The following is a 230,686-nucleotide window of genomic DNA, read 5'->3' on the forward strand; positions in this document are numbered from 1 at the left end:
ACTTGATACGCCAGGAATGCGGGAAATTCAAATCACTGATTGTGAACAAGGCATCGAAGAAGTATTTGCAGACGTCGCCAATTTGGCGGACAAGTGCCGCTTTAGCGATTGCAAACACATTAGCGAGCCGGGTTGTGCCGTTCTAAAAGCGATAGAAAGTGAAGAGCTGGATGAAAGAAGACTGCGTAACTATCGCAAACTTCTTGCCGAGCAAGCACGCAATAGTGAATCCATTGCAGAAAGGCGTTCCAAAGAGAAAGATTTTCATAAGCACGTTAAAAGCGTGATCAAGGAAAAACAATCTAGGGAAAAAGGATATTAATCCAGAATATTAGCAAAGGGTGATATTTCACCCTTTATTTTCATAAAAAACATTCGCTACAAATACGCAACATTTCATCAAAAATGTGTCGAAATTCAACATCTCTGTTAAATATTATTCTATCTATAAATAAATCCTAGACACATTGTCCTGCAACGTTAATATTACCCCCCTACAGCAAGTACTGCTGTAAACATTACAATTCAAACTATTTATTCATTGCAGGGATAATTATGCAAAGCAACAATATTTTTGCCCGTTTCGCTCGTGGCAATCTGGTGCTTCAGATCCTCGTTGGTATCATTTTAGGTGCTATCGTAGCGACTGTTTCTCCTGATTCTGCGCAAAGTGTGGGCTTACTTGGTAACCTTTTTGTCGGTGCTCTAAAAGCCGTAGCGCCAGTACTTGTTTTCATCTTGGTAGCCGCGTCGATTGCAAATCAAAAGAAAAACCAACACACATACATGCGTCCTATCGTAGTTTTATACCTACTAGGCACGTTTACCGCAGCTTTAACAGCCGTTGTACTTAGCTTCATGTTCCCAACAACTTTGACACTTGTTGCGGGCGCTGAAGGTGCAACTCCTCCACAAGGCATTACAGAAGTACTAAACACCCTTCTATTCAAACTGGTTGATAACCCTGTAAATGCTCTGATGACAGCAAACTACATCGGTATTTTGGCTTGGGGTGTTGGTTTAGGTTTAGCGTTACATCATGCTTCAGCAACAACTAAAGCTGTGTTTGAAGATCTGAGCCACGGTGTTTCTCAAATCGTACGCTTCATCATCCGCCTAGCACCTTTCGGTATCTTCGGCCTAGTTGCATCTACATTTGCAACAACAGGTTTCGGTGCTTTAGCAGGTTATGCGCAGCTTCTTGCGGTTCTATTAGGTGCAATGGCAATTATTGCTCTAATCGTTAACCCATTGATAGTTTACGTAAAAACTGGCGAAAACCCATACCCACTTGTTCTGCAATGTTTGCGCGAAAGTGGTATGACGGCGTTCTTCACTCGTTCAAGTGCAGCAAACATCCCTGTTAATATGGCACTTTGTGAGAAGTTGGAGCTGGACGAAGATACTTACTCTGTATCAATTCCTCTTGGCGCAACGATTAACATGGCGGGTGCAGCGATCACGATTACTGTTCTTACGCTTGCAGCAGTAAACACGCTAGGTATTGAAGTTGATCTGTTAACGGCGGTACTACTCAGTGTTGTTGCTGCAGTATCAGCTTGTGGTGCATCAGGTGTAGCTGGAGGTTCATTGCTTCTTATCCCACTTGCATGTGGTCTGTTCGGCATTTCAAACGATGTTGCGATGCAGGTTGTTGCCGTTGGCTTCATTATCGGTGTGATTCAAGATTCAGCTGAAACTGCGCTAAACAGTTCAACTGACGTTGTGTTCACAGCCGCTGTTTGTAAAGCAGAGCACAAGAAATCTCTAAAATAAGCAGTAACTCTCGTTACTCGCCGTTCAAAAAAATCCGCCTCATTGGGCGGATTTTTTATGACTTTTAATCATTACTTTTTCGCAGCGACTTTAGGTTCGTGATCTTTCATCTCTTGAACTTTAGTCTCTTGAGCTTTCACTTCTTTCACCTTGTCTGCAAGTTCAACCACAGATTTGTTATCAGTGTTGTTTTCTGCAGGATGAGTAACACCATTGAAGCGACCACCCTGTTCGATACTTAAATCGTCACTGTAGATGGTACCTGTAACCTTACCGCGTTTAAGGATTTCTATTTTATCTGCGTGGCAAGTTCCTTCAAACTCGCCGTTAATCACAAGGTGTTTCGCAAAAATTTCACCAACAGCACGACCTGATTCGCTAATGATTAAAGTTTTATCAACGTGAATTTCACCTTCAACCGTGCCATCCACTTGCATATTGCTTTCTACCCGGAATTTTCCGTCGATTGAACAGCCCTTTGCAATGAGAGTGGTAGCTGAGTGCTGACTCTTAGCTCGACTTGATTTACCAAAGATTCCCATCGAATACCTTTAACCTCACTAAATATCGTCTCAAAGTTATTTATCCCCCAATGAACAAAAGGCTTAGGGTCTAATGAACGGCCGACGAATCGAATTTCATAATGTAAATGTGGCCCAGAAGAAAGGCCACTGTTGCCCGAATATGCTATCAAGTCACCTTTTTGTACAAAGTCGCCACTTTTAACCGCGAACTTTTGTAGATGTGAAAATGAACTGCTAAATCCGTGCATGTGCAATAAACGCAGAAAATTACCCGACCCTTGATCACTCTTACGGGTGATTTCCACAACACCATCTGCTGGCGCATAAATTGGAGTACCAGTATTTACCGCGAAATCTTGGCCCCTATGGAACGCCGCTTTACCCGTAACTGGGTGTACCCTTTTACCATAACTAGACGAAATTCGTCCTTTTTGTACAGGAGAACCGCTTGGAATTTGAGTCAACATCACCATCCTAACTGATGATGTAATTGCAGCCGTATCTAAACGAGACTCCAATTCGGAAGATGTCTCTCCCATTCCGAGCACTTTCTCAAGGTCACCTAGCTTATCAGAAACAAGTTGTATTTTTTCTTCACGTTCCAGCAAGTCTCCTTCCAAACTCTCCTTTAAACTTTTAAGGGAAGAAACTTCCTCAGACAGTGTTAATGATTTATTTTCCAACTCAATCTGCTTTAAGCGCGCAAAATATGCATCGTTTACCAACTTATAAATAAATGCTCCCGTGGCAATTACACTGGCAAGAAGCAAATAACCAACACCTTTCAAGCAGTACCGATAGAGCTTCCCGAGATGGAAATGCCGTGTACCGTTAATAGACGAAACGGAAACTATTACGTTCTCTTTCATTCACAAATTCTATTGTCCATATTGAAAGTGGCGGAATTCTAGCAAGGAAATGCAACTGGCTAAACCACTTGGTTGCCGTAGTTGCTTCCAATTCACACTTCTTAGGGACTTTTCCTTTTTATTAATCATTCATGAAATGCAAATAGATATGAAACTAAGTGACTGATTTAATTTAGTGTTTACTCATATTAGTGCACATTTATGCCAATGAGAGAAACCCAAGATTAAGATTCTACCCACAAACGAATCAGAGCATGCGTTAAGTTACCCCAGCAAACCTACAACTGATTACTTTCTATTTAACCAAAAATATGAGGGCACAAATGTACAACAAAGCACATATATGCCGCATGAAACTTGTCCGTTTCATTGCCAACTTGAGAATACCCAAAAACCATATCTGGCTATTTTTTGCACATCAGAATTCCTGTATCTAAATTACAAATATCTCATTAATTATTTTTCCAATTTATTTCAAAGTGTGAAATAAATTAACTAGCGTGACAAAGATCACTCTAAAAATCTCAACAAGTTCTTAATTTAGCAAATATGTGACACGTGTCGACTTATTTAAAAATGATTTTTTATCCATAATGGGATGATGATCATTTAATATTTATTGACATTTTTCCAATGAGTAATTTGTAGCAAAATTACATAGTAGAAAAATGAAGAAGATCACAAAGAATTTATTTGAAAGGCACCAATTATGATTGGTTGATCACAAAAAACCCGTTCTCAGAGCCAACTAGAAATTGTGTGGTAAATTTATTGAGTGTTATTCAATCAGCGGTTTTGGCGAACCGTTACTACAACAAAACTAATCAGAACATCGAACGGGGTAAACTTATGTTATCACCAGAAGCAAAGGTCAAGGTACAGAATTTTGGCCGATTCCTTTCCAATATGGTAATGCCGAACATCGGCGCATTTATCGCTTGGGGTTTTATTACAGCACTATTCATCCCAACTGGCTGGATTCCAAATGAAACACTATCCAGCATGGTAGGTCCTATGATCACTTACTTGCTACCACTACTTATCGGTTATACCGGTGGTAAAATGGTTGCAGGCGATCGTGGTGCAGTTGTTGGTGCAGTAACCACTATGGGTGTCATCGTTGGTACTGACATTCCAATGTTCATGGGTGCAATGATTGCAGGTCCTCTGGGCGCTGTTGCTATCAAGAAATTCGACCAAGCTGTTCACGGTAAAGTGAAAAGCGGCTTCGAAATGCTAGTGAACAACTTCTCTGCTGGTATCATCGGTATGATCTGCGCAATCATTGCGTACTTGGTTATCGGTCCTGCAGTGAAAGTACTTTCTACTGGCCTTGCTGCTGGCGTAAACACTCTAGTTGAATCAGGTTTACTACCTCTTACTTCACTTTTTGTTGAGCCTGCTAAAATCCTATTCCTGAACAATGCGATTAACCACGGTATCTTCTCACCACTTGGTATTCAGCAATCAGAAGAACTAGGTAAGTCAATCTTCTTCCTAATCGAAGCTAACCCAGGCCCAGGTCTTGGTCTACTTATCGCTTACATGGTATTCGGTAAAGGTAGTGCTAAACAATCAGCGGCTGGTGCTTCAATCATCCACTTCCTAGGTGGTATTCACGAGATCTACTTCCCATACGTACTTATGAACCCACGCCTAATCATCGCTGTAATTGCAGGTGGTATGACTGGTGTATTCACTAACGTATTGTTCGATTCTGGTCTTGTATCTCCAGCATCTCCTGGTTCTATCTTCGCAGTACTACTGATGACACCAAAATCAGCATTCGTTGGTGTTATCCTATCAGTAATCTGTTCAGCAGCTGTTTCATTCTTTGTAGCATCTCTACTGATGAAAACTCAGAAGCAAACAACTGAAGATGACGATTCTCTAGAGCAAGCAACTAGCCAAATGCAAGACATGAAAGCGTCTTCTAAAGGTCAAAACCCAGTTGCTGCAAACATCGACATGGGTGCAGTTCGTAAAATCATCGTAGCTTGTGACGCAGGTATGGGTTCAAGTGCGATGGGTGCGAGCTTGTTACGCAAGAAAGTTGATGCTGCAAATCTAGATATCGAAGTAACAAACCTAGCAATTAACAACCTTCCAAACGATGTAGATATCGTTGTCACTCACCGTGATCTTACAGACCGTGCACGTAAACATGCGGCTAATGCTAAGCACATTTCGCTATCAAACTTCCTTGATAACGCTTTGTACGACAACTTAGTGGCAGAACTTACAGCGGCGAAAGAGGGCGCACTAAAAAAGCCTGAAGCACCAGCAAACACTAACTCTAGTGAAGACAAAACACTAAAGCTATCCAATGAAAACATCTTCTTAGGCTTAACTCCGAAGAGCAAAGAAGAAGTGATCAAGTTTGCTGGTGAACAACTTGTAAAACTGGGCAATGTAGAACCTGAGTATGTCGAAGGCATGCTAGCTCGAGAGCAACTGGTATCTACATATCTAGGTGAGTCCATCGCCGTTCCTCACGGAACTATCGAAGCTAAGCAGTACGTTAAGAAAACCGGCATCGTCTTTTGCCAATTCCCTGAAGGTATCCAGTGGGGTGAAGACGAAGATGATGTTGCGAAACTGGTTATCGGTATTGCTGCGCAAGGTGATGAACATATTCAAGTTATCACTGCTATCACCAACTCACTTGATGACGAAGAAGCCATCGAGTGTTTGAAGACCACAACTAACCCTGGTGATGTTCTTCGTATATTAAATGGCTAATTAGCGTTTTGAGCCATGCTCCTACACGATGAACTTAAGGCCGGTCCCCCCCGACTGGCCTTCTTTTAAATTTGAATTTTTGGAAGGTATGTTATGAAAGCGTTGCATTTTGGTGCCGGCAATATTGGCCGCGGTTTTATTGGTAAGTTACTCGCAGACGCAAACATTCACGTTACATTCACAGACGTCAATCAGGTGGTTGTAAATGCACTGATTGAAAGAAAGGAATATCCAGTAAAAGTAGTAGGCGCTGATTGCGTTACAGAGATTGTAACCGGTGTCACTGCTATTAATTCTAACGACCCAGCGGTCATCGACTGTATTGAAGAAGCAGATATTATTACTACTGCGGTTGGACCTACAGTTTTAAGAATCATTGCAAAAACATTAGCTCAGGGACTTGAAAAAAGAGTCAAGAGCGGTAAGACTTCGCCTCTAAATATTATTGCCTGCGAAAACATGGTACGTGGTACCACTCAGCTAAAAGAAGCCGTATTTGAGCTTCTTGCAGAAGATGTGAAAGCGCAAGTAGAACAGTTTGTGGGTTTTGTTGACTCAGCTGTCGACCGTATCGTTCCTCCAGCAGAAGACGGGGAAACCGATCCTCTGGCAGTAACAGTAGAAACCTTCAGCGAGTGGATTGTCGACGAGACTCAATTTAAAGGCGACATCCCTAACATTCCAGGCATGGAATGCACAGACAACCTAATGGCGTTTGTAGAGCGTAAACTGTTTACCCTAAATACAGGTCACTGTGTGACAGCCTATTTAGGTAACATTGCTGGCCATAAAACGATTCGTGAAGCCATCGAAGATCCTGCTATTCGTAGTGAAGTGAAACAAGCGATGGAAGAGAGCGGTGAAGTACTAATTAATCGCTACGGGTTTGAAAGAGAAAAGCACGCAGCCTACATCGAAAAGATTCTAGGTCGTTTTGCTAATCCATTCCTTGTAGACGAAGTGGATCGTGTTGGTCGCCAACCAATCAGAAAATTGGGACCAAATGATCGACTCATTAAACCTTTGCTCGGTACAATTGAGTACAACGTAGCAAATGGCACTCTACTAAAAGGCGTTGCTGCTGCTTTGAAATACACCAATGACAGCGACCCACAAGCAGTAGAACTGCAAGCTTCTCTTCAAGAGGTTGGCGTGAAAAAGACACTCGCGCATTACACTGGCTTGAATGAGAACAGCAAAGAAATACAACAAATTGAAGCTTTATACGCTCAGCTCTAAAAAGAGAATGAGCGCAATTAAAGCGACAACTTTAGAGGGCTGCCATTCAGCCCTCTAGCCCAAAATTCGATTAGAACATTATATGGTAAACACAATTAACGAAACTGAAATATTAGAACGATTAAATGACGCGTCATCCGTGCGTGGTTATTTCATTGCTGCCGTAGAAATATTCAGTGATGCCATTACCGCCCTGATGGAAAGGATTTTTCGTAAAGATAATTTCGCTGTTCAATCGGTTGTAGGCCCCCTACTACACGATACAGGCCCATTAGGAAATCGTTCTGTCAGGCTCAAACTGCTTTATGGTTTAGGCGTTGTTGCCGATGATGTCTACCATGACATTGAGTGCTTTATCAAAATTCGCAATCAACTGAATAAAGACGGTTCAGAGTATACCTTTACCGATCCAAACATCGTTGCTCAAATCAAAGAACTGAACCTAGTGAAAAAGTCGGGCATGGTTCCTTTTGACGCAATGGATCCAGACCTAGACATCGACTTAGACTTTTACCATCTGCAGCTTCAACGCCAACAACAGATGATTAAATCCGGCTTATCTCTAGCGATAATTGAAATATGCAATGATCTCAACAAAGAGAGCCCTTTTTAAACAACTGTCTACAGTTAATGCCCTCACATTCCCACTTTTAAATCATGACACTACCGTTTTTTCATCAGCATGTTAGCCTTCTGACCATTATTCGTTAAATGAGAACGTGCAATGAAAATCGGTATTATTGGTCTAGGTGATATCGCGCAAAAGGCCTATCTCCCTGTAATCACATCCATTCCTGACATCGAACTCGTATTCTGTACTCGTAACGAACAGGCGCTTAAGACACTCGCAAATCAATACCGCGTTTCTTCATACTGTCGTGATTACAAAGAGCTGCTTGGCTTTAATGTTGATGCTGTAATGATCCATGCAGCAACGAGCATTCATCCTGAAATCGCCAGCTTCTTTCTCAGCCACGGAATCCCGACATTTGTAGATAAACCATTGGCTGACAGTGCTCAGGCATGCGAAACACTTTACCAGTTAGCACAAAAGCACAATCAGCCTCTGTATGTCGGTTTTAACCGCCGCCATATTCCTCTTTTCAATCAACATTTGTCTGGCTTGCATCAGGGCACTCTCAACAACTTGCGCGCCCTTCGTTGGGAAAAACATCGCTATAACTTAACGGGCGATATTCGAACCTTTATTTTCGATGACTTTATCCATCCTCTGGACAGCGTAAACCTGTTCGCAAAAGCCGATCTGCAAGATGTGTATGTCACGCATCAAATGTCTGGTAATGAACTGGCGCGTATTGATGTGCAATGGCAGCATGGCGAAACACTATTGCATGCTTCAATGAATCGTCAGTATGGCATCACAGGAGAACGTATACAGGCTCATTTGGTCAATGAAGCGTATGAATTTGACTCCTTCGTTTCCGGAACTCGCTGGGTGAACAACCAACAAACCTCACTGTCACTTAAAGACTGGACGCCGATGTTAGAAAGCAAAGGCTTTGCGCACATGATTAAAGACTGGATAAGCGTTGTGGATCAAGGCTCGATTTCTACATCCGTCATTGAGCGTAACCTTGCCAGCCACCAGCTAGCAGAAGCTCTTTGTAATAAAATTCACAGTTCGCTCTAAAAAGATCTGTATCGCCTATACTTAACTCGTTGCCACTCTATTCCTAGACTGCACTATGGGAGGGTATATGGAATTAAGAAATAAAGCTGGGCAAGTCACTCAACTGGCTGACAACCTCACTTTAAAAGAAGTTCAGGATATGGGATTCACCATCGACTTATGTGATGAAGCCTACGACCCAAACGAACACTGGCAGGTTCAGCAAGATAAACGCAACCAACGCCGAGATTATCCTGAAGAGTAACGAAAAACCGAGCTGCTAGGCTCGGTTTTCATCTTTATTGCTCAGAATTGAAACCACACGCTAATCAATCTGATTGATAAACCACGATTTAAACTCATTCAACACTTCTGAGTATTGAGGCATTTGCAAAGCCAGTGTGGTAATGCACGGCTCAATGCTTGCTTTGTTATAACTCAAATTCGCTAGTTTCTGCGCTAATAGCTCCATCGGCAGAGGGTCTAACATATCGCTGAAGATTTTCGCTTCAAGAATGGTTCCTTTCTCTACATCGAGATACACATCAACCCCACCCCATGTAAAACGTTCATCCATACGATGAGTAAACGGTGGCGTTTGTCCGAAGTTCCAATCCCAGCTTTGTTGTACAGCGAACTTATCACTGAATGTTGGTAAATCGTGGAAGTTTTCTGGCGTGATCCATTCAGCGGTGACGGACTCGTCATAATGTTCTAAATATGCTTCGATAATCGCTTCACACACTTGCTCGTGATTGATATCTGGCTTAACCGTATTGAGGTTGATTACACGAGATTTCACGGAAGTAATGCCCTTCGCTTGCAGCTTTTTCTCATCAGGATTGAGGTAATCAGCAAGGCGATTTAAGTCTGCACTGAGCAATAAAGTACCGTGATGAAAACCTCTGTCTAAGGTTTCACGGTACGCCGACCCCGAGAACTTCTTAATTCCAGCTTCGTCTTCTATCACCAAATCGTTACGACCATTTGCCACACCGTTGATCCCCAGCTTCGCTAAAGCAGCCAGTACAATATTGGTCGAAATTTCTTTGTCATACTCAGGCTTTGCCGCCATAAAAGTAAAGTTGGTATTACCTAAGTCATGAAATACCGCACCTCCGCCTGTCTGACGACGAGCGAGCTTTACACCGTCTTGCTCCATACTGTCTGTCTTACACTCCCTCCACGGGTTTTGAGCGCGGCCAATTACCACAGTATCGGCATTGCGCCAAAGGAACAGCACCCTTTGGTCCGAAGGCATAGATCGAAAGATCGTATCTTCGACCGCTAAGTTAAACCAAGGGTTAGTGGAATCTGAGATTAGAATGCGAGTTTTGCTCATCGAGTTCTGTTCCTTACAAGGGATAAGACTTGGCTATCTTACTGATCAGATGGCATAAACACGAGTAGATATTTCCAATTGCATCAATTGATAAATCAATACAATTAAAAAGGTTAAACAATCACCACAGCCTGCGATGGTGGTTTAGGGGTGATAGAAAAACAGCCTCTTAATGAGGCTGCTGTAACTAGATGAAAATTAACTTGCGAGGCTTATTCGAAACATACTTTAGCCCATCGAGCCAGACCTGCCGTTACCGAACCAAAGTAGTTACCGCTGACCACAGGTATATTTGGCAAAACTTGTTCTACTGCACTGCGTAGGATTGGTGAACGTGCTGAGCCGCCAGTCATAAAGATCACATCCGGCTTAGTCCCGCCAAGTGTTACCGCTTCAGACACCAGTTCCACCATTTTGCTTTTTGGCACTTCAATCGCTTCAATCATTTCATCTAAGCGGATATCAACATCAATTAATTCTGATAAGACCTTTAGCTGCGCAGTGAATACCTGTGAATCGGAAAGCGCGATTTTCGCTTCTTCGGCTTTCTTTACCAAACTGTAGCCTAAAGTGTCATGGTAAACCGAAAGCAATCTCGCCAGCTTTTCAGGTTCAGCCGCTTCTTTGTGCAGATGTTTGAGGTCTTTTAGATTCTCTTTAGCAAAGAACTTCGCCTGTGCGCTAACGTCGTTGATTGCAATCGGATTCCAGAACTGGGTCAAAGGCATTTCCAGCCCAGAAAGGGTTTGACTGCCAAAACCGAAAGGATTCATCAATTGTTTGAAGGTCATGTGAATATCAAGGTCGTTACCGCCAATTCGCTGACCTGTATGCGCGATAAGACTGTCATTACGATCAGCTTTACCTGCCCAAGACGGTCCCATTTTGATCAGCGAGCAGTCGGTAGTACCACCGCCGATATCGACCACCAACACGGTTTTGTCTTCAGTTAGTGACGCTTCATATTCTAAGCCAGCCGCAACAGGCTCAAATTGAAATTCAATATTGCGGAAACCTGCTCGGGTAGCCGCGCGACGCAAAATGGTTTCAGCTTGTATGTTAGAAGCCTCGCCGCCTCTACCTTGGAAGTTTACTGGGCGACCAATCACTGCATCGGTAATGATTTGCTGAGAGCTTTTTTCGGCTTGTGATTTGATGTTCGCCATCATTGCGCAGACTAAGTCTTCGAAGAAACCCAATTGAGCTTCACGTAGCCCCATCGCGCCAAGGAAAGACTTGGGTGATTTTACATAATAGACTTCGTGTGGATCAGACAGATAAAGATCCAGAGCCGCCTGACCAAACATCACATCGTCAAATTGCAGGTCAATATCTTCTTCGCGATTTGCCGCAATGGCACGGCGAAGGCGCTGTTCGCCATCTGCGTCCAATGGTGCTAAGTCGCGGTGACGAAACAGATGCTCAGCGACAGAATCGCGAGTAGGAGCAGCCAATGTTGAAGGGATGTAGAAACTGTCTTTCTCTAAAAGATGCAACTTTGGATCATTGCCATCCATACTTGCCACAGAGCAGTTCGCGGTACCGTAGTCAAAACCGATATACATCTTAAGCCTCCAACTTGAAAAAGGTCGGAGATGCTACCGTAAACAGCGCGTCAAAAACAGCCCGAATATAAAAAAGACAATAAAAAAGGGCAGATTTAACTCTGCCCTTTCGCTGTCTATCGTCTTACTTTCTCAAGCTTCAAATTGTGGAAGCTCCAAACAAGTAGATGATTAGCCCGTTAAACCCTGTTTTGCCAAGTACTCATCGTAAGTACCATGGAAGTCATTCACGCCATCTTTAGTAATTTCGATGATGCGAGTAGCAATTGACGATACAAACTGACGGTCATGAGAAACGAACAGTAGCGTGCCTTTGTAGTTTTCTAGCGCTAAGTTCAAAGACTCAATCGATTCCATATCCATGTGGTTAGTCGGTTCGTCCATTAGAAGGATGTTTGGTTTTTGCATAATCAACTTACCAAACAACATACGACCTTGCTCACCACCCGAAATCACTTTTACTGATTTCTTGATGTCATTTTGAGAGAACAGCATACGACCTAAAATACCGCGAACTGTTTGCTCGTCGTCGCCGTCTTTTTTCCACTGACCCATCCAGTCAAGTAAGTTCATGTCTTGTTCGAAGTCATGAGCATGGTCCTGAGCGTAGTAACCAATGTTGCTGTTTTCAGACCACTTAATTACACCTTCCATTTGCGTCATTGCGCCTGCAAGCGTGTTAAGGAAAGTTGATTTACCGATACCGTTCTCACCGATGATTGCGATGCGCTCACCCACTTCAACCATTAGGTTAACACCGTTGATCAGGATGTTGTCACCGTAGCCCTGTTTCAGGTCAGTCACTTCTAGTGCGTTACGGAACAACTCTTTTTCCTGTTCAAAACGGATGAAAGGGTTTTGACGGCTTGAAGGTTTCACTTCTTCAAGTTGGATCTTGTCTAGTTGCTTCTGACGTGACGTTGCTTGTTTTGCTTTTGATGCGTTTGCAGAGAAGCGGCTTACGAACGTTTGAAGCTCGGCCATTTGTGCTTTCTTCTTCGCGTTGTCAGCGTGCAGACGGTCACGTGCCTGTTCAGCAGCGATCATGTATTCGTCGTAGTTACCGTGGAATAGGCGCAGTTCGCCGTAGTCTAGGTCAGCCATATGAGTACATACGGTGTTTAGGAAGTGACGGTCGTGCGAAATGATGATCATTGTGCAGTTACGTGCTAGTAGAATTTGCTCCAACCAAGCAATTGTATGCATGTCCAAGTTGTTGGTTGGTTCGTCTAGTAGCATGATTTCAGGTTCAGCAAATAGAACCTGAGCCAATAGTACACGAAGTTTTAGACCCGGCGCGATTTCGCTCATCAGACCGAAATGTTGCGCTTCTGGAATACCCAGACCTAACAGCAACTCACCTGCGCGAGCTTCTGCAGAGTAACCGTCCATCTCAGCAAATTCAGTTTCTAGGTCGCCTACACGCATACCGTCTTCGTCAGACATTTCTGGAAGTGCGTAAATGCGGTCACGCTCTTCTTTCACAGCCCAAAGCTCTTTGTGACCCATGATAACGGTATCAACAACGGTGTATTTTTCGAACGCGAACTGATCCTGACCCAGTTTCGCCATACGCTCGTTAGGGTCTACAGAAACGTTACCGCCAGATGGTTCAAGCTCACCACCTAAGATCTTCATGAATGTAGATTTACCACAACCATTCGCCCCAATAAGGCCGTAACGGTTGCCATTACCGAATTTGATCGAGATATTTTCAAATAATGGCTTATCGCCAAATTGCATGGTGATGTTTGCAGTTGTTAGCACGTAAAATTCCTAAGTAGTAAACAAGAAAAAAGTTGGCAATTAGCCAACTTTTCAAACTGGGGCAATAGTAGCAGCTTTTGTGATAGACATCACCCCCAATAAGGGGCATTTGTTTTTACTGACTCGCTTTATTACGTAAAACAGTATTGCTAAGAACAAAGCGACTACGCAAAGCACCTTTGGATGAACTGAGCTGCGAGTATTGCGCCTTCGGAAGAAATCGTATGCTCTGTCTCTGGCTCATAACTCTCTTCAACATTGAAGTTTGACTGGCTAAGCAGCTTTGCCGCGTTCTGACTTTCAGTCCAAGGAATGACAGGGTCACTCTGGCCGTGAATCAATAACACAGGAGTATCCGAATTCTTTGCATAAGGTTGTGGCGAAGAAAGCCGACCTGAAAAAGCCACCACTCCGGCTAACGGGTATCGCGCACTCACCAACGCATCTAACGACATAATTGAGCCTTGCGAAAAGCCGACAAACACCACTTTGTCTGTGGCGAAATCTACGTTGTTTTCAGCAAGCAGCGCTTTAATCGTTTTATCAAATGCTCTTCTCGCCTCGACAATGCGTTGCGGGCGGTTTTCCGCTGTCACGCCAATCAGACTAAACCATTGATAACCCACATTGGCTTGATCAAAAGCGAATGGCGCGTTAGGTGATAAGAACAAAGTATTTGGCAACAATGGATGCCAAAAATCCCCTAATGAACTTAAGTCTTCACCATTACTTCCTACCCCGTGGAGCAGAATTACTACTTGTTTAGACATTTTTAACCCTTAAAGCTGAACTGACTTCTTCATCTTAACTTAGAATATTTTGAAGATTATGTAGCGATTAAATGAATGATTAACAACATACGGAAGATAAAAGTTTGATGCCATTCGTTTTAGCTTATATCAAAGCATGTTCACGCAAACTCTTTTACCATGACTCAACATTCACCTCTCGACTATACCTATGAGCCAGCCAGACATCCTTAAAACCATCGCGAGTTTTACCTCTATCGAGCAGGCTCTCGACCATTTTGAGATTGAGTTTGACAGCCGTTTTATCGATGAATACCGCTTACAGGTTACCAAGATATTTAACGGTTATTTGATCATGCAAAAACCCGAAGACTGGTTTGCGGCAAGACGCGCTTTAAAGAACGCTTACTGTAAAGTTCAGAGAGGAAGATTAGATCCCCATACTCGCTCTGCATGCCGCGGCTGTACTTCTTGTCAGCGCCGTTAATCCTAGCCGCACTGTTCGCTCCCTTGCTAACTCGCTCATTTACATTGTAAATCACAGTTTCAAGCCAGCAGCGAATAACGGTGTTGAGCATTTGCTTTGAAGCTGATTGAATGGGCATAAATCACTGAAAGGAATTGCTATGTCCGACAAACTCTCCACTTCTGCGTTAGCGAAACTGCGTAATGTCGATGCGAAACAGCTATTTTCGGACCTATCCAAGGCAGGCTATCTCAGTCGCCATGAAGGTCAATGGCTGCTGACTGATCTCGGCGCAAAATTCGGTGGAGAATACGTTGAACATCCAAAATTCGGTAAATTTGTCGTTTGGCCGGAAAACTTACTTATCGACCTGATGGCCACAGGTGGCAACACCTTAACGGCAACCCAAGTGGGTGAGTATTTCAAACTCAACCCTAAGAAGGTCAATCAACTATTGAGCGAACTGGGTTGGATAAAGAAAGAAGATGAAGGATGGATAGCGACCCCATCAGGCATTCGTGTTGGCGCGAAACAGCGTGAAGATAAATCGTCTCAGCAAAAATTTGTGGTGTGGCACGACTCTATTCGTCACAACCCTCACCTGCGTCAGTCCGTCGTCGAGTTTCTAGGGCAAGATGCACAAACACATGCAACGGATAAATCCTATTCCAGTTTCCGCCAAAAATTCGAAGCTAAACACCGAACACTAGACGGTCATTACGTACGTTCTACCGGCGAACTGCTTATCGATAACTGGCTTTATCTGGCAGGCGTAATGCACGCATATCAACGACCTCTTCCTATTGAAGAGCTTGTAATGAGTGACTTTTATCTGCCCTTAGGTAAGGTCTACATACAATACTGGGGAACTGATAGCGGAGAGATTTCTTTAAAACAGCAGGAAAAAACACGTCAGCTTTACGCTGCGCATGAATTCAATTTAATTGAAATTTCGGCAGATGAAGTCCATCAGTTGGATGATGTGCTGCCTGAGAAATTGCGCCAGTTTGGTATCAAAGCGTATTAACTGACCGGATACCAAACTGACTATAACAAACTAGAACTGACTAACGGCGACCGCCGTATCTTGCCCCGTAAGCCACTTCTTTTGGCACAATTGTTTGGCCAATAGGAGCCAGTGAAATCACCGCCAGTTTCAGATGTTGCAACGCGAACGGAATCCCAATGATGGTGACAAAACACGCCACCGCTGACAGCACGTGCCCAATAGCCAACCAGATACCTGCAAGAAAGAACCAAATAACATTACCTATCTTGCCTAAGATGCCAGTTCCAACGTCTTTGCGGAACGTCAATTCATTACGATAAACCGCTTCTTTACCAAACGGGAAGAATGAGAAAGTGCCGATGACGAAACATGCACGCCCCCATGGAATACCAATCAGGCTGACAAACGCAATCAGGCCAACCAGCCACCACGCCAGTCCCATCACGACACCGCCACATAAAAACCAAATAATATTGCCGATCGTTCTCATTAAAACCTCTGACTTGAGACGCTATTCGCTAAGCTTCTGTGTCCAATAATGACTAAGGGCTATTTCACCACTCAGCTTAAAGAAGCAACGCATTAATAAGCGTCCCATACAAAAAAGAAACCTCAGACCTTAAAGGCTGAATCCACTAATGCTACTAAAGCCAGCAAGAAAAGACTTGCGGTTGGCGCATAAATCAGCGTTTTCCCATAAGGTTTACTGAAAAGAGTATTGTCGAACCTTTCTTAACAGGAGATGAATTCCCCTGAAAGATACAGAACTGCAAAAGTATTTACATGAAGCTGCGCCAAATTGCGGTAGTACCGCTGATCACACAAAGTGCTAATGCACCGATACGAATTTTCTCTTTAGGCAACGCATGGGTTGTCTTACGCGCCAGCGCATAACCTAGCCAAGCGGCAGGTAACAAAGGAATACTCAACATTACATGATGCATATTGAGGTATCCCGCCGGCACTTGAATAACCAATGAAATGATTGAACTAAACAAAAAGAAAGCCGAAAGATTCCCGCGTAACTGATTCGCTTCTTGGTGTTGTAACAGTAACGCCATTGGTGGACCGCCAATAGAACTGCTGGTACCAAAGAAGCCAGAGAAGAAACCAGCAACAACCATTCGCCCCGGAGTTGGTTCAATACGGTACGGCAGCAAACTCACTAATACCGCAAACCACACCAATAGACCCAACCACAAAGCCAGAACATCGCTTGATACCATCACTAGCAAAATACCACCAGCAATAGAACCCGGCACGCGGCCAATCAGAGCCATTTTCAATCCACCAATTGAAATGTCCGAACGTAACTTAATGGCATTCAGCAATGAGATAAACAGCGCACAAATAACGATAGGGGCAGGCACGTAGTCAGGAGAAACCGAAAATAAAAGTGGCGCAGCCACGATGGCTAAACCAAATCCTATTGCCGTTTGAACATACGAACCAACAAATATCAAAAACATAGCAATAAGAGTGGTACTACTTAAATATTCCATCATGCTGCCTTAAAAGACCCTAATTGTGAGACGTTTTGCCAAGATCGGACGATCCTATCGATGGAGCATTCTTACACAATCCGTCGAATTTGTAGAGCCACTCTTTGATTTGATTAGTAAACAGATCCAGCTAGCGAAAGTCAGCCCCCATCAGAAAGGTGTTAGTTTGGCGTATAAATGAATGGTCACCTGAGTATGGGTAGTGGTCTCAATGTCATTTAAGGGATTGGCATACGATGCCACGTCATTGGAATAAATTCGTGTGAATGCAACGCATTAAATGTTTAAGTATCAGGCGTGGACCTGGGTGCCAACATAGTTATGGCGTATGAAGTGAGTGAATCCCCATGAGCATGGATAAACTCTGTGATTGAGATGAGCAAACGCAGCCTCATACCAATACATAAAGCGCTGCATCTTCAACTAGGAAGAGCATAATTAAAACAGCTTTTCAATTGATAGAATTGCTCTACAATAGCGCCTCTTCCGAACTCATCCGAATTTAAAAAACAGGCATTTCTTTCATGTCGAATACGATTACGAGATCCATTTTATTATTGATTCTCGCAAACTTAGTAGCGTCGTTTTCCGATGTTTCACTAAAAATACTCAATGGCGAAGTGCCTACTTTCCAATACGTATTTATTCGCCAATTTATTGGTACATTGATACTGCTGCCTTTCTGGTTGAGATTACCTAAAGAGCAACGTCAACAAGGGCGTTGTAAAGTCGCATTCACTCGAGCTCAGCTCATTCTGCTCGGCAGTGCTTGTGCGATGATCACCATTACTTACATTCCACTAGCGACCGCGAACGCGATTTTCTATGTTGGTCCAATTCTGATGCTGCCACTTTCCGTGTTCCTCCTCGGCGAGAAGCCAGCAATGAAACAGATCATTGCTACCATTATCGGTTTTATCGGCGTGTTAGTGGTTTTACGTCCTGAGCAGTTCCACTGGGCAGGTATTGCAGGCTTAGGTTGTGCTCTGTCGATGGGTTTGGGAAACATCTTGATTCGCCGCTTGCCATCGAATCAACCACTGGTCAGCACTTTATTTTGGACCAACGTAATGACGCTACCGCTCGCGTTAATCCTCGCGATTCCAGGCTGGTCTGCCATTTCTTGGACACACCTTGGTTGGATTGTGATTATTAACCTCTTGGTTCTGGCTTGGCACGCACTAGTAGTAATGGCTTACAAGAAGGTTGAAGCTAACCGTATTGCACTTGCAGAATACTCAGGTTTGGTGTTCGTTACATGGTTCGGCATCATGTGGTTTGACGAAATACCAGACATGCTAACTGCGATTGGTATTTTGCTGATTGTGGTACCTATGATGCCTGTTAAATGGTCAAAACTGTTTAGAATAAAGCAAAAGGCAGAACCAGTAGCCGCAGAAAACAGCTAAAAGCAATAACAGTGATAAGCCAAGACGAAGCAATCACCACAGCGCTGATTTAGAACTGACAACTGAGAATAGACAACAAAAAGCGAGCTAATAAGCTCGCTTTTTTATTCATTTTACGTGAGCAAGATTACTTGTCTTGGTTCTCTTGCTCTTCCTTCTGGCGCTTGTGCTTCGGCACGTAGTTCAGAATAGAAATAGGCACAGGTTTACGAGGTTGGAAACCTTCCACTTCGCGACGCTCAATCAAGTGACCTAAACGGCTCTCAATCATGCACAAGTTCTTGAAGTTATCTTTCGATACGAAGGAAATAGCTTCACCACTTGCGTTTGCACGACCAGTACGACCAATGCGGTGCACATACTCATCTGCTGGGAATGGCAAATCATAGTTCACCACGCGAGAAAGCTCTTCAATATCGATACCGCGCGCAGCCACACCCGTCGCTACTAGGTATTTAATCTTGCCGTTTTTGAAATCTTCCAGTAAGCGCGTACGCACTTCCTGACTACGACCACTGTGGAATGCTTCAGCGGCGATTTCACGCTTTTCTAGCTGTGATACCAGCTTAGCCGCACCGTGTTTTGTCTCGATGAAGATCAAAGTCTGATCCCACTGATTTTCTTTAATCAGATGGCTAAGTAGTGCTGATTTCATGTCTTTATCGACGGTGATCAACCACTGCTCAATGTTGGACTTCGAAGCCTGATTCGCCGCAATTGAAATTTCATACGGATCGTTAACCGCCGTTTTCGCTAAATCACGAACCTTATGAGACAGCGTCGCAGAGAAAAGTAGGCACTGAGCGTCAGTTGGAACACGGTCAATGATCTTGTTGATAGATTCGATAAAGCCCATGTCTAACATGCGGTCAGCTTCATCCAACACCAGCATTTCGATCTCTTCGAAATACACAGCGCGCTGACCATACATATCAAGCAAACGTCCCGGTGTCGCCACCAGCACATCCACGCCATCAATCAACGCCTGCTTTTGTGCCTTTTCATCTACTCCGCCGTACATCGCAAGCGAAGTGAGCTCAGTAAATTGACCGTACTCTTTGACTTTTTCTGCTACCTGAATCGCCAACTCACGGGTCGGTACAAGAATCAGCGCACGAACACGTTTTTTCTTCTGTGTTTTTCCGCGCTGTAATTTTTCCAGAATCGGCAAAACAAAACTCGCGGTTTTACCCGTACCTGTTTGTGCCGCGGCAATTAAATCCTGCCCTTGCAAAATCACTGGAATGGCTTTGGTTTGAATAGATGTAGGTTTCTGATAACCAAGATCCGCCACTGCTTTCGACAGTGCTTCACTCAATCCTAGTTTTGCAAATGACATGAATCGACTCTGAAAAGATTAATTTACGAAAAAGATAGAACAGCTTTTGTTCACCTGCTCTATTTAGAGGCGCGAAGTGTAACATGAAGTGATTCAATATAAAAAATAGCGGCCTTTTCGGGCCGCTACATGTATTTTCCTAATATTATCTTGACTACGGGCTTAACCGCGCAGCAGTAAATGTTGTAGGCGTCGGTTGCTTGGGGTAACCGAAGCATCGACCTTATACATCTTGTTATTGAGATCAAAGATGATTGGCTGTTCTGACTTAACTTGCTGTTTAGCATTAAACGGAACAATGATAGATACCGGACCTTTACTTCCCTGATATTCATATACAAGGACGGAACTTAACATGTTGATGTCAACTGGTATGTCGGCCTGATACTCATCACTGGTTTCATGCTTAGCTGTCTGAATTGTTTTCATTGCTTCGGATGTCATGAATGATTCAAAACGCTCATCAATATTTCGCAACTTTGTACGACGCGCATCGTTAAGGAATCGTTCTTTTTTGTTGTCACTGAGTAACTGGGCAATTGTCCGCTCTTGTCTTTCAACGGCATTCTTCGCGTCACGGTAATCGCGTTCTACACGATAAGCTTTAACACCCAACTGGTTCTCACCAATGATTTTTGAATCATTGATTTGCTTCTGTAACTTGCGGATTTGATCTTTATTACTCTCTTCTGCAAGCTTATAACCAATATATTCTTCCAAAAGAACTCTGCCACTGATATGAGACGGAGCATTCAGCATATCTTTATGATTAGGTTGTAAATAATAACAAGTACCGTCTTTGTAGAAACCTGTAAGATCACGATAGTCTTGACATTGAGTGCCTTCTTTAAGCGTACGGGTACGGTAACTAAAGCTGTATGATTCATTCATACGAATAGGTAGTTTTAAATCAACAATATCTTTACGCACAAGATCGGTGTACTTATTCAGCATCTCCTGTTTCTTTGCAGAAAGTGTTTCAATTTGTTGTTCCAACTGAACCTTGGTTGCTGCATCTTTGGCATAGAAACTCGTTAGCTTATCCTGAACATCCTGAGCTTTGACCAGGTTTTGTTTTGCTTCCGTTAGCTTTGGCTCATTCTCACGAGTAACTTTATCTACGTTAGACTGCCACGCCAATTCATCTTCTTTTTGTGCATTTTTGATTTTGTTAAGTTCTGCATCAACAATTTTCTTCAGATCCGCGTTATTAATAAACGAAGTATCCGCTGCAAGTATCGCATCATAATCGCTTGAAGAGCTGAATATACGGCTCGCTTTGCCTGCTTCATCAGCCAAATTATTAATTTGTGCAACTTCTTTTTCAGAAAGCTGGTAGATATCGGCTTTCTTAAATTGCAAACCTTGGAGTTCAAACAGAGCTTCAGATACTGGTCCTACTTCTACAGACACTTTGTCACCACAGCCAGACAACGCAATCGCCGTTGCACTTAACAGCAGTGTTTGTACAATTCTTTTGTTCATTCCATCACCCTTTCAATATGGAATTATGAGAAAAAACTTTTGTGAGAGGCAACAAAAATAAAGCTCCCTAAAACAAAAGTGAATTCAAATGATGAGTAAAAAACTTAGCCCAAGCTATGCTTGGGCTAAGAAATTGACTTAATATGCTTTGTTTGACGTAACTCGAGCCAAACCTTTAACAACCTTGTAAAGCGTGTAGAAGAATGCGAACACTACAATGAACCAGCCCACAACAAACACAGATGTAACAATACCGATAATGCTCAGAATCAATGAAACCCAAAATGTTCTCTTGATGTTCGCATAATGACTTTCAAAAATTGTACCTTTTGCGTCAGATGCCTTAACCATGCCCCAAATACCGCCGATTAAAAATCCAAGCCCAGTCCAAAAACCCAGAAGCATCAGGGCATAGGCAACAATAGCGTGTGTTTTTGCAGACTTTTCAACTTGTGAAAGCTCTGTTTTCGCAGCGTCAAAACTTGTTTGATTCACTGTTGTTTCCAATTCGCTCATGAATAGATCCTTTATTTGTAAAATATTTTTTATTTGATTATTTATTTAAATAGTAAAATTTATCGTTAATACCTTTTGGCATATCCATCTCCAATATTTCTAGTGTTAACTGCGCTCCTTACTTATCTATATAAATTTCTACTACTGTTCTCTTTGTTCTACTCAAGTCCTATGAATACCGAGTTACACAGCAGCTAAATAAAAGACTGCGAGAATCAATATCCAATGGGTAAACCTAGCCCTATCAACCTGAAAATCATAGAAAACTAAACTCATATTTACCGATTAATAGCTAAGCGTCAATCCATTAATTACAAAAATATATTCTATTTTATAAGTAAGTTAACCGAGTGTATGAGTAATAACCAAGCAAAAACGAAAGAAAAACAGAATGTGAGTTTATAAGAATGAAAGGAATAGGATATATTCAGATACCAGCCATCTTCCATACTCACTGAATATAAAAGTGACCGATTGAATCATAGAGAACAAAAGAGCTTAACGGTGGTTATTTGACCGATATTGATAAACAAACCCTATTTGCCATGGATGGCAAATTGGAGCCCCAAGGATGGGTTTATGCGTGTTTGTGTTCAATATCGGTCACTTTCATTGCTACGCAAAAGTATCAGAGGTTCATCTCGGCACTAATTTGCTCTACCCAACCTGCGATGCGTTGCTCGGTCATACTTGCTTGATTGTCTTTGTCGAGAACTAAACCCACAAAGTCATCACCATCAACCGCATTTGAAGCGTTGAACTCGTAACCTTCCGTTGGCCAGAATCCAACCATCTCAGCGCCGCAGTTCGCCACGTAATCATAGAGTTCACCAAGAGCATCGACGAACTCATTGCTGTAGCTCACTTGATCACCTAAGCCATATAACGCAACTTTCTTGCCTGTCAGATCCATATCGGAAAAGTTAGGAAGAAACTCTTCCCAGCTCTCCTCTTGGCAATCCACTGACAAACCCGGAAGCTGACCTTGCCCTAATGTCGGCGTACCGAGAATCAAACATTCGTAGCTGGTGAACTCTTCCACATCGACTCGGTTGATGTTCTTTGGTTTGTCCGCAATTTCATCACCCAGTTGCTTTTGAATCAGCTTCGCCATTTTGCGAGTGCTACCTGTATCGGTACCAAAAAAAATGCCTACTTTAGCCATACATCACTCCTTTGAAAAATATGTTCTGACCATTCCTAAATCGTTTCAGTGACATTGATTGACCTCTATCTGTAGTGCAATAGCTGTACCTGATTGAGATCTATTAAATTCAATAAGTTATAAACTTTGTGAAACGTACAAACGACAAATTGTCACAAAGCCGACATCAATCGTCGTCGTCATCGTCATCGTCATCGTCATCCTCAGGTTTCCATATCAGAGGACGATAAATTTCCACTCGGTCACCGTTTTTTAACGGCGCATCGAGAGTGGTGATCTTGCCGAATATGCCAACCTTCTGGCTGTCGAGTTCTATGGTCGGATACATTTCTAAGATCTTCGAACCATGAATGGCACTTAAAACGGTCGCCTGTTCATCCACCGTCACGGGAAGCCACACTTGCTCGGTTGGCAAAGCATAGACAACGCTTACTTTCATCCTTGCTCTCCTTGCATATCCAGTTTCTCAAGGCGATTGCTTTCTAAAACCGCAAGCAGTTTCTGCTTCAAAGCCAGAACCAAGCCCAATGCGAGAAAACCGCCGGGCGGCAGGATTACTAGCAACAAACCGTGATAATCAGGAATGACGGTGGTTTCCAAAAACGAAAAACTCTTGCCGAGTAACAAGCTCGCATTACTAAACAAAGTGCCGCTACCAACCACTTCTCGGATACCTCCAAGTACGGTCAGCACCCAAGTAAAACCTAAGCCCATGAACACGCCGTCAATAATGGAAGGCACTAAGGGAGAACGGCTGGCATAGGACTCAACCCGTCCTAAAATTGCGCAGTTGGTTACGATGAGTGGAATAAAAAGCCCTAGCACTTTATGCAGTGGATGCAGATAGGCGTTAAGTAAAGCATCGATAACAGTCACAAGAGTCGCGATTATGATAACGTTCACGGGGATCCGAACCGCTTTACTTATCACGCCTTTTGCTAGGGAATTGAGAGCATTCGAGAGCACCATCACCACCATAGTCGCAAGCCCCAAACCTAAACCGTTGGTGGCACTGCTGGTAACCGCCAGCAGTGGACATAACGCTAACGACTGACTGAGGATAATGTTGTTGCTCCACAGCCCTTGCTGAATGATATTTTTGTACTCACGATTTGACTTATTGCTTGAAGAACAATCACTCATGGTTTGCCTCCTGCTCCTGTGCTAATGCGAGTAGCGCTTTATGGACACCCTTCACCACACTGCGTGGCGTGATAGTCGCGCCACTGAACTGATCAAAGTCACCGCCATCTTTTTTCACTGCCCAAAGCGGAGTGCTTTCTAACGAACGTTTGGCAAAACTCAAAATCCATGAGCTTTTCGCTAATTCGATTTTGTCACCCAGCCCCGGAGTTTCACTGTGGCTGATGATCCGAACTCCGAGAATTTCACCTTGTGGTGTAGTTCCTACCAAATAGCTAATAGGACCGCTGTAACCATCTTGCACGCCACGAATAACCCAACTAATCACTTCGTGTTGGCTGTTCTCAACCGCAAATAAATCAAACTGTGAACCTTGATACTCAATGACTTTTCCGCTGGCAAACACATCGTTGCTATACTCCTGCCCCGCCAGCACTTCGCTCAGCAGCGCGTTCTGATCTTCTGCGATACGCTGTTCAATCAAAGGCTGGGTAATCCACTGAGTCAGCACCAAAAATATGGCAGCCAGACCGCATGTCACCGCAAGCAAACCTGCTTGGTAGCCAACCTGTTCTTTCCATTTTTCAATCTGCTCCATCATGACGATTTCTCCACCGCAGGACGACGACCAAACACATTCGGACGCATGTAGTAATCAATGAGCGGACTGGCAGCATTCATCATCAATACCGCAAACGCCACACCCTCGGGATAGCTACCAAATGTTCGAATTAACCAGACTAAGAATCCGCAACCCAATCCATACAGCATCTGACCGCGAACACTGGTTGGTGATGTAACGAGATCGGTCGCGATATAGAACGCGCCGAGCATAGCGCCACCACTGGTCCATTGAATCCAAAACGGAAGGTAGCTCTCTGGAGAGATAAAATGCGCCACCAGTGCAGGTGCGCCCAGCCCTAACATAAAACTGGTTGGAATGGCCCAATGAATAATGCGGCGATAGAGCAGATACAAACCGCCAAGCAAGATAAACAGTGCGTTAGTTTCACCGAAACTGCCTGATTGCTTACCCAGCAACAGGTCAATAAATACGATAGGTTCGGTACGCTCGGTACTCAGAGCAGTCGCGGAAGTGACACCATCAAAGTGAAACCAAGCATCCGGTACTGAAACCAAGTTATGGCTTAAATCAATGGGAGTTGGGTCTGCCCAAAGCGTCATTTCCACAGGGAAACAGACCAACAACATCACACGCGCTAACATCGCTGGATTGAAAAGGTTTTGGCCTAACCCACCATAGATATGTTTACCCAAAGCGATAGCAAAAACAGCACCAAATACCCCAAGCATGACCGGAAAAGTGGGTGGCAAACTCATCGTCAGTAATATGCCAGTAAGTAACGCCGATCCATCCATACAAGCAATTGGGTTCTTTTTCATCGCCATCAAGCATAGCCACTCAGCAACTACAGCAGCTAAACAAGTTGCCAGCATTAGCACTACGCTGTTTAAACCAAACTGAAAGAAGCCAAAAATGCAGGCTGGAAGCAAGGTCAAAATCACGGTGTACATGATGCGAGTGCTGGAGTTCGCATTGTGGGCAAATGGCCCTATCGCAGCGTCATACTTAATCATGCTTGCTCCTCCTTCGCTTGTCGTTGAGGTCTAGGTGGTCTTGCTGGGCGAACGGGTTTGTCAGAAACCAATGAGATGCTTTCTTCAACCACTTCAGCACTCGGATTTCTCGCTGGACGAGCAGGTCTTGCTGGGCACTGAGGTTTTAATGTCACCTCATTTAATACAGCCTCAGCTGATACAGACTCGTTTTGCTTAGTGCCTGTGCGAGCAGCTCTTGCGGGACGTGCAGGTCTGCCCGTTTTATCCGCTGCCATATCTGCAATGACAGTTTCTGAAACGGCAGAAGCACGAGCGGTTCGAGAAGGACGTGGTGTCGATTTCGCTGCAGCAACAGCAAGCGCCTCTTGTTCTAAGCGTTGCTTGCGAGCTTCATTGAGCGCTTTCACTTGCGCTGATTTTCTCTCTTGCTGAGCGTTAGAATTAATCACTCCTTTGGCGTGCATAAAATACTGCACTAAAGGAATGGAAGATGGGCAAACATAGCTGCACGCACCACAAGACAAACAGTTTTGCACACCAAGTTCTTGAGTGCGTTTGAAATCAGAAACTCGTGTGTACGCGGCCATCTGAAACGGCATTAGATTCATCGGACATGCACGAACACATTGACCACAACGAATACACTCCTGATGTTTGTATTCATCGATCACTTCATCTTCTGTCAGAGCTAGAATGCCACCGACCGTTTTATCTATCGCCGCCTGAAGTGACGGGATCACTTGCCCCATCATCGGTCCACCAAAGATCAAGCGTTCGGTACTGTCACTTAACCCGCCACAATAGTTGATCACATCATTGACGGGTGTGCCGATGGGTATATCTATGTTGCATGGCTGATCAATACCTTTGCCCGAAACCGTCACGATGCGCGAAACCAAAGGTCGTTCAAAACGCACCGCATGATACACAGCGCGAGCGGTCGCAATGTTGTTAACCAGAATGCCGATTTGAGTCGATAATCCACCCGCTGGCACTTCATGACCCGTGAGGGTTTTGATCATATGCTTTTCTGAACCCATTGGGTAAACACTTGGCACCAGACGGATCTCGACATCCGGTTCGGCATTGGCCGCATGGAACATCTCATCAAAAGCATCGCGCTTGTTGTCTTCAATACCGACGATGGCTTTTTTCGCACCGCTTGCTGTCATCATTAGCTTTATGCCAGCAATGATTTCAGCTGGATACGACTGCATCGTGAGATCATCACAGGTGAGATAGGGCTCGCACTCACCACCATTAATGATGAGCGTCTCCACGTTCGCTTTGCGTGCAAACATCAATTTGGCTGCGGTTGGGAAACCTGCACCACCCAAACCAACAATCCCCGCTTCTTTTACTCGCTCGATAATTGTTTCAGGGTCGAGGTTAGTAATACTGCCACTGGATGCGGGTTTTCCCCATTGGCGATCTTCGTTTGCACGAATGATGATGGTATCGCACTTCACTTTGGCAGGATGGGTAGTCAAATGCTCAGTAATCGCTGTTACAATACCATTCACCGGCGAATGAACCGGAGCCACCATATCGGTATGCCCGACTGCAATTTTCTGACCGCGATAGACGTGTTCACCCACAGCCACCAGCGATTTTAAACGTGCGCCATTGCGTAATTGCAAAGGCAAGAAAACATTACGCGGCCAGAAGCCAGTATCAATTTTCTTATCACTGGTTAGCTCTTTGTAAGCTTTTGGATGGATCCCACCACGAAACGGATGGCCGCTTAAACTCAACATAATCTACTCCTACACCGCGACCGGTAATGTTGGTTTTGGCCAGTACCAACTCGCTGCATCTGGCTGAACTTCAACCATAGATAAACAGCCTTGAGAACAGGCTTTCTGACATAACTGACATCCGGTACACACATCCTTGATAACGGTATGCAGTTGTTTTGGAGCACCGACAATGGCATCAAATGGGCACGCTTTATAGCAGCGGTTACACCCCGTGCACTGGCTTTCTGCTATGTACGCCACTAGCGGCTTGTCTTGATCAGCGACATCGATAGACACACCCAGCATTTCAGCAACTGACACTGCCAAATTCGAACCACCCGGAGGACACGCATTCGGGTTGAGTTCACCTGCCACCATTTTTTCAGCCGCTTGTCGACAACCCGCCTCACCACATTGCCCGCATTGACCTCCGGGCAAAATAGCTTCAATTTGGTCAACCAGTGGATTGCTCTCTACGCGAAACAAAATGGCTGCATAACCGAGTGCGATACCCAGTAAAGCCCCCAGACAGACAAAAAACACTAAAGCTATGACTAACATCGACAGTCCTCCTTGACCGCTACCTTCTTCTGATCTCTACCTTGTTTGACCTCTAGCTTACTGAACAGCTAATCAGGGTTGTCGCTTACCTAAGCCATTCCTGAAAAGCCCATAAAAGCCATCGATAGAAACCCTGCGGTAATAAATGCGATGGGTGTACCTTTGAATGCAGCGGGAACACGGCTGAGTACTAGCTGGCTACGTAACCCTGCGAACAAAGTAATCACAATTAAGAAACCTGCTGCCGAACCGACACTGAACATCAAGGTATCGATAAAAGAGAGATCATCCTGAACAGCAAGCAGCGCAACACCGAATACCGCACAGTTAGTGGTGATCAGCGGAAGATAGACACCCAAAGCCTGATACAGAGCGGGGAAACTTTTCTTTACGTACAACTCGGTAAACTGAACCACAGCAGCGATGACAAGAATGAACGCGATAATACGCATGAATTCGAGCCCCAGAGGGCGCAAAATATAGAACTCCAGCAGCCAAGTTGAGACCGTCGCGATGGTAAGTACGAATGTGGTCGCCACCCCCATTCCCACAGCGCTACTGATCTTGCTCGATACCCCCATGAACGGACACAGACCGAGAAACTTAGCCAATACCACGTTGTTCACGAAAGCGGCACTGAGCAAAATAATCAATCCTTCAGACATAACTTGATTCCTTTTCTACGGGTTAATTGCTACTAGGGTCAGTTGACCTTTCCCTAGCTTGGTGCATACGTTATGCCAGCCGTCTTTTTTGCACTAAATTGAATCGCACAGCCCTGAAAATACAGATGTTAACGCGCGATTAAGCGCTGTTTTCAAGCCCACTTTTGCTTTGTCAGGAAGGTGACAAAGTTCAAAATTTCTCTTTCGTTTGTCTTAAATCAAACAAGGAGGTGTTAGCTGAGCCCAACCATTCCCATGCTTTTTATATGGAATAAGAAATGCATTGTTGCCTATGACGAAGGACCAAACAGAGCAAAGGATGGCACTTATGGGACAAGTAGACACACTCTTAGAAGGCGCAACTCCGCCTATTTTCGATTATCAAGCATTTGAACAAATCGTCTCGCATGCGCCAGTCGCGATTAGCATCACCGACCACAAAGGCACTATTCTGTTTGTTAACCAAACATTCTCGGATATCACTGGCTACAGTTTTAGTGAACTCATCGGCAGAAACTCTTCTCTTCTTTCTTACAAAGCCACACCAAGAAGCGTGTACGAAAACTTATGGAAAACCATATCGGAAGGGAATCACTGGCAAGGACAGTTGGTTAACCGCAAAAAATGTGGCGAAGCTTATATTGCTGAAATCTCTATCTCTCGACTATCACACCCTCATGGCGAAGTCTGTTACTACGCGATTCATAAAGACATTACCGAGCGTCACCAACTCATAACCGAACAGAAAAACCAATTTACGATGTTTCAGGCAGTGCTTAACGCCGCACCTATCGCCATCGCACTTGTTGATAGCTCACACCGTGTTCTGTTTAGTAATCAGAAGTTCAGTAATATTGAAAAGAGCATTGGACAGTCTCCGATTGATGCACTGCTCAACAGTTTACTCAACGATTACGGGCATGACTCAGTCGCAGATTTTCTTGGCAAAAAAGACAATCGCTATAAAGGGGTATATATCGAATCCAATGAACCCGTTCGTGAACGTTGGTTTGAGTACGCCTTGGTGAAAACACCTGTAGCAGCCAGCAGTGTGGATTCCTACTTCCTACCTGAAGATGACGACTATACCGTTATCGCAATTTCAGAAAGAACCCGTGAAAAACAACTGGTGGAAGAGCGCCGCATTAACGCCATGAAACTGATGGCGCGCGATAACAAATACGTGCATGCCATGCAGGAAGCCTTGATGGGTACGCTGCATCAATTGCAAGGTCCATTCAACATGATTGAATCGGCGGTACGTATTCTTAAACGTACCAACCCCGCTTGCCCTGGCTTAGTGGCGATGGATGAAGCGATGGATACTGCATTAGATGCAATGCAAGACATCAAACTAGCGATTCCTGAACGCACCAGCGAAGCGTTTCAGCCGGTTAATCTCAATCAGGTCATTCGAGATGTCAGTGACATCAGCACCGATGAACTACTCAAGTCATCGTCTAACTTGGAACTGATTCTGGCGCCTCGTCTTTCAACCATTAACGGTATGTCACACCGCTTGATTCTGGCACTGAAACAGTTGATTGATAATTCAATTGATGCGATTCAGGCGGCGAAAACCAGCGACCGAACCATCATCATCTGCTCTTACGAAAGTGACGGTGAAATTAAGGTGATTGTCGAAGACAGTGGCATTGGTATTGAAGAGTCGCAACGACTCAAAATTTTCCAACCGTTCTTCAGCACCAAACCAAAACACCAAACTGGCTGCCGAGGCATCGGGCTTTCGATTGTGCAGCAGGTTCTGAATGAACACTCAGCCACCATTAATGTCAGCAATAGTGAGCGCTTACGTGGCGCACACATCTGTCTTACTTTTCCCATCAGCCAATGGTGATCGACTATGACAGACGAAATGACTTTATTGAACTTGGAACGTCGGTTACTGGCGGCCATGTACAAGATTTCCAGTGTGCTGAATACCAGCCTCAACTATGTGGAGTCGTCCGATAAAATCCTGCAAGTGCTGCACGATGAGTGCGCTTTGCAATGCGGTATGTTAACGATACTCGACAGTACACGAGACATATTGTTAATCAAATCGGTTCACTCTCCACAACCTAACTCAGCAGCGCAACACAAGCAGGTGTCTTATAAAATCGGCGAAGGATTGGTGGGCGAAGTTCTGCGCCAAGGCAGCTCTATCGTGCTGCACAATCTTGGCAGCGACCAACGCTTTGCGGACAAGCTGGCACTGTATGACTACGAAAAACCGTTTATCTGCGTCCCTTTGAAAGACGCCAATGGTAAAGTGATTGGCGCTTTGTCAGCTCAGCCACCGAAGTTTGTGGAAGGCTTCATCACCCTGCAAACCAACTTCCTCAACATGATTGCCAACCTAATCGCCAAAAACGTTCAGTTGGCATACAAGGTGGAGACACATCAACAGCAATTGGTGGATGAGCGCGACAACTTACGACGTAAAGTTCGCAACAACTACAGTTTTCGTAATCTGGTTGGGCATACCAAATCTATGCGCCAGATCTTCGAGCAAATCCGTTTGGTCTCGCGTTGGGATTCTACCGTGCTTATTCGTGGTGAATCCGGCACAGGTAAAGAGCTGGTTGCCAACGCTATTCACTACAATTCACCAAGAGCAAACTTGCCCTTTGTAAAACTGAACTGTGCAGCTTTGCCAGACAACTTGCTTGAATCAGAACTATTTGGGCACGAAAAAGGCGCGTTTACGGGAGCAGTGAAGCAGCGCAAAGGTCGATTTGAAATGGCGGACAACGGCACCATTTTTCTTGATGAAATCGGTGAAACCAGCCCTGCGTTTCAAGCAAAGCTGCTGCGAGTTTTACAGGAGAAAGAGTTTGAACGTGTGGGTGGAACTACCACCATTTCGGTTAACGTGCGGATCATCGCAGCCACTAACCGTTACCTTGAGCAAGAAGTGGCGCAAGGCAATTTCCGTGAGGATCTTTACTATCGCCTCAACGTCATGCCTATGTATTTGCCACCACTGCGTGAACGTCTGCAAGATATACCTGAACTTGCTGAGCACATGATCCAGAACCTGAGTAAAGCGCAGCAGCGTAAACTGACACTGAGCGACGAAGCGATTCGTTTGATGATGTCGCATCCATGGCCAGGTAACGTACGAGAGCTGGAAAACACTCTCGAGAGAGCGTCGGTGCTGTGTGAATCAGGGGTTATTGGGCCAGAACTCATCACGCTGAATAAGTCGCAGCCGGTGTTCCAACCCCCTGTTCATCAAATAAGTAATTATCTTTCCCCAAATAATCCTGTTCATCATCAGGCTAGCCATCCTGCGCATCATGCCTCAACCAATGGAGCATCAATGCCGGACTACCCTCATTCGCCACAGGATATGCCAACAGGAGACGAAAGAGACATGGTGATTGATGCACTTGAGCGGTCAGGTTGGGTGAAAGCGAAAGCGGCACGATTGCTTAATATGACACCTCGTCAAATTGCCTATCGTATTCAGATTATGAACATTGAAATGAAGCAAATTTAGCGAGGAGATCAAACAACAACTGGGAACGTTTGTCTGCTTTCAGACATTGTGGCAGACAAACCGCCCCAACCACTCACCTAACCCTTTGAATATAAGTATCTTTATATCGGAACGAAGCTTGCAGAGCAACCGTATCGTTTGATTTCAGCAGTAAACAAGAGGTAGACATGGAAAGTCATTCTCGCTCTGTAGGGTCGCAACATTCAACCCAAGATAAGGTGCACCATTTCTTCACCAAACAGGTACAGGAAAAAATTCAGCAGCACCCTTGTTACTCCAAAGAAGCGCACCAGTATGCTCGGATGCATCTGCCTGTAGCGCCAGCCTGCAATATTCAATGCAACTACTGTAACCGCAAATACGATTGTAGCAACGAATCCCGTCCCGGAGTCGTTTCAAGAGTGATGGACAGTAGTGGCGCCCTAAGACAATTCAACGCAATTAAAAAGCGAGCACCGAACTTAACCGTGGCGGGAATTGCGGGGCCGGGTGATGCATTAGCCAACCCCAAAGCGACCTTCGCTACGCTTCGTTTATTGAAACAAGCTCAACCTGATGTTCAGTTGTGCATTTCAACCAATGGCTTGGCTTTGGCCGATCATGTGGAGCAACTAGCTGAAGTGGGCGTCCACCATCTCACAATCACCATAAACACCGTCGACCCTGAAGTGGGTGAGAAAATCTACCCTTGGATCTATTTCAATAATCAACGCTTACGCGGCAGAGAAGCGGCGCAAACCTTAATCGAAAGGCAGTTGCTTGGTCTTGAAATGGCTGCTCTAGCGGGCATGTTAGTGAAAGTGAATACGGTACTGATTCCCGGTATTAATCACCATCACGTGGCGGCGGTCTCTGAAGAAGTCAAAAAACGTGGCGCGCTGCTGCACAACATCATGCCTTTGATTTCAGACCCAAGCCACGGCACCTATTTTGGTCTAAGTGGTCAACGTGGGCCAACCGAAGAAGAAGTCGCACTTGCCCGTGAGCAATGCGGTGGACACATGCCACAAATGACTCACTGCCAACAGTGCCGAGCGGATGCCGTCGGAATGTTAGGCAACGGTGAATCACCATGTTCTAGCGCTTCTCAATCGAATGAGCACGATCAGGTGAATATGAATAAGCCGTCGAGCAAGAATACATTCCGTGTCGCAATTGCCAGTGATGGTAGCGACAGTGAGCATATTCAACTTCATTTTGGTCATGCGACACGTTTTGAAATTTACCTGTTCAGTGAGAAATCACAGCAGTTTCTCTATCAGGAAACGCGTCATGTTGAGTTGTACTGTAATGGCAAAGATGACTGTGATGATGTCGATAAGCAAGCTCTGATTCAGTCCATCGCCGACTGCCAAATGGTATTGAGTGCCAGAATCGGCATCACACCATGGCGAGAGTTAGAAAAACTCGGCGTTCAACCCAATGTCGATTTTGCTTTTCAGTCTGTCGCAGCAAGCCTAGACAGTATTGCGAAAGATCTTATCGCGAACCAAAGCAAGGAGGTGGACTATGAGCTTTGTCATCAGCAATAAATGTGTTGGTTGCCATGCTTGTATGGTGGTGTGTCCAAATCAAGCCGTCTACCCAGATGCGGATCTCGCCAACCAGTTCCATATCCACCCAAAACGGTGTGATGAATGCTCTGCGCATTACGACAGTCCCCAATGTGCAAGCATCTGCCCTGTGGAGGAAGCGATTCTTGATAGCACGAGAAATCCGCTCAATCCGATAGGCAGCTTGATGCCCACTATCGTTGCAAGCCAACTGTCACAGCAGCAAAGTATCGCTGATAGCTAACGTAGTCAGTCTATCTCAGAAACTAGCGAGGCAACGCATGATGGATAACGTCATTCAAGACTATTGGCAGCCAATATTAGAGAGCTATCAAAAGGGCCAAACAGCCCTGCCTCTCTACATGGGTTTAAACCAGAACGGATATAATGCTCTATTGTTAGCCATGGGCTTAGAATCCGTTACTCTTTCCTTAGAGGCGGAAGAGAAACTCCGGCTACGATTGGAGCTGATGAATATGCGGATCGGTGAGTTGGAAGAACTAGAGAAGCTGTTGGTTGAGTCACTTAATCCAGATGTTACGCTTGGCTGTGAAATGGTAACCGTGTTAGCCAGTGCTTGTTTGGGCAGCCAACATTTATGGCGAGATTTAGGCATGCCGGAACGTCCTCGCCTAACGGCTCTGTTTCGAGACTACTTCCCGTCACTTCATACCAAAAACGTCAACAACATGCGCTGGAAACGCTTCTTGTATCGCCAATTGTGTGAAAACGGAGGCGACTATGTGTGCCGCTCACCAAGTTGCGAAGAGTGTGCGAGTTACTCAGAGTGTTTTGATTTGTCAGCAAAGTAGATCAGATTTCCAACTCGGTGCCGTTTCGATTCTCTATCGGCTGAAGACAGAACCATCTTCAACCTATAGAAGTGTGTGATAGTTAGAACTGAAACTCGCTTTGCCTGCGTGAAGGCTCTACCTGATGCAAATAGCGAGTAAAAGTGTCTTTAGGGCGCTCAAGACCGTTCGCTGCCAATGTTCTGGAAGCCATACCTCTGTGATTACTGCCGTGTGTTAGCAAGTGCAAAAGGATTTCTTCCACCGTCAGTGTTCCTAAGTCACCATCGACAAATTTAAATACGATACTTCTCTCAAGCTCTTCAGTCGTCAGCGACTGTGCGTAATTCACTAGCCATAAATCAATCTGCTCCATTGTCTGACGAAGTTCTGCGATCGTAGGTGTTTCAACGGTATTATCAGCACTGTATTTCTCTGGCTCACCCAAAATTCGACTGATAAAAAGACTGTCTACAACAGTGGTATGGTTGAGAATTCGAATAAAGAAAATCGCGTCATCTTGCGGAAGTCGATCAAATTGCTGCTCACCTAACGCTAATAACTCAGTGTTTGCCCATTGCTTGTATTGAAATGCTTTTGCTAGTTGCATTTTTGCTCCCGTAATAGTCCATTAAAAACGCGATTAAATTAGCCTCTTTCCACTCGCACGATATTCAAATTCTCATCGCTGGTTGGGGGTTCGAAATACTGAGTCACATGATGAAATACCGCCTCTGTATCGAACTGTGCTCTCTCTGGTTGCTCTATTCGTCGCTTTGCTATTTGAGACAGACACTGACTGTCAGAGAGATCCAAGTAAACCAGTTCATGCTCACATCCCAATTCTGAGCACATAGAACTAAACCAATGTCGTTGTCGGGCTGTGTTGGCGGGAAAATCCATTACCACGTTCGTCCCTGCTTTCAAAATGCTTTGAATATGGCTCTTAATGAAGGGTTTAATTGCCGTAGAAAACTGAATGTAGTCATCAAAGGTTTGAATTTGATTGGGATAATGAGCAGATAACCATTCGTCCTCGGAGACAAGTACCGCCCTGTTTTCAGCAGCGACAACTTTGGAATAGGTTGATTTACCTGCACCCATTTTTCCGCAGAAAAAGAACAGTTTTCCTAATGACTTCATATTGTCTCCATGTCGTTCTGTTGATGACTAACTAGACTATTTCGCCTGATGCTTTTCAATGAAAGGCGTCAGCTTTTCCAACAATAAGTGCTGTTTATTTTGCGCTTCGTTCATACCCAACTGAGCGCCTTTCTGCGTCAACGATGGTGATTTCTCCACCAGTTTTTTCCCTGTTGGACTTTCAAAGAAACGAATAACATCTTCCATTTCATCGACAGTAAACGTTTGTGCATATACAACGGCAATCTGTCTTTTGAGACCTTCTCTGTCTAAATCATTGTTAAACCAATCGCGATAAATGTTCTTCAATTCAACCGTTTCTTCGTCATTGAGTCTTAGATTGTCAGCCAGTTGATTGACGATAGGAAGCATGCTCTCAAAACCACCCAACATTTGTTCATCTACTTTCATCGTGACTAACAATTTTTCTGCTGTTTCTATTTGTGAATCAGTATACGCATGCGCAAAACCTACAAACATAAAAGACAACACCAGTGCGATTACTTTGTTCATTTCTCATTTTCCCTTTTAATAGTAAAAATTTAATATGCAACTCATTCCTAATCAATGAAACCGACCATCGCACTTTCTCAGAAAGCAATCAATTTTATTTATAAGAAAACCATCAACCAGCAATAGTACTTCTCACCATTTAAAGCCATAATTCGACCAACTCGTGAGTTTTAAACTCTCACCTTAAGAAATCAGAAGTAGAAAGACAGTAATGACAACAGAGTCGACAGCCATTATTGGACTGCATAATCCTAAGAACCCAACCAATGTAGGCGCGGTATTGCGCGCAGCAGGTTGCTACAACGCAACGCAAGTTCGTTACAACGGAACACGCTATAACCGAGCTGCAAAGTTCCAAACTGATACCAAACATGCCCATGAGCGAATTGGATTGGTGGAAATGGAAGATCTCACTTCAGCGCTTGCTGATGATGTAGAGATCGTATGTGTTGAGCTGGCGCTTGGCGCCGTACCGCTCCCTCACTTCACTCACCCAGATAAAGCGATATACGTGTTCGGTCCAGAAGACGGTTCTCTACCGCAAGAGGTCGTCGATAAAGCCCATCATGTGGTCTATGTTCCGACTACGGGCTGCATGAACCTTGCTGCGACGGTCAATGTTGTGCTCTATGACCGTATGGCGAAAACCATGGGTAACATCGATCACCACCAGCAAGTGTTGGAAAACCGAGACAATAAGAACAGATTGATAGTGAAAGAAGGTATTTGAGTAAAGCAGTGATAAGCGCTCACTTCGCCTATTAAGCTAAGATTTCATAACCTTAAAGTAAAAGCCAACCTCGAGTGTTGGCTTTTTTTATTTGCGTTTGTTGGTAACGACAGCACACTCAAAAACTAACGAATGATATGTTGGATTTTTTCTACCTGCGACTCGAAAATGTCTTTCACTTCTTTGTTGTTGGTTTTGGCAATCGAAATCCACTGCAAACCCGTTTCATCAGAATGCTCAAACTCCACTTGCAGTTCGTATTTCCTCACCGATAACAGAGCCAAAAACATTCCCGCAAAAATCGAAAACGGCCCTGCGTAAATACCGAAATAATTGGGAGTGACAATCCAAACCACACTGGAAGCAATCAAGCCAAATATAATCAGCCTGACAGCATGATCTTTTAGCGTATTGGTTCTCACTCTGGAACGTTTTATTTGTGCCAGCGGATATTCGTCGTTATTAAATTTAAGCGTGGTGCTATTAATGTTGAAACTACGCGCAGTAATCATCTTGCTCTCCAACTCTTGCAACGTCAGCATCATCTACCGCTCATAGCAAAGTTTGAACTTAAATAAACACTGATTTCCAACAATGAGAAATGGTCAGAAATTCAATGACTTTTTACTGACAATTTAATTACTCAGGAAAATAAAATCAGAAAATTGCTTATTTAATAACAGTTGGATAACCGTTAGACTCTTTAGAACTAGATGCTCTTTTTCCTCCATAAATTCTAATAATCGACTCAACTCAACGCAGGTAGGCACCTTAGGGATTTTTAATGACAAACCCGCTACGTACTTTCACAGCACTATATGGCACAACACTTCTCACCGTTTTGGCGAGTGGATTACTCACAACCTATTTAGGTCTCAGACTTTCAGCAATGCAGGTCCCTGAATTATGGATTGGGGCCATGATGTCTGCGTATTACGCAGGGCTAGTTGCAGGTTCTAAAATCGGGCACCGATTGGTTGCTCAGGTCGGTCACATTCGTGCCTTTGTCGCCAGTGCAGGCATAGTCACAGCATCCGCACTTGGACACGCATTGGTGGACGACTTATCAATCTGGATTATCCTCAGACTGATCGTCGGTGTCGGGATGATGTGTCAGTACATGGTGTTGGAAAGCTGGCTCAATGAACAGGCAGATAATAATCAACGTGGCGCAGTATTTGCGAGCTATATGATTGTTTCTTATTTGGGGTTGATTCTCGGCCAAGGCGCGATCAGCTTCTACCCAGATCTAGGCTTAGAGCCTTTGCTGCTTATCGCCATCTGTTTTGCTTTGTGTATTGTGCCAATTGCGCTAACGAAACGAATTCACCCAGATCCATTGGTTCCTGCACCGCTGCAAATTACTTACTACTGGAAAAAAGCGCCTCAGGCACTGACCACAGTAGCTATAGGCGGCATGATTGTCGGTTCTTTCTATGGTCTTGCTCCTGCTTACGCAAGTAACCTTGGTATGCATCCAGACCAAGTCGCCACTTATATGACCACCACCATTATGGCGGGTTTGTTGGCTCAATGGCCTATGGGTAAGCTCTCAGACATGATTTCCCGTAGCAGCCTAATCCGAATTAACTGTGTATTGCTCGGCGGCTTAACCGCGGCTATCGCGCTTCTGCCACATCAGGATCATTTATCTCTGGTGATGACTTTCCTGTTCGGTATTTTGGGGTTCACCTTATATCCTCTGGCAACAGCTCTGGCAAACTCGCGTGTTGAACAGGGCGAGCGTGTGGGATTATCTGCCACTATTTTGCTGACATTCGGTCTTGGTGCCTCTATCGGGCCACTCATTGCTTCTACCATCATGCAATGGTTTGGCAATGAGATGCTTTATGGCTTTATGGCTGCGTGTACCTTAGTGATGTTTTTCCGTTTGCAATACATCAACTCTCGCCAGAAGAAGGCCGAAGTTTCGGTATCGGAAGACTACATTATGGCAACAGGTGACTTAGTGTCCTCACCTCTTGCTGTAGCACTTGACCCTCGTGTCGATGTGGAAAGCGTTCAGGAAGAAATGACACCTTCGTTTGAAGCAGAAGAAGAGAGCGAAGAGGACGACGAGGATTACCAAGACGATGAAATTGACGGCGACCACGATGACATCGTGATTGTCAACGCCGATATTGAAGATGAACGTAAGTAATCACTTCTCCTCTGCATACCGATAGTTAATGTCCCCCAAGCTTTGCGGCTTGGGGGATTTTCATATTAGGCTACGCCACCAGAACCAAACGCTTCTGCATATATTTGTGTCTCTGATACACCAAGTTGACGAAGCTGCGTCATGTAATGAGACATAAACGCCATTGGTCCGCACAGGTAGTAATCCGCTTGGGTAAAATCTTGCGGCAAAACATGAGTGAGATTGAACGGAGCTTGTTGTGCGCCGTTGTCCTGATTGGCTCCGTGATCATAGAAATAGTTCACCTTCATCCCTTTTTCAGCAAACTCATCAGTGACCGACTTAAATGCATGAACTTGAGGGTTGCGAGCACTGTGAATGAAATGCACTGAGCCTAAAGCATTTTTCTTATTCAGATAGCTGCTCATTGCCATCATAGGCGTAATACCCACACCGCCACTTAGCAGTACGATTGGACGCTCACTTTGTTCATTCAGCACAAATTCGCCATACGGCGCAGAGACTTCAATTACATCACCCTGTTGAATTTCACCGTGCATATGGTTAGACACAAGCCCAGCAGGTTTGTGGTCTGCTGCGGACTCTTTTTTGATTGAGATTCGCAATGTCTCCTCATTGGGAGCTTGAGACAAACTGTACTGACGAGGCTGATACAGCCCCGTTTCTTTGACGAACACGCGAACGCTGATGTATTGCCCCGGTTTGAATACCGGCAGTGTGCCGCCATCTGTCGGCTCAAGATAGAAAGAGGTAATTTCTTCACTTTCTGCCACTTTGCTGCGAACGCGGAACGGACGCCAACCTGTCCAGCCTTGCGCCTTTTCTACAGACGCCTGATAAAGCTTAGATTCCACATCAATAAACAGATCGGCCAACTGTTGGTAAGCCGCAGCCCAAGCATCAATCAGTTCATCGCTTGCAGCATCACCCAGCACTTCTTTGATTGAAGCTAAAAGATGTTTGCCCACAATGCCATACTGCTCAGCTCGGATGCCTAAGCTGGTGTGTTTGTGAGCAATACGCTCAACAACCGACAATAATACGGAAGGATCATGAATGTTTTCAGCATATGCGAGCACAGCCATAGCTAACGCTTGAGGCTGATTGCCAGTTTTTTGATGCGATTGATTGAAGACGTTTTTCAGCTCTGGATTATGTTTGAGCATCCGTTGATAAAAATAGGTAGTCAGTGCGACACCACTCTCTCGTAAAACAGGAACGGTGGCTAACACTAATGACTTTTGACTTTCTTTCATTTGAAATTTCCTATGCAATTTCTTTTTAATTATCTGTTTATTAATAATAAGCAAGTTATAGAACTTGAGGGCTCAACGTTGAATAACAAACGCATCAAGCCATTAGTCGTATTGAAGTAAGAATAGTTGAGCAAGACTAATGGCTATGAACGTTTGTCTGTTGATGGGGTTATCCTGGGTGGCCGTCAGCGCGTGGGCGTAACAGCATGGTGCCAAATTTCAGGATGAATAAAGTGAATGCGATGATCCAAAGCGCTGCCGCGATATCCACCATCAGCAACATGTGCTGCGGCCAGAAAGCGACACCAAAACCTCGCACAAAAGCAGCAAGCACGATGGCTGCAAACGCCAGCCACATGTTTGGTCCTTGATAAATCATTCTCCCTGTATGACCCATAGTCACACGCGAGATCATCGATAAGATAAGCCCGCCAATCGCTCCGATAGCGATCACGTGTAACATATTGTGGGATACAAACAGGCCGTTAGGAATCCAATTTAATTCCGCTAACGCTTTGATAAGCAGCCCTGAAGGGATGCAGGCATAAGTCAGATGCAACGACCACACTAACGGCTCTTTTAACGTTGTCCATGGCTTCCAACGTAGCCAACGAGCCAACTGCATCACCGCTGCGAATAGCATGATAGCTGGGCTAACTTGTTCACTGGTTAACGGGAAAAAGCTTAAAGCAAACAGCATAACCAACGGCGTATTGGCAGCGGCATCCAACCAAAGAAGGGTGTTCGCTTTCTCGAAGTTAAATCGACGTGCGGTGAAAAACGGAATCACTCGCCCGCCCATAATTGAAATAAGCAGTACAAACCACCACAGCATCGCCTGCCAAACCGCAATTGAAGGGAAAGGAGGCATACCCTTGATGGTTGCGTAACTGGCGTAGTTCGCCACAATGGCCAAGACAAAAAATGGCAAGAAGATCAGATTACGATAGCCTTTGGCTTTCACCACTCGAAACGAAATCTCATACGCAACTAAAGCGAGAAACAGCGCTTCAATGGAAGAGGTTAGCCAAAGCGGAACGTCTGTCCAAAGCAGCACTCTCGGCAGCATCCATAGTGTAACAAGCACGCCTAACCATTTGTCTTTGGTGCCATTCACACCTGTCCAGTTCTGAACGGCGGTTAGTAAGAAACCAGCCACAATCGCCATGGCAAAGCCAAAAAGCATTTCATGAACGTGCCACCACAAAGCGGGAACTCTTAACTGAGCGGGCTGACCGTGCTGAAAGGCATATACCCAAATGCCAATCGCGATAACTGAATATACACTGCCAAATAAAAAGAAAGGTCTGAAGCCTAAGCGCAGAACGGGGATGATTTTATCTTCTGCACTCTTATCGGTGATGTTGAGCATAAACGCGCGATTCCTAACAATACATCTAAATAACGAAGTAATAGCTATTGCACGAATCAAGCCAACTTTAACTTATTGATTTTTAATAACTTACATTTTAAGCCCTTGACAACTGCGTTGTAATAAACACATCATCAGTTCGTTTTTGTCTTAACGTAGAAGCCCAAATGGACACACATGTCATCAAACCATCCATAGAACAAGTACTGTTGAACATTGCGGTAGAGCTGAATATGGGAGAGCCTTCCACTCAGCACTACCAAAAATTGATTGATGCCCTGCAACAACTACTTCCCTGTGATGCCAGTGCTCTATTTACACTCGACAACGAAAAGCACTTAGTACCGATTGCCATCAGCGGTTTGTCATCTGAGGTATTCGGACGCCGCTTTCTGCCTGATGTCCATCCGCGTTTGGCTATGATCTTAGCCAACCGTAAGCCAGTACGTTTCCCTGAGAATTCAAGCCTGCCAGACCCTTTTGACGGCTTACTGAGTGAAGATATCCACCATAGTATTGATGTTCACTCTTGCATGGGGTGCAGCTTATACGTGGGCGATACTTTGGTTGGCGCGCTGACGCTGGACGCGGCAAAACCCGGTGCTTTCAACAGTATTCCAGACAAAACCATTGAGACCTTTGCAGCGCTTGCTGCGGGGATCATTCGCAATATCAGTCTGTTTGAAGCATTGAATAAAGCCAATCGTCAGCAACATTCAGTAAATCAATTGCTGATTGATGAAGCGAGAAACAAAGGTGGAAAACTGGTTGGTGTTAGCCCCCAGATTAAGCGACTCAGAGCCAACATTGAGATGGTCGCGCACTCGAATTACGCGGTTTTGATCAGCGGCGAAACGGGTACAGGCAAGGAAGTGGTTGCTCACCAAGTTCACGCGCATAGCCTACGCAGTGACAAGCCTATGGTTTATGTAAACTGCGCGGCGTTACCCGAATCCATTGCTGAAAGTGAACTATTCGGACATGTAAAAGGCGCGTTTACCGGTGCCAACAGTTCACGTGCGGGTAAATTTGAACTGGCCGATGGTGGCACCATTTTCCTTGATGAAATCGGTGAACTGCCTTTGCTACTGCAAGCTAAGCTGCTGCGTGTTATTCAGCAAGGTGAAGTACAACGAGTGGGCGCAGATAAAAACCACATCGTAGATGTTCGTGTTATCGCGGCAACCAATCGAGACCTCGCTCAAGAAGTGGCTGAAGGACGTTTCCGCTCCGACCTTTTCCATCGTTTGAATGTATTTCCTATTCAGGTGCCCCCTTTACGCTCTCGTGAAGGAGACATTCCGGTTTTAGTGGGATACATACTGGATAACATTCGTCGCCAGTTCCACCTGAAAACACTGCACATTCACCCTAAAGCACTGCAATTATTAGAAAAACAGTCTTGGTTAGGTAACGTCAGGGAGCTGGAACACACCTTAATGCGTGCGGGCTTACACGCTATGAGAACACAATCAGAGCTGATTGAACCTCTCCACTTTATGAACGATTTTGACTTATCTGAACAGTCAGTAAATGGAAAGGCGAATAACAATACTTCGCCTCAACTTCCCAACTCTTCAGTACCCATGCGTGAAGCGGTAGAAGCGTTTCAAAAGCAGCTTATTGAACATGCATTGCAACTGAACAACGGTGTTTGGTCTCAGGCGGCGGCTTTTTTACAGATGGACAGAGGTAACTTGTTCAAAATGGGTAAAAAACTGGGCGTACAAGCCTGTGAATCTTCCAAATAAATGTGACTTGTTGTATTAAAAACAACACGCGATGTGTTTATAACAACAATGACTTTGTTCGAAAAATAAAAATTCACGAAAAATCAATAAGATAAAAACTGGCATACTCTCTGCACTACCAGCGATGAAATTTAAAGACCGCTTAACGCACCCTTCGCGTTAAGCGGCCAATTTTAATACTTATCACTGGAGCCCCAACTATGTTCTGTATTCAATGTGAACAAACCATTCAAACCCCTATCGCAAAAGGTTGCGCGTATTCGCAAGGTATGTGTGGAAAAACAAGTGATGTTTCTGATCTACAAGATATTTTAGTTTATACGCTACAAGGCGTTTCATTCTGGGCTCAACTTGGCCGTGAATATCAAATTATCGACACTGAAATCGACGAATGGGCGCCGAAAGCCTTCTTTGCAACACTGACTAACGTAAACTTTGATGAAAAGCGCATCGTTGAGTTCGCAAACCAAGCTTATCAATACAAACAGAGTTTAGAACAGCGAGTCAGAGCCGCAGCAACGTTAGCTGACAAATCAATTCCTGAGCTTTCCCCAGCGGCTCAGTTTGAACTTCCAACGGATCGTGAAGCATTGTTAAAGTTTGCGCCTTTAGCCGCAGTAAACCGTGGTCATGAAACCGTCGATCCTGATGTCATGGGTTTGCGTTTACTCTGCTTGTATGGCTTAAAAGGCGCAGCAGCCTACTTAGAACACGCCCGTGTTTTAGGACAAAGCGATGTAGAGATCCACACTGAATATCATCAAATCATGTCTTGGTTAGGTACAGAACCACAAGATCTCAATGCACTGCTTAACTGCTCAATGCAAATTGGCCTAATGAACTACAAGATCATGGCCCTATTAGATAAAGGCGAAACGGAAAATTTCGGTCACCCTGCGCCAACGCAAGTCAACGTAAAAACAAAGAAAGGCAAGTGCATTCTTGTGTCTGGACATGATCTGCATGACTTAGAAAAAATCCTGCAACAAACCGAAGGCAAAGGCATTAACGTCTACACCAATGGTGAAATGTTACCTGCTCATGGTTACCCAGAACTGAACAAGTACCCTCATTTAGCGGGTAACTACGGTAGCGCTTGGCAGAACCAGCAAAAAGAGTTTGCTAACTTCCCGGGTGCAATTGTGATGACATCAAACTGCTTACTGAATCCAGAAGTCGGTCAATATGCCGATCGCCTGTTCACTCGCAGCATTGTCGGCTGGCCGGGCGTATCTCATTTAGAAGGTGATGATTTCTCAACAGTGATCGAATGTGCATTAGCTCAGGACGGATTCCAGCATGATGAAATTGAACAGATGATCACTGTCGGCTTCGGTCGTAATGCCTTAATGGAAGCGGCACCGGCTGTGATTGATCAAGTTAAGCAGGGCAATATCAGTCACTTTTTCTTGGTAGGCGGTTGTGATGGTGACAAAGCAGAGCGCAACTACTACAACGAATTTACCAAACAAACGCCAGAAGACAGCCTGATCCTGACTCTCGCTTGCGGTAAGTTCCGCTTTAACAAAGAGCAACACGGTGAAATTAACGGTATTCCTCGTCTTCTCGATGTCGGTCAATGTAACGACTCCTACTCAGCGATTCAGTTAGCATTAGCGTTGGCAGAAGAATTTGACTGTGGTGTCAATGACCTACCACTGACACTGGTATTATCTTGGTTCGAACAAAAGGCTATTGTGGTTTTACTTACCCTACTCGCTTTAGGTGTGAAAGGTATTTACACCGGCCCAACTCAACCAGCATTCCTTACTGACAACTTAATGGCCATTATTCAGGACAAATTCGACCTAAGAGCCATCTCGACTGTTGAACAAGATCTTGCGCAAATCCTTGGCGAAAAAGCCGCTGCGTAAATGTGTTTAATGACAGGTGGGTATCGCCCACCTGTGCTTATTGAAGAGACGACTATGGAACAATTTCAATGGCCGAACCAAGGCGCTGCACGCTTAATCTGTAAAAGCAGATGGCAGGAAACGCCGGATTGCATCAGTTTTACCTTAACCAGCGAAGAGCAAGACAAAACCTTTAGTTTTATTGCAGGGCAATTTGTGACTTTAGGGGTAGAGATTGATGGCAACACTGAGTACCGCGCGTATTCTCTCAGCTCACTGTCAAACCAGACCGAAATGCAATTTACCGTGAAAAGGGTTGCTGGCGGTAAAGTATCGAATTATCTCAATGACCATTTACAAGTGGGTCAATCATTGCAGGTACTTCCACCCGCTGGACAATTTCACATTGAGCAGCCTCATACCGATAAGATCTTGTTGCTCAGTGCGGGTTGCGGCATAACTCCGGTTATGTCGATGGCGAAAACACTGTTAGCAGACAGCCAAGATCGCACAGAGATACATTTCATTCATGCAGCAACCTGTGCAGAGCAGCTAATTTATCATGCTGAACTACAACAAATGGAGCAGCTGCACCCTCGTTTCAAGCTCGACATTATGCTGGAGGATGCAACCAATACTGATTACTTGGAAGGACGTCTAACCCAAGCGGCGCTTGCCAATTACTGCCCGGATATCGCTTCTCGCACGGCATTTTTGTGTGGCCCTGTGGGCTTTATGCAAGCGATGAAAGAGAACTTAGCGGCGTTGGGCATGGATATGACGTTGTTCTATCAAGAAAGCTTTACGCCTGCTGAATCAACGCAACCAGAGGTTGAAGACACAAAGAGTAAAGCTGCGGCATTGGCGCATGCCACCGTATTTGTGCCGTCGTTTGGTACCGAGACTAAAATCGTGACAGGAAGCCTGCTTATTGATGCGTTGGAAAGTGCCAAAGTGCCTGTCATTGCGGCTTGTCGCAGCGGTATTTGTGGCTCTTGCAAATGCAAAGTCACCAATGGTGATTTCACTCGCACCAGTAGCGAAACCTTAACGGAACAGGAAATAGCCGAAGGATTCGTACTCGCCTGCTCCTGCCAAATTCATTCCGATGTTGAAGTGTCTCTGAACTAGTTATCACTCAGAGCCCTAATTCCTCTGCACATGACTTTTCTCCTTGATCAGCAGGGAGAAAAGTCATTCTTTATTTAAGACAAAAAAACTGCCTCGTGAGGGGATAGATCTTTATGACAAAATTGTCATATTCCTGAAAGGGGATAGTCAGAGGCGATATAGAATAATGCAGTCATTGAAAACAAATCGTAAAGGTAAACAACATGAAAGCAATTAAAACCGCCCTTTTTGTTACAGCATTAACAATGACTAGCGCTTCAGCATTCGCACAACCACTTTTCCTCGGAGGGAACTATATCTCTCGTGAGGAGGTAAGAACGGTGTCTGTCGCACCAGCAACCTCTACTGAGCAGGCTTATCAGGAGGCTCTGTCAGAACTCAACGCTCTTAAACAAATGCCAGCAAATAAACTGAATAAAACGCTGAATCTCTCCCGTTTTGATACTAGTTCGAATAACACTCATCTAAAAGAAGGTGGATACATCACAGTGCAAGAACGAATGAACGAAACAGGTCAGCTCGAATACGTAGGCAGAGTGAACGTAAAAGTGCATTACGCAGAGCGTGATAGCAATAACTAAACAACGTCGCGCAATAGAAAAGAGTATGACGCTATTTGCTCATGCTCTTTTTTCGATCTTGTACCACCCAACAAAATAGGTGATTACGCTTGAAATTATTAATAGTTGAAGATGAACGCAAAGCTGGAGAGTACCTGCAAAAAGGGCTAATTGAATCGGGATACATTGTGGATTTAGTGCACAACGGTGTTGACGGACTTTACCAAGCAACAAGTGAAGAGTACGACCTAATTCTGCTCGATATCATGCTACCTAAACTGGACGGCTGGCAGGTTCTTAATACTCTACGTAACAGTGAAATTTATACGCCCGTTATCATGCTCACAGCCAAAGAGCAGGTTGAAGACCGTGTACGTGGTTTTGAATTGGGCGCGAATGATTACGTAGTAAAACCTTATGCATTTGCTGAACTACTGGCGAGAATCCAAAATGTATTCCGTCATCATGTAAGCTCTCCCTCGACCAACACCTCCCAAACGCTCCGTGTGGCAGATCTAGAACTCGACATGGTGAAAAGAGTCGCCACGCGCTCAGGGTATTCAATGTCGCTAACAGCGAAAGAATTTACGCTGCTCGAACTGTTGATGCGAAAACAAGGTCAGGTACTGTCACGCACAACCATTGCCTCACTTGTCTGGGATATGAATTTCGACAGTGACACTAATGTTATCGATGTTGCTATCAAACGTCTGCGGAATAAAGTAGACAAGCCATTTGACAGGCCACTTATTCACACCGTCCGAGGCATGGGCTACAAACTGGAAGATGCTGATAATGCTTAAACTGTCACAACCTTTTTCGATGAGAAATAAGCTTGTATTGATGTTTATCGGCACAACTTTAGTGACTTATTTTTCATTCGCATTGGTACTGCAATACGCAATAGAGCGTCATTTCTATAATCAAGATTTCAGCTATGTCTCCAGTAAATTCAATGCTATCGACAGAGAAATTAATCAGTCCCCACAAGCCCTATTCGAACAATCGAATAACAGCCCTCTTCTGATGTGGGTGTTTGAAAATGAAAATATCATTTATCAAAATTCGAATTTGACCCTCCCGAAAACACAGCCTCTCATCCCGAATTCACCACAAGCCTATAACCCAAGCAATGCCATCGAATGGGATGAAGACTCCCTCGCGCTTCGTGCATTTGCGTTCAATACGGGCAATTATTTAGTCGTGCTTGGATTGAGTATTAATCATCATCTTGTGTTTTTAGACAAACTGAACTGGATTCTTTTTTGGTCACTCGGTTTTACTTTTCTCATTTCATCCGCATTTAGCAGCCTGATCGTGCATCGAGGCCTTAAGCCTATCGCGATACTCAATGAACATATTCAACAAGTCTCTCCAGAACAGTTGGATATTCGTATTAAGCTAGAATCACTGCCGAGTGAACTGCGAGGTCTGGCAAACACACATAATGCGATGTTAGACAGGCTACAAATGGGGTTCAGACGATTAAGTGAGCTCTCTTCAGATATTGCTCATGAATTGAAAACGCCACTAACGAATATTACGACGCAAAACCAAGTCATTCTTGGTGCATGTCGCACGCCGAAAGAATATCAAGAGGCCATTGCTTCCACTCTGGAAGAGCTAAATCGAATCACAAAAACCATCAACGACCTGCTTTACATCGCTAAGGCCGAGAACAAATTGATTCATCGTAATGATGAAGTGCTTGATGCGGGAAAAGAACTCTCCCATCTGATTGACTACTACGAAATATTGGCTGACGACGCCTCAGTTAAGCTAGTGAACTCAGGAGAAGGGAGACTCTACATGGATAAAAACATGTTTGAGCGAGCAATGGGCAACTTACTTTCTAATGCGATTAGACACGCCTATGTTGAATCGACCATACAAGTTCAAGTGCAAGAACTCGACGAGCAGATAACGATCTCTGTGGTTAACCAAGGCGACACTATCCCTGAGGAAAACATCGCGTATCTTTTCGACCGTTTTTACAGAATAGATAAATCTCGCCAGCATGTCGGGAGTGTCGGTGCGGGGTTAGGACTATCAATCACTCAATCGATTGTCCAAGCCTATAATGGTGCCATCAGTGTGACATCGAAAGACCAGCATACTGAGTTCACAATAACCTTGCCTTGCGCAAGATCTTTGGACCAATAGGCTCTACTCAAGGAAACCTTAAGGCATGAATGGTAACGCCATTCATGCCCTTTTACCTGATAACAGAATATTTGTGCTTCTACAAATCAGGCATTAAACGACCTGCTACTGTCAGTTTTTAGCTCTGATTTTTCTCGTTGAATAGTATTTTGCTCACTGTTGTTAAGCTCACTCTCACTATCGGAGCCTTTATCTTTTGAACAATCTGACATCATGAACTTCATCATCAGTCCATGCACAAGCAAACATAAAATCAGAGGAATTAATGCTGAACCCATCAAGGCAAAACTAAACACATCCGTCGAATCGGAATAACTCAAGAAAACGACACCCAACATCACTAATACGCATACCAGCATCATCCAACCATGCCCTTTATGCCCTCCATGATTTGAATGGCGAGGGTTGCTTTTGTTTTTAACCGTCATAACTTTTTCCTGCCCATAGTCTTTTTAACTGACACTCATCTTATACTTCTGTTTCTGTCAGTAACTGGGCAGTGATGATGACAATTTTGTCATGTTCATCTTTAGAGGCTCAAAAACTTAGTTCTAGAACCCCAAAGGAATTCAGAACTTGATGATTGGTTAATCTGGATACAAATCACAGCTGTGATAAACGAGGTTAATTCTCTCGATGAACCCAAACAACATCTTCATCCGGTGTCGGAATTTCAAACCAAGACCAGAATAAATCCAACATCTCCGGCGTCATTTCGTAAGACTTACCTTGCAACTCCGAGTTACGGGCGGTCGCTCTTTGTTTACATACCTCAAAGGGAACATCCAAATAGTGCATTTCGTTCTCAACCCCTAGGCTCGATGCCCACTCGATAAAGCTACTGCGATCAGTTTTACGCCAAAAACCGAAATCGAAAATCACGGGTACACCAAGCGAAAATAGCTGCATCGCGGAGCTCTTAAATAATTCCTTCAGTGTCGCTAAGCGACGATCAAAGACTTCCCGCTCCATATGTTCGCCGTATAGAGGAATCATCCATTCATCAATTGAAAAGCGAAAGGCACCATGAACTTCAGCAAGCTGTTTGGAATAAGTGGTCTTGCCTGCTCCAATGAAGCCGCATACAAAATAGATTTTGCTCATAATTTCTCTTTAGTTCAGTACGGCAAGTTATGCTAAATCTCGCCATATCCAGTTCGAATGAATAGCACTTCCGGGTCCATAGCGGCGTTGTTTCATCTCCAAAACAGCCCAACACTCTTTTATTTCCAGCTCGATATCGTAGGTAATTTTATAGAATTTATAAACAAAATCAGGGTCTTGATATTCAGAACTAAAAGGACAACGTGAGCGTTTTATCAAATCAATACCAACGATGCTTCCGCCAATCGAACGAATTTTGTTATTGATGACAGCCATTCTTTCGCGTTCAGACTCTTTGGAAACTCTCATCAAGAGCCATACGGATACCCCGCCAGCGATGAAGGTAAGCAAGAAAGCGAGTTGTAAGCTCATACTAGAACCCCAGATTATGTGCACCCGAATGTAAGTATAGGCGCGGTTCTAGAGCAAAAAGTCCACTTACGTAACACAATAAGCGGATTTGCAGCGTTTAGCGCTTTACATCTCTAAGATGTAGTACTGTATTCCACTAGACTGCGCTGAAAGCTAACTCTGCCCCTCTGTTCAAACGCATCATTATCAATACCGCTAAGATCATGACGACAGCCGCGATAAAAAATCCTAGTTGAGTCACACCAAAGTGGCTCAAAAACGCAATCGCTACGTAGCTAATGCTTTGTGCTAGGGTCGCAAACATTTGCAAGCCACCATCCGCTCGGCCACGTTGGTGAATGCTGATACTGTGATGCATCCAGTTTGTCCGAGCGATTCTATTTAATGCGTTAAAAGTGCCAAAGAAAAAGGTGAATATCAGTAATACTAGCGGTGTCGGTGACATGCTCATTCCAACAAGCATGAGCGCAGCCAGACCCATTGCGCCAATCATGATTCCCTGATGAGAGCCCAGCCCTAACAGTCTGCCAACCATCAAACCCGTGATTAACGATCCCATACCAAACGCGATGTTATACCCAGCAAACCAGTCGCCAGAGATACCCGTTTCAGCAAACCAAATCGGCACCAGCTTAGTCAGGAAGGTCAGAATGGGGTAACTCAACGCAGAGAGCATTAAAAAGGCGTAAAAATGGGGTCTTTGAGTAAAAATGTCTCGGCTCTCTTTCATTTGTCCAACAAACGACACAGAACTAGACTGTCGCAATTGTCGGCGATAAGGCGTCAATATGTAGCTAATACTCGCGATAGCAGATGCTATTGCCGCGAATACAGAAAACTCCAGCATTCCCCACATTTCGAGTAATACAACGCCTAATGCACCAGAACCTAACGTCGTTCCCTGCATAATCACTTCCTGTTTGCCGGAAATGACCGCATATTCATGCTGATGGAAATTTTCCTGAGTAAACGCATTATTGGTTGCCCAAGCTAGATTACTGGACGCCCAAAACACCAACTGCGCAGCCGCAAGTAGCCAATGCGACTCGTATCCAGCCCCATAAAACACCGCAACAAAGGCAGCCGTCCCTGCTTGCACAAACTGTACGACTACCAGTAACTGCTTTCTCGAATGTCGGTCAATCAAGGTGGAAAAAATCGGTGTTAGGAAAAACGAAACTGCCGTACATGCCAACGCCACTATCGCGACGAATGCCCCCATGTTGGGAGTTGACAGCATGGCCCAAGGTAACGCCATCATAAACAGCCCTGACGATACACCATCAAAGAAGCGCCCTGTTAGATAAGCGTTGGCACGCGTTTTTTCTGTTGCTTCCATATTTCTATTCCATCTGCTATTAATTTGCAGTCAGGCTAATACCTCAAGTTAACTTTAGGTAAAGCGTTATTTGCCTATAATTTAGATAAATAGCGAGAGCAAATGGAGAGTTATATATGGAAATGACTGTCGGTGAAGTGGCTAAACGATCTGGAGTAAATGTTTCCACTCTGCACTTCTACGAACAAAAAGGGCTGATCTTCAGTTGGCGTAATCAAGGTAACCAACGCCGATATCATAGAAATGTTCTGCGAAGAATCGCCGTGATTAAAGCGGCGCAGATGGTCGGACTGACGTTAGAAGAGATCTCTGCCTCATTGGCAGATTTGCCGAAGCATCAGGCACCCAGCCGTCAACAGTGGGAGCAAATGGCTTCGAGTTGGAGTGCGATGCTCGAGCACCGTATTCAACAGTTACAAGCGTTGAAAAACGATCTTGGTGGCTGCATTGGTTGCGGTTGTTTGTCGATGGAGCCGTGCGTCATTTACAACCCGCAGGATATTCGAGCAGAAATCTTTGAAGACAAAACTCGCCTGACCAATCCTGAAGAGTGGTCTGGTGAAGTAGAGACACCAAACTGATAGCGATTTATTCATCAAGGGGTGGATGATTGTTCATCCATTCTTCAATGGTTAAATAGGCCTTGCCGCCACTTTGGACAAATGGGCTGGATTTATCGACATTGACCAACGCATCGTCAGCGACGTTTGCCATCGTGAACCATTTGGGTTCTGTTGTGAGATAGACAAATCGGCTGCTACCCGCTCCAGGAAGATAATTTGCATCCGCAAAATCCCCTTTCGGAACAGAGCTGGTCGACGTTGGATAGTAATCAACACCAATACTCATCAGCAGTTCGGCATCCGCATCGGCACTATCAAGCCAGGCTTGGGTGCGTACAAATACACCAAGCACATTATTCCCATCGAAAGCGACTTTACTGCTTCCACCATGCAAGATATCCGGATGCTGAAACTCGTAATAGCCAGAACTGTCATCAGGTAGCGCACTGCCCAGCCAAGTCACAATATCGGAGTCGTAATATGATGCCCAAGTGGTTGGCGTAACAGTCAATTGCTCCCATTTAGCATGGCTGACATCACTGCCTTTCAACAACCAAATTTCAAAATCGCTGTAATAGACCTTCACGTTTTGGTCGACATTAGTGTTAGATTCAAAAACCGTAAACCAGCCAGTCAGCGCATTCCAAGAATCGGCTGTTTTTAAGCTGTCATCAAGGATGGAATTTGCCCACCAGCTTGGCGCTGCATCCCCTCTAGGTAGCCCTTGAGTAATATGTCCCGTTTTCGACCAACTGGCATCTGCAGAAGCGTTTAACAAGGTAGCTTGGTTCGCTTTAGTCATGCTATCCACAACATCCGTTGCAAAGGCGGAAGTTATCTCGGAAGTATTTGTATCTGGAGAGTCTGACTCTTCGCCACCACAGGCTGAAAGCAACAGCGATAAAGCCAGAGCTGGGATAATTTTTTGCATGAGAAAGCAGTAACTTATAGGTGAGGAAATACACCGCTAGATTACCACTAACAAAACAGTAAACTCTAATGTATGTAGGCTGATTAAGCCAATGCTGACAAACGATTAAGCTCTTCTTTCGCCTACTTCGATCAGTGCTTCTTCCGAAGTTGCCAACGTTTCAATATCGTCTTGTTCAATAATACGGGTTTTCTTCCAGCTTCCACGCGCATACCAAGCCACAGCGACCAGTGCGACAAGTATGTTGGTAACAGCAAAAGACCACCAAATGCCCTTTTCAGCTAAGTAGGTATGTTTAGAAAGAATATAGGCCAGAGGGAACTGGAACACCCACTGAGTGAGTAAAGACAGGATCATACTGTTGGTCATATTTCCCGAAGCACGAAACGCCGACATGATCGAAAGCTGAACACCAATGAAGCCCCAAGATAAACACATTACCTTGAGGAACTCGGCACCTTGTTCAACCACTAGCGGATTGTCGGGGATGAAAAATCTCACCACGTTTGGTGCTAATAAATACGCAAACACACCGATAACCGTCAACATGACAAAACTCCAAACCGAGCCAATAACGGTAATTTTCGCAGCACGATCAACACGGTTAGCACCTAAGTTTTGTCCAACAAGCGTAGATACGGCCATCGCTAACCCCATTGCAGGGATCGTGATCAACTGGAGGATATTCGAACCCACCCCATACGAGGCTATCGTTACAGTTCCAAAACTCGCTACTAAAAATGACATAGTAATGAGCCCTAGCGCCCGTGCTGAAAGCTCTACCGAACCCGGAGCACCTAAAAAGAAGGCGCGTTTGATGTAGGTCCAGTCAGGTGATAAATCTCGCCATGTTAAATGAATGCCGTGTTTGCCTTTGGAAAGAATATAAAAACCAGTGAGAGCAGCAAGAGCTTGAGTGACAAGCGTTGCCAGCGCCGCGCCCGATACACCTAAACCATCGAAGCTGCCGATACCAAAAATAAACAATGGATCTAACACAAAGTTAAGCAGCACCGTACCAAACACGATATAGAGCGGCACTTTGACTTGCCCAATGCCTCGCATCAATGCTTGAAACATGTTGTAGACAAAGACAAAAATCACGCTAACAAAAGAGATGCGCATAAAGCTGAGAGCATTGGTGTATACCGCTTCTTCAACACCCAATAACTTCAAGAAGTAAGGTGAAAGCAAATAGCCAAGAAAGCCCAAAACAACCGAGGTAATAAACACCATCAACATGGTTTGCCCAGCAACATGGTTTACCTTGTCATACTGTCTTGCTCCCATGTATTGAGCGGTCAGAGTCGCACCAGCCATTGCAAGCCCGGCACCTAATGCAATTACAAGGAAAGTGACTGGCATACTCACTGAAACGGCAGCCACTTCGTTAGCGCCCAAACGGCCGACCCAGAAAGCATCCGTCAGTTGATAGGCTGACTGCAAAAGTTGTCCGAAAACAATGGGAATGGCGAGTGACAAAAGCGCTTTATTGATAGGACCTTCAATCAACTGTTGTGTTTTTGCCATGCTCACCTCTCTTTTTCGATTCATGTCACGTTTATCATAGCTCGACATTGAGGCAAGAAGGACAAATTAAGGAAAAGAATAAAGAGTTTTTAGTAATACTTGGAATTGAAAACTAAGGGGATTTGGCACTAGATAGGGCAAAAATTGAAATCTGGAGAGTGAATATCAATTTTTTATACATGACGATGTCATTCGAACTAAAAACATATAAATGTTTTAGCAATAGAATTCCATCCTACTTACGCGGCAGTTTTAAGAAGCAGTAATAATGTGCAAATTTAAAGATTGAACAATTTTTCTTGTTCTCTTTCTAACAAAATATCTTCAATTTTTCTTCTTGTTTCATTTAGCGATGGTTTTTTATCAACAATGGATTCTTCTTGAATTTTTTTCTTAGCTTTTGTCTTAGTTTGTTTGCTTTTATTCATGCTTCTTCTTGCTCATCAATAATTAGTGAACTAAAAAAGTTCCTAATTGGTGCCCTTGGCTAGAAAATATTTCACCTTCATTTGTTGTTTCACAAAATGAAAAGTGAAGATCATCTTCGAATGTTTGGAGCTTAATTAAAGTGTGTCTCTTTAACACATCGCTATTGAGCTGATGGATCTTGGCAGACCACTGTACATTTTCTTGGTGCAAGTGAAAATCTATTTTAAACAAACGGATATGCATCCTTAGCGGATTTTTTATCGCGCTTGCTATAGTACCAGTAAAGCTGGCGACTTGTTCTTCTAGTCATAAAATACTTCAGATAGTGGAATTAAATAAGGGGAAGGGATCTTTGGGAAAGAAATAGGAGGTGATGGCGACACCTCCTACTTTAAAACTTATAGTGGTGATACGTTAGCAGCTTGAGGGCCTTTGTTGCCTTTCTCAATTACGAAGCTAACTTTTTGACCTTCGTTTAACGTTTTAAAGCCTTCAGCAGCGATAGCGTTAAAGTGAACAAATACATCAGCGCCGCCGTTATCAGGAGTGATAAAGCCAAAGCCTTTAGTTTCGTTGAACCACTTTACAGAACCAGTTGTTTGGTTAGACATATATATACCTCGATAAAATTAATTAAAAGTCGTAAACAAAAACTACTTTATGGAATATGAAGAAAAGTTATCGCAGGAATATGACGAGAAAATCGCAAGAGAACTGAGAAGAGACTTGTACTTAATGTTTCATTAATAGCTCATGCTTAAGAGCTGCAGCTACTATACACCTTGTGTGCTAAATAGACAGCGTTATTTTCATATATTTCAAATATATTTATTTCTTCAAATATATATTCTCCTTCATTATTACTCTTCAGCCCATGCTGCTACTCAGTTCTTTCCTATATCGACGCCATAAAAATTAAGCATAAATTACTGACAAAAACACCCAATAAACTGGCTCAATGAGTATAATCAGGTACTCAGAGATTTTGTCGAACAGGCAATTCGCTTCAATTTTCACGTTCAATGAGTTCAAACAAGATGAATAATTTTACTTACTTCAACCCCACTAAAGTCCACTTTGGTAAAGGTCAAATTGCGACTCTAAAGCAAGAAATTGCACCGAACAGCCGAGTTCTCATGACCTATGGTGGCGGCAGCATTAAGAAAAACGGTGTTTACGACCAAGTCATCGATGCACTTAAAGATTGCACCGTATTTGAATTCAGCGGTATTGAGCCAAACCCACATTATGAAACGCTGACCAAAGCGATTGAACTGGCTAAACAAGAGAAGGTAGACCTTATCCTTGCGGTGGGTGGCGGTTCAGTGATTGACGGTAGCAAGCTTATTGCTGCGGGTGCCTGTTATGAAGGTGATTACTGGGACATCATTACAACCGGCGGTAACTGCGTGAAGAAAGCACTGCCATTAGGATGCGTATTGACGCTTCCGGCGACGGGTTCAGAGATGAACCGTAACAGTGTGGTAACGCGTGCCGCAACTCAGGACAAGCTCTCTTTCGGCTCTGATTTGGTTCGCCCTGCGTTCTCTATTCTCGACCCAGAAACGACCTATTCTCTCCCAGCTCGCCAGATAGCAAATGGTGCAGTAGACAGTTTTGTTCACATCATGGAACAGTACATGACCTACCCTGTAAACGCGAAAGTCTCTGACCGTTTTGCTGAAAGCTTGCTACTGAATATTCTCGAAGATGGTCCGGTAGCACTGGAGAAGCCAAATGATTACGAAGTGCGTGCCAACCTAATGTGGACAGCGACAATGGCTCTGAACGGCACATTGAAAAATGGCGTTCCGTCAGACTGGGCTACTCACGCAATTGGTCATGAACTCACGGCGCTATTCGGCTTAGATCACGCGCAAACACTGGCAGTTGTAATGCCCTCACTGTGGCGCTACAAAAAGGAGCAGAAGAGAGGCAAACTGCTTCAATACGCAAAACGAGTTCTAAATATCACCGCCGGTAGTGAAGACGAGCAAATCGAACTTGCGATTCAAAAAACAGAACAGTTCTTCACCTTAATGGGCAACCCAACCACGCTTTCTGCTTACGGGTTGGATGAATCGGCCATTCCAGCGGTGAAGCAAAAACTTATCGAACACGGCATGTTAGCGCTCGGTGAACACGGCGACATTACTCCCGATGACGTGGTAGAGATCCTCAAGCTCGCACTGTAATACGTTCACCCTTCGAAGAAGGGATATTGGGATTTAATAGAAAGAAGCGGCATAAGCCGCTTTTTTACTGCATAAAAAAAGCGCCTTTGATTTCTCAAAGGCGCCGCTATTTCATTCCTATAGGGGTGAATGAATCAGCTTAAATCGATGTCTTTGCTACCGAAGAAATATGTGCTTAGGAAGCCGACAATGTAAGAGATTACCAGACCTGTTACGAACACCATCATGCCTGTGAAAATGCCGTGGTGAGAGGTCATCAGAGGAATCGCAACAATACCCGATGGTCCAAATACCGTGTTCAGGCCCACAGGTAATCCTAGGTAAGAAACCAAACCAATGAAGAAGCCGCCTGCTGCACCACCAATACACGCTGTCACGAATGGTTTCACGCGAGGCAGTGTGACACCGTAAATCAACGGTTCGCCGATACCCAAGATGCCTGGGATAATCGCACCTTTAATCTGAGTACGTAGCACCGCTTCTTTCTTCGCTTTCACATAAAGAGCCAGTGCTGCACCAACCTGACCGCCACCCGCCATTGCGAGAATCGGGAACAGAGAGTTAAAGCCCTGAGCTTCCATCAGCGCGAAGTACACTGGCACAAAGCCTTGGTGAATACCAAACACAACTGATATCAGAAACAGACCCGCCAAAATTGCAGCGCCAAGTGGGTTGTCATTCAGGTTCAAGAATAACCAAGACATGCCTTTAAATAGCTCACCACCAATTGGCATGATCACCACATAAGTTACTACACCCATGATAAGCAGGGTCACTACTGAAGTTAGGATCATATCCAAATCATCAGGCATATAACGACGAACTCTGCGTTCAACCTGTGCACCAACAATTGCAGCCAGCAGAACACCGATGATGTTGCCGCGCGGGTCAATGGTGTAACCGAAGAACTCACTCATTCCCGAATAAATGCCAGAAGTCGCTTCTGGGTTGTAGCCCAACACAAACAATGAAGCCAGAATCGCCCCGTTGACGCCTGAACCACCAAAAGCTTGCTGAGCGTTGTAACCAATCAGAATACTTAGGAAAGCAAACAGACCTTTACCAAACACCTTCATATAGGCAATCAAGTCGACCATAAACTGGCTAGGCTCTTGCCCAATAACAAAGATTTGCTCTAACAAAGTCGCAAAGCCAAGCAGCAGGCCAGCTGCGATAAAACCTGGGATCAGTGGAGTAAAAATAGTCGCAAATTTGCTTAGAAAACGTTGCACTGAACTGGTTTGTTTACTTTTAACTTGTTTCTTCTGCTCTGCCGCAATCGAAGATAAGTCTTGATGTGCTGGCGCTTCACCGCCAGCGGTTAAACTGTCAATCAGCTGATTCATCAAATCAGCCGCTTGTTGTGCTTTCCCAGGGCCAAGGATGATTTGGAATTGCTCATCACTTTCCACCACACCAAGCACGCCCGGAATTTGTTTAATCGCAGCTTGCTCAGCAACCGCATTGTTTGCCAGAGTCAAACGAAGACGAGTCATGCAGTTGCCGCAGTTGCTGACATTACTGCTACCACCCACCGCAGAGAGGATCTGCGATACCATTGTTTCGGTAATCTTTGCCATAAAAGAGTCCTTAATTAGCAGAGAAGATTATTTATCGTTAAGTGCAGCGCGAATAAAACCCTTGTGCTGCTGAAGTTTGGCGGCTGCCTTTTCGGCATCCAGCCCTGCAAGAATCATTAGAATGGCGGTTTTACAGTGACGACCACATTCGTTGAGTGCTTTTTCCGCTTCTTCACTCGATGCGCCAGTCGCTTCCACCACTATGTTGGTTTGGCGCTGAATCAGTTTGGCGTTGGTTGCTTCCACATCCACCATCAGGTTGCCAAACACTTTACCGCTGCGAATCATCGCGCCTGTTGTCAGCATGTTCAGCACCAGCTTTTGCGCTGTACCCGCTTTCATGCGTGACGAGCCTGTCACCACTTCTGCACCAACAATCGGAAGAATCGCAATTTGCGCCGCATCTGCCATTGCACACACAGGATTACACGCCACAGATACTGTGGTTGCCCCAACTTGTGTTGCGTACTCTAAACCACCCAATACATAAGGCGTACGCCCACTTGCGGCGATACCAACAACCACATCTTTGTTGGTTAAGTTCAGATTTTTTAAATCACTTTGTGCTAAATCTCGGTTGTCTTCTGCGTTTTCTACTGCTTTTAGAATCGCTTGATGACCGCCAGCAATCAGACCGACAACCATATCCGGAGATGTGCCGTAAGTCGGAGGACATTCACTCGCATCCAAAATACCCAAGCGCCCTGAAGTGCCCGCGCCCATGTAGATCAGTCTGCCGCCTTGGGCAAATGCTGCTGTAATCGCATCTACAGCTTGAGCAATCTGCGGAAGTACCGCTTCTACTGCAAGCGCAACTTTTTGGTCTTCTTGGTTAATCACTTTCAGCATTTCTGTGGTTGAAAGGGTATCAATCTCAGCGCTTGCTGGATTACGGCTTTCAGTAGTCAATCGACTTAAATCAATTTTCATTAGGCATTACTCGATGGGATTATCTGAGGGGGATTCTATGGAATAAAATATTCCTTTAAGGTGACAAAAATCACAGTTAAGGTTATTCTTTAACCTGTAAAACTGTGGAATAATTGCTGTCAAAACAATGGTCAACCGTTTTTGAAATAGGAAATATTTACATAAAAACATAGAGATATAATCAAGCAGTATTATTTCTAGTTTGGAATAATTTATTCAAAATAATTGAGTTTATGTTATGTCCGTAAGCAATAAAATCATCGCGAAACGCAGTCAACTTTCTCAAAGTGGTCGTCTGGTGGCTGACTGGATTGTTGAAAATGCCGCAAAAGCTGCATATATGACGAGCCAAGAAGTGGCTCATGAAGCACAGGTGAGCCAATCAACGATCGTTAAGTTCACTCAGCGCTTAGGTTTCAAAGGATACAGTGAGTTTAAACTTGCACTATCTGAAGACATTGGTCGTAAGCAGGCAATTACTTCGACACCGCTGCACAGCGGGATATTTGCCGATGACCCTCTTGCGGTCATTGCACAAAAGCTGATCAAAGCCAAAACCGATGCCATGATTCAGACCACCAATGCACTCTCTTTTGATGCCTGTAATCAAGCTGCGCAATGGCTGAGTGATGCTCGTACCGTGCAAATTGTCGGTATTGGTGGTTCGGCCCTGACGGCGAAAGATCTCGGCTATAAACTCTTAAAATTGGGCATCACAGCCTTAACCGAACAAGACAGCCATGTGCAGATTGCAGTTGCTCGAACCCTGACAGAAAAAGATGTGCAGATAGCCATCTCCTTTTCTGGAGAGCGCAAAGAAATTCTGGTTGCAGCAGAAGCGGCCAAAGAACAAGGCGCAAAAGTAATAGCACTGAGCTCACCCAATAAAAGTAAGCTCAGACACATCGCGGATATCACCTTCGATACGATAGCCGATGAAGTGGAAAACCGTAGCTCGGCTATTGCATCTAGAAGTGCGCAGAACGTGATTACGGATCTTCTGTTCATCTATCTGGTTCAGCTTCGAGATGAAAGTGCCCGACAGATGATCAGTGATATCTCTTCTGATATTCGTCAGATTCTTTGATCGCTATGTCGAAGGGTTTGCAGACTTAGCCACAAACATTTGTTTGTAAGATTTGAACTCTAGGTCACTTTCAGTAAGCCCAAACTGACTCGCTAAGTTCAGCAGTTCAACGCGGTAAGTTTCGAGTTTACTTTCATCATCCGTCATGATGGCAAATTCTGCGAAGTCGCCAATACCGTCCAGTGAATCCACAGTAATATGAAAATTGTCCACAAAGTAAATGCTGCGCGTTTTCATCGCCTGCAAGCTGACGCGATATCCCAGATTTTGCAGCATGCTCTTCGCGTTGTCGGCATCGGTAATATTGGTCGCTTCACATCGGTCTGCTTCAGGGCCTTTGACTATCCATAACTTGATACCTGAAGGCTCCATAGTGCGGATGCATAAGCTTTTGTTCTGAGCTTGGAGCGCATTGTCAGGCGTATCGAAATACCAGTCTCGCTCAGCGTTGTCTTCTAGCATAGTTTCATGAGGAAGCCCCTTGAGAACATCGAGAAACAGTGCTTTTGACGCAATTCTGAACTTCAACTCAACTTCGTATTTACCTTTAAAGTGTTCACTACTCATTAGAAATACATCTCCGAACAAAAAACCATACTAGCACTTGAGCCTCAACGATAAAGCACAAAACTATCTTTTTTAACTACTTAGCCGACTCTGAAGGAAATCTACCAACACTTTTAACTGGTTTGGAATGAATCGGGACTGCGGGTATTGAGCCACAATTTGTCCCTGATAACGACTGAGTATTTCCCATTCAGGGAACAGTTCTACGACCGCCCCCGACCGAACTAGTTTAGCGATTGAGAACTGAGGAAATATCGAAATCCCCATTCCTCGAAGTACAGCATCTTTGCGAATATGGGTGTGGTTCACCGCCAGTCGCCCATCGACCGATACGCTGCGAACCGTCTGGTCTTTGCGGAACTCCCACTTTCGGTCAAATGTAGACTCTCCCAAACGAATGCATTGATGGTTTGCCAACTCTTCAGGCTCAGTTGGGTAACCATGCTCATTTAAATATTCATGACTTGCACATAAAACCAATCGGTTTGTCCCTAGTACTTTAGCAACCAAACCTTCTACAGGCTTTTCTGTAATGTGGATGATCATATCTACTTCATGCCCAACGGGATCGATAAAGTGGTCTTCAACAATAAAATGCACAGTGACTTTTGGGTATTGCTGGAGAAAATCGAGAATAATCGGTGAAAGCACTTGGCTTGAAAACGCTCTTGGTGCCGCAATCCGAATCTCTCCAGATACTTCATCCTGTGACGAATAAGCAGCATCCGTTGCCAAGCGCGCAGATTTGAGCATATCGACACACAAACTGTATATCTGCTCTCCTGAAGTACTTAAACGCATATTGCGAGTCGTGCGCTCCAGTAGCTTTTTGTTCAGCGCGCTTTCCAGTTTCGAGATAGATCGGCTCACCGAAGAAGGAGCAACGCCAAGCCTTTCTGCTGCTTTTGAAAAACTCCCCTCTTCAATAACCACTACCAATGTCGCCATCTCAGGCAACAAAGTAATCAGCTTATTCGTGTCCATAGCGCAAAAATCCTTTGCATATCCTTCTATTGTTCCAAATAACGTACTAGTGGATAGTGATTCAGTCAATTTGGATGTACAGAAAAGGAACAACACAGTGTCGAGTCTAGTGATTAAAAGAAGCATTTCGTTAGTGACCATGCCCGAACTTTTACTACTGTTGGTAGCGATTGTTTGGGGCACCAGCTATGGATTAACCAAAAGCGCCATCGCTTTTACAAGTATCTCTTTATTTATTGCTATTCGATTTGGGCTCACGTTCCTTCTGCTTCTTCCTGTAGTCGTAAAAGATTTTAAGCAAGGCAAAAACAAAGATTGGAAAGTGGCGCTTCCAACGGGAGCAATTTTGGCACTGATATTCTTTTTTGAAGTGTACGGTGTATCTCAAACAACCGCTTCTAATGCTGCCTTCCTCATTAGTTTGAATGTGATATTTACCGCCTTAGTCGATAGTCTGCTCAGCAAAAACAAACCAAGCCAAAGCCTGATGTTGCTGTCGGTGATCAGTACTGTTGGCGTGCTTCTTCTCACATACCATCAAGATTTCGGTATTTCACTTAACAGTGGCGATCTCTGCATTCTCACAGCCGCAGCTCTAAGAGCTCTAATGGTAACCATGACCAAAAAGCTCACAGACAAAAAGCAGATAACCAATACAGCGTTAACCTGTATCCAAGCCTTCGTCGTTGCATTTAGTGCTTATTTAGTCGGTACTTTAATCACAAAAGAGCCCGCCACCCAAATCCCTTACGATAGAGAGTTCTGGCTAATTACGGCTTTTCTGGTGCTGTTTTGTACCCTGTTTGCTTTCTATGCGCAGAACTACGCGGTAAGGAAAATATCACCCACGAAAGCGTCACTGCTAATGGGCAGTGAACCCCTATTCGGAGCCATCTTCTCAATGATGTGGTTAAACGAAACGTTGACCTACGTTCAATGGTTGGGCGCGTCGATTTTGCTGGCTTCTGTGTTGGCTGCATCGGTCAACAAACCAGACAAGATTTAAAGCTCTTGAGTCACTTAGCCCACATCATAATGGCTGGGACATTCTGATCAGGTCCCAGTTCTTACCTTTGAAGTAACGTAAGCCACTGACTGTTTCATAAGGCTTAAAACCCAGTTTTTCATAGCAAGCAATCGCTGAATGATTGTGCGCGAAAACCGCGAGCGAGAGGGTTTGTGGTTCATCAACCATTTTGGCCTTAACGATAGCTAGCTCAAGCATAGTGGCAGCATAGCCTTTACCGCGACATGTCGGGTGAATAAACACTCGACACAACCTTTGTTCGCAATCCGACACTTTAAACAGCTCAATAAAACCCACCATCTCGCCATTCACCACAAATAAAAACGGTGTTGGCGCCTGTTTTCCATAGTGCGTTTCAAGTTGCTCAACCGTTAACGGGTATTCAAACTGAGGTCCACCCCAAAGGTAATTCAACTCGTCTGAATCAATCCATTCAATCAATAATGAATAATGCTGAGGCTCAAATTCAATCAATTGGGCGTTTAAATCACGTTGCTGTTCTGTTTCCATTTTGCATTCTTACTCAATGTTCCATATGAACCCAACACTATTGGAGTTCTAACAAAATGCAAGTTGAACAGACTTCAAGACAGCGCGACCGATTTCACTAACGCCCATACTTTTAAGCCTTGGGTGAGGTTCAGTTCGTACAGCGATTTTAGGGTGATTTTAGAGAGCAGACGCTGTTGATTTTCCAGCTCTAACACCACCAGCGCCTGTCCATCTTCGGCAAGAGTGGTCTGAATATCGATGATGGTTGCGCGAAAGCGGTTTAGCACTGTGGAAAACTTAGGTTCTTCAAGAGAAAGCCCTACATCGGATGCCAGAATACGACAGCGATAAGTAACACCCTGCTCGGCAATGTACCCTACCGCCCATATGGTTAAACCGTCACAATCCAGTTCAGTCATCCGATTTTCATGCATCGCAACCACATTGGTATCAAACACACTGCCAATTTCATCACCGAACAGTGCATCAAATTTAGGGTCAGACATAATGCTGTGGGCACTGCCACTCGCCAGTATCGATCCTTTATCAAACAACACAATGTGATCCGCGAGTCGTGCCAGTTCTTGCATGGAATGAGTGACGTAGAGAATAGGCAGATCTAATTCTCGATGCAGACGTTCAAGATAAGGCAAAAACTCCTGTTTGCGAGGTTGGTCGAGTGCTGACAGAGGCTCATCCATCAATAGAAGTTTAGGGCTTGTTAGCAAAGCTCGCCCTATCGCAACGCGCTGCTTTTCCCCACCAGAGAGCTGAGCCGGATAGCGATTTAACAGCGGTGTGATACCCAGAAGTTCTGTCACTTCATCAAAACTGACGTGCCGCTTATTGACCGCAATACGTTTTGCACCGAACTGCAAGTTCGCTTCCACTGTTAGATGAGGAAACAAGCCCGGCTCTTGAAACACATAGCCTAAATCGCGCTTATAAGTAGGCACAAATTGTTGGCTATCACTGCACTGCCACACCTCTCCCGCAACAGACACTTTGCCCTGATCCAATTTTTCTAACCCAGCAATCGCTCTGAGGCAAGTAGTCTTGCCGCAGCCAGAATGACCAAAGAACACTGTAATGCCCTGCGCGGGTAGAGTCAGGTTGGCGTCTAAACTGAAATCCGCATAACGAATAGTCAACTCAGCGGTAATGTGCGACCTAGAGACAGACATAGGCATCTACCCTAGCCTTTGCTGATGTTTTTGGTTTAACCAATGAATCAGCAACAAAGCGACAAATGAAAATGCCACTAGCCCGCCAGACAAGATATGTGCATTAAGATATTCCAACGCTTCGACATTGTTATAGATTTCAACCGACATAACCCGAGTCTGTCCCGGAATATTCCCACCTATCATTAACACCACACCAAACTCGCCGAGCGTATGACAAAAACCCATGATGGCAGCTGAAAAGACTCCGGGCCAAGCCAAAGGCAAGGTGACATTGAAAAAAGTATCAATTGGAGAAGCTCGAAGTGTGGCGGCCACTTCCATCGGTCTTCGACCAATAGCGAGAAATGAATTTTTAAGAGGCTGAATAACAAAAGGAAACGAATGTAAGGTACAGGCGATGGCAATGCCAGTGAACGTAAAGGGCAGTTGGGCAACGCCAAGTTGATTTAAAGTTCTTCCAACCCAACCAACCGGTCCCAACAACAAAAGCAGATAAAAACCTAGAACGGTAGGCGGCAAAACTAATGGCAACATCAACACTGCTTCTACTACACCTTTCACGCGCGAACTAGAATGGCAGAGCCACCACGCGATCGGGACACCAAGCAGTAGCAGTGTCACCATAACCACAAAGGCTAGTTTGAGTGTGGTTGTTATCACCACCGTATCGACGACTAACATAGCGCTTTGCCTCTACCTTCAGTGCCACTTAATTCACTACTGCAAGTAGCCAAAGCTAGAGACAATTTTCTGAGCGAGCTCCGTTGAATAGTATTCAAGGAAAGCATCAATTGCGACTTTATCAACACCGGATTTGAGCGTTACCGCAGCCTGTTCAATCGGTTCGTAATCGGATTCTGGAACTTCCCAGAATGAACCGCCGATGTATTGACCATTTTTAAACACTTGAGATTTAGCCACCATCCCTAACTGCGCGTTGCCAGTAGAGAGAAATTGATAAGTAGGATTCAAGCCTTTACCCATCACGATTTTCGGCGTCATGCTCTCCCATAATCCCATTTTGGTTAACGCTTGTTGAGCCGCCAAACCGTACGGCGCAAGTTTAGGGTCGGCAATGGCGAAGTGGGTGTAATCACCTGACAGCATGTGCTGTTTTACGTCATAGTTAGCTTCATTTGACCACAGTACCAATACCCCTTTCGCATAAACAAACTGCTCGAAACCCAACCCTTCATTGACCAATTTTTCAGGGCGAACGGTATCTGCAGCAAGAAACAGATCAAACGGAGCGCCGTTCACAATTTGGGCATACAACTGCCCTGTAGAACCTGTACTGACATTCAACTGAAACCCCGACACTTTGGCAAAATCTTCTACCAGCATCTGAATAGGTCCATAAAAGTTATTGGCAACCGCTAAGGTGCCATCTTCTGCATGAACAGATAACGAGCCCAAAATAAGACTGACAAAACAGAGTGAACGCACAATAAAACCTACAATAACGCGATGAAATCCTTTCATTTATTTATCCTTACCTAAACATCAAAAAACGAAGCTTCAAAGAGGTCTCTTTCTAACCTGCAACCTCGCTGTCACTGCCTAAAAGAAACAGGGGCAAAGAGAAAAGTAGAGCTTCAACTGCACAGTGGATCAGAGTGCAATAACTGGCTAATCCACTGCTTTTGCAAAAATTGGCGCGCACGTTGCTCATGCTTTCTTTGCAAAAACGGATAAGCTTCTTCAAACGTTGCGGTTCTAGCGCCCTTATGTTGATGCACACGCACCAGATGAAAGCCGAGCTCGGTCTCAATCACCTCACTCACTTCGCCGTTGTTCAAATCAAATAGGCTTGCGGCAATTTGTGGGTAGAGTTTGGTCTCTTCACACCAGCCTAAATAGCCGTTAGACATGGCACTCGGGCATTCCGAATACTTCAATGCCAGCGTGCCAAACGCGGTGTACTCGCACTGCTTTTTTACATCGTGGATACGACGCCAAGCTTCATCGCGATGATTTTCTGAAAACTCGTCGTTAACCGTGATGAGAATTTGGCTCATTTCCCACACATTGCTACGGGAAAACTCATTCGGATGGGTGTTGAAATATTCCATCGCTGTTGCAAGTTCAAGCTCTGGAATGTCTTGAGAAATAAGCTCCATGACTTTTTCACACTTCAGTTCTTCACTTAAAACCTGCTTGAGCTGACCTTCTGTCAAATGCTGCCCCTGCATCGCAGTTTTGAACTCACTGTGGGATTGATAGCCTTCAACGAGCTTGTCAAAAGCCGCTTCAATTTCGAATGCGGATACTGAAACAAGATTGGCTTCACTGCTACCGAGTATGGCTTTTTGTACCCGAAACAGACGTTCAACTTGCTCATCCACTTTGACCCTTTGCATGCTTGAAAGCCATTCAGGGTTAAGTTTGTACATATCGGTGGCGATTTTGGCGGTTAAATAATTGCGTTGATAAGCTTCCATGCTTTCCTCCCTAATTAAGCGACAGGCTCCAGTCGGGTTGAATCGAGTTTGACTAAGTGCGCACCAAATTTAACTTCGAAACTCACCGTGCCATCTTCTAAGTCTCGATAGACTCGGTGAACCTCAATCACATCGCCCTTATTGGCTAATGGTTCACCAAACATACGTAAGCTACAGGTCAGTTTGGCTTTGTCTAATGAGCGAAAAAGACATGGAACCCAAGCCAATTCAGCATCGATCACTTCGCTATCTCGTACTCCGATCACTCGATTTTGCGTTGGAATAAATACCTGATAGATCACCTGTGTTTGCAAGAAATATCCGTAGCTACGAACAATGCCGACGCTTCCTGCTTCCACTAACAAGTCCCCTTTAGCAAAGTCCTGAAAGCTACCGTCATTACGGATATTACGCACAATTCTGACTTCGCTTCCTGGAGCAAAACGCACTGTGTCGGAGGCGTAATCCATGTCCATTTCGTTCACTCCTGTTCACCAGATTCACTGCAATCGGAGGCACAGCTAGCGCAACCACCTGCCGAGATCATAGGCTCATGCCCTAAGCTGATTTGCTTATATGCCAAGCGAAGCGACTTCTGATAAGTGGCGTAATCAGCGTTTGGTTTGCAAGCCAATAACTTCTGAAACAAGCGCAGCAGTGGTATATGTTTTTTCTCCACCAGCTCTGGATCGTAATCAACAACGAAGTAGTCGAGAAAATCTTCTGCGGTTTCCAACAACGCCAGTTGCTCGGTGAAATCACTCTCTAACTCTAAATACATACCTGTAGCCCTACGCGATTTGCTGGTGATGGATGGCAAACTCGAGCAGATCGTCAGTGGTCGGAACGCTTTTACGCCGCTCAGACCAAACACGAAGCTGCTGTTTTATCTGCTCGCACTGCGACTCAGTGAGCACTATCCCCATATCGCGATAGATACGCATAATGGCACTGACGCCGGAATGCTTGCCTAAGACAAAGTGGTGTTCGCGCCCCACTAATGAAGGCGAGAAACCCTGATAGTTATTGATGTCTTTCAGCAAGCCATCAACGTGAATTCCCGACTCATGGGTGAACACCACATCGCCTGTGATCGCTTTTTGCGCTGTTTGAGGTCGCCCAGAAGCCAGATGTACGTAATTGCAAATGGTCGGTAGCTGGCGCAAATCAATGTTGCTAGGTGTCTGCTGCAACACTGTAAGCGCAACAGAGATCTCCTCCAATGCCGCGTTTCCCGCACGTTCTCCTAATCCATTTACCGTAGTGTTCACTGACGCAGCACCAGCACGAATGGCGGCTAACGAGTTCGCCGTCGCTAACCCAAGATCGTTGTGCGCATGCATTTCAATCTCTAGATCCGTATGGGCATGTAACTGAGTGATAACGTGGTAAGTCGAAAATGGGTCAAGGATGCCGTTGGTGTCAGCAAAACGAACTCGTTTTGCACCGCAACGTTCCGCCACTTCTGCAACCCGATAAAGCATATCGACCTCTGCACGCGAAGCATCCTCCATTCCCACGCAAACCTTCAAACCTGCATTTAACGCTTGGCTAATCACTCTTTCACAACGCTCAAACAACGCTTTAGGCGTCAGATTGAGTTTGCTGCGGATCTGCTGACTTGAGACTGGAATAGAGAGATCCACCCAATTTAAACCAAGACCGGAAGCGCAATGAACATCGTGCTCCAGCATCCGACACCAGCCCATAGTTCGCGCAGTACTAAGGGAGTGGCACACTGAACTAATGACGTATTGCTCTTCCGCTCCCATTGCGGGAATGCCCACTTCCAATTCAGGCACACCCGCCATTTCAAGCAGCATCGCAATATGCATTTTCTCTTCTATGGTGAACGCCACACCAGGTCCCTGCTCACCATCCCGAAGCGTGGTGTCATTAATAATGACTGACCTATGAATGGGTTCTGCTATCCCTGTAACCATACATGCACCATCCCTTTGCTCACTGATATTTAATCACTACAGGGAATCCTTCCCTAATCACCGCACACCTCTATCAGGCATACGTTGGAGCAAACTCTTCAACGTTACCCGCATTGGCGGCGTTATCCCAATAAGGAGACATCTGGCGTAAGCGATGCACAATCGGAGGCAGTTGCTCAAGCACATAATCGATGTCGTCATCTTTGGTAAAACGAGATAGCGAGAAGCGCAAGGTGCCATGTGCCGCAGTAAATGGAATCTTCATCGCTTTCATCACGTGTGAAGGTTCTAACGAACCGGATGTACAAGCTGAGCCAGACGACGCCGCGATACCCACTTGGTTCATCATTAACAAAAGGGCTTCACCTTCTATAAACTCAACCGCAATGTTGGTGGTGTTTGCGACACGCTGTTTAGGATTACCCGTGACAAACGTATTCGGAATGCGAGCAAGTAAACCTTGCTCTAAGCGATCACGCAGCAGTTTGATGCGATGAAGCTCGGTATCAATAGCTTGATAAGCCAGTTCTGCCGCTTTACCCATCGCTATTGCAGATGCTGCATTTTCAGTTCCTGCTCTGCGACCGCGCTCCTGATGACCACCACGCAGTAATGGACGGAAACGCGTACCACGACGCAAGTACAAAGCGCCAATCCCTTTTGGAGCATGGAACTTGTGACCAGAAATCGACAGCATATCAATTTCGGTTTCATGCACGTTGATCATGCGTTTACCTGCCACCTGTACCGCGTCAACATGCATTTGTGCGCCGACAGTTTTTGCCATCATTGCCATCGATTCCACAGGGAACAGAGTGCCAGTTTCATTGTTTGCCCACATCATCGAAACAATCGCGACGTTTTCACTTAATGCTTGGGCATACGCTTCCAAATCGATATTGCCTTTACCGTCAACGCCAATCCAATGCACCTTGTAGCCTTTACGTTCAAGGTTTTGACAAAGTTGTAAAGTAGCGGGATGTTCAACCACAGATGTTACGATTTCTCTGCGCTCGGGGTTGGCTTCCAATGCAGACAAGATAGCTGTTGTGGTCGCTTCAGTAGCACAAGAGGTAAAAACCACTTCACTTGAGTGCTGCGCGCCAAGAAGTTGCTGAACCTGTTCTCTTGCAATTTCCAGAGCCTGACCCACGCGAGCGCCTAAGCGATGAATAGATGAAGGGTTGCCATAAAATTCATCAAGATAAGGAATCATGACGTCCAAGACTCGTGGGTCTATACGAGTGGTAGCGTTGTTATCTAAATAGATCATCGGTTGGATACTAGACATTGTAAGTTCCCTCTTTCTTTGCGGTCATTTGTGGGTCTTCTTGTACCGGAAATACGGTGTAAGACTCTCCCAAAGCTCGACTGATCTTATGTTCCACATTTGCCAATGTCAGACCTGATAAACCACATCCGGTACACGCACCAGTGAGTGAAACAAACACAACATAATCTTCCACATCGACTAAGCTGATATCCCCACCGTCGGCTTGTACCGCAGGGCGAACTTCTTCGATAATTTTCTCAATCAGCGCAATGATCTCAGGACTTACAGACGCATCAACTCCAGAGTCTTTACTTGCTTCAACCGGTTTTATGGCGGGTTTCACGCTAGAATTTTTAGATAAGGCAGGGGCTTTTGCTCTTTCTGCCAAGCATTCTTCCAGCACCCATTCGATCTTTTCGTGGCAAGAGGTGCAAGCGCCGCCCGCTTTGGTGTAATTGACGACTTCCTCAAGAGTGGTGAGATTATTGGCGGCAACCACGCGTTTAATCATCAGGTCATCAATCGCGAAACACTTACAAATCAGCTCACCTTCTTCGTGATCATCTTCCAGTGTTTCTCCGCGATAGTTCGCGACTGCTGCATGCAATGCTTCCATCCCCATAACCGAACAGTGCATTTTTTCTGGCGGTAAGCCATCAAGAAAGTCGGCAATGTCTTTGTTAGTGATAGCTAAAGCTTCATCTATCGATTTACCAATGATCATTTCAGTTAATGCAGAAGAAGATGCGATTGCACTACCACAACCAAAAGTTTGAAAACCTGCATCCTGAATAATGTCTGTTTCTGGGTCGACTTTGAGAGTCAAACTTAGAGCGTCACCACAGCTCAGGGAACCCACATCACCTCGGGCATTTGCCTCTGAAACCAATTTGGCATTTCTTGGGTTAAAGAAGTGCTCTTTAACTTTCTCTGAATAATCCCACATAACCGCTCCTTCGTTTTTCCGACACCCGCTTCCATTGCGTTGGTTTGGTGCTTGACTGAAACCGTATTGTTACAACATCAACTTTTTCATAACGTCTTCATTGGCTAATCCAGTGCAATTACTAATCCAGACCACAGCCCTCGCTAACAGGTTGATTTACTATATAAATTTGAATAAGGTCACAAAACGACCAGAGATAAAACGACAATTTGTCGCTTTGTTTGTCGGCTTCCGGACAAACAACACCGACAAAAAGCGACAAAAGACGAATCAGACAGATGAGTTAACTGGCTGGCTGATATAAGAGGGATAAATCCAGCAAGAGTGAAGAGGCAGGAGCAGTATGACTCAGAGGTAAGTTATAAAAAAACTCCCTGCCAAATTCATGACAGGGAGCTGTTTCGATTCAAAAATACTGTTTTAAGTACTTTCTATGGCACACCGTGGCCTTTAGAAGCAACCCAAACTCGGTACCATTGTTCACGAGTCAGTTCTAAGTCCAGTGCAGCCACTGCCGATTGAACACGCTCAATCTTACCTGAGCCAACAATAGCAAGTGGCTTAGAAGGAAGGCGACGAACCCAAGCGTAGATCACTTGGTCGATGCTCTCTGCACCAATCTCTTCACGCAGTTCTTCTAACACGTTACGTACACGAACAGCTTGCTCTGACTGACCTTTAAAGATTTCACCACCGCCTAGACATGACCATGCCATAGGGCGGGTACGCAGCATTTGTAGCTGGTCTAATGTACCGTCATCGGCAACATTAAAGTTAAGCGGGTTAATCTCTACCTGATTGGTAACCAGTGGTTTACCCAAACGAGATTGAAGCAGTGAAAACTGAGACGGTGTGAAGTTTGAAACGCCGAAGTGTTTCACCTTACCGACTTTGTGCAGCTCAGCAAACGCTTCTGCCACTTCATCCGCGTCAAGCAAAACATCTAAACGGTGGATCAACAAAACGTCAATTTCACTCACACCCAAACGCTCCAGTGAGTTGTTCACCGATTGGTAGATGTGCGCAGAGCTAGTGTCATAGTGATTAATTTTGCGTTCTGGGTGCTTATCACTGCAAAGCTGGATATCGCACTTAGTCACGATCTGCATTTGTTCACGAAGGGACGGCTCTAACGCCAATGCTTCACCAAATAGGACTTCACACTCGTAGTTGCCATAGATGTCTGCGTGATCGACTGTCGTGATACCTAACTCTAGGTGCTGTTTGATAAACGTCAGGCGCTCTTGAGGTGTCATACCCCAATCGGCCAAACGCCAATACCCTTGAACCAGTTCTGAAAAATCTGGTCCTTGCGGGGCGATTGTGACTTTTGCAACCATAATATTACTCCTTAATCCGACGGGCTCATCCTAAGCTTGTTTATTCCTCGCCTCAACCGATAAACTATAGAAGTTCGAACTGGAGTACGAAGTTGTGACTTTTTCTACACGTTTACAAGAATTGATTGGCGAAGAAAGCATCAGCGGGTTTGCGCGACGCGTTGATCTGTCTGAAGGCCTGATAAGAAAATACCTAAAAGGCAGTGAACCTAGCTTAGCAAAGGCAAATCAAATTGCCATTCGCGCCAACTGTTCGCTGGAATGGTTAGCAACTGGTTGTGGGTATCTGTATCGCAAAGCAGAAGTGGTTGATATGGAAGCTTATTGCCTTGCACACAAGTTCGTCACCGGCGAAACCTTGAGTCAGGATAAGCAACATCAGCAGCGACAGATAATTGCGGGATATCAGTATTTGCGGGCACATAAGAAAGCCGACGGGTATTTAGACGAAACCTCAATGGCGAACTTTCTTCAGCGCCAACCCTCAGCGATTACTCCGAACGAGTAAACTGAACTTCAGCGCTTTTTCCGTCCGTGACAAGCTTTGCCATAACCTTTTCTTTCTGCCAGTGAAGGATTTTAGGAAAAGAGTGAGCATTGCGATTAATGAACAAAACTAAGGCCTTATCAACTTCTCGGGTCGACTCAGTCTTCAATTGGTCACGGATTGAAAACTGTTGCTCTCCGAGTTGGATGCTTTGCAGTTGAAAACCATCTTTACGTAAGTTCAATTGGAACAGACTCCAACTGTTTGGCGAATATTCACCATGCAGCGTGAGGGAGTGGACTCCCCCTTCTTGATTGCCTTTCACCTCAGGCCAAACAGGTAAGGTGTAATAGCTAAACTCATCCCCACACCATGATGGAATAAAGATATTGTCGCTACACTCTAGCCATTCCCCTGTCTGGAGAAATTGTTTTTGATCTGGCCATACACTGTTACCACCGATAAATGGCAGCAAAAAGTCTGGGTGTGCAGCCATCGAAGCTCCACTCCAAAACAGTATAACTAGCCATTTCCACATAACATTTCCTCAGATAACTACCCTTAGTGTTAGCCTTTTGCCTGCTTTCTACAAGTGCCTGAAGAACTACGCCCCCAAATTCTCTTTTGTGAGCCACTTCAAGCTCTTAAGGCGTAGGGCGAGGAATGATGTGCCTAGTCTTTAATCGATTTATCCTAAAGTCTGTTTACCTAGAGGGACTATAAGATCCCATATGGACGTGACGATGAAACTAAAAACTGTAACCCTTGCTTTATGTGCCATTATTCCAAGTGCCTTCGCGGCACCAAACCTGACCATAGCCACGACAACCAACAGTCGTGACTACCCATTAGACAGCCAAAACCCGTTAGTAATTCCATTGACCAAAGATGACTACACACTAACAGTTACGGGTTTGGAGGGAAGCTGTAAGGCAGGTGAAACATCAAGCATCAAATTTAATACTCCTGTAGCTCTCAACTGTGCAGGAGCGACCACGCTGCCACTTAAAATTCGCTTCACTGGCGATTACGCGTTTAGCTATGACGACAAAGCACAAACTCTGACGTTTGTTCGTCAGGCGAAGAAAACAGTGAACAGTGAGTTCAAACGACCGATTCCAGATGTCACCTGTGAGAAATACTCTGGCGGCGAAGTCACTGTCAAAGTTGGTGATACTTTCACAAACGGAACGCAATTGAGAGATGCTTTTAGTGGCAAAGTGGTGACAGTAAAACAAGGTGCCGTGTCATTAACCCCACAAGCGAATAACGGCGGCTTAATCTTACTTGAGCCTGTTGAAGCCAAGCCTCAGCCATTTAACTACCGTAATGCCAATATCTATTTCGTCATGGTCGACCGTTTTAACAACGGCGATACCAGTAACGACAACAGTTATGGGAGAAAGAAAGACGGTAAAGATGAAGTCGGCACCTTTCATGGTGGTGATCTCAAAGGCGTGATTGAAAAGTTAGACTACATTAAAAGCCTAGGCACAGATGCTATTTGGCTCTCTCCGATTGTGGAACAAATCCACGGATTTGTCGGTGGTGGAGAAAGCGGCTCGTTCCCATTCTATGGCTACCACGGCTACTGGACTCGTGATTTCACCAAAATCGATGAAAACTTTGGTGTCGATGAAGATTTAAAAACACTGGTTGAAGAAGCTCATAAACGCGGCATAAAAATCCTGCTAGATGCGGTTATTAACCACTCCGGTTACGCGACACTGGCTGATTTACAAATCGATAAAATCAACGTTGTAAACGGTTCACAGCTGCCAGCAAAATGGGCGGATTGGGCACCATCAAGTTCTGCTGGAGAGAACTGGCACAGTTTCCACCAGTTCATTGATTACAACAGCAACAACTGGAAAGACTGGTGGGGGGGCGACTGGGTTCGCACCGGACTACCGGGTTATCCGAAACCGGGCTCTGGTGATATCACCATGACGCTAGCTGGCCTACCCGATTTCCGTACTGAATCGGCTGAGTTTGTTAAACCACCTAAGTGGCTGCTGGAAAACGCCGGAACAAGAGTGAAGGCACAAGATAACTTCACCGTATCTGATTATCTGATTGAATGGCAAAGCGACTGGGTAAAACGCTTTGGAATTGATGGCTACCGTGTAGATACGGTGAAACACGTTGAAGGTGAAGTGTGGAAACGTCTGAAACAAGCCGCCAGCGATAATCTGAACCAGTGGCGTAAAGCGCATGGCAAGCAAGGCGAACCCTTTTGGATGATGGGTGAAGTGTGGGGACATGGCGCTTATCGCAGCCCGTATTTTGATGACGGCTTCGATGCACTGATAAACTTTGATGTGCAGAAGAAAATGGACAAAGGTGCAACCTGCTTCAGCCAGATGGAAAGTGTTTATCAAGCAAACGCGAAAACGCTGCAACAAGAAGCGGATTTCAACGCTGTGAGCTATATGTCTTCACACGATACCGAGCTGTTTTTCAGCCGTTTCAAGTCGTTTGAAATGCAACGTAACGCAGCCAACGCCCTGTTGCTAAACCCGGGAGCTGTTCAGGTTTATTACGGAGATGAAGTCGCAAGAGACTTAGGCCCTTATGCTGATGATTTCCATCAAGGAACCCGCTCAGATATGGTTTGGAAGTTGGATGCCGAGCGAGAAGCGTTGCTGGAACACTGGCAAACCGTCGGGCAATTTAGGCAGCGTCACCCAGCCATTGGTGCGGGCAAACACCAAGTCATAACACAAGCGTCTTCAAAACAAGATAGCCCTTACGTATTTTCTCGTACCCTAGGAGAAGACAAAGTTATCGTTGCGTTTGTCGGTAAGTAATTACTCACAATCAAGATAGAAAAGGACAAGGGCACATCTGCTTTTGTCCTTTTTTGGAAGAGATGAAAGCTAAGCGATACACTCCTGCAAACTTACCGCTTGAGGGGCATAATCACTAATGTTGATGACTTTATCTGCAATCGCATTAATCAAATCTGGATCGTGACTAACGATTAGCAAGCTGCAATTTTGCTCACGTGCTAGCTGTACCAATTGCATCGTCACCTCTTTGGCAATGATAGGATCTAAACGCGACGTCGGTTCGTCAGCAAACAAGAATACAGGCTCCATCAGCAAAGCACGTAAAATCGAGAAGCGCTGAAGCTCGCCACCTGATACCTGACTGCTGTTGCAGGTTAGCACTTGCTCACGCAAAGCGAGTTTTTTCATTAATGGTGCAACGCGGCTAGCATCCAACTTGTGCAGTTCGATCAAATCATCCAACATTTTTCCTAGAGTGAGATGCTGAGAAAGCGAAGTCAATGGATCCTGGTATAACTTAAGCCACTTAGCTTTACCCTGAGTTTTTTGACGAACAATCTCACCCGAAGACACTTTAAGATGCCCTAAAATCGCATCACCCAAACTGCTTTTACCACAGCCACTGTCGCCAACAATGCCGACAATCTCACCTTGCTGAACGTTAAACGTCAGCGAATCAAACAACTTTTGTTTGCCGCGTTGTATTGCCAAGTTTTCTACACTCAAGATTCGCTCTTGAGCAATATCTTTGCTTCGGCTTTGTGGCCAATTTTTCGGTGTCGAATGAATCAGCTTTTTAGTGTATTCCTGCTGCGGATGAGCAAGCACTTGCTGTGTTTGCCCTTGCTCGACCACCTTTCCGTAATGCAGAACCAGTATTTGTCCGCCTAGACGCTGCGCAACTTCAACATCATGCGTTACTACAATCAGGCCATCGTTTTTGGTCTTATCACGCAGCATGTCGACAACATCATCACGTCGACTGACATCCAAACCCTTGGTTGGCTCGTCTACAAGAATGATGGAAGCGTTGGCGGCAGTTGACACACAAATCGCCATACGTTGAGCCATACCTCCTGAGAGTTGCCCTACGCGCTTTTGATAAGCCTGCGCTAAACCATAACGCTCCAGCTCTTGCTGTGCCATGAGACGTGCTTGTGGCGCGGAATGCCCTAAGACAAATCTTGATACTTCAGCCACTTGCTCACCCGATTTCATCAAAGGATCAAGTGTCGACATTGGCTCTTGTGACAGCATTGCCATTTGTTTACCCCAGAGAGTACGGCGCTGTGCCATATTCATCACCTCTCCGTGGACGGCAATCTCACCAGTGCACGATAATCCAGAATCAATACTCGCCATGATCCACTTAAGCAACAAGCTTTTACCTGACCCTGTTTGACCAAGGATCACCAGCGGTTCACCTTTATTCACCGCTAACGACACATTTTCCAACAGAGCTCGTTCCCCTATTGATATATGGAGATTCGAAACTCTCAGCAATTCACTCATCGTTTCTCTCCTGCAATCAAATGGAATGCCAATACAATTAACGCCAGCATTGTTAGAGGTTGAAGCAGTAACCACGGCGCATCACCGTAATATGGAAAAAGCTCAACAATCATTTGTCCGAGTTCACTGGTTGGAGGCTGAATGCCCACATAAACAAAGCCTAGAGAAGCCATATAAAGCACGGCGTTAGCGGCACCGAATGCTGCCATAGTCAACACAGGTGAACGTAGTGTCGGCCATAAATGGTGGCGGAAAATATAAACACGACCAAAGCCCAACAACAGAGCGTTTTGAATTTCAGGGCTATTGGCAAGAGACTGAGTCAGCGAGCGACTTACACGGAAATACTCTACCCACTGTACCAGCGCAATCGCGATATAAATGGCGGTAAAAGAACCGGGTACCAACGCTGCAAACAACAGCACGAAAACCAAACCCGGCATAGCCAGAAGTATGTTGACAATAATATTGAGTCCATTGTCGAGCCAACGGCCGTACCAACCTGCAATCACACCTAATATGCAGCCAATGGTACTCGCACTTAACACGCAGATGATTGCCAGACTCAGGGAAAGACGCAGAGCTTCACTTAAACGGGCAAACATATTGCGACCATAGTGATCGGAACCTAACCAGTATTCGGCACTAGGTGGCATCAAAACCGCAGACAAGTTTTGCTCTGCCGGATCGACGTTCATAGCCCAGCCAATCATCGACATCGAGATCAACACACACAGCAGCAACACACCGAAAAGGCGCGATCTGTTGCTATAGAGTTTTTTGTTATCGAAGGCTGCTAGCATGTTATTGCTCCTCCTTAATTCGCGGGTCTATCCAGTAGCACAGAAGGTCAACAACCGTATTCAACATTACAAACATCACACCTAAACAGAGCGCCGTGCCCTGAATAACAGGAATATCGCGGGCAAAAATCGCATGAGCCAAACCATGCCCTACCCCCGGCCATGAGAACAGAGATTCAATCATTACTATCCCTTCAATCACGGTAATAAACTGGATACCGATAAACGCAACTACAGGGAGCAAAATATTGCGAACTCCATGACGCTGAAACGTTCGTAAAGGTGATAGCCCTTTCATCATTGAAAACTGATAAAAAGGCGCACGTAAAACCTGACGAGTTGAGCTCGCGACAATCCGGTTTGAGGTTGCAGCCAACGCTATAGCAAGAGTCAGGGTAGGCAGAATCAAATGCTGAGGTGTGTCAAAACCAGCAACGGGCAACCATTGCCAATAAAGCGCAAACATCAGAATGAAAATTAAACCAATTACAAACACAGGAAGCGCACGAACTGCGATTGAAAAAACAACAGCGAAAGGCTCAAACCATTTCTGCCATTTCACGCTCGCGAGACCGAGCGGGAATGCAATCAAGACGGACAACGCAAGCCCTGCAACTGCAAGCATTAAGGAATGCCCTAACTGATGACTGACAATATCACTGACTGGCTGACCACTGACTAGAGAGTTGCCCAAGTTAAACTGCGCAAGATCGATTAACCAAGAGAAAAAAGACGAGATCCCCGATTGGTTCAAATTCAACTCTTGGCGAATATATTCGGCCGCTTCCGCGCTAACGTTATCCTGACCGTAGCGGCTAGAGGCAATACGGAAAGCCATATCCCCCGGAAGTGAACGCATCAGAACAAACGTCAATGCGCCAACTCCAAATACCACAGCAAAAAGCTGCAAAATGCGGTTATAAATTAACTGCCACACGAGAATCAAAACTCCAAGTCGTTAAGATAAAAATTGCGGCCAAATGGATCAAAGTGGAAACCTTTGAGACGTTTGTTCACAGAGACTTCTTCTGTGTAAGCGGAAACAGGGATCACTGGCAGTTCAGTAGCAAGAATGGTTGCCGCTCTCTGCGCTTTTTCGCGATACTTGTCTGCATCTAGCGTGTAGTTAAGCTGCTTAATCAACTGTTTAAACTCTGGATTGGACCAATTCATAGCACCCCAATCCCCACCTTTCTCAGAAAAATCATTACTCAGTACCACAAGCGGGTCCACAATCACTCCGTAATTACGCGCAATCAATGCCACTTCTAAAGAACCATCCTGATGACCGGCGGGAATCGAACTTGAGCTTGTAATACTTACATTCAGTTTTACACCCAGTTTTTTCCACTGTGCTTGAAGCGCTGTGGCTACATTCGCCAGCTCTGGACGGTCAGCGTAGGTAATCAATGACAACTCAAACACTTTACCGTCTCGCTGCAACAAACCTTGGCTGTTTTCAGTCCAACCAAGTTCTTTGAGCATCGCTTTAGCTTTCTGAATATCAGATTCTGGGTTTGCAAAAGACTCTAAATACCAATCACTCATTGAGCGAGGCAACAGTTGCGCGGTTCCTGAATCTGGAGTGCCTAGCACAGCGCTAGCAATGCCTTTGCGATCAATGGCAAGGCTCAACGCCTGACGCGCTTTAACGGAATTGAGGAACGGATGAGCATTGTTCAGTTTTAAAACGAGGGTACGCGGTAAAGAGTAAGACTGAACATCGGTTTGCGGATTCATTTTTAGACGCATAATGCTGGCTGGCGGAAGCTGAAGAGCAATGTCAGCCTGACCACTTATGGCTTGTAATACGCGACTTTCACCGCGATGACCAGTCAGATAAGTGGCGTATTCAATACTCGCTTTCTTACCCCAATAGCCAGCGAATTTCTTAACGGTAATTTTGTGCGGCGGCGTAACCTCAAAAAGCGAGTATGGGCCTGTGCCAATCAAGTTCACCACTTTGCCATCTTCAGCATAAGAGGCTCGGCTTAAAATTATATTGGAATAGTTGGCAAGTACCGCAGGTAGGCTTTTGTATGCTTCAGATAATTCGATAACAACCTTGTTTTCACCTTGCGCTAAAATGTTTTTCACCGGCACTTTGCCTAGCGAGCCATATTTTCCCAGCGCAATGTTTAAACTGTTCACCACTGTATCCGCGTTCATCAGTGAATCATCGTGGAATCGAACGCCGTCACGCAGTGTGATTGTCCATTCAGTTAGCTCATTGTTTGGCGTCGCTTCTAACGCAAGACCCGGGAGCAAATTACCCGAATTGTCCACATCAAAAAGCGTCTCAATGACCTGCATCCTAGTAAAAATATACCCACTTGATGATGGATCAACGTTAGCAAATTCAAACGCAGCGCTGATGGTAACTGTGTTTGATTTAGAAGGAGGAGTGTTCGCATTCGCTTGAAAAACAAACACTAATGCCAACAGTGCTGCTGTAAAAATTCTCATAATTATAACTCTACTGACTCAAAAGTGTTTTGTTATAACATAACATTAATTTGAGTTTCAATTTTAATGAGAATAATTTTCAAAACCAACTAGGAAAACGAAATGTAAAACTCGTTACTCCGTAATTTCTAATTCTCTCTCCAACTTCTTAGATAGCTTGTTAAACAAGGTTTCCCTGCGTAGGTCGAGTATTTCCTGAATCAGTTTCTCTTTGGCTGATAAACCAAAATGCTTGGCGTAGTTTTTAATTTTCTGAATCTCTTCCGGCTCCAAACGGTAAACTTCATTCTTTAAGTAAGCTTCCGCTTCTTTCTTGATGAAGCCCTGCTGCTGCAGTAATTCAATAATCAACACATCAAAATCGTGAGTTACTCTTGCCATCATTTCCTGCTTAATTAACCACTTAGTTCTCTGGAATTTACCCATGATCACTATTTTTAAGACCGGCATAACCTACGCAGCGAACATTAAAAATGGGTTACAGAAAAAAGGCTATTTGATGACAAAATTCCGATATGCCATTCCGGTTTGAATTCGTGTTTCTTACGCTTGAATTGGGCTTGATTTTGATCAATCAAACTTCAATTTCCTCTTCACTTGACGCCACAAGAACTACAATTAGTGAGGTAGCAAATGATAGAAAATGGGAGGTTATGATGAGCTTAATTCCTCGTGATTCATGGTCTGATTTCTATCGCGTATTTGATCATGCATTCCCATCAATTCGCACTCGATTTGATGCGGAGGCTTTTTCACCTCGCGTTGATGTGATTGAAAAAGAAACCGCATTTGAAATCATTGCCGATTTGCCGGGAGTGGCTAAAGATGATGTGATCATCACCTATAAAAATGGTGCGCTAACAATTGAAGCCTCCACCAGCAAAACCGAAGAAAATACAGATCAGAACAAAGTCATCCACAAAGAACGCTATGAAGGGAAAATGGTTCGCAGCTTTTCTTTAAGCGAAAACGTAAATCCAAAAGACATTTACGCAGAATTTGAGGATGGCGTGTTGGTTGTGGTTGTTCCTAAGCTAGAAACGCAACAAGTGGAAGACCACCGCATCACTATCAGTTAGTTGAATCATGCCAATTGATAGCTCATTGATGTGTACAACCAAAATCCAAAAGGGGCGAGATGCCCCTTTTTCTGACTCAGACTCTCTGCCGAATCCTTTCTATCATGGATAACACCTTTTCGTCGTCACAGCCTATTTTGTGGTAGATACCAACGTTACCAAGCTTGTTTTCGTCAATGAAAAGGGTTTCAAACCCTTTCTGCATCATCCACGCTGTCAGCTCACTGCTGTAGGGCATAATGGCATCACTGCTGCGTAATATATCCAAGCTGGCTGAAAATGAATCCACGTTATAAGTGGAACGCCCAACATCCGACGATATGCCCATCTGCGATTTCATATGATCCGCTAGCACTACGCTGTGCCGTGCATGATCCGGCGTGACACGAATCAGAGGATAGCTCGCATCTACCTCTGATATTGACTGCACGTTACGCGTAAGCAGTGGATGATCACCTCGTACATAAACGGCTTCGCGATCCTGTAGCAAAGGGACAAACTGCACCCGACACCTTTCATGCAAATGTCGAATTTCATGTCCGACAAACAGATCGATTTCCCCTTGAACTAAGTGGTGCATGAGCGACAAGTTATTGCCAAACTCAAGTTCAATAGACGACTTTGGCGCTTGTCTTAAGTGTTGGCTCACTGCATCTCGAACAAACAGTTCCCACCATGTGTCACCCGTGCCCAGCTTCAACTTACCGGCTTCTCGCTGATGCATGTCATGCAATCGATGCAATAACTGATTATGCTGTTCCTGCTGCTGCTGAACATGCTCTTTAAGTATTTTGCCGTATTCCGTCAGCTCCATCCCTTTTGAACGGCGATGAAACAAAGAAACACCAATATCACTTTCTAGTTTTTGCATAGCAGATGTCAGTGAAGGCTGACTAATATGCAGTTGTTCCGCAGCCTGCTTGATACTGCCTAAATGAGCAACCATCAGGAAATAACGATAGTTTTTATGCATAGCCAACCACCAATAATTATTGATATCACACTTTGAGAAATGGATTTTTCACTGTTGAAGACCATTAAAACCGCAAACCAGTATCAACTCAACATGATATAGCTAAATTCTATATCACAGTAAATCTAATCAATTGTTCTTTTCTCCTCTATCTCACTATATTGCTTAGAGTCTTGTTGGAATTTGGGAAAAAGTACTATGCAAAAACAGTGGTGGCATGATGCCGTTGTCTATCAAATTTATCCTCGCAGCTTTTGCGACTCTAACCACGATGGTATTGGCGACCTACCGGGCATCATCAGCAAACTCGATTATCTTAAAAATCTGGGTGTGAACGTGCTCTGGCTGTCGCCCGTTTATCAGTCACCTATGGATGATAACGGCTATGACATTTCAGACTATCAGGCTATCGCAGCTGAGTTCGGTACCATGGAAGATATGAAATGCCTACTTGATGAAGCAAACAGACGAAATATAAAAGTGGTGATGGATTTAGTCGTCAACCACACCTCAGATGAACATCCGTGGTTTATTTCAGCGAAATCATCCAAAAGCAGCCCATATCGTGACTTCTATATATGGCGCGATGCCAATACTGACGGTTCACCGCCCAACGATTTGGGCTCCATTTTTGGTGGTGGCGCGTGGGAATGGGATGCGACTACAGAGCAGTATTACTTCCATCTGTTCTCTAAACGCCAGCCAGACCTGAACTGGGAAAACCCGAAAGTTCAGCAATCGGTTCACGACATGATGAACTGGTGGATAGAACAAGGTATTGGTGGTTTCCGCCTTGATGTTATTGACCTTATCGGCAAAGAGATCGACAAAAAAATCACGGGCAATGGCCCACGTTTGCACACCCTATTACAGCAAATGAATCGAGCCACTTTTGGCGATAAAGATCTTCTCACTGTGGGTGAAACTTGGGGTGCGACACCGGAAATTGCAAAACTCTACAGCGCCCCAGAACGCAATGAGTTGTCGATGGTGTTTCAGTTTGAACACATCACGCTCACTTGGAAAGATGGCGACAAATGGCAGCCGATTCCGTTAAAACTCAGCGAGTTCAAACGGGTTTTAACCAAATGGCAAGTCGAGCTAGAAAACCAAGGCTGGAACTCACTATTTTGGAATAACCATGATTTACCGCGCGCAGTGTCCAAATATGGCGACGACGGTGAATATCGTGTCGAGTCGGCCAAGATGCTGGCAACAACACTGCATTTCTTAAAAGGAACGCCTTACATCTATCAGGGTGAAGAGCTGGGTATGACTAATGTAGAGTTCAATTCACTGGATGAGTACCAAGATATTGAGACTCTGAACTTCTATAAAGTACGTACCGAAGCGGGTGTATCCCATGAAGAAATGATGACAGCGCTGCATGAAAACAGCCGAGACAATGCCCGCACTCCGATGCAGTGGAATGATCAAGAGTATGCAGGGTTCAGCACGGTTAAACCTTGGCTCAAAGTGAACCCAAACTATGTGGACATCAACGTTGAACAAGCGCTCGCAAACCGTGATTCGATTTTCTATCACTACCAAACGTTAATTCAGCTGCGAAAAACCATGCCAGTGATTGTGTACGGTCACTTCACGCCTGTATGTGAATCTCATGAAGCCGTGTTTACCTATTTACGTGAAGATGAAGACGATAGAATTCTGGTGGTAAATAACTTCAGTAAAGAGCCTCAAACCCTCTCACTATCTGAAGTTGCAGGGCTAGATAGCGTTGAACACCTGATTAGTAACTACCCGCCAAGAAATAACCTCGACGGTGAACTGACACTGCTTCCGTTTGAATCGTTTGCCGTCAAACTGTAGCGATAAAATGTAACGGTAGTGACAAAACAAACAAAGGAGCATCACTGCTCCTTTGTTTTCAAATCGAATCCATATATTGGATTATTTGGCGTTCACCGCTTTCACAAACACTTCTTGAGCATCTTCAATACCCAGAGCTTTAGCTTCATCGAGTAGGCTTAGGGCTTTGGGAATGTCTCCTGCTTCTACCGATTTTTTAATTGATGACAGGTAGTATGCTTGCGTGTCAGGTAAAATATCGAGCTTAGAATTTTTAGATTCTGCATTTATCACTTCATTGGTTTGAACAGTTCCCGATACTGACGTTGTTTTAACTTCAACTTCTATCAAACCATTCGCAGAGACAACATAGCTAGGATCACTAACAATAGGTAGTGGTTCCCCCATTTGTTCTGCTCTCAACTTCGCAGGATGTGGAACAACAACTTTCTGTCCAATATCTTCGCTCTCTCCAAACACAATAAAGTAAGGAGTTTGTTTTGCATTTAAAGAAAGCTGAAGTTCATAGCGATTCTTATTAAGAGCATCTGAGAACTTAACTTCAAAATCTTTATTAGCAACTGTTCTAACGACTTTAAAATCTTCATTTAAAAGGATAATTGATGGTTTTAGAACTTTATCTTGTCGCATTATGCTTCTAACAATAAGCTCTACATTTCCAGATCTTTCGTTAAATTTAAAGCTAGAAAAATAGCTCTTGTCATGGCCAAAATTCCATACAGGAGAACTTCCATCGAGAGTCGATTGAAATTTGTCATTTGTTTCCAGTTTAATCCACGGAAACTTAACTAAAGATTCGCAACATACTTCCGTCTGCTTCAAAGTTCTAAGCGAATTATCTAGCTGTTCGGTAGAAGAGCATCCAACTAGACCGATAGCAGTAAGCAGAACCACCCAAGATGTTTTCATAATATCTCCTGCAAAAATTAAGAAAAAGGCAGCCTCTAGACTGCCTTTGTTTACCCGGTTAGCTCAGTTCTTTAGAACCAGATTTCAGCTTCAATACCAAAGCGAGTTTCATCACTATCCGATGCACCTTTACTCCACTTATATGAATCTTCACTAGAGGTCATGTAAGTTACATAAGGTTTAATCTGTGGGCGTCCCCAGTAATCAGCATTTACTGTAAATACAGGAGCTAATGTTGCTGCATAAAAATCTGTATCAGCAGATTGACGACCCCAGTCAGAGCCGTTGCCTAGGCTTTCTTGAGCGTATGTTAGCACAGCTTCCATACGGAAGTTTTCATTAACTTTATACGATGGAGTTAAACCTACAAATACACGAGATAAACCGCCTTGAGAGCCCCAAACATTACCTTTAGTATCGTTCGACAAATCCCAGTAGGTTACCTCCGTACCTAACTGCAAGTTCTCAGTTACATTAGCCACACCATAAGAAGTCACAAAGATTGACTCATCATCTTTATCCCAGCCACTGCTCCATTGACCAAAGTTAACACCTTTAGTTCCTGCAACACCTTTACCATAAGTAACAGCTGTTGTTGACCAACCATCAAATCCGTAAAAATCGCGAGAATATGTAATTGCTAGACCCAGACCATCTTTCGCAGTGCTCGATTCATCAACGTTAGTACGAGACATTAACTTAGCGTCAAAATCGAATCGACCACCCAAGGCTTCAACACCGTAGAAGTAGAAATCAACAGAAGTCATAGTGGTGCTACTACCGTTAGAATCTAAGTTAGTATTCTTACAGCTTGTTGCATAGTCCTGAGAAGCACCGTTTGATGTTACACATGAGCCTTCACCAGCATCAGCAGACATTACAGCAATACCCATATCATTGTATTGGATACCACCACCAACACCTGAAGATTGCTTCCAAAATTCTTTTGTAATGATACCTGCTTGACGGTTCAGGTAGCGCTTACCAGCCCAAATGCTTAAACCGTCAGTGAAATAGGAAAGGTCTCCAAGCTCAACATAAGCCTCTTTAAACTCTAGTTGGCCAGTTTCTAGGTGACCTTCGTTACCAGATGATGATGTATAGAAACCACGACCATTACCACCTTCGTTATTGCCATACTCTGTTTTTAAAACGTATTTAGACCATGCACCACTTTCATAGTTATCACCGCGAGTCACAGTAAATTCTACTTGGTTTGGGTTGCCAGAAAATGCCGCGCCAGCAGCTCGGTAATCACGGCGGTGGTGCCATGTTTCATCTGTATCTAGTGACTGACCAACATTGTACAGTAAATGCCCGTAGCCATTAACTTGCCAACCTTGATTTACTTTGTCTTCTGCGTGCACCAAACCAGCAGCGAGAGTAGCGGCCACTGCGGCAGCAATTACACTTACTTTTTTCATTTTTAACTCCAAATAGGATTTTATTTTTAGTTCCTTAGTTCTCTTTCTACTTGGAGCCGAAAAGGCAGAAATCCGGCCAAAATAAAAAGAGGTAAGACGGGACAAGTCCCCAGTTGTTTCAACGCTATTTAGGTTAATCAAGTCGTATAGGGATGACTTCCTCCACCCTAAATTAATTTGAGGGGGATGATTAGGGAGGAGTTTTTTTCAGGTATGGTGTTTTTGAAACGTTGATCACGCAATTTAGGGGGAGTAGTGATCGAAAGCTTTCAGGTTATTGGAATACAAAATGCATTAGATCACTATTTGGCGATAAATTGTTCATAAAACTGTAATGAAATTACAGAAGATATTTTATTAAAGGGCGCTTGACCTAATAGTCCCAAAGCTTTTTACTTAATTAAGTGGGTAACTTAACTCTAACTATAAGAATGTAACTTACGATGACTACTACAGCTTCTCGTCCGTATCCTTTAGGTGCAACACTTGATCCAAATGGATGCAACTTTTCTATCTATGCGCCTGCCAACGATGATTTGGTGCTTGCCTTGTTCAATTCAGATGGCAGTTACGAAACACACCCTTTGGAAGGAGAGTATGCTGGAATCAAGCACACCTACATGGCTGGCATCAAAGCGGGCCAGCGGTATGGTTTTATTTCTCATGAAGACGACAACAGCTTATTGTACGTGTCGGACCCTTATGCCAAAGCGTTAGATGCTCCGCTTACTTATACCCCTCCATTTTCTGAAGAAGACAGCTTTGAACTCGCGAAATGTATCGTCATAAGCGATGACTTCGATTGGCAAGATTCACACAAGCCAGCGATTTCACGTGATGAAATGGTGCTGTTTGAAACGCACGTCAAAGGGCTAACTCAGCTTCACCCGAATGTGGACGATACCGTTCGCGGAACCTATTTAGGCTTGATCAGCGAGCCAATGTTGCAGTTTTATCGCGAGCAACATATCAACACCTTGCAACTGCTTCCTATTGCAGCGTGCATGCATGAACCTCATTTGTTGGATATGGGCAAAGTGAACTATTGGGGGTACAACCCTTTCGTGTTCATGGCACCCGATCCGCGCTACGCCGTTAAAGATGCAGTTACCGAGTTAAAAACGGTCATACGTGAACTGCATAAGCAAGGCATCCAAGTGATTTTAGATGTGGTGTACAACCATACCGCAGAAGGCGGACAAGACGGTCCGGTATTCAACCTCAAAGCGCTCGATCCAAACTATTACCTGAGACACGGCCCTCATTACGCCAACTTTACTGGGTGTGGTAATACCGTTGATCTCTCATATCAGCCCTCGTTAAACATTGTGATGGATACCCTTCGTTACTGGGTAAGCGAGTACAAAATCGATGGCTTCCGTTTTGATTTAGCGGCAACACTCGGTCGTCGAGGAGATGATTTCAGCAGTGATGCGGCTTTCTTCAAAGCAGTGGCTCAAGATCCAATACTACGAGAAGTGAAGTTGATTGCTGAGCCTTGGGATATTGGTCCTAACGGCTACCAGGTCGGTAATTTCCCTTTTGGCTGGAACGAAACCAACGACAAACTGCGCGACATTACCCGCAGCTTTTGGCGAGGTGATCAGGGCTATCTGAAAGAATTTGCTACGCGTCTTATGGGCTCACGAGATCTCTACAGCGCAGCTAACTGGCCATATAAGCTGACCGTCAACTACATTACTTACCACGATGGTTACACTCTTCAGGATCTGGTGTCATATAAACACAAACACAATGAAGCCAACGGTGAACAAAACCGCGATGGACACGGTGATAACCGTTCTGACAACTATGGTGAAGAAGGCGAAACAGATAACCTAGTGATTCAGGCAACCCGTGAGCGCCAAAAGCGTAACTTCATGGCAAGCCTGCTGTTTGCGTTTGGTATACCGCATATCCTGACCGCAGATGTCCTCTCTCATACTCAGAAGGGTAACAACAATGCTTATTGTCAGGACAATGAAATCAGTTGGATAAACTGGGAGAACACCGAACGTAAAGGCATCTTCAAAGAGTGGCTGGCGCAAATGGTTGCCGCTCGTCAAACCTACATGGTTCCGTTTATTCGTGCCTTTAGTGGTGACGAACGCAACTTCAATCGCATCTTCTGGCGACGAGTCGACGGTGAATTGATGGAGCATGATGACTGGAACAGAGTCAGGGCTGTTGCTCTGCACATGGGTATTGGTGAAGATGAGCAAGAGATGCTGTATTTGATCAACCAAACCAATGCGCCGGCAAGGTTTAAACTGCCTCATGATCGTGGTCAGGACTGGAAAATTATCTGTGACACTAACTTGTCTCATATCCAGCCAGGTCATGCTGAAGGAGAAATTCTACAACTTCCGTCTTCAATGGCGATTCTCCATTTCCAACCGAAGAAGAATTGCAGATCTTAAGCCGTTCAAAACAATCGACGTGAGCGAAATACAGATTTAAGGATAGAAAAAACCCCACAACGTGGGGTTTTAAAAGAATCAAAGTGACGTTTCAACCTAGTCTAGGTCAACCAATTGCTTCTTGTATGTTTGGTGCTGAGATTTCACCGCTTGTTCAGGTTCACCTGTCAGTAAGCTCACAGCCACAATTGCGATTGTAGATAGGATAATTCCCGGTACGATTTCGTACACGTCATACCAACCGCCAGACAGCTGTTTCCACACTACGATAGTTACACCACCAACGATGATACCCGCCAGTGCGCCATTACGGTTCATGCGAGACCAGTACAGACTCAGTACTAGCGCAGGACCAAATGCCGCGCCGAAACCAGCCCAAGCATAAGAAACTAGACCTAATACTGAGCTATCTGGAGTCATTGCCAAGATAAGTGCAATAACAGATAGGATGATGACCGCTAGGCGACCTACTCGTACAATCTCTTCTGAGCTTGCGTCAGTCTTGAAGACTTGTTTGTAGAAGTCTTCAGCCAGAGCAGAAGAAGAAACCAGTAACTGAGAGTCCGCTGTACTCATGATCGCCGCCAGAATTGCAGCCAAAAGAATACCAGCAATAACCGGATGGAACAGAGCATTCACAAGTAGCATGAAGATTTTCTCGCCATCTTCAAGTTGCAGCGTGCCGTGGTTAGTGACATATACCAAACCAACGAAACCTACTAACAGCGCGCCAAACATTGACAGACCCGTCCACAAAACAGCAATACGGCGTGCGGTAGTTAGATCTTTGTTTGAACGTGAAGCTTTGAAACGAGCCAAAATATGTGGCTGACCAAAGTAACCTAGACCCCATGCAACCAGAGAAATGATAGCGATAGCAGACAGTGGTTTGCCATCAATACCATTCCAAAGAGTAAGAAGTTCAGGGTTAATTGCCGTTAGCTCTGCATCCAGCTTACCGAAACCACCGTCAATCGCAGCGAAAGGCACGATAAGAAGCGCTGCTGCCATTAGAAGACCTTGCACTAAGTCAGTCCAAGATACCGCTAAGAAGCCACCAAATAGTGTGTAAGAAACCACACAGATTGTTCCGATAACTACCGCGATGGTGTAATCAATACCAAATACAGTTTCAAACAATTTACCACCAGCCACTAGGCCTGAACTGGTATAGAAAAGGAAGAATAGAAGGATAAAGAAAGCTGAAATTGTTTGAATTAGCTTAGATTTGTCATTAAAGCGACGCGATAAGAATTCAGGCAGTGTAAGTGCATCTGTCGTTACGCTGTATGTACGTAGACGTTTTGCAACTAGTAGCCAGTTTGCCCAAGTACCGACTAACAAGCCACCCGCTAACCAGAAAGCTTCAAAACCCGCTGCGTAGGCATAACCAGGCAGGCCAAGTAACAACCATCCGCTCATATCAGATGCACCCGCAGAAAGCGCTGCAGGCCATGGACCTAAAGATCGGCCACCGAGGAAATAATCCGATGAACTTTTCGTTCGCTGATATGCGTAAACACCAATCGCCAACATCAGAATGAGGTAGACGATAAAGGTGGTCGTAATAGCAAAGCTATTTTCCATTGTGTAAGTCCTCTAAATATAAAATATCTTCCATGCCCCCTCCCTCAAAGAGAGGGGGAGAGATAAAAGATCTAAGGTCTGAAGATCTTTTAAGGCCATCAGACCTAGTGAGATTCGCTTCCAAGCTCTAGCAAGGTCGCGTTACCACCCACTGCCGTAATATTAATTGTACGAGTACGTTCGGTAATAAAGCGCAGTGATAAGTGTGGATCGTGTGCCACAGGAAGGGCATCCAAATCCGTTTCTGATACTAAGCTAACGATAGCACCTGTGCGTTTTGCCAGTTCGCGGTTAAGACGACGCTCAACCGACGTTTTACCAACATAGCCCACAGCGCGAACATCCGATTCCATCAACTGGTGATGCGCGTCAAACGTCGCAAATTGCAATACGTTAGCAGGTAGAGTTGACTGCTCGAAAGCAGACTTTAGTGCTGAAAACAATTCAGCATCATCACTGCAATAAACTGCGCTGTTACCCGCAACTAATGCAGCTGTTAACTGAGCAATAACGGCTTTTTTTGCAGCAGCACTGTCATCATCTTGAATGATCAGTGCAACACCACGACCCGCCGTATACAGCTCGTTAGTTTCTCCGGTAGGGCCAACCAGTTGGTGCGTATGTGCCAACAATGTTGCGGCCTGTTGAAGATGGTAAGAAATCACTTTCGCAAGCTGCGGAGAAGTGCTCTCTAAATTTGATTTCAATGAAAGTAAACACTCACACTTAGAATCAAAACTTGTTAAATTCCAGTTTTCCCAAGCCGAAAAAGCGTCAGAAAAACGAGTTACTTGATGAACCATGTTTGGTCTCCTTCGCTTAGTCGATTAACGGTATTGAACCTGAGAAAAACGGTATAAATAGTGTGGACCACCTGCTTTCGGACCAGTGCCCGATAGCCCTTGACCACCAAACGGCTGAACACCAACCACAGCACCAACTTGGTCGCGGTTGATGTAGCAGTTACCAACACGCGCATGTTTTTCAATCCAGCGATACGTCGTTTCGTTACGGCTATGGATACCCATAGTCAGACCAAACCCTGTCTGGTTAATTTGATTCACCACATCCGCCAGTTCACTCGCTTTGAAGCGAACAATGTGCAGTACCGGACCAAATTTTTCTTCCGTCAGACATGAAATGTCTGAAATCTCAAACGCTGTCGGTGCAACAAAATCACCGTATTGGCAATCTTCACCCAGACTAAGCTCAGCAACTTTCTTCTGCGTCTTAGTCATGTGGTCAATATGCTCAAGCAGTGTTTGTTTTGCTTTCGCATCAATCACAGGGCCAACATCAGTAGTATGCAAATAAGGAAGACCAATCGACAGCTCTTGCATTGCACCTTGGATAAGCGTGGTAATGCGGTCTGCAATGTCTTGCTGAACGAAAAGAACACGTAGCGCAGAACAGCGTTGCCCCGCAGAAGCAAAAGCAGAACGAAGAACGTCACGAACCACTTGCTCAGGTAGAGCCGTACTGTCTACGATCATCGCATTCTGACCACCGGTTTCCGCGATAAACGGAACTGGAGCTGCATCGCGCTCAGCCAGTGTTTGGTTAATACGTTGCGCTGTTGCGGTAGAGCCCGTAAACGCCACGCCCGCGATACTTGGGTGAGAAGTAAGCGCACTACCAATTTCTGAACCTTTACCCGGAAGCAGTTGAATAACTCCAGCAGGGAAACCCGCTTCAAGCATCAATTCAACCGCACGAACAGCGATTAAACTGGTTTGTTCCGCAGGTTTTGCAACAACCGTGTTCCCTGCCACTAACGCCGCAGAGATTTGGCCTAGGAAAATTGCCAGAGGGAAGTTCCAAGGGCTGATACAAACGAATACACCACGACCTTCACGTTGTACCGTACGCTTCTCTCCATCAAAGCCATCCACTGTGAATTCACCTAAGCAGTCCACTTGTTTGGCGTAGTAACGACAGAAATCAACCGCTTCACGAACTTCATCAATGCTGTCGTGAATGGTTTTACCCGCTTCGTGATGACAGATTGCGACTAACTCAGCCAGATTCACTTCTAACAGATCAGCAAGCTTCTCTAATTTTTCGCTACGAACAGATGCAGGCTCTTGGTTCCAGCTCGCATATGCAGCTTGCGCAGATTCGATCGCTTCGGAAACATGATCATGGGAAGCAAAGTACGCTTGACCCACTTCGATACGACGATCATATGGCGCTGTGACCACTACAGGTTTAACACCATCCTTGATCATGCTTTCGATCTTTGAACTGCCATTAATGATTGGCGCAGCCTTCCACTGATGACCAGCAAATGACTCAACTTGCTTTTCAAATGGTTTAGCTTCGCTTTCGATATCTATGTTCACACCATAAGAATTACGGCGCTCAGAGAAGATAGCTGGCGGTAATGGAATTTGAGTATTGTTGAAGGTATCAAACTCAAGCAGCATATCGACAGGATGCTGAATCAAAGACGAAATCGGGCAGCGCGCATCAACCAGACGATGAACAAACGAGCTGTTTGCGCCATTCTCTAGAAGACGACGAACAAGGTAAGGCAACAGATCTTTATGGCTGCCTACTGGAGCATAAATACGCACCGATTGCTTGTACGCTTTCATTACATGGTTATACAGAGCATCACCCATGCCATGCAGACGCTGGAATTCGAAGTCTCTATGTGTTGCCATCACAGCAATAGAAGTGACTGTTTGCGCGTTGTGACTAGCAAATTGTGGGAACAAGTTGCCACGAACGGATTCACTGAGTAGGAAACGCGCACACGCCAAATAAGAAACATCGGTCGATTCTTTACGAGTGTATACAGGGTAGCCAGTGTAACCCGCTTGTTGAGACCACTTAATCTCACTATCCCAGTACGCACCTTTTACAAGACGAACAGGAATCAGGTCACCCTGATCTTTTGCAAGTGCTGTTAACCAAACCAGAACCGGTAGAGCACGTTTTGAGTAAGCTTGGATTACTAGACCAAACTTGCCCCAGCCTTTTACAAGTTCACTACGGTAAACTTTTTCAAACAGCTCAAGAGAAAGCTCTAAACGGTCTGCTTCTTCCGCATCAATCGTGATAGCAACGTCAAGCTCAATCGCTTTTTCAAGCAACTGCATTAACGTTTGGTACAACTCACTCATTACTCGGTCGCGGTTTGCCACTTCGTAACGAGGGTGTAGTGCAGAAAGCTTGATAGAAATAGACGGAGCTGGGCTGGTGTCTAAACCATATTTGTCGCGCCCTACAGCTTCAATGGCTGTTAAGTAGTCTTGGCAGTATTTTTTCGCATCAGCAGTGGTTAGCGCCGCTTCACCTAACATGTCAAATGAGTAGGTAAAACCTTTGTCGCGCATCTTACGGCCATTTTTCTGCGCTTCAGCAATGTTACGACCAAGAACAAACTGGTGTCCCATGATCTTCATCGCTTGATGCATTGCTTTACGAATAACAGGCTCAGTCAACTTGTTCACTAAACGGTTAACCGCTTGGATAGGACTGGTGCTCTCTGCGTCAGAAAGACCAATCACTTTACCTGTAAACATTAAGCCCCAAGTTGAAGCGTTAACAAAGACAGAATCTGAGTTCTTAAGGTGAGATTTCCAGTCAGCAACGCCAAGACGGTCTTTAATGAAGGCATCTGCCGTTTCCGAATCTGGAATGCGCATCAGAGCTTCAGCAAGACACATCAGCAAGATACCTTCTTGTGTATCTAAGCTGTACTCAAGCAAAAGCGCATCAATCATTTGGATTGATTGCTTGTCTTTGCGAATAGTCTCAATCAGTTCAGTTGTTTTAACCGCTATCGCTGACTTCTCATCTTCAGTCGGCGTTGCTAGGGGTAAAAGTTCTTTTAGCCATTGGGATTCGTCCACCATATAAAGTGGAGAGATCTGCGACCACAATTTGTTTAGCGGTTGCTCTACAAATTCGGCTTTCAACACATCAGTTGCTGTAAACACGCGTTTTCCTCAATCTCATACCCGTTTATCCAATACGGGCTTCCTACAATGGCAGCAGTGTATTTTGAGCGTACGAGGATTACTTGTCAAAAACTCCGAGCTTTTTGCCAAAAACTTGGTTTTTTAACAAAACAAAAACAGAGTCACATCATATAAGACAAAATAATGTGCCTCATATTTAGCAAATATTGCAAACAAACAACCTTAAAAACAAATATTCAAGAACATTGCGAGACTACAAATCGTTCTACTGTCCTTGAGTCTCCGGTTCGCCACGAGATAACTAACGGTCTTATATACAACTGTCGCCGAGCTCCAAGTCCATGAAGCAATACCTAAACACATGACTGACATTTTAGTTCAGTGGTAGTTTTCATCAGTTTTTAAAAAGGCGATGGTCGAACTCAATAGCCTGCCCATAAAAGGTGTATTTCTGGGTACTCAACGTAATTGAGTTAATGTATTTGGAACAATATTGTAAGTAACACTTGCAATATTAAGGAGCTGAGTGGCAGTGACGCTTCTTGAAAAAATAAGAATCAAATGTTCATAGGATCGACTGTTGCTCAACAACTAAGTGAGTTTCATCTTTACTTTTTGTTTGATTGAGCCGATTTAAGAGCTTTTTTTAATGACGTTTGAATCTGTTTACCCAAACAGCTTAGCGCAAACTGATTTGAATAAAATAGCCCTATTTTTGTTGATGGGAGATAAGTATTCATATCAAACTTCGTGTCGACAATTGTGTGTTCAGAACAAGCTTTTCGAGCAAACAGAAGATTGACGGGCATTAGTGCATCTGAACGCTTTAGCGTAGAGAGACAGAGATGGGCATTGTCGCTACGCAGAATAATATTCGAGCTAAGCCCGAGCTTGCGCAGTGTGTGCTCAATTTTACTATTCTTGGCAGTAAAATTAGGAATGATGGAAACCACAAGTGGATATTGAGAGATTTCTTCGAGTGTGGCCAACTTATTGCTTAGAGGGTGGGATTTTCGAGCAATCAAACGAAACTGAGCAGGTAAGACCGATTGATGAACCAAGTCCTTAGTTACATTAATTGGGTAGTAATTAATGCCCACCTGAATTTTGGTATTGAGTAGCTGTTGTTCCGTGGACTCCGACCAGTTAACCAACCGCACGGTTGCATTGGGAAAGTCCTGTTTAAGTTGCAAATACACTTCATCGGCAAGAGCGTAGTACATTGCTGAGCTTATGGCGATGCTTATCTCACCTGAATACTCTTGAATAGATACTTGGTTGGATTGAGCATAAATACTCGTTAAATCAATCAGTAACGGAGTGACTTGTGAAACTAACTCGTTACATTTTTCGGTCGGTATAAAACCTTCTCTAGAGCGAACAAACAATAGGTCATCAAGCTGCTCACGAAGCTTCTTTAACCCTTTACTCACGGCTGACTGTGTGACAAACAAACGTTCCGCAGTCCTAGCTGTATTCTGTTCTTCGTGAAGCGTGACTAACAACAGTAATAAGTTTAAGTCTTTATGAATAAGAAGTTTTTCGTTAAGCATCTCGATTCTTTTTTGGAATTGGTGGAATGAAAACAAGTCCCTTATGGTAGGGGGTAGCTTAAGTTAAAGTTGGTCAACGAGTAAACATTAAAATATCACTACGCTTACCTAAAGCACTTAACTACGAGTAGGTTTTCCCATGCAAAAGAAACTATTAGCGCTTTCACTTTCCGTGCTTGTATTAACGGAGGCAAGTCATGTTTTGGCTGAAACGCTTGTACCTGTCACCGAGAAAAATTATGAGTTCGCGGAATCTGACTTAGCGTTCAAAAACATCACTAAACTGGTTGGTTCTAACAAGTGGTTTCACTTTCCTGGTCTAACACCTTTGGATAACCAAACGGTTGTCCGCATGAATAGAGATACCATTTACTCTGGTTACGTTGCTGACTTGTCCAAGGGAGGAAATATTACTATTCCAAACACGGGCGAACGTTATATTTCTGTAATGGTGGTACAAAATGATCACTATATTGATCAAGTTTTCTCAACGCCTGGTACTCATAAGATTAAGAGCCAAACCGATTTCGCAATGATTGTGGCTCGTGTGCAGATAGACCCAAATGACCCAACTGACTTAGAACGAGTCAAAGACATACAAAGCCAACTTAAAGTGACGACAGGCTCCCATCAAGAGCACATCATGCCAAATTACGATATGACCCAACTTGTCTCTATCCGCGATTCGTTGACTAAAGAAGGCTCAAGACTGGGCAATCAAAAAAACATGCAAGGTGCCCATGGTGAAGTAGAGCCACGAATGCATATGTACGGTACTGCCATTGGTTGGGGAATGTTGCCAGATGCCGAGGCACAATACTTTTCTTATTACAGCACCGGCGATGTCGCTAACCCAGACAACTGCTCTCAAGCCACTTATCAAGCACCAAAAGTGAAAGGTAATGGCTTCTACTCACTAACCTTGTACAACCACCAAGGCTATATCGCATTTGATAAAGCCGTACTGAATAAAAATAACATTGAGTACAACAAAGATGGTTCGTTCACGGTGCATTACGGTAACTGCCCTACAAACGCTAAGAACGTCATGCCAGTGGCTAAAGGATGGGATGTCATGATGCGAATCTACAAGCCAGATCTCACTCAAACTGAATCCTACCAGTTACCAGAGCCGCAATTGGTTTCTCAGTAACCCTTCAAACATTTAGACTCAGGAGCCATAATGAAAAAATCCATACTTACGCTATCGACCGTAGCTCTCGTGTTTGCAACTGGACTACAAGCGAAACAAGCAACGTTGGAAAACGTAGCCACTGACTTTGCTGACCAACCAACCAAAGAAACAGATTGGTATATGACTCGTTTGCAAAGAGAAGTTCCAATCAATACCTATAAGCACAATCGTATTCCGTCGAGCAAGGACCACCAATTTGTTATTCGTGAAAACGAAGATACCATGTATAGCCATGCAATATTAGACGTCACAAAATCTGCCACCATTACAATGCCGGAATACGGTGAGTACGCCATTGTACAGGTAATCGACGAAAACCACTTCACGATTGCAGAAGTCTATCCGGGTCAGACACTCCGCTTAACACCAGATATGTTGAGCTCTGGTACTCATGTATTTTTGAATACGCGAGTAGCGGCTGCTAATAACCGAGATTCTAAGGCTCTTAAGAAAGCACATGACTACCAAAACTCTATCACGTTATCTGCTGAAACCAGTCACCCTTACGTGTCAAAAGGGTTTAATGAAAAAGAGGTGTTAGCAGCAAGAACTACTGTGCAAAAGCTACGTCCATTTATCCCGAAGCCATTCGATATTTTTGGTAACAAAGGCCAGGTTGATCCAACATCTTTTGTGATAGCTTCTTCGGCTGGATGGGCTGGTTTACCGTCTGATGCTGCTGTCTACTTGCCACGAATTCCGGGTAACACAGGAGAAACTGAATGCAGCTCTCTAACCATCAACCCGCCACCACTTCAGTATGACCGTCACGCATTTTTCAGCATGACGGTCTACGACAAAAATGGTTGGATTGCGGATGATAATTTCGCTATTTCGAACAAACGTATGAAGCAAAATATAAATGGCACCTACACTTTTCGCTTTAACTGTGAAGGACAAGCAAACAACTTAACAGTTAGAGAAGGTTGGAGCGGATTGTTACGATTGTACTTACCAACGTCAAAGCAAGCCATTGAAAACTATGTAATCAATGACTACTTGAAACATTCTCGCTTAGTGAAAGAAACAGATGAACAGTAATTTGATCTACTGCAGCTACAACAAATAACTAAAGAGCCACTGTTTGGCGCAGTGGCTTGCAAATTCCCTTTTTAGCTCGGATTGAAGCTTCAAACCATCAAGTTAATATGGGAAGTTAGTGCCAAACTTATTAATTAATAAAAGGATGCACTAAAAATGACTACGGCAGCGCTTCTTGAATTGCGAAGGTGAAATACCCTGCAAGCGAGAGAAAGTGTGAGTAAAGGTACTTTGGTTGGAGAACCCTGTCAGTTCGGCAATTTGACCTAAATTTAGACGACCTTGTTCAATCAGGGATTTTGCCATATCAACACGCTTACCCAACACATATTGATGTGGTGTGATGCCAAGCTGTTCTTTAAATAAGCAATGAAATTGGCTTTCTCCAAGAAATACGCTGCCAGCTAACTGCGCGACAGAAATTCGACGACTTAGATGCTGTTCGATATAGCGATCAACCGCTTCCAAATCAAAACGCGAGTCTTTTCTATGAGTAGAGAAGCTGGATATGTGTCTCTGCAATAGAGCTGTCACGGTATCGCTACAAGCTCGACTCAAAAGTAAATCATCGGGAGAAGATTGCATTTCCAGAACGAGAAGCTGAATCAATTTCTGAATTTGACCATCGAGTTGGAAATACACATCATTGCGAGAGAGATCATTTATCTTCTGTAGGGCTAAAGGATCATCATCAGAAGGAAGAGGCAAATTCAGCACCAAGATATCTGACTGACCAACAATGCCACCAAAAGCGTGGTCAGTTCCGGAGGTCACAACACACCCCTGCCCCGGCCCAACAACGTTACCACTTCCGCACACTTCAAACTCAGCTTGGCCTTTAAGGCCAATAACAATTTGCGTGTAGTTGTGATCATGGCAGTCCATATACGCAGGTAAGGTAATTAACTGCGCCGGACGAGGCGACAAAACTTTGGCTCTTTGCTCTGTATAGGCAGAAGTTGTCATATTTTGCTCACTCAAGACCATGTCGTTTTTTGAAATAGGTTCGCATTTTATACCAAAATTTCCTGCAGTGATATTGCAGTACAACTTTTAACCACCACTAATCAATCGCATGCATATGAGATAATTTGTGGTGATGAAATGAGGGTTATTCATCTAGTCGGAACAATGATCAAGTGCACATAAATTACGGTCAATGTGTATTCAATCGAAAAACAACGCCGTGAATCGGAAATCGGTGCTTGCATATTTTATTAATCTGCTCAAAATGGGAAATGCACATTTATAAGATTTACAAAATCAGAGACCTAGTAGCAGGTCTTGGTAAGTTTTAGTGCTTTGAAGCTAAAAAAGCTACAGAGTTTGCATTATGAGTCGGCTTATTTAAAAGCTGTCAAAAGATTGTCTTTCCCACTATATTCGGTGGTTAAATGTTAAATTGTTGCAGGGACCTATGATCAAATATCGCATCCCAGCGCTATTGCTTGCGCTAAGCCCTCTTTGGGTAACTGCATCGGTGAACGCAGAACAAGTAACACAGGCTGATCCTGTGGCGAGCATCGATGAGAAGATAAGTATCAAACAAAATGAAATTGACACGATTTCTTCAGACTATGAAGCGGAAGGTGCCAAACTTCAACAATTGAAAAATGAAGAAGAACGCCTCCAACGCGAAGCAGATGAATTAGATGCAAAGCGTAATAGAGCAAAATCAGCTCTAGATAAACAATATTCACGTCTATTGGATGACCCAGAAACTGATTTGGTTACCTTCCAAAAGAAATATCAAGAAACTTGGGCAGCGGTAAAGCAGAACCAATCTGAAAAGTTAGCCAATGAGCAGGCTGTGACAGAAAGCGAAATGCGTTTGTCTCAGATTAAGCAGAAACAAGCACGCTTAAAAACTGAATTCGCTAACTTGGAAGAAAGCCGTATTGAAGCGCGCGTTAAGCGTCTTGAAGCTGAACTTCGTGAAAGCAGTGTTTTAGAGACAAGCTACAAAACAGCCTGTTCTACAACGATGACGCTTGGTGAGTGTGCGAACCAAGGTAAATACCTTACGAAGCAAAAAGCGGTTAAAACGTTTCGTGCTAAGTTACTTGATGGTGTCACTGAATCTGCGCTTGTTAAACAAAACACCAATGGTGTTGAGCTAAACATTCACGTACAAGAAAGCCAAATCATCAAGAGTGGTTTCGAAGGCAACAATGACTACACCACTCTGATGCAAGCACAGTTACAAGCGAAACCAGAAGCGGTAGCAGCATGTAAACTGCTGAATGTTTCTACTCGCTACTGTCTACAAGGCGCAGCTGACGAGAACACAAACAAGAAGAACGATAAACAGTGGGCAAATGTGACTGTTCGTTCCGACCAATATAACGATTCTGTGACCATCAATGGTATTAACTATGGCAGTACTCCTGTAGAAATCGTTCTACCGGCAGGTCGTCATCAAGTTACTGTGTCTAAAGACGGTTTCGAAACTTATAACCGTGTAATCACTGTCAATGGCAACGACTCTATCTGGGTAAAACTAAGACCAAACAAAAACGGCTAGGCGACGGAATACAGTGATTTTTCTGTGATGATTCACAAAGCTGATAAATAAGGCTATGTTAAAACGCCATTTTGTTACCAAGTTATTGAAAGATAACTTCTGACAAAATGGCGTTTTCGTTTAGAATAGCCAAAACATTTTTTTAAAACTTAACTGAAGTAGACAACAATGCGACAAGGTTTATCCGCTCTTCTAATAGCACTCTCACCTTGCTTAATGGCGACATCGACGTTGGCAGAAGGAACGCCTTCCTCTGTAATGGCCATTGATGACGCGCTGTTCAGTAAACATTCAGAGTTGCAGGATGCAAAAAAGGCGACTCAGTCCGATCAGACTGCTGTCGACAATCAACAACAAGAATTGGATCGTCTTAATCAACTGACAGTCAAACTCGATGCCAAGCTAAAAACAGCGAAAGCAAATTTAGAGCGTGACTATCTCAAAATGATAGATGAACCGGATCTTGACATAATGCCTTCGCAACAGGCGTATCAAGATGCGTGGTCTGAAGTAAAGCAGAACCAAAAATCTCGCTTAGAAGCTGAACAAAAGCTGCAAGAACTCCAGACAGCCTTAGCTCAGAAAAAATCTGCGCAAGGTATTATCGAGCAAAACATCGCAAGTTTAGAACAGAACAAACTGCGTGCTCGTGTGGAACGTTTACGTGAAGAACTAAAGCGCACTGGCGAACAGAAAGTCAGCTTTACCAACACCTGTAGCGCAGACATGACGTTAGCTCAATGTAGCAGCCAGACAAATGAACTCGGCCTACAAAAAGCGGTTAAACAGTTCCAGAATTGGTTGGTGGATGAGACCAGCGAATCAGCGATTGTTAAACAGAACCTGTCAGATGTTTCTCTTAATATTCATGTTTTAAAACACTCTGTTGCTGAATCTGGCTTTTCAGACGGCAGCAAATTCCGCACTGTGATTTCAGCTCAGCTTGATGCTCGTCCTGCTGAAAATGCACCTTGTAAGCTTCTTAACTTAGAGTCCCAATATTGTTTCGCTCCGGGTGAAGGTAATCAGGCTGGCGAGAAACAAAAAGAAGTGGCTTGGGTTAGCCTTTCAGTGCGTTCAAATCAATATGCGGACAGAGTTATCGTTGACGGCGTCCAATATGGCAGCACACCTGTAGAAGTGTTAATGCCCGTTGGCAAACATCACATCATCATTGAGAAAGAGGGCTACCGCTCTTTCAACAGTGAAATAGAAGTCACTGCAGATCAAACACTACGAGCAGTGCTGAACGAATATGAAAACGTATTGAAACCAGGTCATAAGTTTGCAGATTCATTGAAGGGCAATGCAAAGGCTCCCGAAATGATCACTATGATAAAAGGCGAATATCTGCTGGGTGAAAAAGCTTCCAGACAAATTCGCCTTGATCATGCTTTCGCATTAAGTGCTACGCCTATTACGGTTGGTCAGTTTGAGACGTTCGTGAATCAAACCAGCTACCAAACAGATGCTGAGCTTAAAAACATCTGTATTACCATCGACAATTCTGAAGTCACCCCTGTAGCCGACAGTTATTGGCGTAATCCGGGCTTTAAACAATCCGCTCAGTCACCTGCTGTTTGTATCAGCAAAAATGATGCTGTTGCCTACACTCGCTGGTTGTCTCAGCAAACGGGTTTCAAATACCGTTTACCAAGTGAAGATGAGTGGGAAATTGCCGCTCGTTCAGGCAGCCAAAGCGGCTACTGGTGGGGCGATAACTTTGGTTCAGGTAAAGCAAACACTGGCTGGGGCGGTACTCAGTGGTCAAATAAGAGCACATCACCTGTAAGAGCGTTCGAACCTAACCGTTTAGGCTTCTACGACATGGTCGGAAACGTATGGGAATGGACCAACGATGAGAGAGGCATGGCGAAAGGTGGCTCTTGGATCTTCTCACCAGAGATGGCAAAAGCAGACAAACAGCTATTTATAGGCCCTTCAACCGCAGCCAACTATGTTGGGTTCCGTATTCTGCGTGAGATTCAATAGCTGGTTTTGAGATGAAAAAAGGAGCAATTCAATTGCTCCTTTTTTTATTTGCTTTACAGCCGAACTTACCAGAATGTCATTGCGATGGTAGTTAGGATAGCGATACAGGCGATGTTGAGAATGAAGCCGACTTTCATCATCTCTCTTTGGTCTATATGTCCTGTGGCAAACACAATAGCATTTGGTGGCGTAGCAACTGGCAACATAAATGCGCAAGATGCTGAAACGGCAATCAGTACTGATAACAGAACTGGGGAGACACCAAACACTTCAGCTACGCTTGCGAATACCGGAACAAGCAATGCTGCGCTTGCCGTGTTACTGGCGAATTCAGTTAAGAACACAACGAATACTGCAATAACGAACACGATGAAGAATAAGCCGAAGTCTGATATCAACTGACTAAGTTCATTGGCAAGGAACACGCTAGTACCGGTTTGCTTCAAAACATTGCTTAAACAAATACCACCACCAAACAGAAGCAACACGCCCCAGTCGGCTGTTTTTTCAATGTCTTTCCAGTGCACGACACGGGCAAAACTCACCATGATGATGGCAGAAAGTGCAATAAGTGAGTCAAAACTCTTAAAACCACCGAGCATGGCATTCACTGGCTTACTAAAAATCCACAGGAAGACCACCAGCGAGAAGATCGCTAATGTGACAATTTTGCCTTTGTCCCAATCCACAGGTTCTGCATGAGTATCAAACTGACCACTGAGATCTGGCTTTAGCATGAAGTAAAGAATGGCCAAACAGATTGGCAACATAACCAAAGTAGTTGGAAGGCCGAACTTCATCCAACCGACAAAGGTTAAACCCACTTCTGCGGCTGCAATTGCGTTAGGCGGGCTGCCCACTACAGTTGCAATCCCGCCAATACTCGCACTGTAAGCAATACCTAGCAGCACAAACACATAGGTTGAGTGACCTCGCTTATCATCTACTTTGCTTAAAATACCAAGCACTAGAGGCAACATCATCGCGGTTGTCGCAGTGTTACTGATCCACATAGAAAGAGCGGCAGACACACCAAACAACATAAAGACAGCGACGCTCATTCGACCTTGAGCAAGCACAAGAACTTTGTCTGCAATGACTTTATCTAAACCTTGGCGATGCATAGCCGCCGCTAGGGCAAAACCGCCCAAAAATAGGAAGATAATCGAATTCGCAAAGTTGTTCAGAGCAGCTTGCGTGTCAAACACGCCTGACAATACCGCCATTACAGGGACAAGTATCGCGGTAACGGTTACGTGTAATGCTTCAGTCAGCCAGAGGATAGCGATAAACGTCAGCATACTTAAGCCTAAAACAACATTAGGCTCAAAAGGTAGAGTAAACAGTAAGATGAAGAACAGAGCCACATCGGCAATGACTATCATACTGTTTCGGTGAAAAAACCATTCTCGGGTGTTACTGGGTAAAGGGACACTATCATTTCTATTCATTATTATTTTTCCTTATAAAGGCCTTACGGCAACACAATGATCACACGTAACCAAACAAGGAGATAATAAATTTTTGTCAAGTTGTTAAACTAATCAACATTAAAACCAACAACTTAACATTTTGAAATAAATAGAAATATAAATATCCCTTTTCGTTTGACTGATGATTAATAAAACATCAGTTTTAAACAGACTCCCAAGTAAAATCCGTAATCTTAAGAAAGCTGCTTAGCGATTTGGTCAAATGCATTCATCACCTCAGGACTTGTCATCACTCTGCCATGACCTTGGTTTTGAGTGGTAATAAGCGTCACATTTTCCATCTCTTGAGACGCCTTTTTCGATACCGAATATTTGGCAAATTTATCGCCTTCGTCATGAACAATTATAGTCTGAGACTCACGCTGCTTAAGCTTTTTGTACGGGTCAATTGACTGAATTGGGTAACGGTATTCGTCTTGAACTTCGTTGACGACCTCTTCAAAAAGACGCATGGAATAACCGGAACGAGCCACAGTGCTGAACAAGTTATCTAAATAGTCCAATACGGGTGCAATCAGCAACATAGGGCAGTTTGCTATTTTAGAGTGTCGGCACTCCAACGCGGTCGCATTACCCATACTGTGTCCAATCAAACCAACCACGTCTTCTTCACTGTCTAAAATCGCTTCTAGCCCACGCACAAACGCAGGAATGTGCCCTAAAGCCCCTTCACTTTCACCATGCCCTGGATGATCGTAAGCAAGGGCAGTAAAACCTAAAGAGGCAATGTGTTCCATCAAAGGATAAAACTGATTCGAAGAACCTGACCAACCATGAGTTAATACCCAAACAGGGCCTTTACCTAAACGGTAAGTGGTTAACTGGCCTTCTGGTGAAGAAACGTAAGATTTGATTAAACCCTCAGGTGCCTGATTCTTAGCCTTCATACGACTTGGAGTAAGAAGAAGCTTTCTAGCCGTTTTCTTTGCGTGCCTCGGAGCCAACGAATGGTGCAAACGTGTTGTGACATTGACTAAGCTACGACGCCAGTTAAAACGTTGTGCTGTATTGAAGTAAATTTTCTCACTCATAACTATCCTTAAACCAAAAACGTACGGTCGTGCTTTTTATTGGTAAATTTTTTGCTGGTTAACGTTTCCAGCGATCAAACAAATCGCTGACTCCTTGCCAAAATCTCTGGTAGCTTTGCTCTTGTCCATAGATGGAATAGAACAAATGCGCGCTAAGATACAAGCCATAAAGCTCGTAACTCGCTTGCTTGGCGTCCAAATCCGCCCGAAACTGGCGGCTCTCAACACCTTTATCAATCTGAATTTGTAAATACTGAATCCAATTAGAAATGATTTTCTTTAGCTCTTGTTGAATGGCACATTCACTTTTTGCCGATTCTTTCCAAGCATCTAGAAACATACAACTCCCTTGGAATGAATGGTTCCAGCCCATCCAACTATCTAAGATAGAACGCAGTTTGCTTTCGATATTCTTGTCACCCAACTCACGCGCAGGAGCGATAACGCGAGAGATAAAAACTTGGTTAGCGAAATCAACTACCGCCAATTGCAGGTTCTCTTTTGAATTGAAATGAGCAAATAAGCCGCTTTTTGACATGCCACACTGCTTGGCAAGCTCACCTATCGTTAAGCTTTCCAAACCATTCTCACTGGCAAGATCAAATGCTTTGGCCAAAATGTTTTCGCGGGTAATTTTTCCTTTACTCATAACTCATCAGATTCAGTTAACACGCCAAGAAGTTTAGTACGATCGTTCTTTTTTTACAAACCGTCTTTTTGTAGGCAGAGACATGGAAAATAAATTTGCATTGAAACAAATAAAGTATTGACCTTGTACTTAACTACAAAGTTTATACTGTTAAAAAATGAATACTGAATCGAGGTTTGTAAATGGCGTCATTAACCCGAGGTCAACTGGCTAAACAACTCAACATAACCACAGAGGCTATTCGATTTTATGAGCAGCAAGGCTTAATCGAACCAATGCGCGCCGACAATGGTTATCGTCAATATGATCAAAACTGCATTGATAGGTTGAAATTCATCCTTCACGCTAAAGAAGTAGGTCTATCTCTGAGTGATATTCAGGAATTGCTTTCGATTCAGATAGAGCCGGATCAGCACACCTGCCAAGAAGTTAAAGACATTACACTGGCAAAGCTTCATGAAATTGAACTGCGTATTGCCCAGCTACAGCATATGCACAACGCCTTGAAAGTGATTAATGAACGATGCTGCGGGGGCGCTCATTCTGCCGAACACTGCACCATCCTGACGGCCCTTACTCAAACTCAACCAGAGGAAGCTTAATATGCAAGCTATCACGACCTTTTTAGATACCTTACTCGATTTGTGGCTTGATGCTTCTTTCTGGTTGATCATAGGTTTGTTCGTTGCCGGTATCCTTAAAGTAACCCTTAGCAACGATAAACTGAGTAAACATCTTACCGGACATGGCATGTGGCCAAGTGTCAAAGCCGCAGTTTTGGGCATGCCACTGCCGCTTTGTTCTTGCGGCGTTATCCCTGCTGCGGTTGGGCTTCGTCGAGGTGGCGCTTCAAAAAGCGCAACCACCGCCTTTTTAATCTCAACCCCCGAGACTGGCGTTGACTCGATTGCTATTTCCTATGCGCTGTTAGGGCCATTTATGGCGGTCATTCGACCTATAGCGGCGACAACTTCAGCCATTGCGGCGGCGTTTTTGGTGTTGATCACAGACAAAGAGACACTAACCCCACTGCCAGCAACCGAAGCTGTGAAAACGTCTTGTTGTTCGGGTTCTCACAGTTGTAGCAGCTCTGCCTCATCTGCACACTCATCTCAACCAAAAACAGAATCATGGTTAAACAAGTTATGGCAGGGGCAAAAATACGCATTTACCGATTTGATTGAAGACCTGTCACTGTGGCTCATTGTGGGTCTTATCATTTCAGCTTTGGTGGTGACGTTTGTGCCTTCTGAAGCGCTTGTGGAAATCAGCCGTAGCCCTTGGGCAATGGTTCTGATGGCACTGATTGGTGTACCTATGTATATCTGCGCGTCTGCTTCAACTCCAATTGCCGCAGGCCTAATGCTGGCAGGTGTATCACCCGGTGCAGTATTGGTTTTCTTACTGGCAGGCCCTGCCACCAACATGGCGACCCTAGGTATAGTGAGAAAAGAATTAGGGACAAAAGCACTGGTTAGCTACCTAGTCGGTGTGGTGGGTGTGGCGATTCTATTCGGTTATGCCACCAACTTTTTGGTCGATACTTTTGCTATTAATATCGACGCCCAGCTAGCGGCCAGCAATGAGTTGTTACCACCCGTTATCGCTTGGGCAAGCGGCATCGCGTTAGCGGTCATTATTGTGGCTGATCTGTGGAAGAGATTTAGCCCGAAACAAGAAAAAACAAGCTGTTGTTCGTAAGGTAAACCGTTAGGAAACGTATTCCAATCAACTCCAACACGCTGTAGAGTATAAAAATCTTACAATAAGCACTGTCGTTTATTAGAACGACGGTGTTTATTGCTTCTAATCTCTATCTTCACCTGAAGTTCAAGGAATGGGCGTGGACAGTCTCTTTCAGTTATTGATGTTTTCGGCCTCAATCACCGGCCCTATTTGCTTGATGCTGGTACTCGGAGTATTTCTTAAACGTATCAACCTGATTAACGATAACTTTATCGAAGTCGCCTCCAAGATAGTGTTTGAAGTGACGCTGCCAACCATGTTGTTTTTGAGCATCATCAGTTCAAAGCACAATTTCGCTTCCAGCGCTTCTCTGATTATTTACGGCCTTGCGGCGAATTTTCTGTTCTTTCTGTTCACCACTTTTGTCACTAAAAAGACGTTTAATCGTCCGCAAGATCAAGGAGTGATCATCCAAGGTGCATTTCGCGCCAATACTGCCATTATCGCCATCGCTTATGTTGCTAACGCTTATGGCAACGATGGGGTTGCACTTGCCGCAATTTATGTGGCGAGCATGACATTGCTATACAATGTACAGGCGGTAATCGCTTTAAGCGCGAAAAGCGATACCAAAGGCACTCCTCCATCGAAAATCATCTTTCGAACTTTAACCAAGAACCCGCTGATCATAGCAATATTGTTCGGTCTCTTTTGCTACGGATTCTCCATCCCAATACCTAAAATGGTCACGGATGCTGGGCGCTATTTGGGTAACATGACACTGCCTTTGGCACTTCTATGCACCGGTGGCTCGCTAGATCTAAAAGCATTGAAAGAAGATAATGCACCCGCTTGGTATGCCACAGGGTTTAAGCTGATACTCGCTCCCCTTCTGACCACCCTTGGCGCACTGATGTTTGGATTCAGAGGAATGGAACTCGGGCTGATTTTCCTGATGAGTTCAGCGCCAACCGCAGCGGCAAGTTACGTAATGGCGAGAGCGATGGGCGGAAATGCCACCTTGGCAGCCAATATCATTGCACTCACCACTGTTTTTTCCCTGTTCTCATGCACCTTGGGTATCTTCCTGCTATCAGCGTTTAATCTGATGTAACGAAGCCGTATCCAGTTCACATATCAGAATCATCGTTCATACCAAGCTCTAATTTATTGATATGAGTCGAAAGAGATGAGTTGCATATCCAGTATTGTTCTCACTTTCCTTTTTCTGTGTAAGTACTCATGTCTTCGATTAATAAAATTAAGAGCCTAGAGTTCGGAAGAACCGTGGCTATGCTCGCTATTATTGGCCTTCACTGCCAGTTGTTTACCACTCATACCTTTTACAATGATGAGCCTTGGCTAGCTTATCTGTTCAATCAATCCACTCGCTTTGCTGTTCCGCTGTTCTTCTTGATATCAGGCTATCTGATACAACCTAAGTTAAATGCGACGCCTTTCGAAACAGTGAAACGATATTCTCTTCCACTGGTTCGTATTTGGCTGGTTTGGAGCCTTTTCAGCCTGCTGATGCCATTCAACTTTGCTGATGTTGCAGAAAAAGGTTACCTCGCAGAGCGTATGGGGTACTGGGACTATCTGCTGATGAATCCTATAAACTCTATGCTCGAAGGCGGCTTAGTGCACCTATGGTTTATACCTTCATTGATTATGGCGATAGCAATTATTGCTGCTTTAGTTCGCTGGAATATATCAAAGTGGATCATTCCAGTCGCGGCCACGCTTTACATCTACGGTGTATTGGCGGGAAGCTACAATGTAGTGACGGAATTGGAAGCACCATTTTTTACCCGTAATGGTCCATTCTTTAGTACTTTGATGGTGACTATTGGTTATGTGATACGCGAACGCAGTATCGCCTGTAACATAAAAATGGCATCGTTATTGGCGCTATCGGGAATGGCTTTGCATTTTGCTGAAGCGTATGGATTACACCAACATGGACAAGTGTTTAGCTACAACGATTACCTGTTCGGCACCGTATTATGGGGCGTTGGAACTTTATTTGTTCTGTTAGCAAAACCTGACTGGGGAAGTGCAACGTGGATACAATCTTTCGCCAACAGCGTATTAGGCATCTATGTTAGCCACTTACTGGTTGCAATCATTATGATGAACATTTCTGGACTGTTACAACAAAGCAGTTGGGACAGAGACATCACACTGTTTGCAGGAACGACGATTATCACTCTACTCTTAGTGAAAGGAATCGAGCGTACGCCTCTCAGGAGGATACTGTTTAGATAGGAGTTTTATGTTTACGCGCGTCATCACTTTATCGCTGCTTTTCGCTCAAAGTCTGGTTTGGGCGAACAGTGACACCACAGACATGCCATGGAAACTCGCGAAAAGCGAAGACGGCATTCGAATTCACATTCGTGAGCATCAAGGAGGCTTAGTCGAAATCCGCGCGCAGATGTTTGCTCCCACCACTTATCAAGCGTTCTTAGTTCTGCTGGAAGACAGTGATAACCTGCCCAACTGGTTGGATAAAGTCAGCAGCAGCAAAGTATTGAAGCAGATATCACCCAACGAAAACATCGTCTATACCCAGTTCTCTGCCCCATGGCCTGCCCGAGACAGAGATATGGTGACGTACTCAAAATACCAAGTTTACAATGGTGCGTTTAAACTGGAAATCAAAGACGCGGCAGATCAATACCCAGAACAAAAAGGCTACGTTCGGATAAAATCGGTTCAGGCGGATTGGACTTTAGAAAAGCTCACCAATGGCTTAACTCATATCGATTACACTGCGTACGCAGATCCGGGAGGTTTTCTGCCTGACTGGCTAGCAAATCAGCTTTCTGTTTCGAGCGCTTTCAACACTTTTGAAGCACTGAAAGCTCAGCTGCCTCAATACCAAAATCGGCAGCATGCTAACATCAGTGAGTGATTATTGAAGCGATAAAAAAGCCCCGATTTATAGTGTAAATTGGGGCTTGCTTTTCTCAGTACTTATTACGATTTTAGCTTGTAGAACAGGGTCGAAAGTGGCGGTAAACGCACCAACAGAGACTGATCTAAGCCTTCGCTTTTTACTCGTTCAGTTACGGCAACTGTGACCGTTTCAAAATCGCTGCCAGAATAATGACCGCTATCCGTATTAAGCAGCAACTCATAGCGTCCCTCATTTGGCACCCCTAAACGGAAGTGTTCATGCGGCACTGGCGTAAAGTTGGTAATAGCTAAGATTCTCTCGCCCTTATCACTGATACGCTCATGAGCAATCACGCTAATGTCCGCTGCATCTTGCAAACGCCATTCAAAGCCGGATGGTTCACAATCACGCTCATGCAACGCAGGTTCGTTCTTATACAGATGATTAAGGTCGCGAACTAAACTTTGGATACCACGGTGGCGATCGAAAGCGGTTAAGAACCACTGTAGTTGATCATCATGATTCCACTCTGCCGTCTGACCAAACTCAGAACCCATGAAGTTGAGTTTCTTACCCGGCTGCGCGTACATATAACCAAAATAGGCTCGCATATTCGCCGTCTGCTGCCACTCATCGCCCGGCATCTTGTAGATCAACGACTGTTTACCGTAAACCACCTCATCGTGAGACAAAGACAACACATAGTTTTCACTGAATGCGTAAATCAGCGGGAAAGTTAACGTGTTGTGGTGATATTTACGATGTACCGGATCTTCTTTGATGTACGAAAGACTGTCGTGCATCCAACCCATGTTCCACTTGAAACCAAAGCCTAAGCCGCCCATAAAGGTTGGCGCTGACACACCCGGAAAGGCTGTGGATTCTTCAGCAATGGTCATCGCATTCGGGAAGTATTTATAAACCTCTTCGTTCATCCACTTAAAGGTTGCGATGGCATCATAATTTTCACGGCCACCATCAACGTTTGGAATCCACTGATCGTGACTGCGTGAATAGTCGAGATAAAGCATCGACGCCACTGCATCCACACGAATACCGTCAATATGGAACATATCGAACCAATACAGCGCATTGGAAACTAGGAAACGACGCACATGTTCGCGTCCAACATCGTAGATGTATGAATTCCAGTCCTGATGCCAGCCACGACGCGGATCAGGATCATGGAATAGCGGCGTACCATCGAAATTCGCCAAACCATGATCATCCGACGGGAAGTGTGCTGGAACCCAGTCAAGAACCACACCGATACCAGCCTGATGGCACATATCAACGAAGTATTTGAAATCATCCGGCGAGCCATAACGACTGGTTGGCGCAAACAAACCAACAGGTTGATAACCCCAAGAGCCATAAAATGGATGTTCAGAAACCGGCATAAGCTCTACATGGGTGTATCCCATATCAACCAGATACGGAATCAAATGCTGTGCTAACTCGCGATAATTGAGGAAGTCTCCATTCTCACCACGCTTCCATGAGCCAGCATGCAATTCATAAAAAGAGAGCGCTTCTTTACGCTTTTGCGTCACAGGGCGATGTTGCCATTCACTGTCTTGCCATTGGTAACGGCTATGATCATAAGTCACAGAGGCAAAAGAAGGGTGTTGTTCCGCGTAGAATCCCCAAGGGTCAGCCTTATGAGGTAAGCCTTCACCATGTGGTCCTTTCAGTTCAAATTTGTATTGAACGCCCTCTTCCAGCCCCGGAATAAACAGCCCCCAAATGCCATAATCTAAACGTTGCATCGGATGACGACGACCGTCCCACTGGTTAAAAGAACCAACCAGACTACACGCCGAAGCGTGAGGCGCGTAAACAAGGAAACGAACACCTGAGATCTGCTTACCGTCGCGTTCTAACGTGACGAACTGTGAGCCCATATGACGATACATCTCTTTCGGAGTGTGCAGGTCATCATATTCGGCATAAATTTCGTGGTACTGGTAAGGGTCATCGACAATTTGTTCGGTACCCGCCCAGTCAACCGCAAGAGAATAATGGGTGAAGCGAAGGTCTCTGTCTGATGTAAGAACAAAACCGGCATCGGTTTCTCTTTCAAGAGCCACTCTCGGCTCTCCTTCCACCAGCAACTCTACTTTATCAGCACCCGGCATCCATACTCGTAGTGCTCCTTGAAAAGAAGGAATAAACGGACCTAAAAATGCAAATGGATCAGCAAAACCAGCGTGAGAAAGCTGGTTATAGGCAACTTGTGTTTTCGAAGGCTTTTTAGCTTTTTTCAATACTCTTCTCCCAGCGCAACAGAGAAATAAAAATGCCCGCTACATTGGCGGGCATACTAGCGTGAATTCATCTTACCGAACTCAAAAGGGCTATAGAGTGACCTAACTTAAACTTCTTGGTGTAAATATAAGAATTCACTAATTTCCCTCTGAATGCTTGCTCGACTACTGACTGGCTTTCGCACGCGTTTCCGTTAAACGTGCTGAAATTCGGTTCACATCTTCACGGGCAAAGATTTCATCCAAATTCATCGACAATTTACGACGCCAGTTTGGATACTCATCAACGGTTCCCGGAATGTTGACAGGATTATCCATTTCTAACCAGTCTTCAAGCTGAATACTGAGTAGACCTGAAGAACCTGCCGCAACATGCAGTTGCAATGCTTCGCTCAGGTATGAATCCATAGGAACCAGACTTGCATCACGACCTACGCCTTCAGGTAAGTAACCATGCCAAGCCACAGAGTCCAAAATGCCTTGTTTGCACTTCAAACGGTCATCAAACAACTCTGCCAGTTGTTCTTTGTCTGGATACAAGCCAATTTCGCTACCCATTTTCAGATCAGCACAGTGCCAGAAACCACGCAGAGTCGGCATATCGTGCGTACACAGAGCCGCCATAGATTGAGGCGCATAGTGAGCAGGAGAAATAAAGCCGCCGTCTTCTTTAGATGTTTCGAAGAAGAATACTTTGTATGAGTGAACGCCTGCATCACGAAGCAGATCCACGATTTCGTCCGGTACAGTACCTAAGTCTTCACCGATCACACTGCATTGGTGACGGTGAGATTCCAGCGCAAGAATCGCTAACATGTCTTTGACTGGGTAGTAGATGTACGCGCCTTTGGTTGCATTTTCGCCTTTTGGAATCCACCACAGACGCAATAAACCAAGTACGTGGTCGATACGCAGAGAACCACAATGCTTCATGTTGGCACGCAACAGCTTGATGTAAGCATCATAGCCCGTCGCTTGCAGCACTTGTGGGTTAAGTGGTGGTAAACCCCAGTTCTGACCTAGTGGACCAAGAACATCCGGTGGCGCGCCAATGCTCGCATCCAGAATCAAGTTACCTTCATCCGCCCATGTTTCAGAGCCAGAATCCGCAACACCTACTGCTAAGTCACGGTATAAGCCAACCGCCATGCCTTTTTCTTCAGCCAGCGCCTGAGCTTCGTTGATTTGCGTGTCTGCAACCCATTGCAGGTACATGTAAAGATGTACGGCATCTTGGTTGTCTTCAATAAAAGTTTGTACCGCTGGATTTTCAAAACGACGGTATTTTTCAGGGAAAACAGGCCAGCCCCAAACATTGCTGTCTTCTGCATGCAATTGTGCGTGCAGCGCATCAAAGGTTGCTTGGTGCAACAGGCTATCACCGCCCTCTTCCACAAAGTCTAGGAATGCACGAGCACGGTCAGTGTTTTTATCCAAATGGCGAGCTTTAAATTCAGTGAATAACAATGGCAGTACGCTCATTTTCATTTGCGCGACTTCGGTGTAGTTCACCCAATGCGATTCACGTGCTTTTTGCAGACGTTGTTGGAACTCAGCACTGCCCACTTTTTGCTGTGCTTCACCACTTAGTGCGAACTCAGGTACTGAGCTCACATCAATATAAAGAATGTTCAACCAACGGCGAGAAGACGGGCTGTATGGGCTCGCACCTTCTGGGTTCGCAGGGAACAGAGAATGGATTGGGTTCAAACCGACAAAATCACCACCACGAGATGCGATATCCGCAACCAACTGTTTCAAGTCACCGAAATCACCGATACCCCAGTTGTGCTGAGTGCGCAAAGTGTAAAGCTGAACACTTGGTCCCCAAAGCTTCTTGCCTTTTTCCAGAGCGGGTTGTTTGTAACACGCAGTTGGCGTCACAATTACCGTCATCTCATACGGCGCTTTACGGCGTTTGCGAGAAACAAACAGCTTGTGGTAACCCAGTGCTAAATCGCTCGGCAAAGAGAATACTAGCGGGCCTCCTTCTGCACGCTCATCACGAACAATTTGAGATTGCAGGTAGCCTTCAAATACTTCGCCTTGTTCGGTTTCTAGTCGCCAGTCAAACTCACTTTCACGAGCACTAGAACCTAGGTTAAGAGAAACTTCTAACGGCTCCCCTTGGCGAATCACTAATACTGGTTCCAACACATCGGCTTTGTGTTTTTTCTCAGCCGATTTTAATAAGGTTTGATCATTGGTTGTGTCATAACCTAAAGAAGCCAAAAGCCGACGAATGGTCTCGTCTTCTACTTTTGCTTCATCGCCCCAAGCACTCACATAGCTGTCGGCAATTTTTGCCATCGCTGCGACTTGTTTTAATGCATTTTGTTCTTTCATCGCTCTCTCCGAAGGGACTGCATAATCCTTCAAATGTGTAGGGTGTGTAATTATTTAATCTATGTCGATTTGGCTTTTATTCATTCTGGAACATATGTTCGTTGAGCGTTATAAGCCATTCAGCCAAGGCTTACGCCTTGGCTGTTTGGTTCTATTTTTTAGCGTTTGACGGCTTCTAGCTTCCAAATATTATTCACGTAATCGCGAATACTGCGGTCAGAGCTGAACTTGCCCACCAGAGCGGTGTTAAGTATCGCCTTCTTCGCCCACCCAGCCTGATCACGGTATTGCTTATCCATGTCTTCATGCGCTTTCACATACGATGCGAAATCAGCAAGAACAAGGTATGGGTCGCCACCATCAAGCAAGCTGTCGTAAGTCGCGCGAAGTTTCGCTGGCTCACCCGGAGTGAACTCGTCTGACATCAATAGTTCCATTGATGCTTTGAGTAATGGATCCGCGTTGTAGTAGTCGTAAGGGTTGTAACCTCTTGCTTTCAGTGACTCTACGCCATCCACATCCAGGCCGAAGATGTAGATGTTCTCATCACCCACTTCTTCACGAATCTCAACGTTTGCACCGTCCATCGTACCGATGGTTAACGCACCGTTTAGCGCCATCTTCATGTTACCGGTACCTGATGCTTCTTTACCTGCGGTAGAGATTTGCTCAGACACATCAGCCGCAGGGATGATGATCTCCGCCATGCTTACACGGTAGTCAGGAATGAAGACCACTTTCAGTTTGTTACCGATACGTGGATCGTTATTCACTTTCTCTGCAATCTTGTTGATTGCGTAGATGATCTCTTTCGCTAGGTGGTAACCCGGCGCTGCTTTCGCTGCGAAGAACACCACACGAGGATGCACATCAAAAGATGGATCGTTGATGATACGGTGGTACAGAGAAAGAATGTGCAGCATGTTTAGGTGCTGACGTTTGTATTCGTGTAGACGTTTGATTTGAACGTCAAAGATCGCATTAGTATCAAGCTCGATACCCATGTTCTCTTTCACCCAGTTAGCCAAGCGCGCTTTGTTCTCTTTCTTCACTGCCATGAACTGCTTCTGGAACTTCGCATCATCAGCGTACTGAGAAATCGACTCTAGTTGATCAAGATGCGCTGGCCATTGGTCACCAATTTTCTCAGTAATCAATGCAGACAGAGCTGGGTTACAGAATTTCAGCCAACGACGAGGTGTAATACCGTTAGTCACGTTCTGTAGACGACTCGGGTACAGCTCGTTGAACTCAGGGAACAAGTCACGTTTTACTAACTCAGAGTGCAGAGCAGCAACACCGTTTACAGCGTAAGAACCCACTACACAAAGGTTTGCCATGCGCACCATGCGATGGAAGCCTTCTTCAATAATGGACAGCTTCTGCTGTTTAGAAACATCACCCGGCCATTTCGCGCGAACTTCCTGCATAAAACGATGGTTGATCTCGTAGATGATTTCCATATGACGAGGAAGCAGACGCTGAATCAAAGACTCGCTCCATGTTTCCAGTGCTTCTGGCAACAAGGTGTGGTTGGTGTAAGCGAATGTCTTAGAACAGATGTCCCAAGCCGCTTCCCAAGATAGACCACGCTCATCGACCAAAATACGCATTAACTCAGGAATAGCGATGGTTGGGTGAGTATCGTTAAGCTGGATTGTCTCTTTCTTCGGCAGATCTTCCAGTGCAAAACCAGCACCTTCATGACGACGAAGAATGTCACGTACCGATGCCGCACTGTGGAAGTACTGTTGCATCAAACGCAGTGTTTTACCTTTCTCATGGTTGTCGTTCGGGTAAAGCACTTTAGTAATGTTGCCCGCATCAATCAGAGAGTGCTGAGCTTCGAAGTAGTTACCGTTGTTAAAGCTCTCTAGTGAGAATGGTGCAATCGCACGACATTCCCAAAGGCGTAGCGGGTAAACAGTATCGCTTTGGTAACCTACGATTGGTAAATCCCAAGGCATTGCTTGTACCAACATGCCTGGAATCCATTTACGAACTTCTTTGCCATTCTCATGGATCACTTCAACGTGACCGTAGAAACCGATTTCTTGTTTCAGCTCAGGGCGTGCGATTTCCCAAGGGTAACCTTCTACACCACACCAAGCATCAGGCGCTTCTTTCTGATGACCTTGCTCAAAAGACTGTTTGAATAAGCCGTATTCATAATGAAGACCGTAACCCACTGTTGGGTATTCTTGAGCAGCACATGAATCCATGAAACACGCAGCAAGACGACCAAGACCACCGTTACCCAATGAAGGGTCGCGCTCTTCTTCCAACAAATCCGTTAGGTTCTGGCCTAATTCCGCCATCGCTTCAGAAACCTGTTCATATAGGCCCATGCTAATCAGGTTGTTACCTGTTAAACGGCCAATCAGGAACTCAAGAGATAGGTAGTTAAGGCTTTTCGCATTAACGATGCGCTCGTCTTGCTCGGTTTCAAGCATGTCGAACGTTGTTAATTCTGCTAGAGCATGACCCATAGCCAAATACCAAGAACGGCTAGAAGCATGTTCTACAGTGGTCGCGTATGTCGCGGTAAGATTACGCTTTACGTTCGCTTGGAACGCTGCTTTATCAAACGTTTTCTGTTGCGTAGGTTTCATCGAGAAATCTCTCTTATCAGTTCTAATTCATCTGTGCCATATCCTGCCCGTACAACAAAATGTAAACATCCTCCCAAGTTGTCATGAATTTAGGAGGAGGAGTGAGGGCGTAGAGGGTGTAGCACTTAAGTCGGAGTGATCAATCTCTCATTGATAATCCAATCCGCGAGATTCTGAGTGATTGAGATCACAACGACTGCCTCAATAACCTTAGACGGGGTTTAAACAGCTCGGAGATTCAAGCAGTGCTCCTTTTGCTCATAATGTATACTTCGTCACACTAAAATTATCGTTTTTACTCAAATTACATAAAATTTCGTACAAACCACCTGCCAACCAAACGGGTCGCTTGGTAATTTTATTGATCAGGTTCACAAATTAGGGGCGTAGTCTGCTTAAGAATGTGAATAGTGCGAGATTCGAGAAAGGGATCAATAAACGTAGTGAAAAACATCAAGTAACATCGTTGCCACAAAAGTGACAGAGATCTCTGTTTTCTCCTCTTATTATTTGATCGAAGGGAGATCAAGAATGTGGATTCCTTCTAAACTGACGCGCCCCGGCCGCTTGCACAACGCAATTGTTCGCCCAAGAGTGCTGGACATTTTGCATAACGCCACTTGCTATAAGTTAGTGCTATTTCGCTCCCCAGCTGGCTATGGCAAAACCACCATGGCGGCTCAGTGGCTTGCAGATAAACCTCATGTTGGTTGGTACAGCATTGACGATAGTGACAACGATCCTTTCCGATTCTTAAACTATTTCCTACAAGCGATCAATAAAGCAACGGATCAAAGCTGCCCGAATGCGCAAAAGCTGGCGGAAAAACGTCAGTTCTCTTCGATTCATTCACTGTTTAGTGAAGTGTTCACCGAAATGGCGCACTACCACCAAGAATGTTATGTGGTGTTGGATGACTATCATCTGCTGTCCGATGACGAAATTCATGAAGCGATGCGCTTTTTCATCAAACACATGCCGGACAACATGACCTTAGTGGTTACCAGCCGCGCCGCGCCGCCACTGGGCACGGCAAACTTGCGTGTACGTGATTTGATGATCGAGATTGGTAACGAACTGCTGGCATTCGACACCGAAGAGACCACTCGTTTCTTTAATCAACGAGTTACCGATGGTGTTGATGACACCACTGCAAACAGCTTACGTGATTATGTGGAAGGCTGGCCTTCAGCGTTGCAACTTATCGCTCTGCAAGCCCAATATCAAAAGCGTACGCTGGAGCAAAGTGCGGAATCTGTTTCTCAGTTCAACCACGCACATTTGTGGGATTACTTGGTGGAGGAGGTATTTGACCTTCTTGACAACGAAACCCGTCAGTTCCTGATGCAGTGTTCGGTTCTGGAACACTTCAACGATTCACTGGTTACCGCACTGACTAAGCGCGACGATGCGCTGAGTATGATTGAGTCGCTAAACCGCTTCGGCTTGTTTATCTACCCGCTGGAAGGCGAACATAACTGGTATCGCTTCCACAATTTGTTTGGCGAATTCCTTGCCCACCAGCGTCTGGCGCGCATTCCTCAGCAAGAGCACGACTTACACCGCGAAGCGTCACTGGCTTGGTTGGAAATGTCTAACCCGCACCAAGCTTTGCGTCATGCCAAAATCGCTCAGGATACCGATTTACTCGCCACCATTTTAAGCAAACACGGCTGGAGCATGTTCAACCAGGGCGAATTGGAGATGCTGGAGTCTTCAATCAACCTACTTTCGCCTACTCAGCTATATAGCGAACCTAAGCTCTGCATGCTTCAAGCTTGGCTTGCGCAAAGTCAGCACAGATACAACGATGTCGGTGCCCTGCTTTCCAAAGCTGATGAAGAGATGGCAAAGCTTAATGTGGAACTGTCGAGCAAAGAGCAAGGTGAATTCAACGCATTACGCGCTCAGGTTGCGATTAACCAGAACGAACCGGAAAAAGCTTTAGAGCTCGCTGAATTAGCGTTAAGCCAGCTCGATAACACCATCTATCGCAGTCGAATTGTAGCAACGTCGGTTGTGGGTGAAGTTAACCACGTATTAGGTCAACTCAGCCGTGCTCTGCCAATGATGCAGCAGACCGAGAAACTGGCTCGCCAGTATCAGGTTTATCATCAGGCACTTTGGGCATTATTGCAGCAAAGCGAAATTCTGATTGCTCAGGGTTATGTTCAAGCCGCTTATGAAGTTCAGGACAATGCGTTCAAACTGATTGAAGAACATCAACTTCACCAGCTGCCATTGCATGAATTCTTGTTACGCGTGCGTGCACAAATTCTCTGGTGTTGGAACCGTTTGGATGAAGCCGAAGAATGTGCCTACAAGGGTTTGGACGTTCTCGGTAATCACTCACCAAGTAAACATCTGCACAGTTATTCTATGCTGGCGCGTATCTCGGTTGGCCGTGGCGAGCTGGACAAAGCCAGTCGCTTTATTGAGCAGATTCTGCACCTGATGAAGCAGTCTAGCTATCACGTCGACTGGACAGCGAACGCGTCGCTTTCATTGCTGCTTTACTGGCAAGCCCGCGGTGATGTGGATTCGATTCAGAATTGGCTGAATACCTCAACTCGACCAGAAAGAGCGTGTAACCACTTCTCTCAACTGCAATGGCGCAACATTGCCCGTGCTCAAATTAACTTGGGCTTGATGGAAGAAGCCCAACAAACGTTGGAATTCATGCAACAAGAAGCGAAGAAGTATCAGTTAATTACCGATATCAACCGTAATCTGATTGTTGAGTCGATTATGGCGACAACTCTTGGCAAAGAAGAGGAAGCACGCGATAAGCTTAAGCAAGCGTTAGCACTCACTAACCAAACCGGTATGATTGGCAACTTCCTGATCGACGGTGCCAAAGTGGGTCATGTGTTGGAGAAACTGATTCAACGCGGTGAACTGGGCGATTTAGAACGCCACCGTGCGCAACAATTAATGAAAGAAATTTCAACCACCCAACGCAGCCGCTCTGTGCATTTTGATGAAGAGTTTGTAGAGAAACTGATCAATCACCCGAACATTCCGGAGTTAGTACGTACTAGCCCACTAACCCAACGTGAATGGCAAGTGTTAGGTTTGATCTATTCCGGTTTCAGCAATGAACAAATTGCACAGGAACTTGATGTGGCAGGAACAACCATCAAAACTCACATTCGCAATCTATATCAGAAACTCAATATTGCCAACCGCAAAGAAGCGGTTCACACCGCTGAGAATCTGCTGCAATTGATGGGATATTAAGTACAAAAAAATGCCGCTCTATTAAAGCGGCATTTTTATTAACCTTTGTCTATATTCACCTGATGTTTGGTGTTGTTTTTACTGTGAGAAACCCACAGGCGCTTGGTTTGATATCCCGGAGCACTCACTTGAACATCATAGTTCCCCGCCGGTAACATCATGCCCGGTTCATATCCAGGTTTGATGTTCATCACTCGAATCGTCGCCTGTTGGACATTAGTTAGTACCTCAAACGGCATATCTTTCAACTGACCGGTACTATTAATCGCTTGCTTCTGCTCTTCAAACCCTTTGCGCATTTCAGCCGAAGCTAACGCTTTAGGAGGGTTAAGTTTAGCCATCACATGCTTGTCTAATTCACCAATCGAATGCTCTAGCGTATTTTTAAACAACTGGGTAATCATCATGTTTTGATCAAGCTTAGCTCCTACCGGTTGCACTATCGGTTGAGTATGTAATACCCATTTAAGCGCAATAGAGCCGACAGGAGAGACGGTTTCATCGAACTTGTCTAAAAAGTACGATGTGGTTGATTTCTCCTCGGTGAACTTTGAGCTTCCAACCCAAAGTGGCACCGCAAACACTGCAAAAATAAGTAATGCTGATAAGACAGGGCCGACGTACTTCTCTGCCGGATGTTGATGCTCAGAAAAGTCTTTATGGTAGTCGACCAAGGCCCAGAACTTAAATGGCAACTTCACCACGGTGAGCAAGACCAGCAACAAAGAGAGCGACATTGAAATTGGCGGAACAATAATCGAACGTAAGGCTGATTTACCATTCTCAGCCAATGGGCCTCCATCTTCAAACTGAGAGCGAGCCGATTCAATATAACGCAGCCAGTATTCTGTCTCACGCTGGATATTGACCTTGATAACCTTGTCATGGAACTGGCGGTTGTTCCAATCAGCCATCATTGGTTTAACGTAATTACGCTCTCCCATCTTTGCCAAAATGCGTTCTTGAATCTGAGGATCGGTTTGGAACTGACTCCATGAAAGGTTCGGTTTTAGATCTAATCCTCGTTGTGCCATTTCTGCTTTCCACTGACGTTTGGTCTCTTCTCTTACTCGATTTTTAACCACATTTTTAAACGTAGTAATCTGAGAAACCTGCCAGTTAGACGGAAGCTGGATACCTTTATCAGCAACGCGCTTACGCACTTTGCTTGATGTTGTCGGGTGTGAACGGAAAGTTTGGATTCGATCTATCCCCATTGGATAGCCAGTCTCTTTTTGAAACTTATCTTTCCACAGCACTAATATTCGAGGGCGGTACTCTGCAACGTCATCAGTGTATACCATTCGTATATTTTGTTCGCCACCTTGACCTGTCACTAACTCTAAACCAGCCACCACAGCAGAAAGTCCGAGACTCCAAGCGGTGTCTGACAACGTTGTGGTTCCTTTGGTTCTGCCTACTTCACGAACCAACCAATAATCCATTTCCTTGTAAGGTAACCCGGCGTTCTTTAGCGTTTTAACATAGCTTTTCTCAACGTCAGTAATACAGCTATTCAAACGCTCTTGCCTGTTTTTCTTACCACCATAGCTATCAATACATTTGTTGCGTTTTTCAAAATGATTGAAGATTTTTGGTGCTATTTTTTGCGCTCTAGCTTCCGCTCGGGCCATATAAGCTTTTTCAGCGTTTTCATAGTCTTTCCAGCCTTGAGATATCTGTGTTTCGACATCTTCCCATGCTTTGTTGGCTCTTGATGACGCACTATTCATCGAGGTGTTATAACGATCAACACCTGTCATGTACTGTTTATATGAGTCCGCGATCTGATCACGCATTTTCTTATAATCATTAAAATAATCATCAAACTGCGAGTTCGCTTTGTTCTCAATGTAACGACTTAAGATATCGCGCTTTTTAGACTCAACGTGCTGAATAAACTCATCATTGGCATACACAAGCCCGCCCATCATCGCAAGGAATGTCATCTCACTCGGAGAGGATGCATAATCAGCCTGATACGGAATCCCTTTAATTTGAACCGCGTTGGCAGCCAAACTGGAACGTAGCACGGAGGCAAAAAAGGCTTCTTGTCGCTGCTGTGAAGTCGATGGTTCAACCAGCCATTTGTCGATCAATAGCTTCTGACCGAAGAACACTGTAGGCCAAACGAAAATGGCCACCAGTATTAAGCTACCAATGGCTCTTGGTGCTGTGCTAACCAACTTACCTTTAAGCAGTAAGTCAGCAATCAACAGAGTGACACCCAAACCGGAAATTGAGCGTCCAAACAACTCAATTAGGTGAAGGGTTTGATCGTCAACATTTGCTCCACCAGCTACTTCAACGAGCTTGGCATTGAACACCATCTCTGGAACAAGATAGACAAGAGACAACACAAACAAGGTAATGGCAAACCATTTCGGTTTCGGCTTCGTCGCTATCGATGTAGCGTTTTTTTTATTGCTTTCTGACATTGTTAAGTACTTAGTTTGGAATTTCTAAAGTGATCGACGTTTGTTCTATTTCAAACGCCTCGTCTTCAGGTATGAGAACTAGGCTGCCCTCAGGTCGCTGAGACGTGGTCTTTTTCGTTTCAGGTGATGCTGAGGCATTGCTCAGCCCATAGGAGTTCAATAAGCGAACCTTGCCGCTTGCGGTGAGGTAATGGTTATCGGCCAAATACATTCGTTGCTGCTCGAGGCGAGTAAAGTCCGCATCTTTCGGTAATTGCATAATGGCTCGACCATAAGCGGTCGTCGGCTGATACAAGCTCGACTTTGAAACCAGCTCTGGATATAAACGGTGGCAAAACTCGAATTTCGACGTATCCATAATCACTTCATCAGGAAGAGAGCGACCAGCGCGGCTTAATTCTTGTAACTGTGACTGATGGTACTCAGTACCATTAATGCTATAGGTGGCAACTCGTGCCAGACCCGCCGCTTTTGAACGGGTGTAAATAGTGGAAGCCTTCACAAAGCTCCGAATATCAACATGCAAACCACTGTTGGCTCCAAGCGCATTTCGAACGGTTTGAGCAGAGTGCTTGTTCGATTTCGAACGCGAACGTTTTCTTGACTCGTAATCAGAAACCCAGTTAATCGAACGACTGTACTTCTGATACAGAACATCCGATTTAGCCGCCCTACGAGCGACTTTTTTAACTTCATTAATTGACTTTGCGTCTGGCTCCCATATGTAGCCCAAGTACACACTCGAGTTCACTTCGCGCATCGATTTAAGAACTTTGAACTCTAAAGAGCTGTAGAAGTAACTTCCTTGGGGTAATACAGAAACAACCATGCGGTTAAGCTGCGCAAGCTCGACTAAATCCGCATCCTCTTTGATTTCAATGTTCAGTTGCTGTCCTGGCAGGCGAGTTTTCGCCCATTGTTCAAACACATCAATCGCGTAAGGTGCACGTTCATTGGTCAAGTTGCCATCTTTGTCTCGCACCACCAAGGTGTTCCAGTCTTTCCCTTTAACGCGAGAAATACGTAAGTTCTTACCATCGCGGCGTCCCGTCGCTCGTCCGCTGATGCTGTCATGGTGCACGACCCAGTATCCGTCTCGAGTCATCATCACATCAATTTCAACGCCATCAAAGCCACCCAAAGCGCCCATCAGAACTGATGTCAGCGAGTTTTCAGGGTAGTTGTAATGACCGCGGTGAGCATAAACGTTAATTGGGCATTGCTCAGAGTTTAAGTAAGCCGGAGTTTGGCCCGCCGTCCAGTACAAGCCTCGCGTATTAAGCGCATATTGAATGTCTTTCACTTCTTCTGGTGTGTAGTGCGACATTTTTAACACGCGCCCTTCAGCTCCGAGTGGTAGTGCTTCTAGTCCTGCCACCTCATCACTGTAATCAACGCTCTTATTGGCACAGCCCGCGAGGAGCATGAGAGAAGCAGCACAAAGTAGTTTGATTATCCGTTTTCCCATCATTTCCTTTAACCTACCAATGGTGTTACATGACGGTTAGCAGCGGTAATTTGCGCCGAAATGTTTTGCTGCTGCTCCTCAACCTGCATTGTCAGATTGGTACTGCTTCTCAAACCTCGCTCCCTCTCTTCAGCTTGCACGCTCGTTTCAGCCATCACTTGATTGAAATGTTCGTGATGATGTGCCGAATCAATCAACAAACGTTGTAACAATTCGAAGCGGGAAGCACTGGTATTTTTTACATCGAGATACTGCTGACCAAATTTCAGCAGTTGGCCATACCCTTCACATAAGGGCGACATATTGCGAGTATTGACATTGCGACCAGCATTGTCGTTCCAACGCATTCGCAGGTTTTCCCAGTTCTCTTCGAAGTGGCTTTTAGCATAGGAAGTGTTTTCTTTGTCTTCCTCTAACTGCTTCAACTTTGTCCTGTAATAGCTAGGTTCAAATGAAGGCATATTTCTCGTATTCCGTTATTGTTTAGCGACTGAGTGGTTGGTCGTAGGCGATAAGCAGCGATACTTTGTCCTGTAGCGTATATTTCAAACTGAACGCTTCGCCTTGAATCGACTCCTGCTGACCTTCCACATCTCTCATGTGCAAAAAGGATTGGTGGACATCCGCATCTAACTCAGCAACCACTTGGCTCTGCTGTTCACAGGTTTGTTTAAACTGAACCAGCAAATGCTTTACTTGATCGAGCAGTTCGAGACACTTTTGTGCCTGGGATTGACCATAATCTGCTTGGCGTTTGCCATCGGTAGCGGTATCAACTGAATCAGCGGCCATCTCTGATGCCGTATTTGCATCAGCTTCTGCCAGTTTAGTTCCATGTAACTGTTCGCGAGCCTGGCTAAGTTCATTTCTTGCCGCCCTTTCTTCTGCCTCAGCGCGTTGTAATGCATGACGAGCTCTAGATACGGCCGATTGTGCTCTTGCTACCGCAGCTTCTTCAAAACTAGTATCAACAGGAACTGTAATGTATTGATCTCGGCCCTTAGAATCGGTACCAACGTACTTTCTTTCTGTTCTTCTTCTGGCATGACTTAACGCAATTTCTGCTCTAGAGAGCTCAGATTCAGCAGTGGATAAGTCGTTTTGAGCAACGCGAGTAACGTGTTCACATTGTTGGAGATAGTGAATGGCTTGTTCCACCCAAGACTCGGCTAACTTTTTTTGATGTTGCCAGAACTGGACCAACTCACCGGTTTTTTGCTGATAATCCTGACTATGAATGAGCGCTGTCTGAGCGACTTCCACCTGTTCATTCGCTCTATGAGCACGGCTTAACGCGTGTTCTTGCGCGCTGTTGTAGTGTTTCACCAGCGACTGATACATCTCTTCCACAGCACGCACATCATTTTTCGCAAAACCGACGTAATCCTCCGTTAAGCGACTCATAGTTTGAACTTGATAAAGCAGCGAGTTGACCAGCTCGACCTGAAAATCCGTCTGATAATCCAGCTCTTCTAACTGCGCGACTAACCATCTAGGTTGCATCAGTTAACCTCCTGATTAATATCAAGACGAGACTGGCATCGATCATTCAAATCGGTCACCTTAGCGACCAACTGCTCAGTTTGCGAAAACAAGTTAAGTAGCTCGCTTTCGACGTCATCAGCGCCGATGCCCAGATACTGTTCGCGAAGCGCAGACCAACGCGCTCGAAGACTATCCAAAGCGTTTTCCAGTTGCCCCTGAGTTTGATGGGAGCAACTGATTAGCTCGTTAAGAGCCTCATGAGCACGAAGATGATCACTCATGTAAATAACTCCTTATTTGAGCTAACTTTTGTAGCAACTGTTCAGACATTTCACTACAACGAACTTTAGAGATCACACCCGCTAAGTCTTCAATGTCAACTAAGGTGTGTTCTAACTCGAGTTGTAATTCTTCATCAAGTTGAGGCAGAACAGATTCTGCCTCAGTTGCTAAAAAACCGATTTGTTTGCTCACGTGATTGCTGAATGTTTCCAGTTCAGCAATCAACAGTGGCAACTGTTCTTCAACAAAATCTAACGACATGCATTAACCCCATTTAGCGTACAGTTCTGCTAAATGAACCAGATTGCTGGTTAAGTTTTCCTGTTGCGTGTAGCAATAAGGCTTAAACTTCACTGGACGGTTTTGCATCTGATCAATATGAAGCGCATAAATCGGTTTTTTACCATCCGCCTGCAATTTCGCTGCATCACGAGTTTTTAGCAGGCGGAAGCTGTCTTCCTCAGACATTTGTAATGCTATTTTATGACGGAAGCTTTCAATTTCATTACGCTCAAACGCTTTCGCCACAGAACGTACGTTATCGAAACTTAGAATAATATGAATACCGTAGTCAGAGCCTTGCTCAAGCAGTGTGGCAAACTCAGCCCCACCCTCTTCAGCATGCACTCGCATTCCGTATGAGTTATCTTGCTTGGTCAGCTCTTTAACACGCTGCGCTTCATTGATCACAATGAAAATAGATGGTTCAGATAGCATATCTTCTTCATCCATCGAGCGGCGTTTTTCAAACTCAGACATGATTTGAGCTAAATGGGGTTCAAACGATTTGTAGCTTTCAGAAACGGTCGCTTGATTACCCAGCGCTTGTTCATTCGCCGTAGCCATGACGCCGTACCATTGAGAGCCTTTGATACTACGGTCCAAGATATGCAACTGGTAACCTTGTGATGAAGCATTAACGCCCATCTGCGCCACCATGTAACCTAACATCCCGCTGCGAGCTTCATTACTGTCACCCACAATCAGCATATGTTCGTGCGAACGACGGCGTATAATCACTTTCGCTTGACCATGGATATTCATTTCTTTGCCTAACCAAAATACAAATGGTTTCTCAACTGGGTACCATTCATTCTCACCCAAACCACCTTTGTGTTGAGGAAGGTTTGCGTAACTGATCCATTGATCTTCATTCGGGCGTTGTTCATGTTGTTCAAATAGGGTATGAAGCTGAACATTATCCTGAAGTTGAGGTTGTTCAGAACCATCCAACAGAACCGTGTGGTTCAAACCGCCCTGACTTTCCCACTTAGTAACCAACTGCTCCAGTAACTCGTAGCGCTGCTTCTCATCAATATATGCAACTCGACCAGTATCACACGGAACTTCATCTACACCACCGTTATGGCTGATAACCACTTGGCCCGTTTCAGTACAGCCACGAATCAGCTGTTTACCTTTTGAACCAAACTCCTGTAGTGCAGTGATTTCTTCGCCACTCATCTTCATTGCTACACGCAAGTTGATGTTGCTAAATGTCGCTTGCGGCTGAGACATACCGGGAACAACAAACTTTTGAGAACCCACAAACATGTGAATACCAGCACTTCGGCTCTGAGATGCAATACTGATCATCAATTGAGAGCCTAAGCCAGTTTTATCATCCTCAAATAGCGTTTGATACTCATCGATAATAAGCATCAGGCGAGGCAGTTTACCGTTAGGTGAACCGGCTTTTCGATAGCTAATAAAATCTGAGAACCCGAGCTCTTTGAACATATCATTACGACGGTTCATTTCCTCTAACAGTTCTTGCAATACGCTACGCGCCAACTGTGGACTCGTATTAAGAGAAACGACACTCGCATGTGGCAATTTCGGATAGTTTTGAAATTCAACCCCTTGCTTACCATCAATAAGATAGAACTTAAGGTCTTCAGGGCTGTATCGACTTGCCATAGAAAGTATAAGCGCATGATATAGGTTTGATTTACCCGCACCTGTCATTGCCGCTAGCATACCGTGTGAAGATGGCTGCTTATTTCGTTCACCGAACCACAAATCGATATCATTTTTACGACTGCCTGAGCCACCAATCGGTGCCGAAATAACTTCGGTCGCACTTTCTTGCCACCAAAGCTCTGGATTCGTTTCGATAACATCAGAAAAACCTAGCCTTGTTTCTTTTGGCTTGGCTCTGCTTAGCCCTTCTAAAATCGAATTAATTGTTTCGGAAGTCGGCTCTGAATCGCGGTAGCCTTTACCCAAATTCCAAATATTTTGGTTTTTATTTGCATAAATATTACGCAAGCTAGGGAATAGGGTACTTAAGTTGAGCCCATTCGGCAGCTCTGCCTCATTATCCAAATCGAGCAAAAGTATCTTACCGACTTTAGGTCCGGTACTGGCTATCTTGGCCAACAATTCAATAGAACGGCGATCATAAGCTTGAGGAAAATCTTTAGCGACAATCAACTCAAATTTAGCATTTCCCAAAATGTCTTCATCAACATCCACCAAACGTTGAATATTATTATCCAAGTAGCTGTTTTGAATTCGAACGATATCGGTAAGAATATCTTCCAGCACACGGGAAACGTCGTTATCAACCATACGCTTTGCAGGTAAACGTTTGGTGTAAGGAAAGCTTTGCCCCATCTTGATGGGATCTAACAAGGTAAACTGAGACGAATAGGGCAGCATCACAGCTAAACGGAAGACTATAGTATTGATTAGGTCAACGGATTCCTCGCTTTGAGAAATAAAATAGCTATTATCTGCACCGTAAAATGGAACTTCTTTTGGCACATAAAATTCGTATTCACCTACAGATCCAAAATCATAATTGATGACTTCAAAACCAATAACTAGGTTACGTGGTAAGTAGTTATGGTCAAAAGCATACTCATCCCAGTTGAAGTCATTCAACTTAGGTTGTAATGGGCCAGGAATTCGCTTTTCAATCTCTCTCAGTTGCGCAATCACTTTATGCGCTTGCTCCACTTGCTCGCTTACAGAGCTTTGAGCCTGCTGTAATGCATGTGGCATTACCTTTTCCGACAAAAATTGCATAGCTTCGTTGTTAATATCTCTTTGAGAATCAATGAAAGGGCGCAACTCTTCAAAGTGCTCAAGGCGTCGCTGATCAACCTTCTTCAAATCCACATCTTGTTCAAACATCTTCTAAAACCTTAAACCATCTGACTTTTCAGGAAACCCACTAAAATAATGATAAACCCCCCTGTCCAGAGAAGCTTTTTCTGTAAACTCTTCTTACGCAACTCAGCCGCTTTTTTAGCTTTTTCAATACGTTGCTCTTCTAAAAGAGCTTGCTTGCGACGTCTTTCTTCTTCTTCCTCTACAAGCATCATGCATTGATAACACAAATCTTCATAGCTACGAATATGAGCAAATGCTTGTGAGAGATCTTTTGCTTTAAGGTGAGTTTTAGAACGGATTTTTTCTAGTTCCTCAGAAACTGAAGAATCAAGCTGAAATGATTTACTTATTGAAGATAGTTGGTCAATATTTTTTAAATTGGAGGTGAATATCGAAGCAGCTTCACGCTGGACATCAATAACTTCTTTAAAAACTTCACTTCCAGTGCCTGCCAATGAGAACGGCAATAATGTTCCTTTATAATGTTCTACATACTGATCAATTTTCACCACATCGGCTTTCAATACATCAATATGTTTCTTAATAGAATTTTCAACTTCTGAGGTTTTTTTACTTCCCTGCTTAACACTTTGTACAGCGTGACTACATTCATCATGTAGTGGCAGAAAGGCATGTTTGAATTCTTCGATAGACCCGAAGTGGTTTAAGCCATTTTCTTGCATCGTTATCCTAACTAACTTGAAAAGATTGATATTGTTCTTACTATTTTTCTGTTCCCTACTCATTGACCCAGAGAGGATGTACCTAAAGTCTATCGTCTATGTTGTAGGTAAAAATGAAGCTAACATGTAGGCCTTTTCCGTTCAATGTCGCAGGAACCGTCCTACAGAGTTACATCCTGTTTAACTAAGATATATGTGAACTCGAACACATATTTTTGTGACTCAGGTTCAGATGTTAAGGGAGAAGGGCTGCAAATTGTATCGAGAAAGAGAGGTCGATGAGGTTATCAGCAAGGAGCAGAAAAGGTCACGCGCAAATACTCTAGGTACAAGTACCTAGAGTGTAATTAACGGCTAAATTAGAGAGTTTGGTGGTATGAGAGAAGATCAGAAAGGTTTTGGCGCGAAACCTGTCATCACTTCAATGCGCATGGCTTTACCAATTTTCGTCATTGGGTGAACAACCACTAAGCCTTTTACTTTCTTCTTAAGCTTACCTAAATCTGCTTGCTCTTCTTTGGTGATTTCACGAGAGAAAGCCATATCCGATAACTCTTTACGCTCTTTATTCAGATCGTACTCAGCTTTGTGCTTCAAGCTTTTTAGCTGCTTAGTCAGTCTATCGATGTCATCGGTAAATTTAGTGATCATCGCACTATCGCCGCGAGTCTTGGCTGCATCCAACTTGTGACGGCAAGTATCGATGCGATTGTTCAGTTGTTGAATGTCGTTCTTCAGACTCATGGTTTAGTCCTTACATAAAATTTGGAGGCGGAGTATAGCATAACTGCTTCAGTAGGACATGTGGAATTTATAGCAAATCAATTCGTTGCTACTTATTCATTTCCTTGGGCATAACCTATCAAGGTGTGAATATCAATCTTGTGTTTACAGACACTCAATTCACCTCAGTGAAGATCAAACATCAGCACTGAGGTTAAACAAGATTATTAAACCAAAACGTCTAGGTTAGTATCGGCACAAGTTGATGATACAAGCCGATTCCCAGCAAGACGTTGAATGGGAATGTCAAACCCAGAGAGCTCAACATCGCAAGACCAATGTTTGCTTCAGGTATTGCCGCTTTAATCGCAGCAGGAGCCGCAATATAGGACGCGCTGGCGGTTAAGCTGGCAAGTATCACTATTGACCCTTCACTTAAACCGAGCATACCGCCAATCACCACACCTATCGCACCTAAACACATAGGAGCACAGAGAGCGAAGACCATCAATCGCCATTGATGAACTGGTAAAGGTCTGAGTGTATGCGCAGCAGTGATCCCCATCTCTAATAGGAACAGAGCCAGCACCGCTTTAAAACCACCCATCAATAAATCGGTTACCGGAGCGCCTTCTTTACTGCCGTACATCAGACCGATAATCACGCCACCCACCAGCAATATAACGCCTTTGTTGGTTAATGCTTCATGCCAAAGTGCACCAATAGAAACCGGCTTAGCATTCGGTAACGCAGAGCTGTGACGACGGTATAGCAACAAGCCAACGATGATAGCTGGAAGCTCCATCATGACCAAATATAGAGTCACTTCAGCGCCAACAACAAGCTGTTGCGCTTGTGTGTACGCCAAGGCAACGGCAAAAGTACCGGCACTCACTGAGCCATAGTGAGCAGCGATACTGGCGCTGTCTGCCAAACTTAAGCCAATGATTTTTCGTAAAATTGGGAAAAAGCTTAATGGAATCAGAGCACCAATCATCACTACCGCAGCCATTTCAGGTACGATTCCCCAACTCAAATTGCCATGGAGAGCCATCCCGCCCTTAAGGCCAATGGTCAGCATCAGCAGTAAACTTAACATCTCATACATAGCTTTAGGGATGGTCAGATCTGAACGGACTAAACCGGCAAATAGGCCCAACACAAAAAACATTACAACGATATCTGGCATTTATCTTCCTTTTGTTCGGTGTTGTTTTATTACAGTTTTCATTCTGGGCGGGATAATAGGGGAGATTCATCATTGACAGAAATAAAAATATTGATAACCATCCATAGATAATTATCAATAGTAAAAAATCAATCATGAACATTCGTCACCTTACTTTTCGTTTATTGCAGGTTTACGTGGATGTCATTCAAACTGGCTCTATCAGTGAGAGTGCTAAACGTCTGCATCTCACTCAACCCACGGTTTCCCTGCAACTTAAGCGACTGCGGGAAGCGATAGATGACCCTCTATATACGTTGGAAAATAACAAAGTCGTTGCGACAGACACAGGTCTAGAGCTGTATCGGATTTGCCAGCAAACTTTGAGCAACTTTAACGACTTCAATCAATATTTAGATTCGGTTCAAGCAGGACAAAGAGGCCATTTTAGTATTGCCATGGTGAGTACAGCGCAATACATATTGCCTCGCCTTCTCGGGCCATTTAGTCAGCGATTTCCCGCCGTCGATATCAAAGTAGAAATCGGAAACCGAGAGCAAGTTTTACGACGCTTTGAGCAGGGGCAGGATGATTTGTATGTGTTTAGTCACCCCCCTTCACTCGAACATGCATGTGCTGGACGCTTTTTGTTAAACCCATTAACTCTGGTTGCTCCCGCAGACCACCCCTTGGCGCAACAACATAAAATTTCCTTTTCCGATCTCAAGCAACAACGATTTTTGCTACGTGAGCAAGGTTCGGCAACACGTATGTTGTTTGAAAGCTGGTTGCAAACACACGGAATGACGTTGTCCAGTAGCTTGCAAATGGCCAGTAATGAAGCGATTCGAGTAGGAGTCAGTTCAGGAATGGGATTAGCGGTATTGTCCAGCCATGTGCTACCAACCCATGACCAAAGCATCATCGCTTTAGATGTTGAAGATTTTCCGATTGAAAGCCACTGGTACTTTATTGCCCGTAACGATCGACATATTGCTCCGGCAGCACTAGGTTTTCTACGCTTTGCAGAGCAACACCTTGAAACTTACTTAGGTAAGAAATGGGCGAGAAACGGCTTAAAAGAGCTACTAAGCAAGTTAGTTTGACCGCGCTAAAGCTTCAGAAGTTTTATATCCGCCTCTGTCATTCCAAATGGCTTACATTGTTGTTTTATTACAATAGAAAAGGCACCTTAAAAGGTGCCTTTGAGCTTACTCGTCATAGCTATAACCAGATGCAAAGCGCGCATTGAATCTTAGTCCTGCAACACATTGATAAATGAACATCCACTTTGAGGGGCTTTTGCACCAAAGAAATCTGTAACGCTGGCACCAACATCCGCAAGAGAGCTGCGCAAACCTAAATATCGCCCTTCGATTCCCTGCTTAACCAGCATCAACGGCACTTGCTCACGCGTATGTCGGCTATGACCAATAAATGGATCATTGCCATGATCCGCCATAACAATAAGCATATCTTCTGCGTTCATCATTTCGAGCACTTGATTGATCCCTCGGTCTGCACGTTCCAACACTTTCCAATACTGGCGCGGATCCTGTTGATGACCTGACAAATCTGTTTCCTGAACATTCAGGCAAAAGAAGCCATCATCAAAACGACTAAGATCAGCAACTAACAGAGAAAACAAGCTATCGGTATCAACGACTGAGCAGTAAGAAGTCCCCTCAGGGTTCTGCACTATATCTGCGACTTTTCCATACAACCAAGTATCAACATTTTGCTGCTTGAGCAAATGAGGCACCTGAGTAAACCGATCGACGCCATAACCGAGATGGACCACTTCAAACCCATGCTCATAGACCCCAGTATCTGGCGTGTTAGTCCCGATAAATGCCGGAGTTCCACTTGGGTCATTACGCGTTTCTATCGCATTGGTTATCTGCTCAAAATTGCCTACATGTCCACCGAAGACAATATTGCGCCCTGCATGATTGGCACCCCGAACAACTTCCGCGATCTGTTTTACTCGCTCAAAGCTTATCTGATCGAAGTTGGCGCAGAGGTTATACACCTGCCCTAAATCCGCTTCTAAATTATCACCAATGAAAACGGCATCTTCGACCACCAGCGCGGCGAGTTCATCGCGCCACACTCTTTGATGTTTGATACCCGCGGTTGAAAGCGCATCTTCAATCTGAGCGATGACCTGCTGAAACGGTGCTTCAAGCGGCTTTTGCGGCAGCGTCCCCATGATCTCCTGATGGCCCATAAAGGTATCGCCACCAAAATGGGCCAATTGAGCCATACCATAGTTAGCCGCTGAGCTTTGGGCCATAATGCTATTGGTTCCGGGAACCAAATTAATTAGCCCAAGCTCTTCTAGCGTAGGTAAACGTTTCAAGGGGAAATGATTCAATAGCTTGGCGGCTGTGTTTGCGCCGCAATCAAACGGCCTGACCATAGCCACATCAGGCATTTCTCCCACGCCAAAGCCATCAAGCACAACAACGATAAATCTAGCCATGTGCCACCTCATTGCCTAGTGAATCCCAAACGCCAATCACTCTAGGCTGGCCACTATGTATTCCAGCAACAATAACAATATCGCTTCTGGTAACAAAAACCTGAGTTCGAAACGCCATGACCACAGCGGAGCCAACAGGCGCAGTACCTGATAAACGCAAATGGTAGTCAATACTGGCTTGATTATCATTATGCACTTTGCACTGAACGGCGGGAGATCCCACCTGCGGCCAAATCAAGGCGTTTTCCATATGACCACGTCGATAATAACCACCGCCAAAGCAATAACTCTTCCCTTGATGATGATGCGACACTTCACTCAAGTACAACATCGCAATTGTTTCTGGCTGAGGTTGCTCAAATTGATGCAGTGGCGTTGTTCCGGTTAGCGCATGACCAGGTTCACCATGAGTTGCTCCTAACTGAGAAAGCGTTGGCATTGAGGAGCAGCAAGTCATTGAGGGCAAATTAAGTTGCTCTACCTCAATCCCCAAATCTCTGCACTGTTGAGCCGCAATAGCGGCGGTATGTGCATTGGCTGTTGACATCACTTGTGCTTTATCGGCTAACAAGCAAGGGAAATGCGTTATGCCCGCAATGCGAATACCTGGTAATTCCTTCATTTGGGCAATGACAGACGGTAACTCTGCCAAAGGAAATCCGGTTTCCTGATTGGTGTAGAACACATCTTCCGCATCATAGAACTTCAATAGCACTTTCTGTACGCGGTTAGCGTTGATTGCGGCTTGTGATAATGCGATGGCTTTTTCCATCGTTACCACAGTCACCACGTCTGGCTGAACATCGCGCATTAGTTGCGCCAGCATTGCTTGAGGTGGCTGAACCAGATGACCAACATTGGCTATCTTGATGCCGTGACGAGAAAACAATCTTGCTTCTTTGTAATCCACGCAAACAATGCCTTGATAACCCAAGTCCTCAACCAATAGACGGGCAAGGAATGGGTTGCGACCAAATTGCTTGGTCATGGCATAAAGCGTGATTCCGTGTTTATCTGCTTCTGCTTTAATCTTTTTGGCATTATCGACAAAGGTATCTAAGTCTATGATGTAGCTATCCGGTAGAACTTTTCCCTCTGCGTGTAAACACAATGCAGCATCAATCAAAGCAGGATTATGCTTTTGTAACGCGTTAACAAACATAACGATATTCCGACTGAAAAGAGTGTCAGCCCAAATTGAAAGGGGGATTAGACTGACACTGGAAAATAACTAGACGGCAAACAGTCCGACTACATACAGCAGGTTGAGAATAATACCGGTCAAAATCGCTGCCACTGCTGGAGCCGCAATCTTAAGAACAGGACGTCCCATCACTTCGTTTAAGAAGTAGAGCATGGCGAAAATGGTCAAACCGGTTGTGGAGCCCATCTTCATCACCGCGAGTACACCACCGATCAACAGCGCAAACTCCATCAGCGTATTCATTGAGTTACGGATATTGTCTGACGCATTGCGAATTGATGGGAACTGCTCCAACACTCGCCCAACACTACGAAGCAAGAACACTTCAAGGCAGATCGTTACCGCACCTAAAGCAGCTGCAACCGCAATGTTAGGAGACAAGTAGCCCACAACAAACACAAAGGTCATTCCTACTACGCCATAAACCCCCGTCGCTAGCGCAGTCGTAGCAATCAATGGAATAAAACCAAGCCCGCGCATAAATTCAGACAATGCGACCTGCTGGAGTGCAGCATCTTGTTCCACCGGATCGGTAATCTTGTACGCTTCTGCAAGTGAGTAGATAGACACTTCTGAGCCTGCAAATATGCCAGCGTTTGAAACCGCCGCAATAAGTGCACCAGTGAATGCTAAGTAAGGCAGATGCTTAACAATACGTTTTGTACGCTCATCAAAGATACTGTGCATACCAGACATATCCGGAGGACTAATGCCATTGCTTCTGTCACTCAAATCTTTACGTATCGCAATTAGAATCAGCATCACCATGCCAACAAAAATCTGAATAGATTCTGGGTAGATGCCGGTGTACTTCATCACTAATAGGCGAGAAAGAAGAACCACCGCCGCCGCCACTGCGCCTGCTTTCCAACCGAACTGATACAAAATAGCCAGCAAAGGGAACAGGGCGAAAGCCGACATAACAGGTGTACCCAGTTCACCTAAAGCACCTAGTGCATCAATCGGTAGCCCTGTCAGAACCGTATTCACCGCAGTTAATGAGGTAACAACAAGAATTCCCCATACAGCGCCACCAACAGCAGCAAGGATGCGGCTACCAACCATGACACCAATAATGTCCGTCGGTAAAAACAGTAACCAAGGGTTCAGTAGACCAGTAGAAAGAGTAAAAGAGATGCCGACTGAAGCCACAAAGCCGATCGATAAACCAAATGCCACCGATCCCGCGTCCCGACGAGTCATATTACCTTCGAACAACTGAGGTAATATCGGGCGGATTCCGTCGTGGAAAACTGCCGCACTCATGTTCGCAATCAGTGCTGTCGTAGCACACAGCAGTGCAACGAGTCCTAAATTCATGATATCCATGTCTGTTCCTTACGCATTGAGCAATGACTGAGTCAACATTGGGATGGCATGTTCGACATGCTCAACGGAAAGGCCGAAAGCAACTCGCCCTTCTTCAATAAAACGGGTCACTTCCACTTGTTTTGCCTGAATAGATGGTTTGGCAATGGTGCAGCTTTTGTCATAGCCAATAATTGCTATCGCGATCGACAGTGCAGCACCCGCACCGGTATTACAGCAACCAATGTAGTAATCCAGTTGCCCAGCTTTAACCTTCATCGCCGCATCCATGTCATTGAGGATATGAAGTTCAAATTGTCCGGGAGCAACTTGCTCTATTTGTTGCTTTATTTGTTCACGTTGAAGTCCTGCTATTCCGATTCTTTTCATAATCGTGCCTATTTGAATAATTGGTATGGGTTTTGTTTCATCATGATGTCTATTTCATTCTCATTAATGCCAGCGACACGAAGCCTTGGTAAAAAATCAGTAATCAAGTAACTGAAGCCAAGGCCACCATTGGCTTTTAAGTGAGAGCGGCGAGTAATGTCCATCGAGAGCATCACTCGCTCTAGGAGGCCACGCTTTGATAATTCCACCAGCATGGCTATCCGTTGTTCATCGGGGAAGTAACTGTTCTTGCCTATGGTGTCGAACTGTACATAACAGCCCTGGTCAATCATCCATAAGATCTCAGTTAAGTTACTTTTCAAGTCACAATGCCCGATCGTGACTCGTTCTAAATTGACTTGGTGTTTAAGGAAGAAAGTGACTTGCTCACGCCCCATGGTACTCATCGACTGATGGGTTGATATCGGTCTTCCCGTTTCTTTATGAGCGATCACAGCAGCTTCAAACACTTTCTGTTCAAGGGGAGTAAAGGTGTTTTCACTACTACCCACTTCACCAATTACACTGGCTTTGAGCTGACTTTCCCCTAGCCCAACTTCCAGTTCTGCAATCATTCGATTGGCTAACTGCTGAGCCGTTTCATTCTCAACTTCTGGAGGGAAAAAGCCTTCTATGTAGTAACCTGTTGAAAGTAAGACATTAACGCCGCTTTCCTTGATTAAATCTTCAATAAATTGAGGATTTCTTCCCATAAAAGAGTTGGTTACTTCAATAATGTTAGAGACGCCCAACTGTTTCAGTTCACGCATTTCATCAGCAATTTTTTCATAGTGATCGAGGCGACAATCCAATTCCTGTTTCACCGCAGAAAGATCAATATGAAGATGTTCATGGCAATAGGTGTAACCCGTAGGATCGATCAACATAACTGTGCCTCATCTGGAGCAGCATAACTCAGCGCAAACAAGTTACTGATCAGAAAACGGGTTTCCGCCTGATTCGCTTCATCAATGCCATACAATTCCAATAGTTGAGAATTGAGTTCCAGCAACTCACTGAACTGCTCGTCTTGCTCAATATCCAGCCAAACTTCATCATCAAGACATTCCTCAACTTGTTCACCATTGAGCACTCTGTCCGCAGCCCTTGCCATATGAGTCACTAACATCTGGTATTGCTGATTGCCTTCATCAACACCAAAACGAGCCTCTAGCAACGGCAGAGCTTTAAGCGTGGCTTGATAACTCCTTTCGCTGATCACATTGCTCTGTTTTAGCAGTAATAATCTCTGTTCCATAGGGATACCACCTAAGGCCTATAAACCTAATAATTGGGATAAATGTCTCCATCTATCACGGCTTGTTGATGCTGTCGAAGAGCCTGTATATTTAGTAACTTACGCAACAATATCCGGATATGCGGGCTATCGTTATTCACCAGCATTACAGCTTCAGACGCATGCTGACACTCTTCAAACTGATCCAGCGATTTCTCTTCCAGCTTAAGTTGCACCATGTCAGTTGCTTCAGGCAACCACACCACTGCATCAATTGTTTTGTTTTTCAGAAGGTTAATACCTTCACTGTATCGAATTTCAACTAACTCAATATCTTTTCCCGCAAATGCCAGTTCTGTAAGCACTTTTTGGTCTGGAGAATCAAAGTCGACGCCTACTCTTCGGATTTGTTCATACTCCCCCTGACGGAAAATCAGTCGGTGAGGGTTTGAGTAAGAATTAGGCCCCAAATCTAATGCGGTAACTAACCCGTCAGCGTACTCATTCGCCGCTAAACGAGACATAATCGCAATATCGTATTTCCCCGATTTCAAGCACTCCGCACGAACATTCGCTCCGCGCATATGAGCAAAAAACACTGGTAGTGTATTCATTTGCGCCTTAATACCACTCGCGAGCCCTTCGTAATGCTTGGTATACGGAAGTGGCATTGCGCACACCATGTGAACAATACCTGCAAGCTGAACAAGTTTTGATTCATTCAGCGACTCGATAATCGTTCCATTACGCCCCTGGCGACGAAGGTGCACCGCTTCATGCTCTTCAATCGTGGTCAGTGCCTTTTGAATAAATCCAATGGAAACGCCATACTCTGTGGATAAAGCATCGATGGTTTTTACCCTATCGCCGACGCGTGTTGACAATAAATACTTGGCAACATTAATTACGGCAGAACCTTCTCGGCTGATGTATTGCATAGTCACTAATATATCTTCAATATTTTGAAGATATATTAGTGAGCAATTTTCAATTTAGATATAACAAGAAGATAAAAGTGTGAATTAGGTCAGTAAAAACTTGTTTATTAAACAACCACCACTAACGTATAAAAAACCTAAAACATTTAATTTCATATAGTTATCTAAAGGATAAACTTAACCGCTAAGGAAAGAAGGATGATCCAAACCGAACGTTTAGAGCTAAGAAAGTTTCACCCTCAAGACCGTGAGTTGATGTTGCCACTGCTGCAAGATGCCGAATTTATGGCTTTTTCTCCAAATGGTGCAATGACCGCAGAACAAGCAGAAATCCGCTTTCAACAGCTGGTGGACGCATTCCCAGAAAAAGGGGTTGGTAAGTTTTGTGTCATTGAGCGTTCTAGCGGCGAGCTAATTGGTTATTGTGGAATTGAGAGTTTTACCTATCAAAACAAACAAGTCGTCGAGCACGGCTACCGACTCAAGACCTCAGCCAGAGGAAATGGCTATGCTACTGAGGCCAGTAAAGCGGTAATGTCATACGCAAAAGAAGCTGGCTATACAAGAATCTATGCGTTTACAGAATCGAGCCATTCGCAATCTCAACATATTCTCGGAAAACTAGGTTTCAAGCCATGCGGCTCTGGAGAATACCAAAACATGCCGGTGAAATACTTTATCAAAATGCTATAACCAAAAGAAAAGGCACCTTAAAAGGTGCCTTTGAGCTTGTGACGGGTTTTCTAAATAGAAAAACTTAAATTGAGAGTGGAATAAGCTCTATTCCGAGCACGGTACTGATGCCCATGACAACCAGTAGCGATACTTTGAATACGGATTTTGACCATTCAACATAGTTTTCTTCAGTGACTTTCTTAAAGGTCACTTGTGTCCACATGAAACATACACCTGCAGCGACAACCAAGTATTCATAACCACCATTTCCAAGCAGGAACAGGGCTAACGCCACAAGGTTGAACGAAACCACATACGCGATCATGTGTTTACGAGCCTTTTCGATACCAGACACGACAGGCAACACTGGGATTCCTGCATTTTTGTAGTCTTGCATGCGAAACATGGCAATCGCGTAGGAATGCGGCATCTGCCATAAACAGAACAATGCAAACAGCAAAACTGCTTCCAAGCTGATGTAGTTTGTCACCGCAAGGTAGCCGACCAATGGAGGGACGGCCCCAGATACGCTGCCGACCAGAGTTCCATACACTGAGTTGCGTTTGTACCACATGGTGTAAAAGAATACGTAGAACACGTAACCCAATAGCACCACCACAGCTGATAAAGGATTTGCCATGCTATAGAGCAAAGCTGTTCCCGCTAACAGCAGTACAATGGCAAAAACGAACGCATGATCAATGTTGATGTCACCCTGAGCCAGTAAACGTCCACGTGTTCTGTCCATTTTCAAATCAATATCGCGATCGAAAATATTGTTCACCACGCAACCTGATGCGATCACCATTGCCACACCCGCTAAGGTGCACAACAGTAATAATCCATCCGCAGCTTCTGATTTAGCTGCGAGGAAATACCCCGCAGCAACAGAGATCAAATTGCCGATGATAATCCCCGGCTTAGTGATTGATAGGTAACCTCTGATCATTTCAACCTACATCGACATGTTGACGTTAAGGTTCCACATGATCCAGATAGACCCGACAATCAGTATCAAAACAACCAATACGGTGAACATCAGTGAAACAAAGTTCCACTTACCTTCATCAGTCTTAATTTCCATGTGTAGGAAGTAGATGAAATGAACAATCACCTGAATCACCGCACACCCAAACAGGATTGCGTATGTGATGTCTTTTGGCAGACTTTGAGTCGCAACAAAGTAAAACGGAATAATGGTCAGTATCAGTGACGCAATAAAACCTTTTACGTAGTCGCTCTTCGCGCTATCTAAATGTTGGTTGCTCATTACATAACCCCCACTAGGTAAACGATGGTAAATACACAGATCCAAACGATATCGAGGAAGTGCCAGAACAAGCTCAAGCAGTTAAAGCGAGTTTCCATCATGTCGTTCAAGCCTTTGGTTGATAGCTGCCAGTAGCACACTGCCAACCAGATCAAACCAAAGCTCACGTGTAGACCGTGTGTACCAACTAGCGTGAAGAACGCAGATAGGAACGCGCTGCGTTGAGGGCTTGCGCCTTCAGCGATCAAGTGGTGGAACTCGTACAGCTCCATCGCAATAAAGCCAGCACCGAGAACGAAAGTAATCGCTAACCAACGTTTAAGAGCCGCAATGTCTTTGCGCTTCATCGCAATCATGCCGAAACCGAAGGTAATACTACTGAATAGCAGCATCATGGTTTCAACAAACACGAATGGCAGTTCAAATAGCTCTTTTGCGTCTGGTCCACCGGCTGTAGCGTTTGCTAGTACTGCGTACGTTGCGAATAAGCTCGCAAACAGTACACAGTCGCTCATCAGGTAAATCCAGAAACCAAACAGTTTCAGACCACCGGTATCGTGGTGATCATGTGCATCATGAGTATTAGCGTGCATAAGTCACCTCCATATCGTTATCGTTGTCGTCTTGCTGTTGACCAGTAACTTGACCTTTCGCTTGTGCTACACGCAGACGGTGAGCCTCTTCAATCGCTCGAATCTCTTCTGGTTGTACGTAGTAGTCAATGTCTTCGTTAAAGCTGTGCTTAATTGCAGTCACAACGATACCAACGAAGCTTACTGCTGCCAGCCACCAGATGTACCAAATCATCGCGAAGCCAAAAATCAATGCAAATGCTGAAATGTACATACCTGTCGGAGTGTTCTTCGGCATATGGATTGGTTGATAGTCCACTTCTTTGTTGATGTCGTGCTCACCACGTTCTTTTTGGTACCAGAATGCATCTAGCTCATCGCCTTTTGGAATCACAGCGAAGTTATAGAACGGAGGTGGAGAAGATGTCGCCCACTCAAACGTACGGCCATCCCACGGGTCGCCAGTCACATCTGGGTTAAGGTGACGGTCACGGATACTTACGTAGAACTGGATGAACTGACACAGTACGCCAACAGCAATAATTGCAGTACCGAATGCTGCCACTGCAAGGAGTGGGAAGAATTCTGGATCGAGATTTTGGCTGATACGACGAGTCATACCCATGAAGCCCAGCGCGTAAAGTGGCAGGAACGCTAGGATGAAACCTGTAATCCAACACCAGTAAGCGCGTTTGCCCCAAGTCTCATCAAGCATGAATCCTGTTGCTTTCGGGAACCAGTATGTAATTGCCGCAAAGCAACCAAATACCACACCACCGATGATGACGTTATGGAAGTGCGCAATTAGGAATACTGAGTTATGCAATACGAAGTCTGCACCCGGAACGGCCATCAGTACGCCTGTCATGCCACCAATCGTGAATGAGATCAGGAAGCCAACCGTCCACATCATAGGAGTGGTAAACGTAATACGGCCTTTGTACATGGTGAACAACCAGTTGAAAATCTTAACCCCTGTTGGAATTGAGATGATCATGGTTGCGATACCAAAGAAAGCGTTAACGTTCGCACCGCCACCCATAGTGAAGAAGTGATGTAGCCATACAACGAAAGCAAGGATGGTAATAACGATCGTTGCCCAAACCAGTGACGTGTAGCCAAACAGTTTCTTACGAGAGAAGGTTGCCGTCACTTCTGAGAACACTCCGAATACAGGTAGTACAAGGATGTAAACCTCTGGGTGACCCCATGCCCAAATCAGGTTGACATACATCATCATGTTGCCGCCCATGTCATTGGTGAAGAAGTGCATACCCAAGTAACGATCAAGCGTTAGCAGCGCGATGGTCACCGTTAAAATTGGGAAAGAAATAATGATCAGGATGTTTGAACACAGCGAAGCCCAAGTGAACACTGGCATCTTCATCAATGGCATGCTTGGTGTACGCATACGTAGAATGGTCGCGAAGAAGTTCACACCTGATAACGTCGTGCCCACACCGGATATTTGCAGCGCCCAAATCCAGTAATCGACCCCTACTCCCGGACTGGCATCAATGCCAGAAAGCGGCGGATACGCAAGCCAACCAGTACGGCCAAACTCACCCACAGCCAGAGACATATTGGTCAGGATAATACCTACAACAAACAACCAAAAACTGAGGTTGTTTAAAAACGGATACGCAACATCGCGAGCACCGATTTGCAGTGGGACAATAATGTTCATCAAACCAATGACGAGCGGCATTGCCACAAAGAAAATCATGATCACGCCATGCGCGGTAAAGATTTGATCATAGTGGTGCTGAGGCAGATAACCTGCTTCACCCGCTGATGAAAGTAGCTGTTGGCTACGCATCATCACTGCATCTGCAAAACCACGAAGTAGCATGATCATCGCTGCAGCAATATACATAAAGCCAAGCTTTTTATGGTCTACCGATGTAAACCACTCATTCCAAAGATACTGCCATTTACCCATGCGAGTAATAGCCGTAACAACAGCAAGGCCAACGATCGCAATCACAGCAAGCGTGATCATGATAATTGGCTCATGGTATGGAATGGAGTCTAAAGTAAGTCTTCCAAACATCGTCTGTTACCCTTTATGTTCTGCCATGTCCATGTGACTGTGTTGTGTCTCTCCTTCACTCATATTGAGTGAGCCCATGTGTTGCATAACAACCGACTCGAATAAGTCTTGTGGGATGTGAGAGTAGTAAGTCACCGGAACGTTTTCACTTGGCTCAGCAAGCGCTTGGTAATCACTGAAAGCGTGTAGCATGGATGGCTGCTTTTTCACTTCACTAACCCACTCTTCAAAGCTTTGCTCGTCAGGTAGTGCATTGGCGACAAATTTCATGTGTGAAAAGCCTTCGCCGCTATAACTTGACGATATACCTTTGTACTCTCCCTCATGGTTCGCAATCAGATGTAGACGTGTCACCATGCCTGGCATAGCGTAAATTTGACTGCCTAAACGAGGAATGAAGAAAGAGTTCATGATGTTGTCCGACGTAATTTTGAACGTCACAGGAACATCTTTAGGGAAGGCAACGTAGTTAACCGTAGCGATTTTTTGTTCTGGGTAGATGAACAACCATTTCCAATCCAGTGAAACCACTTCAATCGTGACGGGTTTGATATCACTTTTCAGCGGCACAGACGGTTCTAGCTCGTGAGTTGAACGCCAAGTAATCACAGCCAAAATCGCAATGATGATGATTGGAATCGTCCAAACAACCAATTCGATCTTAGTTGAGTGAGACCACTCAGGAGCATATTCAACGTCGGTATTGCTAGCACGGTACTTATAGGCGAAGTAAATTGTCATTAAAATCACAGGGATAACAACAATCAACATCAAGAGAAGAGAGGTAATGATCAACTCTTTCTCACGCACTCCTACTAGGCCCTTGGGATCCAGCAAAGCAGACTGACATCCAGACAGGAGCAAAATTGCACAAAACAATCCCACTCGCGACAAGATGCTTTTATATCTTGAGGCTTCCATTGACTTTCTCGATTATGTTTACGGAATTCCTTAGCAAAAGTTGGCACTTTAAGAATCCGTATGAATTTATATGAGTTTTATTGTGTTGAGCGTGTAACAAAAGCACTGCTGTATCTTTAACCCAGACAAATCTTTGAAAAGCCATTCACACCTATCAAAACTCATCAACGTAAAAGTTACAAAAGGAAACATTTGGTTACATCCGGCGCATTATGCTTACATAGAAACGGCATTCAAAGTGCAGCAAAATGAAATCTAACCTTCCAAAAATGAAATTAGCCTTCAAAATTAACCACTTACAAACAAAGGTTAATAACCTTAACTTGTTGTAATACTGAGACAAAGCATTTGTTGATCTAAATCAATAAACCGACCTATTGAACAGATAAATTACCCGCTATTTTTTTTAATTTTTATCTATGTATTGACACCGTTGTTTTTTTGCTGAGGGCCGTTATACGAGTAGCGCTAGGAATGTAACTCCTCGTTGTAGTTGCAAAAACTTCAAGACCTCAAGCAAGAATGCCGATGAATACACCCAAGCTTTCATCTTCCAGTACAGAGTTTCTGCAACTTCTGAACTAATCTTATTGATAACAACATTAACAACTAAAAAAGCCAGTTGTTATGGTCTTTGACTAAAAAGGATGTGGCCATGAACTTAACTATTCGTTCTCGACTTTATATTCTGTCTATTGTTCCACTATTACTGATCGCTGCCAGCATGATGTTTGTGAGTTTTACTCAATCGAGCAGTTTGAATAAACATCAAATGGAATCGACAAGTAACTCTATGATGGCGATGAAAAAAACGGAGCTGAAGTCCTACTTACAAATTGCAGACTCAGCTTTAATCCCATTGAAGAAAAGCAACGCTTCTTTAGAACAGGCGTTAGAAATCCTTAAAGAAGTTCAATTCGGTCAAAACGGATATCTGTTTGGTTATGATTCAAAAGGGACTCGATTATTGCTTGGGAAAAGCAGCGCTGGTATCGGTGAGAATTTCTGGACATTACAGGATGCTCAAGGCAACTATCTGGTTCAGGATCTCATTCGCAACTCTAAAACCGGTGATTTCACCACTTACTACTTCCCAAAACCGGGAGAATCGACACCTTTACCTAAGTTGAGCTATTCCGTTTACATCCCGCAATGGGACCTAATGATAGGCACCGGCTTTTACACCGATGATATCGATGCTGAAATTGCGATTATGGATAAGCGGGCAAATGATGAACTAATGCAAAGCTTATGGAGCTTAGCGACTGTAACGGCCGTTATCATACTTGTTGTCGGTGTGTTTACTCTGTTCTTCAATCGCACCATAATGCGCCCGATTGAACTATTCGATGCTTCGATTCGCTCATTCGCCAGTGGCGATGCCGATCTCACAGCACGAATGGAGAAGTTTACCGTACCAGAATTCGCCTCTCTTAGTACCAACTTCAATGCTTTTGTTGGTAGCCTGCAAGAAATCATTAAACGAGTAAATCAGGTGGGAAGACAAGTGGTCGATGAAACGAACCTGATGACACAACGCGCAGCTCAGGTCGATGACTTAGCCACCAATCAACGCGGAGAAACAGAACAAGTTGCCACCGCAATGACAGAAATGACCACGACCGCCAATGAAATTTCAAACAATGCTATCCAAGCCGCACAGTCAGCTAAAGATGCTGATGACAATGCAATATCGGCGCACGAAATCGTAGATTCTGCAGCGCAATCTGTACAGGCATTAGCGGAGGAAGTCTCGCAAGCGAGCAATGTTATTTCTAAACTCGAAGGGGATGTGAAGAATATTTCAATGTCTCTGGAAGTCATTCAGGACATTGCAGAACAAACCAACTTACTGGCGCTCAATGCTGCAATAGAAGCGGCAAGAGCGGGTGACCAGGGTCGAGGCTTTGCCGTTGTTGCTGATGAAGTGCGTAAACTAGCCAGCAGAACTCAACAAAGTACGGGTGAAATCCATGCGGTTATCAATCAGCTAAAAACCGCTTCCGATGCTGCGGTGCATGCCATGGACTCAAGTCAAAGCCGAAGTGAAGCAGCGGTAAATGAAGCCAATGCAGCAGCAAAAGCTCTGGAGAAAATTCAGCAATCCATCAGTACGATTATGGATATGAACTCCTTGATCGCGACCGCAACAGAAGAGCAAAGCATCGTTGGTCAAGAAATCTCACAACGTATTGTTGTTATCTCCGATCAAAGTAGTGAATCTGCAAGTCTGGCAAACGAAAACCGACAAGGCAGCCAGAGCCTGAATGAAAGAGCACATGAGCTTTACGATCTGGTAGCAAGATTTAAGGTGTGAGTAATTTACACTGTAAACAACGACTTTGAAAAACTTAAGAGAGGTAAGAAATGGGCGGCGGTTCGATTATCAACGCACATTTCTTTTCTGTACTATTTCTTTTCTGTACTTAGACAGTACACACCTCTCTAACGAACACACAAACATCATAAAGGCCTGCCCATGTTCAAAAATTTGTCTTTGAAAAACAAACTGGCAATCTCTGCCAGTATCGCCATCATCCTCGGTGGCGTATTGGTAGAAGCATTATCCTACAATGCAGCTCTTAAGCGACTCGATATTGAAGTGGAGCAGCGCCTACAAAGTACGACTACTTCGTATAACCAGTATGTGAATGACTGGCTTATCTCAAAAGAACGAGCACTGACAGCGCTATCAAACGAATCAAAAGAAGAAGACATTGTCACTCACCTAAAACAAGTTCGTGACTCTGCAGGTTTTGACAACGTTTTCTTGGCATATCCAGATGGCTCTCAGAAAAATGCCAACGATGTAAAACTACCACCTGGCAATGACGATCCTCGAAAATGGGGCTGGTACATCAATGCAAAAGCGAATCCTGCCAAAGTGTTTATGGATAACCCAACAACCGCAGCAGCGACTGGTGCGAATGTTGTGTCTCTCGGCAAAGCTTTGAACTTGCATGGTCAACAAGTTGTATTGGGAGCAGATGTAGAAATCACGGATATTATCAACAACATTAAGCAGGTCATATTACCCGGCGACGGCTATATGTTTATTGCCAACGAGCAAGGCAACATATTTACACACACTGATACTAAGCTATTGAATAAAAATGTCTCTGAATTAGGCATCGACTTCGCTGACATTAAAAAAGCGGTTTCCAGCCAGACCGATCTTACTATTTCAGTGGCAGGTGAAAGCTATGTGCTTTACGCGAGAAATATAAATAACACCCGTTTGACAACAGTAACAGTGATTAACTACGAATCGCTGGTAGCACCTTTGTATGACGCTATTTTGGGGCAGTTGCTTGTAACCGCTATTGTCGTCATTCTCTGTACCGTCTTGTTCAACCTATTGTGTAACGTTCTGTTCCGTCCGTTGAATAACGTTTCAAACGCACTGGCACAAATCGCAAATGGTAGCGGCGATTTAACTCAGCGTATTGAAGTTGAAAATAACGATGAAGTCGGAACCCTAGCGAATAACTTCAATACATTCGTCGAAAGCTTAAGACAGTTAATCGAGCATATTCGCCTACAGGCGCAACACCTCTCCGAACAGTCGGAACATGGCGCACATAGAGCCAATCAATCTGCGTCTGAACTGAACCATCAGCATCAGGAAGTGGTAATGGTGGCAACCGCAGTCACAGAGATGGCGTCAGCGACACAGGAAATAGCGTCCCATGCTGAGCAAACCGCTCATGCGGCACAAGATTCAGCGATGAGTACAAACAATGGACATGATTTGGTGATTCAAACAAAAGGATCGATCAGCAATCTGGCCAACTCAGTGAGCGAAGCAAGCACAGTTATTTCAGCGCTCAATAAGCATGCTCTTGAGATCTCAACTGTTCTCGCAACGATTCAAGGTATTGCAGAGCAAACCAACTTATTGGCTCTTAACGCTGCAATTGAAGCGGCTCGTGCTGGCGAACAAGGTCGTGGATTTGCGGTGGTTGCTGATGAAGTTCGTGTTTTATCACAGCGAACTCACACCTCAACCGAAGAAATCAAAGCAACGATTGAAACTTTGCAAGAGACGACCAAACAAGCCGTAAATTTAATGGAAAGCAGCTCTGAACTCGCTAGAAATTCTGTAGAGGATGCTGATAAGGCAACGGTTGCGTTAGAAGAGATCAAAACTGCCGTCGCTCTCATCAGTGATATGGCGACTCAAATCGCAACAGCGGCAGAAGAGCAGACCCATGTGACCAGCGAAATCACACAAAATGTCACGTCAATCAAGGATGTGACAGATCAACTTGTTGTCGGGTCAGAAGAGAGCTTAAGCCAATCGAATGAGCTGAGAAATCAAGCCGATGAACTCAGAGCGAAAGTAGCAACATTTAAACTCAGTTAAACATTGTTAGTGTTGTGAGAGACAAAAGCCGCACCCATTTCTGAGGCGCGGCTTTTCATTTGTTCTTTAACACCGTCTGTCTTCTACAAAACGGTGTCTATCAGTCTATCAACACTCTATAGAGTAAGAAATTAAAGCTCAGCTTTTTTCTTAATCGCTTTGATCAAAATAGAGGTATCCATGCGACCCTCACCTTGTTCAGATAGAGACTGATAGGACTCAATCGTTTTTTGCGTCATAGGTAAAGCCACGCCTTGACGTTTCGCTTCATCAAGACAGAAACCGAGATCTTTGATCATCCAATCAATAGCAAAACCGAAGTCGAACTTATTCTGCGACATGGTTACAGCACGGTTTTCCATTTGCCAAGATCCTGCCGCACCGTTTTTCAAACACGCGACGAGAGTTTCAATATCAAGGCCAGCTTTTTCAGCCAGAATCAAACCTTCAGAAATACCTGTCAACGCGCCAGCAATGCAGATCTGGTTAACCATTTTAGCGCGTTGTCCCTGCCCTACTTTGCCCATTAGAACAGAAGAACGACCATACGCATTAAATACAGGCTGAAGATAATCGAAAACCTTTGGCTCACCACCGCACATAATCGTCAGAACGCCATTCTCTGCGCCAGCTTGACCACCAGACACAGGAGCGTCCATAAAGCGTACTCCAACAGCCTGAGCGGCTTCTGAGAGCTCCTCAGCAAGGAGTGCAGATGTTGTTGTATGGTCTACTAGAACAGAGCCGGATTTCATAAATGCCAACGCGCCGGTTTCGCTGGTGGTCATACTACGAACGTCGTCGTCGTTACCCACACAAAGCAAAACCACATCCGCATCTTTCACACACTCAGCTACTGTTGAGCGATAAGCTCCACCATGTTGCTCCGCCCAAGCTTTTGCTTTTGCTTCTGTGCGGTTAAAAACGGTAACGTCAAATCCTGCTTTGACTAAGTGACCAGCCATGGGATAGCCCATAACACCTAAACCAATAAAACTGACTTTCATTTTAATCTCCTTGAACAACGGGCTTACCATGCTTCAACATAGCCGAAGCCTCCAAAAGAGCTTCAACTAACAAAGTAAGAGCCCTAGGCTGATATTTTCGTTCTTTATAAACTAAATAAGCTTGTTTATCACTGCGATGATAGTGCGGTAGAACCTGTACGACCCTCATATCCTTTGAAATATGTCGATATGGTAGTGAAGCTACACCTAAGCCTCTCACCACAGCTCCCGCAATAGCGTTAATGTCATTAATGACTAATTTAGGCTTAATTTGTAAAACTTGAATGAATTCGTCATCTTGGTAAACGGGCACTTCACGCTGCCTGTCGACAGATAGCCAATCCAATTTTTGCAAATGACCCAATGTTTGTATTGGCCCCACTCTTTCTAAATATTCTGGGCTAGCAAAAAATCCGTGCTGAGCACGAAACAGCGGTCTAGCAACCATGCCATCCAAACCAGACAAATCAAACGTCATTAGAAGATCTCGATTTGTTTCCGGCATAGAGTATTCCTGGCTCAAAGCCAGTTCTACATTCACCTTCGGATGTTTTCTTATAAAGTCCTCTACTACGTCACCAACAAATGCTCGGTAGAAGTTATGAGGGATAGCTAGCCGGATGCTGCCAGCAATTTCCTGACTATGAGTCATGATCTGAGTAAACGTGCTCTCTAGGTTTTCCATGCCGCTGCGTATTGCTTGAAAAGTTTCCTTTCCGGTCTGTGTAGCAACAAGTTCTCTGCCCTGCTTTTCGAGTAGTCGTAAATTTAAACGACTTTCCAACGCGGACAGCCTGCGAGACATGGTAGATGGCGGGAGTTGCAATTTTTTAGAAGCAGCCAGAAGAGAGCCTTCTTCCACCACACAAAAGAACAGGTAGAGGTCATCAACGTTTCCAAATATGGAATTCATAGTTCTTTTCTTAGTTCTATTTTTCAGTTCTAGACAGTTATATCCTGATTGTTAGATTTATTAAACAGCTTGATAACATTTCATGAATAAAAAACAATTTTGGTACACAGCATTACTTTCATCATTCACGATGGCGCTTATTATGTCTGGTGTACTGTCAGGATATAAAATCGGGTTTAGTAGCGAATGGCCTGCAAACTGGCTCAACAGCTTCCTTATTGCTTGGCCGTTAGCGTTGTTACTAAACCTAACCGCCCTCCCTCAGATCAGGAAACTGGCATTCTGGTTAGCAGAACCTAAAGTTTCATGTGACATAAAAGCAAAAAACCGAGCCTAAGCTCGGTTTTTCATTATTGGATTTCAGCGTTGTGGTAAACCTGCTGAACATCGTCACAGTCGTCTAGTAGATCTAGGAACTTCTGGAACTTCTCTGCGTCTTCACCTGAGATTGGGCTTTGGTTCTGAGGAACGAAAGTGATCTCTTCAACATCAAGAGTTAGGTCTGGGAATGCTGCATTCAATGCCGTTTTCACTTTGAAGAACTCTGTGTTTGGAGCAAATACAGTGATTACGCCGTCTTCAAGCTCGATATCCGTTACGTCAGCATCTTCCATCATCAATGCTTCTAGTACCGCTTCTTCATCGTCGCCTTTGAACTGGAATACTGCTTGGTGATCGAACATGTGTGCAACAACACCAGGAGTACCGATTTTAGCACCAGTCTTAACGAAGCATTGGCGTACGTCTTGGAATGTACGGTTGCCGTTGTCTGTTAGACAGTCAACAATCACGCTTACACCGCCAGGGCCAAAACCTTCGTAACGAGCTGGTTGGTAATCTTCACCGCCGCCGCCACTAGCTTTATCTAACGCTTTTTCAATAACGTGTGCTGGTACTTGGTCTTTTTTAGCTTTGCTGATCAGATGGCGTAGAGACAAGTTCATGTCTGGGTCGATACCACCATTCTTTGCACAAACGTAAATCTCTTTACCGTATTTTGAGTAAACTTTAATTTTTGCGCCTTGAGTTTTCGCCATAGAGGCTTTGCGCACTTCGAAACTTCTTCCCATCGGGATGTTCTCTCTAGTTCAATTTAATGCGACGGATTCATGCAGAAAGTGAGGTTTCTGCTTAGGTGGGCATTACATGACGCCCATAACCCTTTTGTATTTGTCCACCGACTGTTGAAACCATTCTTTATCTTGTTCAGAAGTCAGAGTGGTTAGATGCTTAGTAATCTCTTCCGGTCCGCCTTTTGCCTGCTTCATTTTCCAAATCAAAAAAGAAGCCTGTTTATCCAGTTCTATTTTGTTTTTCTCATTCGCATCAAGCAGAGCAAGGTTGAAAGACATTAGTAAACCCACAGTCGATAAAAACATGGGGCGAAATATAGCATAGGAATGGCAAAAATTAAGAGTCAAAAATGTCGGATTCTATGACTTTCGTTACTAAGCGTACAAAAAAGTGAATTAGGTGAAAATTTGATATTAGGTCGAATACCCACAAAATAGAAAGGGTGGCCAAAGCCACCCTTGTAAACCTAGCAAGTGAGTATCTTAATGAAGGAGTCCTAGTTCCTTTGCTTCTTCAATAGACAAGCCACTTTCACGGATCTCTCTTAATGCTTCAATGCGACGACGAGCTTCCGCTGATTTTTGTTTGCTTACTGGAATCTGAGTATCAACTTCTTCTTTGAAGTCCCACTTTTCTGTGATGCCAGTGATTTCATCATGGTTAATAGAATTAATGGACATTGTAACCTCCGAACAAACCATGCAAGGACATGTAATCTGTAGCAAAGGACCAAATCGGTGTTAAGTACATTTGAGCAAGAATGTGATTCAGGCGATAGTTCAGAAATCTAATTTATAAATATCTCAATTATATTTTGTACCAACTGAAATCTGGCAGTACATTTAGAGAATTCACTGCGAAAAATCCAACCTGATCCAGCGCAAATTTTCTCTCTCCAAAGCCCCGTCATTTCTCGACATTCGCTATTTATCTCTTATCAAAAAATGTTCAGAAATTGCTTACTATTCACGCCTTTTCATAAAGCATTTTTAACTAAGAAACCCTCTGTATTTTTCATTGGAGACTCGCTATCCGGAAAAATGATCAAGGTAATGTCGATAAACACGAAAGCATGATCATGGAAGATTGATCAGATAACTCAAATTTCAGGCAAAAAAAATCGAGTCCTTGGGGAGAACTCGATAAAAAGTATTCAGAATGAATGTAACAATATGAGCCAATCTTTAAATTCATCAGATAGGGCAAAAGGTTGTCTATTCGCTTGTAACTTTAGCCAACAAGCTCGGGGATATTGTCAGGCATATGTCAGCGTTATGTTTAAAGTCTGTTCATTTGTTGAGTTAAATCCCAATAGCCACTTCATCAAGTGCTCTGAACACAGATTCATCCAAATGTCCGTCAAAAACCTGCTTACAAACTTTTCTTCTAACCGCTAGACCAGAGATCAAACGTTCGATCGAAAGATGCTTGTTCTCGTTCTGGGTGTTATACAGCTCGATCATCTTACTCAAAGTCTCATAAGGTATGACTTGATCATCCACTCGTAGCCAATCTAGCTTGTCAATCAACTCTAAGCACTCTTCTCTGATTGATGAAGGTGCGTGTCCGGTCATAGCTGCTAACGCGCTTATACTGCGTTCTAGGGCTTCTGACGAGGTGTACTTAGATAAAGTAATGGTGATCTCATCAGCATTGATTTCAACTAAGTGCTTACGCTGTTTTACTCGACGTCCCAATTTGCCTCTTGGAGAGGGTGATTTACGTTGGATAGGTTCAAATTCACCATCGATGATCTCAGAGAGTTCAGCCAACTTCTGTTTCGATACCATTTCATGGCGAAGCGGGTTCGGCAAGGTTGGCGCCATATTACGTTTACCGGCATTCGTCATCTTCGCTCGTGAATATCGTAAAACTTCTTCAACATCGCACTTGATATCCACTTGGTAATCGACAACTTTCCCTTTATCGATCGAGGTAGTGATCGTCAGATGGTAACCCCAGAGGTTAACAACAAACAGATCGTCATTGCCTTTGCCATCAGAGAGACGTTTCAGTTCCCTGATCAGATCCATTGAGAATCTGCGCCACTCGATATTGCGCGCAAGCTTCTGATTAAGTTCGCTTAACATCATCACGTCTGTATGTCGGCGTGACATGCGGCTTCTGAAGTACGAATACAGCTGGAAGACCAGTGTGTGTTGCTTCAGAATTTCAGGCGGGAACAGGAAGAAGTAATCACGAGTCATCAGCTCTTCGAAAAACGAAGGCTCCCAAACCAGAATGTACAGATTCGGTTTGATCCTGATTTCACCATCACTTCCCTCTGTTGGCGCTTCTTCTGAAGCGGTGATCGTTCTCGCTAAGAAACGGAACCGATCACTCTTAAAGCCTTCAGGCATGTTCTCGCTTAACCAGCGCCCTGTTAACTCATGCAGCTGGAAGTCGGTAAATTCGATACGATCAATACTGTCGCGAATAGAATCACGCGCAGGGCCACTGTCTTTCTTCCCTCTTAATGAAAGAATGTCTGTGATGTAGAGCGGTGTCTTGTTTGGCACGTGGCTGGCATTGAGCTGATAATCTTCATGGTGATGATCATGGTATTGTACTGTAAGCGTAAACAGAGCAAACAACGTCATAAGATCATCAACCGTCATGATGTTCTTTGATGAACGAGTCTCGATTACCGCTCGGGTACCAGAAATAGAAACCATTGATTTTTGGTAGCTTTTTCGTGTTCTTGGTGGTGCCAACGCTTGATCAATGATCCCTGCCCAGTTTGTTGGTGAAACAACGAACTGCTCGGTTTCATCTTTCATCGCTGGTGGCGTATTGAGTCCATGTTCATTAAGCAGTCGTTTATTGACCTGTGTTTGAGCAAGCGCTTTAGAACGTTTTTGCTTTTCTGATTGCTTAACAGATTCAGTTACTAAGCTTGTGGAGCCCAATACAGAAATAAGCTGGTTTGGATTAATAAAACGGTGAAGCATGGTTTTACCAGCTAGGCCTTCTTCAAATCTCACTGGGATTTGTTGAAACAAACCAATACTGACAGCCGCCCGCAGTCTTTGCTGAATGGCTGCTCGTGTCAGTTGACCATCGGTTGCATCGATCAATTCCGTTGTTGATACCAATCCATCTTTACTGCTAAAGCCACGAAGTGAGATAAGATTAAGCAGTTCGATAATACTTTTCGTCACACCCTTAAAATGTTGATACTGCTCTATCCAATCGATCGCAGATTCAGAAACGGCAAAAAGATGTCCATCTTTGTGGCTTCTGGGTGCTTTGATCAGTATTTTTTCTTCTGATGCCATTATTAGATCTATCCCACACTAACCGTAATATCGCTATAGTTCCAAAAGAATAAAGAAAAAAAGATCATAAATAAAGAAAAAGTTATTGCTCTTAAATAACTGATCTTTTTGATGATAATGATTAATAGTGATTAGAGTGATCATATGATCTGAGTGAGATTTTACTTATAACTCACTGTATTTAATATAGATTTGTTTTTAGCTTTCAGAAGCATGATCATAACTTTCCCGAAACCATGATCATTAACTCTTTGAAAGCATGATCAATATTATTTAGAACTATGATCATGATGATTTCGAATGAATGATCAAAGCAAATCTCAAAGCATGATCATGGTGGGTTCACAAGTTATCCACAGTTCGAATCTGTATTTTATTGTTCCACCATTTTACATCGCCGTTTTTAGACGAAATTGAGTTGGACGCATGATCAAGGATTTCAAATAAAAGCCATTTATTGAACGAATTTTCATCGTATAAAATGGAAATGCATATTCAACGAACACTCGGTGTACAAGCGTTATTCATAGGGAGTCGTCGAAAGCATGATCATGGAATATTTCATATCCGACCGTTGTCGTTCTAATTTGCAATGAATCGTATACCTGTACCATCGAAATTGACTAAATCCCCTACTACAACTGACATGTACCGTAGTTTGGTCGTTTTTTTTCATGCTTCCGAACGATGTATATCTCTTGATCATTGATCCGAAAATGGATCTTCAGATCAAATATGTTCGTTGAAGAAAATCACTAACCAGAATCCTTGATCATCGTTCCTGTTGTGTCTGAAATCTTCGGAACTATGATCATCATTTATACCTTGATCATGCTTCCTTATTTATTTTTGATAAATATATTACTAAGTAAGCTGCCTGATTCGTTACTTATTTTCTTGGTCAAATAACTTTGATAGATAATCTCCCAGTTGAATTTACACCTACCGTAATTTATTCGCTGTCTTTAATCGTTCCGAGAGAATCTAAATAGATTTTAAAGTTAATCTCCGGTTTACATTGTAAATAAGTGACACTGTAATATTTTAAATCTAAAACGGTTTACCTAACTTTGTGCGAGTAAATAAACGTTGTAATCAGACTCACTTTTGACCATTTCATCGCTCATTCATTTAAATGATACTATTCTGTCAATTTAATGTGATTTTTATCTAAAAGTGATTGTTCACCTTTTTATTGTAAATTAAGCTCAATGCTGTACAATCTTTTGCAAGAAACTAATAACGGAAATTGGCTATGAAAAGAGAACAAACAATCGATAATCTCTACAAACTCGCCGAGCAAACACAACAGGTGCAGTCTGACCGTATTGAGATTGTTTTAGAAGAACGTCGTGATGAGCATTTTCCTCCGATGTCAAAAGCTTTGATGGAAACTCGCTCTGGTTTAACTCGACGTAAGTTGGACGAAGCGATTGCCAAAATGGAAGAAGCTGGCCACCAATTCACTAAGAATAACGCTAACCATTACTCCATTTCTTTATCTGAAGCTCATATGCTCATGGATGCGGCGGGCGTGCCTAAATTCCATGAACGTAAAAAGAATTCTGAAAATAAACCGTGGATTATCAACGTACAGAACCAAAAAGGTGGTACGGGCAAATCAATGACAGCGGTTCATTTAGCCGCTTGTTTAGCTCTGAATTTGGATAAACGCTACCGCATCTGTCTTATTGACTTGGACCCGCAAGGTTCATTGCGTTTGTTCTTAAATCCACAAATTAGCGTGACTGAACATAGCAACATTTATTCTGCAGTCGATGTTATGTTGGACAACGTTCCTGAAGATGTAGAAGTGGATAAAGAGTTCTTGCATAAGAATGTACTACTTCCAACCCAATATCCGAACTTGAAGACCATTTCTGCGTTTCCAGAAGATGCGATGTTCAACGCGGAAGCGTGGCAATACCTATCTCAAAATCAGTCTCTTGATATCGTTCGTCTGTTGAAAGATAAGCTGATTGATAAAATTGGTGATGATTTCGATGTCATCATGATTGATACCGGTCCACACGTTGACCCTCTGGTATGGAACGCTATGTATGCGTCTAATGCCTTACTCATTCCATGTGCGGCTAAGCGCCTAGACTGGGCTTCAACGGTTAACTTCTTCCAACATTTGCCAACGGTCTACGAGATGTTCCCAGACGACTGGAAAGGCTTGGAATTTGTTCGTTTAATGCCGACTATGTTTGAAGACGACAACAAGAAGCAGGTTTCTGTGTTAACGGAAATGAACTATCTGTTGGGTGACCAAGTCATGATGGCAACCATTCCACGTAGCCGCGCATTTGAAACGTGTGCAGATACCTATAGCACTGTATTTGATTTGACTGTGAGCGATTTTGAAGGCGGTAAGAAAACCTTAGCAACCGCGCAAGATTCTGTTCAGAAAAGCGCGTTAGAGCTTGAGCGTGTTCTTCACAGTCATTGGACTTCATTAAATCAGGGGTAAGTAAGTTATGGCAATTAAGACATCTGATCTGAATGCAAAATTGTTTGGTAAAGTTGATAAGCGCCGTGCAACTACGCCTAAAGAAGCTCAGTCAGCAGCGAAAGAACAGGCGCAAGTTATTGAGTTAGCCGTTGCTGGTGAACAAATGGTGACGTTCGAGCTGATGCGAATTCCTGCTGCAGAAGTTGAAGCGAAAACCCAAGTATTCGCGGCAAATGCTCGTGAACAAAGCTTTTTAAATGAGCACGCACTGTCTGACATTCTAAGCACGTTACGTGAGCGTGGGCAGCAATATCCGGCTGTTGGTCGCCGTATGGCTGATGGAACTATTGAAGTTCTTGATGGTAGCCGTCGCCGTATGTCGTGTATTCTGGCTGAAAAAGAGTTCCTTGTTTACGTTGCGGATGACATCAATGCAGAACATGCGAAGTTTTTGTCTGATGTGGCGAATGCTCATAAGCCTCTTTCTCTGTATGAGAAGGGTAAAGAGATGCAAGCTAAGCTGGATAGCGGTGAAGCTGAAGATCAAAAAGCACTGGCAAAGATGTTCCAATGTAGTGAAGCTCTTGTGAGTGGTGCTCTGAAAGCTGCGGCGTTACCTCTAGAGTTATTGCAAGCCTACCCTAACGTGGTTGAACTGGGACGCCCGACTATTGTTAAACTGCATAAGCAATTTAATGAGCTAAACGACAAGCAACGTTCTGCACTGTTAAACAAGTGCCACGAAGAAGAAGGCTTTGTTTGGCAGCGTTGTCAGTCACAAGGTGTTGCTCGAATCACAAAAGAAGTGACGGAAACTTTAGAAGAGTGGATTCACGATTTGGTTCCGCCAAAACGTGCTGTCAGCAACAATGTTGACTTGATTAAGGGACGTGTGAGTTATGCGCGTAAAGGCAATAATCTGACCTTGAACCTGAAGAAAATTGACGATGCTTTGATGACGGATATTCTCGAGTTTTTAGAAAGTAAAATCGACTAATAAAAAATCCCGCGAGTTTCGCGGGATTTTTTTATCTAAGCATGTTTAAAACAGGATTAGTTTCTTAGACGTTGCCAGTATTTCTCGTAAATCGCTAGCGCTTCTGGACCTACGTCGTTAATGAATTCACCGTTCGCGATATCTTCGTCCGTCGGGAAGATAGTGGTGTTGTTTTTTAGCTCATCCGGTAGCAGTGCTCGGCCAGTTGTTGTTGCCGAAGCGTAGCCCAAGCTGTTAACGATTTCAGCCTGGTTATCTGCTTGATACATGAAGTTAATAAACTTGTGCGCCAATGCTTTGTGTTCACTTCCTGACGGGATAGTAAAGTTATCCATCCACAACACAGAACCTTCTTTAGGGAACACGAATTTAAGTTCTGGCATATCCACTTGGCCTTGATATGCGTTACCATTCCATTGCATACCGACAGAAGCTTCACCTGACACGTAAGGAACGTGTGGTGCATCTGAGTTGTACAGTAGAACGTTATCTTTAAGTTCTACTAGCGACTGATACGCTTTTTCGATCTCTTTTTCGTTCTTGGTATTGATGCTGTAACCGTTTAGTTTTAGCGCCATACCGAATACGTCACGGATGTCATCAATCAACATAACTTGTTGAGCGTATTTTTTATCCCATAGATCAGCCCAGCGAGTTACGCCTTCAGGAAGAGCTGCAGAGTTGTAGCTCAAACCTGTCACACCGAAGATGTATGGTAGAGAGTATTTGTTCTCTGGATCATGAGCTTGACCAAGTAGTGCTGGCAGAGCATCTTTCATATTTGGAATTTGGTTATGATCTAGTTCTGCAAGCAAGCCTTCACGGCCCATCTTCTCAATAAAATAAGCGGATGCGAAAACAACGTCATACCCTGTACCTTTAAGAAGCTTGAGTTTGGTATACATTGACTCATTGTTCTCAAATGTTGAGTAGTTAACTGTTACGCCTTCTTGCTCTTCAAATTTTTTGAGCGAAGTTTCTGGCAGATAGCCGCCCCACGCATAAACGTTTAGCGTCTGCATTTCTGCACTTACTTGAGCAGATCCAATTGTTGCAGCTAATACCAATCCTTTGATGAAAGTCTTCATTAATAATCTAGTCCTGACAGCCAGTACCATACTGGGGTTCAAATGAATAATTAGGCAAATTGTTTGCTCAATAAAGCAAATATAATTTATCGTCAGGGAAAATTTTTTTGACCTTAAATAGTTAGAGCCAACAAGGCTTTATATACAAGCCTGAACAGAGCTTATTGTGTAATAGTGGGGTGTGTTACCATACGATTACTTTCACTGATTGCGTAAAGTTATGTCTTCTGAAACCACTCAATTTGTACCTTATTTGTTGTCATTACGTCAGCTTGCTCTCAAGCACCAATATCGCTTTGGTGTGATTTTGCAAGGAGCGCAAGAATGGAATCATTCGTTGATTCAACATTGGCTGAAAGATTCAAATGGCAATACCGTTTTCCAACTTGGTGGTGATGCTTTTGATGGCGTCCGATATGTTACGTTTAATAAAGGCCAGCAATTGTTGGGGCAAGAGTGCGATCTTCTGATTTGCGATTTGTCCTCCGGATGGGATGCAAACAGTTTTAGCGCCGCACTGGGAACGCTTATCGGTGGTGGGATTTTGCTTGTGTTAGGTGCAAACACTCTTTCTGAAAATCCTGCAGAAATATGGCTAAAAAAAGCTTTAGACAATTTGATTGTGATGTCTCCAGACATTCAACCTTCCCTACCCTCAGTGTCTAAAGAAGCGCATAAGATTGATTATTCTCAGCAGCAACTCGCGGTCGATAATATAGTCACAGTCGTGACAGGACACAGAAAACGCCCACTGATTTTGACCGCGGACAGAGGACGAGGCAAAAGCAGTGCGTTAGGGATGGCGGCTGCAAAGCTAATGTCAGAACGCAATATTCGTATTGTTGTCACAGCTCCAAGCATGGCTTCTGTCAGCCCTGTTTTTCATTTTGCGCAAACCTTGTTAGCGGGTTCATCTGGCCAGAAAGGATGGGTTGAATATGAACATTCTAGTCTAGGGTTCATTGCGCCAGATGAGTTATTAAGAAGTCGATTTGAATGTGATTTACTCTTGGTTGATGAAGCTGCCGCTTTGCCATTACCCATGTTGAAACAGATGGTAAACCGTTATCATCGTGCTGTGTTTTCATCAACCATTCATGGATACGAGGGTTGTGGGCGAGGTTTCTCTTTGAAGTTTCAATCGTGGCTAAAGGACGTTCGTCCAGACATGAAGCTACAAAACATGACTCAGCCAATCCGCTGGAGCCAAGGTGATCCGCTGGAAGCATGGCATCGAGCCAGCTTTTTACTCGATTTTGAATTCCAACCTGTCAGTGATGAAGTTAACGTTGAAAGCCTTCAATTCAGTCATGTCACTCAAAAGAACCTGTTGGATAACCCTTCATTACTCCATCGCATTTTTAGCTTGCTAGTTAATGCTCATTATCAGACGTCACCGAATGATTTATTTCATTTATTGGGTGATGAAAAAATGTCTGTGTACACAGCAACGCACCATAATGTTTTGCTTGCATGTATTCTAGCGGTGGAAGAGGGGACGTTAGACGAATCTCTGATTGAAGATATCCAACTTGGAAAACGAAGACCTAAAGGTCACTTATCTCCCATCACCATTGCGAATCAACTTGGTTTCGCGCAAGCAGCGGTACAAAGCAGTCAACGAATCATGCGTATTGCGGTTCATCCAGATGTACAGAATCAAAGCATCGGCTATAGGTTGGTAAAAAACTTTGCTTTGCAGAGCTCCAGTGATTACCTTTCGACGAGTTTTGGGGCTACCTCGGCTTTGGTGAATTTCTGGCGAAAATGCGGCTTTCAAACCATAAAAGTCGGCTCTCAGCGAGATCAGGCAAGTGGTTGTTACTCTGTGCTGATGGTAAAAGGTGAAAACATCTATTGGCTTGAGTTGGCGAAGCAAAGACACGCACAGCACTTTGAATTTGAATTATCTGATTCTCTGCAAGAGATGGAGCCTGATTTAGTTAAAACCTTGCTTAGCGAAAATCTATGTTCTGATACACAAGCGCCCATCTCTCTTATTCACAATTACGCGCTTGGTGGTTCAAATTATGAAAGTGTCGCCGTGTGGTTGCGGTCATTCGCTTTTTCAATTGGAAGAGAGCGAGTAACATCTCTGTCGGAGCTGTTTATCTCAAAAGTCGTTCAGCGATTATCGTGGACGGAATGCGCCGAGAGACATCAACTTACGGGCAGAAAGCAAGTTGAAGCGTATATTAGAAAAGAACTACTAGCGTTAATCGACGATTTACACTGTAAACTGGCAAAGTAATATCTTGCGTGGCAACTTTACAGTGTAAATTGAATTTATCTGTCTGATTTATATGGTTTTTAATTGAAAATTGGGTTGTTTAATCTATCTGTCATCATTGCTTGATCAACTGGCATTGGTTTTGCGATTAAATAACCTTGATATGAACAAACATTGAGACGCACGAACGCCTCAACCATCTCTTGGGTTTCAATACCTTCAATAGTCATCTCCATCTTCTTGTTTTCACACAAGGTCGACAAAAATTGCAGATATTCAAAAGCTTCGCTTTCGATGAGAGATTGATTAGCGAGCTCTCGATCCACTTTTAATAATTTGAATGGAAGTTTGAAAATAGAAGTAATGGAGCTGTAGCCCGAACCAAAGTCGTCCATCGCCAAGGGAAAGCCCATGGTGTTCAGCTCATTGAGTCCTTCTAAAACTTGTTGGTTGTTATCGATAAGAACCGATTCAGTTAATTCCAAAACTAAGTTTTCAGGCTTGGCGTTTTTCTCGCGAGTTATTGCTAACAGCTTATCCGGAAATGTCTCTTTCAATAGTTGCAGAGCAGAAATATTGACGTGCACTTTCAGATTGCAGTTCCAAGTCTGATTGTATTGCACGATAAATTCGGCTGACTTAGAAAATACTTTTTTACCAAGTAGAGAAATAAGACCGAGAGCCTCTGCTACCGGAATGAATTCATCGGGAGGTATAAAACCAAATTGTTCTGTTTCCCAGCGAGCGAGTGCTTCAAAGGATTTCAACTGGCCGCTTTTGGCATCAACGATAGGCTGCAAATGTATCGAAATTTCATTGTTTTCGATCGCATGCTTGATATGGTTTTCTACATAAAAGTACTTGTCGACTTCTGGTTTAACTTGGTCGTTATAAATCACCCAATTGAGTTTCGATTTTTCAACCGCATACTCGCACGTCTGGTAGGAGGAATTAATAATCTCTTGTGATGAAAGGCTGCAATTTCGGCAAACGTATATACCAATATACGCATCACCAAAATAAGAAACATTGTTGCGAGTGGTCGTTTTGAAGAGATGGATAAATTCGTTAGATAGCTTACCCAGTTCTTCGTCGGATAATTCTTCCGCAATGAGTACTGAAAAGGTATCTAAGCTGCTTCTATAACACTGGCATTCATAACGGCTAAATAGGTGGAAACACTCTAATAAACTCGCTATGAAATCGGTCAGGATGAACTCGCTGTACTGACTGACGTACGACTTAATGCCGGAGAAATGAATGGTTACCATCGTAACGCTGGAAGTGCGCTTGGATAAATCTAACGTGAGCTTATCCTTGTTTGGAAGACCTGTTAGTTTGTCAAAATAAGCTAATTGCCAAATTGATTCTTCCAGCTTTTTTTGTTCAGTGACATCTTTATGGTTACCGACCATATATTCACCGGAATCATCCACCTGATTGATTCCGGTACCTTCGATCCAGATGTAATTACCATCCTTCTTTTTTACTCGGTATTGGGTAATGACGCGGCTGTTATCACCAACAGCTTGAACGTGAGTAGTCACATTACTGCTGAAGGGTTTTCTATCTTCTGGGTGTATTAACTGAATCCAGTTATCAAGAGTGGTTTGGCAGTCAATGTCGAATTGTTCATAAAAACGTTGATTGTAGAAGGAGACCTGCCCATCAGGCGTCATCATCCATAAACCTTCTACGGCTGAATTAAACATGTTGTTAAAACGTCTTTGGATCAATTCATCCATATCAAGGGATATCCTTTCTCTCGCTGAATGCTTACGTTTACAGTACGGTAGACGTACATGATACAGGTGTTACATGATTTATATCAATTACATTAATATCATTAATGTGGTCGGGTTAGCTCATATTGTGCGGTGAATCCGGTTGTTGCTAGTTTCAACACTTATGGATAAGGTGGCTCAAGTATTGCTTGTATAAATGAGTACGGCCTCTGCAATTTACACTGTAAAGGCATGTATGGCAGGTGTATGACTTTTAGGGTGATTTACGCCTTAGTTTGAATATATGGATGTTTGGTATACGTCTCAGTTTCGATACACTGGAAACCAAGGTTATGTGTACCGTAAAGGTTTAGTTGTATGTGGAAGGATGTCATTACGCTCACGGACGATAAAGCTCGTGTAGTCGCTAAATTAACGGATAGTAATTTCGACAAGAAAGAGTTCACTCAGGAAAGTTTGATGAGTGCGCTACAGCATCTTGACGCTTCTAAATTCTATTTAATGGAAGATGAAGTAACGCGTTTCATCAATTGCGCCAGTGAAGGCAAAGGTGAAGCGTACGAAGGTATTGTCATCGCGGAAATACGTAACGCAAGCTTATCAGTAGTACTTAGCGAACATGACATGATCGCAAGTATGGTTGTAACCGGCGCCTACGGTGGCCGCGGGCTTCAAAGTAGTGAAATTATCCAAGCTTTGGCGGACGCTAACGTGGTAAAGGGCATCAACAAAGCGGCATTGAAGAAAGTCTTCGTTGTTAGCAATAAGTTGGCTGGCGGTGAGACGTTTACTCAGCCTGTTGCCCAAGGAAAAGAAGCAATAAATGGTAAAGACGCGAAGTTCTTGCCACTCGTTGAAGATGTCAACAAGCGAGTTCTTGCTCCTCAGTCTGTAAGAGGTCACGACAAAATAGATATGCGTGATTTAGGCGAAACCATTACCGTTAGCGAAAACGATCCAGTCATGCGCCGCCAACCTGCAACCAAAGGTGAACCCGGTTTCACCGTTCAAGGCAAAATTCTACTTCCTAAACCTGGTGTCGATGCTGCATTAGTGGCAGGTAATGGTACTCATATTAGTCCTACCAATCCTAATCTACTGTTGGCATCGATTAACGGTATGCCAGTGTTTCGTAATAAAACCATCGACGTCGAAAACGCGATTTGCCTGAACAACGTCAGTGTCGCAACAGGGCATGTGAAATTTAAGGGCAACGTAGTGATCACTGGTGATATCGAACCGGGGATGATTGTACGTGCTACAGGGTCGGTTACGGTCGGTGGTTTTATTGAATCCGCCGATGTTCAGGCGCAAGGTAATATTGAAGTTGGTAAAGGCATCATCGGTCACACCGCAACCGAAGGTGAAGAAAAGAGTTGTACGGTTAAATCGGGAAGCTCAATTAAAGCTAACTATGCTCAATATGCAGAGCTGCAAGCTGGCGAAGACATTCATCTAGCTGTACACAGCATGGGGAACGTTATTCGCTGCGCTAAAGATCTCGTTGTTCTTGATGAAAAAGAAACTCAAGGGACATTAAGCGGTGGCACCGCGAAAGTGGGCGGAAAAGTGGTGTGCCTCAACTTAGGTGTTGAGGGTGATACCGTGACTCACCTTGAAGCGTTTGCCAATTTTAACCGTTTAAAAGAACGTTTAGCCAGCCATAAAGATCAATACAAACAAGCTCAAGAAGGTACGATGGATGCCATTCGTAAAGAACTGGAATTCAAGAAACGTCCTAAAGCTGAACGTACCGAAGAAGAAGAACTTGAGATTAATGATAGAAAAGAAAAAGCCAATGAACGCTTAGAGAAAGTAAAGAACGCGCTTGATTTGCTCAATGAAGAGTTCGAACTTGCTATGGCTGCCAACACGGTAGAAGTGAAAAGTAAGGTGTTTACCCATGTTACGGTTCAGTTTGGCGAAGAAAAAGTCACGACTAAACGAGTTCGTGGCCCGTCTATATTTTCTTTCAATCAATATGAAATCCAAGTGTCTTCGAAACTGGAAGATGAAGACGTTGGCGTTTAAATCTTGAGTTGAAAATAAATCAGGGTTGAAGACTAAAAAGGGGAGCATTTGCTCCCCTTTGTTGATCGATATCTGTATCTATTTACGATTAATTTACTGCCCGTATCTTGCCGTGTTTAAGATCGTTGAGAACCATAGACTTCGGTCCATCTGCAATGATAGTACCTTTCTCCATAACAATTACGCGGTCAACCACATCCAGCATTGATGTTTTATGTGTAATCAGAATCAAAGTCTCAGTTGGCGTGAGCTGTTTCATTTGATTCTTAATGTGCATTTCAGAGCGATTATCCATCGCGCTGGTTGGTTCATCCATTAGCAATACTGGTGGGCGACCCAACAACGCTCGTGCAATTGAAACCGCTTGGCGTTGACCTCCGGATAGTAACAAACCACCCTCACCAACTTGGCGTTCTAAACCTGCAGGATCTTGTTGGGTAAATACAGTGACACCTGCTCGGTTAGCCGCATCCATGACTTCTCTGTCGTCCACCAGCGGGCGACCAAGGGTTATGTTGTCTCTGATCGTGCCGTAAAACAGAACGCTCTCTTGAGGCACACAGCCAATGTTACGACGAATATCTATGTGATGAAGCTGCTGAATATCCGTATCGTCAATGCGCACATGGCCTTCAGTCGGTTGATACAAGCCCATAATTAAGCGTTCCAAGGTCGTTTTGCCCGAGCCTATACGGCCTATAATCGCCACTTTCTCACCCGGATTAATGGTCAGACTCAAATCACGAATCGACGCAATCGGAGAATCAGGGTAGTGGAACGTCACCTTATCCAGTTCAATTTTTCCTTGAATCATCGGACGGTGAATATAGCGTTTCCCTTCTTCTTGTTCATCCGGCATTGCCATAACTTGTTCGATGATTTTCAAGGAGGCTTTTGCTTGGTTATAGCGGGTTGATAACAGAGATAACTGAACCATAGGGCCAATCGCGCGGCCGCTCAGCATGGTTGCCGCAATAAGGCCACCCATTGTCAGGTTTCCCTGCGCGATAAGGTACACGCCCACAATAATCATCCCAACGCTCGAAGCCTGCTGAACCAAACCTGCTGTGCTTTGAATACCATCCGTAATTCTGCGACTTTTGATATTCCAGTTCGCCATATGGGAAATGGCTTCTTCCCAGCGGTGTTGGAACTGACCTTGTGCGCCGAACAGTTTCACCGTTTCAAGACCTGCCAAACTCTCAATCAGGTTCGCGTACTTTTGAGATGCAAGGCGAGAGCCTTCTTCTATCGCTCGACGAAGAGGAGCCTGAATAAGCAGAGAATAAATGATCAGAATACACACACCGATAATCGGTACGTAAACCAGATCCCCAGCCATTAACCAAATAATGATCAGAAATAGAATCGAAAACGGCAGATCAATCAGCGAAGAAATGGTCGCTGAAGTGAAGAACTCTCTTATGGACTCAAATTCTTGCAGATGGCGAGCAAATGCCCCCACTGATGGCGGACGAGATTCCATGCGAATCCCCATCACTTTACTGAACAGTTTTGAGGAGATGAGAATATCCGATTTCTTACCTGCGATATCAATAAAGTAGTTGCGAAGCATCTTCAATGTGAAGTCGAACAGGAAGATGACAAACACACCACTTGCCAACACCCACAAGGTTTCAAAAGCGAGGTTAGGAAGCACTTTGTCATACACTAAACGGGTAAACATCGGCGCTGCGATGGCAAACAGGTTTATTAGCAGCGATGCGAACATCACATCACGATAAATACGCTTTGATTGCCAAATTGTGCCCCAGAACCAGTGTCCTTCACGAGTTTTGAGAATTTCAGGTGAACGTTCATCGTAGCGAAATTGCTTTTTCACCATGAAGTAACGACCAATAAAGCGGGCATTCAACTCTTCTAACGGGTACGCAATCGGCACCATGCCGGACTCAGCGGTAACAATCTCGGCTTCTTGTTTCTCTTCGTTAATGCTGTTGAGAACACAGGCTTCATTTCCCCGCAGCAGGAGAATCACAGGGAAAACTAAGCGAGGGATCTCTTTCAGAGTCGAACGGTTTTCTTTGGCGATAAGCCCCGCACGCTCTGCTGCGCGGGGGAAAAGAAACGGTGTCAGCTTGCCATCTGTCAGCGGTAATCCATTGATTAACGCATCAGGTGAATTCGCCAATCCATAATAACGACTCACATAGACCAGTGAATTAAGTAGCGTATCTTGCATTAAACTGACCTTTATCCTTATTTATCAACGATGAAACCTTGGAATACTTCAATAAAGTGTTCCGATAGGAAATCCAACTGAGCCTGAGTTTCAACGCGTGAAGCGATGGTCTTAATACCTAGGTTATGCGCAGTTCTTGAAATAGAGGTTAAAGTGAACTTTTGCTTCTCATCGTCTAAGTGGTGAGTAAACAAATAATCCAGTTTCACGTATTTAGGTCTAAATTCGTTGATGTAATCCAAAGACTGGAAATTACGTCCATAGTTATCGACACCAAACTCAGCCCCCGCAGAGCGAATCGCATTGCAGAACAGTGCCGTATGATGTGGCGCATTGATAAAACAGCTTTCTGGTATCTCAAAGTGGAGCAGGGCGCAAACTTCTTTATGTTTGGCCAGTTTTTGCGTGATCCAGCGGATAAAGCTTGGTTGTTCAATACTGCTTTGAGCGATGTTGATCGCCAGCGGCGCGTTAAACTCGTTCGCCTCTAGCTTCTCAATCATTTTATCAATGACGTATTCATCGAACTGGTGGCTCGCATTTAACTGTTCAAGAGCAAACAGATATTGGTTGGCCGTATAGCGCTGTTCGCCGTTATCAATCGCGGAGAACACTTCACGGTGGAAGGTCTCACCCCAGCCATCATTCGCTGCCTGAAAGCGGTATTGGAACCAGTCGTTGTGCATGGCTTCTTCAACCAGTGCTTTCCACTGTTGTTTACCCATGATGACTTGGTCTGATTCCGCTTTGATAAAGCCATATTTCACTTCCGCATTGGCCTTAGAAGCCGCGACCGCGTTATCAAGCAACGAAAGTATCTGTGTTGAATTTTTCTTACTCTGGTTATGCACAATGCCCAGATAGACTTTCTCTTGAGTCATGCCTGTAGGGTCTGCACTGATATCCTGAACGCAGCCGAAGATACTCTCAGCGACCATTTTCAGTTCGCCTTCGTCCATGTTCGGCAGAATGAAACCAAACTCATCGGTAGAGATACGGGCAATGGTGGTGTTTGGTGCGGAAAGCGTGACTTTTAAATGTTCAGCTAAGTTACCAATCATGCCATCTCCAGCTTCATAACCCTTATCATCGTACAACTCTTTAATAAATTGAGCCTGAAGAATGGCAACGCCACCAATTGCGCTTTCTGCCAACCAGCTATTAAGTTGGTTCATGTAGTACGCACGGTTACCTAAATGGGAAACCGGGTCGATGTAAGCTCGCTCACGAAGTTGTTGAGCTTCTTGTGCTTGCGCTTTGAAAGACTTTTCAACTTGTGCCGACATGCTGTTAATACCTTCCACCACAGAAATAAGATCTTTGGTTTTTGGCAATGGAAGCGGGTCGCCAAAGTAGTTGCGAGCTACTTGTTCCATCTTATTGACGATCATTTGTAGTGGGCGAAGTGCGCGTCTGACGATGACTGAAATTGCAACTAAACCCGCAAAGAAGATCGCGCCGAAAGCAATGCTTAGACGAATAAGTGCGTTCCATAACTGCGAATAAGCCTCACCAGGGTGGCTGATGATTTCGACTTCTGCCAGTTGCATCCAGCCACTGGTGACAACGCGTTGGTCATGAATCGGTTGAAACAAGTTTAAATTAGTAAACCACTCAGGAACCGAACTTGGTTTGATAGGGTAGGCACGTTCAATCTGTTGGTCGTCGTCGAGAAACTTCAGCCTAACAAGAGAGTAGGTACTTCCATCAAACAGCGCATTGATAACAGACTCAACCGCGACGGTGTCTTTCTTCTCAAGGTAAGGTGCGAGAGCTAAACCAACGGTATTGATCGTATTACTCACTTCAGAGCGTTGTTGCTGCTCTAAGTTGTCACGAGTCGTGTTAAATTCGATAACGAATACCGAAGCTAACAGCAGAACAAATACAGTTATCATCCCTGCGACCAGTTGTTTATATAGTGTCATAGTACCTACTCATCGTAACTGATTAGTGGTTTATTCAGTTTAAGAGAGCGCTCGCGAGCGCGTAAATCATTCCAAAGGCTAAGACGCGAAGAGTCACCAGCAAGCTGGCCGTTCTTAGATTTCATTAGCCACAAGTTTTTACCGTTGAAACTGTATATAGGTAACAAGTCTCTACGAGTTGAAGCGGGTTTTATTTCGCCGTTGATATTGTCCAAAATCAGCGGTTCGGCATTCGGTGTTGAGTAGTAGGCAAGAACCATGTGGAACTGGTTAAGTTCAATGGCTTTTACGTACACGAGACGCAGTTTGATATCCGATACGCCAAGTTCAAGCAGGGAGAAATACTTCGCAATCGTGAAGTCTTCACAGTCGCCTGCGTTACTGCCGAGAAATTCCAACGGTGTTGCCCAGTAATCGTTTTTACCCCATAGCTGGATATCGTTAACGAAATACAGTTGGTTAAAGAAGCGGTTAACTTGGGTTAGTTGTTCTTTTTCAGACAAGCCTTTATAACGGGTCATTTCTGAACGCCAAGTCGCCACGCGCTTACCCGCTCTTTGACCATAGGTCGCAGAGACAGCATCAATCCACTGTTGCTCCTGTTTACTGAGAGCCAGTGATATGGATGAGGTCATTAGGATAAGCGTTGCAGCTAGCCAGCGCTTCATAGCGTATCCCAATCACTATTGTTGAAATGGGTAAGTGTGTGCTTGAGCATTCAGTATCATTCCCGCAAGGCGTTTGTCTTTGCTCTAAGAATTGGTTCAAGTAGATACTCCATCACTGTTCGTTTGCCAGTAATAATGTCTATCGAAGCTGTCATACCCGGAATTATGGGTAGGTTTTCATCGTGACCAAACGAAGTCTCAGTGGTACGTACTCGAACCAAATAGAAACTGTTGCCTTCTTCATCTTGAGTTGTATCGGCGCTGATATGTTCTAGTGTGCCTTCTAAACCACCGTATTTAGTAAAATCGTAAGCGCTGAATTTCACAATGGCATGTAAATCAGGGCGTAGGAAAGCGATGTCCTGTGGAGCTATCTGTGCTTCCACAAGCAGTGTGTCTTCTGTCGGTACTATCTCGACGATGTCCATACCCGGCTGGATAACACCGCCCACGGTATTTACGTTGAGAGTTTTTACCGTCCCCGTGACAGGCGAAACCACCACAGTTCGGTTTACACGGTCTTCCAAACCCACCGCAGATTCTGTCATTGAAGAGAGCTTGTCCTGCACTTGGTTAAGTTCTTGTTGCTGCTGCGAGCGGAATTTCTGGGCGGTATCAATACGGCTTAACATGGCTTCGCGAATGTTAGACCTCAATACTGGCACTTTGAGTTCACTTGAAGTGAGCTCTCGACGAGTGTCGTTCACCTGACGTTGCAGTTTCAGAAGCTCAATTCGTGGTACCACACCTTCATCGGCTAACGGTTTAGTGATTTCCAGTTCTTTGTTGGCAAAATCATAGCTTTGTCGAAGGTTTTTGATTCGCGCCTGAATCTCTATCAGTTCTTGCTGCTTCTGCTTAACTTGCTGTGTCATTACAGAAATTTGGTTTCTCAAATTGTCCAAATCTTGTTGATATTCCGCGCGTTGACGAGCCACCAGCTCAGGCTGGGTATCTTTGAGCAGGGGAGGGAAGGCGAGTTTGTTGTAATCAATACGAACGCTGTTTTCCCAATTGTTCTCAGAAAAATCTTCGTCAATGGTAACGCTGGAAAGCGAGGCAGAGAGCTGAAGCACGTTTGCTGTTAAGTTGGCGACCTGCTGTTCACGTTCGCGGAAATCTGAACGGAAGCGAGTGTCGTCAATTAGGATCAGTTGTTGACCTTTTTGAACTTGTTCACCTTCGCGAACCAAAATCTGTTTTACCAGACCACCTTCCAAGTTTTGGATGACCTGAACTTGAGAAGAAGGAACCACTTTTCCTTGTCCACGGGTGACTTGATCGATTTCGGCCCAAGATGCCCATGCAGAAGCTGCGATAAAGAAAGCGATCATCACCCAAAGCATGACCCTCGCACTACTCGGAGTGTTTAGAAGCAGTGCGGCTGTTTGGTCGTCGACATACTCGAGTTCTGTCGCGGAGAGCTTATTGTAACTACTCTTGCTCATGGTGTTCCTTGATGTTGCGGTTCGTAGCTAATCGCTTATTGATTTACCTATAAGAATAAATGTTAATTATGGAATGCGTATAGCTATTTCCATTTAATTTTTGAATTCATTCGTTTTTTCGATAGATTTGTTGAATTGTTAGCTTGCTTATTTGGTCTGTGTGTTGTTTTTCTTAACTTTAGTTAAGATCATAATTTCTCGCCGTTGAAGTTTATCTACTGGTGAATCGCTTGAGTTCTGTAGCAGTTCAGAGGACAATCGGCAAAAAAATACGAGGAGTAGAAATGGATCTTTCAGATATTCGCCGTGAGTACATTCAAGGTGGTTTGAGACGTAAGGATTTGCTTGCTGATCCCATTGACCAGTTCAACTTATGGTTACAACAAGCGATAGATGCCAAATTAACTGACCCGACAGCAATGACAGTTGCGACTGTTGATCAAAATGGTCAGCCTTTTCAACGTATTGTTCTGCTGAAAAACCTAGATAAAAATGGTTTTGTTTTCTACACCAACTTGGGAAGCAGAAAAGCACAGCATATTGAACACAATAACAAAGTCAGTATCCATTTCCCTTGGCATCCTTTAGAAAGACAAGTTCATATTACTGGTACGGCCGAAAAATTGACCGCATTAGAAAACATGAAGTATTTCACTTCTCGTCCCAAAGACAGCCAAATTGCCGCTATCGCTAGCCATCAAAGTAGTCGTATTTCGGCTCGCGGTATTCTCGAAGGTAAATATTTAGAACTGAAACAGAAGTTCGCCAACGGTGAGATTCCAGTGCCGAGTTTCTGGGGTGGATATCGAATCAGACCTGAAAGCATTGAGTTTTGGCAGGGCGGGGAACATCGTTTACACGACCGTTTCTTGTTCAGCAAAACAAACGATGAGTGGACGGTTGACCGTTTAGCACCGTAGTTATCTGACACAACAAAGGGCATCATCTGATGCCCTTTGTTTTTGATTGTGACTATGCTCACAACACATAATGATGAGGTTCATCCTGCCGTTATTAGCCAGTATTGTATGGCGCAATAACTCCTGAAAAAGTATTGGGCTATGAATCTAGACCGTGTGGATCAACAAATCCTACGCATTTTACATACTAAAGGCAGACTGCCAGTGGTTGAACTGGCAAAGTTAGTGAACCTCACCACATCACCTTGTTCTGACCGAGTTAAGAGACTTGAAAAAGAAGGGTACATCAAAGGCTATCACGCGGAATTAAATCCAGATAAGTTAGGCTTAGATGTGCAAGTGTTTATTCATATTCGTTTAGACCAAACCTGTTTTTCTATTTTTGAACGCTTCGCTCGTGCAGTGGAAGATATTCCCGAGATTGAATCTTGTTATTCTCTATCGGGTGATTTCGACACCATGATTAAAGTTCGCGTAAAAGACATGAAAGCTTACCAAGCGTTTATGTCCGGACGACTCGGCACACTGCCGGGCGTAATTCAGACAAGAAGTGAGTTTGTGATTGAAGAACACAAGACAAGTTTTGGCATCAACCCAGAACTTCTGTCCACGTTATAACACGGACTGGTAGGAGATATTATGAACCGAGTATCCGCTGTAGAAGCTCAATGGAAAAAACTGCAAGTAACTGAGCTAGAAGTACTGCATGCGCAATACAGCCGTCTTCGCCTTCAATATGCTAATAACCCTTCACCAAGCTTAGATCAGAGACTGCAACGCTTATCAGCGTTAAAAACTGCCTTGTTAAAAGAAAAGAAAGCCTTAGTAGAAGCTCTCAATTCAGACTTTGGCTTCCGACCTCATTTTGACAGTACGTTTTGTGATTTATTACCAGTTATTAATCAGATTAAGTACACCCAAAAGCACCTTAAAAAATGGATGAAGCCATCGCGCCGACACGCCGGTTTGTTGGTTTTGCCGTCGAAAGTTCAAGTGCATTATCAACCTTTAGGTGTAATTGGAATTGTGGTTCCTTGGAACTTCCCTGCCATGCTGAGTTTGTCTCCGCTTGTTACTGCTATCGCGGCGGGCAACCAAGCGATGATTAAGTTTAGTGAATACACGCCTGCAACCAACAAGGTACTGACACGAATTATCAGTTCGTTAGGTGATATTGCAGTGTGTATTGAAGGGGATTTAACCATCGCCACTGCTTTTAGCTCTTTGCCGTTTGACCATTTGCTTTTCACAGGGTCAACTCCGGTAGGTAAAATCGTGGCGCAATCTGCGGCGAAAAACTTAACTCCGGTAACCCTTGAGCTGGGTGGTAAATCACCGGCGATTATCGCTCCGGATGCAGACTTAGTGCGTAGCATTGACAACATTATGCAAGGCAAAGCGATTAACTCTGGGCAGATTTGCATTGCTCCAGACTATGTAATGCTACCGGAAGAGAAGGTTGAGCAGTTTGTTGAGCTGTATCTGAAGCGTTTTGCTAAACGTTTTATCAACAAACATGGCGTACTGGATTGTGCGGGTATCATTAATCAAGCTCAGTTAGAGCGTCTGCAAAGCTATCTTGACGATGCCAAACAGAAAGGTGCGCAGATTTACACTGTAAAACAGTCGGTTGAACTGAAAGCCACACAGATGGTGCCAAGTTTAGTAACTAATGTCACTGACGATATGTGGCTGATGCAAAATGAAATCTTTGGTCCAATCTTACCCGTCATTGGTTATAAAACCATTGAACAAGCACTTGAAAGAGTGAACTCTCATGCTCGCCCGTTAGCTCTCTATCTGATGACAGATGACAACGATATTGCTGAATATGTTCTCAAGCACACGCACAGTGGCGGTATGTGTATCAATGATACCTTAATGCATGTTGCTGCAGATTCCGCACCATTCGGTGGTATTGGAGATTCTGGTATGGGGCACTATCACGGAATTGAAGGTTTCAAGACCTTTACCCATGCTAAAACGGTGGTGCGTTCGTGGAGTAAATTGCCGCGCAGTTCTTGGATATTGAGTCATCGTAAATCGATTTTGTATCTTCTCAATCGTTTCTTGATTCGCTAGTTAGAACTCTACCAATATATAAAGGCGCTTAATGCGCCTTTTGTCTTTTAAAGACCTCCGAAACTGACTTTTCTAACCATCCCATCGCGCATTTAGCTCCTCGTACTATTAGTCGCTTGTACTCTCCACACCTAGAACAATCAGCCGACAAAGGCTTGTTGTAAAGCAGACAATGTTTGATTGTTGCTTCTAACACTAATTGCTAATTGATTGAAAAATCGTTGATTTTCTGATGGTACAGATCTCGCAATAACGACCGTGAGTCTAATTTAACAAGGAGATAGACCATGGCAATTCGTCAATGTGCAATTTACGGAAAAGGCGGCATCGGCAAGTCCACTACCACTCAGAACTTAGTGGCAGCTCTGGCTGAAGCAGGTAAGAAAGTAATGATTATCGGTTGTGACCCTAAAGCGGACTCAACTCGTCTCATCCTGCACTCAAAAGCACAAAACACCATCATGGAAATGGCAGCGGAAGCCGGTACGGTTGAAGACATCGAACTAGAAGATGTATTGAAAGTCGGTTATGGCGATGTTCGCTGTGTTGAATCAGGCGGTCCAGAGCCAGGCGTAGGTTGTGCTGGTCGCGGTGTTATCACAGCAATCAACTTCCTCGAAGAGGAAGGCGCGTATGAAGATGACTTAGATTTCGTTTTTTACGACGTATTGGGTGACGTTGTGTGTGGTGGTTTCGCGATGCCAATTCGTGAAAACAAAGCGCAAGAAATCTACATCGTATGTTCTGGTGAGATGATGGCAATGTACGCTGCAAACAACATCTCTAAAGGTATCTGCAAATATGCAGCGACAGGTAGTGTGCGTCTTGCGGGTCTAATTTGTAACTCACGTAACACAGACCGTGAAGATGAACTCATCATGGCGCTGGCTGAGAAAATCGGTACGCAGATGATTCACTTTGTACCTCGTGACAACATCGTACAACGCGCTGAAATTCGTCGTATGACGGTTATCGAGTACGACCCAACTTGTAAGCAAGCGGACGAGTATCGCTCACTTGCTTCTAAGATCATCAACAACCAAATGTTTGTTATTCCAACGCCAGTGACAATGGATGAACTGGAAGAGCTATTGATGGAATTCGGTATTCTTGAAGAAGAAGACGAGTCAATCATCGGTAAAACAGCGGCAGAGCTAACAGCGTAAGTTAAGCACTGATTCTTCTTATTTGCTTAAAGACAATGAGGATTCACTTATGTCTATGAACAAAGAACAAAAGCAGGCGCTGATAGACGAGGTTTTAGATGTCTATCCTGAGAAAGCGCGTGAAGATCGCAAGAAGCACATTGCGATCAGTGATAGCTCTGCTGAAGGCACTTGTATCACTTCAAACCGTAAAACTCTGCCAGGTGTTATGACCGTTCGTGGTTGTGCGTATGCAGGTTCAAAAGGGGTAGTGTGGGGACCTGTGAAAGATATGATTCACATTTCTCACGGTCCTATCGGTTGTGGTCAGTACTCTCGTGCTGGTCGTCGTAACTACTACTCAGGTACAACAGGTGTCGACTCTTTTGGTACGTTGAACTTTACCACTGACTTCCAAGAGCGTGACATCGTATTCGGTGGTGACAAAAAACTCTCTGCTGCTATTGATGAGCTTGAGTCATTGTTCCCGCTATCGAAAGGCATCTCGATTCAATCAGAGTGTCCAGTGGGCCTGATTGGTGACGATATCGAAGCGGTAGCGAAAACAAAGAGTGCTGAAACGGGCAAAACCATTGTGCCTGTACGTTGTGAAGGTTTCCGCGGCGTGTCTCAATCGTTGGGTCACCATATCGCGAACGATACTATTCGTGACTATGTGTTGGATGCCGAACAAGAGAGCACCATTGAATCAACACCTTACGATGTGGCAATCATCGGTGACTACAACATCGGTGGCGATGCTTGGTCTTCTCGCATCATCCTCGAAGATATGGGGCTGCGCGTTGTGGCTCAATGGTCAGGTGATGGCACATTACCTGAGATGAAAAACACACCAAAAGTGGCGTTAAACCTTGTCCACTGTTACCGCTCAATGAACTACATCGTGCGTTACATGGAAGAGAAAAACGGCATTCCTTGGGTTGAGTACAACCTATTCGGTCCAACCAAGATCGAAGAGTCTATGCGTAAAATTGCCGCATTCTTTGATGACAAAATTAAGCAGCAGACTGAAGAAGTGATCGCGAAGTATCGTCAGCAATGGCAAGCGGTGATTGATAAATATCGCCCACGCTTAGAAGGCAAGACTGTGATGCTTTATGTCGGTGGTTTGCGTCCTCGTCACATCATTGGTGCGTACGAAGATTTGGGTATGGAAATCGTCGGTGCGGGTTATGAGTTTGCTCATAACGATGACTACGTGAAAACCACGCCAGATGTCAAAGATTCAACCTTGCTATTCGATGATGCCAGTGCCTATGAGTTGGAAGAATTCGTTAAACGCTTGAACCCAGATTTGATTGGTTCTGGTGTGAAAGAGAAATATGTCTTCCAGAAAATGGGTTACCCATTCCGCCAAATGCACAGCTGGGATTATTCCGGTCCTTATCACGGTGTCGATGGTTTTGCTATCTTCGCACGCGACATGGATTTAACGCTGAACAACCCATGCTGGAAAAGCATGAAAGCACCTTGGTTGGAAGAAGCATCAGACGAAGCGTTAGCTAAATCTGCTTAAAGTGAGTTGGAAAGGATTTCCAATTAATGTAACCCGAGCCGGCGTTCACAGATTAGTGGCACGGTAGGAGAATACTCATGACTCAAAAAGTTGAAGACATTAAAACTGGTTATGCGCTATTTCAGCAACCAGAGTATCAAGAGTTGATGGCTAACAAGCGCGCAACTTTTGAAAATGCCGTTGATGCTAAGAAGGTTCGCGAAACCTTTGAATGGACAACAACGAAAGAATACCAAGAGATTAACTTTGCCCGTAAGCACATTACGATTGACCCTGCGAAGGCGTGTCAGCCATTAGGCAGTGTTTTGTGTTCTCTTGGTTTCGAAAAAACACTTCCTTACGTGCACGGTTCACAAGGTTGTGTGGCTTACTTCCGTTCTTATTTCAACCGCCACTTTAAAGAGCCAATTGCGTGTGTTTCTGACTCAATGACAGAAGACGCAGCGGTGTTTGGTGGTCAGGAGAACATGTTTGACGGACTTAAAAACGCCTACGCCTTGTACAAACCTGAAGTGATAGCAGTCTCTACCACGTGTATGGCGGAAGTTATCGGTGACGACTTAAATGCTTTCATCAATAACGCCAAACACAATGAACATATTCCAGCGGATTTACCGGTTCCATTTGCACACACACCTTCGTTTGTGGGTAGCCATGTTACTGGATGGGATAACATGTTCGAGGGCATTCTGCGCTATTTCACTCTCAATGGAATGGAAGGCAAAGTGGCTGGAAGCAATGGCAAAATTAACATTGTTCCGGGGTTCGAAACCTATCTTGGTAACTACCGCGTCATTCGTCGTATGTTGGACGAAATGAAGGTGGAATACTCTTTCCTTTGCGATCCATCAGAAGTATTGGATACCCCAGCAGACGGTGAATACCGTATGTATTCAGGCGGTACGCCAGTCGAAGAAGTTAAAGATGCACCGAATTCTAAAGCAACTTTCTTACTTCAACCTGATCAACTTGTGAAAACGAAGAAATTCATTGAAGGCACTTGGAATCAAGACGTGCCAGCACTCAACATCCCTATGGGATTGGAGTGGACAGATAATTTCATCATGAAAGTATCTGAAGTCACAGGCAAACCTATTCCTGAGTCAATCACCAAAGAGCGTGGTCGTCTTGTGGATATGATGACTGACTCTCATACTTGGCTGCACGGTGTGACAGTTTCACTGTACGGTGATCCTGATTACCTATTGGGTATGTGTAAGTTCCTAACCGAGCTTGGTTGCGAAATTAAGCATGTGCTTTGTAATAACGGTGCGAAGCGTTGGCGCAAACAAATGGAAGCTCAGCTTGCTGAAACGCCATATGGTCAAAACGCAGAAGTGTTTATGGGTAAAGACTTATGGCACTTACGTTCCCTGATGTTTACTGACAAACCGGATCTATTGATTGGTAACTCATACGGTAAGTTCATCGAACGTGATACCAAAGCGAAAGGTCCTGAGTTTGAAGTTCCTTTGGTTCGTATCGGTTTCCCAATTTTCGACCGCCATCATCTTCATCGCCAGTCTACTCTCGGCTACGAGGGTGCAATGACCATCTTAACCACTTTGGTGAACGAGGTTCTGGCGAAGCTGGATCGTGAAACAAGCGACTTAGGTAAAACTGACCTTGGTTTTGACTTGGTTCGCTAGTGACAATGGCCGACAGAGTGTTCTGTCGGCCTTTCTTTATCAGCCTAACAGAGGGAAAGGTTATGGCGAATGTAATGATTCAGTACAACGAAAATGGTGCGCTTTCACTTTACTTACCAAAGAAAGACTTAGAAGAAGTGATCACTTACTTTGAGTTTGATAGTGACAGCAAATGGGGTGGCGAAGTGCGTTTAGCCAACGGGGCGATCTATCACATTGACCCAATGGCAACAAAACCTAAGTTGCCTATCACGGTAAAAGCCAGACGACTACAAGCAGCGTGATTTAGGAGGACGATATGATGATGGACAATACCATTTCCGACCAAGCGGCGATACGCATTGCTTTAGCGTCTAAGTCGTTGCCCAATATCGAACTGCGCTCGCTATTGGGGCTGTTGATTCAGCACCTTGGTGAGCCTCTGACTGAAACGAAGTTAGTCGGTTTGTCTCCGAAGGCTTTTCGTTTAATGGTTGGTTCATTAGGTTCAGGACCAACTCGCAAAGACGTTTCCAACGCTTTGCATGTGCTTTGTAATCCAGAAATCAGTGATGTTTCTGCTCCAGAAGTCGCATCGCAAACGCCTATCTCTGGACCAAAACTGCGCGTGGCGTTGACGTCCAACCAAGGTGAGATGGTCAATGGGCACTACGGTTCGTGCCTGCGCGTTTTAATATATGAAGTCAATGCAACCGAGCATCAACTGGTTGAAGTGCGTGAAATGCCAACCGAGAAAAAAGGCGAGGAGCGAGCCATTGCAATGCTGGATAGAATCCGCGATTGCCATATGCTGTTTACGCTTTCGATTGGCGGGCCTGCCGCTGCTCGCGTTACTCGCGCTAATATCCATCCCATCAAGAAAACTGCGCCTGCAGAGGCTTCTGCTGTGTTGAAGGAACTCTCGCAAGTGATTGCAACCAATCCGCCACCATGGGTGAAACGAATCCTTGGTTTTGAAAAGAGCGCCGTTGAGTTTGCGCAATTGGAGCTGGAGGAGAGCTATGAGTGATGTAGCGATAGAGGCTTCTGCACCAATGCAGCTTGCGCATCTTTCTCCCGTAGTATTGTCGGACATCGTTGCCAAACTTGAGGCACAGTCCGACATCAATCAGCACACGTTGGATAGCTTGAAACAAAGCTATCCTGAACTGCGTTTTACTCTTTGTTTTGAGCAGGAGATGGGAACGCGTGAAGCGTATCTTGAAGCGAATCACTTTGATCTTCATTTAGTCTCGCACAGCTTGTCGGGCTGCAGTTCATTGACCTTTGATTTAGCCGCATGCAGTGGTCTTGTGATTGCGCTTCGCGATGAGTGAAGTGTGGGATCGTTTCATCACAACCTCCTTGTCCGTTTCACCTTGTTTTCTTCATGCGTGTGTTCGAGGAGGTGACGTTTTGATTGAACGATTGGAAATTGCCAAGCATAGATGTTAGCAATAGAGCCCATCAGTAGAGCAGCCAGTCAGTCGCATAAATCACTACGATCACTAGAGTGACGAGAAAGGCTAGTATCATCGCCATCTTTTTCATGTAGCCTGCTCTATCAAATACGACGCCTTCTTCTTCCCTTACCCTTGCTTCTTCGTCAAAGTGCCACTTAATCGCTAAGTAACCGCCAATGCCTAATACAATTATCTTCAAAGCTCCAGCAAAGTACGGAAAGACGTTAGCCCAACTGCCGCTCATCCTCTAACTCCATCAAGTTAAAAATCGAATTTACGGTAGCATAGCCAAAGGTGCATGTTTATTTCTTTTTTGTCGCACCTTCTATTTCTCTTTGTTCGTTTTACGACAATTGTTCATTTCATCTCCTAAATAAACTCAGTTTATCAATAAGTTATTTTTGGCTTTCTAATTGCAATTCCACTGATTAATACGACATTCAGGGATTGAATGTAACAACATCGTCAGATGTAGACAGTTGGAGGCACCATGAAGCAGTCCGAAATCAAGCTATTACAAGATGAACCTGCCTGTGAACATAACTCAGGCAGCAAGAGTGGCTGCAGCCGATCCAAACCGGGTGCTACGGCTGGTGGCTGTACTTTTGACGGTGCGCAAATAAGTTTGTTGCCGATTGCCGATGTTGGACATATTGTCCACGGTCCGATTGGCTGTGCCGGAAACAGTTGGAACAATCGAGGAACGCGGGCAACAGGTACAAATCTATTTCGTTATGGTTTTACTACCGATCTTAATGAACAAGACGTGATTATGGGGCGAGCCGAGAAGCGATTGCTTCACGCGATTAAACAGTTGATAGAAAAACACGCTCCGCCCGCAGTGTTTGTCTACATGACCTGCGTTCCGGCTCTAGAGGGCAATGACATTGAAGCGATATGCCAGTTGGCGAAAGATCGCTGGAATATACCTGTCATCCCTGTTGATGCCGCAGGCTTCTATGGCAATAAAAATCTTGGCAACCGTATTGCGGGTAATGTGATGTTTGAACGGGTCATCGGCAGTGCAGAGCCACCACCGAAACCTTTGATGAAGCATGACGCAACACGTCACGTTCACGACATTGTATTGATTGGTGAATACAACATCGCCGGTGAGTTTTGGCATGTTTCTCCTTTGTTTGAACAGTTGGGTTTGAGAGTGTTGTGTTGCTTGGCTGGTGACACTCAGTTCCATCAAATTCAAACCATGCATCGCGCCGATGCGGCGATGGTGGTTTGCGCCCGAGCACAAGTCAACGTTGCCCGAAAACTTGAAGAAAAATGGGATATTCCTTGGTTTGAAGGCAGCTTTTACGGCATTGAAGATACATCGGCAGCGCTTCGTTCATTCGCTCGTTTAATCAAAGATGAGCGCTTAATCGAAGATACAGAGGCTTTAATTGCCCGAGAAGAAGCCCAAACTCGAGAAGCATTAAAGCCTTATGTTGAGCGCCTTAACGGTAAAAAAGCACTGCTTTATACCGGTGGGGTGAAATCCTGGTCGGTCGTTAGTGCGCTAAAAGAGCTTGGCGTGGAATGTGTTGCAACAGGTACGCGTAAATCCACTCAGTCAGATAAGAAACGCATTATGGATATCATGGGCGAAGAGGCACTAATGCTTGATGAAGGTGGAGCATCACTGCTTCTCGATACCTATCATCGTTACAACGCTGACATCATGATTGCGGGTGGCCGCAACATGTACACCGCGTTAAAAGCGCGCCTGCCATTTCTGGACATCAACCAAGAGCGTGAACATGCCTACGCGGGGTATAAAGGAATGATCACCCTTGCTCAGGAACTGTGTCGCACTTTAGAAGCGCCGATTTGGGCAAAAGTTCGCAGCGATGCGCCTTGGTCGCTGCAAACATCATCGGCTAGTTTGTCCTCAAACAATGCTGTTGTGAATGCTAAGTAAGGAGATTCAAATGGTGACTGAAAGAAATGCGAAAGTAAGAAAAATGAATTCTCCTTTGGTTTCTCAGCCTTTGAAAACCAGCCCTGCAACAGGGGCAACGCTGGCGTCACTCGGTTTTCATCGTTCTATTCCCTTAATGCATGGCGCTCAAGGATGCAGTGCATTTGCCAAAGTTTATTTGATTCAGCATTTGCGCGAGCCCATCCCTCTGCAAAACACCGCTATTGACCAAGTCTCAGCGGTGATGGGCGGAGATGATAACCTCAGCGAAGCTTTGCAACTGCTGTGTGAAAAGCAAAACCCAGAGCTTATCGCGGTAATGTCGACGGGTCTGACAGAGATGCAAGGCTGTGATCTGTTTCGGGTTATCGCGGATTTCAAACATAACCATCCGCAGTTTACTAATACTCGTATTGTCTCAATGGCAACGCCGGATTTTGTGGGCTCAATGCAAACAGGTTTTTGCGAAGCTGTTCGCAGCGTAGTGAAGCAGCTTGTTCAACCTCCAACCTTGCGCCCTCGCCAACGTCAACAGGTCAATGTGCTTTGTTCATTGGGGATGACAGCTGCTGACATTGAAACCATCAAGCAATATGTCGAAGCGTTTGGGCTTGATGCCGTTGTCGTACCCGATTTGTCACTGTCACTTGATGGACATTTGGACGAAGCGGAATACAACGCAACCAGTACTGGTGGTACGTCAGTGATGGAAGTTGAATTGATGGCTGACAGCATCATGACTTTGGTGCTGGGCGATGGTCTGCTTGATCTTGCCCAATGGCTCAAGCAGAGATTTGATATTCCTTTTCAGTCGTTTGGCATGGGTATGAATATGGATGTGGTGGATGACCTCGTGATGACGTTATCCCGCATCAGTGGACACGATGTACCGAGTTGGATGACTCGAGCCAGACAACGAGTGCAAGATGCAATGTTAGATACCCATTTTCTGCTCAGTCGAGAAGAGTATGTTATTGCGCTAGAACCCGACCTTGCCAAAGGTTACGCCGAACTGCTTCTCTCCGTTGGTGGCCGAATTTCTCAACTGATCACCACAATTGATGCGCCTCATCTATCGGATATCGATGCCGATGACATTGTAATCGGTGACCTATCTGCGATTGATCTGAACAACTCACATCTGAAAGCGGTGATCAGTAACACCCATGCTGCACAGATGTGTGAGCCACAAGTTCCTGTTTTACGTGCTGGTTATCCTTGCCACGATCAGTACGGGAATATGGACATACATCAGTTTGGCTATGAGGGGATTCGTGAGCGCCTGTTTGCATTAGCAAATTTGCTATTACGTAATCACAAAGATGAAGTCCCTGTTCATATCAGCGCTTACCGCTTTGAAGCTCATGAAGTCATGCAAAACGAGATGGCTGGATTTGATTCTAAGGAGGCGCGATGAGCATAAACAAACGCAGATTACACGTCGAACCGAGCCCAGATGCCAGTAGCTTCAAAGTGAAAGTCGCCTTTGCGACCCATGATAGACAGACCGTTGATCAGCACTTTGGCAGTTCGTTGGGTATGTTGATCTATGGCATCAGCGAACAAGAGTGGCATTTGATTGAAGCCATTGAATATTCAGTATCGGATCGTGTTCACGACAAACTACCCAGCCGAATCAATGATCTTGCGGATTGTTCTGCGGTGTTTTGTAACGCATGTGGGGCAGCTGCGATAAGACAACTTATTGAGCAGAGTATCCAGCCAATCAAAGTGCATCAGGGGTACGACATTCATCAGCTCTTGTCGGAAATGCAACAAGAATTGCAGCAAGGGCCTTCTGGCTGGTTGGCTAGGGCAATGAAGCAACGTGAAGATGTGCAAACGGCTGAAAAGAGTCAGCAACGTTTATCCCAACTGATGGATGAAGAGTGGTAGCGGCACTGAACTTTGAAAGCAATGGCTGACGTAATAATGGCTTATGTAATAAGACATGAACAGGAATGTTTAAATATCAACAAGGAAGAGAACGGTGAGTAATAGAGTAGGTTATACCCAAGGCGGTGATGAATGGGTGCCGCAATTCATACAGGCCATCGACAAACAAAACTGTATCGGCTGTGGACGCTGCTACAAGGTTTGTTCTAGAGATGTGTTTGATTTGGTTGAAAACGAAGATATTGACGAAGACGACGATTATTTTGACGACGATGAAGTGATGATGGTTATGACGCTGAAAAATGCAGCAGATTGTATTGGCTGCGAAGCTTGTTCAAAAGTGTGCCCGAAAAACTGTCAGAGTTTCGCTGCTGCCAATGCATAGTGGCAGGCTTTAAAGGGTAACGAATGCCAGTTCCTTACCCTCCTTAGCCACTTAAAATCTTGTCAACACCAGACATTTACAATATGCACCAAGTTGGATTTCGATCACGAATTAAATTTCATCCCGTTTTCAAATCTAACAAGATGTCATTCTGTGAAAATTATGGGTCACATTTTTTAAGTGATCCGTCGATATCCCTGAATATAACAGGGACAAAAGTATGACATTCATTTATATTTTCTAGCCTTATAGTTTAGGTGAGATTGCTAGTTTTCGTATGGATATGTCAGGTGACGATGCAAGAGTCAATTTGCGTCAGGCTTTGTTAGGTATTGCTCAAGCGTTAGACGCGATTGAGCATGAAGTCCCTTACCATGGCTACAACGTGGCATATATTGCCTATCGGTGTGCGGTATTTATGGGGTGGGATGAAGAACAGGCTCAGTTAGCTTTTTCAATAGGGCTGATGCATGACTGTGGTGGCACACAATCGACTAATCTTTTACCTCTGTTTCCACACTGTTTAACTGGCAGTTTTTCTCGTCATTGTGAAAAAGGCTATATGCTGCTGAAAGAGTGTCAGCCATTGTCTTGTTTTGCCACGCCAATTTTGTACCACCATACTCCTTGGCAAGAGCTGAGAAATCTGCCGTTATCCGATACCGATAAACAACTGGCTTCTCTGATCTTTTTAGCCAACCGTTTAGATCATCTCTACCGTCATCACAAGAAAGACAAATTTGGTAATCTTTCCGCTGTCGAGAAAAAAGCGATTTGTGATGAGCTGATCCACCATGCCGATACTGTGTTTGAACCGAATATGGTCCAGCACATGACGGAGCTGGTGGATAAAGACGATTTCTGGTTTGCAATGAAGCCAAGGTACATTGAGGAAATGTATTTTCGAATGCAGCCTGTGCCGTTTTTTTCTGGCCGCGTCGATTTGGATGGCACCATAGAGATCGCTGAATTTTTTGCAAAAATTGTTGATGCAAAAAGCTCATTTACGTTCCAGCATTCGTTGAAAGTAGCTCAGCTAGCTCAGTTCATCTCTAAGCAGCTTGGGTATTCTCCTAAAGTGCAGAAGATGTTGTATCTGACAGGGTTAGTGCACGATATCGGAAAGCTTTATACGCCGGATCCTGTATTGCACAAAGCAGGCAAGCTGACTTCCGAAGAGTATACCTGCATTAAGAGCCATGCCACGGACACTCGCTTTATCCTGCAAGCTATTTTCCGTTCTCAGCGCATTCTCGAATGGGCGTCAAACCATCATGAACGTTTGGATGGTTCTGGCTATCCGTTAGGCAAAATGGCTGATCAACTTGATAGACCAAGCCGGATTATTGCCGTTTCGGACGTGTTTCAAGCTCTCACTCAATCACGGCCTTACCGAGCAGGAATGCCGTTGGAAGAAGCTTTGGGAATTGTTCGTTCACTCGTTGATAATAATCAGTTAGATAGAGAAATTTTTGAGTGTCTGGAACAGCATTCTCATGAGTGTTATCAGCTATCTATTGGTGAGCAGGACGAAATTATCGATTATGTGCCAGCCTTAACAGTTGGTGAAAAGTGATCGCACCTTAGTTTAACCACCAGCTATTGTTCTACTATATTTTCATTAGAGTTGTAGTATTCAACTGAAACAGTAGAAACGAGCTGCATATGATGAGTCCCGTCAATATTGAGTGGCATGTCAACTTAAGACAAACATTCTTTTGTATCGCACGAGCGCTAGATTCAATTGGTATTGATGATATCAATCACGGTCATCGTGTCGGTTACATGGCCTACGCTTGTGCCAAAGCGATGGAATGGAGTGAAGAAGAGTGCCAGTTGGTATTCTCACTTGGTTTAATTCATGACTGCGGTGTGGCGCAAAAACGTGATTTCTATAATTTGCTTGAGAATATGCAGCCAGACAATGTCCGCCAGCACTGTGTGCGAGGATACGAACTACTTTCTCAATGCCCTCCATTGGCGCTTTTTGCCGATACTATCTTGTACCACCATACCCCTTGGGAAGAGTTAAAGCACATTGATATCTCAGACAGAGATAAGCGTTTTGCCGCACTGATATTTCTCGCCGACCGGGTCGATTATCTTAAAGAGCTCTACCCAAGAGATGAGTTCAGCAACGTCACTCAGGAAGCTCGTAATGAAGTGTGTCTTGAAATTGGACGACTCAGTGGCACCTTGTTTGAGAGGGATTTGGTGCGTCAAATGCAAAGCCTGTTGAGCAAAGAATTCATCTGGTTCTCCATGGAGCCTTATCACATCGAAGCTCTGAGCCAAACTCTGCCGGCAACGCCATTTTTCGAACAAAAACTAGAACTCGGAGATATTGTGGCTATCGCGATGTTGATGGCAAACATCGTCGATGCGAAGAGCCAGTTCACTTTTTATCATTCTCAGAAAGTCGCTGAGATTTGTCACAGCTTGGCTCGGCAGTTGGGGTTGAATTCTGAAATGCAAAAAGCGCTGTATTTAACAGGGTTAGTACATGACATTGGCAAGCTACACACGCCGGAGGACATCCTGCATAAACCGGGCAAACTCAATGAGAGTGAATACCTGTGTATTCAGCGTCACTCAACGGATTCACGCTACACATTGCAGATGATGTTTGGTGAGTCGGCGGTCTGTGATTGGGCGGCTAACCACCATGAACGTCTGGATGGTTCAGGCTATCCGAGGGGTTTGCAAGGCTCAGAAATTGATTTGCCTTCGCGAATCATAGCGGTAGCAGATGTGTTTCAGGCTTTAACTCAAGCGCGGCCTTACCGAGGAAGAATGTCGCTCGAAGAAGTGATGCAAATTATGTCCCACGAAGTGAGCTGCGGGCGACTGGATAGCAAGGTGTTTGATGTTCTGGTGAAGAACGAGAAAGAGTATTACGAGCTCTCTATTCAAGAGAGCTCGCCAGGTTGGGTTAATGCCCCTTAACGTATTCTTTAAAGCGTGCTTTCGTTTCCGCGTCAGCTTTGTTGTACCAGAAGTGCAGCATTTCTTCGGCTGTCGAATCTGCGGCTATTGGTTGGGTGATAGCCATTGAGGCAGCATTTTTATCGGCAATAGAAGCTACAGCTCCAGTTTGGTTGTATTCCTTGGTTTCTTGATAGAAATTACGGCCAAGCTGCATACCTTCTTTGACTAAACGATCTTGGTCAATGCTGATTGCTGAACCACTTTTATCCACCAAAGACCATTCAAAAGACTTAATCTTTTCTCGCGCCATTTTGGCATCGCGATACTCAGGCAATGAGAAAACCAATTCTTTATCTTGTGCAGTGAATTTAGTGATCACAACATCGCTCGCCACGCCTACACGGTCATCACCTTCAGAAAAATAGGGCTCAAAGCGAAAGACGATCTGGTTTTGTCCATCTTCCAGTTCAACGATTTTGGTTGAAGAAAACAAACTTCCAGACATTGCCGGTTTTGCACCATTCACAACAAGCAAATCAATAGAGCTAGGGACTTCGATGGTGACTTTAGCGGCCGCCGAGGCGCTGAAAGCGAGGGCGAGAACATACGAGAGTGGTTTGATTAATTTCATTTTGTTTATCCTTGAAGCCAACTTGCAGAAATACGCAAACTACTTGCAGTAACAGCAAGCTCAACAACGAGGAACACCGTTGGCGTCGCTGTACATTCAAATAGGAAGGCTATAGAGGGTGCCGATAGATGGCGCGAAATGCAAGCCGTCATCTGTGAGTAACATAAGAAATGCGATTGATGCTAAATCTGTATTTATTTTGCAACATTCTCATTCAGTGAGAATGTAATGCTTTAATTTGGGTAAGATTCTCGATATATAAGAATTTGAGTTTGAGGCGTTTACTGATAAAGGCTAAAACAATCCCATGAACGAATTAAAACTGTCTTCTAATCAGGTCAACGAAAAGTCACTTCAGCTTTTAATGCAAGTGGCGGTGAATAGTGAACCTGTTTCAGCGAAAACGCTGAGTGAACAATTGCAAGTCCCATTAAGTAGTCTTTACCGACACTTAAAACTGTTGAAAGAGTGGAGTTTGATTGAGGAAAGTCCATACGACAAAACCTTGATCATCGGTCCGGCAGCTTTGCTGTTAATGCATAGTTACGAGACCAGCCAACACAATTTAGACGAAGTTGATGCGGTGTTAACACGCTTGCAAAAACAGACAGGTGAAATGGCTGCATTCATGGTGCCGGTAGGTTACAGAGCACTGTGTGTCATCCAGAAAGAAAGTATGCAGGCGCTCCGATGCAGCTACGTCCAGGGTCAAAGTCAACCCCTGCTTCGTGGCGCCTCATCCAAAGCTATGCTGGCTTTTATGCCAACTCAGCGTTGTGAAAAGATATTGCGACACTTCGGGCAAGAAGAGCAATTAGACAAGTGGCAAGTTGAGTTGGAGAAAATTCGGCAACGAGGATATGCCGTGAGTACTTCTGAGATTGATCCGGGCGTTTCTGGGATCAGTGCTCCGGTGATGAAAGGAAGCAAATTGATTGGCGCGATTACAGTTATGGCTCCAGCCCATCGCGTTGACGCTAATAAACAGCGAATCATTTTGCATGTGTTACAGGCCGCTCGCGCGTTGCCACCAGAGAGGTAATCATCATGTTGAGTTTATTCAAACGTTACCGTATGAACCGCAGTTCGGTGCATACATTCTCTCCGTTCACTTTTCTAACCGTTTGTGAACGTGTTAAGCCTATGACACAGGTAGAGTTTGAATTTGCTCAACAGAGTTTGGAATTGTCTTCAGAGTGGCTTTACAAGCAGCAATCTAATCTTAACTACAGTGATGCTGGCCATTTCGTGGTTCAAGATCATCAGGATGTGGCTTATCAAGAGTTGCTCAGCCGACACTTTGCGTTGTGCTCTGTGCCTGTGGCTTTGGCAAACTGCCATGAACTGATCCTTAAAGCGATGCCAGTACTGGCGTTGGATAACGAAGAGATTGGCGTGATTCATATTGGTCACGGGTTTGAACTGAAGCAATCGCTTGAGCCAACATTGGGTTCTGCGTTTCACTTTATGTTGTCGCGTTTTCAAAATACCCGAGCTTTCTTTATTGGCGCAGACCTCAAGCGTACTGCTTCTCAAGTATTAGAGTATGCCGAGGATCTCGGTTGTGATTGGCTAAGCTCCGACGAATGCAGTTTTCGCCATCGCACACAGTTGAAAAACCAGCTTAACCACTTTATGGATCACTGCGATCAACTGGTGGTCAATATCGATTTGGCGTCATTGGTGCCAAGTACTGGTTTGTCCGATGATGAAGTTCTCGATAATCAGATGGTTCTGCGTATTTTAAGACATGCGATTTTGTCTAAAAAAGTGAAGATGGTTCAGTTGGTCGGTTCTAAAGATAAGTTGATCTACTCAAAACAAACCAAAGAGATTGTTGATGAGCTTTGTTCGCTCTCTCCGGACATTATTCATGCTGCTTAATTAGCGACTGCAACATTAGCAACTGAAACGGCAGATGAAGAAAAACCACTCTAGTGACAGAGTGGTTTTTGCTTTTTAGAGCCAGTTGATGGAGGTTGTTTCTACACTAAGTATAGACACAGATTATTCTTTCAAAGCTACTTTCGATATCTTTTTATTAGTTAAACCTAATTTTTCTAACCTTACCGCTGAAACCTTGAACTCCGGTATTTTTGCATAAGGGTCTCTTGCTTCAGATGTCAGTCTGTTAGCGGGAGCTTCCGCAAAATGGAACGGAACAAAGACCACACCTTCTTGCATTCGTTTGGTGACAAAAGCTGGCGCTTCGATAATGCCTCGGCGAGAGCACAGGCGAACCATTTCACTGTTTTTGATACCCAGTTTTTCTGCATCCTGAACGCTGATCATGATTCTTGGCCCTGCGAGTTTGTCCAGCCCTTGGGTTTTACGAGTCATGGTTCCAGTATGGAACTGTTCCAGCAAACGCCCTGTAGTCAAAATTAGCGGGTATTTCTCGTCTGGCATTTCAGCAGCATAGATGAAAGGTACTGCTACCATTTCACCACGACCACGTTTGAATGTGCTTTGGTGCATGATGCGTGTACCGTTTGGTGCTTGGTCGTTACACGGCCATTGCACACCTTGGCTGCCCACTTTCTCCCATGTGATGCCAGCGTATTGTGGTGTCACTTCGCATATCTCAGCATTGATTTGCTCAATATTTTGATAGTACCAGTTGCCACCCATTGCATTCGCTATCTGAGTGATGATCCACCAGTCCTGTTTCGCTTCGCCCGGTGATTTAATCGCAGGTGAAAGAGCCTGAACACGTCGCTCGGTGTTGGTAAAGTGCCCGCGTTTTTCTGCAAAAGACGCTGAAGGCAGCACCACGTCGGCAAGCTCGGCAGTTTCCGATAAGAAGATATCTTGCACCACCAGAAAATCGAGCGCTTTAAGCGCTTCAATCACATGCGCTTGGTTTGGATCACTGAGCACAGGGTTTTCTCCCATGACGTACAAACCGCGCAGTTCTTTACGGTGCGCTGCATCAATCATCTCTGTCAGAGTTAAACCATTTCCGCTTGATAGATGGTTTGCTTGCCAAGCTTTAGCAAATTTGGTTTGCACCAGCGGGCTTAACACTTTCTGATAACCTGGGTAGTCCGTTGGCAAGGCTCCCATGTCACAAGCCCCTTGAACATTGGATTGACCGCGCAATGGATTGATACCGCCACCTTCAACGCCTATGTTGCCACACAGCATTTGTAAGTTGGCTATGGAGCGAACGTTATCGTGCCCTGTGGTGTGCTGGGTAATACCCATTGCGTAATACACGGCGGTCACTTTGGCTGTACCGATCATCTCTGCCATTTGCTTAATGTCTTGTGCTTTGACACCAGTGACGAGTTCGACTTTTTCCGGTAAATAAGCATCGGACATTACTTCCATCATCAAGTCTTCAAAGCCGTCAACACGCTCGCGAATGTAATCTTTGTCATACCAAGCATTCTGGATGATCTGCTGCATGATACCATTGAGTAGCATTACATCGGTGCCGGGACGCTGTTGAACATGCAGGGTTGCGACATCAGCCATACCGATACGTTTCGGGTCTGCCACAATCAGTTTCGCACCACGACTTACTGCTTGTTTGAGGAGTGAGGCAATGATTGGGTGCGCCGATGTCGTATCTGAACCGATCACAAAAATCACATCCGAGTGCTGAATGCTGGCGATATCATTGGTCATCGCACCGCTACCAATTGACGCTTCCAGACCAGTAACCGTAGAGGCATGACAAAGCCTTGCACAGTGATCAACGTTATTGGTGCCAAACTCGCGACGAATCAGCTTCTGGAACAGATAGTTATCTTGGTTGGTGGTTTTCGCGGATGAGAAGCCACCGAGCGCATTACTTCCGTGTTTCTGTTTAATCTCAGTAAAGTGTTTAGCGATAGTTTCAATCGCATTCTCCCAAGAAGTGGGTACTAACTTACCATTTTGACGAATCAAAGGCTGAGTTAGGCGCTCTGGGCTATGAATGAAGTCAAAGCCAAAACGGCCTTTCACACACAGCATACCTTGGTTAACTGGCGAGTTTTTATCGCCTTCGACATAACGAACTTTGTTGTCTTTTTCATCCACATACAGCACGACGTTACAACCTACGCCACAGTAGGTGCAGACGGTTTTTACTGGTTTGAGTATTTCCACTCGGGAGTAAGACTTGTCGCGTTTGTCTGCAAGTGCACCCGTTGGGCAAACCTGAACACAAGCGCCACACTGCACGCAGCTTGAACCGCCCATTGATTCACCGTTAGCGAAATGAGGACGCAGTGAACCTTGTGTAAACTGCAGGACGCCATGTTGTGTGTCTTCTTGGCAAGTTTGTACGCACAGGCCACAACTGATGCAACGGTTCGCATCAAACACAATGAACTCACTGCTTTTGTCCACTGGGAAACGATGTTTACCCGATGCACAATCGACTTCTTCTGTTTTGACTTGATACTCACTGGCGTAATCTCGCAGATCGCACTGGGTGCTTGCTTGGCAGCCACATTCCAGACAGCGTTGAGCTTCTTGTATTGACGCTTCAATACCCGCATCCAGTTCTACTTCGTTAAAGCTGGTGGTTGATTCTGATTCTGGCAAATGCGGGAATTCGATTCTGCGTTTCACCGCCTCTAAACGATATTCGAGTTGCTTAACTCGGCTGAGTGATGGTTCTTTTCTGCTTCTGAATTGATGAGGTTTAGGCGCAATACCACCGAGCAGCAGTTTTTCTGCAATGGCTTCGGCGGCGAGTTTTCCGTCGGCTATGGCTTCGATCGCTGTAGCTGGTCCTCGGCGGAAATCCCCAATTGAAAACACATTTCGCGCATGGTGCATGGTCTCTTCTGTGACATCTGCTGTGCCGCGACGAGTTAGTGGTAGGTCAGCACCTGCAATGATCACCGTATCTGAGCGTTGTGAAATGGCTGAGATGACAGTATCAAATTTCATCTCGACAATCTCACCGGTTGGAATCGGTTGTCTGCGGCCAGATGAGTCTGGTTTACCTAGCATCATCTTTTCCAGTTTTACCGCCCGTACATGCCCGTTTTTATCGGCAAGGTTTTCTACTGGATTGGCTAGAAACTGGAATGCCACACCTTCGTTTTTGGCTTCTTCAATTTCATACTCTTCTGCTGGCATTTCTGCCATGGTGCGACGATAAATCAGCGTTACTTTAGCGCCAAGTCGCAATGCAGTGCGGGCGCAGTCAATAGCCGTGTTACCACCACCGATAATTGCCACTCGTTTACCTGTTTTCAGTTTTCGTTCTGTTGCGGCATCTTTGAGGTAATCGACGCCCAGATAACAGCCTGCTAACTCACTGCCGGGATAGGGACTGCTCACTGCCAGACTTGCCCCAATCGCAAGGCAAACTGCGTCGTAATCGTGTTCCAGTTGTGCCAGCGTGTAATTCTCACCGATCTTCTGATTGCAGTGAATTTGCATGCCCGTTTGGGTGAGCAGTTCAATTTCCTTGTCGAGCACATCTTTTGGTAAGCGATATTCAGGGATACCGTAGCGTAGCCAGCCGCCAGCTTTTGGCATCTCTTCATACACAGTGGTTGAAAAGCCCAATAAGCTCAGATAGTAGCCGCACGCTAATCCACCGGGACCTGCGCCGACAATTGCCACCTTCTTGCCATTACTTGGCTGGATTGCAGCTTGGTAAGGTGTTGCGTCTAAATCAATGTCTGCTGCATGACGTTTTAAATGGCGTATCGCGACAGGTTCATCGACGACACTACGACGACATTCCGCTTCACAAAAAGCTGGGCACACACGACCAATGGAGGCAGGAAGTGGCAGGTGATTTTTAATGACTTCGATAGCTTTTTGCGGTTCGCCTTGGGCGATGTGGTGCAAATAAGTTTGAATATCCACATGGGCAGGGCACGCGATTTGGCAAGGCGCTTCACAGTCGGCATTGTGGTCAGACAGAATACGTTTCAGAGCCTGATGGCGAAGTTGCTGCAAAGTTTCTGTGTGAGTTTGAATGCGCATGTTCGGTGTCAGTTCTTGTTCACAAGAACGAACGATACCGACTCCGTCAATGTCGACCACACAGAGTCCGCAAGGTTGTTTTTGTTGCTGATGACTGGCCGCGCACAGGCTAGGGACTTCAATCCCATTAGATTGAATAAATTGAAATACGGTTTTCCCTGCCTCATAGGCATAGGAAACACCATTGATAACCACGTTCATAATACCCTCATTAACTTCCATAGGAGGAAGTTGGCCTGTTAATGGATTAAGGTCAGGCCCTTGGTTTCTGTTCTCATTGTTGTGTTGTTTCTTTTTCCGCTTGCTCTGTGGTCATGGGGTTAGGATGACCATGCAGAGTTTCTACTGATTTTTTCCAGTTAGCATTGCTATAAACAATCGTAGAAATAACGGTATTAAAAATGTGGTTACTGTTATTGAGTATAAGGAATATAAGGGAAATGTGAACGGGCGTGGTTCTCAAATTTATATGCTCCTGTCATTGCTTAGAAACATATTGTTCACCTTTTAGTCACATTTAAAAGCTAAGCTCCTGAATCTTAGAAATCTAAGTTGCAATGATGCAATGGCTATACCCAAGTAACCTCAAGATGCTTGTTCAGCGAGAATTTATTCGCTCTTAGGCAAGGCACTGATTTGAAGACATAGTTATTCTACGTCGAAAATTAGTAACGCAGCATAGGAGCGAATAAAACTCGCCCTTTGGGAGCTCATCAACGAGTTCATTTCTGCGCTCAATAACGTTGAAAGGGATTACCATTCCTTCCGTTATTAAGCTTGCTCTGAACTCGTTGATGAAGCTCTGAATCCGGCTTCTTGAGGTCACTTGAGTATATTAATGAGTAAAGTCAAGGAGTCTCCAATGTGGAATCGTGATGAGCAAGATTCTCAGTTCAGTGAAATGATCGAAGCGAGATTGTCTCGCCGTGGTTTCCTAACTGGAACAGCAGCAGTGAGTGCGGGTGCTTTTTTAGCGCTTAATCCAGTGGCAAAAGCGGTTGCAGCAAAACCGACATCGTCACTATTGAATTTTGAGCCAGTGCCAGCCTCAACCGCTGATACGGTTGTTGTTCCTAAAGGCTACAAAGCAACACCGCTCATTTCGTGGGGTGACCCAATTTTCCCCAATGCTCCTGACTTTGATCCAAGTGGAAAACAAGAGTCTGCCGCTCAAGCACTTCAATTTGGAGATAACACAGATGGTATGAGTTTGTTCCCGATCAGCGATGATCGCGCAGTTCTAGCAATCAACAACGAATACACCAACTACGAGTATTTGTTTGATCACCAAGGCAAGAATATGACCGCTGACGATGTGCTGAAAGCACAGGCGGCAGTAGGTAACACCATTGTCGAAATCGTACGTAAAGATGGTCAGTGGATGATTGACCGTAACGGCAAACGTAACCGCCGTATTACCGCTAATACACAAATGAAGATGACGGGTCCGGCAGCAGGTCATGAACTGCTAAAAACGGCAGCCGATCCATCGGGCACTATGCCAAAAGGGACGTTTAACAACTGTGCAAACGGTCAAACGCCTTGGGGCACTTACCTAACGTGTGAAGAGAACTTCAACAGCTTCTTTGGTGCGAATACCGAAGGCAGTGTTAATGCTGACCAAAAACGTTACGGCATTTCTGCTAAGCCAAGTGATTACCAGTGGCATAAATTTGACGAGCGTTTTGACGTAACGAAGAATCCGAACGAGCCAAACCGCCACGGCTGGGTAGTGGAAATTGACCCAAATGATCCGAACTCAACGCCTCTTAAGCGTTCTGCTCTTGGTCGTTTCAAACATGAAAATGCGGCGTTAACCATTAACAAAGACAACCACGTTGTGGTGTATTTAGGTGACGACGAGCGTGGTGAGCATCTGTACCGATTTGTATCGAAGAATAAATACCAGAAAGGTAATGATGCAGCGAACCGCAATTTGCTTGAAGAAGGCACCTTGTATGTTGCTCAGTTCGATATGGAAGACAAAGCGCTTAAAGGTCAAGGTCGTTGGCTAGAACTGACTTTCGGCAAAAACGGCTTAACGCCTGAAAACGGGTTTAACAGCCAAGCGGAAGTGTTGATTTTTGCTCGTCGCGCTGCAACACAAGTGGGTGCCACGACTATGGATCGCCCAGAGTGGGTAGCGGTTCATCCAAATAACGAATACGTATTCTGTACTCTGACCAACAACAAGAACCGTGGTAAAGAAGGTCAGCCAGTGGGTGGTCCTAACCCGCGTGAGAAAAACAACTACGGTCAGATTGTTCGTTGGATGCCAGTAAAAGGCGACCACACCGCAGAGATGTTTGCATGGGATCTATACCTGATTGCGGGTAACCCAACAGTAAACCAAGGTAACTTGTACGCAGGCAGTGAAAACATCAATGCCAACAATATGTTCAACAGCCCAGATGGTATTGGTTTTGATAAAGCAGGTCGTCTGTGGATTCAAACCGATGGTAACTATTCAAACAAGGGCGAGTTTGCAGGGCAGGGTAACAACCAGATGTTGTGTGGCGACCCAATCACTGGCGAAATCCACCGCTTCTTAACTGGTCCAGTAGCTTGTGAAATTACAGGGTTAACCTTCTCTCCAGACCAGAAAACTATGTTTATTGGCGTTCAGCATCCGGGCGAAGAGTTGCAAGCATCGAATTTCCCTGCGGGTGGTTCTTCTAAGCCTCGTTCAACCATCATGATGATTACGCGCGAAGATGGCGGAATCATTGGCGCATAGTGCGTGGTGAATGACTGAATAAAAAATCCCAAGAAGTTCAGCTTGCTTGGGATTTTTTTATGGTACTTCTGATGTTTCGGGCAACTTATGCGATGAAAGTTGAAACTAACCCAATTAGGCCGCCGAAAATACCGCCCCAAACAACCAGCCAGCCTAGGTGTTCTTTAATCATTTTCTGCACCATCTCTTTAACCAACTGAGGCGTTAACTCGCTCAAGCGTTGGTCAATAATGCCCTCAATGTTGGTTTTGATTTCATCTAACATTGCCGGTGATTCTAGCTGCTCTTTAAGGGCATTTTTTACCGATTCGCTCTGACTGATTTCCACCATAGATTCTTGCATCTTCTCAACAAATGGTTGCTTCATTGGCTGAAGTGCTTCAGTACCGCCAAACATTGCCAGCATACCGCCAAATTGAGAGTTCGCGATCACATCCACTAACTTGTCAAAGCTCGGGTTGAAGTCGACTTTGGCGATAATCGGCGTTAAGTCGAGTGGTTGTTTGCCACTGAGCTCTTGATTCAGGAAGCGGTCAATATTGGTGTCGGTAAAAAACTGCTCCATCATCAAGGTCTTAATTGCATTTTTAAATGCTTCAAATCGCGCTGGAATCACACCTGAACCATATAAACCGGGTACTTTCTCAAACAACATATGGATAGCTAGCCAGTTGGTAATTGCGCCTGAAAAAGCGAACAGACCTGCGTACAGAGCAAACTGATTCTGAGTGGTGTAACCCACAGCCAATAGCACGAGAGAGATAAGGTTGGTGATAAGACTTTTATTCATGATTGATGATGTTTGTTGAGTTGAAACGGGAATTAGCAGAATTTTAAGAGAAATTCACCACAGTGAAAAGAGAAGAGCCAACCTTTATAGGATGGCTCCTGTGTGGTTGGCTCTTTAACTTTAGTTGTTATTCGCTATTTTGTTTTGCTTAGTGAGACTGCCGCTTCAGGCTACGTTCTCTTCTTCAAGTTCATCACAACCGATAAAACCGCCAGTCTGATGTGCCCAAAGATGAGCGTAGATGCCGTCTTGCTCGATAAGTTCATGGTGCGTGCCTTGTTCAATGATTTTTCCGTCATCCAAAACAATAAGCCTGTCCATCGCGGCAATCGTTGATAGACGGTGGGCAATCGCAATCACTGTTTTACCGTGCATCAGCTCAAGCAAACTTTCCTGAATGGCAGCTTCCACTTCTGAATCCAGTGCAGAGGTCGCTTCATCCAATACCAGCAGTGGCGCATCTTTGAGTAAGACTCGTGAAATAGCGATACGCTGACGTTGACCACCCGACAGTTTCACTCCGCGCTCACCCACTTGAGCATCGTAGCCGACGTTGCCATGTGGGTCGGTCAGGTCAGTAATAAACTCATGAGCATGCGCTTGTTTGGTTGCTTTGAGCAGATCTTCTTCGGTTGCATCTGGTCTGCTGTACAAGATGTTGTCGCGAATTGAACGGTGCAGCAATGAGGTATCTTGCGTCACCATACCAATAGCGCTACGCAGTGAATCCTGAGTGACTTTAGAAATATTCTGACCATCAATTTTAATCTCGCCGCTCTCCACATCATGGAAGCGCAGAAGCAGATTCACTAAGGTTGATTTACCCGCGCCAGAGCGTCCCACCAAGCCGACTTTTTCGCCTGCTTTGATATGCAGGTTAAGGTGATCAATCACACCTTTGTTCTCGCCGTAGTGGAAGCTAACATCGTTAAATTCAATTGCACCTTGAGTAACCACCAGATCTTTAGCGTCTTTGTCATCTTGGATATCAATTGGTTTAGACAGCATCTGCATGCCATCAACGACAGTACCCATGTTTTCAAACAGACCGCCGACTTCCCACATGATCCATTTCGACATACCGTTAATACGCAGTGCTAGCGCAATCGCAATCGCAATTGAGCCTACTGATATTGCACTTTGCATCCACAGGTAGATAGACATAGCGGAAATCACGAACACCAGAATGTAGTTGGCAAGCTCAACACAAACGTTAAAGCCTGTGACTAGACGCATTTGTCGATACACGGTATCAAGGAAACTGCCCATGCCTTCTTCTGCGTATTCGGTTTCGCGTTTGCTGTGCGAAAACAGCTTCACAGTAGCTATGTTGGTGTAGCTATCGACAATTCGCCCAGTCATTTGCGAGCGAGCATCGGCTTGCTCAGAAGAGACGGTTTTAAGTTGCGGAACAAAATAGAGCTGAATAGAGACATACGCGACCAGCCAAATCAGCATTGGCAGCATTAAGCGCCAGTCTGCCTGAGCCAGCATGACAACCATTGCTGTGAAATAAACGGCGACGTAAACAAACACATCCAACGTTTTCATCACGGTTTCGCGGATCGCCAGCGAGGTTTGCATCACCTTGGTCGCTATACGGCCAGAAAACTCGTCCTGATAAAAAGACAAACTCTGTTTCAGCAGGTAACGGTGTGCCAGCCAACGTATCGACATCGGATAGTTGCCCAGCATGGTTTGATGTATCACCAATGAATAGAAGCCGATCAATATAGGCATCACAACCAAAATAAGTACGGACAGCCCCATCAGAGTATCTTTGTTGTCCGCCAAAAATGTTTCTGGGTTGCTACCTGATAACCAATCGACTAACTGACCCATAAAGCCAAACAGTGAGACTTCAATTATGGCGATGGTGGTACTCATTAACGCCAATAAAATCAGCGGTTTTTCAAAACCTTTTGTGTAGTGCAGGCAGAATGCTAAGAGTGTATTGGGTGGCCTGTCTGGCTCTTTTTGGGGAAACGCTTCGGTGAAGCTTTCAAATTTCTTATACATTGAAGATCCTTATTTTTATTCATTCACCACATCACAAATAGGCAGAAGTCGTTGTGATGCGAAAGCGGGATAATTTTCTCATTGCTTACTGTTCCGACAACGAAAATATGCAATTGAATGCTTTATGCTCAGCAGTATATCTCTAAACCGAGGTTATTCAGAGTACAAATATCCGTCAGTATAAAACGCTGCGGCTCGTTCAGTGTTCATTCAATAAATTGAATACCTTATACACTTGTTGCATAAAAAGTGCATATATGCCGCTTAGTGAAAAAGTGGTCAGTAATATTTACTGCTGTTAATTGAAACGGCAGTAAATGAGAAGGTTTGATTGCATTTGCTAGCCAAAATTCAGTGAAAGTTATTATAACAAACTGTTTACAATCCAAAACATTGCTGAACAAACGGATGTGTTTCAACCATGCTACAAGCGCAAAATTTATCCCAACGTCACTCAGGTGTTGTGCAGAATGCCAACTGTGTTGTTATGGTCCCGCCAAAAGAGTTTAAGTTCAATGCGGAGACGGCTCAAGACAACGAATTTCAGAATCAATCTGCCTTGTCTGATGAACAAATCACTCAACATGTCATGGCTGAATTCAATCAAATGGTCACCAAGCTACGCCAAGAAGGTGTTCAGGTTGTGGTGTTTGATTATCCGTTGGGCGATGTGGCGACACCGGATGCGGTATTCCCAAATAACTGGTTCAGTACCACCAATGACGGTGCTTTCTATACCTTTCCTATGGCTTGTACTAATCGCCAGTATGAGGTTCGCCCTGATGAGTTGATTGAGCAACTTTCTTTTGCTGGCCGTACCGTCTCTCGCCAAGATTCGCTGGTGGAATACCAAAAGCAAAATGCCTATCTGGAAAGCACTGGTGTGATGGTGATTGATCATATCAACCGTACCATTTATGCCACACTTTCCCAGCGTTGTGACCGTGAAGTTCTTGAAGATTATGCGCAACGTATTGGTTATGAGCGTGTGGTTTCGTTTAAAACCGCTTTGCCTTCAGGACAGCCGATTTATCACACCAATGTGATGATGGCGATTGGCGAAAGCTTCTGCGTAATATGTGATGAAGTGATCCCCGAATACGAGCGCCACTTTGTGCTGAAGTCGCTGGCGAAAGACAAACAGGTGATTTCCATTTCACTGGATCAAATGAACCGATTCTGTGGCAACATTTTGCAACTCGAAACGGTAAATGGTGACAAGGTTATTGCGATGTCTCAATCGGCTTACGAGGCATTTTCTCCGGCGCAACGAACTCAGCTTTCCAGCCACGGTAAGCTACTGCCTTTCAATGTTGAAACCATTGAAAGCATCGGTGGAGGTAGTGTTCGTTGTATGTTGGGCGAAGTATTTCTCCCAGCTCGCAGCCATACTCTCTAAGTCCAAGTTTATAGAGAAGAGACTAATCATCTCTAAATCGGGCAACGATATCGGCAGCTTGATCGATGTTTTCAATCAGTGCGTTAACACAAAGAGGGTCAAGCTTGCCAATCTCAACCATTTTTTGCAGTTCTTTGATGGACTCTTCAATTGACATCGGCTCCTTGTAAGGACGTTTACTGGTGAGTGCATCAAATATGTCTGCCACGGTGACAATTCGCGCTTCTATCGGAATTTCGTCGCCCACCAAACCTTTCGGATAACCTGTGCCATTAAGGTATTCATGATGGCCTGCCACAATGTTAAGCATTAACTGCGAATCACTGAGGTGGGAGAGCTGATAGTCATCCAATACTTTAGAGATGATTTTTATCCCTTTATCGACATGGCCTTTCATAATTTCAAACTCTTCTTCCGTGAGCTTGCCGGGTTTAAGCAATATTTTGTCGGGAATCCCTATCTTGCCAATATCGTGTAATGGACTAAACAAATAGAGATGTTCGATAAACTCATCGGTGAACTGAAATTGATCGGCGATCGATTTCGCTATCATGCGTGACAGCAGTGCCATTCGATTCAGATGCATGCCAGTTTCGAAATCCCGCAGGTGAGCGAAGTCTCTCGCAGCCTGAGCGGTGGCTAACAGTGCCTGAACTGTTGATATCTCACTGACGATAGTTAGGGTAATCAGTTTGGTGAGTAGTACCAGATCCCTTTGTACTTGATCGTCAAAGTAGCCTTCTATCTCACTGTCGATGAATATAAAACCAATGAAATGGTTGTCTGTCATCATTGGAATAGTAAAAGAGGAGCGGTATTTCTGTTCAAGAAGCCAGTCAGAGTGGGCGGTTCCTGTTCCAATCTCTTCTTCAATTTTGTCGATAACTCGGCATGAACCACTTTCTCTCAGTTTTTGCAGTTGATAGCTTTTACTTAACGGAAACTCATAGCGATCTATGGCGTGCCCAGAATTCGTGCTGTTAATAAACGTTTTCAGTAGATCTGTTTGCGGGTCATAAAGGGCGCAGGCGATACGGCACACACCCGGTGAGTGTTCTAGTATCCGGTCATGTAGATCTTTAAGCCTGTCCGTCAACGAGTGTTCTATATTGTTTAAAGGGTTGTGTAATATGCTAGCCATTTCTAAGCCCAACCTTGGTTGCCAGATAAACTAATTATAAATGGCATTATCTGAAGCGTTTCTAAATCTCAACTATTGACCAAGTTCCGTGAGTCTGAGCACAAACTATTGTCGGTTTCTAAAAGAACTACATTAGATTCATATCTGTTTATAATGGCGCATCGTTTTTTAAGACCGAAGCAAAGGGCTCTCAATGACTAAAACCTTTTATATGATGCGCCACGGTGAGACGCTGTTTAATGTAAGAAGAAAAATCCAAGGTTGGTGTGATTCACCACTAACTGAAAAAGGGATTCGTCAGGCACAACTTGCCGCCAAGTTTTTTGACAATATTGAACTCGACCGCCTCTACAGCTCTTCTACTGAACGCGCCAGTGATACCGCTGAAATCGTGACTCGCAACAGAATGCCTTTAACTCGTCTCAAAGGGTTGAAAGAGATGAATTTCGGCACTTATGAAGGTGAGAGTGAAGATCTGCATCCAAGTTACGAAGCTCGTGAAACACACTATTTGCAGTTTGGTGGCGAATCTCGCCAGCAATTAAAAGATCGCGTGCTGAAAACTTGCATTGAAATCATGGAGCAAGAAGGTAATAACACGGTTCTGGCGGTGTCGCATTCAGGTGCATGTAAACACTTTTTGTCCCTATGGCACGACTTAGATGATGTACTGAAAGGACCAATCCCGAACTGCTGCGTAATCAAATATGAGTATGAAAACAAAACCTTTAAGTTGGTGGAAATATTCGATATAACCAAAAACTTCAAGGAATAGTATTCATTCACATATAGGACGGACAATTAAGATATGGACATCATTATCGATAGACTAGAAGGCGGAGAAGTTATAGGACTCTTGGAAGAGCATTTAGCTGATATGTACGCCACTTCTCCACCTGAAAGTGTGCACGCGCTCGATGTAAACGCGCTTAAATCCCCCGAGATCACTTTCTTTAGCGGCTGGCGAGATGGGCAATTAATGGGTTGTGTGGCGATAAAACAATTGGACGAATCACACGCTGAGCTTAAGTCGATGCGCACCTCACGTCACGCCAGAAAATCAGGGGTAGCGACTCAACTACTGCAACATGCTTTGAACGTATCAACGGAACGTGGATATCAACGTGTAAGCCTAGAAACAGGCTCGGAAGAGTACTTTCTTGCGGCACGAAACCTTTATGAGAAGTTTGGTTTTAATTACTGCGAACCGTTTGCAGACTACAAACCCGATCCGAACAGTAAGTTCATGACTGTTGAGCTAAGGTAGCCAAAGAATTAGAACAGAGAGAAGACTCGGAAGGCTCAAAGCAGCCTATGCAAATTCTCAAAGTTGACGCTTTCTAAGTAATAAAAATAATTCCACTCCGATCACAAAATCACCAAAAAAGTGCGATTGGTCACATTTTTGTGCAGGCCTGTTAAGTTCATATAAGTGTAAATATATAGATATCAATAAGTTAACAGTTGGCACTGCTTATGCAATTCCTTTCTATAGACAGGTATGCAGGAGATCAGTGACATGGAAATGATTGGCAATAACTTTATTCTTGGTTTGGTCGGTGAAGTTTCTACATTAGTTTCAAAAGGTTCACGTCGTAGTTTGCTGAAGCATCAGGCTTCAGTTACCAAGTTACTGGATATGATTGATATGGTCAGACAGCATCGATCTCTCACTCACCAGTTTCTATTTAATCATCAACAAGAGGTTGTAGAGAAAATTGCAGCGCTTGATGAGGAGATGAAGAAAGCAATTACCAAGCTAGCGAGTGATCGTTACGTTGGTAATTCTATTGAAAGAATCGCACTAAAAAACAAGCTGTCTCAGTTAACCAGTAGCTACAAGGAACGTTCGATTTCGAACAATTTGGTGGCGCACGGCAAGGTGATTCGCCAACTGATTTTTCAGATCGATAGCCAGATCCTTATCTCTCTTGATAAAGCCGACAAGCTGGAGTTAGCAGGAGAATACAATGATCAGTGGCAAGCGGTGATGTCTGGTATTGAAGCGTTGACTCAGTATCGATTAAGCATCATGGCAATGAACATGAACTTAAAACCGGCACTGCTGGCAAAACAAGCGAATGTTCTCTATTCCAAACTGGTCAAAGTCAGTGACGTGTATTCGGATTACCACCCAGATCTGAATGAGTGTATGACACAGCTAGAAAGATATTTGACCGAGCATAAACATACAGAAGAGTATCAGGCGAAGTTGTTTGATTTGAGTTCAGAGATTTCAGCAGCCTTGGTTGATGTTTATGAAGCGATTATTGAAAAAACCTTCGCCAAAGCCATTAGTGGTGTTTATTCCGCAGAATGATTCGCAAGATGAACCAAGGGAGAGCTAATCGCTCTCCCTTTTTGTTGCCTGCTCTAAACCACCAGATCAGCAGGTTGAGTTTTACTGTGATGTAAAACGTTTTTGCCCCAAAGTGTGCCAGCCTAGCATTTGGGACACATTTTGTTTGTCATAATTTGACCTATTTTTTCTAATAACTAAGTATGTAGTTAGTTTTGCATGGGATGTCATACCGACACTGTTTTCATTTTGGATTTTGCGTTTAATTTTTTAATTAATAAAAACAATATGATAAGTGATATTATTCGGTATTCTTCTCTATACTTATATGGAACGTGTCTAGCTAAAAGATACTGTTGGGCATCAAAAGTGCACGTAATTAGGTGAGTAGAATGTCAAAAAAAGAAACTTCCCGAGGTCAACAAGTCGTTGATGTTGTTAAATCTGACTCAGTCGTCAGTTTGGGGAAAGAATATTTAGAAATCGGTATAGATGCGGCATTGGACTCTGGAGCTTTAAAAGACATACCATTAGTTAGTACTGTTGTAGGGCTATGTAGTAGTTATGGGACAGTAAAAGATCATATTTTCGCTACTAAGTTAATTAAATTTCTCAATCAGCTCTCAGAGGTTCCGTTATACGAAAGGATGATAATGGTTGAGAAGCTAAACGAAGACGATAAATTTGCTGGAAAGGCAGGCACCGCTTTAATTGAGATTCTTGATCGAATGGAAAGTGAAGTGAAGCCAGAATTAGCTGCAAAGTGTTTTTCGGCATACGCAAGAGAAATCATCAATTACAACGAATTACGCCATATGCTTCACGCTATTGAGCGAGTTCCCGCTTTTGAAATTAATGGGTTAGCAAAATTTGCTGTTGCGACAATAGGTACATTTCAGCAATTCGACCAATCAACGTTGCTAGCCTATGTTAATGCGGGTTTGGGTATGAATAATGGAGGCTTAGATGGTGGTGCTATTTTGCCTACAGATCTTTGTCGTCTATTCGTGAATAGCGGTGTTATTTCTCTAAATGGAACAACTATAGGTCAAGATGCCATACAAACGCTTTAAGACGGATTCGCAACGCATTTTTACTAAGCGTTGGCTCATGTGTTTAAGGTGTATGCAGAGGCTTGTTCAGTACGTTGCTCACACCTTAGCAATCATCAACTTTTAATTAAGAGGTAATATGAGAAAAGACATTCCTGCGCCCGTAATCGCGGTTTTATCAGACAATTTATCTGCACTCGAAACTCATGCAAGCCTCGATAACCTTTTCTTATATGCTGATGCCCCAGGGGAGCCGCCTGAAGGTTCTAAGCCCGTTAAAGTTCAAGCGTGGCTAAGACGAATTAACAAAGAATCAGACGAACCATTAAAAGTCCTTGGTAAGTTGATTGAAACGTATATGGAGTTACCAAATCAAGAAGAGGAAGAGGTCTTCCTGTGGGGAACTAACGTCACAAATCATAAAAAGGAATTCAAAGAAAAGCTCGAGTCAATTTTTGCTCAGTGCAATCTAACTTACATTAATGGCGGTATTGTATCTGATGGTAGTTCCGCTCCAAGTCGCTCCTTGTCTGACTTAATTAAAGGCAGAGATATTCCCTCAATTGAAACTGAATTTACAAGAGCGCTAGCAAATGTAAACTCTGAACCTAGAGAATCAGTGTCAGCAGCTTGCAACATTTTGGAATCCATCTTTAAAGTCTATATTGCTGACGAGCAATTAGAACAACCTCAAAAGCAAGATCTACAAAACGTTTGGAAAGTTGTGCGTGGTGATTTAGGTTTCGACCCCAAATTGGTTCAAGATGATGACTTAAAAAGAGTGTTATCAGGCATCCTGTCAATTGTTGACGGTATTGGAGCGTTTCGCACACATGCCAGTTCAGCGCATGGTGAGGGTCGAGTTATGTATAAATTAAAGCCTCGTCATGCTCGTTTGGCAATTCACTCTGCCCATACAATAGCGATGTTTGTGCTTGAAACTTGGGACGAAAAACGTAAGTCAGCGAGCTAAACAAATCTGTTCAAGAGGGCTTTATGAACCACAGCAATTGATAGGCATTTTTAAATGAATGAAGATATTTATAAAGACTTCTATGAAACACTAGAGGCATCTAAAACAGACCCATTTAGCTTAAGTGTTAAGCAAGCTTTTGATTGGTTTTTAGAGTTTATTGGGCAAGACGAGTGGGCAGTTAGGAAAGGGAAAGTCGTTCAATACTTTCAAAACATGAACCAATCGATATACAAGAAAAATGATGGTGAAGCCATCAAGAAGGGTAAGAATCGGATAGCAATGTACGAGGATTGGATCTCGTGGTACATGTATTTGGCTGAAGCTGTAATTGATAAGCCCCAAGTAAGTGAACCTAATCAATCATCAAGAGTCTTCCCGTTTTTTGCCATGATTGGTGACTATAGAACAGAGTTAGAGGCTATAAGTGGTATCGAAGGAAAGCTGCAAGACCTTCTTACCAAAAATATCAATCAACCTGATTCAGTATTATTCGAAATGGTCGTTGCTATTTGCTATGTGAGAAACGGTTGGGAAGTGGAGTTTATTCCGGAAACTCGAGCGCATAAAACCCCTGATCTGCTAGTAAAAAAAGGCGACGAAACATATTACGTTGAGTGTAAACGGTTGGGTAAAGTTACTGAATATTCAGAAAATGAACGAAATGAATGGTTGAAAAGATGGAATTTACTTGTTCCTACTTTTTTCCATTATCCAGATTCAACTTTTATAGAAGTAACTTTTAAGCAAGAAGTCGCAAAAACAAACCCTAACCTTTTATCTAAAGCATTTTTGGATATGGCTCAATGTGGTGCTATCAGTAAGGGGTTCTGTGTCGAGAATGATGAAATCAAGGTATGTGCTAAACACATTGATATGAGAAGGGTTGAAGAACACTTTGATAAGTGGATGGTTAAGTATCCATCAGCACAATTCTATGAGTTGTTTGATGATGAATATGTTCCTTATGGAAGTTACACCATTGCTGGTGAAATAAACTTAGTTGAAGTGGGAGAGGAAGGGGATGTCATAAACATTTTTGCAGACAAGGTTGGTAAAGTATTTTGTGCAAGGTGGCAATGTATAGCGGATGCATCTATCGATAAGAAAGCCAAAGATGTGAAAAAGTTATTATCAAAGGCAGTAAAGCAAGCTCCTAATGATTTCCCTACAGTTATTCATATTGGCTACGAAACTCTTCATGGTCCAGAAATAGAGATTATACGAGACCAAAAAATAACAAGTCTCATATCTGACTTTGAATTTGGTGATCAGAGTGTTGCATCAGTATTTTGTCATTCATTTCAACCGAGACATTTTGCTGATGGAAACTGGGATTTTGCTGAAACTACCAGATATTACGGTATAGAAATGAATCCTGATGCGATCTTAAAAGAAAATTTGCTATTACAAAGGGACGGAGTTGAAACCAGTAATGATTCGCATTGGATGCAAGACTTGCGAGAATACATGAATTAGGCTCATTACAAGAGTTTAAGGTTTCAAGATTCAACATACTTTTCCTAATCATACAGAGACGTTTTGAAGCATCAGGTCTAGCACGTTTATGTCCAGCAATGAGTTTAATTGTCTTCTTATGTAGTTAATAAGAATTTAATTTCTGAGTACGAAGTCCTACTAATCGTTCAGCGATGAGCAACCCTACTGTATCACTTAGTTTCTTTGAAGAAGTGAGCTACAAGTTTCATCAACTAGGCAGTATGTTGGTTCACTGTAATCTGATGATTAGTCACAAACGTTATAAAACAGTCATCACTTCGCGGTGTTTGTTCCGTAGAGAAGGTTCTCAAGATAAGCATTTTCGAATAAAAGTAGTGAGGGGTGTACGTGATAGAAACGCCTGATAGCAGAATTTACTTAGAGTGTATGTAGGATGTTTTAGATATTTGTCACATATTGACATGAAATGTTTGAGTGTTTGCTCGAAAGTGATTAAATAAACACCGAGTTTAATTTTAGCTAATCAGAGAGGATCCCGTTATGCCAGAAGCGTTTTGTAACTGTTGCCGTAAAACTACACAGCATAAAGTTGTTATGAGACGTTGTTCTTCAGAATCGGAATCGAGTTGGCAAGCGGTACATGCTTTTCTTTCAAAAATTTTTAACGGTGAACATTACTACCCAATGGAGCAGCAAATGTTCTGTCGAGAATGCAATCACAAGTTGGTAGTAGCAAGTAACAAATACTCTGGGGCTGATACCGTCAAGGTGTAGCGTTATAAATTAAACCAGTATCACTATTCCAAATACAGGCACTGTTTAGCTAAAAGCAGTGCCTGTATTTTTGCGCCTAGTAGCAAAGAGATACAAGATTCTCCTTACTTCGGAATTATTGTTTCGAACATTATTAATTGGATGATTGTGACTCGATTTATACACCAACGGAGTTTCCGCAAGTCCCACCTCTGTTGACTACAAGTTTTCTGTCGATGAGGGAGAAATGATATACAGAATTCACTCTGAGTCAGATGCCAATCCTTTCACAGAGCGGTTGTTTAAGTCGTTTAAACTGTCCAATACCTTGTATTAGCCGATAAAAAAGGAGCAATTGAATTGCTCCTTTTTACTGTCTCTTTCATCCGTTTTGATAACGGGATTAATGATCCAGATATAGGTAGTTTTGCCAGCTCTTCATGCGGATAAGCACTTTACGCATAATAGAAACGTGCTCAAAGCTATCTGAATACACTGCGACCTCTGCACTAGAACCTAACGGTAGATGGTATTCACTCATGTCATCAGTGAGTTTCAGTTTAACCATCACTCGGCCTTGAGTGTTGATTGCCTGAGTACCTAACAGTGAACCTCTCGCCTGTATTTGGCCTTCAGCAATCGCAGGGATAACATCAACCACTTCGCCTTTGAACACCTTACCTGGAATCGATCTAAATACGAACTCTGCTTCAAAACCCGATTGTAAACGCTGCATAGAGTTTTGGCGGAAAGCACCGTAGAAGTAGACATCTTCGGTGTGAACGAAAGTCATTACCGGAGCTAACGGTAGCGGTACTGCCATCATACCCGGACGCAATGCTAGTTGAGTAACAAAGCCGTCAGTAGGTGCGGTTACAACGGTTTGTTCTAGATTAAATTCAGCTTGAACTAGCTCTGCTTGCATACGCGCTACAGTGGTGTTTTCACCATTGATTTCTGACTCATAAGCTAAGCGTGAAGATTCTTCACTCGCTTGCGCTGCTTCCAAAGCGGCTTGAGCACCTTTGTAAGCTTGATTTGTGGTGTCAACTTGCTGTGCTGTAAATGCGCCACGTTTAAAGCCCTTGTTGTAACGTTCGTACTCTCGTTTTGCTTTATCGCGTTCAGCTGTGGCTTTTGCTGTATTTGAAACAGCGCCTTTGTAAACCGATTCCAATTGCAGAACTTGTTGCTCTGCTTCAGCGACAGACGCTTGTTTTTGGACAACGATAGCTTGAAATGGTGTTGGGTCGATTTTAAACAACACATCGCCTCGCTTCAGAGGCTGGTTTGGAACCACGTCTACTTCAATAACCTTGCCGCGAACACCTGAGACAATCGGCGTTGTGCTATAGGCTTGACCACCGATTGCGGTAAATGGGTGGTTGTAGTTCATGAGAAGAATCAAGGTACCAATCAGCACCACACCACCTAATACAGCAGTCGGCACTGACCACTTGTTTAGAGGGATTTTGAAAATCTTAAAAACGGCAATACAAATCGCGGTGTAAGTCAGAATAAGTAACAAATCCATTATTTTTGCTCCTCTTCTTGAGCTGTCTCAGAAGCTGCAGGAGCTTGGCTTTGACTTAGTTTTGCGATTTCAGTTTTTAGCATGGCTACTTGTTGGGTCAGTTCATCGACACGTACATGAATATCGTGTGTTTCTTCCTGAAGTTTATGGAAACCCCAACCTCGGTCCTCGCGCCATAGTGTTGCCCAAATCCATAAGAACGGCCACAGAACGTGAAGAGTAAACAGGCTAACCCAGCCTGCCACGTGAATGGCATCTTGATGAGGGTGATTGCGCTCTTTAGCAATTTCGTACGGAATGTCATGGATGACGATGATGCCGTAGAAAATCACTAAACACACAAATACCAACATACCTAGGGCAAAATAATCTAAAAACATAGAGTGGTCCTATATAAATTGAATACTTATAGTCGTGAATAACAAAGTTTTTACCTCGTAAAATCACAGCTAATTTAATAATGCACAGTGGTGACTCATTAAAATTAAGTCATAGCTATGAGAAAACCGCGGATGAGTACCGTTTTCGCCTATTAAAGCGTAGTACGTTTTTCTTTAACACCGTAGCCCATTCTACTTGCGAAGTAACACGGTTGCATACGTCTATTTCTACCCAAGTCACTTCTAACTATCTGTTCAGAGTGAAATTATTCGACCTTGGACCCTGTGTTGATTTAAAACATAGTCACACTATGTCAGGAATCAAGATTGTGCAGAAAATCAAAAAGCTATTCTGAACAGACTTGGTTTCGTCCATTTGCTTTGGCGCGATACAAGGCTTTATCTGCACGGTAGAAGGTTCTTTGCGTATTTTCGCCTTCTTTGCTCAATGTGATCCCGATACTAACGGTTAATCCACGTTCGCCAAGGATATCCTGCCAGTGGTACTTAAAGATTCGTTCACGGAACTCTTCTGCAGCGGTTTGTGCTTGTTCTAAAGTCATGTTTTCAAGAATGACTAAGAACTCTTCACCACCATAGCGAACACAAGAGGCTTGCGGAAAGTTGAAATGTTCCGCCAATTCACTTGAGACATTGACTATAGCTTTGTCACCAACAAGATGACTAAGTTCATCATTGATCGATTTAAAGTGGTCAATATCCACGACTAGGAAAGCAAAAGGGGTTTCGTTGTGGAGCAGCTCTCTGAGCTTCCCGTCCAACCAACGACGGTTATGCAGTTTGGTGAGAGGATCGGTTAAGACGTCCTGTTCCAGACGCGCAACCGCATTTTTGTGCTGTTCTGTACTCTCTTTCAGCTCTTGATTTTCAAGTTCTGAAACGATCAATTTCAGTTGCAGTTCAAACCGCGATAAACGGCGCAACTGTGTTGCACCGAGTTCAGCAATCGGAATTTTTTGGATCAGCTCTGATTCAATCTCAAACGCTTCGCGCTCATAGCGTAAGGCTTCTTTATAGAGACCTTGACGTTCAAAAATACGGGCAAAGGTTTTGTATAAACCTTTTTCCAACACTGGCGAAGGAAAGCGTTTTAAGCGCTTTTCGGTGCTAAATAGCAGCATATTGGACATATCTGGTTTGCCCAATTCTAGAAAACATTTTGCCCGTTCAACTCGAACCATATTGGCAAGCCAGTATGAATGAATGTTGCCCGGTGAAAACTGAACTGTTGATAGAATGCGAAGCGCTTGCTCTATCTCGCCTTGGTGACGATATATCTTGGCTTCGTACAATATGGTTTGTCCGGCAAGAATTTTATCACTGACAAGTATGCTCAGTTCTTCACACTCTCGCACCAGTTCGCCAGCTTCATCAAATTGGCCAAGGCTTACATAACAGGCGAGCATGTAAAGTTTGTATCGTAATCTTAGAGAACGGCTGCTAATGGCGTGGTCGAGGCTGTCAATTTTTAGGTAGTAGCTCATTGCCCTGCGGTGATCGCCATAGGCATCACACAAGTTACCCATGCCCAGAATTGCTAGCACATAATCATCAATATAACGGTGCTCAACGGCCAGTCCTGAAGAAGAGATGTGTTCTTGCAGCGCTTCAACGTAATCGCCATTTTCAATCAGAAGCTCCGCTAGGCTGTTTTTAACCGACAGAATGAGTTCAGCATTCTCGTCATCTAGCAAATTGAGTGCAGACCTTAACTCACTGATACTGTTGCTGATTTGGCGCATTTCAGCATGGAACTCTGCGCTGACAATAAAGCAGAGTGCTTTTTCTTCTTTGGTGGAAGCGATAGTTCTACGAATTTGATTCCAAAAGGCAATCGCTTCTTCACCGCTTACCGATGTTGCGTCTAACCCTGCTTCCTGAACTTTATTGAGTAGTGCTTCCATCGACTAATCCTCCCAGCTCATGTCTTCGAGCAGTTCAAGGGTAAAAGGAAAGCTGACGATAGTATGAAGAGTCGCATCAGGAAGTGCACCGTGTAATTTTTTGCGTTCCCAAGGATAAATTTCAATCATCTTCTCAAGTACATCAAACATATGTTGTGCTGCTTCACCACGTTCGTTCACTAGCAATCCCAGATAGTTGGCGCTTAAACGCGACAGGAGATCTTTAGAACCACAGAGGGAATGAACGAGTTCAGTACAAGCATCCAAAAACAGCGGGTTCGCATGATGAATAGAAATAACAGAGAAGGTTGAGTTCGTCAGGTCAACCTTATGCAGCACCATATGTTCCCACCAGTGATTCTCAGGCACAACATTCGACAAATGTTTTTCTGTATGGAAATCATGCTGATTTCGAATTCGGTTGAGCAACTTAATTGCTCGCTGATCAAGCTGGCGTTTGGATGTGCGGGCTTTATCTGAGCCGAGTCGCATCGTCTGTTCATGCAGCATTTGCAGTGAGTATTTGCGGTATTTCTGAAATGCTTCTAACGCCGTTTTGTCATCGCCACTCTCTTCAGCGACGAGAGACTGCTGATAGCAAATCTGTGAAAGCAGTTCACCATTATCGAAGTTACGCGCGGTGTCTTCTGCTGAAATAAGTAACTTGGCTGCTTGGGCAAGATTTTTCCTCAGTAACTCAATTCTTGCCCGGCTAATGTAAGAATGTGCCTTCATCCAAGATAAGTTATGAGCGACGGCTAACTTGTGTGCTTTCTGCGTGGCTTGTTGCGCATCTTCGATGCGTTCAAGACCTAAAAGAGCCAAACCTCGGAAATCCCAAACTTCTGCCTGCCAAGTTTTATCATGGTGTCCGATCAGTGCTTCATCAGCGCCATCGAGCACAGTGAGCATGTCGACATACTGTTCAAGCAGGTACAAATCCCATGCCCATAAAATACGAGCTTTGCCTTCCAGCCACGAGATATCCATATTGTGGGCAACTTTGGCAGCAAGCTGGTGAGTTGAACACGCTTGGTCATATTGCTTTGTGATGCGCCAAATATTGCCTAATCCAATCAGGCTCTCGATCAGCACTTCAACTTCGTCGACCAATGCCGATTGCTCTAAAGCGTTAATCCAAAATTGTTGGGCGGTGTAGTATTTGGCTTGTCCCCAGAATTGGAGGGCATGAACGTGGAGAATTTCAGGAAGGAACTCGTCAGTATCGAGGCTATTTTGATATTGGTACGCCTCTTTGATGTTCTTTAAACCGCGGCGGTAATCCATCTCACACCAAGCGCAGCGAGACATAATGATCAGCGCTTGAATAATGCCATCGTGAAACTGGGATTGTTTAGCTTGGACAAGGGCGTTTTCAGCTATCGCCAATACTTCCGCAGGCTCAGACTCTATACGGAGTTTAAGCTGTTTAAGTTCTGATAATAAAAGGTACTGGCTTTGATCCAAATCCATTACTTCCTGGCTGTACGACTCACACGACATCTCTCAATGTGTTGCCACTTGTCCGCAATGCGTCGTTTTAGTATCGATGCCATTTAGCACCAATTAGGCGGCAGAACGGAAATGTTTATGATTTTGCTCGTGTATAAATTTGTGCTTCCTCACACTCCGCGCCGAAACGTTTAGGACAAGAGCTCTTTTAACGTCAAAGGCTTCTGAGTTAATCCTAGGTTTTGTGCGGCAGTGTTTCCATGTTTATCTTGGTAGCATAGATTGTGCCAAGCGCGGTAAATGTCGAGTAACGGCTGTAGCCCACCGGGACGTAACTTGCGTCTAGGTTCGTTGATGAAAGATTCGAAAAGCAACTGAAAACGTTGCTGATAAAACTCAGTCTGTTTTATTGAAGCCTTTTGCAACCAAGCTTCAGGCTCTGGATTTGCCCCTGCAAGATAGCAGATACCTTTGGAGCCTTTCTCTTGATGAGCTATCGCCCATCTGTCTCGCCACCAACCCATCAGAACAATATCAACTTTGTTAAAAGGCTGATTGTCTTGCCAGCTCTCATCTTCTTCTACGTACATTAAGTCAACGTTTTGACGTCGAATTCTCGATAGACAGACGCTCAACGCTGCTGAGCGCAGAATCGGATCTTGAGGCATGAATATCGATACGTGTTTATCCATATCGCACATGTCCAAGACATGCAGGTAATGTGCATAAGAGGTATAGGGTGGACGAATCAACGCGCCTTTTGATGGATAGTTAAAGGTGGAAAGATTGCCCATTGGGTCTTCAACATTGCCGCGAGCCAGTATCGTTTGATATTGCTGATCTATACGCTCTCTCAATATCGGTGAAGGCTCAGGTTGTGGGACGTTCGCTTCCGAAGAGTGGTCTCTTGAAACGAATCGAGCCGGAAATTCATAAGGGTTGTGATCCACTGGCCCTACAGGTTCTTCTTTTGCCGAATAGTTCACATGTTGGCAAAGAATATAGCCTGTATTCGCTTCTCCTGTTGCTATCCAAAGCACACCATTATTGCTTTTGGGTTGCAGTGGCATGTAGTGCGAAGAGAATTGAAAACTGCTGGCGTGGTTAACCCAACGCGCGTCGATCATCGCGAGTTTTCTGCGACAGCGACTGGCGATGTGTTCAATATGATCGTAAAAAGTTTTCGGGTTGATGCTCAGTTTACGGCAGATTTCTCGTACCGAATAACCCATGAAAAGTAACCCGAATAAGGTTTCTTGGAACAAAAGTTTTTTGTTCGCACCAGACCATTTATCGACAAAAGTAGAGTGACAAGATTTGCAGCGATAGCGTTGACGATCGCCACTGTAGCCGAAGGCATGATAGAGATGTTTGTGTGTATGAACAGAAAGCCCAGCGTTTTCACATTCTAGATTGCGACAGGCAGGCAAGCCGTCACTGTGAAGCTGACGTAAACGAACCAGTTCGTTGAGGACTTCTTTGTTATTAAGTAAGGGGGGGAAAGCACCGCACTCACGACAAACCATCGTTGGACGCTTAGGATTTGCGCGCTGCAAAACATACCGTTCTGCATCACTCAAACCAAAGTTGTCACACGCCAATGTTTTACAAAAGTTGAGCTGCAAGCCATCAGCGTCCGCAGGTAATTGGTCGGTCGACACGATCTCCCCCTCGGTAATTTGGAAGGGTGCCAAGCGCGCTACTCGGCAACCCTGAAGTAAATTTTGAATTACATGGTGATAGCTGTTTCAAGTGCTACTTGCATCATTTCATGGAAAGATTTTTGACGCTCTTCTGCACTGAGTTTTTCACCACGTAGAATATGGTCAGATACGGTCAGAATTGTTAGAGCGCGAGCGCCCAAATCTGCTGCTACACCGTAGATACCTGCAGCTTCCATATCAACACCTAGGATGCCTAGTTTTTTCATTTTCTCGAAAATTTCTGGCTCTGGAGTGTAGAACAGGTCTGCAGAGAAAATGTTACCAACTTTAACCGAAACATTTTGAGCACGAGCTTGAGCAACAGCCGCTTCTAATAGATCAAAATCAGCGATTGCAGCAAAGTCATGGTTGCTGAAACGGATACGGTTAACTTTAGAGTCAGTAGATGCGCCCATACCGATAACCACGTCCATCAGTTTAACGTCGTCACGTACGGCACCACAGCTACCTACACGAATTACGTTTTTCACACCGTATTCAGCAATCAGTTCGTGAACGTAGATACAGCATGATGGAATACCCATACCGTGACCCATTACAGAAACTTTTTTGCCTTTATATGTGCCGGTGTAACCGAACATATTACGTACGTCACACACTTGCTTCACGTCTTCAAGGTAAGTATCCGCAATGAATTTTGCGCGAAGCGGGTCACCAGGCATTAGTACTGTTTCAGCGAAATCACCAGGTTGTGCGTTAATGTGTGGGGTTGCCATAATTGTTCTCCAAAAATGTTCAGCCAATTAAACAGTATTGCATGTCAAATTACTATTTCTGTTGACTGAGGATTTGTCTGTTGAGGCAATATTAGTGAGTAATAACAGGGTTTCTTGCGATTTTGGTCACAAAAAAAGCGAGTGTGGTGCATCACTCGATAGTTGATAACTAAAAGTGTTGAAACTGATAGAGCAATCGATACAGGAAAACGTTGGCTTTATTTGTACGAATTTTAAAATTGTATAACTAGTTTTAAATGTGCTATAACTTGTACAAAGTTTTCTTTTGTATAATTGTTATTATCAACTTTAGAGAAGAGGGCGCTGATATGGCTGATTCACCTATTTTGTTGGGCATTAGTGCTTGTGTTCTTGGGCAGAACGTTCGATTTGATTCTGGTCATAAAGCCAGCCAATTTGTAAATAAAGAGCTCGCGCCCTATTTCGAGTTTGTTCCCGTATGCCCAGAAGTTGGGATGGGGTTGCCTGTGCCGCGCCCACCAATACGTTTAATCTCCAATGATGAACGTATTTCTCTGGTTGAAACCAAAGATCCAACCAAAGACCACACCGCTGGTTTGTTGCAGTATTCTGAGCAGAAAATAAACCAACTGATGGATATGCATTTGTGCGGCTACATTGTCTGTGCAAAATCGCCTTCTTGCGGTATGGAAAAAGTCAAAGTGTATAAATCCCATGAAGCCGAAAAGACTGGAGTTGGACTTTACACGCAAATGTTGATGGAAAAAATGCCTTGGCTTCCGGTGGAAGAAGACGGAAGACTCAATGACGCGGTGTTAAAGGAAAACTTTATAACGCGTGTGTATTGCCTGCATGATTTCTATCAAACACTGGGCAAAGAGCCAACCGCGGGTAAAGTTGTGGCATTCCATTCTCGCTATAAGCTGACGTTAATGGCTCATCACCCTATGTCTTATCGTGAGCTGGGAAGATTAGTGGCAAATGTGGCAAACTACGCGCCCGACGAGTTTATTGAACTGTACCGTTTAGGTTTGATGCAAGCTTTGAAAATCAGAGCCAGCAGAAAGAATCACACTAACGTGTTGATGCATCTTCAGGGTTACTTTAAACGTTCGCTTGATAAGTCTCAGAAAAAAGAACTCTCAGAAGTTATTCATGATTACAGAAAGGGCATTTTGCCGCTGCTCGCGCCAATTACCCTAATTAAGCACTATTTGACGTTATATCCAGATTCTTACCTGATACAGCAACGCTATCTGGATCCATATCCACAGGAGTTAAAGTTACGCTATGGCTTATGAACAAAAGCTATACGCTATTCGTGAAGTAGCAGAGTTAACCGGTGTTAAGCCTGTAACACTAAGAGCTTGGCAACGCCGATACAATTTGGTTCAGCCGCAAAGAACTGAAAAAGGCCATCGTTTATTTAACCAAGAAAATATCGATAGCATTAAAGAGATACAGGGATGGCTGGCTAAAGGCGTATCCATAGGCAAAGTGAGCGAGTTGCTGAAAGGCGGCGTTCCTACTAATGAGTTACAGCAGGAAACGCGAGTACAACTGGAAGAATGTGAGCAGTTACTTACGGCACTCTCTCAGCTGAATCGTGGCAAGTCAGAGAACATTATTGCCACGGTAATGAAAGAGTATCCGTTGGATATTGTTGAGAGCCAGTTTGCGTTTCCGGTGATTGATGCTTTAGAGCGAGTGAAAGGCCCTTTGCGCTCTCTGCAAAAAGGTCTGTTTCAATCTCTGATGATCAATAAGCTTTCATCGATTCTGGAAGCCGAAAACAAAGCGGCTCACAAAGGTAAATGCTTATGTGTCAGTTATGATCCGGTGGGTAGCTTGCTGGCCTGGCTTTGGGCGGTTACATGGTCTGAGAAGGGCTACAATGTGACGTTTCTTGATGGCGTCGATGACGTCTCAGGGCTGGTAGGTAACGAAGCCGTTGAATCATACAGTGCATTGGCATTGTTCTCTCATAAATCACTGGCAGACGCGCAGATGACTGCGATCGCTAAGCTGCGTAAGCAATTTAACGATCAATGCTTTCTGTCTGATGTACTGCAAACACTCAATGGACTGGATTAGTGAAACTTGTTTGGTTACGCCGAGATTTAAGAGCCGTTGATAATACGGCTCTTAACAGCGCAATTGAGAGCGGAGAACCCGTCACCGCTGTCTTTATCGCCACGCCTGAGCAATGGCATCAACACCATATGGCTCCCCGTCAGGCTGATCTTATCTATCGTCGCCTGAGCGCTCTGCAACAAGAGCTTAGAGCGCTTAATATTCCGCTGCTTTATAAGGAAGTGAGTGATTTTGAGCAATCGGCAAACAGCATTGTTGAGATAGCGAAGCTGTGTGAAGTTAACGAAGTCTTGGTCAATCAAGATTACGAAGTGAATGAGCAGGCGCGAGATAAACAAGCTCAATCCGCATTAGCACAACAAGGTATCGGATGGCAGTCGTATCACGACAAATGCATCATCCCCGCAGGCAGTCTGCTCAATAAACAAGGCCAATATTTCAAGGTATTTACGCCTTTTAAAAAGGCTTGGCTTGCTGTTGCTGGCGTACCCATCATTTCTGCTACCCAAAGTGCAGCCAAAGCAGCGTTAGCAAAAGCAGTGCAACCTTTGGTTTGGAACCAACAGCAGTTATTCAGTTATCCGAGAGAAGACAGCTCTGGATGGGAGGTCGATTTTGAGTCGATTCGATCTCAACTGAGATCGTTCTGCCAAGAGCGTATGGACAGTTACCACGAGCAACGAGATTTTCCTGCCATAGATGGCACCAGCAGTTTGTCTCCTTACTTAGCGATAGGTGCGTTGTCGGCAAGACAATGTATGGCAAGGCTTTACGCTGAATCCAAAATGGGCTTTTTGTCTCAAGGCGCTCAAACATGGCTGAGTGAGTTGATATGGCGCGAGTTTTATCAGCACTTACTTACTTTTGAGCCTAAGTTGTGCAAAGGAAAAGATTTCCTCTACTGGGGGCGTTATGTGAAATGGTGGCAGGAGCATGACCATTTTGAACGTTGGTGTCAGGGAGAAACGGGCTACCCAATTGTGGATGCGGCCATGAGACAACTGAATCAAACGGGGTGGATGCATAACCGCTTACGAATGATCGTTGCCAGCTTTCTGACCAAAGATCTGCATATCGACTGGCGTTGGGGCGAACGCTATTTTATGAGCAAGCTTGTTGATGGTGACTACGCGGCAAACAATGGCGGCTGGCAGTGGTGTGCATCAACAGGGTGTGATGGTCAGCCGTATTTTCGAATTTTCAATCCGATCACCCAAGGTGAAAAATTTGATGAAAGTGGAGTATTCATTCGCCACTGGATTCCGGAGTTGAGTTCGGTGCCTGACAAATATATTCATGCCCCTTGGTTATGGGCGGGTGTAAACTCGGTGTTATATCCTTCTCCAATAGTTGATCATAAAGCGGAAAGAGAAGTAACCTTAGACATGTATAAGCAGGCAAGGGATAAAGATATACATGTTGCGTAAGTTATTGGTCATTGGTTGCATAGTGGCGTCCAGTTTTATGACAAAGGTGTTTGCAGCCACTTATGACTTTCCGATGGAAGGAAGCAGCATGGTGGGAAATGCCCAATACCATGTGATTGAAAAAGGCGAAACATTAGCGCAAATCGCCAAGCAGTATGACATCGGTTTTTTAGGCTTGATGGCTGCGAATAAAGGCGTTGATCCTTTCCTTCCACAAGAAGGTTATGTACTGACCATTCCGTCGCAAATCATTTTGCCCATGGTGCCTTATGAAGGCATCGTGGTGAATCTTGCTGAACTGCGTCTTTACTACTTCAAGCCTGAAGAGAGAAAGGTGCATATTTTCCCTGTAGGTATCGGTCGAATTGGACGTGATACGCCTGAAATGGAAACCAAGATCAGCCAGAAACGACCAAATCCAACTTGGACTCCACCGGACTCTATCCGAAAAGAATATCTGCAAAAAGGCATTGAACTGCCAAAAGTTGTTCCTTCAGGTCCAGAGAATCCACTAGGTGAATACGCGCTTCGCCTTGCCTTTGGTAATGGTGACTACCTGATCCATGGTACCAATAAAGATTTTGGTATTGGTTTGCGTGTAAGTTCTGGCTGTATCCGTATGGAGCCGAAAGATATCGAATGGTTGTTCAATCAGGTTGAGCGAGGCGAAAAGGTTCGCATCATTGACGAACCAGTCAAAGTGGCCTTGGAACCTGACAGAAGTGTTTTCGTTGAAGCGCACGAACCACTGACTCGCAGCGATGGCAGCAAGAAAGATCTCGTTTTACCAGTAGAGCTAAAATGGTGGCTGGATGAGTTTGATAAGTCGGAAGTGAAAGCAAAAGCGGTGATACTGGCGCAAAACGGAGTGCCGGTCGAAGTGGTTGCTCCAGAATTTGATTAAGCTCAGTTCGCTAAAATAGCGAAAGTTGCATACGAAAAAGCCGCCTAACAAGGCGGCTTTTTCATTCAAGAAGAGCAGTGTTAAGCAACTTGCCACTGAATTGCTTCTCCAGCGCGAATTGGAACCACTGTTTCGCCGCCAAAAGGCATGCTTGCAGGAACTTCCCAAGACGCTTTGGTTAGAGTCACAGTGTCTGTGTTGCGTGGAACACCGTAGAAGTCCGGACCATTGTGGCTAGCGAATGCTTCCAGATTCTCAAGTTTACCTTCTTGCTCGAATACTTCGGCGTACAGTTCCAGTGCCGCGTGAGCCGTGTATGAACCCGCACAACCACAAGCCGCTTCTTTCTTGCCTTTAGCGTGAGGCGCTGAGTCTGTTCCTAGGAAAAACTTCTTGTTGCCAGACGTTGCTGCCGCGATAAGCGCATGTTGGTGAGTTGCACGCTTCAAAATTGGCAGACAGAACAGGTGAGGGCGAATACCGCCAACCAACATATGGTTGCGATTAAACAGCAAGTGGTGAGCAGTAATGGTTGCTGCCACGTTGTCTGAAGCGTTCTTCACAAAGTTAACCGCTTCTGCGGTTGTGATGTGTTCTAGAACGATTTTAAGGTTAGGGAAATCATTCACGATTGGCGCAAGAACGGTTTCTAAGAAGGTCTTTTCACGGTCAAAAATGTCGACTTCGTGAGTGGTCACTTCGCCGTGAACCAGCAGCAACATACCTTCTTCTTGCATTGCTTGCAGAACTGGGTAAATGTTTTTCGCGTTCGTCACACCCGAGTCAGAGTTGGTCGTTGCACCTGCTGGGTAGAGTTTTGCGGCAACTACAGCACCAGACGCTTTCGCTTGGCGAATATCGTCAGCTGAGGTGTTATCGGTTAAATACAAAGACATCAAAGGTTGGAACGTAGCACTTGGATTTTGCGCCATGATGCGATCACGGTAAGCAAGCGCCATTTCGGTATTGGTCACGGGTGGGACGGTGTTTGGCATAATAAGCGCGCGTCCGTTGTAACGGCTGATATCACGCACAGTATCAGCAAGAACTTCGCCATCGCGAAGGTGAACGTGCCAGTCGTCAGGACGAGTGATCGTAAGTGTTGTCATGAATTGCTCCCACCATGAAGTCATTGGAATGATTGGAGCCTAAAAGAAATTTTGCGTTACGCAAACGCTTCCGTTTAGGCGACAGGATGATAGAGTAATTGGCTTCTCATTTCATCTTTTAATTTGTCAGTTCTGTTTGTTTACAGCAGTTTCTCGCGCCTAATAGATTGAAACGATAGCGTATTTGTGTCATTCATAGCCCTGTTCTGTGATCACTGGAAGCGAGACGCCTAGGTGGCTCGGATATTTATTTTGTTTAACCATACGTAAGGATGTGTGTCATGTCGTCAGCGGTACTTTCTCAAATCAATGTGTATCCAGTGAAATCGGTGGGTGGACTCTCTTTATCTACCACATGGGTTGAGAAACAAGGGTTGATGTTTGACCGACGATTTATGCTGGCACTTGCTGATGGCAGTATGGTGACAGCCCGTAAATACCCGCATATGGTCAAGATTCGATCTAGTCTGACGCCGGATGGTCTGATATTTAGCGCACAGGGTAAATCGCCACTTACGATTCGTTACGCCGACTTTAAAATGCAGGAGTCACCGGCAACGGTTTGGGATGACCGCTTTATTGCGTACACCACAACAGATGAAGCAGACGACTGGTTCAGTGAGATTATGGGGCAGCGTGTTGAGCTGTTGTTCACTGGTCAACAGTCCAATCGTGTTCGTGATAAGTTCGGCCATAACGTCAGCTTTGCGGATGGTTACCCGCTATTAATTATTAGCCAAGGCTCGCTGGATGAGTTGAATCGTCGTAGTCCGGAACATCACAGCATGGATCAGTTTCGCACCAACCTTGTTGTATCAGGTACGGAACCTTTTGCGGAAGATGGTTGGAAGCGCATCCGTATTGGTGAAGTGGAATTCGAGGCTCTGAAGCCTTGTGAACGCTGCATTATGACGACGGTGGATCTTGAAAAAGGCCAATATCGTCCAACCAAAGAACCACTGCGTACCCTTTCCCAGTTTCGTGCTAACGAGCGCGGTGGCGTATTCTTCGGCCAGAATCTTGTAGCCAGAAATGAAGGCATGATTCATGCGGGAGACAAGATAGAAGTTCTAGAATACAAAGAGAAAGAGTACTACCCAGATTTAGGGCAGCGTCACTACCTGATGACTTGTGTTGAGCGTGAAGAAATTGCTCGCGATTTTGTGACTTTCTGGCTGGAGCCGCAACACGGCGTGTTGCCGAATTATCAGCCTGGTCAACATTTGCCCATTGAGATTATTGTCGACGGTGAAAACATTGGTCGCTTTTACACTTTGTCTTCAAGCCCTTCTCGTCCGGGACGGCTGGCAATTTCTATTAAGCGTATTGATGGCGGCCGTGTCTCGAACTGGTTACTTGATAACCTGCAAGTTGGTGACACATTAACAACCCAGACGCCTGATGGCAGTTTTCATTTAACCTCTGAACATCATAATCAGCCACTGTTGCTACTTTCAGCGGGAAGCGGCGTGACGCCTATGCTGTCTATGCTGCGTTATCTGGCCGATAACCAGCAGATGCGTGATGTGGTGTTCTATCATCAATGTCGTTCTGTTGAAGACATTCCATGTCGCGAAGAGCTGGAACAACTAGAACTTGCTCATCCTGAACTGAAGGTGTTTATATCTCTTTCCCAACCACCAGTTGACTGGTTTGGTTTGAAAGGACGTTTATCTCTGTCACACCTCAAACAGGTGAAAGATGTTGCTTCACGCCAAGTGTTTGTATGTGGTCCAGATGGTTTTATGCAAAAAGCCAAGAACTTGCTGCTTAAACTAGGTGTGGCTGAAAACGCTTATCACCAAGAAGCCTTTGGCGTAGCGCAGCAAACCGTCAGAGAATTTAAAACCTTACAGTTAAGTGTTAACGGCAACCTGTTTGAAGGAAATAACCAAAGCACCCTGTTAGAGCAAGCTGAAGCCGCAGGCGTTCCTATTGCAAACAGTTGTCGCGCCGGATTCTGCGGTGCCTGTAAAGTGAAGGTTGAATCGGGCAAAGTTCATCAGCCAGATGTTCCGGCATTGCAAGATCACGAACGTAATATGGGAATGGCTTTAGCGTGTTGCTGTGTACCAGAAACGGATATTGAAGTGGTCAACTAGGCGCATTTCTTCGCCTTATAGAAAAACAGCCAACTATTATTAGCTGGCTGTTTTTTTTAATCTTCTTTTAAAGAGATTTGCCAAGCACTAACTGGCACATTTGTTCGAACTGCACGGCATTGCCTGAAAACAGTTCATCAATCACTATCTGGGTTTTTATGCCGGAAAGCTTACGCTTCATGGCTTCTCTTACGAGTAAAGCTACATGATGTTCTTTGTTAATGGCTCCCTGCTGATTCGGCTGCCAGCGAGCAAACTGTTGGCTTAAGCCATTTTCTACAAGCTTTGGCTCAAGTTTTTTGACTTCATCTTTGAGTACTTGCAACAAATGCGGGTACACTTCGTCACCTGCATTGGTCGACTGTATGCGACTAAGCAGTGCCGAACTTAATTCTGTCAGTGTGATGAATCCAGATTGATGAGGAAACTCATCTCGCAGACGAACTGAAAAATCGACTCGAGTGATGTGAGTATTTGGCAAAAAGGTGAGGGAGCATAAACATTCGATAGGGATCCAAATCGCTTGTCCTGCTTCAATGGCGTACTCTTGTTTGCCCAATTTGAATAGAGCAAGGCCATTGTTAACCTTGACTAAACTATGCTTTGTTGCACGCTTACGCGGTGTGACTTCCAGATATGGAAATAAGCAGGTTTCAGATTGAATAGCGTAGTTCATACAAGGCCTCATAAAATTAAGGGCGCTAAGATTAACGTTTATCCACTCAAAAGCCAAATATCGAGTTGTGGATCTCTTAGCTGCGGACTAACCGCAATGCCTATCAGTTAGGAGATAGAAGGAAAACAGACAGAAACTTATTTTTGATTTTCTGGTCTGACCTTGTAATTTATGTGCTTATGATAGCTGCGAGCTAATGCGAGTGCGCGTAGAATAAGCCAGTTTTTTATTTGATGTACGAGAATATGACTTCAACCACCGACCCGTATCAAGAGATTCGTCCCTATAACGACGAAGAAATTCCCGCAGCCATCGAACGTCTAATTAATGATGAAGAATTTATCACAGCGATTCTCGATCATCGTTTTGAGCGTCAACCTTCATGGCTAAAAACGATGATGGGCCCATTCGTAAAAGCTTACCTTAAGTTTAAGTGGGCAAAGCTGACTTCGGTTGATGCCATTCAGCTAGAAGTGAAAAAGTATTTAGAAAAAACGTTGGAGCACACCACCAAAGGTGTGACTTACAGTGGCTTGAACAAACTAGATAAGAATACTGCTTACCTGTTTGTGTCTAATCACCGTGATATCGCGATGGATCCTGCGTTGGTTAACTACGGTTTGTATGAGTCAGGGCACCGTACAGTTCGTATTGCGATTGGCGATAACTTGCTGAAGAAGCCTTGTGCCACAGAACTGATGCGATTGAACAAAAGCTTTATCGTTAAGCGCTCAGCCAAAGCTCCACGTGAAATGATGAAAGCTCTGGGTACTTTGTCTGGCTATATCAAGCACTCTTTGGATACAGGGCATTCAATTTGGATTGCTCAAAAAGAAGGTCGCGCTAAAGACGGTAACGATTTTACCGATCCTGCGATCCTAAAAATGTTTAACGTCGAAGGTCGTAAACAGAAGGTTGAGTTTTCTGAGTACATTAAATCGTTAAGAATTGTGCCAGTTTCAATTTCTTATGAAAACGATCCTTGTGATATCGCCAAGGCGCGCGAGCTTTATGAAAAAGCGACCCATGGTAAATACGAAAAAGGCGAGTTTGAAGATATCGAAAGTATCATTCAGGGCATCATCGGCGACAAAGGTCGAGTTCATGTCGCATTTGGTAACGTGATCACTGAGACTTACGAAACGCCGGAAGAACTTGCGCAAGAGATTGACCGTCAAATCCACGCGAACTACAAGTTATATCCAATCAACTTGTTAGCGGCTGGACGTGAAGATGCAGACATTACACCAGCGGTAAAAGCGAAATTGGAACAAAAGCTGTCACAGCTTCCACTGAACGCTCATCAGTACCTGCTTGATAGCTACGCAAACCCAGTGCGTAATCAATAGCGCATAAATAGAACGAAAAAAAGAGAAGCGATTTGGCTTCTCTTTTTTGTTTCTGGCTTTGGTGCTCGGCTTAGCGAGCAACGGCTCCGCCTAAGGTCAAATTTTTCGGCCATTTTGTAATGACATTACCGCCTAGGTAGATGTTGCCTTTCACTGTCATTGTGTCTGGGAATGTGACGATTTTTGAGCCGCCAATATAAAGGCTGCCTTCAATCACAATTCCCTCGGGGAGTTCAGTTAATGGTGTTCTGGCTACGCTCAAATCCCCTTTGACTGTCATCGCTGGTGGCAGTTGCTCTAGTGGCGTATCGGTAAAGTTAAGGAACCCGCCAACTTGAATTCGCGCAGGCCAGATTTTGATTTGCGAACCGAGAAAATTTGCATAACCACGAATCTTTGTGCCACGTTGAATGCGTTCAAGCTGGCTATTTGACGCATCTAAACTTCCCATCACAGTTAAGCCTTTTGGCAGTGATGTTATCGACGTTTTTGCGATGTTGAGATTGCCTTTAACCTCTAGCCCGTCAGGTAAGCTGGTATACGGTTTATTTCGCAAATCAAGGTTACCGTAATTATCCAGATGATTAAGTATGCGGTACTGATCGAGAGGTGCAGCATTCAAAGGTAATGAGTATAAAGCAATGCAAAGCGCCCAAGCAGAGAAACGCCAAGTTGAGAAAGACATGTTTTTCCTAAATCTCGTCACAGTATTAACGATAGTATCGGCAGGAGTGGCGATGTCTTCAATGAAGAACAAAATCACAGGGAGAAGATCACAAAAGCGAGCTGGGTGCTCGCTTTTGAAGAGATATTATCGCATCAGTGAACGCGATTTAAGTTCGAAGATGAGCTTCTCTGCACTCACTTCAAATTTGAAACGTGCATTCAGCTCAGTTGTGTTTTCATCGATAGGTGTTGATTCAAACTCTACCGCTGCGCACACTTCTTTTGCCAGAGCAATATACTTGTCTAATTCGCTTTTTAGTTGGTCTTGACTCGGTGCGAAAATAGTCACTTCTGCAACTTCATCACCCTCTTTGATAAAAAAGCCCATTTCAGCAGAACAACCACAAGCTTCACAAACTTGGTTTACTTCACAGCTTTCGTTACTCATCTAAAAATCCTCTTACAAAATTTAAGGACATTCTAACCCTCTATCAGCGGGTGTTCCAGATAAATGATAATGCAACAATGTATGAACACGGGTTGATATTGTTGACGCAGGTAACAGAAATAGGAGTGTGATAATAGTCGAAAATTAGGCGTTATAGTGACGTTTTTTTGTCATTACACCGTTTGACGCATTGTCATACCTTGTTGATTGTAAGATTATTCTTACGTGGAGATAAGGGCGTGAATGGACTCTTCCCATATTGAGATGAATTTTTAAAGGATATTTTATTCATTCAATTTGAATGAAAGGATATTTTCTTACAAAGATGAATTGGCTGTTGAACTATTTCAGCAGTATTTGATTCATTTTATTTTTTGATGAGTTTGTACACAAAGAGCTACTAATATGCCGAAGCGTAGTAAAGAAGATACAGAAGTGACCATTCAAACAATCATGAATGCTGTTGTCGACCAACTGTTAAGATTAGGCTATGACAAAATGTCATACACCACATTAAGTCAACAAACGGGTGTATCCAGAACAGGCATCAGTCACCACTTCCCGAAAAAGACAGACTTTGTTCTTGCGCTAGATGGCCAGATTTTCAATCTATTTGTCGCACATTTGGATTTAGACCATGGCGTTGATGCATTCGCGAGTTCATGGCTTAAAGCACTCGATAGCGAAGAGTTTTTAGCTATTTTACGTCTGTTTTTCCACCATATTGTGGCAGCCGATAAAGCTGAAGAGTTCTCTTATAAAGGTGTAGGACGTATGTACAAGCTGGCTCACGAAAAATTTGGTGAAGGCAGTGACAAACAGGTTGAGTGGTTGATTGGTAAGTCTCTCATTGAAATGAGTAAGTAATTACTTATAGACCAGTAAGAGTTATAGATTTTTAAGGGCTTGCATTCGCAAGCCCTTTTTCATGCGCTTAAAGAGTAGGCGTGCTAACCAATATGGTGCGTTTTGAGTATGCT

201 protein-coding genes (1 of these 201 cut by a window edge) are annotated in these 230,686 nt (G+C 44.4%); 83 read left to right on the forward strand and 118 right to left on the reverse strand.

From position 1 onward, the window contains the following. Both rsgA and sstT read left to right on the forward strand, forming a co-directional pair. Positions 1 to 322, forward strand: the end of a protein-coding gene (rsgA, locus tag HKI82_RS01160) for a ribosome small subunit-dependent GTPase A (RefSeq protein WP_102939996.1). Its footprint begins 737 nt before the window's first position; the window shows 322 of its 1,059 coding nt (coding positions 738-1,059); the start codon falls outside the window, past its left edge; its stop codon occupies positions 320 to 322. Positions 323 to 555: 233 nt separating this feature from the next. Next, on the forward strand, positions 556 to 1,776 hold the full coding sequence (gene sstT / locus HKI82_RS01165) for a serine/threonine transporter SstT (protein WP_102939995.1): 1,221 nt from the start codon (positions 556 to 558) through the stop codon (positions 1,774 to 1,776). 71 nt (positions 1,777 to 1,847) lie between these two features. Here sstT and HKI82_RS01170 read toward each other — a convergent pair whose 3' ends face one another. Both HKI82_RS01170 and HKI82_RS01175 read right to left on the reverse strand, forming a co-directional pair. Further along, positions 1,848 to 2,213, reverse strand: coding sequence for a bactofilin family protein (locus HKI82_RS01170; RefSeq protein ID WP_240956621.1), 366 nt, complete (start codon positions 2,211 to 2,213; stop codon positions 1,848 to 1,850). Between the two features lie 8 nt (positions 2,214 to 2,221). Further along, on the reverse strand, positions 2,222 to 3,169 hold the full coding sequence (locus HKI82_RS01175) for a M23 family metallopeptidase (protein WP_171136937.1): 948 nt from the start codon (positions 3,167 to 3,169) through the stop codon (positions 2,222 to 2,224). Between the two features lie 849 nt (positions 3,170 to 4,018). Here HKI82_RS01175 and HKI82_RS01180 point away from each other — a divergent pair. The 5 genes from HKI82_RS01180 (at position 4,019) to HKI82_RS01200 (ending at position 9,045) form a co-directional block, all read left to right on the forward strand. Beyond that, entirely contained in the window at positions 4,019 to 5,911 is a 1,893-nt protein-coding gene (locus HKI82_RS01180; RefSeq protein WP_171137200.1) for a PTS mannitol transporter subunit IICBA, read from the forward strand. A gap of 93 nt (positions 5,912 to 6,004) precedes the next feature. Continuing rightward, a complete protein-coding gene (locus tag HKI82_RS01185; protein ID WP_171136938.1) occupies positions 6,005 to 7,150 on the forward strand; it encodes a mannitol-1-phosphate 5-dehydrogenase in 1,146 nt (381 codons plus the stop codon). Between the two features lie 82 nt (positions 7,151 to 7,232). Next, positions 7,233 to 7,763 carry an MltR family transcriptional regulator gene (locus tag HKI82_RS01190; RefSeq protein ID WP_171136939.1) on the forward strand — a complete coding sequence of 177 codons (531 nt, stop codon included), beginning with the start codon at positions 7,233 to 7,235 and terminating at the stop codon, positions 7,761 to 7,763. Positions 7,764 to 7,874: 111 nt separating this feature from the next. Beyond that, a complete protein-coding gene (locus HKI82_RS01195; protein WP_171136940.1) occupies positions 7,875 to 8,801 on the forward strand; it encodes a Gfo/Idh/MocA family protein in 927 nt (308 codons plus the stop codon). 67 nt (positions 8,802 to 8,868) lie between these two features. Further along, positions 8,869 to 9,045, forward strand: a complete 177-nt coding sequence (locus HKI82_RS01200) for a hypothetical protein (protein WP_167828584.1) — start codon at positions 8,869 to 8,871, stop codon at positions 9,043 to 9,045. Between the two features lie 60 nt (positions 9,046 to 9,105). Here HKI82_RS01200 and HKI82_RS01205 read toward each other — a convergent pair whose 3' ends face one another. The 4 genes from HKI82_RS01205 to HKI82_RS01220 all read right to left on the reverse strand — a co-directional run bounded on the left by HKI82_RS01205 (position 9,106) and on the right by HKI82_RS01220 (position 14,224). Continuing rightward, positions 9,106 to 10,122 carry a lipoate--protein ligase gene (locus tag HKI82_RS01205; RefSeq protein ID WP_171136941.1) on the reverse strand — a complete coding sequence of 339 codons (1,017 nt, stop codon included), beginning with the start codon at positions 10,120 to 10,122 and terminating at the stop codon, positions 9,106 to 9,108. Positions 10,123 to 10,334: 212 nt separating this feature from the next. Next, positions 10,335 to 11,687 carry a molecular chaperone gene (gene yegD / locus HKI82_RS01210; protein ID WP_171136942.1) on the reverse strand — a complete coding sequence of 451 codons (1,353 nt, stop codon included), beginning with the start codon at positions 11,685 to 11,687 and terminating at the stop codon, positions 10,335 to 10,337. Between the two features lie 171 nt (positions 11,688 to 11,858). After that, the gene (locus tag HKI82_RS01215) at positions 11,859 to 13,454 is read right to left on the reverse strand and encodes an ABC-F family ATPase (protein ID WP_171136943.1); all 1,596 of its coding nucleotides are present in this window, start codon (positions 13,452 to 13,454) and stop codon (positions 11,859 to 11,861) included. A 164-nt stretch (positions 13,455 to 13,618) separates the two neighbouring features. Then, complete coding sequence (locus tag HKI82_RS01220) at positions 13,619 to 14,224, reverse strand: alpha/beta hydrolase (RefSeq protein WP_171136944.1); 606 nt, start codon at positions 14,222 to 14,224, stop codon at positions 13,619 to 13,621. A gap of 190 nt (positions 14,225 to 14,414) precedes the next feature. On the opposite strand from HKI82_RS01220, the gene nifW reads away from it, so the two are divergent. Together nifW and HKI82_RS01230 are read left to right on the forward strand one after the other, a co-directional pair. After that, entirely contained in the window at positions 14,415 to 14,690 is a 276-nt protein-coding gene (gene nifW, locus HKI82_RS01225) for a nitrogenase-stabilizing/protective NifW family protein (protein ID WP_081878616.1), read from the forward strand. A 139-nt stretch (positions 14,691 to 14,829) separates the two neighbouring features. Further along, entirely contained in the window at positions 14,830 to 15,696 is an 867-nt protein-coding gene (locus tag HKI82_RS01230) for a glycerol kinase (protein WP_102953182.1), read from the forward strand. A 40-nt stretch (positions 15,697 to 15,736) separates the two neighbouring features. On the opposite strand, the gene HKI82_RS01235 is transcribed toward HKI82_RS01230, so the two are convergent. Together HKI82_RS01235 and HKI82_RS01240 are read right to left on the reverse strand one after the other, a co-directional pair. Then, positions 15,737 to 16,168: a YccF domain-containing protein gene (locus HKI82_RS01235; RefSeq protein WP_102939986.1), complete on the reverse strand. Its 432-nt coding sequence runs from the start codon at positions 16,166 to 16,168 to the stop codon at positions 15,737 to 15,739. Between the two features lie 289 nt (positions 16,169 to 16,457). After that, positions 16,458 to 17,180: a sulfite exporter TauE/SafE family protein gene (locus HKI82_RS01240; protein ID WP_042479315.1), complete on the reverse strand. Its 723-nt coding sequence runs from the start codon at positions 17,178 to 17,180 to the stop codon at positions 16,458 to 16,460. Between the two features lie 524 nt (positions 17,181 to 17,704). Between HKI82_RS01240 and HKI82_RS01245 the strand changes: the two genes are divergently transcribed. Continuing rightward, positions 17,705 to 18,589, forward strand: a complete 885-nt coding sequence (locus HKI82_RS01245) for a DMT family transporter (protein ID WP_165313457.1) — start codon at positions 17,705 to 17,707, stop codon at positions 18,587 to 18,589. A 127-nt stretch (positions 18,590 to 18,716) separates the two neighbouring features. Here the strand turns inward: HKI82_RS01245 and HKI82_RS01250 are convergent, their stop codons facing one another. From HKI82_RS01250 to rsxA, 11 genes are all read right to left on the reverse strand, one after another. Further along, positions 18,717 to 19,928: a DEAD/DEAH box helicase gene (locus HKI82_RS01250; RefSeq protein WP_171136945.1), complete on the reverse strand. Its 1,212-nt coding sequence runs from the start codon at positions 19,926 to 19,928 to the stop codon at positions 18,717 to 18,719. A gap of 162 nt (positions 19,929 to 20,090) precedes the next feature. Beyond that, positions 20,091 to 21,413: a hypothetical protein gene (locus HKI82_RS01255; RefSeq protein ID WP_102939983.1), complete on the reverse strand. Its 1,323-nt coding sequence runs from the start codon at positions 21,411 to 21,413 to the stop codon at positions 20,091 to 20,093. A gap of 138 nt (positions 21,414 to 21,551) precedes the next feature. Then, the gene (locus tag HKI82_RS01260) at positions 21,552 to 21,929 is read right to left on the reverse strand and encodes a DUF4870 family protein (RefSeq protein ID WP_102939982.1); all 378 of its coding nucleotides are present in this window, start codon (positions 21,927 to 21,929) and stop codon (positions 21,552 to 21,554) included. Positions 21,930 to 22,557: 628 nt separating this feature from the next. Then, positions 22,558 to 23,094, reverse strand: coding sequence for a flavodoxin (locus HKI82_RS01265; protein WP_171136946.1), 537 nt, complete (start codon positions 23,092 to 23,094; stop codon positions 22,558 to 22,560). Between the two features lie 166 nt (positions 23,095 to 23,260). Further along, entirely contained in the window at positions 23,261 to 23,533 is a 273-nt protein-coding gene (locus HKI82_RS01270) for an RnfH family protein (protein WP_171136947.1), read from the reverse strand. Continuing rightward, positions 23,530 to 24,237 carry an electron transport complex subunit E gene (locus tag HKI82_RS01275; RefSeq protein ID WP_171136948.1) on the reverse strand — a complete coding sequence of 236 codons (708 nt, stop codon included), beginning with the start codon at positions 24,235 to 24,237 and terminating at the stop codon, positions 23,530 to 23,532. The genes HKI82_RS01270 and HKI82_RS01275 overlap by 4 nt, the downstream gene beginning before the upstream one ends. Next, a complete protein-coding gene (locus HKI82_RS01280) occupies positions 24,230 to 24,838 on the reverse strand; it encodes an RnfABCDGE type electron transport complex subunit G (protein ID WP_102939978.1) in 609 nt (202 codons plus the stop codon). The genes HKI82_RS01275 and HKI82_RS01280 overlap by 8 nt, the downstream gene beginning before the upstream one ends. Beyond that, on the reverse strand, positions 24,835 to 25,836 hold the full coding sequence (locus HKI82_RS01285) for an RnfABCDGE type electron transport complex subunit D (RefSeq protein WP_171136949.1): 1,002 nt from the start codon (positions 25,834 to 25,836) through the stop codon (positions 24,835 to 24,837). The genes HKI82_RS01280 and HKI82_RS01285 overlap by 4 nt, the downstream gene beginning before the upstream one ends. Further along, entirely contained in the window at positions 25,833 to 27,575 is a 1,743-nt protein-coding gene (rsxC, locus tag HKI82_RS01290; protein ID WP_171136950.1) for an electron transport complex subunit RsxC, read from the reverse strand. Before rsxC ends, HKI82_RS01285 begins: the two co-directional genes overlap by 4 nt. Before the next feature lie 9 nt (positions 27,576 to 27,584). Continuing rightward, entirely contained in the window at positions 27,585 to 28,118 is a 534-nt protein-coding gene (locus HKI82_RS01295) for an RnfABCDGE type electron transport complex subunit B (RefSeq protein WP_102939975.1), read from the reverse strand. Positions 28,119 to 28,207: 89 nt separating this feature from the next. After that, positions 28,208 to 28,783, reverse strand: coding sequence for an electron transport complex subunit RsxA (gene rsxA, locus HKI82_RS01300; RefSeq protein WP_042479343.1), 576 nt, complete (start codon positions 28,781 to 28,783; stop codon positions 28,208 to 28,210). A gap of 328 nt (positions 28,784 to 29,111) precedes the next feature. Between rsxA and nifL the strand changes: the two genes are divergently transcribed. From nifL to HKI82_RS01325, 5 genes are all read left to right on the forward strand, one after another. Beyond that, complete coding sequence (gene nifL / locus HKI82_RS01305; RefSeq protein ID WP_165313450.1) at positions 29,112 to 30,641, forward strand: nitrogen fixation negative regulator NifL; 1,530 nt, start codon at positions 29,112 to 29,114, stop codon at positions 30,639 to 30,641. Positions 30,642 to 30,647: 6 nt separating this feature from the next. After that, on the forward strand, positions 30,648 to 32,288 hold the full coding sequence (nifA, locus tag HKI82_RS01310) for a nif-specific transcriptional activator NifA (RefSeq protein ID WP_171136951.1): 1,641 nt from the start codon (positions 30,648 to 30,650) through the stop codon (positions 32,286 to 32,288). 167 nt (positions 32,289 to 32,455) lie between these two features. Then, positions 32,456 to 33,820, forward strand: coding sequence for a nitrogenase cofactor biosynthesis protein NifB (gene nifB / locus HKI82_RS01315; protein WP_171136952.1), 1,365 nt, complete (start codon positions 32,456 to 32,458; stop codon positions 33,818 to 33,820). Further along, the gene (locus HKI82_RS01320) at positions 33,798 to 34,085 is read left to right on the forward strand and encodes a 4Fe-4S dicluster domain-containing protein (protein ID WP_171136953.1); all 288 of its coding nucleotides are present in this window, start codon (positions 33,798 to 33,800) and stop codon (positions 34,083 to 34,085) included. Before nifB ends, HKI82_RS01320 begins: the two co-directional genes overlap by 23 nt. A 37-nt stretch (positions 34,086 to 34,122) precedes the next feature. Beyond that, complete coding sequence (locus HKI82_RS01325) at positions 34,123 to 34,653, forward strand: nitrogen fixation protein NifQ (protein ID WP_171136954.1); 531 nt, start codon at positions 34,123 to 34,125, stop codon at positions 34,651 to 34,653. An 82-nt stretch (positions 34,654 to 34,735) separates the two neighbouring features. Here HKI82_RS01325 and HKI82_RS01330 read toward each other — a convergent pair whose 3' ends face one another. From HKI82_RS01330 to HKI82_RS01340, 3 genes are read right to left on the reverse strand one after another with little or no spacing between them, the layout of a single operon-like run. Beyond that, positions 34,736 to 35,242 carry a DinB family protein gene (locus HKI82_RS01330; RefSeq protein WP_171136955.1) on the reverse strand — a complete coding sequence of 169 codons (507 nt, stop codon included), beginning with the start codon at positions 35,240 to 35,242 and terminating at the stop codon, positions 34,736 to 34,738. A 38-nt stretch (positions 35,243 to 35,280) separates the two neighbouring features. After that, entirely contained in the window at positions 35,281 to 35,775 is a 495-nt protein-coding gene (locus tag HKI82_RS01335) for a P-loop nucleotide/nucleoside kinase family protein (RefSeq protein ID WP_171136956.1), read from the reverse strand. 36 nt (positions 35,776 to 35,811) lie between these two features. Beyond that, positions 35,812 to 36,288 carry a DUF2059 domain-containing protein gene (locus HKI82_RS01340; protein ID WP_171136957.1) on the reverse strand — a complete coding sequence of 159 codons (477 nt, stop codon included), beginning with the start codon at positions 36,286 to 36,288 and terminating at the stop codon, positions 35,812 to 35,814. A gap of 211 nt (positions 36,289 to 36,499) precedes the next feature. Between HKI82_RS01340 and HKI82_RS01345 the strand changes: the two genes are divergently transcribed. Continuing rightward, complete coding sequence (locus HKI82_RS01345; protein ID WP_171136958.1) at positions 36,500 to 37,018, forward strand: RNA methyltransferase; 519 nt, start codon at positions 36,500 to 36,502, stop codon at positions 37,016 to 37,018. 125 nt (positions 37,019 to 37,143) lie between these two features. Here the strand turns inward: HKI82_RS01345 and HKI82_RS01350 are convergent, their stop codons facing one another. After that, positions 37,144 to 37,563 (reverse strand): hypothetical protein, encoded by a 420-nt coding sequence (locus HKI82_RS01350; protein WP_240956622.1) that lies wholly within the window; start codon positions 37,561 to 37,563, stop codon positions 37,144 to 37,146. Between the two features lie 239 nt (positions 37,564 to 37,802). Here HKI82_RS01350 and HKI82_RS01355 point away from each other — a divergent pair, with 239 nt between their 5' ends. Beyond that, positions 37,803 to 39,179: an MFS transporter gene (locus tag HKI82_RS01355; RefSeq protein ID WP_171136959.1), complete on the forward strand. Its 1,377-nt coding sequence runs from the start codon at positions 37,803 to 37,805 to the stop codon at positions 39,177 to 39,179. A 65-nt stretch (positions 39,180 to 39,244) separates the two neighbouring features. On the opposite strand, the gene hmpA is transcribed toward HKI82_RS01355, so the two are convergent. Then, positions 39,245 to 40,435, reverse strand: coding sequence for an NO-inducible flavohemoprotein (gene hmpA, locus HKI82_RS01360; RefSeq protein WP_171136960.1), 1,191 nt, complete (start codon positions 40,433 to 40,435; stop codon positions 39,245 to 39,247). 169 nt (positions 40,436 to 40,604) lie between these two features. Then, positions 40,605 to 41,807 (reverse strand): NnrS family protein, encoded by a 1,203-nt coding sequence (locus tag HKI82_RS01365; protein ID WP_171136961.1) that lies wholly within the window; start codon positions 41,805 to 41,807, stop codon positions 40,605 to 40,607. Positions 41,808 to 41,989: 182 nt separating this feature from the next. On the opposite strand from HKI82_RS01365, the gene norR reads away from it, so the two are divergent. The 6 genes from norR (at position 41,990) to HKI82_RS01395 (ending at position 49,265) form a co-directional block, all read left to right on the forward strand. Further along, positions 41,990 to 43,558: a nitric oxide reductase transcriptional regulator NorR gene (norR, locus tag HKI82_RS01370; RefSeq protein ID WP_171137202.1), complete on the forward strand. Its 1,569-nt coding sequence runs from the start codon at positions 41,990 to 41,992 to the stop codon at positions 43,556 to 43,558. A gap of 200 nt (positions 43,559 to 43,758) precedes the next feature. Further along, complete coding sequence (hcp, locus tag HKI82_RS01375; RefSeq protein ID WP_171136962.1) at positions 43,759 to 45,432, forward strand: hydroxylamine reductase; 1,674 nt, start codon at positions 43,759 to 43,761, stop codon at positions 45,430 to 45,432. Positions 45,433 to 45,486: 54 nt separating this feature from the next. Next, on the forward strand, positions 45,487 to 46,542 hold the full coding sequence (locus HKI82_RS01380; protein ID WP_171136963.1) for an FAD-binding oxidoreductase: 1,056 nt from the start codon (positions 45,487 to 45,489) through the stop codon (positions 46,540 to 46,542). A gap of 203 nt (positions 46,543 to 46,745) precedes the next feature. Next, a complete protein-coding gene (locus HKI82_RS01385) occupies positions 46,746 to 47,123 on the forward strand; it encodes a DUF3316 domain-containing protein (protein WP_102939961.1) in 378 nt (125 codons plus the stop codon). 89 nt (positions 47,124 to 47,212) lie between these two features. Further along, a complete protein-coding gene (locus tag HKI82_RS01390; protein ID WP_171136964.1) occupies positions 47,213 to 47,905 on the forward strand; it encodes a heavy metal response regulator transcription factor in 693 nt (230 codons plus the stop codon). Next, entirely contained in the window at positions 47,898 to 49,265 is a 1,368-nt protein-coding gene (locus HKI82_RS01395; RefSeq protein WP_171136965.1) for a heavy metal sensor histidine kinase, read from the forward strand. Before HKI82_RS01390 ends, HKI82_RS01395 begins: the two co-directional genes overlap by 8 nt. Positions 49,266 to 49,351: 86 nt before the next feature. Here the strand turns inward: HKI82_RS01395 and HKI82_RS01400 are convergent, their stop codons facing one another. The 4 genes from HKI82_RS01400 to HKI82_RS01415 all read right to left on the reverse strand — a co-directional run bounded on the left by HKI82_RS01400 (position 49,352) and on the right by HKI82_RS01415 (position 52,080). Continuing rightward, positions 49,352 to 49,693, reverse strand: coding sequence for a hypothetical protein (locus HKI82_RS01400; protein ID WP_171136966.1), 342 nt, complete (start codon positions 49,691 to 49,693; stop codon positions 49,352 to 49,354). Between the two features lie 196 nt (positions 49,694 to 49,889). Then, positions 49,890 to 50,369 carry a P-loop nucleotide/nucleoside kinase family protein gene (locus HKI82_RS01405; protein WP_171136967.1) on the reverse strand — a complete coding sequence of 160 codons (480 nt, stop codon included), beginning with the start codon at positions 50,367 to 50,369 and terminating at the stop codon, positions 49,890 to 49,892. Between the two features lie 27 nt (positions 50,370 to 50,396). Then, a complete protein-coding gene (locus tag HKI82_RS01410; protein ID WP_171136968.1) occupies positions 50,397 to 50,741 on the reverse strand; it encodes a hypothetical protein in 345 nt (114 codons plus the stop codon). Between the two features lie 136 nt (positions 50,742 to 50,877). Further along, positions 50,878 to 52,080 carry an MFS transporter gene (locus HKI82_RS01415; RefSeq protein WP_171136969.1) on the reverse strand — a complete coding sequence of 401 codons (1,203 nt, stop codon included), beginning with the start codon at positions 52,078 to 52,080 and terminating at the stop codon, positions 50,878 to 50,880. Between the two features lie 116 nt (positions 52,081 to 52,196). On the opposite strand from HKI82_RS01415, the gene soxR reads away from it, so the two are divergent. Further along, entirely contained in the window at positions 52,197 to 52,661 is a 465-nt protein-coding gene (soxR, locus tag HKI82_RS01420; RefSeq protein WP_171136970.1) for a redox-sensitive transcriptional activator SoxR, read from the forward strand. A 7-nt stretch (positions 52,662 to 52,668) separates the two neighbouring features. Here the strand turns inward: soxR and HKI82_RS01425 are convergent, their stop codons facing one another. The 4 genes from HKI82_RS01425 to cspE all read right to left on the reverse strand — a co-directional run bounded on the left by HKI82_RS01425 (position 52,669) and on the right by cspE (position 56,144). Continuing rightward, entirely contained in the window at positions 52,669 to 53,574 is a 906-nt protein-coding gene (locus tag HKI82_RS01425; RefSeq protein WP_171136971.1) for a hypothetical protein, read from the reverse strand. Between the two features lie 105 nt (positions 53,575 to 53,679). After that, entirely contained in the window at positions 53,680 to 55,104 is a 1,425-nt protein-coding gene (locus HKI82_RS01430) for an MATE family efflux transporter (RefSeq protein ID WP_171136972.1), read from the reverse strand. A 278-nt stretch (positions 55,105 to 55,382) separates the two neighbouring features. Next, complete coding sequence (locus tag HKI82_RS01435) at positions 55,383 to 55,532, reverse strand: hypothetical protein (protein ID WP_171136973.1); 150 nt, start codon at positions 55,530 to 55,532, stop codon at positions 55,383 to 55,385. A 399-nt stretch (positions 55,533 to 55,931) separates the two neighbouring features. After that, positions 55,932 to 56,144: a transcription antiterminator/RNA stability regulator CspE gene (cspE, locus tag HKI82_RS01440; RefSeq protein WP_042479407.1), complete on the reverse strand. Its 213-nt coding sequence runs from the start codon at positions 56,142 to 56,144 to the stop codon at positions 55,932 to 55,934. A 426-nt stretch (positions 56,145 to 56,570) separates the two neighbouring features. Here cspE and HKI82_RS01445 point away from each other — a divergent pair, with 426 nt between their 5' ends. After that, a complete protein-coding gene (locus HKI82_RS01445; RefSeq protein ID WP_171136974.1) occupies positions 56,571 to 57,728 on the forward strand; it encodes an iron-containing alcohol dehydrogenase in 1,158 nt (385 codons plus the stop codon). A gap of 134 nt (positions 57,729 to 57,862) precedes the next feature. Here the strand turns inward: HKI82_RS01445 and murP are convergent, their stop codons facing one another. Next, positions 57,863 to 59,308 (reverse strand): PTS N-acetylmuramic acid transporter subunit IIBC, encoded by a 1,446-nt coding sequence (murP, locus tag HKI82_RS01450; RefSeq protein WP_171136975.1) that lies wholly within the window; start codon positions 59,306 to 59,308, stop codon positions 57,863 to 57,865. 27 nt (positions 59,309 to 59,335) lie between these two features. Beyond that, the gene (gene murQ / locus HKI82_RS01455) at positions 59,336 to 60,238 is read right to left on the reverse strand and encodes an N-acetylmuramic acid 6-phosphate etherase (protein ID WP_171136976.1); all 903 of its coding nucleotides are present in this window, start codon (positions 60,236 to 60,238) and stop codon (positions 59,336 to 59,338) included. A gap of 238 nt (positions 60,239 to 60,476) precedes the next feature. Here murQ and HKI82_RS01460 point away from each other — a divergent pair, with 238 nt between their 5' ends. Beyond that, complete coding sequence (locus HKI82_RS01460) at positions 60,477 to 61,325, forward strand: MurR/RpiR family transcriptional regulator (protein WP_171136977.1); 849 nt, start codon at positions 60,477 to 60,479, stop codon at positions 61,323 to 61,325. 3 nt (positions 61,326 to 61,328) lie between these two features. On the opposite strand, the gene cyaB is transcribed toward HKI82_RS01460, so the two are convergent. Both cyaB and HKI82_RS01470 read right to left on the reverse strand, forming a co-directional pair. Continuing rightward, entirely contained in the window at positions 61,329 to 61,892 is a 564-nt protein-coding gene (gene cyaB / locus HKI82_RS01465; protein ID WP_171136978.1) for a class IV adenylate cyclase, read from the reverse strand. A gap of 72 nt (positions 61,893 to 61,964) precedes the next feature. Continuing rightward, complete coding sequence (locus HKI82_RS01470) at positions 61,965 to 62,876, reverse strand: LysR family transcriptional regulator (RefSeq protein WP_171136979.1); 912 nt, start codon at positions 62,874 to 62,876, stop codon at positions 61,965 to 61,967. Between the two features lie 97 nt (positions 62,877 to 62,973). On the opposite strand from HKI82_RS01470, the gene HKI82_RS01475 reads away from it, so the two are divergent. Next, the gene (locus HKI82_RS01475) at positions 62,974 to 63,882 is read left to right on the forward strand and encodes a DMT family transporter (RefSeq protein ID WP_390632568.1); all 909 of its coding nucleotides are present in this window, start codon (positions 62,974 to 62,976) and stop codon (positions 63,880 to 63,882) included. A 24-nt stretch (positions 63,883 to 63,906) separates the two neighbouring features. Here HKI82_RS01475 and HKI82_RS01480 read toward each other — a convergent pair whose 3' ends face one another. The 11 genes from HKI82_RS01480 to HKI82_RS01530 all read right to left on the reverse strand — a co-directional run bounded on the left by HKI82_RS01480 (position 63,907) and on the right by HKI82_RS01530 (position 73,525). Further along, positions 63,907 to 64,413, reverse strand: a complete 507-nt coding sequence (locus HKI82_RS01480) for a GNAT family N-acetyltransferase (protein ID WP_171136980.1) — start codon at positions 64,411 to 64,413, stop codon at positions 63,907 to 63,909. 74 nt (positions 64,414 to 64,487) lie between these two features. Further along, positions 64,488 to 65,579 (reverse strand): molybdenum ABC transporter ATP-binding protein, encoded by a 1,092-nt coding sequence (modC, locus tag HKI82_RS01485; RefSeq protein WP_240956623.1) that lies wholly within the window; start codon positions 65,577 to 65,579, stop codon positions 64,488 to 64,490. Between the two features lie 6 nt (positions 65,580 to 65,585). Continuing rightward, entirely contained in the window at positions 65,586 to 66,263 is a 678-nt protein-coding gene (modB, locus tag HKI82_RS01490) for a molybdate ABC transporter permease subunit (RefSeq protein ID WP_171136982.1), read from the reverse strand. 36 nt (positions 66,264 to 66,299) lie between these two features. Next, on the reverse strand, positions 66,300 to 67,064 hold the full coding sequence (gene modA, locus HKI82_RS01495; protein ID WP_171136983.1) for a molybdate ABC transporter substrate-binding protein: 765 nt from the start codon (positions 67,062 to 67,064) through the stop codon (positions 66,300 to 66,302). 113 nt (positions 67,065 to 67,177) lie between these two features. Further along, entirely contained in the window at positions 67,178 to 68,023 is an 846-nt protein-coding gene (locus tag HKI82_RS01500) for a peptidylprolyl isomerase (RefSeq protein WP_171136984.1), read from the reverse strand. Positions 68,024 to 68,037: 14 nt separating this feature from the next. Further along, the gene (locus tag HKI82_RS01505; protein ID WP_240956624.1) at positions 68,038 to 68,499 is read right to left on the reverse strand and encodes a nitrogen fixation protein NifZ; all 462 of its coding nucleotides are present in this window, start codon (positions 68,497 to 68,499) and stop codon (positions 68,038 to 68,040) included. 5 nt (positions 68,500 to 68,504) lie between these two features. Continuing rightward, the gene (locus tag HKI82_RS01510) at positions 68,505 to 68,804 is read right to left on the reverse strand and encodes a nitrogenase-stabilizing/protective protein NifW (RefSeq protein ID WP_171136985.1); all 300 of its coding nucleotides are present in this window, start codon (positions 68,802 to 68,804) and stop codon (positions 68,505 to 68,507) included. Positions 68,805 to 68,814: 10 nt separating this feature from the next. After that, complete coding sequence (gene nifV / locus HKI82_RS01515; RefSeq protein WP_102939939.1) at positions 68,815 to 69,966, reverse strand: homocitrate synthase; 1,152 nt, start codon at positions 69,964 to 69,966, stop codon at positions 68,815 to 68,817. Positions 69,967 to 70,039: 73 nt separating this feature from the next. Continuing rightward, entirely contained in the window at positions 70,040 to 71,257 is a 1,218-nt protein-coding gene (nifS, locus tag HKI82_RS01520) for a cysteine desulfurase NifS (RefSeq protein ID WP_165313403.1), read from the reverse strand. After that, complete coding sequence (gene nifU, locus HKI82_RS01525; RefSeq protein ID WP_102939938.1) at positions 71,250 to 72,185, reverse strand: Fe-S cluster assembly protein NifU; 936 nt, start codon at positions 72,183 to 72,185, stop codon at positions 71,250 to 71,252. Before nifU ends, nifS begins: the two co-directional genes overlap by 8 nt. Positions 72,186 to 72,616: 431 nt before the next feature. Beyond that, on the reverse strand, positions 72,617 to 73,525 hold the full coding sequence (locus HKI82_RS01530) for an aldo/keto reductase (protein ID WP_102939937.1): 909 nt from the start codon (positions 73,523 to 73,525) through the stop codon (positions 72,617 to 72,619). A 94-nt stretch (positions 73,526 to 73,619) separates the two neighbouring features. Between HKI82_RS01530 and HKI82_RS01535 the strand changes: the two genes are divergently transcribed. Then, positions 73,620 to 74,033, forward strand: a complete 414-nt coding sequence (locus HKI82_RS01535; RefSeq protein ID WP_042479449.1) for a transcriptional regulator — start codon at positions 73,620 to 73,622, stop codon at positions 74,031 to 74,033. Here the strand turns inward: HKI82_RS01535 and HKI82_RS01540 are convergent. Continuing rightward, a complete protein-coding gene (locus HKI82_RS01540; RefSeq protein WP_171136986.1) occupies positions 74,017 to 74,550 on the reverse strand; it encodes a hypothetical protein in 534 nt (177 codons plus the stop codon). The genes HKI82_RS01535 and HKI82_RS01540 overlap by 17 nt on opposite strands. Before the next feature lie 205 nt (positions 74,551 to 74,755). Here HKI82_RS01540 and HKI82_RS01545 point away from each other — a divergent pair, with 205 nt between their 5' ends. Further along, entirely contained in the window at positions 74,756 to 76,822 is a 2,067-nt protein-coding gene (locus tag HKI82_RS01545) for an alpha-amylase (RefSeq protein WP_171136987.1), read from the forward strand. A 69-nt stretch (positions 76,823 to 76,891) separates the two neighbouring features. Here the strand turns inward: HKI82_RS01545 and HKI82_RS01550 are convergent, their stop codons facing one another. From HKI82_RS01550 to HKI82_RS01570, 5 genes are all read right to left on the reverse strand, one after another. Further along, positions 76,892 to 78,316: an ABC transporter ATP-binding protein gene (locus HKI82_RS01550; protein WP_171136988.1), complete on the reverse strand. Its 1,425-nt coding sequence runs from the start codon at positions 78,314 to 78,316 to the stop codon at positions 76,892 to 76,894. Further along, complete coding sequence (locus tag HKI82_RS01555; protein ID WP_171136989.1) at positions 78,313 to 79,119, reverse strand: ABC transporter permease; 807 nt, start codon at positions 79,117 to 79,119, stop codon at positions 78,313 to 78,315. The genes HKI82_RS01550 and HKI82_RS01555 overlap by 4 nt, the downstream gene beginning before the upstream one ends. A gap of 1 nt (position 79,120) precedes the next feature. Beyond that, on the reverse strand, positions 79,121 to 80,056 hold the full coding sequence (locus tag HKI82_RS01560; protein WP_171136990.1) for an ABC transporter permease: 936 nt from the start codon (positions 80,054 to 80,056) through the stop codon (positions 79,121 to 79,123). Positions 80,057 to 80,061: 5 nt separating this feature from the next. Beyond that, positions 80,062 to 81,585, reverse strand: a complete 1,524-nt coding sequence (locus HKI82_RS01565; RefSeq protein ID WP_171136991.1) for an ABC transporter substrate-binding protein — start codon at positions 81,583 to 81,585, stop codon at positions 80,062 to 80,064. A 114-nt stretch (positions 81,586 to 81,699) separates the two neighbouring features. Next, a complete protein-coding gene (locus HKI82_RS01570) occupies positions 81,700 to 81,966 on the reverse strand; it encodes a hypothetical protein (protein ID WP_102940051.1) in 267 nt (88 codons plus the stop codon). Positions 81,967 to 82,241: 275 nt separating this feature from the next. Between HKI82_RS01570 and HKI82_RS01575 the strand changes: the two genes are divergently transcribed. Further along, complete coding sequence (locus HKI82_RS01575) at positions 82,242 to 82,664, forward strand: Hsp20/alpha crystallin family protein (protein ID WP_042479459.1); 423 nt, start codon at positions 82,242 to 82,244, stop codon at positions 82,662 to 82,664. Positions 82,665 to 82,740: 76 nt separating this feature from the next. Here the strand turns inward: HKI82_RS01575 and HKI82_RS01580 are convergent, their stop codons facing one another. After that, positions 82,741 to 83,637, reverse strand: a complete 897-nt coding sequence (locus HKI82_RS01580) for a LysR family transcriptional regulator (RefSeq protein WP_171136992.1) — start codon at positions 83,635 to 83,637, stop codon at positions 82,741 to 82,743. 198 nt (positions 83,638 to 83,835) lie between these two features. Between HKI82_RS01580 and HKI82_RS01585 the strand changes: the two genes are divergently transcribed. Continuing rightward, positions 83,836 to 85,467, forward strand: coding sequence for a glycoside hydrolase family 13 protein (locus tag HKI82_RS01585; RefSeq protein ID WP_171136993.1), 1,632 nt, complete (start codon positions 83,836 to 83,838; stop codon positions 85,465 to 85,467). An 81-nt stretch (positions 85,468 to 85,548) separates the two neighbouring features. Here the strand turns inward: HKI82_RS01585 and HKI82_RS01590 are convergent, their stop codons facing one another. After that, positions 85,549 to 86,376, reverse strand: a complete 828-nt coding sequence (locus HKI82_RS01590; protein ID WP_102939928.1) for a MalM family protein — start codon at positions 86,374 to 86,376, stop codon at positions 85,549 to 85,551. A gap of 71 nt (positions 86,377 to 86,447) precedes the next feature. Then, on the reverse strand, positions 86,448 to 87,800 hold the full coding sequence (locus HKI82_RS01595) for a carbohydrate porin (protein WP_102939927.1): 1,353 nt from the start codon (positions 87,798 to 87,800) through the stop codon (positions 86,448 to 86,450). 443 nt (positions 87,801 to 88,243) lie between these two features. Here HKI82_RS01595 and glgX point away from each other — a divergent pair, with 443 nt between their 5' ends. Further along, on the forward strand, positions 88,244 to 90,220 hold the full coding sequence (gene glgX / locus HKI82_RS01600) for a glycogen debranching protein GlgX (RefSeq protein ID WP_171136994.1): 1,977 nt from the start codon (positions 88,244 to 88,246) through the stop codon (positions 90,218 to 90,220). Between the two features lie 96 nt (positions 90,221 to 90,316). Here the strand turns inward: glgX and putP are convergent, their stop codons facing one another. From putP to HKI82_RS01620, 4 genes are all read right to left on the reverse strand, one after another. Then, positions 90,317 to 91,807, reverse strand: coding sequence for a sodium/proline symporter PutP (gene putP / locus HKI82_RS01605; RefSeq protein ID WP_171136995.1), 1,491 nt, complete (start codon positions 91,805 to 91,807; stop codon positions 90,317 to 90,319). Between the two features lie 104 nt (positions 91,808 to 91,911). After that, on the reverse strand, positions 91,912 to 92,610 hold the full coding sequence (locus tag HKI82_RS01610) for a 1-pyrroline-5-carboxylate dehydrogenase (RefSeq protein WP_102939924.1): 699 nt from the start codon (positions 92,608 to 92,610) through the stop codon (positions 91,912 to 91,914). 24 nt (positions 92,611 to 92,634) lie between these two features. After that, the gene (putA, locus tag HKI82_RS01615) at positions 92,635 to 95,754 is read right to left on the reverse strand and encodes a bifunctional proline dehydrogenase/L-glutamate gamma-semialdehyde dehydrogenase PutA (RefSeq protein WP_171136996.1); all 3,120 of its coding nucleotides are present in this window, start codon (positions 95,752 to 95,754) and stop codon (positions 92,635 to 92,637) included. 590 nt (positions 95,755 to 96,344) lie between these two features. After that, positions 96,345 to 97,289 (reverse strand): LysR family transcriptional regulator, encoded by a 945-nt coding sequence (locus tag HKI82_RS01620; RefSeq protein WP_102939922.1) that lies wholly within the window; start codon positions 97,287 to 97,289, stop codon positions 96,345 to 96,347. A gap of 139 nt (positions 97,290 to 97,428) precedes the next feature. Between HKI82_RS01620 and HKI82_RS01625 the strand changes: the two genes are divergently transcribed. Then, complete coding sequence (locus HKI82_RS01625; protein WP_102939921.1) at positions 97,429 to 98,442, forward strand: DUF1254 domain-containing protein; 1,014 nt, start codon at positions 97,429 to 97,431, stop codon at positions 98,440 to 98,442. Between the two features lie 30 nt (positions 98,443 to 98,472). Continuing rightward, positions 98,473 to 99,525 (forward strand): DUF1254 domain-containing protein, encoded by a 1,053-nt coding sequence (locus HKI82_RS01630; protein ID WP_102939920.1) that lies wholly within the window; start codon positions 98,473 to 98,475, stop codon positions 99,523 to 99,525. 150 nt (positions 99,526 to 99,675) lie between these two features. On the opposite strand, the gene HKI82_RS01635 is transcribed toward HKI82_RS01630, so the two are convergent. Beyond that, positions 99,676 to 100,491, reverse strand: coding sequence for an AraC family transcriptional regulator (locus tag HKI82_RS01635; protein WP_171136997.1), 816 nt, complete (start codon positions 100,489 to 100,491; stop codon positions 99,676 to 99,678). Positions 100,492 to 100,942: 451 nt separating this feature from the next. On the opposite strand from HKI82_RS01635, the gene HKI82_RS01640 reads away from it, so the two are divergent. Then, positions 100,943 to 102,049: a PEGA domain-containing protein gene (locus tag HKI82_RS01640; RefSeq protein ID WP_102939919.1), complete on the forward strand. Its 1,107-nt coding sequence runs from the start codon at positions 100,943 to 100,945 to the stop codon at positions 102,047 to 102,049. Positions 102,050 to 102,217: 168 nt separating this feature from the next. Continuing rightward, positions 102,218 to 104,041, forward strand: coding sequence for an SUMF1/EgtB/PvdO family nonheme iron enzyme (locus HKI82_RS01645; RefSeq protein WP_171136998.1), 1,824 nt, complete (start codon positions 102,218 to 102,220; stop codon positions 104,039 to 104,041). 65 nt (positions 104,042 to 104,106) lie between these two features. On the opposite strand, the gene HKI82_RS01650 is transcribed toward HKI82_RS01645, so the two are convergent. From HKI82_RS01650 to HKI82_RS01660, 3 genes are all read right to left on the reverse strand, one after another. Continuing rightward, complete coding sequence (locus tag HKI82_RS01650) at positions 104,107 to 105,492, reverse strand: SLC13 family permease (protein ID WP_102939917.1); 1,386 nt, start codon at positions 105,490 to 105,492, stop codon at positions 104,107 to 104,109. Positions 105,493 to 105,707: 215 nt separating this feature from the next. Then, entirely contained in the window at positions 105,708 to 106,565 is an 858-nt protein-coding gene (locus tag HKI82_RS01655) for an alpha/beta fold hydrolase (RefSeq protein ID WP_171136999.1), read from the reverse strand. Between the two features lie 58 nt (positions 106,566 to 106,623). Continuing rightward, positions 106,624 to 107,214, reverse strand: a complete 591-nt coding sequence (locus HKI82_RS01660; RefSeq protein WP_171137000.1) for a TetR/AcrR family transcriptional regulator — start codon at positions 107,212 to 107,214, stop codon at positions 106,624 to 106,626. A gap of 182 nt (positions 107,215 to 107,396) precedes the next feature. Between HKI82_RS01660 and zntR the strand changes: the two genes are divergently transcribed. The 5 genes from zntR to HKI82_RS01685 all read left to right on the forward strand — a co-directional run bounded on the left by zntR (position 107,397) and on the right by HKI82_RS01685 (position 111,817). Beyond that, entirely contained in the window at positions 107,397 to 107,816 is a 420-nt protein-coding gene (gene zntR, locus HKI82_RS01665) for a Zn(2+)-responsive transcriptional regulator (RefSeq protein ID WP_171137001.1), read from the forward strand. Position 107,817: 1 nt separating this feature from the next. Continuing rightward, the gene (locus HKI82_RS01670; protein ID WP_171137002.1) at positions 107,818 to 108,915 is read left to right on the forward strand and encodes an SO_0444 family Cu/Zn efflux transporter; all 1,098 of its coding nucleotides are present in this window, start codon (positions 107,818 to 107,820) and stop codon (positions 108,913 to 108,915) included. 136 nt (positions 108,916 to 109,051) lie between these two features. After that, complete coding sequence (locus HKI82_RS01675) at positions 109,052 to 110,014, forward strand: AEC family transporter (protein ID WP_171137003.1); 963 nt, start codon at positions 109,052 to 109,054, stop codon at positions 110,012 to 110,014. A gap of 128 nt (positions 110,015 to 110,142) precedes the next feature. Beyond that, entirely contained in the window at positions 110,143 to 111,168 is a 1,026-nt protein-coding gene (locus HKI82_RS01680) for an acyltransferase (protein ID WP_171137004.1), read from the forward strand. Between the two features lie 7 nt (positions 111,169 to 111,175). Beyond that, entirely contained in the window at positions 111,176 to 111,817 is a 642-nt protein-coding gene (locus HKI82_RS01685; protein ID WP_171137005.1) for an START domain-containing protein, read from the forward strand. Positions 111,818 to 111,882: 65 nt separating this feature from the next. On the opposite strand, the gene glgB is transcribed toward HKI82_RS01685, so the two are convergent. The 3 genes from glgB to HKI82_RS01700 all read right to left on the reverse strand — a co-directional run bounded on the left by glgB (position 111,883) and on the right by HKI82_RS01700 (position 119,027). Beyond that, positions 111,883 to 114,069, reverse strand: a complete 2,187-nt coding sequence (glgB, locus tag HKI82_RS01690) for a 1,4-alpha-glucan branching protein GlgB (protein ID WP_171137006.1) — start codon at positions 114,067 to 114,069, stop codon at positions 111,883 to 111,885. Between the two features lie 165 nt (positions 114,070 to 114,234). Next, positions 114,235 to 116,415, reverse strand: a complete 2,181-nt coding sequence (gene malQ, locus HKI82_RS01695) for a 4-alpha-glucanotransferase (RefSeq protein WP_102939908.1) — start codon at positions 116,413 to 116,415, stop codon at positions 114,235 to 114,237. Between the two features lie 158 nt (positions 116,416 to 116,573). After that, on the reverse strand, positions 116,574 to 119,027 hold the full coding sequence (locus HKI82_RS01700) for a glycogen/starch/alpha-glucan phosphorylase (protein ID WP_171137007.1): 2,454 nt from the start codon (positions 119,025 to 119,027) through the stop codon (positions 116,574 to 116,576). Between the two features lie 531 nt (positions 119,028 to 119,558). Between HKI82_RS01700 and malT the strand changes: the two genes are divergently transcribed. Further along, positions 119,559 to 122,267: an HTH-type transcriptional regulator MalT gene (gene malT / locus HKI82_RS01705; RefSeq protein WP_102939906.1), complete on the forward strand. Its 2,709-nt coding sequence runs from the start codon at positions 119,559 to 119,561 to the stop codon at positions 122,265 to 122,267. Between the two features lie 38 nt (positions 122,268 to 122,305). Here the strand turns inward: malT and HKI82_RS01710 are convergent, their stop codons facing one another. From HKI82_RS01710 to HKI82_RS01755, 10 genes are all read right to left on the reverse strand, one after another. Further along, positions 122,306 to 124,705: a peptidase associated/transthyretin-like domain-containing protein gene (locus HKI82_RS01710; protein ID WP_171137008.1), complete on the reverse strand. Its 2,400-nt coding sequence runs from the start codon at positions 124,703 to 124,705 to the stop codon at positions 122,306 to 122,308. Between the two features lie 10 nt (positions 124,706 to 124,715). Then, on the reverse strand, positions 124,716 to 126,173 hold the full coding sequence (locus HKI82_RS01715) for a glycerophosphodiester phosphodiesterase (RefSeq protein WP_206361776.1): 1,458 nt from the start codon (positions 126,171 to 126,173) through the stop codon (positions 124,716 to 124,718). An 8-nt stretch (positions 126,174 to 126,181) separates the two neighbouring features. Beyond that, a complete protein-coding gene (locus tag HKI82_RS01720) occupies positions 126,182 to 126,634 on the reverse strand; it encodes a hypothetical protein (RefSeq protein WP_171137010.1) in 453 nt (150 codons plus the stop codon). A 22-nt stretch (positions 126,635 to 126,656) separates the two neighbouring features. After that, positions 126,657 to 127,676, reverse strand: coding sequence for a hypothetical protein (locus tag HKI82_RS01725; protein WP_171137011.1), 1,020 nt, complete (start codon positions 127,674 to 127,676; stop codon positions 126,657 to 126,659). Continuing rightward, positions 127,676 to 127,939: a hypothetical protein gene (locus HKI82_RS01730; RefSeq protein WP_102939901.1), complete on the reverse strand. Its 264-nt coding sequence runs from the start codon at positions 127,937 to 127,939 to the stop codon at positions 127,676 to 127,678. The genes HKI82_RS01725 and HKI82_RS01730 overlap by 1 nt, the downstream gene beginning before the upstream one ends. Then, complete coding sequence (locus HKI82_RS01735) at positions 127,932 to 128,201, reverse strand: hypothetical protein (RefSeq protein WP_171137012.1); 270 nt, start codon at positions 128,199 to 128,201, stop codon at positions 127,932 to 127,934. Before HKI82_RS01735 ends, HKI82_RS01730 begins: the two co-directional genes overlap by 8 nt. A gap of 3 nt (positions 128,202 to 128,204) precedes the next feature. Beyond that, entirely contained in the window at positions 128,205 to 131,081 is a 2,877-nt protein-coding gene (locus HKI82_RS01740) for an FtsK/SpoIIIE domain-containing protein (RefSeq protein ID WP_171137013.1), read from the reverse strand. Positions 131,082 to 131,092: 11 nt separating this feature from the next. Then, positions 131,093 to 131,743, reverse strand: coding sequence for a hypothetical protein (locus HKI82_RS01745; RefSeq protein ID WP_171137014.1), 651 nt, complete (start codon positions 131,741 to 131,743; stop codon positions 131,093 to 131,095). A 387-nt stretch (positions 131,744 to 132,130) separates the two neighbouring features. Next, positions 132,131 to 132,487, reverse strand: coding sequence for a YibL family ribosome-associated protein (locus HKI82_RS01750; RefSeq protein ID WP_102939897.1), 357 nt, complete (start codon positions 132,485 to 132,487; stop codon positions 132,131 to 132,133). A 220-nt stretch (positions 132,488 to 132,707) separates the two neighbouring features. After that, positions 132,708 to 133,655, reverse strand: a complete 948-nt coding sequence (locus HKI82_RS01755; protein WP_102939896.1) for a sodium-dependent bicarbonate transport family permease — start codon at positions 133,653 to 133,655, stop codon at positions 132,708 to 132,710. Between the two features lie 134 nt (positions 133,656 to 133,789). Here HKI82_RS01755 and HKI82_RS01760 point away from each other — a divergent pair, with 134 nt between their 5' ends. Continuing rightward, a complete protein-coding gene (locus HKI82_RS01760; RefSeq protein ID WP_171137015.1) occupies positions 133,790 to 134,740 on the forward strand; it encodes a LysR family transcriptional regulator in 951 nt (316 codons plus the stop codon). Between the two features lie 149 nt (positions 134,741 to 134,889). Here the strand turns inward: HKI82_RS01760 and HKI82_RS01765 are convergent, their stop codons facing one another. The 7 genes from HKI82_RS01765 to yhfZ all read right to left on the reverse strand — a co-directional run bounded on the left by HKI82_RS01765 (position 134,890) and on the right by yhfZ (position 141,196). Further along, a complete protein-coding gene (locus HKI82_RS01765; protein WP_171137016.1) occupies positions 134,890 to 136,119 on the reverse strand; it encodes a phosphopentomutase in 1,230 nt (409 codons plus the stop codon). Next, positions 136,112 to 137,281 carry a YhfX family PLP-dependent enzyme gene (locus tag HKI82_RS01770; RefSeq protein WP_171137017.1) on the reverse strand — a complete coding sequence of 390 codons (1,170 nt, stop codon included), beginning with the start codon at positions 137,279 to 137,281 and terminating at the stop codon, positions 136,112 to 136,114. The genes HKI82_RS01765 and HKI82_RS01770 overlap by 8 nt, the downstream gene beginning before the upstream one ends. Positions 137,282 to 137,350: 69 nt before the next feature. Beyond that, positions 137,351 to 138,652, reverse strand: a complete 1,302-nt coding sequence (locus tag HKI82_RS01775) for a YhfT family protein (RefSeq protein WP_171137018.1) — start codon at positions 138,650 to 138,652, stop codon at positions 137,351 to 137,353. Between the two features lie 9 nt (positions 138,653 to 138,661). Further along, entirely contained in the window at positions 138,662 to 139,021 is a 360-nt protein-coding gene (locus tag HKI82_RS01780; protein ID WP_102939891.1) for a DUF2620 domain-containing protein, read from the reverse strand. 8 nt (positions 139,022 to 139,029) lie between these two features. Further along, complete coding sequence (locus tag HKI82_RS01785; RefSeq protein WP_240956626.1) at positions 139,030 to 139,908, reverse strand: phosphotriesterase family protein; 879 nt, start codon at positions 139,906 to 139,908, stop codon at positions 139,030 to 139,032. After that, positions 139,902 to 140,279 carry a hypothetical protein gene (locus HKI82_RS01790; RefSeq protein WP_171137019.1) on the reverse strand — a complete coding sequence of 126 codons (378 nt, stop codon included), beginning with the start codon at positions 140,277 to 140,279 and terminating at the stop codon, positions 139,902 to 139,904. Before HKI82_RS01790 ends, HKI82_RS01785 begins: the two co-directional genes overlap by 7 nt. A 26-nt stretch (positions 140,280 to 140,305) precedes the next feature. Then, positions 140,306 to 141,196, reverse strand: a complete 891-nt coding sequence (gene yhfZ, locus HKI82_RS01795; protein ID WP_206361792.1) for a GntR family transcriptional regulator YhfZ — start codon at positions 141,194 to 141,196, stop codon at positions 140,306 to 140,308. Positions 141,197 to 141,394: 198 nt separating this feature from the next. Between yhfZ and HKI82_RS01800 the strand changes: the two genes are divergently transcribed. After that, positions 141,395 to 141,889: a GNAT family N-acetyltransferase gene (locus HKI82_RS01800; RefSeq protein WP_171137020.1), complete on the forward strand. Its 495-nt coding sequence runs from the start codon at positions 141,395 to 141,397 to the stop codon at positions 141,887 to 141,889. Positions 141,890 to 141,953: 64 nt separating this feature from the next. Here the strand turns inward: HKI82_RS01800 and cyoE are convergent, their stop codons facing one another. Genes cyoE through cyoA form a run of 5 tightly spaced genes read right to left on the reverse strand, consistent with a single transcriptional unit; the run spans position 141,954 to position 146,687 of the window. After that, on the reverse strand, positions 141,954 to 142,820 hold the full coding sequence (gene cyoE, locus HKI82_RS01805; protein WP_171137021.1) for a heme o synthase: 867 nt from the start codon (positions 142,818 to 142,820) through the stop codon (positions 141,954 to 141,956). Positions 142,821 to 142,826: 6 nt separating this feature from the next. Continuing rightward, positions 142,827 to 143,141, reverse strand: a complete 315-nt coding sequence (gene cyoD, locus HKI82_RS01810) for a cytochrome o ubiquinol oxidase subunit IV (protein ID WP_042479562.1) — start codon at positions 143,139 to 143,141, stop codon at positions 142,827 to 142,829. Beyond that, complete coding sequence (gene cyoC / locus HKI82_RS01815) at positions 143,141 to 143,734, reverse strand: cytochrome o ubiquinol oxidase subunit III (protein WP_042479560.1); 594 nt, start codon at positions 143,732 to 143,734, stop codon at positions 143,141 to 143,143. Before cyoC ends, cyoD begins: the two co-directional genes overlap by 1 nt. Further along, positions 143,724 to 145,766, reverse strand: coding sequence for a cytochrome o ubiquinol oxidase subunit I (gene cyoB / locus HKI82_RS01820; protein ID WP_171137022.1), 2,043 nt, complete (start codon positions 145,764 to 145,766; stop codon positions 143,724 to 143,726). The genes cyoC and cyoB overlap by 11 nt, the downstream gene beginning before the upstream one ends. 6 nt (positions 145,767 to 145,772) lie before the next feature. Continuing rightward, on the reverse strand, positions 145,773 to 146,687 hold the full coding sequence (cyoA, locus tag HKI82_RS01825; protein WP_171137023.1) for a ubiquinol oxidase subunit II: 915 nt from the start codon (positions 146,685 to 146,687) through the stop codon (positions 145,773 to 145,775). A 655-nt stretch (positions 146,688 to 147,342) separates the two neighbouring features. Between cyoA and HKI82_RS01830 the strand changes: the two genes are divergently transcribed. Beyond that, positions 147,343 to 149,004, forward strand: coding sequence for a methyl-accepting chemotaxis protein (locus HKI82_RS01830; RefSeq protein WP_171137024.1), 1,662 nt, complete (start codon positions 147,343 to 147,345; stop codon positions 149,002 to 149,004). A gap of 162 nt (positions 149,005 to 149,166) precedes the next feature. Beyond that, the gene (locus HKI82_RS01835; RefSeq protein WP_171137025.1) at positions 149,167 to 151,053 is read left to right on the forward strand and encodes a methyl-accepting chemotaxis protein; all 1,887 of its coding nucleotides are present in this window, start codon (positions 149,167 to 149,169) and stop codon (positions 151,051 to 151,053) included. A 131-nt stretch (positions 151,054 to 151,184) separates the two neighbouring features. Here the strand turns inward: HKI82_RS01835 and HKI82_RS01840 are convergent, their stop codons facing one another. Both HKI82_RS01840 and HKI82_RS01845 read right to left on the reverse strand, forming a co-directional pair. Next, positions 151,185 to 152,060 (reverse strand): NAD(P)-dependent oxidoreductase, encoded by an 876-nt coding sequence (locus HKI82_RS01840; protein WP_171137026.1) that lies wholly within the window; start codon positions 152,058 to 152,060, stop codon positions 151,185 to 151,187. Between the two features lies 1 nt (position 152,061). Then, positions 152,062 to 152,973: a LysR family transcriptional regulator gene (locus HKI82_RS01845; protein WP_171137027.1), complete on the reverse strand. Its 912-nt coding sequence runs from the start codon at positions 152,971 to 152,973 to the stop codon at positions 152,062 to 152,064. 82 nt (positions 152,974 to 153,055) lie between these two features. Here HKI82_RS01845 and HKI82_RS01850 point away from each other — a divergent pair, with 82 nt between their 5' ends. Then, positions 153,056 to 153,310 (forward strand): DUF2798 domain-containing protein, encoded by a 255-nt coding sequence (locus HKI82_RS01850; protein WP_102939866.1) that lies wholly within the window; start codon positions 153,056 to 153,058, stop codon positions 153,308 to 153,310. Positions 153,311 to 153,323: 13 nt separating this feature from the next. Here HKI82_RS01850 and HKI82_RS01855 read toward each other — a convergent pair whose 3' ends face one another. From HKI82_RS01855 to HKI82_RS01870, 4 genes are all read right to left on the reverse strand, one after another. After that, on the reverse strand, positions 153,324 to 154,043 hold the full coding sequence (locus HKI82_RS01855; protein WP_171137028.1) for a YebC/PmpR family DNA-binding transcriptional regulator: 720 nt from the start codon (positions 154,041 to 154,043) through the stop codon (positions 153,324 to 153,326). 72 nt (positions 154,044 to 154,115) lie between these two features. Next, a complete protein-coding gene (locus HKI82_RS01860; protein WP_042479545.1) occupies positions 154,116 to 154,325 on the reverse strand; it encodes a DUF3283 family protein in 210 nt (69 codons plus the stop codon). Positions 154,326 to 154,529: 204 nt separating this feature from the next. After that, positions 154,530 to 154,727: a PA3496 family putative envelope integrity protein gene (locus tag HKI82_RS01865; RefSeq protein ID WP_042479543.1), complete on the reverse strand. Its 198-nt coding sequence runs from the start codon at positions 154,725 to 154,727 to the stop codon at positions 154,530 to 154,532. Positions 154,728 to 155,348: 621 nt separating this feature from the next. Continuing rightward, the gene (locus HKI82_RS01870; RefSeq protein WP_042479542.1) at positions 155,349 to 157,325 is read right to left on the reverse strand and encodes a replication initiator protein RctB domain-containing protein; all 1,977 of its coding nucleotides are present in this window, start codon (positions 157,323 to 157,325) and stop codon (positions 155,349 to 155,351) included. A gap of 1,255 nt (positions 157,326 to 158,580) precedes the next feature. On the opposite strand from HKI82_RS01870, the gene HKI82_RS01875 reads away from it, so the two are divergent. Both HKI82_RS01875 and HKI82_RS01880 read left to right on the forward strand, forming a co-directional pair. Then, positions 158,581 to 159,798, forward strand: a complete 1,218-nt coding sequence (locus HKI82_RS01875) for an AAA family ATPase (RefSeq protein WP_102939864.1) — start codon at positions 158,581 to 158,583, stop codon at positions 159,796 to 159,798. Positions 159,799 to 159,805: 7 nt separating this feature from the next. Further along, positions 159,806 to 160,777 (forward strand): ParB/RepB/Spo0J family partition protein, encoded by a 972-nt coding sequence (locus tag HKI82_RS01880; RefSeq protein WP_102939863.1) that lies wholly within the window; start codon positions 159,806 to 159,808, stop codon positions 160,775 to 160,777. Between the two features lie 56 nt (positions 160,778 to 160,833). Here HKI82_RS01880 and HKI82_RS01885 read toward each other — a convergent pair whose 3' ends face one another. Beyond that, positions 160,834 to 161,865, reverse strand: coding sequence for an ABC transporter substrate-binding protein (locus tag HKI82_RS01885; protein WP_171137029.1), 1,032 nt, complete (start codon positions 161,863 to 161,865; stop codon positions 160,834 to 160,836). 220 nt (positions 161,866 to 162,085) lie between these two features. Here HKI82_RS01885 and HKI82_RS01890 point away from each other — a divergent pair, with 220 nt between their 5' ends. Further along, positions 162,086 to 164,116: a tRNA(Met) cytidine acetyltransferase TmcA gene (locus HKI82_RS01890; RefSeq protein WP_171137030.1), complete on the forward strand. Its 2,031-nt coding sequence runs from the start codon at positions 162,086 to 162,088 to the stop codon at positions 164,114 to 164,116. Positions 164,117 to 164,175: 59 nt separating this feature from the next. On the opposite strand, the gene HKI82_RS01895 is transcribed toward HKI82_RS01890, so the two are convergent. Beyond that, entirely contained in the window at positions 164,176 to 165,840 is a 1,665-nt protein-coding gene (locus tag HKI82_RS01895; RefSeq protein WP_171137031.1) for an EAL domain-containing protein, read from the reverse strand. Between the two features lie 357 nt (positions 165,841 to 166,197). Here HKI82_RS01895 and HKI82_RS01900 point away from each other — a divergent pair, with 357 nt between their 5' ends. Next, a complete protein-coding gene (locus HKI82_RS01900; protein ID WP_171137032.1) occupies positions 166,198 to 167,871 on the forward strand; it encodes a DUF342 domain-containing protein in 1,674 nt (557 codons plus the stop codon). 88 nt (positions 167,872 to 167,959) lie between these two features. On the opposite strand, the gene HKI82_RS01905 is transcribed toward HKI82_RS01900, so the two are convergent. From HKI82_RS01905 to HKI82_RS01920, 4 genes are read right to left on the reverse strand one after another with little or no spacing between them, the layout of a single operon-like run. Then, complete coding sequence (locus HKI82_RS01905; protein WP_102939858.1) at positions 167,960 to 170,074, reverse strand: type I secretion system permease/ATPase; 2,115 nt, start codon at positions 170,072 to 170,074, stop codon at positions 167,960 to 167,962. 17 nt (positions 170,075 to 170,091) lie between these two features. Beyond that, positions 170,092 to 172,002 (reverse strand): bifunctional diguanylate cyclase/phosphodiesterase, encoded by a 1,911-nt coding sequence (locus HKI82_RS01910; protein ID WP_102939857.1) that lies wholly within the window; start codon positions 172,000 to 172,002, stop codon positions 170,092 to 170,094. A 5-nt stretch (positions 172,003 to 172,007) separates the two neighbouring features. Then, positions 172,008 to 172,670, reverse strand: coding sequence for a transglutaminase-like cysteine peptidase (locus tag HKI82_RS01915; protein ID WP_102953274.1), 663 nt, complete (start codon positions 172,668 to 172,670; stop codon positions 172,008 to 172,010). 56 nt (positions 172,671 to 172,726) lie between these two features. After that, on the reverse strand, positions 172,727 to 174,118 hold the full coding sequence (locus HKI82_RS01920; protein ID WP_102939855.1) for an HlyD family type I secretion periplasmic adaptor subunit: 1,392 nt from the start codon (positions 174,116 to 174,118) through the stop codon (positions 172,727 to 172,729). Positions 174,119 to 174,402: 284 nt separating this feature from the next. On the opposite strand from HKI82_RS01920, the gene pdxH reads away from it, so the two are divergent. The 9 genes from pdxH (at position 174,403) to HKI82_RS01965 (ending at position 182,767) form a co-directional block, all read left to right on the forward strand. Then, on the forward strand, positions 174,403 to 175,038 hold the full coding sequence (gene pdxH, locus HKI82_RS01925) for a pyridoxamine 5'-phosphate oxidase (RefSeq protein WP_102939854.1): 636 nt from the start codon (positions 174,403 to 174,405) through the stop codon (positions 175,036 to 175,038). Between the two features lie 141 nt (positions 175,039 to 175,179). Then, positions 175,180 to 175,656 carry an Lrp/AsnC family transcriptional regulator gene (locus HKI82_RS01930; protein WP_171137033.1) on the forward strand — a complete coding sequence of 159 codons (477 nt, stop codon included), beginning with the start codon at positions 175,180 to 175,182 and terminating at the stop codon, positions 175,654 to 175,656. Between the two features lie 21 nt (positions 175,657 to 175,677). After that, complete coding sequence (locus HKI82_RS01935; protein WP_171137034.1) at positions 175,678 to 177,120, forward strand: coniferyl aldehyde dehydrogenase; 1,443 nt, start codon at positions 175,678 to 175,680, stop codon at positions 177,118 to 177,120. 287 nt (positions 177,121 to 177,407) lie between these two features. Further along, complete coding sequence (gene nifH, locus HKI82_RS01940) at positions 177,408 to 178,286, forward strand: nitrogenase iron protein (protein WP_102939852.1); 879 nt, start codon at positions 177,408 to 177,410, stop codon at positions 178,284 to 178,286. A 49-nt stretch (positions 178,287 to 178,335) separates the two neighbouring features. Then, positions 178,336 to 179,802: a nitrogenase molybdenum-iron protein alpha chain gene (gene nifD, locus HKI82_RS01945; RefSeq protein ID WP_102939851.1), complete on the forward strand. Its 1,467-nt coding sequence runs from the start codon at positions 178,336 to 178,338 to the stop codon at positions 179,800 to 179,802. A gap of 77 nt (positions 179,803 to 179,879) precedes the next feature. Continuing rightward, positions 179,880 to 181,451: a nitrogenase molybdenum-iron protein subunit beta gene (gene nifK, locus HKI82_RS01950; protein WP_102939850.1), complete on the forward strand. Its 1,572-nt coding sequence runs from the start codon at positions 179,880 to 179,882 to the stop codon at positions 181,449 to 181,451. A 62-nt stretch (positions 181,452 to 181,513) separates the two neighbouring features. Further along, complete coding sequence (gene nifT, locus HKI82_RS01955; protein WP_102939849.1) at positions 181,514 to 181,735, forward strand: putative nitrogen fixation protein NifT; 222 nt, start codon at positions 181,514 to 181,516, stop codon at positions 181,733 to 181,735. Positions 181,736 to 181,749: 14 nt separating this feature from the next. After that, positions 181,750 to 182,460, forward strand: a complete 711-nt coding sequence (locus HKI82_RS01960) for a NifB/NifX family molybdenum-iron cluster-binding protein (RefSeq protein WP_240956627.1) — start codon at positions 181,750 to 181,752, stop codon at positions 182,458 to 182,460. Continuing rightward, a complete protein-coding gene (locus HKI82_RS01965; RefSeq protein ID WP_171137035.1) occupies positions 182,453 to 182,767 on the forward strand; it encodes a hypothetical protein in 315 nt (104 codons plus the stop codon). The genes HKI82_RS01960 and HKI82_RS01965 overlap by 8 nt, the downstream gene beginning before the upstream one ends. A 130-nt stretch (positions 182,768 to 182,897) precedes the next feature. Here HKI82_RS01965 and HKI82_RS01970 read toward each other — a convergent pair whose 3' ends face one another. Beyond that, a complete protein-coding gene (locus HKI82_RS01970) occupies positions 182,898 to 183,137 on the reverse strand; it encodes a hypothetical protein (protein WP_102939847.1) in 240 nt (79 codons plus the stop codon). Between the two features lie 246 nt (positions 183,138 to 183,383). On the opposite strand from HKI82_RS01970, the gene nifE reads away from it, so the two are divergent. From nifE to HKI82_RS02000, 6 genes are all read left to right on the forward strand, one after another. Further along, positions 183,384 to 184,811 carry a nitrogenase iron-molybdenum cofactor biosynthesis protein NifE gene (gene nifE / locus HKI82_RS01975; protein ID WP_171137036.1) on the forward strand — a complete coding sequence of 476 codons (1,428 nt, stop codon included), beginning with the start codon at positions 183,384 to 183,386 and terminating at the stop codon, positions 184,809 to 184,811. Between the two features lie 10 nt (positions 184,812 to 184,821). After that, positions 184,822 to 186,228 carry a nitrogenase iron-molybdenum cofactor biosynthesis protein NifN gene (nifN, locus tag HKI82_RS01980; protein ID WP_240956628.1) on the forward strand — a complete coding sequence of 469 codons (1,407 nt, stop codon included), beginning with the start codon at positions 184,822 to 184,824 and terminating at the stop codon, positions 186,226 to 186,228. After that, a complete protein-coding gene (locus HKI82_RS01985; protein ID WP_171137037.1) occupies positions 186,225 to 186,707 on the forward strand; it encodes a NifB/NifX family molybdenum-iron cluster-binding protein in 483 nt (160 codons plus the stop codon). The genes nifN and HKI82_RS01985 overlap by 4 nt, the downstream gene beginning before the upstream one ends. A 94-nt stretch (positions 186,708 to 186,801) precedes the next feature. After that, the gene (gene fdxB, locus HKI82_RS20595; RefSeq protein WP_102939844.1) at positions 186,802 to 187,092 is read left to right on the forward strand and encodes a ferredoxin III, nif-specific; all 291 of its coding nucleotides are present in this window, start codon (positions 186,802 to 186,804) and stop codon (positions 187,090 to 187,092) included. A 277-nt stretch (positions 187,093 to 187,369) separates the two neighbouring features. Further along, positions 187,370 to 188,668, forward strand: a complete 1,299-nt coding sequence (locus tag HKI82_RS01995; protein ID WP_171137038.1) for an HD-GYP domain-containing protein — start codon at positions 187,370 to 187,372, stop codon at positions 188,666 to 188,668. A 92-nt stretch (positions 188,669 to 188,760) separates the two neighbouring features. Continuing rightward, positions 188,761 to 190,038, forward strand: a complete 1,278-nt coding sequence (locus tag HKI82_RS02000) for an HD-GYP domain-containing protein (RefSeq protein WP_102940044.1) — start codon at positions 188,761 to 188,763, stop codon at positions 190,036 to 190,038. On the opposite strand, the gene HKI82_RS02005 is transcribed toward HKI82_RS02000, so the two are convergent. Beyond that, a complete protein-coding gene (locus HKI82_RS02005; protein WP_102939842.1) occupies positions 190,025 to 190,651 on the reverse strand; it encodes a DUF2057 family protein in 627 nt (208 codons plus the stop codon). The two genes, HKI82_RS02000 and HKI82_RS02005, sit on opposite strands and share 14 nt — an antisense overlap. Positions 190,652 to 190,958: 307 nt before the next feature. Here HKI82_RS02005 and HKI82_RS02010 point away from each other — a divergent pair, with 307 nt between their 5' ends. Both HKI82_RS02010 and HKI82_RS02015 read left to right on the forward strand, forming a co-directional pair. Then, positions 190,959 to 191,693 carry an IclR family transcriptional regulator gene (locus HKI82_RS02010; RefSeq protein ID WP_102939841.1) on the forward strand — a complete coding sequence of 245 codons (735 nt, stop codon included), beginning with the start codon at positions 190,959 to 190,961 and terminating at the stop codon, positions 191,691 to 191,693. Between the two features lie 5 nt (positions 191,694 to 191,698). Next, complete coding sequence (locus HKI82_RS02015; protein WP_171137039.1) at positions 191,699 to 192,535, forward strand: arginase family protein; 837 nt, start codon at positions 191,699 to 191,701, stop codon at positions 192,533 to 192,535. 123 nt (positions 192,536 to 192,658) lie between these two features. Here HKI82_RS02015 and fdhF read toward each other — a convergent pair whose 3' ends face one another. Further along, positions 192,659 to 196,795 (reverse strand): formate dehydrogenase subunit alpha, encoded by a 4,137-nt coding sequence (gene fdhF / locus HKI82_RS02020; RefSeq protein ID WP_171137040.1) that lies wholly within the window; start codon positions 196,793 to 196,795, stop codon positions 192,659 to 192,661. 661 nt (positions 196,796 to 197,456) lie between these two features. On the opposite strand from fdhF, the gene HKI82_RS02025 reads away from it, so the two are divergent. After that, positions 197,457 to 199,331, forward strand: coding sequence for a PhoX family protein (locus HKI82_RS02025; RefSeq protein WP_102939838.1), 1,875 nt, complete (start codon positions 197,457 to 197,459; stop codon positions 199,329 to 199,331). An 85-nt stretch (positions 199,332 to 199,416) separates the two neighbouring features. On the opposite strand, the gene HKI82_RS02030 is transcribed toward HKI82_RS02025, so the two are convergent. Continuing rightward, positions 199,417 to 200,121 (reverse strand): DUF445 domain-containing protein, encoded by a 705-nt coding sequence (locus tag HKI82_RS02030; protein WP_171137041.1) that lies wholly within the window; start codon positions 200,119 to 200,121, stop codon positions 199,417 to 199,419. Between the two features lie 165 nt (positions 200,122 to 200,286). Next, positions 200,287 to 202,140: an ABC transporter ATP-binding protein gene (locus HKI82_RS02035; protein WP_042479482.1), complete on the reverse strand. Its 1,854-nt coding sequence runs from the start codon at positions 202,138 to 202,140 to the stop codon at positions 200,287 to 200,289. A 421-nt stretch (positions 202,141 to 202,561) separates the two neighbouring features. Between HKI82_RS02035 and HKI82_RS02040 the strand changes: the two genes are divergently transcribed. Next, positions 202,562 to 203,539 carry an arginine deiminase-related protein gene (locus HKI82_RS02040; RefSeq protein ID WP_171137042.1) on the forward strand — a complete coding sequence of 326 codons (978 nt, stop codon included), beginning with the start codon at positions 202,562 to 202,564 and terminating at the stop codon, positions 203,537 to 203,539. Positions 203,540 to 203,561: 22 nt separating this feature from the next. On the opposite strand, the gene HKI82_RS02045 is transcribed toward HKI82_RS02040, so the two are convergent. Further along, on the reverse strand, positions 203,562 to 204,680 hold the full coding sequence (locus tag HKI82_RS02045) for an HD-GYP domain-containing protein (protein ID WP_171137043.1): 1,119 nt from the start codon (positions 204,678 to 204,680) through the stop codon (positions 203,562 to 203,564). Positions 204,681 to 204,873: 193 nt separating this feature from the next. Between HKI82_RS02045 and HKI82_RS02050 the strand changes: the two genes are divergently transcribed. From HKI82_RS02050 to HKI82_RS02075, 6 genes are all read left to right on the forward strand, one after another. Beyond that, positions 204,874 to 205,455 carry a histidine phosphatase family protein gene (locus tag HKI82_RS02050; RefSeq protein ID WP_171137044.1) on the forward strand — a complete coding sequence of 194 codons (582 nt, stop codon included), beginning with the start codon at positions 204,874 to 204,876 and terminating at the stop codon, positions 205,453 to 205,455. Between the two features lie 33 nt (positions 205,456 to 205,488). Continuing rightward, positions 205,489 to 205,947 carry a GNAT family N-acetyltransferase gene (locus tag HKI82_RS02055; RefSeq protein ID WP_171137045.1) on the forward strand — a complete coding sequence of 153 codons (459 nt, stop codon included), beginning with the start codon at positions 205,489 to 205,491 and terminating at the stop codon, positions 205,945 to 205,947. Positions 205,948 to 206,199: 252 nt separating this feature from the next. Further along, positions 206,200 to 207,000, forward strand: a complete 801-nt coding sequence (locus HKI82_RS02060) for a hypothetical protein (RefSeq protein WP_171137046.1) — start codon at positions 206,200 to 206,202, stop codon at positions 206,998 to 207,000. Between the two features lie 371 nt (positions 207,001 to 207,371). After that, positions 207,372 to 208,052, forward strand: coding sequence for a ferritin family protein (locus HKI82_RS02065; protein ID WP_171137047.1), 681 nt, complete (start codon positions 207,372 to 207,374; stop codon positions 208,050 to 208,052). Between the two features lie 118 nt (positions 208,053 to 208,170). After that, positions 208,171 to 209,004 (forward strand): abortive infection family protein, encoded by an 834-nt coding sequence (locus HKI82_RS02070; RefSeq protein ID WP_171137048.1) that lies wholly within the window; start codon positions 208,171 to 208,173, stop codon positions 209,002 to 209,004. A gap of 54 nt (positions 209,005 to 209,058) precedes the next feature. Beyond that, positions 209,059 to 210,483, forward strand: coding sequence for a hypothetical protein (locus HKI82_RS02075; protein WP_171137049.1), 1,425 nt, complete (start codon positions 209,059 to 209,061; stop codon positions 210,481 to 210,483). A gap of 1,138 nt (positions 210,484 to 211,621) precedes the next feature. Here the strand turns inward: HKI82_RS02075 and HKI82_RS02080 are convergent. The 6 genes from HKI82_RS02080 to deoD form a co-directional block, all read right to left on the reverse strand. Continuing rightward, a complete protein-coding gene (locus tag HKI82_RS02080) occupies positions 211,622 to 212,752 on the reverse strand; it encodes an HlyD family secretion protein (protein ID WP_171137050.1) in 1,131 nt (376 codons plus the stop codon). Next, positions 212,752 to 213,132, reverse strand: coding sequence for a DUF3302 domain-containing protein (locus HKI82_RS02085; protein ID WP_102939816.1), 381 nt, complete (start codon positions 213,130 to 213,132; stop codon positions 212,752 to 212,754). The genes HKI82_RS02080 and HKI82_RS02085 overlap by 1 nt, the downstream gene beginning before the upstream one ends. A 347-nt stretch (positions 213,133 to 213,479) precedes the next feature. Beyond that, a complete protein-coding gene (locus HKI82_RS02090; RefSeq protein ID WP_171137051.1) occupies positions 213,480 to 215,057 on the reverse strand; it encodes a GGDEF domain-containing protein in 1,578 nt (525 codons plus the stop codon). 3 nt (positions 215,058 to 215,060) lie between these two features. Further along, positions 215,061 to 216,524 (reverse strand): hypothetical protein, encoded by a 1,464-nt coding sequence (locus tag HKI82_RS02095; RefSeq protein ID WP_102940040.1) that lies wholly within the window; start codon positions 216,522 to 216,524, stop codon positions 215,061 to 215,063. Positions 216,525 to 216,700: 176 nt separating this feature from the next. Beyond that, positions 216,701 to 218,170 carry an IS1 family transposase gene (locus HKI82_RS02100; protein ID WP_171137052.1) on the reverse strand — a complete coding sequence of 490 codons (1,470 nt, stop codon included), beginning with the start codon at positions 218,168 to 218,170 and terminating at the stop codon, positions 216,701 to 216,703. Positions 218,171 to 218,238: 68 nt separating this feature from the next. Beyond that, positions 218,239 to 218,949 carry a purine-nucleoside phosphorylase gene (gene deoD, locus HKI82_RS02105; RefSeq protein WP_042479622.1) on the reverse strand — a complete coding sequence of 237 codons (711 nt, stop codon included), beginning with the start codon at positions 218,947 to 218,949 and terminating at the stop codon, positions 218,239 to 218,241. 329 nt (positions 218,950 to 219,278) lie between these two features. Here deoD and HKI82_RS02110 point away from each other — a divergent pair, with 329 nt between their 5' ends. Genes HKI82_RS02110 through HKI82_RS02125 form a run of 4 tightly spaced genes read left to right on the forward strand, consistent with a single transcriptional unit; the run spans position 219,279 to position 223,356 of the window. Next, complete coding sequence (locus HKI82_RS02110; protein ID WP_102939813.1) at positions 219,279 to 220,232, forward strand: YbgA family protein; 954 nt, start codon at positions 219,279 to 219,281, stop codon at positions 220,230 to 220,232. Further along, positions 220,222 to 221,025, forward strand: a complete 804-nt coding sequence (locus HKI82_RS02115) for a MerR family transcriptional regulator (RefSeq protein WP_171137053.1) — start codon at positions 220,222 to 220,224, stop codon at positions 221,023 to 221,025. Before HKI82_RS02110 ends, HKI82_RS02115 begins: the two co-directional genes overlap by 11 nt. Continuing rightward, entirely contained in the window at positions 221,025 to 222,452 is a 1,428-nt protein-coding gene (phrB, locus tag HKI82_RS02120; protein ID WP_171137054.1) for a deoxyribodipyrimidine photo-lyase, read from the forward strand. The genes HKI82_RS02115 and phrB overlap by 1 nt, the downstream gene beginning before the upstream one ends. Then, on the forward strand, positions 222,442 to 223,356 hold the full coding sequence (locus HKI82_RS02125; RefSeq protein ID WP_102939810.1) for a L,D-transpeptidase family protein: 915 nt from the start codon (positions 222,442 to 222,444) through the stop codon (positions 223,354 to 223,356). Before phrB ends, HKI82_RS02125 begins: the two co-directional genes overlap by 11 nt. Before the next feature lie 80 nt (positions 223,357 to 223,436). Here the strand turns inward: HKI82_RS02125 and pyrC are convergent, their stop codons facing one another. Then, complete coding sequence (gene pyrC, locus HKI82_RS02130; protein WP_102939809.1) at positions 223,437 to 224,465, reverse strand: dihydroorotase; 1,029 nt, start codon at positions 224,463 to 224,465, stop codon at positions 223,437 to 223,439. Positions 224,466 to 224,746: 281 nt separating this feature from the next. Between pyrC and HKI82_RS02135 the strand changes: the two genes are divergently transcribed. Continuing rightward, positions 224,747 to 226,567, forward strand: coding sequence for a hybrid-cluster NAD(P)-dependent oxidoreductase (locus tag HKI82_RS02135; RefSeq protein WP_171137055.1), 1,821 nt, complete (start codon positions 224,747 to 224,749; stop codon positions 226,565 to 226,567). Positions 226,568 to 226,634: 67 nt separating this feature from the next. Here the strand turns inward: HKI82_RS02135 and HKI82_RS02140 are convergent, their stop codons facing one another. Next, the gene (locus HKI82_RS02140) at positions 226,635 to 227,243 is read right to left on the reverse strand and encodes an AraC family transcriptional regulator (RefSeq protein WP_171137056.1); all 609 of its coding nucleotides are present in this window, start codon (positions 227,241 to 227,243) and stop codon (positions 226,635 to 226,637) included. Between the two features lie 245 nt (positions 227,244 to 227,488). Between HKI82_RS02140 and HKI82_RS02145 the strand changes: the two genes are divergently transcribed. Beyond that, positions 227,489 to 228,592, forward strand: a complete 1,104-nt coding sequence (locus HKI82_RS02145) for a 1-acyl-sn-glycerol-3-phosphate acyltransferase (protein WP_042479631.1) — start codon at positions 227,489 to 227,491, stop codon at positions 228,590 to 228,592. 70 nt (positions 228,593 to 228,662) lie between these two features. Here HKI82_RS02145 and HKI82_RS02150 read toward each other — a convergent pair whose 3' ends face one another. Continuing rightward, positions 228,663 to 229,277 carry a leucine-rich repeat domain-containing protein gene (locus HKI82_RS02150; protein ID WP_240956629.1) on the reverse strand — a complete coding sequence of 205 codons (615 nt, stop codon included), beginning with the start codon at positions 229,275 to 229,277 and terminating at the stop codon, positions 228,663 to 228,665. A gap of 126 nt (positions 229,278 to 229,403) precedes the next feature. Continuing rightward, a complete protein-coding gene (locus HKI82_RS02155; RefSeq protein ID WP_171137057.1) occupies positions 229,404 to 229,706 on the reverse strand; it encodes a YfcZ/YiiS family protein in 303 nt (100 codons plus the stop codon). A gap of 405 nt (positions 229,707 to 230,111) precedes the next feature. Between HKI82_RS02155 and HKI82_RS02160 the strand changes: the two genes are divergently transcribed. Then, complete coding sequence (locus HKI82_RS02160) at positions 230,112 to 230,573, forward strand: TetR family transcriptional regulator (protein WP_102939804.1); 462 nt, start codon at positions 230,112 to 230,114, stop codon at positions 230,571 to 230,573. Positions 230,574 to 230,686: the final 113 nt, after the last annotated feature.

Origin of the sequence: Vibrio plantisponsor, from assembly GCF_013041605.1 — a bacterium.
Classification (GTDB): Bacteria; Pseudomonadota; Gammaproteobacteria; order Enterobacterales; family Vibrionaceae; genus Vibrio; species Vibrio plantisponsor.

Coding starts and splice junctions, on each gene's coding strand:
- sstT (WP_102939995.1), top strand. CDS start 556: ATGCAAAGCAACAATATTTTTGCCCGTTTCGCTCGTGGCAATCTGGTG.
- HKI82_RS01170 (WP_240956621.1), bottom strand. CDS start 2,213: ATGCAAGTGGATGGCACGGTTGAAGGTGAAATTCACGTTGATAAAACT.
- HKI82_RS01175 (WP_171136937.1), bottom strand. CDS start 3,169: ATGAAAGAGAACGTAATAGTTTCCGTTTCGTCTATTAACGGTACACGG.
- HKI82_RS01180 (WP_171137200.1), top strand. CDS start 4,019: ATGTTATCACCAGAAGCAAAGGTCAAGGTACAGAATTTTGGCCGATTC.
- HKI82_RS01185 (WP_171136938.1), top strand. CDS start 6,005: ATGAAAGCGTTGCATTTTGGTGCCGGCAATATTGGCCGCGGTTTTATT.
- HKI82_RS01190 (WP_171136939.1), top strand. CDS start 7,233: ATGGTAAACACAATTAACGAAACTGAAATATTAGAACGATTAAATGAC.
- HKI82_RS01195 (WP_171136940.1), top strand. CDS start 7,875: ATGAAAATCGGTATTATTGGTCTAGGTGATATCGCGCAAAAGGCCTAT.
- HKI82_RS01200 (WP_167828584.1), top strand. CDS start 8,869: ATGGAATTAAGAAATAAAGCTGGGCAAGTCACTCAACTGGCTGACAAC.
- HKI82_RS01205 (WP_171136941.1), bottom strand. CDS start 10,122: ATGAGCAAAACTCGCATTCTAATCTCAGATTCCACTAACCCTTGGTTT.
- yegD (WP_171136942.1), bottom strand. CDS start 11,687: ATGTATATCGGTTTTGACTACGGTACCGCGAACTGCTCTGTGGCAAGT.
- HKI82_RS01220 (WP_171136944.1), bottom strand. CDS start 14,224: ATGTCTAAACAAGTAGTAATTCTGCTCCACGGGGTAGGAAGTAATGGT.
- nifW (WP_081878616.1), top strand. CDS start 14,415: ATGAGCCAGCCAGACATCCTTAAAACCATCGCGAGTTTTACCTCTATC.
- HKI82_RS01230 (WP_102953182.1), top strand. CDS start 14,830: ATGTCCGACAAACTCTCCACTTCTGCGTTAGCGAAACTGCGTAATGTC.
- HKI82_RS01235 (WP_102939986.1), bottom strand. CDS start 16,168: ATGAGAACGATCGGCAATATTATTTGGTTTTTATGTGGCGGTGTCGTG.
- HKI82_RS01240 (WP_042479315.1), bottom strand. CDS start 17,180: ATGGAATATTTAAGTAGTACCACTCTTATTGCTATGTTTTTGATATTT.
- HKI82_RS01245 (WP_165313457.1), top strand. CDS start 17,705: ATGTCGAATACGATTACGAGATCCATTTTATTATTGATTCTCGCAAAC.
- HKI82_RS01250 (WP_171136945.1), bottom strand. CDS start 19,928: ATGTCATTTGCAAAACTAGGATTGAGTGAAGCACTGTCGAAAGCAGTG.
- HKI82_RS01255 (WP_102939983.1), bottom strand. CDS start 21,413: ATGAACAAAAGAATTGTACAAACACTGCTGTTAAGTGCAACGGCGATT.
- HKI82_RS01260 (WP_102939982.1), bottom strand. CDS start 21,929: ATGAGCGAATTGGAAACAACAGTGAATCAAACAAGTTTTGACGCTGCG.
- HKI82_RS01265 (WP_171136946.1), bottom strand. CDS start 23,094: ATGGCTAAAGTAGGCATTTTTTTTGGTACCGATACAGGTAGCACTCGC.
- HKI82_RS01270 (WP_171136947.1), bottom strand. CDS start 23,533: ATGAAAGTAAGCGTTGTCTATGCTTTGCCAACCGAGCAAGTGTGGCTT.
- HKI82_RS01275 (WP_171136948.1), bottom strand. CDS start 24,237: ATGAGTGATTGTTCTTCAAGCAATAAGTCAAATCGTGAGTACAAAAAT.
- HKI82_RS01280 (WP_102939978.1), bottom strand. CDS start 24,838: ATGATGGAGCAGATTGAAAAATGGAAAGAACAGGTTGGCTACCAAGCA.
- HKI82_RS01285 (WP_171136949.1), bottom strand. CDS start 25,836: ATGATTAAGTATGACGCTGCGATAGGGCCATTTGCCCACAATGCGAAC.
- rsxC (WP_171136950.1), bottom strand. CDS start 27,575: ATGTTGAGTTTAAGCGGCCATCCGTTTCGTGGTGGGATCCATCCAAAA.
- HKI82_RS01295 (WP_102939975.1), bottom strand. CDS start 28,118: ATGTTAGTCATAGCTTTAGTGTTTTTTGTCTGTCTGGGGGCTTTACTG.
- rsxA (WP_042479343.1), bottom strand. CDS start 28,783: ATGTCTGAAGGATTGATTATTTTGCTCAGTGCCGCTTTCGTGAACAAC.
- nifL (WP_165313450.1), top strand. CDS start 29,112: ATGGGACAAGTAGACACACTCTTAGAAGGCGCAACTCCGCCTATTTTC.
- nifA (WP_171136951.1), top strand. CDS start 30,648: ATGACAGACGAAATGACTTTATTGAACTTGGAACGTCGGTTACTGGCG.
- nifB (WP_171136952.1), top strand. CDS start 32,456: ATGGAAAGTCATTCTCGCTCTGTAGGGTCGCAACATTCAACCCAAGAT.
- HKI82_RS01320 (WP_171136953.1), top strand. CDS start 33,798: ATGAGCTTTGTCATCAGCAATAAATGTGTTGGTTGCCATGCTTGTATG.
- HKI82_RS01325 (WP_171136954.1), top strand. CDS start 34,123: ATGATGGATAACGTCATTCAAGACTATTGGCAGCCAATATTAGAGAGC.
- HKI82_RS01330 (WP_171136955.1), bottom strand. CDS start 35,242: ATGCAACTAGCAAAAGCATTTCAATACAAGCAATGGGCAAACACTGAG.
- HKI82_RS01335 (WP_171136956.1), bottom strand. CDS start 35,775: ATGAAGTCATTAGGAAAACTGTTCTTTTTCTGCGGAAAAATGGGTGCA.
- HKI82_RS01340 (WP_171136957.1), bottom strand. CDS start 36,288: ATGAACAAAGTAATCGCACTGGTGTTGTCTTTTATGTTTGTAGGTTTT.
- HKI82_RS01345 (WP_171136958.1), top strand. CDS start 36,500: ATGACAACAGAGTCGACAGCCATTATTGGACTGCATAATCCTAAGAAC.
- HKI82_RS01350 (WP_240956622.1), bottom strand. CDS start 37,563: ATGATGCTGACGTTGCAAGAGTTGGAGAGCAAGATGATTACTGCGCGT.
- HKI82_RS01355 (WP_171136959.1), top strand. CDS start 37,803: ATGACAAACCCGCTACGTACTTTCACAGCACTATATGGCACAACACTT.
- hmpA (WP_171136960.1), bottom strand. CDS start 40,435: ATGAAAGAAAGTCAAAAGTCATTAGTGTTAGCCACCGTTCCTGTTTTA.
- HKI82_RS01365 (WP_171136961.1), bottom strand. CDS start 41,807: ATGCTCAACATCACCGATAAGAGTGCAGAAGATAAAATCATCCCCGTT.
- hcp (WP_171136962.1), top strand. CDS start 43,759: ATGTTCTGTATTCAATGTGAACAAACCATTCAAACCCCTATCGCAAAA.
- HKI82_RS01380 (WP_171136963.1), top strand. CDS start 45,487: ATGGAACAATTTCAATGGCCGAACCAAGGCGCTGCACGCTTAATCTGT.
- HKI82_RS01385 (WP_102939961.1), top strand. CDS start 46,746: ATGAAAGCAATTAAAACCGCCCTTTTTGTTACAGCATTAACAATGACT.
- HKI82_RS01395 (WP_171136965.1), top strand. CDS start 47,898: ATGCTTAAACTGTCACAACCTTTTTCGATGAGAAATAAGCTTGTATTG.
- HKI82_RS01400 (WP_171136966.1), bottom strand. CDS start 49,693: ATGACGGTTAAAAACAAAAGCAACCCTCGCCATTCAAATCATGGAGGG.
- HKI82_RS01405 (WP_171136967.1), bottom strand. CDS start 50,369: ATGAGCAAAATCTATTTTGTATGCGGCTTCATTGGAGCAGGCAAGACC.
- HKI82_RS01410 (WP_171136968.1), bottom strand. CDS start 50,741: ATGAGCTTACAACTCGCTTTCTTGCTTACCTTCATCGCTGGCGGGGTA.
- HKI82_RS01415 (WP_171136969.1), bottom strand. CDS start 52,080: ATGGAAGCAACAGAAAAAACGCGTGCCAACGCTTATCTAACAGGGCGC.
- soxR (WP_171136970.1), top strand. CDS start 52,197: ATGGAAATGACTGTCGGTGAAGTGGCTAAACGATCTGGAGTAAATGTT.
- HKI82_RS01425 (WP_171136971.1), bottom strand. CDS start 53,574: ATGCAAAAAATTATCCCAGCTCTGGCTTTATCGCTGTTGCTTTCAGCC.
- HKI82_RS01430 (WP_171136972.1), bottom strand. CDS start 55,104: ATGGCAAAAACACAACAGTTGATTGAAGGTCCTATCAATAAAGCGCTT.
- HKI82_RS01435 (WP_171136973.1), bottom strand. CDS start 55,532: ATGAATAAAAGCAAACAAACTAAGACAAAAGCTAAGAAAAAAATTCAA.
- cspE (WP_042479407.1), bottom strand. CDS start 56,144: ATGTCTAACCAAACAACTGGTTCTGTAAAGTGGTTCAACGAAACTAAA.
- HKI82_RS01445 (WP_171136974.1), top strand. CDS start 56,571: ATGAATAATTTTACTTACTTCAACCCCACTAAAGTCCACTTTGGTAAA.
- murP (WP_171136975.1), bottom strand. CDS start 59,308: ATGGCAAAGATTACCGAAACAATGGTATCGCAGATCCTCTCTGCGGTG.
- murQ (WP_171136976.1), bottom strand. CDS start 60,238: ATGAAAATTGATTTAAGTCGATTGACTACTGAAAGCCGTAATCCAGCA.
- HKI82_RS01460 (WP_171136977.1), top strand. CDS start 60,477: ATGTCCGTAAGCAATAAAATCATCGCGAAACGCAGTCAACTTTCTCAA.
- cyaB (WP_171136978.1), bottom strand. CDS start 61,892: ATGAGTAGTGAACACTTTAAAGGTAAATACGAAGTTGAGTTGAAGTTC.
- HKI82_RS01470 (WP_171136979.1), bottom strand. CDS start 62,876: ATGGACACGAATAAGCTGATTACTTTGTTGCCTGAGATGGCGACATTG.
- HKI82_RS01480 (WP_171136980.1), bottom strand. CDS start 64,413: ATGGAAACAGAACAGCAACGTGATTTAAACGCCCAATTGATTGAATTT.
- modC (WP_240956623.1), bottom strand. CDS start 65,579: ATGTCTGTCTCTAGGTCGCACATTACCGCTGAGTTGACTATTCGTTAT.
- modB (WP_171136982.1), bottom strand. CDS start 66,263: ATGTTAGTCGTCGATACGGTGGTGATAACAACCACACTCAAACTAGCC.
- modA (WP_171136983.1), bottom strand. CDS start 67,064: ATGAAAGGATTTCATCGCGTTATTGTAGGTTTTATTGTGCGTTCACTC.
- HKI82_RS01500 (WP_171136984.1), bottom strand. CDS start 68,023: ATGGAAGCTTATCAACGCAATTATTTAACCGCCAAAATCGCCACCGAT.
- HKI82_RS01505 (WP_240956624.1), bottom strand. CDS start 68,499: ATGGACATGGATTACGCCTCCGACACAGTGCGTTTTGCTCCAGGAAGC.
- HKI82_RS01510 (WP_171136985.1), bottom strand. CDS start 68,804: ATGTATTTAGAGTTAGAGAGTGATTTCACCGAGCAACTGGCGTTGTTG.
- nifV (WP_102939939.1), bottom strand. CDS start 69,966: ATGGTTACAGGGATAGCAGAACCCATTCATAGGTCAGTCATTATTAAT.
- nifS (WP_165313403.1), bottom strand. CDS start 71,257: ATGTCTAGTATCCAACCGATGATCTATTTAGATAACAACGCTACCACT.
- nifU (WP_102939938.1), bottom strand. CDS start 72,185: ATGTGGGATTATTCAGAGAAAGTTAAAGAGCACTTCTTTAACCCAAGA.
- HKI82_RS01530 (WP_102939937.1), bottom strand. CDS start 73,525: ATGGTTGCAAAAGTCACAATCGCCCCGCAAGGACCAGATTTTTCAGAA.
- HKI82_RS01540 (WP_171136986.1), bottom strand. CDS start 74,550: ATGTGGAAATGGCTAGTTATACTGTTTTGGAGTGGAGCTTCGATGGCT.
- HKI82_RS01545 (WP_171136987.1), top strand. CDS start 74,756: ATGAAACTAAAAACTGTAACCCTTGCTTTATGTGCCATTATTCCAAGT.
- HKI82_RS01550 (WP_171136988.1), bottom strand. CDS start 78,316: ATGAGTGAATTGCTGAGAGTTTCGAATCTCCATATATCAATAGGGGAA.
- HKI82_RS01555 (WP_171136989.1), bottom strand. CDS start 79,119: ATGCTAGCAGCCTTCGATAACAAAAAACTCTATAGCAACAGATCGCGC.
- HKI82_RS01565 (WP_171136991.1), bottom strand. CDS start 81,585: ATGAGAATTTTTACAGCAGCACTGTTGGCATTAGTGTTTGTTTTTCAA.
- HKI82_RS01570 (WP_102940051.1), bottom strand. CDS start 81,966: ATGGCAAGAGTAACTCACGATTTTGATGTGTTGATTATTGAATTACTG.
- HKI82_RS01575 (WP_042479459.1), top strand. CDS start 82,242: ATGAGCTTAATTCCTCGTGATTCATGGTCTGATTTCTATCGCGTATTT.
- HKI82_RS01580 (WP_171136992.1), bottom strand. CDS start 83,637: ATGCATAAAAACTATCGTTATTTCCTGATGGTTGCTCATTTAGGCAGT.
- HKI82_RS01585 (WP_171136993.1), top strand. CDS start 83,836: ATGCAAAAACAGTGGTGGCATGATGCCGTTGTCTATCAAATTTATCCT.
- HKI82_RS01590 (WP_102939928.1), bottom strand. CDS start 86,376: ATGAAAACATCTTGGGTGGTTCTGCTTACTGCTATCGGTCTAGTTGGA.
- HKI82_RS01595 (WP_102939927.1), bottom strand. CDS start 87,800: ATGAAAAAAGTAAGTGTAATTGCTGCCGCAGTGGCCGCTACTCTCGCT.
- glgX (WP_171136994.1), top strand. CDS start 88,244: ATGACTACTACAGCTTCTCGTCCGTATCCTTTAGGTGCAACACTTGAT.
- putP (WP_171136995.1), bottom strand. CDS start 91,807: ATGGAAAATAGCTTTGCTATTACGACCACCTTTATCGTCTACCTCATT.
- HKI82_RS01610 (WP_102939924.1), bottom strand. CDS start 92,610: ATGGTTCATCAAGTAACTCGTTTTTCTGACGCTTTTTCGGCTTGGGAA.
- HKI82_RS01620 (WP_102939922.1), bottom strand. CDS start 97,289: ATGCTTAACGAAAAACTTCTTATTCATAAAGACTTAAACTTATTACTG.
- HKI82_RS01625 (WP_102939921.1), top strand. CDS start 97,429: ATGCAAAAGAAACTATTAGCGCTTTCACTTTCCGTGCTTGTATTAACG.
- HKI82_RS01630 (WP_102939920.1), top strand. CDS start 98,473: ATGAAAAAATCCATACTTACGCTATCGACCGTAGCTCTCGTGTTTGCA.
- HKI82_RS01635 (WP_171136997.1), bottom strand. CDS start 100,491: ATGACAACTTCTGCCTATACAGAGCAAAGAGCCAAAGTTTTGTCGCCT.
- HKI82_RS01640 (WP_102939919.1), top strand. CDS start 100,943: ATGATCAAATATCGCATCCCAGCGCTATTGCTTGCGCTAAGCCCTCTT.
- HKI82_RS01645 (WP_171136998.1), top strand. CDS start 102,218: ATGCGACAAGGTTTATCCGCTCTTCTAATAGCACTCTCACCTTGCTTA.
- HKI82_RS01650 (WP_102939917.1), bottom strand. CDS start 105,492: ATGAATAGAAATGATAGTGTCCCTTTACCCAGTAACACCCGAGAATGG.
- HKI82_RS01655 (WP_171136999.1), bottom strand. CDS start 106,565: ATGAGTGAGAAAATTTACTTCAATACAGCACAACGTTTTAACTGGCGT.
- HKI82_RS01660 (WP_171137000.1), bottom strand. CDS start 107,214: ATGAGTAAAGGAAAAATTACCCGCGAAAACATTTTGGCCAAAGCATTT.
- zntR (WP_171137001.1), top strand. CDS start 107,397: ATGGCGTCATTAACCCGAGGTCAACTGGCTAAACAACTCAACATAACC.
- HKI82_RS01670 (WP_171137002.1), top strand. CDS start 107,818: ATGCAAGCTATCACGACCTTTTTAGATACCTTACTCGATTTGTGGCTT.
- HKI82_RS01675 (WP_171137003.1), top strand. CDS start 109,052: ATGGGCGTGGACAGTCTCTTTCAGTTATTGATGTTTTCGGCCTCAATC.
- HKI82_RS01680 (WP_171137004.1), top strand. CDS start 110,143: ATGTCTTCGATTAATAAAATTAAGAGCCTAGAGTTCGGAAGAACCGTG.
- HKI82_RS01685 (WP_171137005.1), top strand. CDS start 111,176: ATGTTTACGCGCGTCATCACTTTATCGCTGCTTTTCGCTCAAAGTCTG.
- malQ (WP_102939908.1), bottom strand. CDS start 116,415: ATGAAAGAACAAAATGCATTAAAACAAGTCGCAGCGATGGCAAAAATT.
- HKI82_RS01700 (WP_171137007.1), bottom strand. CDS start 119,027: ATGAAACCTACGCAACAGAAAACGTTTGATAAAGCAGCGTTCCAAGCG.
- malT (WP_102939906.1), top strand. CDS start 119,559: ATGTGGATTCCTTCTAAACTGACGCGCCCCGGCCGCTTGCACAACGCA.
- HKI82_RS01710 (WP_171137008.1), bottom strand. CDS start 124,705: ATGTCAGAAAGCAATAAAAAAAACGCTACATCGATAGCGACGAAGCCG.
- HKI82_RS01715 (WP_206361776.1), bottom strand. CDS start 126,173: ATGGGAAAACGGATAATCAAACTACTTTGTGCTGCTTCTCTCATGCTC.
- HKI82_RS01720 (WP_171137010.1), bottom strand. CDS start 126,634: ATGCCTTCATTTGAACCTAGCTATTACAGGACAAAGTTGAAGCAGTTA.
- HKI82_RS01725 (WP_171137011.1), bottom strand. CDS start 127,676: ATGCAACCTAGATGGTTAGTCGCGCAGTTAGAAGAGCTGGATTATCAG.
- HKI82_RS01730 (WP_102939901.1), bottom strand. CDS start 127,939: ATGAGTGATCATCTTCGTGCTCATGAGGCTCTTAACGAGCTAATCAGT.
- HKI82_RS01735 (WP_171137012.1), bottom strand. CDS start 128,201: ATGTCGTTAGATTTTGTTGAAGAACAGTTGCCACTGTTGATTGCTGAA.
- HKI82_RS01740 (WP_171137013.1), bottom strand. CDS start 131,081: ATGTTTGAACAAGATGTGGATTTGAAGAAGGTTGATCAGCGACGCCTT.
- HKI82_RS01745 (WP_171137014.1), bottom strand. CDS start 131,743: ATGCAAGAAAATGGCTTAAACCACTTCGGGTCTATCGAAGAATTCAAA.
- HKI82_RS01750 (WP_102939897.1), bottom strand. CDS start 132,487: ATGAGTCTGAAGAACGACATTCAACAACTGAACAATCGCATCGATACT.
- HKI82_RS01755 (WP_102939896.1), bottom strand. CDS start 133,655: ATGCCAGATATCGTTGTAATGTTTTTTGTGTTGGGCCTATTTGCCGGT.
- HKI82_RS01760 (WP_171137015.1), top strand. CDS start 133,790: ATGAACATTCGTCACCTTACTTTTCGTTTATTGCAGGTTTACGTGGAT.
- HKI82_RS01765 (WP_171137016.1), bottom strand. CDS start 136,119: ATGGCTAGATTTATCGTTGTTGTGCTTGATGGCTTTGGCGTGGGAGAA.
- HKI82_RS01770 (WP_171137017.1), bottom strand. CDS start 137,281: ATGTTTGTTAACGCGTTACAAAAGCATAATCCTGCTTTGATTGATGCT.
- HKI82_RS01775 (WP_171137018.1), bottom strand. CDS start 138,652: ATGGATATCATGAATTTAGGACTCGTTGCACTGCTGTGTGCTACGACA.
- HKI82_RS01780 (WP_102939891.1), bottom strand. CDS start 139,021: ATGAAAAGAATCGGAATAGCAGGACTTCAACGTGAACAAATAAAGCAA.
- HKI82_RS01785 (WP_240956626.1), bottom strand. CDS start 139,908: ATGTTGATCGATCCTACGGGTTACACCTATTGCCATGAACATCTTCAT.
- HKI82_RS01790 (WP_171137019.1), bottom strand. CDS start 140,279: ATGGAACAGAGATTATTACTGCTAAAACAGAGCAATGTGATCAGCGAA.
- yhfZ (WP_206361792.1), bottom strand. CDS start 141,196: ATGCAATACATCAGCCGAGAAGGTTCTGCCGTAATTAATGTTGCCAAG.
- HKI82_RS01800 (WP_171137020.1), top strand. CDS start 141,395: ATGATCCAAACCGAACGTTTAGAGCTAAGAAAGTTTCACCCTCAAGAC.
- cyoE (WP_171137021.1), bottom strand. CDS start 142,820: ATGATCAGAGGTTACCTATCAATCACTAAGCCGGGGATTATCATCGGC.
- cyoD (WP_042479562.1), bottom strand. CDS start 143,141: ATGAGCAACCAACATTTAGATAGCGCGAAGAGCGACTACGTAAAAGGT.
- cyoC (WP_042479560.1), bottom strand. CDS start 143,734: ATGCACGCTAATACTCATGATGCACATGATCACCACGATACCGGTGGT.
- cyoB (WP_171137022.1), bottom strand. CDS start 145,766: ATGTTTGGAAGACTTACTTTAGACTCCATTCCATACCATGAGCCAATT.
- cyoA (WP_171137023.1), bottom strand. CDS start 146,687: ATGGAAGCCTCAAGATATAAAAGCATCTTGTCGCGAGTGGGATTGTTT.
- HKI82_RS01830 (WP_171137024.1), top strand. CDS start 147,343: ATGAACTTAACTATTCGTTCTCGACTTTATATTCTGTCTATTGTTCCA.
- HKI82_RS01835 (WP_171137025.1), top strand. CDS start 149,167: ATGTTCAAAAATTTGTCTTTGAAAAACAAACTGGCAATCTCTGCCAGT.
- HKI82_RS01840 (WP_171137026.1), bottom strand. CDS start 152,060: ATGAAAGTCAGTTTTATTGGTTTAGGTGTTATGGGCTATCCCATGGCT.
- HKI82_RS01845 (WP_171137027.1), bottom strand. CDS start 152,973: ATGAATTCCATATTTGGAAACGTTGATGACCTCTACCTGTTCTTTTGT.
- HKI82_RS01850 (WP_102939866.1), top strand. CDS start 153,056: ATGAATAAAAAACAATTTTGGTACACAGCATTACTTTCATCATTCACG.
- HKI82_RS01855 (WP_171137028.1), bottom strand. CDS start 154,043: ATGGGAAGAAGTTTCGAAGTGCGCAAAGCCTCTATGGCGAAAACTCAA.
- HKI82_RS01860 (WP_042479545.1), bottom strand. CDS start 154,325: ATGTCTTTCAACCTTGCTCTGCTTGATGCGAATGAGAAAAACAAAATA.
- HKI82_RS01865 (WP_042479543.1), bottom strand. CDS start 154,727: ATGTCCATTAATTCTATTAACCATGATGAAATCACTGGCATCACAGAA.
- HKI82_RS01870 (WP_042479542.1), bottom strand. CDS start 157,325: ATGGCATCAGAAGAAAAAATACTGATCAAAGCACCCAGAAGCCACAAA.
- HKI82_RS01875 (WP_102939864.1), top strand. CDS start 158,581: ATGAAAAGAGAACAAACAATCGATAATCTCTACAAACTCGCCGAGCAA.
- HKI82_RS01880 (WP_102939863.1), top strand. CDS start 159,806: ATGGCAATTAAGACATCTGATCTGAATGCAAAATTGTTTGGTAAAGTT.
- HKI82_RS01885 (WP_171137029.1), bottom strand. CDS start 161,865: ATGAAGACTTTCATCAAAGGATTGGTATTAGCTGCAACAATTGGATCT.
- HKI82_RS01890 (WP_171137030.1), top strand. CDS start 162,086: ATGTCTTCTGAAACCACTCAATTTGTACCTTATTTGTTGTCATTACGT.
- HKI82_RS01895 (WP_171137031.1), bottom strand. CDS start 165,840: ATGGATGAATTGATCCAAAGACGTTTTAACAACATGTTTAATTCAGCC.
- HKI82_RS01900 (WP_171137032.1), top strand. CDS start 166,198: ATGTGGAAGGATGTCATTACGCTCACGGACGATAAAGCTCGTGTAGTC.
- HKI82_RS01905 (WP_102939858.1), bottom strand. CDS start 170,074: ATGCAAGATACGCTACTTAATTCACTGGTCTATGTGAGTCGTTATTAT.
- HKI82_RS01910 (WP_102939857.1), bottom strand. CDS start 172,002: ATGACACTATATAAACAACTGGTCGCAGGGATGATAACTGTATTTGTT.
- HKI82_RS01915 (WP_102953274.1), bottom strand. CDS start 172,670: ATGAAGCGCTGGCTAGCTGCAACGCTTATCCTAATGACCTCATCCATA.
- HKI82_RS01920 (WP_102939855.1), bottom strand. CDS start 174,118: ATGAGCAAGAGTAGTTACAATAAGCTCTCCGCGACAGAACTCGAGTAT.
- pdxH (WP_102939854.1), top strand. CDS start 174,403: ATGGATCTTTCAGATATTCGCCGTGAGTACATTCAAGGTGGTTTGAGA.
- HKI82_RS01930 (WP_171137033.1), top strand. CDS start 175,180: ATGAATCTAGACCGTGTGGATCAACAAATCCTACGCATTTTACATACT.
- HKI82_RS01935 (WP_171137034.1), top strand. CDS start 175,678: ATGAACCGAGTATCCGCTGTAGAAGCTCAATGGAAAAAACTGCAAGTA.
- nifH (WP_102939852.1), top strand. CDS start 177,408: ATGGCAATTCGTCAATGTGCAATTTACGGAAAAGGCGGCATCGGCAAG.
- nifD (WP_102939851.1), top strand. CDS start 178,336: ATGTCTATGAACAAAGAACAAAAGCAGGCGCTGATAGACGAGGTTTTA.
- nifK (WP_102939850.1), top strand. CDS start 179,880: ATGACTCAAAAAGTTGAAGACATTAAAACTGGTTATGCGCTATTTCAG.
- nifT (WP_102939849.1), top strand. CDS start 181,514: ATGGCGAATGTAATGATTCAGTACAACGAAAATGGTGCGCTTTCACTT.
- HKI82_RS01960 (WP_240956627.1), top strand. CDS start 181,750: ATGATGATGGACAATACCATTTCCGACCAAGCGGCGATACGCATTGCT.
- HKI82_RS01965 (WP_171137035.1), top strand. CDS start 182,453: ATGAGTGATGTAGCGATAGAGGCTTCTGCACCAATGCAGCTTGCGCAT.
- HKI82_RS01970 (WP_102939847.1), bottom strand. CDS start 183,137: ATGAGCGGCAGTTGGGCTAACGTCTTTCCGTACTTTGCTGGAGCTTTG.
- nifE (WP_171137036.1), top strand. CDS start 183,384: ATGAAGCAGTCCGAAATCAAGCTATTACAAGATGAACCTGCCTGTGAA.
- nifN (WP_240956628.1), top strand. CDS start 184,822: ATGGTGACTGAAAGAAATGCGAAAGTAAGAAAAATGAATTCTCCTTTG.
- HKI82_RS01985 (WP_171137037.1), top strand. CDS start 186,225: ATGAGCATAAACAAACGCAGATTACACGTCGAACCGAGCCCAGATGCC.
- HKI82_RS01995 (WP_171137038.1), top strand. CDS start 187,370: ATGGATATGTCAGGTGACGATGCAAGAGTCAATTTGCGTCAGGCTTTG.
- HKI82_RS02000 (WP_102940044.1), top strand. CDS start 188,761: ATGAGTCCCGTCAATATTGAGTGGCATGTCAACTTAAGACAAACATTC.
- HKI82_RS02005 (WP_102939842.1), bottom strand. CDS start 190,651: ATGAAATTAATCAAACCACTCTCGTATGTTCTCGCCCTCGCTTTCAGC.
- HKI82_RS02010 (WP_102939841.1), top strand. CDS start 190,959: ATGAACGAATTAAAACTGTCTTCTAATCAGGTCAACGAAAAGTCACTT.
- HKI82_RS02015 (WP_171137039.1), top strand. CDS start 191,699: ATGTTGAGTTTATTCAAACGTTACCGTATGAACCGCAGTTCGGTGCAT.
- fdhF (WP_171137040.1), bottom strand. CDS start 196,795: ATGAACGTGGTTATCAATGGTGTTTCCTATGCCTATGAGGCAGGGAAA.
- HKI82_RS02025 (WP_102939838.1), top strand. CDS start 197,457: ATGTGGAATCGTGATGAGCAAGATTCTCAGTTCAGTGAAATGATCGAA.
- HKI82_RS02030 (WP_171137041.1), bottom strand. CDS start 200,121: ATGAATAAAAGTCTTATCACCAACCTTATCTCTCTCGTGCTATTGGCT.
- HKI82_RS02035 (WP_042479482.1), bottom strand. CDS start 202,140: ATGTATAAGAAATTTGAAAGCTTCACCGAAGCGTTTCCCCAAAAAGAG.
- HKI82_RS02040 (WP_171137042.1), top strand. CDS start 202,562: ATGCTACAAGCGCAAAATTTATCCCAACGTCACTCAGGTGTTGTGCAG.
- HKI82_RS02045 (WP_171137043.1), bottom strand. CDS start 204,680: ATGGCTAGCATATTACACAACCCTTTAAACAATATAGAACACTCGTTG.
- HKI82_RS02050 (WP_171137044.1), top strand. CDS start 204,874: ATGACTAAAACCTTTTATATGATGCGCCACGGTGAGACGCTGTTTAAT.
- HKI82_RS02055 (WP_171137045.1), top strand. CDS start 205,489: ATGGACATCATTATCGATAGACTAGAAGGCGGAGAAGTTATAGGACTC.
- HKI82_RS02060 (WP_171137046.1), top strand. CDS start 206,200: ATGGAAATGATTGGCAATAACTTTATTCTTGGTTTGGTCGGTGAAGTT.
- HKI82_RS02065 (WP_171137047.1), top strand. CDS start 207,372: ATGTCAAAAAAAGAAACTTCCCGAGGTCAACAAGTCGTTGATGTTGTT.
- HKI82_RS02070 (WP_171137048.1), top strand. CDS start 208,171: ATGAGAAAAGACATTCCTGCGCCCGTAATCGCGGTTTTATCAGACAAT.
- HKI82_RS02075 (WP_171137049.1), top strand. CDS start 209,059: ATGAATGAAGATATTTATAAAGACTTCTATGAAACACTAGAGGCATCT.
- HKI82_RS02080 (WP_171137050.1), bottom strand. CDS start 212,752: ATGGATTTGTTACTTATTCTGACTTACACCGCGATTTGTATTGCCGTT.
- HKI82_RS02085 (WP_102939816.1), bottom strand. CDS start 213,132: ATGTTTTTAGATTATTTTGCCCTAGGTATGTTGGTATTTGTGTGTTTA.
- HKI82_RS02090 (WP_171137051.1), bottom strand. CDS start 215,057: ATGGAAGCACTACTCAATAAAGTTCAGGAAGCAGGGTTAGACGCAACA.
- deoD (WP_042479622.1), bottom strand. CDS start 218,949: ATGGCAACCCCACACATTAACGCACAACCTGGTGATTTCGCTGAAACA.
- HKI82_RS02110 (WP_102939813.1), top strand. CDS start 219,279: ATGGCTGATTCACCTATTTTGTTGGGCATTAGTGCTTGTGTTCTTGGG.
- HKI82_RS02115 (WP_171137053.1), top strand. CDS start 220,222: ATGGCTTATGAACAAAAGCTATACGCTATTCGTGAAGTAGCAGAGTTA.
- HKI82_RS02125 (WP_102939810.1), top strand. CDS start 222,442: ATGTTGCGTAAGTTATTGGTCATTGGTTGCATAGTGGCGTCCAGTTTT.
- pyrC (WP_102939809.1), bottom strand. CDS start 224,465: ATGACAACACTTACGATCACTCGTCCTGACGACTGGCACGTTCACCTT.
- HKI82_RS02135 (WP_171137055.1), top strand. CDS start 224,747: ATGTCGTCAGCGGTACTTTCTCAAATCAATGTGTATCCAGTGAAATCG.
- HKI82_RS02140 (WP_171137056.1), bottom strand. CDS start 227,243: ATGAACTACGCTATTCAATCTGAAACCTGCTTATTTCCATATCTGGAA.
- HKI82_RS02145 (WP_042479631.1), top strand. CDS start 227,489: ATGACTTCAACCACCGACCCGTATCAAGAGATTCGTCCCTATAACGAC.
- HKI82_RS02150 (WP_240956629.1), bottom strand. CDS start 229,277: ATGTCTTTCTCAACTTGGCGTTTCTCTGCTTGGGCGCTTTGCATTGCT.
- HKI82_RS02155 (WP_171137057.1), bottom strand. CDS start 229,706: ATGAGTAACGAAAGCTGTGAAGTAAACCAAGTTTGTGAAGCTTGTGGT.
- HKI82_RS02160 (WP_102939804.1), top strand. CDS start 230,112: ATGCCGAAGCGTAGTAAAGAAGATACAGAAGTGACCATTCAAACAATC.